General features: G+C 45.3%; 200 protein-coding genes (1 of these 200 cut by a window edge). 109 read left to right on the forward strand and 91 right to left on the reverse strand.

Going from position 1 to position 227,844, the window contains the following annotated elements; all coding sequences use genetic code 11:
• On the reverse strand, nt 1-99 hold the 5' end (the start) of the coding sequence (gene azu, locus WA381_RS00495) for an azurin (RefSeq protein ID WP_061095795.1). The gene continues 351 nt to the left of window position 1, outside the view; 99 of the gene's 450 nt are visible here — the first part of the coding sequence; the start codon lies at nt 97-99; its stop codon lies beyond the left edge, outside the window.
• Nucleotides 100-289: 190 nt separating this feature from the next.
• Here azu and WA381_RS00500 point away from each other — a divergent pair, with 190 nt between their 5' ends.
• The 5 genes from WA381_RS00500 (at nt 290) to minE (ending at nt 4,390) form a co-directional block, all read left to right on the forward strand.
• Entirely contained in the window at nt 290-628 is a 339-nt protein-coding gene (locus tag WA381_RS00500; protein ID WP_014980170.1) for a hypothetical protein, read from the forward strand.
• Nucleotides 629-781: 153 nt separating this feature from the next.
• Complete coding sequence (locus WA381_RS00505) at nt 782-2,155, forward strand: class II fumarate hydratase (RefSeq protein WP_075176833.1); 1,374 nt, start codon at nt 782-784, stop codon at nt 2,153-2,155.
• 352 nt (nt 2,156-2,507) lie between these two features.
• Nucleotides 2,508-3,290, forward strand: a complete 783-nt coding sequence (minC, locus tag WA381_RS00510) for a septum site-determining protein MinC (RefSeq protein WP_075176834.1) — start codon at nt 2,508-2,510, stop codon at nt 3,288-3,290.
• A 30-nt stretch (nt 3,291-3,320) separates the two neighbouring features.
• Nucleotides 3,321-4,130 (forward strand): septum site-determining protein MinD, encoded by an 810-nt coding sequence (gene minD / locus WA381_RS00515; RefSeq protein ID WP_014977272.1) that lies wholly within the window; start codon nt 3,321-3,323, stop codon nt 4,128-4,130.
• Entirely contained in the window at nt 4,130-4,390 is a 261-nt protein-coding gene (gene minE / locus WA381_RS00520) for a cell division topological specificity factor MinE (RefSeq protein ID WP_014950572.1), read from the forward strand. The genes minD and minE overlap by 1 nt, the downstream gene beginning before the upstream one ends.
• A gap of 48 nt (nt 4,391-4,438) precedes the next feature.
• Here the strand turns inward: minE and WA381_RS00525 are convergent, their stop codons facing one another.
• Nucleotides 4,439-5,272, reverse strand: a complete 834-nt coding sequence (locus WA381_RS00525; protein ID WP_014950571.1) for a polyphosphate kinase 2 family protein — start codon at nt 5,270-5,272, stop codon at nt 4,439-4,441.
• A gap of 248 nt (nt 5,273-5,520) precedes the next feature.
• Between WA381_RS00525 and erpA the strand changes: the two genes are divergently transcribed.
• Together erpA and WA381_RS00535 are read left to right on the forward strand one after the other, a co-directional pair.
• Nucleotides 5,521-5,865, forward strand: a complete 345-nt coding sequence (gene erpA, locus WA381_RS00530) for an iron-sulfur cluster insertion protein ErpA (RefSeq protein ID WP_014950570.1) — start codon at nt 5,521-5,523, stop codon at nt 5,863-5,865.
• 191 nt (nt 5,866-6,056) lie between these two features.
• Nucleotides 6,057-6,629 (forward strand): glutathione S-transferase family protein, encoded by a 573-nt coding sequence (locus WA381_RS00535; protein ID WP_156086866.1) that lies wholly within the window; start codon nt 6,057-6,059, stop codon nt 6,627-6,629.
• Between the two features lie 72 nt (nt 6,630-6,701).
• Here WA381_RS00535 and WA381_RS00540 read toward each other — a convergent pair whose 3' ends face one another.
• Nucleotides 6,702-7,694 carry a D-2-hydroxyacid dehydrogenase gene (locus WA381_RS00540; protein ID WP_156086865.1) on the reverse strand — a complete coding sequence of 331 codons (993 nt, stop codon included), beginning with the start codon at nt 7,692-7,694 and terminating at the stop codon, nt 6,702-6,704.
• A 155-nt stretch (nt 7,695-7,849) separates the two neighbouring features.
• Here WA381_RS00540 and WA381_RS00545 point away from each other — a divergent pair, with 155 nt between their 5' ends.
• Complete coding sequence (locus WA381_RS00545) at nt 7,850-9,661, forward strand: trans-sulfuration enzyme family protein (RefSeq protein WP_075176837.1); 1,812 nt, start codon at nt 7,850-7,852, stop codon at nt 9,659-9,661.
• Nucleotides 9,662-9,862: 201 nt separating this feature from the next.
• Nucleotides 9,863-10,309, forward strand: a complete 447-nt coding sequence (locus WA381_RS00550) for an SRPBCC family protein (protein ID WP_014950566.1) — start codon at nt 9,863-9,865, stop codon at nt 10,307-10,309.
• Nucleotides 10,310-10,409: 100 nt separating this feature from the next.
• Here WA381_RS00550 and WA381_RS00555 read toward each other — a convergent pair whose 3' ends face one another.
• Together WA381_RS00555 and WA381_RS00560 are read right to left on the reverse strand one after the other, a co-directional pair.
• A complete protein-coding gene (locus WA381_RS00555; RefSeq protein ID WP_156086864.1) occupies nt 10,410-11,531 on the reverse strand; it encodes an alkene reductase in 1,122 nt (373 codons plus the stop codon).
• A gap of 211 nt (nt 11,532-11,742) precedes the next feature.
• Entirely contained in the window at nt 11,743-13,062 is a 1,320-nt protein-coding gene (locus WA381_RS00560; protein WP_156086863.1) for a carbohydrate porin, read from the reverse strand.
• A 499-nt stretch (nt 13,063-13,561) separates the two neighbouring features.
• Between WA381_RS00560 and fucP the strand changes: the two genes are divergently transcribed.
• On the forward strand, nt 13,562-14,899 hold the full coding sequence (fucP, locus tag WA381_RS00565; RefSeq protein WP_014950563.1) for an L-fucose:H+ symporter permease: 1,338 nt from the start codon (nt 13,562-13,564) through the stop codon (nt 14,897-14,899).
• 247 nt (nt 14,900-15,146) lie between these two features.
• Nucleotides 15,147-16,400 carry an SLC13 family permease gene (locus tag WA381_RS00570; protein ID WP_039235284.1) on the forward strand — a complete coding sequence of 418 codons (1,254 nt, stop codon included), beginning with the start codon at nt 15,147-15,149 and terminating at the stop codon, nt 16,398-16,400.
• 63 nt (nt 16,401-16,463) lie between these two features.
• On the opposite strand, the gene WA381_RS00575 is transcribed toward WA381_RS00570, so the two are convergent.
• Together WA381_RS00575 and WA381_RS00580 are read right to left on the reverse strand one after the other, a co-directional pair.
• Complete coding sequence (locus WA381_RS00575; protein WP_156086862.1) at nt 16,464-17,666, reverse strand: anhydro-N-acetylmuramic acid kinase; 1,203 nt, start codon at nt 17,664-17,666, stop codon at nt 16,464-16,466.
• A 10-nt stretch (nt 17,667-17,676) separates the two neighbouring features.
• Nucleotides 17,677-19,002, reverse strand: coding sequence for an OapA family protein (locus WA381_RS00580; protein WP_014950560.1), 1,326 nt, complete (start codon nt 19,000-19,002; stop codon nt 17,677-17,679).
• A 316-nt stretch (nt 19,003-19,318) separates the two neighbouring features.
• Here WA381_RS00580 and tyrS point away from each other — a divergent pair, with 316 nt between their 5' ends.
• From tyrS to WA381_RS00600, 4 genes are all read left to right on the forward strand, one after another.
• Entirely contained in the window at nt 19,319-20,518 is a 1,200-nt protein-coding gene (tyrS, locus tag WA381_RS00585; protein WP_069944833.1) for a tyrosine--tRNA ligase, read from the forward strand.
• Nucleotides 20,519-20,888: 370 nt separating this feature from the next.
• Complete coding sequence (locus WA381_RS00590) at nt 20,889-21,596, forward strand: hypothetical protein (protein ID WP_156086861.1); 708 nt, start codon at nt 20,889-20,891, stop codon at nt 21,594-21,596.
• Nucleotides 21,597-21,666: 70 nt separating this feature from the next.
• On the forward strand, nt 21,667-22,194 hold the full coding sequence (locus tag WA381_RS00595; RefSeq protein ID WP_156086860.1) for an RNA polymerase sigma factor: 528 nt from the start codon (nt 21,667-21,669) through the stop codon (nt 22,192-22,194).
• Nucleotides 22,191-22,859 carry a hypothetical protein gene (locus WA381_RS00600; RefSeq protein WP_231506558.1) on the forward strand — a complete coding sequence of 223 codons (669 nt, stop codon included), beginning with the start codon at nt 22,191-22,193 and terminating at the stop codon, nt 22,857-22,859. Before WA381_RS00595 ends, WA381_RS00600 begins: the two co-directional genes overlap by 4 nt.
• A gap of 15 nt (nt 22,860-22,874) precedes the next feature.
• Here WA381_RS00600 and WA381_RS00605 read toward each other — a convergent pair whose 3' ends face one another.
• The 13 genes from WA381_RS00605 to gltB form a co-directional block, all read right to left on the reverse strand.
• Nucleotides 22,875-23,228 (reverse strand): DUF1428 domain-containing protein, encoded by a 354-nt coding sequence (locus WA381_RS00605; RefSeq protein WP_014950555.1) that lies wholly within the window; start codon nt 23,226-23,228, stop codon nt 22,875-22,877.
• A gap of 97 nt (nt 23,229-23,325) precedes the next feature.
• Nucleotides 23,326-24,684 (reverse strand): FAD-dependent oxidoreductase, encoded by a 1,359-nt coding sequence (locus tag WA381_RS00610; RefSeq protein WP_156086859.1) that lies wholly within the window; start codon nt 24,682-24,684, stop codon nt 23,326-23,328.
• Between the two features lie 30 nt (nt 24,685-24,714).
• Nucleotides 24,715-25,320 (reverse strand): GNAT family N-acetyltransferase, encoded by a 606-nt coding sequence (locus WA381_RS00615; protein WP_014950553.1) that lies wholly within the window; start codon nt 25,318-25,320, stop codon nt 24,715-24,717.
• The gene (locus WA381_RS00620; protein WP_061486467.1) at nt 25,317-25,718 is read right to left on the reverse strand and encodes a DUF2721 domain-containing protein; all 402 of its coding nucleotides are present in this window, start codon (nt 25,716-25,718) and stop codon (nt 25,317-25,319) included. The genes WA381_RS00615 and WA381_RS00620 overlap by 4 nt, the downstream gene beginning before the upstream one ends.
• A 136-nt stretch (nt 25,719-25,854) precedes the next feature.
• A complete protein-coding gene (locus WA381_RS00625) occupies nt 25,855-26,259 on the reverse strand; it encodes a rhodanese-like domain-containing protein (protein ID WP_014950551.1) in 405 nt (134 codons plus the stop codon).
• A gap of 133 nt (nt 26,260-26,392) precedes the next feature.
• Complete coding sequence (locus WA381_RS00630; RefSeq protein WP_197044420.1) at nt 26,393-27,316, reverse strand: cobalamin-binding protein; 924 nt, start codon at nt 27,314-27,316, stop codon at nt 26,393-26,395.
• Complete coding sequence (locus WA381_RS00635) at nt 27,313-28,260, reverse strand: cobalamin biosynthesis protein CobD/CbiB (RefSeq protein ID WP_156086858.1); 948 nt, start codon at nt 28,258-28,260, stop codon at nt 27,313-27,315. The genes WA381_RS00630 and WA381_RS00635 overlap by 4 nt, the downstream gene beginning before the upstream one ends.
• A gap of 1 nt (nt 28,261) precedes the next feature.
• Nucleotides 28,262-28,963 (reverse strand): 5'-methylthioadenosine/adenosylhomocysteine nucleosidase, encoded by a 702-nt coding sequence (locus tag WA381_RS00640; RefSeq protein ID WP_014950548.1) that lies wholly within the window; start codon nt 28,961-28,963, stop codon nt 28,262-28,264.
• 165 nt (nt 28,964-29,128) lie between these two features.
• Entirely contained in the window at nt 29,129-29,716 is a 588-nt protein-coding gene (locus WA381_RS00645; protein ID WP_014950547.1) for a DUF2726 domain-containing protein, read from the reverse strand.
• A gap of 209 nt (nt 29,717-29,925) precedes the next feature.
• Entirely contained in the window at nt 29,926-30,375 is a 450-nt protein-coding gene (locus WA381_RS00650) for a hypothetical protein (protein ID WP_156086857.1), read from the reverse strand.
• Between the two features lie 159 nt (nt 30,376-30,534).
• Nucleotides 30,535-32,052: a M20/M25/M40 family metallo-hydrolase gene (locus WA381_RS00655; protein WP_156086856.1), complete on the reverse strand. Its 1,518-nt coding sequence runs from the start codon at nt 32,050-32,052 to the stop codon at nt 30,535-30,537.
• Nucleotides 32,053-32,180: 128 nt separating this feature from the next.
• A complete protein-coding gene (locus tag WA381_RS00660; RefSeq protein ID WP_014950544.1) occupies nt 32,181-33,596 on the reverse strand; it encodes an FAD-dependent oxidoreductase in 1,416 nt (471 codons plus the stop codon).
• Between the two features lie 13 nt (nt 33,597-33,609).
• Nucleotides 33,610-38,076 (reverse strand): glutamate synthase large subunit, encoded by a 4,467-nt coding sequence (gene gltB / locus WA381_RS00665; RefSeq protein ID WP_014950543.1) that lies wholly within the window; start codon nt 38,074-38,076, stop codon nt 33,610-33,612.
• 662 nt (nt 38,077-38,738) lie between these two features.
• Here gltB and WA381_RS00670 point away from each other — a divergent pair.
• The 5 genes from WA381_RS00670 (at nt 38,739) to WA381_RS00690 (ending at nt 46,275) form a co-directional block, all read left to right on the forward strand.
• Nucleotides 38,739-39,674 carry an N-acetylmuramoyl-L-alanine amidase gene (locus tag WA381_RS00670; protein WP_156086855.1) on the forward strand — a complete coding sequence of 312 codons (936 nt, stop codon included), beginning with the start codon at nt 38,739-38,741 and terminating at the stop codon, nt 39,672-39,674.
• Between the two features lie 99 nt (nt 39,675-39,773).
• Nucleotides 39,774-42,128, forward strand: coding sequence for an aerobic respiration two-component sensor histidine kinase ArcB (arcB, locus tag WA381_RS00675; protein WP_014950541.1), 2,355 nt, complete (start codon nt 39,774-39,776; stop codon nt 42,126-42,128).
• A 207-nt stretch (nt 42,129-42,335) separates the two neighbouring features.
• Nucleotides 42,336-42,890 (forward strand): PH domain-containing protein, encoded by a 555-nt coding sequence (locus WA381_RS00680; protein WP_156086854.1) that lies wholly within the window; start codon nt 42,336-42,338, stop codon nt 42,888-42,890.
• Complete coding sequence (locus tag WA381_RS00685) at nt 42,890-44,596, forward strand: PH domain-containing protein (RefSeq protein ID WP_156086853.1); 1,707 nt, start codon at nt 42,890-42,892, stop codon at nt 44,594-44,596. Before WA381_RS00680 ends, WA381_RS00685 begins: the two co-directional genes overlap by 1 nt.
• A gap of 101 nt (nt 44,597-44,697) precedes the next feature.
• Nucleotides 44,698-46,275, forward strand: a complete 1,578-nt coding sequence (locus tag WA381_RS00690; protein ID WP_156086852.1) for a sodium:solute symporter family transporter — start codon at nt 44,698-44,700, stop codon at nt 46,273-46,275.
• 10 nt (nt 46,276-46,285) lie between these two features.
• Here the strand turns inward: WA381_RS00690 and WA381_RS00695 are convergent, their stop codons facing one another.
• From WA381_RS00695 to WA381_RS00720, 6 genes are all read right to left on the reverse strand, one after another.
• A complete protein-coding gene (locus WA381_RS00695; protein WP_014950537.1) occupies nt 46,286-47,542 on the reverse strand; it encodes a response regulator in 1,257 nt (418 codons plus the stop codon).
• A gap of 121 nt (nt 47,543-47,663) precedes the next feature.
• Complete coding sequence (prpF, locus tag WA381_RS00700) at nt 47,664-48,845, reverse strand: 2-methylaconitate cis-trans isomerase PrpF (RefSeq protein ID WP_101565673.1); 1,182 nt, start codon at nt 48,843-48,845, stop codon at nt 47,664-47,666.
• Between the two features lie 11 nt (nt 48,846-48,856).
• Nucleotides 48,857-51,448, reverse strand: a complete 2,592-nt coding sequence (acnD, locus tag WA381_RS00705) for a Fe/S-dependent 2-methylisocitrate dehydratase AcnD (protein ID WP_156086851.1) — start codon at nt 51,446-51,448, stop codon at nt 48,857-48,859.
• Nucleotides 51,449-51,466: 18 nt separating this feature from the next.
• Nucleotides 51,467-52,591 carry a bifunctional 2-methylcitrate synthase/citrate synthase gene (gene prpC / locus WA381_RS00710; RefSeq protein WP_156086850.1) on the reverse strand — a complete coding sequence of 375 codons (1,125 nt, stop codon included), beginning with the start codon at nt 52,589-52,591 and terminating at the stop codon, nt 51,467-51,469.
• 130 nt (nt 52,592-52,721) lie between these two features.
• Nucleotides 52,722-53,597 (reverse strand): methylisocitrate lyase, encoded by an 876-nt coding sequence (prpB, locus tag WA381_RS00715; protein WP_014950533.1) that lies wholly within the window; start codon nt 53,595-53,597, stop codon nt 52,722-52,724.
• A gap of 65 nt (nt 53,598-53,662) precedes the next feature.
• On the reverse strand, nt 53,663-54,325 hold the full coding sequence (locus WA381_RS00720; RefSeq protein WP_156086849.1) for a GntR family transcriptional regulator: 663 nt from the start codon (nt 54,323-54,325) through the stop codon (nt 53,663-53,665).
• A gap of 797 nt (nt 54,326-55,122) precedes the next feature.
• On the opposite strand from WA381_RS00720, the gene WA381_RS00725 reads away from it, so the two are divergent.
• The 3 genes from WA381_RS00725 (at nt 55,123) to WA381_RS00735 (ending at nt 58,170) form a co-directional block, all read left to right on the forward strand.
• Nucleotides 55,123-57,387, forward strand: a complete 2,265-nt coding sequence (locus tag WA381_RS00725) for a TonB-dependent receptor (protein ID WP_156086848.1) — start codon at nt 55,123-55,125, stop codon at nt 57,385-57,387.
• A 126-nt stretch (nt 57,388-57,513) separates the two neighbouring features.
• Nucleotides 57,514-57,786 (forward strand): hypothetical protein, encoded by a 273-nt coding sequence (locus WA381_RS00730; protein ID WP_156086847.1) that lies wholly within the window; start codon nt 57,514-57,516, stop codon nt 57,784-57,786.
• A 51-nt stretch (nt 57,787-57,837) separates the two neighbouring features.
• Nucleotides 57,838-58,170, forward strand: coding sequence for a hypothetical protein (locus WA381_RS00735; RefSeq protein ID WP_156086846.1), 333 nt, complete (start codon nt 57,838-57,840; stop codon nt 58,168-58,170).
• A 7-nt stretch (nt 58,171-58,177) separates the two neighbouring features.
• On the opposite strand, the gene WA381_RS00740 is transcribed toward WA381_RS00735, so the two are convergent.
• The 10 genes from WA381_RS00740 to WA381_RS00785 form a co-directional block, all read right to left on the reverse strand.
• Complete coding sequence (locus WA381_RS00740) at nt 58,178-58,798, reverse strand: response regulator transcription factor (protein WP_049589067.1); 621 nt, start codon at nt 58,796-58,798, stop codon at nt 58,178-58,180.
• Nucleotides 58,795-59,985 (reverse strand): sensor histidine kinase, encoded by a 1,191-nt coding sequence (locus tag WA381_RS00745; RefSeq protein ID WP_131137585.1) that lies wholly within the window; start codon nt 59,983-59,985, stop codon nt 58,795-58,797. The genes WA381_RS00740 and WA381_RS00745 overlap by 4 nt, the downstream gene beginning before the upstream one ends.
• Nucleotides 59,986-60,001: 16 nt before the next feature.
• Entirely contained in the window at nt 60,002-60,331 is a 330-nt protein-coding gene (locus WA381_RS00750) for a DMT family transporter (RefSeq protein WP_014950526.1), read from the reverse strand.
• Between the two features lie 28 nt (nt 60,332-60,359).
• On the reverse strand, nt 60,360-60,956 hold the full coding sequence (locus tag WA381_RS00755; RefSeq protein ID WP_075176855.1) for a DUF7010 family protein: 597 nt from the start codon (nt 60,954-60,956) through the stop codon (nt 60,360-60,362).
• A gap of 125 nt (nt 60,957-61,081) precedes the next feature.
• The gene (locus WA381_RS00760) at nt 61,082-62,464 is read right to left on the reverse strand and encodes an MFS transporter (RefSeq protein WP_336132262.1); all 1,383 of its coding nucleotides are present in this window, start codon (nt 62,462-62,464) and stop codon (nt 61,082-61,084) included.
• A 19-nt stretch (nt 62,465-62,483) separates the two neighbouring features.
• Nucleotides 62,484-63,059, reverse strand: coding sequence for a BON domain-containing protein (locus WA381_RS00765; RefSeq protein WP_014950523.1), 576 nt, complete (start codon nt 63,057-63,059; stop codon nt 62,484-62,486).
• Nucleotides 63,060-63,073: 14 nt separating this feature from the next.
• Nucleotides 63,074-63,670 (reverse strand): phosphoheptose isomerase, encoded by a 597-nt coding sequence (locus tag WA381_RS00770; protein ID WP_014950522.1) that lies wholly within the window; start codon nt 63,668-63,670, stop codon nt 63,074-63,076.
• A gap of 178 nt (nt 63,671-63,848) precedes the next feature.
• The gene (locus tag WA381_RS00775; protein ID WP_039226230.1) at nt 63,849-64,937 is read right to left on the reverse strand and encodes a glycosyltransferase family 4 protein; all 1,089 of its coding nucleotides are present in this window, start codon (nt 64,935-64,937) and stop codon (nt 63,849-63,851) included.
• 181 nt (nt 64,938-65,118) lie between these two features.
• On the reverse strand, nt 65,119-65,460 hold the full coding sequence (locus tag WA381_RS00780) for a YraN family protein (RefSeq protein ID WP_061486452.1): 342 nt from the start codon (nt 65,458-65,460) through the stop codon (nt 65,119-65,121).
• A 4-nt stretch (nt 65,461-65,464) separates the two neighbouring features.
• Nucleotides 65,465-67,465 (reverse strand): penicillin-binding protein activator, encoded by a 2,001-nt coding sequence (locus WA381_RS00785; protein WP_156086844.1) that lies wholly within the window; start codon nt 67,463-67,465, stop codon nt 65,465-65,467.
• A 141-nt stretch (nt 67,466-67,606) separates the two neighbouring features.
• Between WA381_RS00785 and rsmI the strand changes: the two genes are divergently transcribed.
• The 3 genes from rsmI (at nt 67,607) to WA381_RS00800 (ending at nt 69,656) form a co-directional block, all read left to right on the forward strand.
• Nucleotides 67,607-68,443, forward strand: a complete 837-nt coding sequence (rsmI, locus tag WA381_RS00790) for a 16S rRNA (cytidine(1402)-2'-O)-methyltransferase (RefSeq protein ID WP_014980129.1) — start codon at nt 67,607-67,609, stop codon at nt 68,441-68,443.
• 98 nt (nt 68,444-68,541) lie between these two features.
• Nucleotides 68,542-68,805 carry a hypothetical protein gene (locus tag WA381_RS00795; protein WP_061486450.1) on the forward strand — a complete coding sequence of 88 codons (264 nt, stop codon included), beginning with the start codon at nt 68,542-68,544 and terminating at the stop codon, nt 68,803-68,805.
• Nucleotides 68,806-68,888: 83 nt separating this feature from the next.
• Complete coding sequence (locus tag WA381_RS00800; RefSeq protein ID WP_061486449.1) at nt 68,889-69,656, forward strand: glycosyltransferase family 2 protein; 768 nt, start codon at nt 68,889-68,891, stop codon at nt 69,654-69,656.
• 91 nt (nt 69,657-69,747) lie between these two features.
• Here the strand turns inward: WA381_RS00800 and nspC are convergent, their stop codons facing one another.
• From nspC to WA381_RS00820, 4 genes are all read right to left on the reverse strand, one after another.
• Nucleotides 69,748-70,878: a carboxynorspermidine decarboxylase gene (gene nspC, locus WA381_RS00805; RefSeq protein ID WP_156086843.1), complete on the reverse strand. Its 1,131-nt coding sequence runs from the start codon at nt 70,876-70,878 to the stop codon at nt 69,748-69,750.
• Between the two features lie 182 nt (nt 70,879-71,060).
• Nucleotides 71,061-72,263: a saccharopine dehydrogenase family protein gene (locus WA381_RS00810; protein ID WP_156086842.1), complete on the reverse strand. Its 1,203-nt coding sequence runs from the start codon at nt 72,261-72,263 to the stop codon at nt 71,061-71,063.
• 299 nt (nt 72,264-72,562) lie between these two features.
• On the reverse strand, nt 72,563-72,973 hold the full coding sequence (locus WA381_RS00815) for a hypothetical protein (protein WP_039226244.1): 411 nt from the start codon (nt 72,971-72,973) through the stop codon (nt 72,563-72,565).
• 472 nt (nt 72,974-73,445) lie between these two features.
• Nucleotides 73,446-74,480, reverse strand: coding sequence for an AraC family transcriptional regulator (locus WA381_RS00820; protein WP_231506556.1), 1,035 nt, complete (start codon nt 74,478-74,480; stop codon nt 73,446-73,448).
• A 99-nt stretch (nt 74,481-74,579) separates the two neighbouring features.
• Between WA381_RS00820 and WA381_RS00825 the strand changes: the two genes are divergently transcribed.
• The 3 genes from WA381_RS00825 (at nt 74,580) to add (ending at nt 77,128) form a co-directional block, all read left to right on the forward strand.
• Nucleotides 74,580-75,008 carry an SRPBCC family protein gene (locus WA381_RS00825; protein ID WP_061486446.1) on the forward strand — a complete coding sequence of 143 codons (429 nt, stop codon included), beginning with the start codon at nt 74,580-74,582 and terminating at the stop codon, nt 75,006-75,008.
• Entirely contained in the window at nt 74,995-75,807 is an 813-nt protein-coding gene (locus tag WA381_RS00830) for a sterol desaturase family protein (RefSeq protein ID WP_061486445.1), read from the forward strand. The genes WA381_RS00825 and WA381_RS00830 overlap by 14 nt, the downstream gene beginning before the upstream one ends.
• A gap of 307 nt (nt 75,808-76,114) precedes the next feature.
• Nucleotides 76,115-77,128 carry an adenosine deaminase gene (gene add, locus WA381_RS00835; protein ID WP_061486444.1) on the forward strand — a complete coding sequence of 338 codons (1,014 nt, stop codon included), beginning with the start codon at nt 76,115-76,117 and terminating at the stop codon, nt 77,126-77,128.
• A 68-nt stretch (nt 77,129-77,196) separates the two neighbouring features.
• Here add and WA381_RS00840 read toward each other — a convergent pair whose 3' ends face one another.
• Nucleotides 77,197-77,442 (reverse strand): DUF4282 domain-containing protein, encoded by a 246-nt coding sequence (locus tag WA381_RS00840; RefSeq protein ID WP_014950508.1) that lies wholly within the window; start codon nt 77,440-77,442, stop codon nt 77,197-77,199.
• Nucleotides 77,443-77,613: 171 nt separating this feature from the next.
• Nucleotides 77,614-78,543: a 1-aminocyclopropane-1-carboxylate deaminase/D-cysteine desulfhydrase gene (locus WA381_RS00845; protein WP_061486443.1), complete on the reverse strand. Its 930-nt coding sequence runs from the start codon at nt 78,541-78,543 to the stop codon at nt 77,614-77,616.
• Nucleotides 78,544-78,650: 107 nt separating this feature from the next.
• Between WA381_RS00845 and WA381_RS00850 the strand changes: the two genes are divergently transcribed.
• The 3 genes from WA381_RS00850 (at nt 78,651) to WA381_RS00860 (ending at nt 80,780) form a co-directional block, all read left to right on the forward strand.
• A complete protein-coding gene (locus tag WA381_RS00850; RefSeq protein WP_061486442.1) occupies nt 78,651-79,307 on the forward strand; it encodes a chalcone isomerase family protein in 657 nt (218 codons plus the stop codon).
• Between the two features lie 60 nt (nt 79,308-79,367).
• Entirely contained in the window at nt 79,368-79,928 is a 561-nt protein-coding gene (locus WA381_RS00855; RefSeq protein WP_014950505.1) for a DUF3833 domain-containing protein, read from the forward strand.
• Between the two features lie 213 nt (nt 79,929-80,141).
• Nucleotides 80,142-80,780 carry an RpiB/LacA/LacB family sugar-phosphate isomerase gene (locus WA381_RS00860; protein ID WP_039226261.1) on the forward strand — a complete coding sequence of 213 codons (639 nt, stop codon included), beginning with the start codon at nt 80,142-80,144 and terminating at the stop codon, nt 80,778-80,780.
• Nucleotides 80,781-80,888: 108 nt separating this feature from the next.
• On the opposite strand, the gene WA381_RS00865 is transcribed toward WA381_RS00860, so the two are convergent.
• From WA381_RS00865 to aceK, 3 genes are all read right to left on the reverse strand, one after another.
• A complete protein-coding gene (locus WA381_RS00865) occupies nt 80,889-82,289 on the reverse strand; it encodes a HAMP domain-containing sensor histidine kinase (RefSeq protein ID WP_156086841.1) in 1,401 nt (466 codons plus the stop codon).
• Nucleotides 82,286-82,966 (reverse strand): response regulator transcription factor, encoded by a 681-nt coding sequence (locus WA381_RS00870; RefSeq protein ID WP_014950502.1) that lies wholly within the window; start codon nt 82,964-82,966, stop codon nt 82,286-82,288. The genes WA381_RS00865 and WA381_RS00870 overlap by 4 nt, the downstream gene beginning before the upstream one ends.
• A 311-nt stretch (nt 82,967-83,277) precedes the next feature.
• The gene (gene aceK, locus WA381_RS00875; protein ID WP_014950501.1) at nt 83,278-85,008 is read right to left on the reverse strand and encodes a bifunctional isocitrate dehydrogenase kinase/phosphatase; all 1,731 of its coding nucleotides are present in this window, start codon (nt 85,006-85,008) and stop codon (nt 83,278-83,280) included.
• A 179-nt stretch (nt 85,009-85,187) separates the two neighbouring features.
• On the opposite strand from aceK, the gene WA381_RS00880 reads away from it, so the two are divergent.
• The gene (locus WA381_RS00880) at nt 85,188-85,586 is read left to right on the forward strand and encodes a response regulator (protein WP_014950500.1); all 399 of its coding nucleotides are present in this window, start codon (nt 85,188-85,190) and stop codon (nt 85,584-85,586) included.
• A gap of 104 nt (nt 85,587-85,690) precedes the next feature.
• Here WA381_RS00880 and arsB read toward each other — a convergent pair whose 3' ends face one another.
• The 6 genes from arsB to WA381_RS00910 all read right to left on the reverse strand — a co-directional run bounded on the left by arsB (nt 85,691) and on the right by WA381_RS00910 (nt 90,263).
• Nucleotides 85,691-86,719: an ACR3 family arsenite efflux transporter gene (arsB, locus tag WA381_RS00885; RefSeq protein WP_014980115.1), complete on the reverse strand. Its 1,029-nt coding sequence runs from the start codon at nt 86,717-86,719 to the stop codon at nt 85,691-85,693.
• 22 nt (nt 86,720-86,741) lie between these two features.
• Complete coding sequence (gene arsH, locus WA381_RS00890; RefSeq protein ID WP_156086840.1) at nt 86,742-87,509, reverse strand: arsenical resistance protein ArsH; 768 nt, start codon at nt 87,507-87,509, stop codon at nt 86,742-86,744.
• A complete protein-coding gene (locus WA381_RS00895; RefSeq protein WP_014980113.1) occupies nt 87,509-87,976 on the reverse strand; it encodes an arsenate reductase ArsC in 468 nt (155 codons plus the stop codon). The genes arsH and WA381_RS00895 overlap by 1 nt, the downstream gene beginning before the upstream one ends.
• 172 nt (nt 87,977-88,148) lie before the next feature.
• On the reverse strand, nt 88,149-88,493 hold the full coding sequence (locus WA381_RS00900) for a metalloregulator ArsR/SmtB family transcription factor (protein WP_039232026.1): 345 nt from the start codon (nt 88,491-88,493) through the stop codon (nt 88,149-88,151).
• A gap of 142 nt (nt 88,494-88,635) precedes the next feature.
• Nucleotides 88,636-89,325, reverse strand: coding sequence for a hypothetical protein (locus WA381_RS00905; protein WP_156086839.1), 690 nt, complete (start codon nt 89,323-89,325; stop codon nt 88,636-88,638).
• A gap of 170 nt (nt 89,326-89,495) precedes the next feature.
• Complete coding sequence (locus tag WA381_RS00910) at nt 89,496-90,263, reverse strand: hypothetical protein (protein WP_156086838.1); 768 nt, start codon at nt 90,261-90,263, stop codon at nt 89,496-89,498.
• A 173-nt stretch (nt 90,264-90,436) separates the two neighbouring features.
• Between WA381_RS00910 and WA381_RS00915 the strand changes: the two genes are divergently transcribed.
• From WA381_RS00915 to WA381_RS00925, 3 genes are all read left to right on the forward strand, one after another.
• A complete protein-coding gene (locus tag WA381_RS00915) occupies nt 90,437-91,735 on the forward strand; it encodes a sensor histidine kinase (RefSeq protein ID WP_156086837.1) in 1,299 nt (432 codons plus the stop codon).
• Nucleotides 91,732-92,376 (forward strand): response regulator, encoded by a 645-nt coding sequence (locus WA381_RS00920; RefSeq protein WP_156078761.1) that lies wholly within the window; start codon nt 91,732-91,734, stop codon nt 92,374-92,376. The genes WA381_RS00915 and WA381_RS00920 overlap by 4 nt, the downstream gene beginning before the upstream one ends.
• A 96-nt stretch (nt 92,377-92,472) precedes the next feature.
• Nucleotides 92,473-93,105 carry a transcriptional regulator gene (locus WA381_RS00925; RefSeq protein ID WP_039226283.1) on the forward strand — a complete coding sequence of 211 codons (633 nt, stop codon included), beginning with the start codon at nt 92,473-92,475 and terminating at the stop codon, nt 93,103-93,105.
• Nucleotides 93,106-93,193: 88 nt separating this feature from the next.
• Here the strand turns inward: WA381_RS00925 and WA381_RS00930 are convergent, their stop codons facing one another.
• Nucleotides 93,194-94,351 (reverse strand): S-(hydroxymethyl)glutathione dehydrogenase/class III alcohol dehydrogenase, encoded by a 1,158-nt coding sequence (locus WA381_RS00930; protein ID WP_014950490.1) that lies wholly within the window; start codon nt 94,349-94,351, stop codon nt 93,194-93,196.
• 189 nt (nt 94,352-94,540) lie between these two features.
• Here WA381_RS00930 and WA381_RS00935 point away from each other — a divergent pair, with 189 nt between their 5' ends.
• The 5 genes from WA381_RS00935 (at nt 94,541) to ung (ending at nt 101,383) form a co-directional block, all read left to right on the forward strand.
• On the forward strand, nt 94,541-95,419 hold the full coding sequence (locus WA381_RS00935; RefSeq protein ID WP_039226287.1) for a LysR substrate-binding domain-containing protein: 879 nt from the start codon (nt 94,541-94,543) through the stop codon (nt 95,417-95,419).
• Nucleotides 95,420-95,712: 293 nt separating this feature from the next.
• Nucleotides 95,713-98,178 (forward strand): bifunctional aspartate kinase/homoserine dehydrogenase I, encoded by a 2,466-nt coding sequence (gene thrA / locus WA381_RS00940; RefSeq protein ID WP_156086836.1) that lies wholly within the window; start codon nt 95,713-95,715, stop codon nt 98,176-98,178.
• Nucleotides 98,179-98,348: 170 nt separating this feature from the next.
• Nucleotides 98,349-99,293 (forward strand): homoserine kinase, encoded by a 945-nt coding sequence (thrB, locus tag WA381_RS00945; protein ID WP_039226291.1) that lies wholly within the window; start codon nt 98,349-98,351, stop codon nt 99,291-99,293.
• A 135-nt stretch (nt 99,294-99,428) separates the two neighbouring features.
• Nucleotides 99,429-100,712, forward strand: coding sequence for a threonine synthase (gene thrC, locus WA381_RS00950; protein ID WP_156086835.1), 1,284 nt, complete (start codon nt 99,429-99,431; stop codon nt 100,710-100,712).
• Nucleotides 100,712-101,383, forward strand: a complete 672-nt coding sequence (gene ung / locus WA381_RS00955) for a uracil-DNA glycosylase (RefSeq protein WP_156086834.1) — start codon at nt 100,712-100,714, stop codon at nt 101,381-101,383. Before thrC ends, ung begins: the two co-directional genes overlap by 1 nt.
• Nucleotides 101,384-101,648: 265 nt before the next feature.
• Here the strand turns inward: ung and WA381_RS00960 are convergent, their stop codons facing one another.
• The 3 genes from WA381_RS00960 to tal all read right to left on the reverse strand — a co-directional run bounded on the left by WA381_RS00960 (nt 101,649) and on the right by tal (nt 104,811).
• Nucleotides 101,649-101,825, reverse strand: coding sequence for a DUF3545 family protein (locus WA381_RS00960; protein WP_012519516.1), 177 nt, complete (start codon nt 101,823-101,825; stop codon nt 101,649-101,651).
• Nucleotides 101,826-102,187: 362 nt separating this feature from the next.
• Nucleotides 102,188-103,837 (reverse strand): glucose-6-phosphate isomerase, encoded by a 1,650-nt coding sequence (pgi, locus tag WA381_RS00965; protein ID WP_156086833.1) that lies wholly within the window; start codon nt 103,835-103,837, stop codon nt 102,188-102,190.
• Between the two features lie 14 nt (nt 103,838-103,851).
• Nucleotides 103,852-104,811, reverse strand: a complete 960-nt coding sequence (gene tal / locus WA381_RS00970) for a transaldolase (protein WP_014999319.1) — start codon at nt 104,809-104,811, stop codon at nt 103,852-103,854.
• A gap of 375 nt (nt 104,812-105,186) precedes the next feature.
• Between tal and yaaA the strand changes: the two genes are divergently transcribed.
• Nucleotides 105,187-105,963, forward strand: coding sequence for a peroxide stress protein YaaA (gene yaaA, locus WA381_RS00975; RefSeq protein ID WP_039218774.1), 777 nt, complete (start codon nt 105,187-105,189; stop codon nt 105,961-105,963).
• A gap of 130 nt (nt 105,964-106,093) precedes the next feature.
• Here the strand turns inward: yaaA and WA381_RS00980 are convergent, their stop codons facing one another.
• The 8 genes from WA381_RS00980 to WA381_RS01015 are packed head-to-tail and all read right to left on the reverse strand — an operon-like array spanning nt 106,094 to nt 117,018.
• Entirely contained in the window at nt 106,094-107,680 is a 1,587-nt protein-coding gene (locus WA381_RS00980; RefSeq protein ID WP_156086832.1) for a class I adenylate-forming enzyme family protein, read from the reverse strand.
• Nucleotides 107,681-107,696: 16 nt separating this feature from the next.
• Complete coding sequence (locus tag WA381_RS00985) at nt 107,697-108,569, reverse strand: SDR family oxidoreductase (protein ID WP_156086831.1); 873 nt, start codon at nt 108,567-108,569, stop codon at nt 107,697-107,699.
• Nucleotides 108,570-110,390 carry an acyclic terpene utilization AtuA family protein gene (locus WA381_RS00990; protein WP_156086830.1) on the reverse strand — a complete coding sequence of 607 codons (1,821 nt, stop codon included), beginning with the start codon at nt 110,388-110,390 and terminating at the stop codon, nt 108,570-108,572. It lies immediately after the preceding gene.
• Complete coding sequence (locus WA381_RS00995; protein ID WP_069944905.1) at nt 110,383-112,395, reverse strand: acetyl/propionyl/methylcrotonyl-CoA carboxylase subunit alpha; 2,013 nt, start codon at nt 112,393-112,395, stop codon at nt 110,383-110,385. The genes WA381_RS00990 and WA381_RS00995 overlap by 8 nt, the downstream gene beginning before the upstream one ends.
• 7 nt (nt 112,396-112,402) lie before the next feature.
• Complete coding sequence (locus WA381_RS01000) at nt 112,403-113,212, reverse strand: enoyl-CoA hydratase/isomerase family protein (protein WP_069944798.1); 810 nt, start codon at nt 113,210-113,212, stop codon at nt 112,403-112,405.
• Between the two features lie 29 nt (nt 113,213-113,241).
• Nucleotides 113,242-114,855: an acyl-CoA carboxylase subunit beta gene (locus WA381_RS01005; RefSeq protein WP_069944797.1), complete on the reverse strand. Its 1,614-nt coding sequence runs from the start codon at nt 114,853-114,855 to the stop codon at nt 113,242-113,244.
• A gap of 3 nt (nt 114,856-114,858) precedes the next feature.
• Nucleotides 114,859-115,851, reverse strand: coding sequence for an NAD(P)H-dependent flavin oxidoreductase (locus WA381_RS01010; protein ID WP_069944796.1), 993 nt, complete (start codon nt 115,849-115,851; stop codon nt 114,859-114,861).
• A gap of 12 nt (nt 115,852-115,863) precedes the next feature.
• Complete coding sequence (locus WA381_RS01015; RefSeq protein ID WP_069944795.1) at nt 115,864-117,018, reverse strand: acyl-CoA dehydrogenase family protein; 1,155 nt, start codon at nt 117,016-117,018, stop codon at nt 115,864-115,866.
• Nucleotides 117,019-117,157: 139 nt separating this feature from the next.
• On the opposite strand from WA381_RS01015, the gene WA381_RS01020 reads away from it, so the two are divergent.
• Complete coding sequence (locus tag WA381_RS01020; RefSeq protein WP_069944794.1) at nt 117,158-118,138, forward strand: GlxA family transcriptional regulator; 981 nt, start codon at nt 117,158-117,160, stop codon at nt 118,136-118,138.
• 117 nt (nt 118,139-118,255) lie between these two features.
• Entirely contained in the window at nt 118,256-118,609 is a 354-nt protein-coding gene (locus WA381_RS01025; protein ID WP_069944793.1) for an RNA recognition motif domain-containing protein, read from the forward strand.
• Nucleotides 118,610-118,669: 60 nt separating this feature from the next.
• Here WA381_RS01025 and WA381_RS01030 read toward each other — a convergent pair whose 3' ends face one another.
• On the reverse strand, nt 118,670-119,929 hold the full coding sequence (locus tag WA381_RS01030) for an MFS transporter (RefSeq protein WP_039232054.1): 1,260 nt from the start codon (nt 119,927-119,929) through the stop codon (nt 118,670-118,672).
• A gap of 663 nt (nt 119,930-120,592) precedes the next feature.
• Between WA381_RS01030 and WA381_RS01035 the strand changes: the two genes are divergently transcribed.
• The 3 genes from WA381_RS01035 to WA381_RS01045 are packed head-to-tail and all read left to right on the forward strand — an operon-like array spanning nt 120,593 to nt 122,134.
• On the forward strand, nt 120,593-121,084 hold the full coding sequence (locus WA381_RS01035) for a helix-turn-helix domain-containing protein (protein WP_080589203.1): 492 nt from the start codon (nt 120,593-120,595) through the stop codon (nt 121,082-121,084).
• Nucleotides 121,081-121,803, forward strand: a complete 723-nt coding sequence (locus WA381_RS01040) for an AzlC family ABC transporter permease (RefSeq protein ID WP_061095739.1) — start codon at nt 121,081-121,083, stop codon at nt 121,801-121,803. Before WA381_RS01035 ends, WA381_RS01040 begins: the two co-directional genes overlap by 4 nt.
• A complete protein-coding gene (locus tag WA381_RS01045; protein ID WP_069944792.1) occupies nt 121,793-122,134 on the forward strand; it encodes an AzlD domain-containing protein in 342 nt (113 codons plus the stop codon). Before WA381_RS01040 ends, WA381_RS01045 begins: the two co-directional genes overlap by 11 nt.
• A 28-nt stretch (nt 122,135-122,162) precedes the next feature.
• Here the strand turns inward: WA381_RS01045 and msrA are convergent, their stop codons facing one another.
• Complete coding sequence (gene msrA / locus WA381_RS01050; RefSeq protein WP_069944791.1) at nt 122,163-122,774, reverse strand: peptide-methionine (S)-S-oxide reductase MsrA; 612 nt, start codon at nt 122,772-122,774, stop codon at nt 122,163-122,165.
• 430 nt (nt 122,775-123,204) lie between these two features.
• On the opposite strand from msrA, the gene WA381_RS01055 reads away from it, so the two are divergent.
• Together WA381_RS01055 and WA381_RS01060 are read left to right on the forward strand one after the other, a co-directional pair.
• A complete protein-coding gene (locus tag WA381_RS01055; RefSeq protein WP_069944790.1) occupies nt 123,205-123,639 on the forward strand; it encodes an OsmC family protein in 435 nt (144 codons plus the stop codon).
• Nucleotides 123,640-123,805: 166 nt separating this feature from the next.
• A protein-coding gene (locus tag WA381_RS01060; RefSeq protein WP_336138556.1) for an IS3 family transposase occupies nt 123,806-125,034 on the forward strand; the annotation gives its coding sequence in 2 pieces (ribosomal slippage) (nt 123,806-124,157 and nt 124,157-125,034; 1,230 coding nt in all).
• Between the two features lie 62 nt (nt 125,035-125,096).
• On the opposite strand, the gene sodC is transcribed toward WA381_RS01060, so the two are convergent.
• Complete coding sequence (gene sodC / locus WA381_RS01065) at nt 125,097-125,642, reverse strand: superoxide dismutase family protein (RefSeq protein WP_039226322.1); 546 nt, start codon at nt 125,640-125,642, stop codon at nt 125,097-125,099.
• Between the two features lie 419 nt (nt 125,643-126,061).
• On the opposite strand from sodC, the gene WA381_RS01070 reads away from it, so the two are divergent.
• The 3 genes from WA381_RS01070 (at nt 126,062) to WA381_RS01080 (ending at nt 129,319) form a co-directional block, all read left to right on the forward strand.
• Nucleotides 126,062-126,703, forward strand: coding sequence for a glutathione S-transferase family protein (locus tag WA381_RS01070; protein ID WP_069944780.1), 642 nt, complete (start codon nt 126,062-126,064; stop codon nt 126,701-126,703).
• Nucleotides 126,704-126,938: 235 nt separating this feature from the next.
• Nucleotides 126,939-128,783 (forward strand): DUF885 domain-containing protein, encoded by a 1,845-nt coding sequence (locus tag WA381_RS01075; RefSeq protein WP_156086828.1) that lies wholly within the window; start codon nt 126,939-126,941, stop codon nt 128,781-128,783.
• Nucleotides 128,784-128,983: 200 nt separating this feature from the next.
• Entirely contained in the window at nt 128,984-129,319 is a 336-nt protein-coding gene (locus WA381_RS01080; protein WP_071815754.1) for a VOC family protein, read from the forward strand.
• Here WA381_RS01080 and WA381_RS01085 read toward each other — a convergent pair.
• The 5 genes from WA381_RS01085 to WA381_RS01105 form a co-directional block, all read right to left on the reverse strand.
• Complete coding sequence (locus tag WA381_RS01085; RefSeq protein WP_156086827.1) at nt 129,316-131,406, reverse strand: NADPH-dependent 2,4-dienoyl-CoA reductase; 2,091 nt, start codon at nt 131,404-131,406, stop codon at nt 129,316-129,318. The genes WA381_RS01080 and WA381_RS01085 overlap by 4 nt on opposite strands.
• A gap of 330 nt (nt 131,407-131,736) precedes the next feature.
• Nucleotides 131,737-132,210 (reverse strand): DUF4426 domain-containing protein, encoded by a 474-nt coding sequence (locus WA381_RS01090; protein ID WP_049586036.1) that lies wholly within the window; start codon nt 132,208-132,210, stop codon nt 131,737-131,739.
• A gap of 96 nt (nt 132,211-132,306) precedes the next feature.
• Nucleotides 132,307-132,843, reverse strand: a complete 537-nt coding sequence (locus WA381_RS01095) for a YggT family protein (protein WP_156086826.1) — start codon at nt 132,841-132,843, stop codon at nt 132,307-132,309.
• 20 nt (nt 132,844-132,863) lie between these two features.
• Nucleotides 132,864-133,685 (reverse strand): pyrroline-5-carboxylate reductase, encoded by an 822-nt coding sequence (proC, locus tag WA381_RS01100; RefSeq protein WP_014950466.1) that lies wholly within the window; start codon nt 133,683-133,685, stop codon nt 132,864-132,866.
• A 70-nt stretch (nt 133,686-133,755) separates the two neighbouring features.
• The gene (locus WA381_RS01105) at nt 133,756-134,442 is read right to left on the reverse strand and encodes a YggS family pyridoxal phosphate-dependent enzyme (protein ID WP_156086825.1); all 687 of its coding nucleotides are present in this window, start codon (nt 134,440-134,442) and stop codon (nt 133,756-133,758) included.
• Between the two features lie 27 nt (nt 134,443-134,469).
• On the opposite strand from WA381_RS01105, the gene WA381_RS01110 reads away from it, so the two are divergent.
• The 3 genes from WA381_RS01110 (at nt 134,470) to WA381_RS01120 (ending at nt 137,092) form a co-directional block, all read left to right on the forward strand.
• Nucleotides 134,470-135,513 carry a type IV pilus twitching motility protein PilT gene (locus tag WA381_RS01110; protein ID WP_014950464.1) on the forward strand — a complete coding sequence of 348 codons (1,044 nt, stop codon included), beginning with the start codon at nt 134,470-134,472 and terminating at the stop codon, nt 135,511-135,513.
• 8 nt (nt 135,514-135,521) lie between these two features.
• Nucleotides 135,522-136,634 carry a PilT/PilU family type 4a pilus ATPase gene (locus WA381_RS01115; RefSeq protein WP_014977241.1) on the forward strand — a complete coding sequence of 371 codons (1,113 nt, stop codon included), beginning with the start codon at nt 135,522-135,524 and terminating at the stop codon, nt 136,632-136,634.
• Between the two features lie 140 nt (nt 136,635-136,774).
• Nucleotides 136,775-137,092 carry a putative signal transducing protein gene (locus WA381_RS01120; protein WP_049586039.1) on the forward strand — a complete coding sequence of 106 codons (318 nt, stop codon included), beginning with the start codon at nt 136,775-136,777 and terminating at the stop codon, nt 137,090-137,092.
• Between the two features lie 46 nt (nt 137,093-137,138).
• Here WA381_RS01120 and ruvX read toward each other — a convergent pair whose 3' ends face one another.
• The 4 genes from ruvX to WA381_RS01140 form a co-directional block, all read right to left on the reverse strand.
• Nucleotides 137,139-137,570 (reverse strand): Holliday junction resolvase RuvX, encoded by a 432-nt coding sequence (ruvX, locus tag WA381_RS01125; RefSeq protein WP_014980071.1) that lies wholly within the window; start codon nt 137,568-137,570, stop codon nt 137,139-137,141.
• Complete coding sequence (locus WA381_RS01130) at nt 137,563-138,129, reverse strand: YqgE/AlgH family protein (RefSeq protein WP_014950460.1); 567 nt, start codon at nt 138,127-138,129, stop codon at nt 137,563-137,565. The genes ruvX and WA381_RS01130 overlap by 8 nt, the downstream gene beginning before the upstream one ends.
• A 128-nt stretch (nt 138,130-138,257) precedes the next feature.
• Nucleotides 138,258-139,211 carry a glutathione synthase gene (gene gshB, locus WA381_RS01135; RefSeq protein ID WP_014950459.1) on the reverse strand — a complete coding sequence of 318 codons (954 nt, stop codon included), beginning with the start codon at nt 139,209-139,211 and terminating at the stop codon, nt 138,258-138,260.
• Nucleotides 139,212-139,349: 138 nt separating this feature from the next.
• Nucleotides 139,350-140,078, reverse strand: coding sequence for a 16S rRNA (uracil(1498)-N(3))-methyltransferase (locus WA381_RS01140; RefSeq protein WP_014980069.1), 729 nt, complete (start codon nt 140,076-140,078; stop codon nt 139,350-139,352).
• A 908-nt stretch (nt 140,079-140,986) separates the two neighbouring features.
• On the opposite strand from WA381_RS01140, the gene WA381_RS01145 reads away from it, so the two are divergent.
• Nucleotides 140,987-141,829, forward strand: a complete 843-nt coding sequence (locus WA381_RS01145) for a mechanosensitive ion channel family protein (protein WP_014950457.1) — start codon at nt 140,987-140,989, stop codon at nt 141,827-141,829.
• A gap of 144 nt (nt 141,830-141,973) precedes the next feature.
• On the opposite strand, the gene WA381_RS01150 is transcribed toward WA381_RS01145, so the two are convergent.
• On the reverse strand, nt 141,974-142,771 hold the full coding sequence (locus tag WA381_RS01150) for a M48 family metallopeptidase (protein ID WP_156086824.1): 798 nt from the start codon (nt 142,769-142,771) through the stop codon (nt 141,974-141,976).
• A 501-nt stretch (nt 142,772-143,272) separates the two neighbouring features.
• Here WA381_RS01150 and WA381_RS01155 point away from each other — a divergent pair.
• The 4 genes from WA381_RS01155 to prsR all read left to right on the forward strand — a co-directional run bounded on the left by WA381_RS01155 (nt 143,273) and on the right by prsR (nt 150,263).
• Nucleotides 143,273-145,075: a choice-of-anchor I family protein gene (locus tag WA381_RS01155; RefSeq protein ID WP_156086823.1), complete on the forward strand. Its 1,803-nt coding sequence runs from the start codon at nt 143,273-143,275 to the stop codon at nt 145,073-145,075.
• A 407-nt stretch (nt 145,076-145,482) separates the two neighbouring features.
• Nucleotides 145,483-146,607, forward strand: coding sequence for a beta-ketoacyl-ACP synthase III (locus WA381_RS01160; protein WP_156086822.1), 1,125 nt, complete (start codon nt 145,483-145,485; stop codon nt 146,605-146,607).
• Between the two features lie 146 nt (nt 146,608-146,753).
• The gene (prsK, locus tag WA381_RS01165) at nt 146,754-148,826 is read left to right on the forward strand and encodes an XrtA/PEP-CTERM system histidine kinase PrsK (protein ID WP_156086821.1); all 2,073 of its coding nucleotides are present in this window, start codon (nt 146,754-146,756) and stop codon (nt 148,824-148,826) included.
• Nucleotides 148,827-148,901: 75 nt separating this feature from the next.
• Nucleotides 148,902-150,263, forward strand: coding sequence for a PEP-CTERM-box response regulator transcription factor (gene prsR, locus WA381_RS01170; RefSeq protein ID WP_156086820.1), 1,362 nt, complete (start codon nt 148,902-148,904; stop codon nt 150,261-150,263).
• A 93-nt stretch (nt 150,264-150,356) separates the two neighbouring features.
• Here the strand turns inward: prsR and WA381_RS01175 are convergent, their stop codons facing one another.
• From WA381_RS01175 to WA381_RS01190, 4 genes are all read right to left on the reverse strand, one after another.
• Nucleotides 150,357-150,674 (reverse strand): hypothetical protein, encoded by a 318-nt coding sequence (locus WA381_RS01175; protein ID WP_039227925.1) that lies wholly within the window; start codon nt 150,672-150,674, stop codon nt 150,357-150,359.
• A gap of 18 nt (nt 150,675-150,692) precedes the next feature.
• Nucleotides 150,693-152,825, reverse strand: a complete 2,133-nt coding sequence (locus WA381_RS01180) for a GGDEF domain-containing protein (RefSeq protein WP_156086819.1) — start codon at nt 152,823-152,825, stop codon at nt 150,693-150,695.
• Nucleotides 152,826-152,953: 128 nt separating this feature from the next.
• Entirely contained in the window at nt 152,954-153,277 is a 324-nt protein-coding gene (locus WA381_RS01185; RefSeq protein WP_014950448.1) for a hypothetical protein, read from the reverse strand.
• A complete protein-coding gene (locus WA381_RS01190; RefSeq protein WP_156086818.1) occupies nt 153,237-153,932 on the reverse strand; it encodes an AAA family ATPase in 696 nt (231 codons plus the stop codon). The genes WA381_RS01185 and WA381_RS01190 overlap by 41 nt, the downstream gene beginning before the upstream one ends.
• 225 nt (nt 153,933-154,157) lie before the next feature.
• On the opposite strand from WA381_RS01190, the gene WA381_RS01195 reads away from it, so the two are divergent.
• From WA381_RS01195 to WA381_RS01220, 6 genes are all read left to right on the forward strand, one after another.
• On the forward strand, nt 154,158-154,898 hold the full coding sequence (locus WA381_RS01195; RefSeq protein WP_014950446.1) for a glutathione peroxidase: 741 nt from the start codon (nt 154,158-154,160) through the stop codon (nt 154,896-154,898).
• A gap of 84 nt (nt 154,899-154,982) precedes the next feature.
• Complete coding sequence (locus WA381_RS01200) at nt 154,983-156,068, forward strand: alpha/beta hydrolase (protein WP_197044447.1); 1,086 nt, start codon at nt 154,983-154,985, stop codon at nt 156,066-156,068.
• A 104-nt stretch (nt 156,069-156,172) separates the two neighbouring features.
• A complete protein-coding gene (locus WA381_RS01205; RefSeq protein WP_231506555.1) occupies nt 156,173-156,586 on the forward strand; it encodes a hypothetical protein in 414 nt (137 codons plus the stop codon).
• A 363-nt stretch (nt 156,587-156,949) separates the two neighbouring features.
• Nucleotides 156,950-158,350, forward strand: coding sequence for a TolC family protein (locus tag WA381_RS01210; protein ID WP_156086816.1), 1,401 nt, complete (start codon nt 156,950-156,952; stop codon nt 158,348-158,350).
• Between the two features lie 5 nt (nt 158,351-158,355).
• Nucleotides 158,356-160,101 carry an efflux RND transporter periplasmic adaptor subunit gene (locus WA381_RS01215; protein WP_014977230.1) on the forward strand — a complete coding sequence of 582 codons (1,746 nt, stop codon included), beginning with the start codon at nt 158,356-158,358 and terminating at the stop codon, nt 160,099-160,101.
• A complete protein-coding gene (locus WA381_RS01220; protein ID WP_156086815.1) occupies nt 160,094-163,369 on the forward strand; it encodes an efflux RND transporter permease subunit in 3,276 nt (1,091 codons plus the stop codon). The genes WA381_RS01215 and WA381_RS01220 overlap by 8 nt, the downstream gene beginning before the upstream one ends.
• 85 nt (nt 163,370-163,454) lie before the next feature.
• Here the strand turns inward: WA381_RS01220 and WA381_RS01225 are convergent, their stop codons facing one another.
• Nucleotides 163,455-164,705, reverse strand: a complete 1,251-nt coding sequence (locus WA381_RS01225) for a dipeptidase (RefSeq protein WP_197044417.1) — start codon at nt 164,703-164,705, stop codon at nt 163,455-163,457.
• Nucleotides 164,706-165,098: 393 nt separating this feature from the next.
• Here WA381_RS01225 and WA381_RS01230 point away from each other — a divergent pair, with 393 nt between their 5' ends.
• The 32 genes from WA381_RS01230 to WA381_RS01385 all read left to right on the forward strand — a co-directional run bounded on the left by WA381_RS01230 (nt 165,099) and on the right by WA381_RS01385 (nt 202,253).
• The gene (locus WA381_RS01230) at nt 165,099-165,857 is read left to right on the forward strand and encodes a SapC family protein (protein WP_061486409.1); all 759 of its coding nucleotides are present in this window, start codon (nt 165,099-165,101) and stop codon (nt 165,855-165,857) included.
• A 158-nt stretch (nt 165,858-166,015) separates the two neighbouring features.
• Nucleotides 166,016-166,840: a putative porin gene (locus WA381_RS01235; RefSeq protein WP_156086814.1), complete on the forward strand. Its 825-nt coding sequence runs from the start codon at nt 166,016-166,018 to the stop codon at nt 166,838-166,840.
• A gap of 491 nt (nt 166,841-167,331) precedes the next feature.
• The gene (mraZ, locus tag WA381_RS01240) at nt 167,332-167,790 is read left to right on the forward strand and encodes a division/cell wall cluster transcriptional repressor MraZ (RefSeq protein WP_012519465.1); all 459 of its coding nucleotides are present in this window, start codon (nt 167,332-167,334) and stop codon (nt 167,788-167,790) included.
• The gene (gene rsmH / locus WA381_RS01245) at nt 167,787-168,728 is read left to right on the forward strand and encodes a 16S rRNA (cytosine(1402)-N(4))-methyltransferase RsmH (RefSeq protein ID WP_014950437.1); all 942 of its coding nucleotides are present in this window, start codon (nt 167,787-167,789) and stop codon (nt 168,726-168,728) included. Before mraZ ends, rsmH begins: the two co-directional genes overlap by 4 nt.
• Nucleotides 168,725-169,060 carry a cell division protein FtsL gene (gene ftsL / locus WA381_RS01250; protein WP_014950436.1) on the forward strand — a complete coding sequence of 112 codons (336 nt, stop codon included), beginning with the start codon at nt 168,725-168,727 and terminating at the stop codon, nt 169,058-169,060. Before rsmH ends, ftsL begins: the two co-directional genes overlap by 4 nt.
• A complete protein-coding gene (locus WA381_RS01255; RefSeq protein ID WP_014977227.1) occupies nt 169,057-170,832 on the forward strand; it encodes a peptidoglycan glycosyltransferase FtsI in 1,776 nt (591 codons plus the stop codon). Before ftsL ends, WA381_RS01255 begins: the two co-directional genes overlap by 4 nt.
• The gene (locus tag WA381_RS01260; protein ID WP_156086813.1) at nt 170,822-172,387 is read left to right on the forward strand and encodes a UDP-N-acetylmuramoyl-L-alanyl-D-glutamate--2,6-diaminopimelate ligase; all 1,566 of its coding nucleotides are present in this window, start codon (nt 170,822-170,824) and stop codon (nt 172,385-172,387) included. Before WA381_RS01255 ends, WA381_RS01260 begins: the two co-directional genes overlap by 11 nt.
• Complete coding sequence (locus WA381_RS01265) at nt 172,384-173,793, forward strand: UDP-N-acetylmuramoyl-tripeptide--D-alanyl-D-alanine ligase (RefSeq protein WP_156086812.1); 1,410 nt, start codon at nt 172,384-172,386, stop codon at nt 173,791-173,793. The genes WA381_RS01260 and WA381_RS01265 overlap by 4 nt, the downstream gene beginning before the upstream one ends.
• Nucleotides 173,787-174,869, forward strand: a complete 1,083-nt coding sequence (gene mraY / locus WA381_RS01270; protein ID WP_156086811.1) for a phospho-N-acetylmuramoyl-pentapeptide-transferase — start codon at nt 173,787-173,789, stop codon at nt 174,867-174,869. Before WA381_RS01265 ends, mraY begins: the two co-directional genes overlap by 7 nt.
• Nucleotides 174,870-174,890: 21 nt before the next feature.
• Nucleotides 174,891-176,432, forward strand: a complete 1,542-nt coding sequence (gene murD / locus WA381_RS01275; protein WP_156086810.1) for a UDP-N-acetylmuramoyl-L-alanine--D-glutamate ligase — start codon at nt 174,891-174,893, stop codon at nt 176,430-176,432.
• On the forward strand, nt 176,432-177,853 hold the full coding sequence (gene ftsW / locus WA381_RS01280) for a cell division protein FtsW (protein WP_156086809.1): 1,422 nt from the start codon (nt 176,432-176,434) through the stop codon (nt 177,851-177,853). Before murD ends, ftsW begins: the two co-directional genes overlap by 1 nt.
• Nucleotides 177,846-178,964 (forward strand): undecaprenyldiphospho-muramoylpentapeptide beta-N-acetylglucosaminyltransferase, encoded by a 1,119-nt coding sequence (gene murG / locus WA381_RS01285; protein ID WP_156086808.1) that lies wholly within the window; start codon nt 177,846-177,848, stop codon nt 178,962-178,964. The genes ftsW and murG overlap by 8 nt, the downstream gene beginning before the upstream one ends.
• Nucleotides 178,964-180,409: a UDP-N-acetylmuramate--L-alanine ligase gene (gene murC, locus WA381_RS01290; protein WP_014950428.1), complete on the forward strand. Its 1,446-nt coding sequence runs from the start codon at nt 178,964-178,966 to the stop codon at nt 180,407-180,409. Before murG ends, murC begins: the two co-directional genes overlap by 1 nt.
• Before the next feature lies 1 nt (nt 180,410).
• On the forward strand, nt 180,411-181,394 hold the full coding sequence (locus WA381_RS01295; RefSeq protein ID WP_014950427.1) for a D-alanine--D-alanine ligase: 984 nt from the start codon (nt 180,411-180,413) through the stop codon (nt 181,392-181,394).
• A gap of 2 nt (nt 181,395-181,396) precedes the next feature.
• Nucleotides 181,397-182,167 carry a cell division protein FtsQ/DivIB gene (locus tag WA381_RS01300; RefSeq protein WP_156086807.1) on the forward strand — a complete coding sequence of 257 codons (771 nt, stop codon included), beginning with the start codon at nt 181,397-181,399 and terminating at the stop codon, nt 182,165-182,167.
• Nucleotides 182,168-182,174: 7 nt separating this feature from the next.
• Nucleotides 182,175-183,404 (forward strand): cell division protein FtsA, encoded by a 1,230-nt coding sequence (ftsA, locus tag WA381_RS01305; protein ID WP_014980043.1) that lies wholly within the window; start codon nt 182,175-182,177, stop codon nt 183,402-183,404.
• 108 nt (nt 183,405-183,512) lie between these two features.
• Nucleotides 183,513-184,679 carry a cell division protein FtsZ gene (ftsZ, locus tag WA381_RS01310; protein ID WP_014980042.1) on the forward strand — a complete coding sequence of 389 codons (1,167 nt, stop codon included), beginning with the start codon at nt 183,513-183,515 and terminating at the stop codon, nt 184,677-184,679.
• A gap of 214 nt (nt 184,680-184,893) precedes the next feature.
• Nucleotides 184,894-185,805 carry a UDP-3-O-acyl-N-acetylglucosamine deacetylase gene (gene lpxC / locus WA381_RS01315; RefSeq protein ID WP_014980041.1) on the forward strand — a complete coding sequence of 304 codons (912 nt, stop codon included), beginning with the start codon at nt 184,894-184,896 and terminating at the stop codon, nt 185,803-185,805.
• Between the two features lie 208 nt (nt 185,806-186,013).
• Nucleotides 186,014-186,892, forward strand: coding sequence for a M23 family metallopeptidase (locus WA381_RS01320; protein ID WP_014950422.1), 879 nt, complete (start codon nt 186,014-186,016; stop codon nt 186,890-186,892).
• A gap of 181 nt (nt 186,893-187,073) precedes the next feature.
• Nucleotides 187,074-189,782 carry a preprotein translocase subunit SecA gene (gene secA, locus WA381_RS01325; RefSeq protein WP_156086806.1) on the forward strand — a complete coding sequence of 903 codons (2,709 nt, stop codon included), beginning with the start codon at nt 187,074-187,076 and terminating at the stop codon, nt 189,780-189,782.
• Nucleotides 189,782-190,162, forward strand: coding sequence for an 8-oxo-dGTP diphosphatase MutT (gene mutT / locus WA381_RS01330; protein WP_101565594.1), 381 nt, complete (start codon nt 189,782-189,784; stop codon nt 190,160-190,162). The genes secA and mutT overlap by 1 nt, the downstream gene beginning before the upstream one ends.
• Nucleotides 190,163-190,536: 374 nt before the next feature.
• The gene (locus tag WA381_RS01335) at nt 190,537-192,444 is read left to right on the forward strand and encodes a methyl-accepting chemotaxis protein (RefSeq protein ID WP_039227964.1); all 1,908 of its coding nucleotides are present in this window, start codon (nt 190,537-190,539) and stop codon (nt 192,442-192,444) included.
• A 36-nt stretch (nt 192,445-192,480) separates the two neighbouring features.
• Complete coding sequence (locus WA381_RS01340; protein ID WP_039227966.1) at nt 192,481-194,028, forward strand: chemotaxis protein CheW; 1,548 nt, start codon at nt 192,481-192,483, stop codon at nt 194,026-194,028.
• A 19-nt stretch (nt 194,029-194,047) separates the two neighbouring features.
• On the forward strand, nt 194,048-195,085 hold the full coding sequence (gene cheB, locus WA381_RS01345; RefSeq protein WP_156086805.1) for a chemotaxis protein CheB: 1,038 nt from the start codon (nt 194,048-194,050) through the stop codon (nt 195,083-195,085).
• A 14-nt stretch (nt 195,086-195,099) separates the two neighbouring features.
• Nucleotides 195,100-195,741, forward strand: a complete 642-nt coding sequence (locus tag WA381_RS01350) for a HEAT repeat domain-containing protein (protein WP_014950416.1) — start codon at nt 195,100-195,102, stop codon at nt 195,739-195,741.
• Complete coding sequence (locus WA381_RS01355) at nt 195,734-196,588, forward strand: CheR family methyltransferase (RefSeq protein ID WP_039227968.1); 855 nt, start codon at nt 195,734-195,736, stop codon at nt 196,586-196,588. The genes WA381_RS01350 and WA381_RS01355 overlap by 8 nt, the downstream gene beginning before the upstream one ends.
• A gap of 1 nt (nt 196,589) precedes the next feature.
• Nucleotides 196,590-196,967 carry a response regulator gene (locus WA381_RS01360; protein ID WP_014950414.1) on the forward strand — a complete coding sequence of 126 codons (378 nt, stop codon included), beginning with the start codon at nt 196,590-196,592 and terminating at the stop codon, nt 196,965-196,967.
• Entirely contained in the window at nt 196,960-199,590 is a 2,631-nt protein-coding gene (locus WA381_RS01365; RefSeq protein ID WP_156086804.1) for a chemotaxis protein CheA, read from the forward strand. The genes WA381_RS01360 and WA381_RS01365 overlap by 8 nt, the downstream gene beginning before the upstream one ends.
• The gene (locus tag WA381_RS01370) at nt 199,581-199,838 is read left to right on the forward strand and encodes a hypothetical protein (RefSeq protein WP_156086803.1); all 258 of its coding nucleotides are present in this window, start codon (nt 199,581-199,583) and stop codon (nt 199,836-199,838) included. Before WA381_RS01365 ends, WA381_RS01370 begins: the two co-directional genes overlap by 10 nt.
• The gene (locus tag WA381_RS01375) at nt 199,835-200,569 is read left to right on the forward strand and encodes a ParA family protein (protein ID WP_156086802.1); all 735 of its coding nucleotides are present in this window, start codon (nt 199,835-199,837) and stop codon (nt 200,567-200,569) included. The genes WA381_RS01370 and WA381_RS01375 overlap by 4 nt, the downstream gene beginning before the upstream one ends.
• 16 nt (nt 200,570-200,585) lie before the next feature.
• On the forward strand, nt 200,586-200,954 hold the full coding sequence (locus WA381_RS01380; RefSeq protein ID WP_014950410.1) for a response regulator: 369 nt from the start codon (nt 200,586-200,588) through the stop codon (nt 200,952-200,954).
• A gap of 9 nt (nt 200,955-200,963) precedes the next feature.
• Nucleotides 200,964-202,253 (forward strand): methyl-accepting chemotaxis protein, encoded by a 1,290-nt coding sequence (locus WA381_RS01385; RefSeq protein WP_156086801.1) that lies wholly within the window; start codon nt 200,964-200,966, stop codon nt 202,251-202,253.
• Nucleotides 202,254-202,340: 87 nt separating this feature from the next.
• Here the strand turns inward: WA381_RS01385 and WA381_RS01390 are convergent, their stop codons facing one another.
• The 9 genes from WA381_RS01390 to WA381_RS01430 form a co-directional block, all read right to left on the reverse strand.
• A complete protein-coding gene (locus WA381_RS01390) occupies nt 202,341-203,213 on the reverse strand; it encodes an aspartoacylase (protein ID WP_156086800.1) in 873 nt (290 codons plus the stop codon).
• 226 nt (nt 203,214-203,439) lie between these two features.
• Nucleotides 203,440-203,667: a DNA gyrase inhibitor YacG gene (gene yacG, locus WA381_RS01395; protein WP_014950407.1), complete on the reverse strand. Its 228-nt coding sequence runs from the start codon at nt 203,665-203,667 to the stop codon at nt 203,440-203,442.
• 133 nt (nt 203,668-203,800) lie between these two features.
• Nucleotides 203,801-204,553 carry a cell division protein ZapD gene (gene zapD / locus WA381_RS01400; protein WP_039227984.1) on the reverse strand — a complete coding sequence of 251 codons (753 nt, stop codon included), beginning with the start codon at nt 204,551-204,553 and terminating at the stop codon, nt 203,801-203,803.
• 245 nt (nt 204,554-204,798) lie between these two features.
• Nucleotides 204,799-205,410, reverse strand: coding sequence for a dephospho-CoA kinase (gene coaE, locus WA381_RS01405; RefSeq protein ID WP_156086799.1), 612 nt, complete (start codon nt 205,408-205,410; stop codon nt 204,799-204,801).
• 18 nt (nt 205,411-205,428) lie between these two features.
• Nucleotides 205,429-206,322, reverse strand: a complete 894-nt coding sequence (locus WA381_RS01410; protein ID WP_014980024.1) for a prepilin peptidase — start codon at nt 206,320-206,322, stop codon at nt 205,429-205,431.
• Nucleotides 206,323-206,374: 52 nt separating this feature from the next.
• A complete protein-coding gene (locus WA381_RS01415; protein ID WP_156086798.1) occupies nt 206,375-207,583 on the reverse strand; it encodes a type II secretion system F family protein in 1,209 nt (402 codons plus the stop codon).
• Nucleotides 207,584-207,668: 85 nt separating this feature from the next.
• Nucleotides 207,669-208,091, reverse strand: a complete 423-nt coding sequence (locus tag WA381_RS01420) for a pilin (protein WP_275445343.1) — start codon at nt 208,089-208,091, stop codon at nt 207,669-207,671.
• A 569-nt stretch (nt 208,092-208,660) separates the two neighbouring features.
• Nucleotides 208,661-209,515 carry a carboxylating nicotinate-nucleotide diphosphorylase gene (gene nadC, locus WA381_RS01425; protein WP_156087360.1) on the reverse strand — a complete coding sequence of 285 codons (855 nt, stop codon included), beginning with the start codon at nt 209,513-209,515 and terminating at the stop codon, nt 208,661-208,663.
• A 32-nt stretch (nt 209,516-209,547) separates the two neighbouring features.
• Complete coding sequence (locus tag WA381_RS01430; RefSeq protein WP_156086797.1) at nt 209,548-210,066, reverse strand: retropepsin-like aspartic protease family protein; 519 nt, start codon at nt 210,064-210,066, stop codon at nt 209,548-209,550.
• 183 nt (nt 210,067-210,249) lie between these two features.
• On the opposite strand from WA381_RS01430, the gene ampD reads away from it, so the two are divergent.
• The 6 genes from ampD (at nt 210,250) to lpdA (ending at nt 219,357) form a co-directional block, all read left to right on the forward strand.
• Nucleotides 210,250-210,789, forward strand: a complete 540-nt coding sequence (gene ampD, locus WA381_RS01435; RefSeq protein WP_156086796.1) for a 1,6-anhydro-N-acetylmuramyl-L-alanine amidase AmpD — start codon at nt 210,250-210,252, stop codon at nt 210,787-210,789.
• A gap of 42 nt (nt 210,790-210,831) precedes the next feature.
• Entirely contained in the window at nt 210,832-211,734 is a 903-nt protein-coding gene (gene ampE, locus WA381_RS01440; RefSeq protein WP_039228009.1) for a beta-lactamase regulator AmpE, read from the forward strand.
• A gap of 365 nt (nt 211,735-212,099) precedes the next feature.
• The gene (gene pdhR, locus WA381_RS01445; RefSeq protein ID WP_014950397.1) at nt 212,100-212,846 is read left to right on the forward strand and encodes a pyruvate dehydrogenase complex transcriptional repressor PdhR; all 747 of its coding nucleotides are present in this window, start codon (nt 212,100-212,102) and stop codon (nt 212,844-212,846) included.
• A 211-nt stretch (nt 212,847-213,057) separates the two neighbouring features.
• Nucleotides 213,058-215,733, forward strand: coding sequence for a pyruvate dehydrogenase (acetyl-transferring), homodimeric type (gene aceE, locus WA381_RS01450; RefSeq protein WP_039228012.1), 2,676 nt, complete (start codon nt 213,058-213,060; stop codon nt 215,731-215,733).
• A 21-nt stretch (nt 215,734-215,754) separates the two neighbouring features.
• Complete coding sequence (gene aceF / locus WA381_RS01455; RefSeq protein ID WP_156086795.1) at nt 215,755-217,803, forward strand: pyruvate dehydrogenase complex dihydrolipoyllysine-residue acetyltransferase; 2,049 nt, start codon at nt 215,755-215,757, stop codon at nt 217,801-217,803.
• Nucleotides 217,804-217,935: 132 nt separating this feature from the next.
• On the forward strand, nt 217,936-219,357 hold the full coding sequence (lpdA, locus tag WA381_RS01460; protein WP_156086794.1) for a dihydrolipoyl dehydrogenase: 1,422 nt from the start codon (nt 217,936-217,938) through the stop codon (nt 219,355-219,357).
• 156 nt (nt 219,358-219,513) lie between these two features.
• On the opposite strand, the gene WA381_RS01465 is transcribed toward lpdA, so the two are convergent.
• Entirely contained in the window at nt 219,514-220,596 is a 1,083-nt protein-coding gene (locus tag WA381_RS01465) for a LysR family transcriptional regulator (RefSeq protein ID WP_156086793.1), read from the reverse strand.
• A 404-nt stretch (nt 220,597-221,000) separates the two neighbouring features.
• Between WA381_RS01465 and WA381_RS01470 the strand changes: the two genes are divergently transcribed.
• The 5 genes from WA381_RS01470 to WA381_RS01490 all read left to right on the forward strand — a co-directional run bounded on the left by WA381_RS01470 (nt 221,001) and on the right by WA381_RS01490 (nt 227,701).
• The gene (locus tag WA381_RS01470) at nt 221,001-222,278 is read left to right on the forward strand and encodes an efflux RND transporter periplasmic adaptor subunit (protein ID WP_014950392.1); all 1,278 of its coding nucleotides are present in this window, start codon (nt 221,001-221,003) and stop codon (nt 222,276-222,278) included.
• Nucleotides 222,278-225,400, forward strand: coding sequence for an efflux RND transporter permease subunit (locus tag WA381_RS01475; protein WP_014977213.1), 3,123 nt, complete (start codon nt 222,278-222,280; stop codon nt 225,398-225,400). Before WA381_RS01470 ends, WA381_RS01475 begins: the two co-directional genes overlap by 1 nt.
• A gap of 163 nt (nt 225,401-225,563) precedes the next feature.
• Entirely contained in the window at nt 225,564-226,274 is a 711-nt protein-coding gene (locus tag WA381_RS01480) for an SIMPL domain-containing protein (RefSeq protein WP_014977212.1), read from the forward strand.
• Nucleotides 226,275-226,545: 271 nt separating this feature from the next.
• Nucleotides 226,546-226,836, forward strand: coding sequence for a DUF1289 domain-containing protein (locus WA381_RS01485; protein ID WP_231506553.1), 291 nt, complete (start codon nt 226,546-226,548; stop codon nt 226,834-226,836).
• 40 nt (nt 226,837-226,876) lie between these two features.
• The gene (locus tag WA381_RS01490) at nt 226,877-227,701 is read left to right on the forward strand and encodes an HDOD domain-containing protein (protein WP_039232196.1); all 825 of its coding nucleotides are present in this window, start codon (nt 226,877-226,879) and stop codon (nt 227,699-227,701) included.
• Nucleotides 227,702-227,844 lie beyond the last annotated feature (143 nt).

The raw sequence follows: 227,844 nt of genomic DNA on the forward strand, positions 1-227,844 counted from the left end.
CATGGCGTCGTTTGATTCCACAGTCACTTCGCATTCGTTAGCAAATGCACCAGAGGCCATAAGAAAAAGGGCTGTGCCACAAAGTAACTTCTTGATCATAAATAATGTCCTTTGAATTTTGGTTAACTTCACCTATCGGTGGAATTGGAAGATCCAATTTTCTTTACGAAAAAGAATAGCACTGGATCATTGTAAATGCTAACGATTATCATTTATATTGAGTGGTATATAAAGAAAGCGCTTTTATGTACATCGAGCTTTTTTGTTTTTTCACGCACAAGGGATGCACATGTCTTCGATACGAAATGCAGTTCAACACGTTCGATTTGGATACAACGACAATGAGCTGAACTCAACGCTTTTAAGAAACTATCTAGATGGCGTAACTTTCGTTGCCAACTTATTGCCAAGTGATAGAGACAAATTTTCTATCTATAAAAATGCGGTTGAGGTGCTTTATGAAACCTTGTGCGATCCGCAGGTCAGTCAGCAATGGCGGCATAGTTGTTTAGAGCATTTATACAAGCCGTTGCTTAAAGCTGAGCGCTACGCGTGTAACGAGAGTGATCGAATTGCGCTTGCGAGAATAAAAATAGACATGAACACCAGAGAGCCTGTTGATCTTTGATGTACAGCAAAGGTCTGCAAGCGCTAGTGCACCATTTTTTATAATTCACTTACTAGGACCTAGTTTTCTAATGCTACTAGCCCTAATAGGATTCTGATAAAAGCGTGGCAACCACGCCGAAAAACTAGCTATATCAACACAAGGATACGAGTCATGACAGCAACACGCACAGAACGCGACAGTATGGGCGAGCTACAGGTCCCCGAAAATGCACTCTACGGCGCGCAAACTCAGCGTGCCATTCAAAACTTCCCTGTAAGCGGGCAGCGCATGCCCGAAGCCTTCGTACGCGCGTTGATTACAGTAAAAAAAGCCGCAGCACAAGCCAACATGAAACTCAAAGTGCTGGATAAAGATCGCGGCCAAGCGATAGTTAAAGCCTGTGATGAGCTGTTGGCACTTGATGATGTGATGCAGCATTTTCCCGTTGATATATTTCAGACTGGTTCAGGCACCAGCACAAACATGAACGCCAACGAGGTCATTGCTCGCTTAGCCTCTCGTTATTCCAGCGAAGAGGTTCATCCGAATGATCATGTAAATTACGGGCAAAGTTCAAATGATGTGATCCCTACCACCATTCATGTTAGCGCGGCTATTGCATTGTCAAACGAGCTTATACCAGCCGTTGAAAGTTTAGTTCGTACTATTGAAGTTAAAGCAAAGTCGGTAGCGCAATACTGCAAAACCGGACGCACTCATCTCATGGATGCGATGCCTGTAGGCATGGATCAAAGCTTACTGGCTTGGGCTTCTCAGCTTAAGCAGCAGATTAAAACCCTGCGCGCTGTGCAGCCAGCTATTCAAACCCTTGCCCAAGGAGGCACTGCCGTGGGAACAGGTGTAAACGCCCATGCGGATTTTGCTACGACATTTTCAGATGCGCTAGGGGAGCTGACCGACATTGCGTTTAAGCCCGCTGACAATTTCTTTGCATTGATTGGCTCTCAAGACACAGCAGTGACGCTTTCCGGTGCGACAAAAAGTTTAGCCGTCACCCTTATGAAAATTGCTAATGACTTGCGCTGGATGAATTCTGGGCCTTTGGCTGGTTTAGGTGAGATTGCGCTGCCTGCGCTACAGCCAGGTTCATCGATTATGCCCGGCAAGGTAAACCCGGTTATTCCGGAAGCAGTGGCGATGGCTTCAGCACAGGTAATAGGTAACGATACGGCGATTACCGTAGGTGGGCAGTCTGGGAATTTTGAGTTAAATGTAATGCTACCAATGATTGCCAGCAATTTGCTTTCAAGTCTGTCGCTAATGACCAACAGTGCGACGCTAATCGGCGAGCAGGCGATCGAGGGCTTTACTGTAAATCAAGATAACATTGAAGCTGCGCTTTACAGAAACCCCGTGCTCGTCACCGCGCTCAACCCTGTTATTGGCTATGCTAAAGCCGCAGAAATAGCAAAAACAGCCTACAAAGAAAACAAGCCTGTTATTGATGTGGCTGAAGCGATGACAGATATCCCCAGAGGCGAGTTAGAATCACTACTAGACCCGAAAAAACTTACCACACCTTAAGCGCTGTGAGAGAACGAAGATGATAAAAAGTGCGATCTACGATCGCACTTTTTTTGTGGTGAAAGAGATGTTTGTATACAAACAGGACGCACTAAAAACTCGCATGATCCACGCTTGATTAAAAACTGCTCAACGATTGGCACGTTCTTGGCTTGTTCTAGGGTTATTATCAGGGTAAAACGTGTTTTAACCGGTATACAGTTGCTGTATGCGAACGGGATTTTTGATACAGTGACACAATAAATAAATTGTATAGCTGCGTAAGACAGCAACAGACACTAGCGCTAATAGGTTTTGCTTATTGTCATGGCTAATTGCTATGAGGAAAGTGACGCCTTTTCGGGAAGAAAAAATGACAGAAACTTGCTTTCGCATGAAGGGCACTACGCTCACCAGTATTGTGTTAGAAGTAATAGATTTTGAGCCAGATAATTTTGAAGCTCAGTTATCTCAGAAGGTCGCGAGCGCGCCGCAGTTCTTTACCCGTTCCTCACTGATTTTACATTTGATAAAGCCTTTATCTGCTACAGAGTTCGAGCTGCTGGTGGCGCTATGTCGTCGACTGCAATTGCAGCCCATGGCCGTGAAAGGTGAGGTGGCAGAGCTGAAGCCTACCATCAATGATTTGGGGTTAGCCGATGTAAGCCAAAGCAAATTTACAGACAGCGCACTTCGTTCGAACAAAGCGAGCGGAAGTGAAAACAATAATGGTAGCGGCGAAAACCCGTCTCAAACCGCACAACAAGATCAAACCGTTTCAGCGCCGCCAAAAAGTGAACCGGCTCCTGCAGCCGCAACCACGCTCAAACCTGCCAAAGTAATTAACCGTCCGGTACGTTCTGGTCAGCAAGTCTATGCCGAAGGCGGGGACTTGGTGGTAACGGCTTCTGTAAGCGAGGGGGCTGAGCTGCTTGCCGATGGTAATATTCATGTTTACGGCACCCTGCGCGGCCGCGCGTTGGCAGGCGTTAAAGGCAATACGGGAGCCCGTGTATTTTGCCAGTCGTTAGACGCGGAACTTATTTCAATTGCGGGGCAATTCATTATGCACGAAACCGTGAAAGGTGAATGTTGGAAGAAACCTGCACAAGTATATTTAGAAGACGAAACATTACGTATAGAGCCGTTGGCTTAATGCTTTGTACGCACTAATAGGAAAGAATAGATGGCAAAGATTATCGTAGTAACCTCAGGAAAAGGTGGTGTAGGCAAAACTACATCGAGTGCAGCAATAAGTACGGGACTTGCGTTAGCAGGCCATAAAACGGTAGTGATCGACTTCGATGTGGGCTTGCGAAACCTTGACCTTATCATGGGATGTGAACGCCGCGTTGTTTACGATTTTGTAAACGTCATTAATAAAGAGGCCTCACTTAAACAGGCACTAATTAAAGACAAAAGAACGGAAAACCTTTTCATTCTTCCGGCATCACAAACTCGCGATAAAGACGCGCTTACCGTTGATGGTGTGCAGGCCGTATTAGATGAGCTTAAGAAAGACTTTGAGTTTATTATCTGTGATTCGCCAGCGGGGATTGAGCAAGGCGCACAGATGGCGTTGTATTTCGCTGATGAAGCCATTGTGGTTACTAACCCTGAAGTATCGTCTGTACGTGATTCAGATCGTATTTTGGGTATTCTTCAAAGTAAATCGATGCGCGCAGAAAAGGGCGAACCGGTTAAAGAACACCTTTTATTAACCCGATACAACCCAAGTCGTGTTGAAAGTGCTGAAATGCTAAGTGTTGCAGACGTTGAAGAAATTTTGGCGATTCCACTATTGGGTGTTATTCCAGAATCTGAATCGGTGCTGAAAGCATCTAACCAAGGTCAGCCGGTTATTCTTGACGAAGAAGCTAATGCAGGACAAGCTTATGCTGACGCTGTAAAACGTCTGCTAGGCGAAACTGTTCCACATCGTTTCCTAGAAGCAGAGAAGAAAGGGTTCTTTAAGCGTCTGCTAGGAGGGAAGTAATGGGAATTTTCGACCTGCTCAAAAAGAAGCAAAAGCCAAGCACCGCAGCGGTCGCCAAAGAGCGGTTACAAATCATTGTTGCGCACGAACGTAAAAAGCGGACAGAGCCTGATTACTTGCCAATGATGCAGCAGGAAATTATTCAGGTAATTCGCAAATACGTGACGATTGCTGACGATCAAGTATCAGTACAGCTAGACAATAACGATGATTGCAGCGTACTTGAATTGAACGTGACTTTGCCAGACAGCAATAACTAAGGCTTAATCGCTTAATTAGTTATGGCTGCCTGCCAGCGTTCTTTCACCTTAGCCGCTCATTAGATCTTCATCGACATCTAGTTGTTTGGAGGCTAGCGCGATTAAACGCTCATCAAGTGGAGGCGGAGAGATATCTACGCCTTCACTGAGTTTGTCGATAACGGCGTCAAGTACGTTAACCCTTGCTTGCCACTTAAACTCGCCGTTAATTACATGCCATGGCGCATAACGCGTGTGGGTGTGCTTGAACATGTCATTTGTAGCTTCTACGTAGGCGTTTCGCATCTTGCGGTTATGCAAGTCTTCTTCGGTTAACTTCCAGCGCTTGAAAGGATTGTGCAGCCGCTCTTCAAATCGCTCGCGCTGCTCGCTTGACGAAATATGCATAAAGAGTTTGATAATACGAACCCCGCTGTCACTGAGCGTTTTCTCAAATGCGTTTATTTCTTCATAACCGCGCTGCCATACCTCTTCATCAACCAACTTATCTACTCTTTCTACAAGCACTCTTCCGTAATGTGAGCGGTCAAATATTTTAAGTGTGCCAGGGGAGGGGATGTGTTGCCAAAAGCGATAGAGAAAGTGTTTGTCTTGGTCTTCTTTTGCGGGCTTTGCCACAGGAAATACACTCACGCCACGAGGGTCTAATTTCTCAGTAATACGCCTTATAGCGCCGCCTTTTCCTGACGCATCCCATCCTTCAAACACAATAAGTGCTCGTTTTTTCTGATGAAAGTAAGATTGCTGAACGTGAAAGAGTTTTTCTTGCTGTTTCACTAACGCGTCTTTGTATTCTTCTTTGCTCGTAAAGCGAGACTGTCCGAAATCGTCAAACAGCACTGGGGTAGAAGAAGGTAATTGGGAGTTGTCGGTTGTACTCATATGCCGCCCCTTTATTCGTGTATCGTCAATATTTTAGATACGTTGACCACACTGCTATTTTCTATCTGTTAGTGTTAACTAGTTTACTTAACTTTTCTATCTCAACGTGTCACTTAACAGAAATGCCGTTAATGTGCAGTAACTTGAATCGTTAAGTTTTGCCCCAATAATTGCTAACTATCCGCAAGTATTAGATAATTGTGACCAAGCACAAAGTGCGAAAGCACGAGGTTAATGTAGAGGTGGGTATGTCTGTAGAAACGGCGTTGCCAATTGAGTTTTCAGACGCTGCAGCAGCGAAAGTGAAAGCCCTTGTTTCAGAAGAAGAAAATCCTGATTTGAAATTACGTGTTTACGTAACAGGTGGTGGTTGTTCTGGCTTCCAATATGGTTTCACGTTCGATGAGAAGGTGAACGAAGGCGATATGACCATTGAAAAAGACAGCGTAACTATGGTTGTCGACCCGATGAGCTTACAATACTTGGTCGGTGGCATTGTCGATTATGTAGATGGTCTGGAAGGTTCACGGTTTTTAGTTCAAAACCCAAATGCCACGACGACTTGTGGCTGTGGTGCAAGCTTTAGCGTTTAAGGGCTTAAGCTATACACTACTACGCTTTTTAAGCGTTGAACGTTCAGCTTTGAGCGCTTGATGTTAATACGATAGGCATACATCGCATCATTTTGTATGCCTGTCGGTTGTCTTGTTCTTAACACTTCCTTTTATTTTCAAATTCCGGCTACACTGATTTCATAGAACGACTACGGTTTAGGACAGCGTTTATGAAATTATATGGCTCCACCACTTCTCCCTACGTGCGCCGCATTCGCATCGTACTTGCGTCTACAGAACATGAATTTCTTAATCTTCAAATTTTTTCAGGTGAAGATCGCGAGTTGCTCGCCTCTCGCAACCCTACGCTTAAAGTGCCTTGTCTTGAAGATGACGGCCAAATGATTTTCGACTCTCGCATTATTTATAACTACCTTGCCGATAAGCTTGATCACGAAGGGTTAAGTTGGGAAGAAGAGAATCAACTAACCCTGATTGATGCAGCTAACGACTCCTTTGTTCAGCTTATGCTGCTGAAACGTTCAGACTTTGATATTAGCGAAGACAAAATGTATTACCGTCTTCAAAAAGAGCGAATTGAAGCTGTGTTAGATGCGCTGTCAAACCAGCTTGATGCGGGTGGATTTAGTGGTTGGACTTATCCCGAAATCTGTTTGTACAGCATGATTGACTGGGTACTTTTCCGTGAGCTACACAGCATGAAGGATTATCCTCAGCTGTTATCGTTTCATGAAAAGCACCATGATCGCATTGAGATAACGGCAACTGACCCTAGAATTTAAGCGTCAGCGTAACCAGCTACAGACAGGCTGTATTTTAGCCTTGAATGGATGACGAGAAGGGCTATTTAAACACTAATAGCCCTTTGCAAAATCAAACTGATAATTAAGCGATTCACCGTTGATGTAACGCAGCGCATTCTCTAAAAACACGTCGGCTACGTCGCTTGGCTGTGATTCTGCTGCAGTGTGAGCGGTTACTGAAATACGAGGGTGCTGCCAAAACGAATGAGCGGGGTTGAGAGGCTCGTTACGAAAGACGTCCAATACTGCATGGGCCAATGCGCGGTTGTCTAAAGCTTGCAAGAGCGCATCGTCGTCAACCGCACTGCCTCGCCCTGCGTTAATAAATACACTGTGGGGTTTCAGCGCACTAAAAAATTCGTGAGAAAGCATGTTTTGCGTAGATGGCGTGTCGGGCATTAAATTCACCACGTGGTCACATGCTCTGGCAAACGCTTCGATAGTGTCGGGTGTATAAACAGCATAGGCACCTTCCACTGCATGCCCGCTTCGGGTTAAACCCACAACGCTCATACCCAATGCGTGAGCAACGGGGATTAATGCTTGCCCAATACTGCCCAGTCCAGCAATGCCAAGCGTTTGACCATTTAGCGGCATTCGCTTTGATGCTTCCCATATTGGCTGAGCGGCACGCTGGTTTTGCTCAAAAGCCTTTACGTTTCTGGCATGCCCAAGCAAGTAAGCAAAAACATACTCTCTCATGAGTTTACCGAAAATTCCCTTTAGTCCGGTAAGTATGTAGTTCTTCTTATCGGCATTTAGAAGGGGAGCATTGCCTGCCCAGGTAGACTGACACCAGGTGAGTGCTGAACATGTATCAATAATTCGAGACGCAAGGTCGGGGTCTGCAAGCAGTACCGTAACGGCTTCTGAATTTACATCTTCAGGGCATTGAGCAATTTGTTTAAGCGTTAAAAGCGGGTGGCCATCAGCGCCTATGAAGTCGTTATTATCTGCTATTCTTTGGCGAATCGCTTCGGCAATATCATTCGCCTCATCGCTCAAAATAGTCAGTTCAATCCTCTTTGAACTCCTTGCTGTCATTTGCTTAACACTCCTAAAGTAAACTTTTCTTTCCTCTGTCTGACTGCACAATCGTAATGCCAGTTGTTCTAAAAATGTGATTTAAGTTTTACATTTTTGTAAACAGTGTTGGTGTCATGTACATGCACCTGAAGTCAATTTGCAACGGAATCGCTATGCAGTCAGAAAACAAATTCCAAAACTCAACAGATGTTGATGTAACGCACGCTAAGGTGCTTTCACCTAAGCGTAACACGACCCAAGCCGAAACAACGCAGGCTTTAGTTGAGGAACAATTATCTCATTTCGGTATAAATGCTGAGAGCGACTACGGTAGGGCACTCGCCAACACCGCTCATCACTTATATGGTGCTCAAGCAAGCGTTATGCAGCTATGGGATATTACGAGTAATACGCTACAAGGACTTGATAAAGAAGACAGACTGGCTTATTTCAACGCTAAAAAGTTTCTGTCTTTTCAAATTGCGAAGATACTGGATACGTTGCAAAACCCATTTCGTGCCACGTACCAAAGTTTGTCGAGTGGCAATGGCTCGCAAGGGCACTATCCACTGTTCGACAATGTCACGGCACTTTTTTCTGCAACACCCGTGGTGGTAAGAACAGCGACTTATGTGTATGCCTGTACTGAATGGGTCGACGACGCGTTTCAAGGCAAAGAATTTACTCACCAAATTTATTCACGTCTGTTAAACCCAACGAATATTTCCCTTGCTAACGCCATTGTGGATATGGAAGCGGGTCCTTACGCTGCCGAATATCTAGCCTGGAACTTCAACTCGGGCATGGCTGCCATTGATGCGTGTTTATCAAATGTTCTTAGTCATGGCGATGTACTGATTGTTTCGAGGAACGTGTACGGCGGAGTGTACCAGCTACTTCATGATTATTTCGCCCGCAGCAACCGAATGGACATACAGATTGCGTGGTTTGACGGTTATGACGCACAGAGCTTTGCAGAGTTCATGCAGCAAACTAAAACTGAACATGCGTCGCGCTTGAACAATGGTGCGAAAATGCACGTGTATTTAGAGTCGCCTTGTAACCCACATGGTTACGTATTGGATGTGCCTGGGATCTGTGAATTAGCGCATGCACAAGATGCGTTGGTAATGTTGGACTCCACCCTTGCGACACCTGTACTGCACCAGCCACTTCAGCATAAAAACAAAGCTGCACGACCTGACTATGTGATCCACAGCTACACTAAAGATTTGTGTGGTAGCGGTGCTACCACAGCAGGCGTAGTTATTGGCGAAGGGCACCGCATGTTCCAGCCAAAAGGCAGTTCAGCAAATGGTGTTGATTGGTCACAGACCATGTTTTGGGATGTGTACTACATCAAAGGTGCGTTCTTAGATTCTGAAAAGGCCTTTGATGTATTAAACGGCATGAAGACCTTAGAGCAGCGCATGATGACCAAGGTCATCAATACGCAAGTGTTTACTGCATTTTTGAATGCCCACGATCAAATTCGCGTTAACTGTCACGCACTGCCTGAACACAGTAATGCCGGTTTGCGTGAAAAGCAGCATACACACGGCTGGCCGTGTACTTTATTCACGGTTGATATGGCGCCGGCAAACCTTCCTCGCGATGTATTTGTGCGGTTCTTCGATGCCCTAGAGCCTGCATTCAGCCACCAAGTGAGTATTGGCCAGAATAATACGATAATTTTATGCCCGGCGCTGACCTCTCACTCTGAGCTCAGCTCAGACGAGCAGAAGAAAGCAGGGATAGAACTGACCACTATGCGTATCGCCATGGGTACCGACAACGTTAAACAGCTCATTGCCCACTTTATGCTAGCCGCCAAACATTTTATCGAGCCTCATGTTCCAGGATTTTGTGAAAAGTTTATGGCAAATGCTGACATCGACAATCTGTATTTGTCGGTAAGTGAAAGAGTAAGTTCACAGCACTTTGGCAGCAAGGCCAGTATGGATTCACTGATGAAAGGTGCGTAGGTTCATTTTTTAGCTCAAGAAGTTGCTTTGAGCTGTCGATAAAAAATATTGAGGATGTTCTCCTTCTCCCGGGCCTTTCCTTACGCGGGCTCGGGATTTTTTTATTTATAGCAAAGGTAAATGACGCTAGAGCGCCTAACTTTTGTTATAAGGTAAGATAGACACAGATCTTTAACGTCAAAGAATATCTAAGGCAGCCTTATGCACGAGTTTAAAATTGATGTAACGCTAGATGCATCATTGCCCTTTGTTTTTGCAGCATTTCACGAGCCTGAATATCTTAGTGAGTGGTTTGCGCCGGGCGATTGTTCGGTCACACAAATCATGAGTGATTTCAAGGAAGGCGGTCGCTATCGCATAAAGATGATGGATCCCAGCGGTATTGAAATGTCATTGACTGGTGAGTACGTGACTATTTTAGCGAACGAGCAGCTGTCGTTCTCTTGGGCGTGGGAAGATGATATGGAAGAGTCGGTGATGACATCAGTGGACATTCACTTCGAAAAGACTGAAGAGGGGAATGTAAGGTTGGTGCTCATTCAGCAAGGCTTTCTCAATAAGCAAGAGTGCGATCAGCACAACTACGCGTGGATGTCGTGCCTAGAAAAACTTGCCGTATTAGCCGCTAAGAAAAAGTCGTTTAACTAAGGCCATATTTAAATAGTGAGAACGCGTTAGCATTACGCATCGTGTTATTTCAAATAACGCTTTTGAAAAGGGCAGAGCGCTAGGCTCTGCCCAAAGACAATCAGGTCAGCGAAGTCATCGCGTCCTTCCCACTCTTCTCGCGGTAGGTTTCAAAATCGTTGTAGCCTTCAACACCACCTCCGTACCACGACGATGGATCGTCAAAGGACTCGAGAGGGTAATTATGCTTAAATCGTGTCGGAAGATCTGGATTCGTGATCCAAGGTCTTCCAAACGCAATCATGTCACCATCGCCATCAGATAAACGTTTCTCGGCTTCTTCTTTGGTGTAGCCACAGTTTCCAATGATCATACCGTCGAATAGTGCTCTAAATTCAGCAAGGGTCATGGCTTCGCCTCGTTCATGGAAGCCAAAGGCCAAGCCATCCATTACGTGTAAATAACCTATCTCCAATTTGTTTAGCTGTTGGGCAACAAAGGTAAAGGTTTCACGAAAATCATCGGCCCCCATATCGTTAAATACACCGTTTGGCGATAATCTCACGCCAACGTGCTCTTTATCCCACACGCTCAACACTGCGTCCATCACCTCGGCCAAAAAGCGGTAGCGGTTATCGACACTACCACCATAATTATCGGCGCGCTGATTGCTGCGGCTATCCAAAAATTGATTGATGAGATAGCCATTTGCAGCATGAACTTCCACACCGTCGAATCCGGCTGCCTTGGCGTTAACGGCCGCTTTTTTGTAGTCTTGCACTGTGCGTTTTATATCGTCAAAGGTCATCGCCTTCGGCACTTCGTAGGGCTTCTTGCCTTTAGGCGTGTGAATTTCGTCCCCTTCAATTTTTATTGCTGATGCAGACAGGGGCAAATTTCCATTGTGGAAATCGCTGTGTGATGCGCGTCCAGTATGCCAGAGCTGCAAAACGATTTTTCCCCCTGCCTCGTGCACTCTATTGACCACCGAGCGCCAGCCCTCGACCATTTTGTCGGTATAAATTCCAGGGGTATCAACCCAGCCTATGCCTTCTTCTGAAATGGCCGTTGCTTCAGTAATAATGAGCCCTGCATCTGCGCGTTGTACATAGTGATCGCCCATAATTTTATTGGGTATGCGGTCGGCGCCAGCTCTACCTCTCGTCATAGGGGCTAATACCATGCGGTTTTGCAATGTATTCTCTGCCCAATCAAACGAGCTAAAAAGTACTGAGTCTGTCATTCTTATTCCTTATTCAACGTAGAATAGATTGATGTTGAAGCGCTAAGCGTATTGGTGCTCAAAACGCTATAAGATAGTAGTGAATACAGAGATAGCGAGAAGTTGGATTTGTGGAAAGTTGTCCTTGAAACTAATTAAACACAACGGCAGGGAATGGCATCGGTTTGAAAAAAAGCGCCCGAAGGCGCTGTAAAGTGTATTGCAGGGAGATTTAAAGTATCAAAGCCGCTAGGTTTACGTCGAACCTTAGGCCCAGAACAATCGCATCATCAAGTGCTATGACTCTGTCGCGCTGTGCGAATTGGTCGGGGTTGATAATGTAATGAACGTTCGGCTGAATTCTTACGTGGTCGTTGAGTTGATAACCATAACTTAGCTCTAACATAGTTTGGCTGCTTGCTGGTGTACCAACCCCGCCGTTTATGCTTCTTAATATACGCTGGTCTTCCAACGCTTCGTCACTGTACTGTTGGCGGGTAAATACGAAGCCAATGGTATCGTCAGGGCGTGAGGCCAGTGTGCCTCGTAATACGAAGCCCGCTTTTATATAGTAGTCTTCAATCAGGCCGCCCGATGTACCGGTTAGCACTGCACCGAATAGTGTTAACCCTTCTTTCGTTAGTGGGTTAGGACGAGTAACAGTTTGTTCAAAACGTGCGAATATACCCGAGCGACCGTTTCTAACAGCGTAATCATTGCCTGACTGCGCCGCATAGTTGCCCTCCTCATCAAAGACTGGGTCGGTGTAGTCTGCGCCATCGTACCAACCGCCAATTTCGTAGCGTCTTGGAAGTTCGTCATTGTCCCACGTAGTTTGATAGCCCAGAGTGAAGGGCACAACAACACCTGTAGCCTCATTAGTCGCCCAATCGAAGCCGTGATCGCCTAAGTCTTGATGACTGGTGTTATCTTCATAGACGCCGGTATGAAAGTATGTTTTTGGCGAAAGCCAGTATTTCGCATGGCCACCCCAACTTGAAACCGGCCACCAAGTAAAGTTACTGGTTCTAAATACAAAGGTTGGGTTCCCACAAGCAGCATTGGTTTGAAAGTACTGACAAAGTTCAGAGCCTAAAAAGCTGATATTCGCTACTGTGCGGCCACCTTCCAGTTCTAAATCGCCATCTAAAAACGAGGAAGAAATCGTAAACCGTGCAAGACGGGTATTTTGGCCGCCAAAGATTTCTTGTACGGACGTACTGTTACCAATGTAGTGCTCGGCTAAGTTTTTGCCGTGTCGGTTTGTCATGGCAATATGAATTTTGGTGTCTTTCCAGCCCGCTAGCGTATTTAAATCTAATTCCCCACCTACAAAGAGCTGACCAGCATAGGCACTGCCTCTGCGTTCACCACCGTCAATATTGGTGGCTGACTCACCCGTATAACTTGCTTGAAAGTCAAACGCGTCTTGAAACTTACTTTGTGATGCTGACGCAGTGGCGGCAACAATGGCGGTGCTTGCGAGGAGCGCTGTTTGCAAGCCTGTCTTACATCCAGAAAAGCGACGGGTAACTGTAGGTGTTTTCATCATTATTCTCTCAATTAAAAATGTTTATCAACCGCAGCTTGTTATAAGCGTGTGACTGATGACATCTACGCATTTGTTGCTAACTCCTTGTTGACGCAAGATAAATCAGAGTTAGCTAACGTTACAACGCGTTAACATATGCTTATTTTGAACGAAATCTAACTAACCTTTGTTATTAAATCAACCTTGTTTATTTATTTCTTTTGCTACATTTGTGTGTTTTTCGTTAATAGTGGGGAGATGCGATGGCAATATTTCAAGGTGAATAGAAAGCGCTCAGTGAGGCTTTCTATCTTGGTTATGTTATTGTCTATTAAGAAATTTTCAAAGGACGTTTCATCCGTTTAATAACAGTCACGCATTTTCTGTTAACGGTCGTCTACATATAAAGTCTAATTTTTAACGCAATTTGAAATAAGTAAATCAAATTGATTTATTGACAGGGGTAAAGAGCAATGCTTAAATTGGTTAACTAATTTTTTACAAGCGAAAGGCCGTTCTTATGAAAAACAACGCCCCTTTGGTTTCCAAAGACACATTGATTCCCTTTGTATTGTTAACGATTTGCTTTGCTGCATGGGGTGTGGCTGCGAACATGACAGACCCTTTGGTAAAGGTATTTAGTAAAATATTTACCATGTCGTCTTTGCAATCGGCATTGGTTCAATTTGCCTATTATGGCGCGTATTTTTGCTTAGCCATTCCTGCTGCTTTTATCAACAAGCGCTTTTCTTATAAAACAGGTGTATTGACCGGACTGGGCTGCGCGGCCGCGGGGGCATTTCTGTTTTATCCAGCCAGTCAAACCATGACTTACGGTTTTTTCCTTGCTGCACTTTTTGTATTGGCTGGTGGATTATCCATTCTGGAAACGTCGGCGAACCCTTACGTCATGGCGATGGGAAATCAAAAAAGTGCGACACGCCGTTTAAATCTAGCTCAAGCATTTAATCCCGTTGGTACTAATTTAGGTGTGTTTTTGGCTGCAACGCTTATATTACCAAACCTGAATCAGGCATCTGCACAAGAGCGTGCCGCCATGTCGGTAAGCGAGCTTAAAAACGTGATAGGGGCTGAGCTTGATGCGGTAATGCTTCCTTATGTAGGTATGGCATGTGTACTCGTTTTGGTTTGGGTTGCAATCTTCCTGATCAAAGCGCCAATTCAAGAATCGGTTGAGTCTAGTGTGGAAGACGTTAAGTTGGGCGCTTCGCTTAAGCGGTTAGTAGCCAACAAGCATTATCGTTTTGGCGTTTTGGCTCAGTTTTTTAATGTCGGAGCACAAACGTGCGTGTGGACCTTCACCATCCAATATGCAATGAAAGCGACAGGTGGCAACGAAGTGAGTGGTGGTGAAATTTTACAATACAGCATGATTGTATTTCTAATTTCTCGCTTCGTGATGACGTGGGTTATGCAGTACCTCTATCCAGCTAGACTGCTAATGATCATGTCACTGATTGCCATGGCGCTATGTATCTTCATGACACAGTCTCCTAATTTAGCAGGCGTAATCGCATTGGTATCTATCTCTGCCTGTTTGTCACTCATGTTTCCAACGATTTACGGCATTGCGCTTGAAGGTCTGGGGGAAGACACCAAGCTAGGCGCAGCAGGTCTTGTGATGGCGATTCTCGGCGGTGCCATTATGCCGCTCTTCCAAGCCGCCATTATTGATAGCGCAGGTGTTGTTGTATCATATATTGTTCCAGCTATTTGCTTCTTGCTTGTAGGTGGCTACGGCTACTTCGATATGCGCGCTAAAAAGAGCAGCGCTAAGCCTCAGTCCGATATAGACGCAGATGCCCTTAAAAAGATGGAAATGGGAATAGCTAAATAGTATTTCTTCAGAAACGTGTACGGGGCCAGTGATTCTATCACTGGCCTTTTTTGTATATTGAATACGTTATGTATTCCACTTTTTTGAGGAATGCACTCAATTAGTTAACAGCATTTTTTCACCGTATTTTCATCAGTTTAGTGCATGTTGAATATAACTGATTTTTCCCCTTGTATAGCGCAGAACACCTGCTAAAGCATGAACAGCAATCGTATAATTCACCCCTGACAATTTGGGAGTAAAACGTATGCTGGACTATGTGCTCATTGGCATAGCGGTAATGGCATTATTGGGTGTGGTATTTGAAGAAGTGCTTCACGTGAATAAGGCCAAAACCACATTATTTTTCGGAACATTCGCATGGATCCTTCTTTTCATAGATGCGAATAGGGGCCCTCACCTAGCAGAGCTCAATGAACACCTCATAGAAAACATAAGCGAAATATCCACCCTCTGGTTATTCCTTGTAGCGGCAATGACTTTCGTTGCTTACCTTAACCGCAAAGGCATGATTGAAAACATGTTAAACATTATCATGCCGCAAAAAATAACCCTCAAAAAACTCATATTCTTTACCGCTATTTTTAGTTTTTGCTTCTCCTCGCTAGCTGACAACATCACAGCGACCTTGGTGTCTATTGCCATGGTTTTATCCTTGGGTTTGCCCTTTAACCAAACCATGCGATTTGCCGTGCTAGTGGTATTTGCGGTGAACTCTGGGGGCGTGTCGCTAATAACCGGGGATGTCACCACTCTTATGATTTTCTTGGATGATAAGGTCACTATAACTCAGCTGCTCTTACTTATTATTCCTTCACTCACAGCAGTACTATTTCTAGCGTTACTGTTGAGTATAGGTATGAAGGGGGAGGTTAAAATAAAAAAAACACGCCATGAACTTAGGCCGGTTGATTACGTAATTGCGGGAATATTCCTGTCCACTATTGTACTGACGTTAATTGCCAATGTGCTTTTTGCTATTCCACCTATGCTTTCGTTTTTAGCGGGTATGGCGGTTATGTTTTTAGTGGCAACCTTTATGGGAGAAGAAAAATATGATGATCCTATCTTGGACTATATTCGCCTAATAGAATTCGACACGCTTCTGTTTTTCCTTGGGGTGTTGCTGCTTGTCGGAATGCTCGATCACATTGACGCATTGGGCGCACTTTTACATGTATATAGCGTAATGCCTTCAACAGGAGCCAACTTTGTGATGGGGGTGTTGTCTTCCATGATAGATAATGTGCCATTAACTGCTGCGTTGTTAAAAGCGGACATTGCCATGTCGACAGCTGAGTGGATGGCGTTCACGTATGCAGTAGGCGTTGGGGGCTCGTTACTTATTATTGGCTCATCAGCAGGTATTGTTACCATGAGTAAGGTTAAGGGCCTGACGTTCGCCAAATACGGCAAGTTCGTGTTGCTTCTTCTTGCAGCGTATAGCGTGGGTTACGCGCTGGTATTGGTAATGGCGAATTTGTTTGTTACGGCAAGTTAAGGTGGCGACGTTGCTTTTATAAACAGAACCAATAAAGCGTTTGAGGGCGATAGCCTGTCGCCCTTACGCTTTTTTATATAACGCTCCGAGTACCGTGGCTTTCGAAGCCCCTGTGACTGCAGGAACATTGCCTGGAATATCATTCATATACGCATGTGCAAACCACGCAAATGCTGCGCCTTCAACGTGCTGTGGATGGATGTCCAGAGCATGGCTGTCTGTTACTACATAATCGGTTAACGCATTGCTCAAGTTATGCATTAATGCTTTATTGAAAGCGCCACCGCCACACACTATAACTTCGCTTTTTGCGCCTTCTTTATTTGTTTTAGGAAAATGCTTCACAATTTCCTGAGCGATAGTGCTACCTGTTAGCGAAAGTAGGGTAGCCTGCACGTCTTTAGGGGCTAAATTATTGTTCTTTTCTTCGCTTTGCAGCTCTGCACTAGAAGGGAAGTAATCGGCAAGCGCATTACTTAACCAATTGATATTGAAATACTCTCTACCAGTACTTTTAGGCGCAGGCAAAGCGAAGTAATCATCCAATAAGAGCCTGTTTAACAGGCCTGAGTGACAATGCCCTGACGCAGCCCATGCTCCGTCTTTATCAAAGCTTTTATTTAAATGAAGACTTATCCACTGATCCATCAAGGTGTTACCGGGTCCGGTATCAAACCCTTTAGGTGGCGAAGCATCTTGTTTTGGCGCAAGCAGTGAAACGTTTGCTATACCGCCAATGTTAACGAGTACCCGGTGTTTTTCATCACTGGCAAATACTGCATTGTGAAAAGCGGGCACTAAGGGAGCACCCTGACCACCAAGGGCTATATCTTTGCGCCTAAAGTCGGCAATAACATCAATGCCGGTAAGAACAGCGATGGTATTAGGATCGCCTATCTGACAGGTGAAGCCGCGTATGGATGATTCTGCAAAGTGTGCTGACAATACATCGGAATTCGGATGATGACGTATGGTTTGGCCGTGCGAGCCAATAGCCGTAATATCCGAAGGATGTAGGTTGTTTTTCTCAAGCAGCGCTAAGGTGACCTTTGCAAAGGTTTCAGCAACCAGTCTATCAGCGATGGCCAAACTGTTAAGTTCATCAGGACCTTCACTACAAAGTGCATTGAGTGCAGTAAGTAATTCGGCAGAATAAGGAATTGAATGGGCGGCGAGGGTGGTGCAAGACGTTTGCGAGATGTCGCACAGGACGGCGTCGACGCCGTCCATGCTAGTACCTGACATCAGGCCAATATATTTTGCCATTTAGTCGTCGCTATTTCATTGCAAGCATAATGCGCTTGTTATTATCTAGCTGCTCTTGGCGTATTGCGGCAATTTCCATAAACCTTTCTTTCTCTTCCTTAGCAATAGGAAGCGCCTTCGGTAGTTCTACCGTTCGTGGGTTTCGGTGAACACCATCCACTAAAAACTCATAGTGAAGATGGGCGCCAGTAACCATACCTGAACTACCTAAATAGCCCACGGTTTGGCCTTGCTTAACCGTATCTCCCACTTTCACTGCACGCTTTTTAAAGTGAAGATATTTGGTTGTGTATTTCTCGCCATGCTGAATGAAAACATGGTGACCGTTATATTTATCGTATCCGGCTTTAATTACCTTACCGTCACCCGCAGCCATAATTGGCGTACCAACCGCAGCAACATAATCTGTACCGCGGTGCGCTTTCCAACGCTTTTGCACGGGGTGGAAGCGAGCTTTTGTGAAGTTAGAACTTACATATCTAAAATTCACTGGCGCACGCAGGAAGCTCTTACGCATACTGCGCCCTTCAGGCGTGTAGTATGTGCCATCTTCGTGAAGAATAGCGCTAAAATGCTCGCCTTGGTTGGTAAACTCCGCTGCAACGATGTCGCCGTAACCGACAAATTCACCGTCGATGTATTGCTCTTCGAATACTACGTTGAACGTATCGCCAGAACGGATCTCAATGGCGAAGTCGATATCCCAGCCGAAAATACCCGCCAAATTCATAATTTGGTTGCTGGTTAAGCCTGCATCACTGGCGGCGTTCCAAAAGCTTGAGTGAATTTCACCTTGGGCGAAGTTGTAGCGAATGTCTACATCTCGCTTTTCAAGCTCAGCGGTTAAGGCGCTGTTCTCATCCGACGATTCTGGACGTACAAACAGGGTTTCAGTCGAAGACAATTTGTACTTTAGCTCGCCGAAGCTGCCGTCTTTATTCGCTTTAAACGATAGTTCATCGCCGGGCAATAAAGTAACCAGCGTTTTTGTTAGCTCTCCTGCCTGCGTTACGTTATATACGTCACGCGAAGTGAAGCCAGCACGCTTAAATAGCTTTGCTAATGTATCGCCACTGCGCACCTTGTACGTCTGCCATGAAGATTCTTCTTCACCAGAAAATACATTGGTTGACGGCGCAATATGAAGCTCCACCGGATAGCGGACACCCGCATCCAGAATGTGTGCTTCTTGATGGCGACTGGCTTCTACTGGTTCACTTGGAAAAAGAATAAGCCCACCCAGAAATAAGCTAGCTACTGCTAACCCAGTTCTGTGCTGTTTCGGTAATTTTTTAAATAAATTTAGCGCTTTAGAAGCGTCTAATTTCTTTCTCATACTACTGCCCACCTGAGAAATGTTATGTGCACAACACTATTTCACATACGTTGCTTAAAAATGCAACTTTTCTCATTATATTGTTAGCGCAAATTGTTACACCCAATAGCTCTTATCATGAAGACTATTTCTTGAGATTACTGAATACAGTCCACGATAATTCAGCACTCTAATCCCACATTAAAAACTGTTGGGTTTAACAACATGACTGTTTGTAATCCGTTTTTTGACGCGCAAACCTTTTAATGGTTCCGTTGTACGCGTAAAATGCCCGCCAATATTGAATATACAGTTTTTTTAAGAGTGTGACGTACAAATGAAAGATTGGCAAACAGCGCTAGCTGAGATTAAACGGGGCGTTGATGAAATACTCCCCGAAGAGGATTTAATTGAAAAACTAAAATCCGGCAAAACCCTTACTATCAAAGCGGGTTTTGATCCAACTGCGCCTGATCTGCATCTTGGTCACACTGTGTTGATCAACAAGTTGCGTACATTCCAGCAACTAGGCCACAAAGTTGTTTTTCTTATTGGCGATTTTACTGGCCTAATTGGCGATCCTACAGGTAAAAATGTAACACGCAAGCCTTTAAGTAAAGAACAGGTATTAGAGAACGCGAAAACGTATCAAGAACAGGTGTTCAAGATCCTTGATGAAGATAAAACGGAAATACGTTTTAACTCAGAGTGGATGGACGACCTTGGTGCGGCGGGCATGATCAAACTCGCTGCAAGTCAGACCGTTGCACGTATGCTTGAGCGCGATGACTTTAAAAAGCGTTATAACAACGGTCAGCCAATTGCTATTCATGAGTTCCTGTACCCGTTGGTGCAAGGTTGGGATTCTGTTGCGCTAGAGTCAGACGTTGAATTAGGTGGTACAGACCAGCGCTTTAACTTGCTAATGGGTCGTGAGCTTCAAAAAGAGCAAGGCCAAAAGCAGCAATCTATTGTAATGGTTCCGCTTCTAGAAGGTCTAGACGGCGTTCAGAAGATGTCTAAGTCTTTGAACAACTACATTGGTATTACAGATGCGCCAAACGATATGTTTGGTAAAGTGATGTCTATCTCTGATGATTTGATGTGGCGTTACTATGACCTCCTAAGCTTCCGACCGCTAGAAGAGATTGCTGAGCTTAAAACTCGCGTTGCTAACGGTGAAAACCCACGTGATATTAAAATCATGCTGGCGAAAGAAATTATTGCACGCTTCCATGACGACGCAGCGGCAGAAGGCGCGCATCAGGACTTTATTCAACGTTTCCAGAAAAACGCTATTCCTGACGACATGCCCGAGCTTGAAATTGCATTAAGTGATGAAGGTATTGCCATTGGTAATTTGTTGAAAGAAGCTAACCTTGTAGGTTCGACTTCAGATGCTATGCGCATGATTAAGCAAGGCGCAGTTAAAATTAACGGCGATAAAGTGGAAGACACCCGCTTAGTAATCACCGAAAAAGGTGAAAATGTGTATCAGGTGGGTAAACGCAAGTTTGCGCGTATTACGCTAGCCTAATGTTTTTCTGATAGTTTTTGAAAGCCCGCTTAGTTAAGCGGGCTTTTTTTTGCCTGAAATATGAGTACTAGAGGAAAGTAGGGCGATTATTTTTTTAGAAGGCCCTAACTACTCATACAAAGTTGGCTTTAAGCCAAATTTAAAAGTGGGGATATTGGCTTTAACGTTTATAAGTGATTGTCGCTAAACGTTTTTTATTTTTCTTACTTTTTTTGAAAAATTTTGTCAGGTTTTTGCAATCGCTATCGTCTATAGGGGAAAAATCAATCAATAAACCCAACTGTACGATAAGCAGTTAACGCGTAGCAGGCTGGGATGAAACAACAGTGAAACTCAATACTAACGCTTACGCAATGCAAAGGATAAAAACATGACAACGGTAACTTCAACTCGTGCAACATACCATCAGGCTAACAAGAGCCTTCCTGCGAAGGAAGCGTTCATATGGCTGAAAGAGGGGTGGCAGCTTTTTATAAAAGCACCTTTCAAATTATTGGGGCTTTCTTTTGTTACTTTATTTGCCGCGGGGCTCATTCAAGCGCTAGCAGGGCCAATTGGCTTAGGCATATCGAAATGGGTAGGTCCGCTTCTGGCTACCGTAATGTGGTTGGCCATTGCCAACTTAGCAGAGAACAACAAGCTGAGATTGTCGGGCGGTACCCTGCGCTCATGGACAAATGTCGCTTTGTGGAGTTTGATCGGGCCAGTGATCGCATGGATCCAATTTCAAATTGGCGCTATGTTAATGGGCGCAGATGCAGTGGCGGCGTTAGCAAATGGTGTTGTAGTAGATGTACCCGCTTGGAAGGTCGGGCTAATGATGGGCTCGGCAACACCAATAAATTTACTGCTTTTATTTGTACCTATGTTGCTTATTTTAAAACATCGCTCAATCCCAGCATCTTTTACAAATAGTATTGCTACAGTAGTGGGCGCTTATAAGCCGATGTTGATAATAGGTGCCCTGATTTTCTTAACAGTTGCACTTGCGCCCTATACTTTCGCATTGTCGGGATTAGTGTTTGGCCCTATTGTTTCATGTATGTGCTTTGTTGCTTACCAGCGCTTATTTCGCTAATCAGCTAGGAAGCGTAATTCAACTGCTCACTTAAAGCGTGGAATTAAAAAATAATAAAAATGGAAATGCAGTGAAAGAAACCATTCAAATAGAAAAACTGCTTAGTGAATACGCGCCGCTCATGGCGCGTATTGCGACAACATTTGAGGCTAATAAATCACTTCAAGATGAGCTGATACAAGAAATGTCACTGGCGGTTTGGCGCGCTTTTGAAGGAGCTTCAAAAGACAGTGGTAGTGGCTTTCGCGGTGAGGCAAGTGTGAAAACGTTTGTTGCTAAAGTCGCACATAACAAGGCGGTTGATCACGTGATTAAAGAGCAGCGGCGTCAAGAGTTTACCCGTGACGGCGAGTTTGATTCTTCTCATACAACCAGCGCCAGCTCATCTCGGGATGCCACGTTACAAGAGAATGCGATTGATCTCATGACAGGCTTACGTCAGCTAGAAATAAAGTACAGACAGGTACTGGCATTGCTTTTAGAAGGTTTCAGTCAGCTGGAAATAGCTAATATGTTAGGTATCAAAGAGACTGCCGTCGCTAAGCGAGTAAGCCGCGCCCGCCAACAGCTAACGCAGATAATGGAGCAACAGCCTTGAGCGATAACAAAAAATCCTTGAGCGAAGATAAAAAAGCCCTGAGCGATAATAAAAGAGCCTTGAGCGAAGAAAAATTAAGTATGGCCGAGAACAGCACGCAAATGAACGAATTAGATAAGCAACTCGCTCAGTGGCAAAGTGCCTACAAGGATGCAACCCCTTCAGTAGATATAGATGCACTGATAAAAGAAACCAAGAGCGCAAGATTTAAACTTAAACTAAAAGGTGCCGTTGATTTGGTGCTCGGGCTAGCGGTTTCTGTGTGGTGTTTAACTTTGGTGTTGTTCGAGCCACTTAGCACGTATCAATTTTTGCTTTTCATGGTACTTACACCTATTCCCGCCGCTTTCGGGGCATGGGGATATTGGGTAAGGCAAAAGCAGTGGAAGGTCCAGGCGTTAGACGTTCAGTCAATGTTGGCGTTTAAACAAAACCAATTAAAACAACAATTACATTACTGGAAAATCAGCCTCTATGGATGCTTAGCTTTGTGGTGTGGATTGCTGGCACTCGCCGTCTTTAATGTACTGATGTTTAATGCCTTCACGCTGTGGGGGACACAGCTTTTGATAAACAGTGTGGTCGTTTTTATTGTATACCGCCGGTACAAAAAGTTAGCCTCCGACTTGCCGTCGGCGCTAAAGAAAATAGAAGATATGAAATAGCTGAAACTAATAGTCTTATAATTCCAGCATTGGTACGAAGCCCCCGTAAATAAGGCGTTTACCGTCGAAAGGCATGGGGTTTTCGTTTTCCTGCATTCTAGGATCTTCCATCACCTTTTTCCAAGCAGTATCACGCACTTCTTTTGAAGGCCAAAATGCAATGGAAAACACCACGGTTTCATTTTCTTTGGCTTTAACAGCCATCGGGAAAGACGTGACTTCCCCTTCAGGGACATCGTCACCCCAAGCTTCAAGTATTTTAGTCGCACCATACTCTTTAAAAATATCGCCGGCGAGTTTGGCGTGCTCAATGTATAACGCTTTATTTTCAGTGGGAACGGCTACAGCAAAGGCATCGATATATGACATGAGGTGACTCCGTCAAAGAATAGATACCTAAAATAGCCTAATTTATAGACAGCATGCAATGCTTAACATTAAGGTGAATCGTAATTTATAACCATTACTAGCGTTCTGCTATTTTCGCCCATTGGTACAAGCCATGCAGTGCTAGCCTTCTTGCTTTTGCAAAGGGGTAGGTTTTCAAAGGAGAACGATAAAGGGGAAGCGATAAATCGACGTCATTGCTACCCATCATACGTTGAGCAAGTCGTTGCCCTGCAAACGCGGCAAAAGAAACGCCCGAACCGCAATACCCCATGGCGTAACCGATATTACCGCTAGAGCGGTTTAAATTGTTGCCGCTTACCTTATTGTCGATGAAAATCCGCGGCATATTGTCTAACGATACACTTACCCAACCACTCCAAAAATAATCCATGGCGATACCGCTAAGTGAAGGGAAACTATTAAGCATCGCGCGATATAAGCGCTGTTTCTCTGACGCGTTATCTGCATCTTTACCTTTTACGGCACCACGACCGCCGAATAATAATCTGCCATCTGGCAGCACACGGTAGTAATACTTCATCATCCGCGTATCCATGAAGCTCATTGGTGCGGTTAGGCCAGACTTTGCACGCTGTTCGCTACTCAATGGCGCAGTGACAAAAATGCTCGATTGAACAGGAAATTGCTTATTGTCTACGCTGTCATGAAAGCGCTTAGGGGTATAAGCATTAGTAGCAATGAGTATGTGTTTGGCAAAAACTGCCCCGCTGGGTGTTACGACAACATATCCGGTCTTGTGCTTTTCAATGCGAATGGCTGGCGAGTCGTAAAAAAGCGTTGCTCCAAGCTCCTTTGCTACTCTTGCATATTCGCTTACTAATTTTAGTGGGTGTAAGCATGCACCCTTTAGCTCAACGCCACCATACGCCCCTTCAATACCAAAGCGCGCAATAAGGTCTTTTTCACTAAGTGGAGAGCTCGGCACATTGAAGTGTGACTCAAGATGCTTAGCACTGGCACAGAGTAGTTCGGCTTGCTTTGGGTTATGCGCCAGTTTTAAATAGGGTCCTTCTACCAAATCGACCTGCATATCAAAGTCTGCAATACGTTGTTTAAGCAGGTGTACCGCGCCATCAAACTCGCCCTGCATAGCTTTGGCGATGTCACGACCCCACTTGTCCTCTATGGCGCTTAAGCTCAATCGGCCGCTACCCGAGAGGATAAAGCCTCCATTGCGGCCCGCACAGCCAAATCCCGGTGAATTCGCATCAAGTAGCGTGACTTCTTGTTTCGCTTGAGCAAGTGTGATGGCAGCTGAAAGACCGGTATAACCACCACCAATGACGAGGTACTCAGTGTTTACCTTCTTGTTTAAAGGCGGCAGTGTTGGTGGTTTGTGTGTGGCATGCCAGTAGCTGTTTGCCGCGGGTAACATTGATGAAACGCCGCGTGAAATAAGAGGATCGTAGGTCATAGAATAAAAACGTTTTTACCTTTGGCGTACTTATGGAGCTTGAAATTGAAGTAGCATTTCCGCACCTTCACACTCGCAATAACCCTCGCATACAGGGCAATCGTAGCCTTCGTGAATAGATGCGTAGCGCCATTTATTGGGGTGTTTCTTGATAAGCTGCCCCCCATTTTTGGTGAAGTACTTAAATGCGCTGTTGCCCGGACTTGCCAACCAAATATGTGCTAAACCCGCTTCTGCGCCTTGAGTTTGCGCACATTCAATCGATTTACTTAATAGTCTGCTGCCAATTCCACAGCCCTGCATTGCGGGGTCTACCGTGTTGCATTTGAAATAACATACGGTATTTGGATCTACTGGCCAAAGGGAAGGGCTGCACCACTCATCTGCTTCCCATTGCGTATGCGCAAAGGTGAGCCTGAAACCAACAACTTTTTGTTTGTATAGAGCTACCCAGCTAGCATTAGTATTGCCAACAAAGCTCTTTGCATAGTAATCAGCAAGTAGCTCGTTGGTTAGGTAGTTATCTCCGTGCACGTGATTGCCAAGAGCAATCACCCCTGCAAAAAACTCAGGCGCTAGAGACTCGTAGCTGATATCACTTTGAATTATGTGGCTCAAATGATTTGTGGGCTTCATACTTTTTCTTTACGTGGGGCGTTTTTCATCCCGTCAAGGTGCACATCCAAGGCTTCAACTGATATCAATATTTCTCTTACCGACATCCATAGTGAATACAGAAGTGATACTAAACTTGCAGCAAACACCCAGTTTCCTACCTGTTGATAGGTGAGGTATATCGCTAGCATGGATACTACACAAAGAAAAAAACTACCCACACCTGCTATTTGCATTCGCTTAATAAGTTGAATACGTAATCGAAGGTTTTTTATTTGTGCTTGAGTATTATCATCTCTCTCTTCTTTTGAAAAGTTTCGGATAATAGTTGCAAGCGTTAAAAAGCGATTGGTATAGGCTAGAAGCAATAAAGAAATCGCCGGAAATAACATGGCCGGAGTAGCAATATCTATTTTCATGGGTGTTTCATACAATCGTCGAGTAAAAAGAGTGTATCACAGGGGCTCAGTTACACACAGTAATCAGCCAAGAGGTTGAACTTACAACATCTTTAGTGCCAAAGACTAATACGAAGGAGAAGGCGGAATATTGAGTCTACATTCGGTCAACTGTCATGCCAGCGGCACTCCAGCCTAACATATCGCCTTCTAAATGCATGACTTCAGAAAAATCGAGTTCTTCCAATACTTTCATTGCCAGTTTGGCTCTTCTGCCTGAACGACAATAAATGATAATAGGCTTGTTTTTGTGGCCTTCTAATTCGCTAAGGTAGTCATTGATATTTTCATGGGGCATATTTACTGCGCCAGGAATGTGACCATCGGCGAATTCTTGCGGAGAGCGAACATCAATAAGGAGCCAGTCGTTGTTTGCAACTCGCTCGATAAGGTATGGTGATGCGGCAACAGAGGCTTGCGCGGTCGCTTTCGCTGTGCACTGAAGCGACACAAACAATGCAACACTGATAACAACTAGAAAACCCGCAACAACAATCCGCATGAATAAAAACTCTTACCTTTTTATAGAAGATTAGAACCTGCTCTTATTCTGTTACACAAAGGCGCTTAAATTGAGCCAAGTCGGTGTGTATCAATTGAAAACAGCCCAGCAGGTCTAGACTTAAGTATAACGCTTATGCGCTTTCTTTAATACCTTTACAGAGTACTTTTAGTTCATTTATTAATCGCAATGAAAACCGACTGGTGACGTCTGGATCCACAACAATTAAGGGGGCTTTGAGGAAAGAGCGATGATCACGCCAGAATACCTCAAGTTCTGAATGCGTACTTTTAGATGCCGCAATGAGTGCATGAGGTTGGCGAGTGAGTACATCTTTTAATGCGACTTGAGGATAGTCTACAGGACTGTCTGCAAATAATGTTTGAGCACCACACACATTCAGCAGTTGGTTACCCCACGCGTTGGGACCGATGGTCATAAGTGGAGCAGTCCACGAATAATAAAATATTGGTATAAGCGAGGATTTGTCGTATTTACTTCGAAGTTCGGCTAGTTCGTTGAGAAAATCATTGGAGAGCTGGGTCGCCTGCTTTTGCGTATTTGTAAGTGCCCCAAGCCTTTTAATTTCGCTGGCTATATCAGTGATATTTTCGACCTTGCTGCTAAATACGTTTAGACCCATCGAGGAAAGCTTATGGATATCTTGCGGCTTATTGCCTCCATCCCATGCAAGAATTAAATCAGGTTCTAACGCCACAATGGTAGCGATATCGGCACCTTGAAAATCCGCCACCCGCTTAATATTTTTCGCGGCGTCAGGATAGTCGCTATAGTCGCTTACACCTACAAGGTTAGGGCCTAAGCCCAAACTAAATGCCCATTCGGTAAGGTGGGGCGCAAGGCTGACTATCTTTAGCTCGACGGAATTTGATAAGGCGCTTGATTCCGAGCTTGGTGCAACATCGGCAGAAGCAAATTGATCTGAATGAGCTAGGTGCTTTGTCTCGGCATCTGATTCTGAGTTAGCAAATGTGAGAAGAGGTAAATAGCTTAAAATTACAAAAAAAATGGTTTTCATCATAACTGCTGTTTTCATTGGGCTACGGCCATTGCCAGCATAGCTAACGATGCGAAGGCGCTAACCGCAATCATGGCATGAGTGACCGTATTTTTGGCTGTCAACATGTGAGAGTACTTTACCTCGTTAGCGCCTCCCACGCGGGTGTATCGAATCTTCTTGTTGGCATAAATTGCTGGTCCGCCGAGTTTAATATCAAGCACACCGCCCATAAGCGCAAGCAGTAGCGACGTTTTATCTTTCACTGGGGAGCGCTTTATGGCGCGAAACCCTTTAATAGGATGGCTGACCAGTAGTGTTGCTAGACCACCAATGACCGCGGGCGGCATATTAAGTAAGTAAACAAGGTTACGTACGGGTTTGGCAAAGAAAGTCATTGCAGGGGTTCGGTAATGCCACTGCCAAGATGTGAGCAAAAGCAATCGATAAATGAGTGCGCCTATGGGGCCTGCCACTACAAAGTAGAAAATAACGCCGCAATAAAGATAAAGAAACTTCAGCCAAAGCGATTCTATCGCGGCTTTGGCAATTCCTATATCGGAAAGTGAAGCGCATTGACGTGCGGTAATGGTTTGCGCCATTTCACGTGCGAGGGATTTTTTATTTCTTCCCACACTCGCCAGCACTTTTTTGTACTGTTGACGCTGGTAACCGTAATCGAGCAGTGCGACAAGAATAATCGCCTCAAAGAATACGGGGTATTGGGCCATGTACACCAAGATGGCAACACATACTACCAACGGCGCAAGAAGAACTAGGGCGGCTAATGAGCCTGAAATATAGTGCTGAGACCTACCGTATTCGCGAGAGGGCACCACTTTGCGCCCCATTTGCTGAACGAGGTAGCGCATGAGCGTTAATGGATGAGTACTTTGGGGCCAGCGCCATAATGCGTCAACGGCGATAGCCAGCCAAAGTACGAATAGCGACTGGTATTGCGGGTCGCTAATTACCTCTGTCATCTTATTTTGCGAGAGCCTTAATCATTGCCATAACTAATTGTGCTGAGTGTTTAGCGGCAGTGTCTAGATACTCTTTAAAGCTCACTGACGACGTTTTTCCTGCAATATCCGACAATGAACGAATGACAAGGAAAGGCGTGTCGAGCATATGGCAAGTTTGACCTATAGCTGCACCTTCCATCTCAACCGCTTTCATGTCTGGGAAGTTTTCACGCAGTTCTGCTACAGCTTCGTCGCTACCGATAAACGCATCGCCCGTACAGATTAAACCTGTTGTCGACTGAAGCGACGTAATGCCTGTGGCAGCACTACGAGCGGCTTCCATTAACCTTGTATCGCAACGGAAATCTTCAGGCATACCTGCGCATTGACCGAGCTTGTAGCCAAAATGGGTTAAATCGGCATCATGGTGAATAACGTGACTGGCGATCACTAAATCACCGATGTTTAGATTCTTGTCGAAACCTCCGGCAGAACCGGTATTGACTACAGCATCAGGGGCGTACTGTTCGATAAGTACAGTAGTAGCAATTGCTGCAGCCACTTTACCAATACCGCATTTTACTAGCACCACTTCTATGTCGTTAAGTGTACCTTCGTAAAACGTCAGGTGCTTCCACTGGGTTTCTTTTACATTCCAAAGTGACGCTTTAAGTAGCGCAACTTCTTCGTCCATTGCACCTAAAATACCAATTTTTTTCATAACTTTACCGACGGTGTTGAGGGAATTTAACGCGTGAATACGCTGCTGAAAGCGTTAATTGTATAAGGAAAATAGAGAAACTGACAGAAAAATGCCTCTGTTACCGCTATTTGAGAGTAAGAAAATAGCAAAGCAACAAAGGCCAGGGGAAGTGGGGCTTATGTCTTAAGCTGCAGCTGGTCTGCTTGAACGCACTGGGCGAGTCGGGCGCTTTGGTGGCTCTGGATTATGCGTTGGCAGCTGTGCCATTTTTTGCTGTAAACGGCGATATGGAATGAGTTTGTTTTCCAAACACTCGCGAATATCGTCAACGGTATAACCAGATTTCACTTTAATTCTTGCATGAGGAAGGCCTGCAGCATCAAGTGCTCCGGTTACAAACCAGTCTTTTTGTGATTTATAACCATCTTTGCCTTGGCTATGAACTAAGTCGATAGCAAGAACAGGACTCATGTCGTGTTTATCTACTAATACAAAGTCGAGCTGTCTGCTAGAAGCTCTGCTGATGGCTTGGCTTGCCGTCTTTTTATTTGCAGACTGGCGAACCGCCACTAAATCGTTAAGACGCACACGGCACACTATGCGAAACTCTCTTCCCATAGCCTGTTCGATAAGGTTTAAAAAAGAGTGCTCAACGGGGGTGAACAATTGCGGCTTTCGCCTAAATGGAAATGCGACACCGCCGTCTGACAACTTTATGGCACCCAGTGCAACGACAATAAGTAACATCATTAGAATAATTGCCAATTCCATCGTAACCCTCGCAAATTTCAATAGTTAAAGCCCACGGAATGCATAATAAAGAAGCCCGCTAAAGTGTTTATATCGAAAAAAGCTTGGGCTCCGTTTGCAGTTTGAGCGTCATAAAAATGACACTCACTGTTACCGTGGAGTAGTTATTGATGATTTTGCAAAGCAGATGCCAACATGAGTAGATTTCGTAGTTGTCTTGCTAAAAGGGCTTATTTCGTTGTGGATGTAACAAGAATATCCACTTGAGAGCCGGTATTATCTGGGCTGATTATTACTCTGACCCCTTTATCTTCTGAGGATAACAACGTGCGGCCGCTAACTGGTGTGTGAGTTTTTAAAGCAGGGTGCGCCGTTTGGTAAACATCCAGTAATTCACTCGGGGAGCGAGGAGAGTGGTAAACCATTACTGCTGTCTTGCTTTCGTCAAATGCTTGGCATTGTCTTGCATCATCAGAAATCTTAATTTGCTGAAAATCAGAAGGGCAAGACGTGATGCTTGGCTTACTAGGTGAAGAGTTGACGCTTTGTTTCTTGGTTTGGTTGTTGACTTGCGCATTTAATGAAGCGTCAACAGCAATGGTATCAGCTAAGCTGGCATTGCTCGCTGCTATCGCCAATGTTAGACACAATGTAAGTTTCTTAATGTTTAAATGCTGCATAGATAGATTCTTCACCCGATGTGCGATGTCTTTAATTGCTTAAACGATAGTAGAGTCGTAACTCTCGCGCTTCAACTAAACCTTGGTCTATTAACGTATATTAGTGAGGTTTTCCGTATAGGTTTTGGTTTAAAGCATCACTTCATCCCTGCAACTCTATTACTGGTCATAAGGCGTGGTCAATAATTGATACAGCGCATTTGTTCCACTGTAAAAGTTGCCTATACGTAAGTTTTCATTAGGAGCGTGTTGATTGTTATCAGCATTGACTAATGGAATAAGAATTACCGGCTTTTCTATACTGTTTACTAGCGGTGCGGTTGGAACAGTACCCCCCATCATTGGAATAACTACAACCTTCTCATCGCTTACAGATTCTAGTGCCTTTTGCGCCCATAGACCAACTGGCTCATCGAGGGACGTTTGTAGTGCTGCAGTGCCGGGGCTAACTTCTATAAGAATGAGTTTTTCATGCTTTAGACGGGTTTCTTTTGATGGCAATTCGTCCACAACGTGATATCCCTTATCTGTTACATAGTCTTTTAACAGCTTAACTTGTCTGGACGAGTGAGCCTCTTTTGTAGTTCTAATATCGATGGACGCTGTAGCGCTAGCCGGAATGATTGTCCTTACTGCTGTTGTGCTTGCAGCGCTCAATCCATTGATATTTAGAGACGGAAGACTAATGGATTCATAGTAGTTGCCACCTACAGACTCTGACTTTGCTACCCCAAGGCGTGCCAATAGTGCAGTTTCATCAATAGGAATGTCTCGAAGCACCTGTTTTGTTTCTTCTGACAGAGGAGCGTCTCCGTAATAATTAGGAATAGTCACCTTGCCATTTTCATTTTTCATCCCTGCTAAGAGTGTTGAGAGCATAAAAGCGGGGTTTTGAATGTAGTTGCCAAAGTGCCCACTATGGCTATCAGAGTTTGGTCCGAAAACAGTGAGCTTAACCAGTGTCGCACCGCGATGACCGAAAACCACGGTAGAAGCGTTGGATGGATGCATGGGACCGTCTAACATTACTACGGCATCTGCAGAAAGCTGCGCTTTGTTTTTTTCTATCACTTTTGCGAGGGTAGGAGAGCCACCTTCCTCGTTTGAATCAAGGAGCACTTTGATATTAACTGATGGCGTCACCTTATTCGTCGAAAGTGAGTTTATGGCTGCTAGTAACATCATAATTGGGGCTTTGTCGTCAGATGCCGAGCGCGCAAAAATACGCCAATTAGGGTCATAGTCTTTATCGAGTAAAGAGAGTGGTTTTTCAACCCAGCTGTCATTTTCTTCGATTTTTAGAACGGGCTGCCAAGGGCTGTCTTGTTCCCACAACTCAGCGTTAACCGGTTGACCATCCATATGTGCATAAAAAAGCAGGGTAGGGGCATTTTTCCCAGCTAGCATGTAATCAGCATACAGCATCGGCATGCCGTTGTTTTCCAGCAGCTGAGTATTAAAACCATACTCGCTGTATTTCGTTGCCGTCCAACGCGCAACCTTTTCTATATCAGTTGCTGATTGCGTTGCAACGTTGGGTAGCGTGAGATATTCCAAGTAGTCTGCGAACACTGCTTTAGCCGAGCGAGTGGTAAGTGCGTTACTTTCCTCTGCCTGGGCGCAATATGAAACGGAAACTAAAAATAACCCGTAAAGTAGCCCTGTCCGCAATCTCATGATGTCATCTCTTTATTCAATTATTCTATCTAATGTAAATCGTATCTCTTTAGTTTTAAATAAAAAAAGCTCGATAGCAGAACTATCGAGCTTTTCGTGAATGGACAATAGGCCTTAGTTAGCGAAGGTTAAACGCCAATATAGTCCATAATCCCTTCTGCGGCTTTACGGCCTTCGTCGATAGCAGTAACAACCAAGTCACTACCACGTACCATATCGCCACCGGCAAAGACTTGCGGGTGAGAGGTCTGGTAAGCAAATTTGCCAGCAGATGGCGCGCGTACGCGACCTTTTTCATCAAGCATAATGCCGAAGTCAGCAAACCATGGCGCAGGGCTGGGCTGGAAGCCGAAGGCGATAATTACCGCGTCTGCTTCTAGTACGTGCTCTGAACCTTCCACTTCAACAGGGCGGCGGCGACCATTGGCATCCGGTGGCCCCATTTCGGTTTTAACCAGCTTAACACCACATGCCTTACCGTTTTCATCTACTGCAATGTCTAGAGGCTGAAGATTGAATTTAAACTCAACCCCTTCTTCTTTCGCATTAACAACTTCGCGGCGAGAGCCTGGCATGCTTTCTTCGTCACGGCGGTATGCACAGGTAACTTGGGCAGCGCCTTGGCGGATTGACGTGCGAACACAGTCCATCGTGGTATCACCACCACCTAGTACTACTACGCGCTTGCCTTTCATATCAATGTAATCAGCAGGATCTTTTTCAAGGCCCATTACGCGATTGGTGTTGGCGATAAGGAAAGGTAAGGCTTCGTGAACGCCTTCAACTTCTTCGTTATCGAAACCACCTTGCATCGACTTGTACGTACCCATGCCTAAGAAAACAGCATCGTATTTATCAAGCAAATCCTGGAACTGTATGTCTTTACCAATTTCAGTGTTAAGTACGAACTCAACACCCATCTCGGTAAAGATTTGGCGGCGTAGCTTGATCACGTCTTTCTCTAATTTAAAAGACGGGATACCAAATGTAAGTAGGCCACCAATTTCTTCGTATTTGTCGTAAACAACAGGTTTAACGCCGTTACGAACCAGGATATCAGCACATGCAAGACCAGCTGGGCCTGCACCTACAATCGCCACTTTCTTGTCGGTCCATACCACGTCAGACATATCTGGGCGCCAGCCCATTTTGAATGCTGTATCGGTAATGTACTTCTCAATACTACCGATAGTCACAGCGCCAAAATCGTCATTCAGTGTACATGCACCTTCGCACAGTCTGTCCTGTGGACATACGCGGCCGCATACTTCCGGCAAACTGTTGGTTTTATGAGAGAGTTCCGCAGCTTCCAAAATACGGCCTTCGTTCGCCAAGCTTAACCATTGTGGAATATAGTTGTGTACAGGACACTTCCATTCACAGTATGGGTTACCGCAGTCCAAGCAGCGATCTGCTTGGCCTTCGGTTTGAGATTGGCTCAGCGGTTGATAAATTTCCGCGAACTCTTGTTTACGTACCATGATCGGCTTTTTCGGCGGATCGATACGTTCAACATCGACAAATTGATATACGTTCTTTGCCATAAACTAAATCCTCCTACTGAGCCTGAATGCGTAATTCAGCACTTGAACGACTGATGTGACCAAGCAAGTTTTTCACATCACTGGTTTTTGGCTTAATAAGCTTGAAGCGTTTCAGCGTTGCGGCGAAGTCAGTAAGCAACGACAACGAGTGCTCGCTTCCTGTTTCTTCGTAATGCTGATTAATTAAGCCACGTAAGTGCTCAGCAAGAATCGCTTTATCTTCAATTGGCATTACATCGACCAGTTCCGCATTTACACGGTTATCAAGGTCGTCGCCATCATCCATAAGATAAGCAAAACCACCAGTCATACCTGCACCGAAGTTAACACCAACCGGACCAAGTACAGCCACGATACCGCCTGTCATATATTCACAGCCGTTATCGCCAATGCCTTCAACTACCGCAATAGCACCAGAGTTACGTACGCCAAAGCGCTCGCCAGCACGGCCAGCAGCAAACAGCTTACCGCCTGTTGCACCGTAAAGGCAGGTGTTACCCATAATGGCGCTGTCGTGGGCGTCGTAAGAGATATTGCGTGGTGGGTGAATAACAAGCTTACCGCCGGTCATCCCTTTACCTACATAATCGTTGGCATCACCTTCAAGGTGCATATGCAGGCCGCCAGCGTTCCACACACCGAAGCTCTGACCCGCTGTACCGGTAAGTTCAACTTTGATAGGTGTATCTTCAAAGTCGTGGTTACCGTGGTGTTTAGCGATTTCACCTGATAGCAATGCGCCGACAGAGCGATCCGTATTGCGGATTGGGTATTTAAGGGTAATAGATTTACCGTCAACAACCGCTTGCTGGCCGTCTTTAAGCATCTGCGCGTTCAATTCACCTTTATCGATAGGTGCGTTGGTCGTTTGTGAGCAGAATAAGCGCGTATGGTCGCCTGCTTTAGGCTGCGCTAGCAACGGAGACAAATCTAAACGGTTTTGCTTAGCGGTAATGCCATCTAAAACTTTAAGTAGCTCTGTGCGACCAACAAGGTCGTCGAACTTAGCAATACCCATAGACGCCATGATTTCACGCACTTCTTGCGCAATAAACTTGAAGTAGTTCATTACCATATCAGGTAAGCCAATGAAGTGGTCGTCACGCAGTTTTTGATCCTGCGTTGCAACACCGGTCGCACAGTTGTTCAAGTGGCAAATACGTAGATATTTACAGCCTAAAGCCACCATTGGACCTGTACCAAAACCAAAGCTCTCAGCGCCTAAAATACCGGCTTTTACTACGTCTAAGCCTGTTTTCAAACCACCGTCGGTTTGAACGCGTACTTTGTGACGTAAGCCGTTTTCAATAAGCGCTTGCTGAGTTTCAGATAAACCAAGCTCGAATGGACTACCCGCATACTTAACTGATGTTAGCGGACTTGCACCTGTACCGCCGTCGTAACCTGAAACGGTGATAAGGTCGGCATAGGCTTTCGCTACACCCGTTGCAATGGTGCCAACACCCGGCTCAGATACTAGCTTAACGGATATAAGTGCCGTTGGATTAACCTGTTTCAAATCGAAAATTAGCTGTGCCAAATCTTCAATTGAGTAAATATCGTGGTGTGGAGGTGGTGAAATAAGGGTTACACCCGGCACAGAGAAACGTAGCTGTGCGATGTATTTATTTACCTTATCGCCGGGAAGCTGACCGCCTTCACCCGGTTTTGCACCCTGCGCCACTTTAATTTGAATAACGTTTGCGTTAACCAAATAGTGAGGCGTTACACCAAAGCGACCTGAAGCCACCTGCTTAATTTTAGAGTTCTTTTCAGTTCCAAAGCGAGAAGGGTGTTCGCCACCTTCCCCAGAGTTAGACTGACCGCCCAGGCGGTTCATGGCAATCGCTAGTGCTTCGTGCGCTTCAGGGCTTAGTGCACCAATTGACATTGCCGCAGTATCAAAGCGTGGGAATAAGTTTTCCGGTGCTTCTACTTCGCTAATATCAATAGGGTCGCAATCAGGGTTTATTGCTAGCAAGTCGCGAATGTGCGCAGGCGCACGCTCGTTAACAAGCTTCGCATATTGCTGGTAGTCGTCGTAGTTACCAGACACCACAGCCTTTTGAAGCGTACTGACTACGTCTGGGTTATAGGCGTGATATTCGCCACCGTGCACGTATTTAAGCAAGCCGCCGTGATCGACAGATTTACGCTTAAGCCAAGCAATACGGTTTAGGTTGATAAGATCTTGCTGGAAATCATCGAAGCCCGCACCTTGAATGCGTGAGGTCACACCTTTAAAGCATAACTTCATCACTTCGTTGTTAATACCCACTGCTTCAAACAGTTTAGAGCTACGGTAGCTAGCAACAGTGCTAATACCCATTTTCGACATTATCTTGTACAAGCCTTTGTTGATACCCTTACGGTAGTTCAACGTGGCCTGCATAGGAGAAATATCCAGCTCGCCTTTTTCACAAAGCTGCTCAATAGTTTCATATGCTAGGAATGGGTAAACCGCAGTGGCACCTAAGCCAATCAACACCGCGAAATGGTGTGGATCGCGGGCACTTGCTGTCTCAACAACAACGTTAGCATCGCAGCGCAATGACTTTTCAACTAAGCGACGTTGTACCGCACCAACTGCCATTGCAGCAGGGATAACCAAGCGATTTTGTTTAATGTTTCTGTCAGACAGAATAACGAATGCAGCACGCTTGTTTTTAACCAGCATTTCTACTTCGTTACAAACGCGCTCGATGGCTTTCTTCAAACCTTCTTGCGGCGCATACTGAAGCTCCACGACTTCTGAGTAGTAGTTGTCTGGGTTAAATTCGCGCAGTTGCTTAAGGTCGGTATACATTAGCACTGGCGAGTCAAACAATACGCGGTCAGCGTAACCTGAGGTTTCGCTAAATACGTTTTGCTCGCGGCCAATACAGGTTGCCAACGACATAACGTGGTTTTCACGTAGCGGGTCGATAGGCGGGTTAGTTACCTGTGCAAATTGCTGACGGAAATAGTCGTATACCGTACGTTGACGCGAGGACATAACCGCCATTGGCGTGTCATCACCCATTGAACCAACGGCTTCTTGACCGTCTTTCGCGAGTACTTTTACAACTTGTTGAATTTCTTCATAGCTGTAGGCGTGTAGCTTGTGGTACACCGCCATGGCATCGTCGTCAAACACGCGTTTACCAATTAATGACGCGTCAAGCTTTTCAATTGGCGTTAATCGACGAATATGCTTGTCTAGCCACTCTTTATAAGGATGGCGTGCTTTTAAGTCTTCATCAATTTCAGTAGAGCGCCAGATTTTGCCTGTGTATGTGTCTACAGCAAGCATTTCACCTGGGCCTACACGGCCTTTTTCAATTACGTCAGCTTGCTCGTAATCCCAGATACCTACTTCTGAGGCTAGGGTAATGAAACCGTTCTTAGTAATAACGTAACGAGCAGGACGTAGACCATTTCTATCAAGGTTACAGGCAACGTGGCGACCGTTAGTTAAAACGATACCCGCTGGGCCGTCCCATGGTTCCATGTGCATAGAGTTGAACTCGTAAAATGCACGAAGATCATCGTCCATGGTCTTGTTGTTTTGATAGGCGGGTGGAACAAGTAACCGCATAGCACGGAATAAATCCATACCGCCGGCTAAGAATAGCTCCAGCATGTTATCCAGCGAGGATGAGTCTGATCCTTCAGTATTAACGAAAGGGGCTGCATCTTTAAGATCTGGAATAAGTGGCGTTGCGAATTTAGCAGCACGTGCCATGGCCCAGTCGCGGTTTCCTTTAATGGTGTTAATCTCACCGTTGTGCGCAAGGAAGCGGAAAGGCTGAGCAAGCGGCCAGCGTGGTAGTGTATTTGTTGAAAAGCGTTGGTGGAAAACGCAAATTGCGCTTTGCATACGCTCATCGGCAAGATCGTGATAAAAGGCAGGTAAGTCTTTTGGCATTACCAAGCCTTTGTAGATCGTTACCAAGCCCGACAAACAAGCTACGTAAAAATCGGGATCTTTCTCAAGACGTTTTTCAGCGCGGCGGCGGATCATATACAAACGACGCTCAAGGTCGCGTTTTCTCCAACCTGCTGGCGCGTTCACAAATACCTGTTCAATTTGTGGAACACCCGTTAGCGCTAATTCACCCAGTACTGAGTGGTCGACAGGCACTTCGCGCCAACCCACTACTGAAAGTGTTTCTTTTTCTAGTTCTTCATTAAGTACTTCACGCGCGGCTTGCGCAAGTACCGGGTCCTGACTTAAGAAAATCATGCCCACGCCGTATTTTTTGCTGAGTTTCCAGCCATTTTCTTCGGCGATTGCATGGAAGAACGCATCCGGTTTCTGTAGTAATAAACCACAGCCGTCACCGGTTTTCCCGTCGGCGGCGATACCGCCACGATGCTGCATACGGTCAAGACCGTGTATTGCAGTAGTTACCAATTCATGACTGGCTTCCCCATGAGTGTGAGCGATTAAGCCAAACCCACAGTTGTCCCGGGAATCATTGGGATTATATAAACTCATCTCTTAACTCCTTCAACCTTTTGACTGGGCAAGGTATGCGTTGCGTGTAGATGCGCCTAGGTTTGCGTATCACAACATTATTAGACGTCTTTTATGCCTGCGAGCGGTATTGCTCGCGGCGTGCGCCTTTCTTGTCGTTATTTTATTATTAGAGGATTCCAGTCGTTTCCGCATTTTTATGCATTATTGCGATGCGGGCCGTACAAAATACCCACATTAAAAACTAAAATCAAACGCTAAAAGTATAAGCTTTATAGTGAATTAGTATAAATATAATTAAATATATATTAATCAGTTGCTTACGTGTCGTCATTTATGTTTGTAACAAAAATGTTATCAGTATTGCAAAGTGAATAACTCACCCCTTATAAATGATATTACTTCTCATTTGCGTTTTGTTGATGAATAAATATGCTTTGAAATTGATGTTTTATGTTGTCAATAGCGGTTTGCGGTGTATTTTTATTAATTTGTAAAGCTATGGTTCCACTAATATAAGTAGTTTGCTATATTGGTTGAAAATTAACCACAGGTAAGGCTCGTGGTGCGCTGAAGGATGTTGATAGAGAGCCCTGTGTGTGAATTGAGTGTACGCTTATGTGGAAGGCGAAGAATAAAAATTCACTGTGGTGGCGTGCTGTTAAGACAATAAGGATTATTGTATGAATACACTACATGCTTCACCACTGCCTTTATTTAGTATAGATGATCATATTCTAACTGGCGACAATATCACCTTCAGGCTTTCTCCTAACACATCTGGGCGTTTTCAATCTGGATCTCCCGATACTATTGTTATTCATTTTACCGCCGGTAGTAGCCTTTCATCTTCGGTGAATGTCTTGACCAATGCCGATAGCGGTGTGTCAGCTCACTTTGCCGTTGGACGCAATGGTGACATTGTTCAAATGCTTCCGACTAATAAAATAGCGTGGCACGCAGGAGAAAGTTATTACGAGGGGCGTAGTGGCTTGAATCAGTACTCTATCGGCATTGAATTAGACAATGCCGGCCAGCTTAAGGCTAGAGGAGACGGCACCTTTGAAAGTTGGTTTGGCGAAATTTTTGGCGAGAATGAAGTATTAGCTGCCCAGCACATTAACCAACAGTCTATGGGCTATTGGCACAAGTACACCGACGTACAAATTGTTAGGACGCTATCGCTGTGTAAAGCGTTGTGTAGCCACTACAACATCTCTACTATCGTCGGGCATGAAGAAATAGCGCCGTCACGAAAGGTCGATCCTGGCCCCGCTTTTCCCCTTCAAAGACTCAAAGCCGCTGTTTTGCAAAGTGATAGTGAAAGGTGGGCAACTGAGTCAAGTGATTCGAATTCACAGCGAGAGGCGCATGATCAAATTCAGCGGGATCTCGCTAGCCCTGTAAAGCGGGTGGCCAATGTAAGTGCCAATTCGCTGAATGTGAGAAAAGGGCCAGATGTTTCGTACCCAACTGTCGAGAACGGTTTGAATAAGGGCGAAGTGCTAAAAATACTGGAAAAGCGAGGGGAGTGGGCGAAAGTGTCTTACACGAAGGTGGGATGGGTGAATACCAAATACATTAATGAAATTACTGAAAAGTCGCCTTTCAAATCCTAATTCTGAGCAGGGCCACAGAGTTATGCTTTGACAAACCGCATTCCCGAAAAGAGGAAAGCCTGATAGGATAACCGCAAAATAAGCTTAAATTAGACGTACATGCATTCAGATTCACCAAACGATTCTTGGGCAATTCGCTTTGCCCAATTTGTTCAGCGTTTTGGCACTCTAAAGCTCAGCATATTGTTTGTTGTTCTTTCGCTTGTGTTTACGCTAGGGGGCTCATACGTAATTCGCGTGAGCATGGGAAGCCAGGTTCAGCCCGATGACTTCATCAGTGCTGTAGTACTGACCATGTTATCTGCGCCTTGGGTACTTTATTTCTTTAGTGAGTTAATCAAGCAATTAGAAAACTCACGTACCAACTTAAAGGAAGTGGTAAGCCAGTTGGAAAGTTTGCGTGAAGAAGATGTCTTTCTTAACCGCGAACTTCAAAGCAACATCAGACAGCTTAATCACGAGATAGAGCAGCGCAAGCAAGCACAAGAAGAGCGTGAGGCGCTGTTTAAAGACTTAGAAAAAGAAATTCAGGATAAATCAGAACAAGAAGCACAAGCACGCCGCTTATCAACCTTGTTACGTTCAATCATCGATGCCTCACCAGACTTAATATATTACCGAAATGAAGAAGGCAGGTTTGCTGGTTGTAACCGTATAGCGGAGCTTATGACGGGCAAAACCGAGCAAGAGCTGCTTGGCTTAACGCCAAAAGACGTATATGAGGAAGAGCTTGCCCGCCAAATTGTAGCGAGTGATCACGAAGTTCTAGAAACCAACGCCAGTATCACAGAAGAGCTGTGGCTTCGCTTTGCTGATGGACGTCGTCGTTACTTCGAAATGAAGCGTGTACCTTTCTTCGATAAAGACGGTAATCGCCTTGGCTTGTTGTCGTTCGGTCGAGACATGACTGAGCGTAAGCAAGCTGAAAATGCTGCTGCAAAAGCAAGTACCGACAAAACTCGCTTTATCGCAACCATAAGTCATGAGCTACGCACACCGCTAAACGGTATTGTGGGCTTAAGCCGTATGCTGCGTGATACGGAGTTGAGTGAAGAACAATTTAACTGGGTAAGTACGATATACGCCAGCGCTATAACATTAGGTAATATTTTTAACGATATTATCGACCTTGATAAGTTAGACAGAGATAAGCTTGAGCTGAGTCTAAAAACCATATCGTTGAAAGACTTTACCGAAGAACTTAGCAGCATTATTCGTTTACTTGCAGCCGACAAACAGCTAGAGCTTAAAACGACAATTAACGAGCCGCTTCCCCGTCTTGTTGAAATAGATGGTACGCGCCTTCGTCAGATATTATGGAACATCCTGTTTAACGCAGTGAAGTTCACACAAAAAGGTCACGTAAGTCTAACGGTTTCATCGACGAAACCTGATGGTGATAAGGCGTATGTAACATTTGTGATTGAAGACACGGGCGTAGGTATTCCTGAAAGCGAAATTGATAAGATTTTTGCCATGTACTATCAGGTTGATCACCCTGACCACCAATCGGCCACAGGTACCGGTATTGGATTGGCAATTTGTAAGCAAATGGTCGACTTGATGAAAGGTGAAATTCACGTTTCAAGTAAAGTGGGTAAAGGCACCCGTTTTGAAATTGTGTTGCCAGTTCAAATTTCTAATAGCCCGATGAAAGTCGCGCAGCTTCAAGTGACAGGGCTCAATATCTTGTTAGTAGAAGATATTGAATTGAACGTCATGGTCGCTAAAGCCTTGCTCGAGAAGCTTGGCCAGAAAGTCGATGTAGCAATGACCGGTCAAGAAGCCATAGACAAAGTCAGGGAAAACCAATACGACCTTATCTTGCTTGATATTCAATTGCCTGACATGACCGGATTCGATGTGGCAAGTACGATTATTGAAGAAGATCTGGTTATGCAAACGCCCATCGTGGCGCTAACGGCAAACGTCATTAAAAAGCGTGATGAATACTTAGAAAACGGTATGGATGACGTTATTGCTAAGCCGATTAAAAAATCTCGCGTTATCGAGGTGTTTAACGAGCTGTTCCATGCACCACCTGCACCGCTTGAAATTGATGGCGAAGTAGAGCGCCCTGAACCTAACAAAACATTAAGTAACATTTTAGATATGGACTTGTTACAGATGTTAGTTGATACCATAGGGGATGAAATGGTGCGCGCTAGCGTTAAAGTATTCCAAGAAAAAATGCCTGAATACATGGAAATACTGCAGCTAAGCTTAAGTGCGGACGAAAAGTCAGAAGTGTGCTCACAGGCTCACAAAATTAAAGGCGCCGCTGGCTCTGTTGGTTTGGCTCGTGTACAGCGTATTGCTAATCAAATTCAGCAAGGCGACCACCCTACATGGTGGGAGAACGTGCATGATTGGGTGGAAGAGTTACAAATGGCGGTTCAGCACGACATGAAGGCACTACACGATTGGCTGAATGAACAGCAGGTTGATGACTAGTTAGCATAACGCGCTCTTTAATAGGAAACGTAAAAAAGAGGGCTTGCCCTCTTTTTTGTTATAAAAACTGCGCTAGAGAAAGCGTTCAGAGCAGCGTTGCTAAGTAGCAAAGTAGCTAAGTAGTTAAGTAGTTAAGTAGCTAAGCCTCTCCTTAAAAAAAGGCGGCAGGCTGATCTTATTTATACAGTGGTAAAAGGAATTAATGCGATGACAATTAGCGCACAACAAGAAACCGTGTTTTCGAATAATCAGCTCAGTGTTGAGGAAATTCCCTCACTTCAAACGCTCGCATTACTTCCTATATCCAAAAAGTACCGGACACTAAATATCCTCTCCATTGGATTGATAGCCTTAGTGCTAATCGGTATTGCTTCTGCGTTACGATTCCAAAGCTTTTGGTCATTGCCAGAAGGACTGCTGCAAGCCTACCCGTATGTTGTTGCTGGTATCGTCGCTGTAGGCTCTCTATGGGCGCTGTACCACTTTTTTGCTGATGTACGCGTATTTTATGCGATTCGAGAGCAAGACATCAGTAAGCAGTCAGGGCTAATTTTTAGAAAACTTTCGTGCCAACCTATTTTGCGTGTTCAGCATGTAGAGGTTAATCGCGGTCCATTGGACAGGTGGGCGGGTCTTGCCTCACTTCAGGTGTTTTCGGCTGGTGGTGAAATGCACACGTTTGAGATACCTGGGTTAAGCATTGAAAGGGCAGAGCAGTTGCGTGAGTTCATTCTTGCTCATAAAGATATAGGTGCACGCTAATGACGGTATCAGAAACGCCCTCACACCAAGCGCCTACACTTAATCAGTCAAAAGAGCTGAAAGAAGATACTGCGCTCAAGTCCCATGGGCAAGATGCTAATATGGAAGAACCGAAACTTAAAGTAGAAACGGGTGATGAGTGGCAGCGCCTCTCTCTAATTTCTATTTTGTACTTTACTATTCGCAATTTTACCAACTCGGCTCAAGTGCTTATTTATACCATTCCCGCCTTAGCCATATCGTTCAATATTTGGGATAACCTGCTGTCGCCTGAAGTACTAATCGGTGCTGGAATCCTCTTTCTATCTACCAGTGTCAGCGGCGTAATAAGCTTTTTAATGTACAAGTTTCGCGTGCACAACCAGCACGTTGAGATTCATCATGGCGTGTTTCAACGCCGCTATACCAACTTGCCCTTGTGGCGTATTCAAAACGTTAAGATAGAACGCCCTTTTTATTACCGACCTTTTGGGTACGCGCTAGTGGTGCTTGATACCGCAGGAAGTGGGAAAGAAGAAGCTAAAATTGTAGCGGTTCCTGAAGATTATGCTGAAGCGCTAAAAAAGCAGGTGTTGTATGAAAAAGCTCTGCACGATGAAGGTGACCTAGATTGTTTGCCAAATGAAGATTTATCCGACGAGCAGAGTTCATCTTTTTCCACGCCACGAACGCGCGCTAAAGCGGTAGATTCTTCCCATTCAAATGAAGAAGTATTAAATCGACGGTCCGTGAAAGACATTATTATTCACGGTATCACCAACAATCGCGTGTGGATCATACTGGGTGCTGCGGCACCTTTTTATGACGATGTGTTCGGTCTGGTTTCAGAGTGGTTAGCCGATAAAGGCTTGCAGCTTAATCAGCTGGTTGGGGAACAAACGGTTGCGTGGTGGCAATTTGGATTGTATGCCTTTGTCATTCTCATGATGCTTATGGCGTTAGTGGCACTGCTGAGTGTTGGTGGCGCGCTTTTCACTTTTTACGGCTACACACTTTCACGAACAGGTGATCGTTATATCCGTCGCAGCGGCTTACTTAATAAACTGGAAGTCAGCATGCGAGCTTCACGCATCCAAATGATTACGGCGAAGCAAGACTGGCTGGATAAAATACTAAAGCGGGTGAATTTGTATTTTGAGCAGAACTCAACGGCTGGGCAGCAAATGCAAGAACTGATTTCGCCAAATAAGCTTATTGTGCCATCGGTAACCGAAGATGAAGCCTTCGCGCTTAGTCAAGAAGTGATGCCAGGATGTGACCTGCGAGGTCAAGATTATCAAACCATTAGTAAGCGATTTATTACTTTTTGGTTGCTTGCGGGTTGGACATTGCCATTGGCGATCTTTTTCACCATAGGCGCCGCGTCGTCCCACCTAGACATTATGCTTGGTGCACTCGTTGTCTATGGTGCGGTAGCGCTTTTGCTTACGCTTAGGTGGTGGCGATGGGGAATAGCCTATGACAATAAGTACGTTTACATAAGGCGAGGTAGAGTAGGTGTCGATTATCAGTGCTTTGAGCCCTATAAAGCGCAGCAAGTTATCGTTAAGCAAAGCGTGTTTATGAAGCGAAGAAAACAGGCCACCGTTAAGTTTGTACTGGCTTCGGGGGCGGTGACTGTGCCGTTTCTACCAGAAGACTACGTCAATAAACTAGCAGATAGTGTGCTATTCGAGGTGGAGTCAACCAGAAGATCTTGGATGTAACGTACACTGTTTCTTTGAGCGCTGCTTTTTTATACGTTTTTTATGCAAATAGACCGAGTTTATGTAATGGTAGGTATTTAGTTGCTTAACCTTGCGTCTATATGGATATTCTTGATTACAGTGTCATCGCGATTTACCTCATCACTTTACTCGTCATCGGCTTTAGCTTGCGTGGACAGCAGTCAAAGAAAGATTATTTTCTAGCTGGAAGAAGCTTAAGTTGGAAACCGCTGTTACTTTCAGTGATGGCGACGCAACTCTCGGCGGTCAGTTTCATTTCCGCTCCTGCATTTGTCGGCTTCCGTGAGGGGGGAGGGCTGATTTGGCTCTCTTATGAACTGGCAGTTCCGTTAGCCATGCTTTTACTCATTACCACCGTGTTGCCTACGTTATATCGAAGCGGTGTGGTGAGTATTTATGACTATCTTGAGCGACGTTTCTCTACCTCTACCCGTATTTGTATCAGTGTTGTATTTCAATTTAGCAGAGCCTTCGCTACCGGCATAATGGTTTACGCGCTATCCATTATATTGCAAGGAACCATGCAGGTTTCATCCACGCATGCAATATTACTCATTGGTGTGATTACCGTTTTGTACTCCTTACAAGGAGGCATGAAAGCAGTTGTATATGGTGACGCGGTACAAATGGTTGTCATCGTTTTGGGCACAGCTATCTGCATTGCTTTTGGTCTTAACGCATTAGGCGGTTGGGAGCACTTTCTACAGTTACTTCCAAGCGAGCGGGTCTCTACCCTTAATTTTTCATCTCTGGGTTTAAATGGTGACGGCTTCGGCTTTTTTCCTATGGTGCTAGGTGGCGTGATCCTCTACGCCTCATACTACGGTTGTGATCAATCAGAAGCACAGAGGGCATTGTCAGCGAAATCGGAAAGCGATCTTAAAAAGATGATGTTAGCCAATGGCATTTTCAGGTTCCCTATAACACTTCTATATTGTTTAGCAGGCTTGGTGGTTGGCACACTAGCGTTTAACGACGCCAACTTGCTATCGCAAATTCCTAAAGATAATCCGGACTGGCTTATGCCGGTCTTTATTCTTAATTATTTACCTCATGGGCTTATCGGCTTGCTTGTGGTAGCTATTCTTGCTGCAGCCATGTCATCACTGAGCTCAGCAATAAACTCTCTTGCCGCTGTTTCGCTTGAAGATTATTTCAAACTCACTCGGAAACGCGCAAAACCTGAAGGCTACCTGAGTCATGCTAAGTTTGCGGGCTTGCTTTGGGGAGGGATTATATTGCTGCTTTCGCTCAATGCTGGCGATATAGCGCCTACCGTAATAGAAGCGGTGAACAAAGTGGGCTCTGTTTTTTTTGGTCCTGTCTTGGCTGTGTTTCTACTTGGCATGCTAACGAAGAAGATAAATGCCACACAGGTCAATACCGGCCTGATGTGTGGCGTGCTGACTAATTTGTCGTTCGCATTTTTTGTCGAGGACGTGTTTTGGTTTTGGTGGAATGTAACGGGGTTCGCGAGCACAGTGATACCCGCTATTATCTTGTCTGTTTTGTCAGCTAATGATGAAAACGATACAGCGACGATCACCACCTCTGGTCAACGACGCTTACTGATTGATAAGCCGATTGCCACCCTATTGCTTGGCTATTTTTGCTTATTGGTCGTTGTTTGCTACTTAATGCCGCGTTGGCTGCAGTAGACTCAGTGATTTACGCTTCTACTGTTTTGGCGACTGAGTCTCTCAGAATGATCTGATCTTTGCCCGCGTGCTTAGCTTCGTATAAGCGCGCATCAGCCACTTCTAACTGCGACTCCAAGCACTTGTGTTCCTCGGTACATACGCCGATACTGCACGTGATATTGAACTTGTGATTGGTAAAAATAGTAGAGCGCACTGCATCCATAAACGCTGAAAGCGCAGATAGATACACTTTAGGTGGCCTTACCGATACCACCGTAAATTCTTCACCCCCATAGCGCACAATAAGATCGTCGGGGAAGTAATCTTTTAACAATGCTGCAAATTCCTGCAATAACATGTCACCCGTTTTATGGCCGTAGGTATCGTTTACACTTTTGAAGTTGTCAGCATCGATCATAGACACAATGACATCCTTTCTCGACGCTTTATTGGCAAATAACTCCTCTGCTTTTTCGTAGAGAAAACGGCGATTGTATACCTTGGTTAGCGGGTCTAAGTTTGCTGAATTTCTAATGGTTTGAATCATTTCTTGTGATTCAAGGTTTTGCATAATTCTGCAGTAGAATTCTTCGTGATAAAACGGTTTGGACAGGAAGTCATTGGCGCCGCTTTTAATGAATTTCGAGGTCAACACGCTGTCGCCGTTTGCCGATAAACCGATAAATACCAAGTCTTGCATGCGTTTTTCGTGGCGTATTGCTTTAACCAGTTCATAACCGTCCATATTGGGCATACGGTGATCAGCAATAACCATTTTAATATCGCGGTGATTATCAAGCTCTTCTAACGCTTCTAAGCCATCGTTCGCTTCATGTACCTGAAATTGGAATTTGCGAAGTAATGAACAAATGTGATTTCGGCTCGTTCTAGAATCTTCCACCACCAACACTTTGGTAGTGAGATTCTTTCTTAAACGGTCTACAAGTTTAGACACTTGAAGGTATGAATAGCGAGACTCTTTTGTGATGTAATCCAGTACGCCCTGATCGAGTAACTGAGCACGGGTAAATTCGTCGAAATTTCCAGTAAGTACGATGGTTGGAACGTTGTAGGAAAGTGCAAGTTCAACGCTTTCGCCGTTGGGCGCGTCGGGAAGGTTTAAGTCGACGATGGCTGCCAAGTATTCGGTGTCACTCTCGAGGGCACTTTTAGCTTCCGCAAGATCTTCGCACAGATCACACGTAAAGTGAGGATTATCCTCAATAAGTTTGTTTACAATCTTTCGGACAGTGAGACTGTCTTCTACTACAAGAACTTTATACATGTGATCTACTCTCGGCACTTAGGCTTCGATAATAACCAATTATAGACAAAAAAGCCCTCAAAGAGAGGGCGTTTTATACTTATGTCTAAATAATTTTATTCTTATATAACATTGCGTTGTACTAACTTTGTTCAGCGGGAACACGCACGGAGCCTTCCATCAAAATACGTGCGCTTCTGCTCATTACAGCTTGCTTAATTTGCCACTTGTCGTCTTCAAACGTAGCTCTTGCTCCTACTCTAAGCGTTCCAGATGGATGCCCAAAAGTAACCGAGTCTCTTTCGTCGCCGCCAGCTGCGATATTTACAAGAGTGCCGGGTATCGCCGCAGCCGCTGCGATCGCGACTGCTGCCGTGCCCATCATAGCATGATGAAGTTTCCCCATAGACAGTGCGCGAACCAATACATCAATGTCTGAACCCAAAATATCTTTGCCACTGGAAGCTTGGTAACCTCTTGGAGGTGCAACGAACGCGACTTTTGGTGTGTGCTGCCTGTTTGCAGCTTCACCCACATCATTGATGAGCCCCATCTGAACCGCGCCGTGTGCACGAATTGCTTCGAACTTGGACAGCGCCTCGGAGTCGCTGTTTATATCATCCTGCAGTTCAGTGCCTGTGTAGCCAATATCTTCTGCGTTGATGAAAATAGTCGGAATACCCGCGTTTATCATGGTCGCCTGAAGTGAGCCTACGCCTGGAACTTCAAGTGTGTCGACTAATCGTCCTGTCGGGAAGATTGCCCCTTCACCGTCAGCTGGGTCAACAAAGGCTACTTCTACTTCTGCGGCAGGGAAGGTGACACCGTCTAGTTCAAAGTCGCCCGTTTCTTGTACTTCCCCGTTAGTCATTGGCACCTTAGCGATAATGGCTTTGTTGATATTGGCTTGCCAAATGTTGACGGTGGCAATGCCGTTTTCTGGTAATTTACTTCTATCCACTAGCCCATTGGTTATCGCAAATGCGCCTACGGCTGCCGTTAGGTTTCCGCAGTTTCCACTCCAGTCTACGAATGGCTTGTCTATGGCTACTTGACCAAATAGATAGTCGACATCGTAACCTTCACGTTCACTTTTGCTTAAGATAACGGTTTTGCTGGTACTTGATGTAGCACCGCCCATACCGTCGGTTTGTTTACCGTACGGATCGGGGCTGCCAATTACGCGCAGAAGCAGGGCATCGCGCGCCGGACCTGGCTTTTGCGCGGCTTCTGGCAAATCGGTTAAATTGAAAAACACACCCTTACTGGTACCGCCACGCATGTAGGTAGCCGGTACTCGAAGTTGTGGCGCATACTTTGTCATGTTTTTTCCCCTCAGCTAGCTTCAGCTTCTAAGAAGTCCTTGGCGAAGCGCTGTAATACACCGCCTGCGCTGTAAATAGAGACTTCTTCTGCGGTATCTAGGCGACAGGTTACTGGTACTTCTAGCTGCTCACCGTTTTGGCGGTTTACTACTAGCGTAAGCGTTGCCCCTGGTGACGGTTCGCCGCTTACGTCGTACGTTTCTGTGCCATCTAGCTCAAGGGTTTTACGTGTTGTGCCTGGTTTAAACTCAAGGGGTAATACGCCCATACCAATTAGATTAGTGCGGTGAATACGTTCGAAACCTTCAGCTACAATCACTTCAACACCCGCAAGGCGCACGCCCTTGGCTGCCCAGTCTCGTGACGAGCCCTGACCGTAGTCAGCGCCAGCAACAATAATCAGCGGCTGTCTGCGGTTCATGTAGGTTTCAATAGCTTCCCACATGCGCATAACTTGTCCTTCTGGCTCAACGCGCGCCAGTGAACCTTGCTTCACTTCACCGTTTTCCAGCACCATCTCGTTGAACACTTTCGGGTTCGCAAGGGTAGCGCGCTGTGCGGTTAAGTGGTCACCACGGTGTGTGGCATACGAGTTAAAGTCTTCTTCCGGTAAGCCCATTTTGTGGAGGTATTCACCTGCCGCGCTGCTGGCTAAAATAGCGTTTGAAGGCGACAAGTGATCGGTGGTGATGTTATCTCCCAAAATAGCCAGTGGACGCATACCTTTCATGGTGCGCTCAGCATCCATTGCGCCTTCCCAATAGGGCGGGCGACGAATGTAGGTGCTCATTTCACGCCAGTCATAAAGCGGGTTAATGTCTTTGCCGTAGTCCACGCTTAAATCGAACATTGGCTCGTACACTTTTCTGAAGTGCTCTGGTTTAACCGATTTCGCTACAATAGCGTCAATCTCTTCATCGCTTGGCCAAATATCTTTAAGCGTTACTGGGTTGCCTTCTTTGTCGGTGCCCAATATGCCTTTTTCAATATCAAAGCGCACGGTACCGGCGATGGCGTAAGCTACAACCAGTGGTGGCGATGCTAAGAATGCTTGCTTTGCGTAAGGGTGAATACGGCCGTCGAAGTTACGGTTACCCGACAATACAGCTGTTGAGTAAAGATCGCGGTCGATGATCTCTTGCTGAATTTGGGGGTCTAGCGCGCCGCTCATACCGTTACAGGTAGTACACGCAAAGGCAACCACGCCAAAGCCTAAATCTTCCAGCTCGCTCATCAGGTTAGCTTCTTCAAGATACAGCTTAACGGCCTTAGAGCCTGGTGCTAGTGAGCTCTTAACCCACGGCTTACGGGTTAAACCGCGCGCGTTGGCATTTCGAGCAAGTAAACCTGCAGCAATTACATTGCGTGGGTTAGATGTATTGGTACAACTTGTGATAGCCGCGATAATAACCGCGCCATCAGGCATTTTGCCTTCCTCCTCGGTCCACTTCGCTGCTATACCGCGACTTTCTAAATCGCTGGTAGGTAAACGTGCGTGTGGGTTAGAAGGGCCAGCCATGTTACGGCCAACAGCAGAAAGGTCGAACGTAAGCACCCGCTCATACTCGGCAGTTTCTAAATCATCAGCCCATAAACCTGTGTGCTTAGCATATTGCTCAACTAGTGCAATTTGCTTTTCCTCACGTCCTGTTAGGCGCAAGTAATCAATAGTTTGCTGGTCAATGTAGAACATGGCTGCAGTGGCACCGTATTCCGGTGTCATGTTCGAAATGGTTGCGCGGTCGCCAAGCGTTAGATGCGATGCACCTTCACCGTAGAATTCAAGATACGCAGAGACTACACGCTCTTTACGCAAGAATTCAGTTAATGCTAGTACGATGTCGGTTGCGGTAATGCCAGGCTGTGGTTTACCCGTTAGCTCAACACCTACAATGTCAGGCAAACGCATGTAAGACGCCCGGCCTAGCATAACGCTTTCCGCTTCAAGGCCGCCAACGCCTACGGCAATTACACCAAGTGCATCAACATGCGGCGTGTGGCTGTCGGTACCTACTAGTGTGTCTGGGAAGGCTACACCATCGCGAGCTTGAATAACCGGCGACATACGCTCCAAGTTGATTTGGTGCATAATGCCGTTACCCGGGGGAATAACATCCACGTTCTTAAATGCCGTTTTTGTCCAGTTGATAAAGTGGAAACGGTCGTCGTTACGTCTGTCTTCAATTGCACGGTTTTTTTCAAACGCGTCTTTCTCAAAACCAGCATGCTCTACAGCTAATGAGTGATCCACAATCAACTGTGTTGGAACTACGGGGTTAACCTTCGCCGGATCGCCGCCCTTTGCGGCAATAGCATCGCGAAGCCCCGCTAAGTCTACCAGTGCCGTTTGACCTAAAATGTCATGACACACTACGCGAGCAGGAAACCACGGAAAGTCCAAGTCGCGCTTGCGATAAATCAGCTGTTTAAGTGAGTCGGTAAGCATTTCAGGGGCGCATTTACGCACCAAGTTCTCAGCCAGTACACGAGAGGTGTAAGGCAGCTTGGCGTAGGCGCCAGGCTCAATAGCATCTACCGCTTCACGGGTATCGAAAAAATCGATACCCGCGTTAGGAAGCGGTTTACGGTAATCAATATTCATAAAACCCCAACCTTAATCTTAAGCGCGTTCGCTAATAGCTGGCACTGGGCGTAGTTCTTCGCCGGTATATTCTGCTGACGGACGAATAATACGGTTGTCAGCGCGCTGTTCCATAACGTGTGCCGCCCAACCAGTTAGACGAGACATTACGAAGATTGGCGTAAATAGCGGTGTAGGAATACCCATGAAGTTATACGCAGAGGCGTGGAAGAAATCGGCGTTACAGAAAAGCTTCTTCTCGCGCCACATCACTTCTTCACAGCGAACAGACACAGGGTAAAGTACGTCGTCACCCACATCAGCAGCCAGTTTTTCAGACCATTTCTTGATAATTTCGTTACGCGGGTCAGAGTCTGAGTAAATAGCATGGCCAAAGCCCATGATCTTCTCTTTGCGCTCAAGCATGCCCATCATTTTTTCTTCTGCGTCATCAGCAGAGGTAAAGCCCTCGATCATTTCCATGGCGGCTTCGTTAGCACCACCGTGAAGCGGGCCGCGAAGTGAGCCGATAGCACCCGTTACACAAGAATGCATATCAGATAAGGTTGAAGCGCAAACACGTGCAGTGAAGGTAGACGCGTTAAATTCATGCTCAGCATAAAGAATTAACGATACATGCATGACCTGTTCGTGAAGTTCACGCGGCTTTTCGCCGTGAAGCATGTGAAGGAAGTGACCTCCAATTGAGTCGTCATCGGTTTCAACGTCTACGCGCACGCCGTCGTGCGAGAAGCGGTACCAGTAACAAATGATACTTGGGAAGCAAGCTAACATGCGATCCGTAACATCTTGTTGCTGGTCGAAGCTGGTTTCCATTTCAAGGTTACCTAGCATTGAGCAGCCCGTGCGAAGTACGTCCATTGGGTGGGCATTTTTAGGAATGCGCTCTAGTACTTCTTTAAGCGCGGTAGGAAGACCGCGCATACCGCGAAGTTTTGCTTTATAAGCGTCTAGCTCAGACTGATTAGGTAGCTTGCCCTTAAGAATAAGATACGCCACTTCTTCAAATTGACAGTTTTGCGCTAAGTCTTTTACGTCGTAACCACGATACGTTAAACCAGAACCTGATTTACCTACGGTTGATAATGCTGTTTTGCCTGCAACTTGGCCGCGTAAACCCGCGCCACTTAACTGTTTAGCCATCTTGTTGTCTCCGGTCTTGTATAATTTGTAAGGTACTTTTTTAAAAATATAGAAATAAAAATCACATTGAACTCAGCAGGCGAGTGGGGTGCCTCGCACCTCACTCGCTTCCTGCTGTTTCGTATTCGTGTTAGTTCTTACCTTCTGCGAATAGAGCATCTAGTTTTTGCTCGTACTCGTGGTAGCCAAGATAATCGTACAGTTCCATGCGTGTCTGCATGCTGTCGACAACGGCTTTTTGGTCGCCGTTTTCAAGTATAGATTTGTACACCATTTCTGCTGCTTTATTCATCGCACGGAATGCACTTAGTGGGTAAAGCACCATGTCGGCACCCCATTCACCAAGCTCTTCTTTATTCCATAGTTCGGTTTTGCCGAACTCAGTGATATTGGCAAGGATCGGAACGTCTAGCGCTTCAGCAAATGCACGGTAATGTTCTTCGGTTTGCACTGCTTCGGCGAATATGCCGTCAGCACCTGCTGCAACATAGGCTTTTGCACGTTCAATGGCTTTGTCTAAACCTTCTTGTGCGAACGCGTCGGTGCGCGCCATAATGAAAAAGTCTGGGTCAGTTCTGGCGTCAACTGCAGCTTTTATGCGGTCTACCATTTCTTCTGTGCTAACAATTTCTTTGTTAGGACGGTGACCACAGCGCTTTTGCGCAACCTGGTCTTCCATATGAACTGCCGCCGCGCCTGCTTTTTCCATGTCGCGAATAGTTTTGGCAATGTTAAATGCGCCGCCCCAACCGGTGTCGATGTCTACCATTAGCGGAAGATCGCACGCGCTGGTAATGCGCTGAACGTCTGCAATCACATCATTAAGTGACGTCATGCCTAAGTCCGGTAGGCCGTAAGACGCATTCGCTACGCCTCCACCTGAAAGATAAATCGCTTGGTGCCCAATAGCCTTTGCCATCATGGCAGTATAGGCGTTAATGGTGCCGACAATTTGTAGCGGTTTGTTGTTCTCTAATGCGGTTCTGAATTTCTTTCCTGCACTCATGATAATCACTCGCTTATTTGAAAGTAGGGTAGAGGTGAATTAGGTGTGAAGAAGACTTATTGGTGTTAGCCATGATTAAGCTTCTTCTCAATATTATTTTTTGAATAAAGAATATGGCGACGCATTAGCATTTCAGCCAGTTCCTCGTCGCGATTGGCAATAGCGTTAACGATGTGTCTGTGTTCATCAAAGGCGGTACTTACGCGAGGGCCAGCCATACCGAGCTGTACGCGATACATACGAACAAGATGGTAAAGCCCGTCTACAAGTACGCTGATGAGATGATCGTTTTTACTGCCGGTTACAATTCTGTAGTGAAAGTCTACATCGCCGGCTTCTTGATAATAGCTCTGACCGTCTTTTACTTTATCGAAGTGGCTATCAAGCAACGCCTGCATGTCGGAAATTTCTTCATCGCTCATGTAGCGTGCAGCCAAGCGGGCGGCCATACCCTCTAATGCTTCGCGCACTTGGTATAGCTGAATAAGACCTTCGGGGGACAGTGCAACCACACGGGCACCCACGTTAGCTTTACGTTCCACCAAGTGACAGGTAGCGAGACGATTGATGGCTTCACGAATAACGGCGCGACTGACTTCATACTTTGTCGACAATTCCATTTCACTCAGCTTACTGCCTGCTGGAATGATACCCTCAACAATATCCTTTCTTAATTGAAAGAAAGTGCGGTCGGCATTGGTGATGGCTTGTTCGCTTTTTACTAACACTGTATAGAATCTTAAAATGACTAATGTCGACAATATATGCCCATTTTGGCGTTTTTTCAACCTTAAAAGGTTTGGATTGTCGACAACGAGAGTAAGATATTAGTCTGATAGTCTTGTTTAGAGGCCTGTGTTGACAGTTGTGCAATGGTTTAATGCGATACGCAAACAGAGCCATGTGTCAGCTTACGTCTATTAGGCGAACCTTGCGCAACCATATTGATAGCTACTGCCCGGACGGAGGAGGGAAATTGGTAACGAAAGTTACATACAGAGGTTCTGAGCTAAAGAATGATTCAAGCCAATGGTGATTTGTTTAAAGTTTGTCCATTTGGTCTAGGTCTTCTTTACTTTATTCGCTTAGGTGTTGTGAAGAGATAGAGTAAATTATCTTTATGATATCTAATTGTTTTTATGGAATTTATATATACTTTTTGTTTGATGCTTAACCTAACCAATTAGTCTAATTTTGAAGTCTTATTTTAGTAAAAGTGTAATATTTTACTTTGCAAGATCGTAATCTAACGGTAACATATCGTTCCAGTCTTCAAGCCTAAATTCTTCGTACTGAATTTTAGAGGGCTGGAAAAGTAAGTTCTACTTTTAAAGCAGAGTTTCATTGAAAGTAAGTTTGTAATGTTTTATTGCGACTTACTTTTTTATTGCCTGTAATCCAGTATAAGCACAAGGTTATGTGCGCCTCTTAAATTAGTGAGTTTAGTCTTTCAAAGTTCCAAAGAAGAACTTGAAGCGGCCTAAAAATATTATTACACCTAACACTCACGCAAAGGGGTTATACCATGAAAACCAATACTGACGTGTCTAAGGCACTCGCCAGTAAGCTTTCACCTGTCGCACTAGCAGTAGCGATGACCGTTCCAGCAATTTCAAATATTGCCGTTGCCCAAGAAGCAGAAGCAACTGAAGAGCAACAATTTGAAGCCATTACCGTTACCGCAACAAAACGCCCTCAAGTTATCTATGAAGTTCCAATTGCTATTAGCGCCTTCGATGGCGACAAGTTAGCTGACCAAGGTATTACTGACCTGACTGACGTTGGTAAATTCGTTCCAAACCTAAATGTTACTGGTTTCTCTGCCGGCCACACATCGTCTGTAAACCCATTTATTCGTGGTATTGGTCTTCAAGATCACCTAATCACAACCGATCCGGGTGTGAGTGTTTATGTAGACGGTGTTTATCTGGGCCGTCAGGTTGGTCAAAACTGGAGCCTAAATAATATTGAGCGTATTGAGGTACTTCGTGGCCCTCAAGGTACGCTATATGGTCGTAACTCGATTGGTGGTGCAATTAACATCATCACAAAAGAGCCAGACCAAGGTGATGCAACCAAAATCAACACTGAATTTGGTACACGTGGTCGCGTTAAAGCTGATCTTTTTGTTAACCACGGTCTTTCAGAAACCGTAGCGTTTAACATGAACCTGTCATTTAACAAGCGCGATGGTCTTGGTGAGTTCATCAACGTACCTAACGCCGAGTACGATGTTGGTGAGACTGAAGATGTTTCTGGCCGCGTTTCTCTTAAGTGGGAGCCATCAAATGACTTCCGCATGGTATTAACTGCAGATGCTAACAATGGCGACGGCGGTCTGCGTCCTTACACTGTGCTAATTGATGAAGTGGGTTCAGATCGCTATTTCGGTGGTCAGAATGGTGTTGGTGTACCGTTACGTAACACAGATGTGACACCTGAAGGCGCTGATATCTACGACAATGCAACAGGTACTGAAGCAGTAACTGGCGTGTCGAACGAAGCGCGTGGTCTTTCACTCACTACTGAGTGGGACATTAACGAAGACTACACTGCAAAGGTTGTTGCAAGCCAGCGTACATCTAAGTACAAAGCAGGTCTTGATGATGACGGTACAATTTACTCGTTAGATCAGTTCCCTGAGCGTGGCGAAGCCGATCAAACATCAATCGAACTTCAGCTTAACGGCTATATCAACGAATACACTGACTTTGTTGCTGGTGTTTACTACTTCAACGAAGAAGGTAGCAACCGTCAAGGTGACGACTCTAGTTTTGACGGTGGGGCTAACCTGCTAGAACTCGATCAAGAAACCACTTCAAAAGCGGTTTACGTTAACGTTCGCCGTGACTTAACTGATGAGCTTAGCCTTTCTGGTGGCCTTCGTTACACGAAAGATGAAAAAGAAGCATCAGCGAACGTATTTTCAGCACTTGGTACTATCTATGATTCAAATGATTGGGACGAAGTGACGTGGGAACTCGCCACTAACTACACATTTGAAAATGGCATGACAGGCTATGCGACAATTCAGTCTGGCTACCAGTCGGGTCAATTCCCAGCACGTCCTTACTGCCTAATTGGTGAGTTCTTCGGTGCAGGTGGCTTTGATGATATCGAAGGCGCTCAAGCGGCGGTTCGCGCAAATAACTGTTTTACGGCGTCTGACAATATTACTGCTACTAACTATGAAGTAGGTATTAAAGGTCGTGTGAATGATTACTTCGACATTAGCGTTGCAGTATTTAACACTGAGTTTGAAGATCTTCCTTACCAAGTAAGTCGCGTGAGCGAAGGTGGTTTCGACACCGCAAACCTTGTGGTAGAGCAAACATCTCGTGGTGTTGAAGCTGATGCTACGTTTACCTATGGCAACTTCAGCATGATGACCAGCGTTGGTTATATGGATGTTGATGTTGAAGAGCAAGATGGATTCAATCCTGTAGCGCCACTTACTCCAGACCTAACCCTTGCAATTGGTCCGCAGTATACCTTTGAGCTTGATGGTGGTGATTCAATTCGCGTACGTGCAGATTACTCATATCGTGCAGAAATGTATGGTGAGCCTACTTCAGCACCTGAGCGTATGACTAAACTTGATAGCCGTGAGCTTGTTAACTTCGACATCGCTTATACGCCAGCGAATGATGCGTATACTGTTGCACTTTACGGTCGCAATATTTTTGATGAGCGTTACGACAATGCACGCTTGAATACAGGTGACTACATCCTGCAAATTCTAAGCAACGACGCAAGCGAGTTTGGTGTTAGGTTCTCAACTGAATTCTAATAGCTACAACGAGTTACAATTATAAAGCCAGTCTAAAGACTGGCTTTTTTTTGCTTATTTTTTCTTGTTTTATCTTCATTATTAGCATAGTTTTAAAACTGTTCTAAAAATGCCCAGCAACTATTTATGAAAGTGAAAGCACTTTACGGTATTGGTTTTCTTGTTGTTAATATGCTTTTGTCAGGGTGTACCTACACGGTGTATTTACCCGACGATGAAGATATAAACGCGAAGAAAAACGGCAAGGTTGCAGTTGCTAAACCTGAATTTGGTAACCAATGTCGTTATAGCGGAAACGGTGAGTATGGCGCGTGCCCAATGTCAAATAGTGAAATGGTTGGAACATCGTGTTCTTGTCCAACACCTTCAGGGCAGATTATGGGAACGGTGTCGAAATAGAAGACGTGCTTTTGTAGTAAGTAGGGCCTTTCAATCATACGGAGATGGAGCGTGGGATTGTTTACCAGTTTTAAAAAATTGCGGTTAGAAAAAAAGTTTAAGAAAAACGAATGGGTAATCATTCAACCTATTCCGTTCGCTCAATTTGAACAACTTATCGTAGACCATGTAGACGGAGGTTGGGAAATAGAAGATGACTATGAACGGCTCGCTGAAACGACCGCTAAGTGGCAGTGTGAATTACGCAAAGGTACGAGTATTTTAACCTGCGTATGGACTGCTAAACAGCAAGGTATCGTATACGGTCCCGAACGCGTGCTTACCGGTTTGTCTGAAAAGCTAAATATACCGACGTCTACAGCAATTGCTACGACGTGGTTTTAAGCCTTTATTATAGCCAACCTTTTTGTTTAGCTATGCGAGCAGCATCTACGCGGTTGGTCGCATCGAGCTTTGAAATAGCCTCTGAGAGGTAATTTCTTACCGTACCTTCAGATAAAAACAGTGATTGAGCAATGCCTTGGGTTTTAAGCCCTTCTGAAGCAAGTTTTAGTGCGGACATTTCTTTTTGCGACAGTGGATTGTTGTCGTCAAGAGCCATGATGGCGAGCTCAGTCGAAATTACCTTTTCTCCCGCAGAGACTTTGTGAATGGCATCTATCAGGTAGTCGCTGTCAGACTCTTTCAATATAAAACCCTTAACCCCTAAACTTAATGCACGCTTGATGTAGCCTGGTTTAGAAAAGGTAGTCATTAACACCACCTTGGTATTGAGACTTTGCTTTGCAATGTGGGCGGCTAGATCTAGCCCTGAAACCAGCGGCATTTCAATATCGCTCAAAATAATGTGTGGTGCAGGGTTATCATTTAAATAATCAATGGCTTCCTTTCCATTACTGCACTTTTCAACAATGGTTAAGTCGTCTTCTAATGACAGAAGCATGGCAATGGCATCGCGAACCAGCGACTGATCTTCAACAATCAAAATAGTAGTTGGCGCTTTTGAGTTCATAGGGAAGCCTTATGTGACAAAGCTTGCTCGGCAGTAAGCTGAACCCTGACAATAGGGTGGGGAAGGAAAGAAATGTCCACATCCGCATGAATAGACGCCGCGCGTTCTCTAATTCCCATTAATCCGTTTCCTTCTTTAATTGATGCGGTGTTCTCAACTACGCCATGATCTTTATAGGTCATTTTCACGGTTTGCTCATTAACTTCAAGACCAAGGGATACCGCGTTACCGTTTGAATAGCGTAAGGTATTGGTTGTCAGCTCTTTGATAATAAGCGCAAGCTGGCTTTCTTGTTTAGCGCTTAAACGTGCTTCAGCGCCGCCTTCAATATCGGTTGTAACATTAAAGCCGTTTTCTTCTAACAGTGATTTGTCTTTTGCTATTTCATCGCTAAGAGAAAGCTGCTTGATATCTGACACTGCTTGACGAATATCACTCAGTAGCGCTTGAGAAAGCTGTGCCAGCGCTTTCACCTCGCGATGCGCGTCTTCAATCTTATCTTTGCTTATGAGTTTATCGGCCAGTTGTGCCTTTAACGAAATAGAGCTGAGTGCGTGACCCGCAACATCATGTAAGTCTCTGCCTATTCGCTCACGTTCAGCGATCGCAGACAATACTCGTAGTGCTTCGGCTTGCTGGCTCTCTTTCAGACTATGGAGCGTTTCTTTGCGCTCCATAACACCAAACCCGAATAGCACTAAGCTGTTGAGCAACGAAGCACTTAAAAGAAAATGTGCGTTATTAAATACGGTAATGTGCAGTGACACGAGTACCAGCATCATCACGCCTATGCTCATTATGCCTGTCTTGAGCGAATTGTAATAACCTACGATAAAAGCAATAAAGCCGATAATGGTTGCGCCACCAGGGTTTTGAAAGCTGCAAGCTACAGAAAGTAGAAACATGAGTAGCAAATAAGTGGGCAGTGTTTTAACAGGCTGGTTTATGGCTTTAATGTAAAGAATGACAAAGCTAAGGTATCCCAGGGTTTGAAGCACCCATGTTTCGATGGGAAGAGGACGGGAAATAATAAGTGGAACAAAAAAGAACAGTGAAAAAAACAAGCTTCCGTGAGACCAGCGCTTTTTCCGTCCACTTGCCAAAAGGGGCATGTCAGGCGCGGCGCTCTCGTTTTTGACGGCAGGCACCGCGCTGTTACTATCTTGTATGCTTTTATTGCTGAGCATTGTGAGTACTTCGTCCCTACTGAAATACAACGGCAGACTTGCTAGTAATTAGCAGCGTACCAGAGATAATCAACATAATACCCAGCACGGCATAAATGTCGAAAGTTTGTTTCCAAAATACCACCGAAGCAGCGGTGATAAGTGCGATTCCCATGCCCGACCAAATGGCGTAGGCGACCCCAATTCCCATATTCTTTAAGACCATGGCAAACAGCATTCCAGATATCGCGTAGAAAAAGATAGCGCCGTACCCAAAAGCCCATTTCTCCCATCCGTTCGACATTTTAAGCAGCATGGTAGCGGTAACTTCGGTGATAACTGCAACTGCTAAAAGTAAATAAGTCATAGTGCATTCCTTTTTAATTAAAGTGAAATTAGTTAGATTTGATTGATTGAAAACGGCGTTCAAGGGTGATTAATGACACAATGTAGACAGCGACAATCACAGCCGATATTGCCTCTACCCGTGCATCGGGAAACAAGTACCAGGCGGCGACAATGCCGAAGGTTCTGGTTAGCGTGTGAAAGTAGCCTATCCAGTGTTCGATAGCCCATGATAAAGGCATCCACATCAGGCCTGCGAGAATGCCAATACTCAATGGAACGGTGGTGTGGTCGATGGCTGCAACGGGAAGCGCAATGGCAAATACCATTAGGCTCATGATCATGCCAACGAAGAAAAGACGGTCAAAACTGTTCTTTGCCGCCTTCTTGGCAAAAAATCGCTCACCGGTGAGGTAGGAAAGACCTGCACCGAGGTAGAAGATGGCACCTGTGCCGATATACAGCAACCAGGTTATGGTTAATTCAGATACAAAGGGAGCGCTGATACCAAGTAGAGCCCAAACAACAGTGCCTGCCAGCGGCATGGCAATGAATCGGTTCTTTTTAAAATCTTCCCGCTGCTGTTCCAATGGGATGGAAGCATTTTGAACGGGAGTTATTGATGAAGCGTGAGATACTTGTTCCATGAGCTTTACCTGATGTAGTAATGTCTATAGGTAAAGTATGCCGAGGTACCTCAGATTGCGTTAGTCACAAACGTCACCAATCGCGTATGACAATTGTCATCAGTTCACTTAATGAAGCCTATTAACTAAGTCTGTCGTGCTTTTTTCGCTTTTCGTTTGTTTAACACTGAATCACCATCTTCCTTAGACAGCATTAAGCTATCGTAAATGCTGACAAGTGCTACTGCAGCCATAAACATCATAGATAGCGTAAACGTTTGTAGGTTTGGCATATTGGCGCTTTGTCCAAGAATGAATGCTGCAGCAGCGATAGCAAGCGCAGAAAGGGTAATGCCAAGACCGCGGTTCATTTGCATTAAAATGGCGCCTAGCGTGTTTGCATCTCGCATTTTATTGGGGGGGACGTCGGCAAAAGCAATGGTGTTTATTAACGTTAAGTGCATTGAGCGAGTAATACCGTTAACAAATAAAATAACGGCAATAGTAAATGACGATGTGGAGTGATTTATCATCGCGAGCGCCACAAAACCAAGGGCGATGAGCACGCCGTTTACTACAAGCACGCGTTTGAAGCCGAAGGTATTCATGATCCACGTTGTCGCTGGCTTTATCGCTAAGTTTCCAGCAAACAGCCACAGCAACAGTGAGCCGGCTTCTACAGGTGAGTAACCTAATCCAAGCTGGAGCATGAGTGGCACAAGAAACGGTGCACTGCCAAGTGCGACACGCATAACAGAGCCGCCAAACACAGTAAGCCGGAAGGTTTTGTGTTGCATCGCATCGAAAGAAAATAGTGGGTTCTTGGCCGTTTTTACGTGTTTGACTGCCAATACCATGAGTACTAAGCCAATAGCGATGATGCCAAGTGGTCGAATAAGCTTGTCGCTGGTACTCGCTAAAAACTCGATCCCCGCCATAAACAGCGCAAAGCCGATACCGGTGAGCAAAAAGCCTTTAATATCGAACTTACCTACATTGCTTTTGATGTTTTTAAGGAGATACAGTGATGCGATGATAGCGATTATGCCCAGTGGAATATTCATATAAAAAATCCACTGCCAGCTGAAATGAGTGGCGATGTAACCGCCTAGCACAGGACCTAGTAGCGGTGCGCTTAACGCAGGCCAGGTTATAATGGCCACGGTTTTTACCAGCTTTTCCTTTGGCAAGTCCCGCAGAACCACTAATCTTCCCACGGGAACCATCATTGCCCCGCCTAAACCTTGAAGAATGCGAGACAAGGTAAATTCGAATAAGCTGGTACTCAGACCACAAAGCACCGAGGCAAAAGTGAATACGGCAATCGCTGCTACAAATATAGTGCGTGCGCCAAATTTATCGGCTGCGTAACCACTTAATGGAATAAAGAGTGTTACGGCTACCAAGTATGCCGATACACCAATAGATAAGTGGGCTGCCGGCACATTGAAGTCGGCAGCAATGACAGGTAACGCCGTGGTGATAACCGTGGCGTCTAAAATTTCCATAAAGAGTGCCCCTGCAACCAAAAGGGCAGTGGCGAACTCTCTATTGAACAATTTCAAAGGCTCTAACTACGCGCGCGACACCCGTAATATTACGAGCAATATCTACAGCGGCTGTGGCTTCTAAATTGGTTAACCGACCCATCAGGAATACTTCTGAATCTTGAACCACTACCTTAACTTGTAGAGCAGGCACTCGTTCGTCTGCCACAATTTTAGTACGCACTTTTGACGCTAACCACAGGTCGTTGGCTTGTGTGCCTGCACCTATCGCCTCGCCAATTCTAATTTGGTTGTGAATTTTTTTGATATAGCTTACTTCTTGGGCGCGGCGCACAGCTTCGTCAACTAAGCCTTGGTTTGGCGCTTGCCCGGTTAGCAACGCTACACCGTTATAAACATCCACTTGCAGGTTAGCCTGCTCTTTAAGCGCATCGCTTTTCGACCATTGATACGACACCGCAGCATCGGCATTTTGGTCATCAAGCTGCGTGCCCACAGTACGTCTGTCATTAGCCACTTTCGCAGCCATGGCGCCTGCAGCTCCAACGGCCACTACACACCCTTGTAATGTAAGAATTAGGGCTAATAAAGAACCCAGTAGTCCCAAATTTTTCACTTGTGTCCTCTTTACTACTCGTCGCCGTGATCGGCAGGGAATAAGCTGTCGTCAATGCATTCACATAAATTGTGAATTACCAGTAAATGAACTTCTTGAATACGCGAAGTGCGGTTTGACGGTACGCGAATTTCAACATCATGTTCACTTAAGAAGCCCGCCATTTCACCTCCGTCTTTGCCAGTAAGCGCGACAATGGTCATATCGCGAGATAATGCCGCTTCCATCGCTGCTATGACGTTACGAGAGTTACCGCTGGTTGAAATAGCCAACAGTATATCTCCGGGTTGGCCGAGCGCCCGTACTTGCTTCGCAAATATTTCTTCGAAGTTATAGTCATTCGCAATAGACGTCAGGGTTGAGGTGTCTGTGCTTAATGCGATTGCCGGTAAGCTGGGACGGTCGCGCTCGTAGCGATTGAGCATGTTGGAAGCAAAATGTTGCGCATCACCTGCAGACCCGCCATTACCACAGCTCAGTACTTTATTACCTCTAATTAAGGCTTCAACGATCATGTACGCCGCTTTCTCAATATGCTCTGGCAATATTTCCGATGCCGCTATTTTGGTTTGTATGCTCTCGGTAAAATTCGCTTTTATCTGTTCAATCATGTGTCATCTCTTTGTTTTCACCACACGGCAGACCATTTAGTGAAATTTTTTGCGCTGCATTACAGCGCCTTGATTTTTGTAATGGCCAGTATCTGAAAGTCAGAGGTTTAAACGGTGGCCTCAGCGCGAGAGAAAAACAGCCTAACGTTTATCGCTCGCGATAATCAACTCGCATTTACTATTGAAGCGTGCGAAAAAACTCAACCAGGTTTCTAGCTTCATCTTCAACCTTAAAATTTTTCACAACGTGTTCGCGTCCGGCTTTGCCCATTTCTGCGAGTTTGTCCATATCCGAAAGCAGCAAATCCATCTTTTCTGTGACAGCTTGCTGGTCTTTGGTAGGAACAATATACCCATCAACGCCTGGCCTGATGATGTCTTCCCATGCGCCCGCCTGAGTAGCTAATACCGCAGCCCCAGCACTCATGGCTTCAGGTACAGTTAATCCAAACCCTTCGTTATAGCTAAGTGCACTTACTAATGACAGTGCACTGAAGATTCTAGGAATTTGCTCAAACGGCAATTCACCGGTGAAAACAATTCGGTCAGTTAACCCGGCTCTAGAAACTTTTTCTTTAAGCTCGTTTACAAATTCTTGGTTACTCGAGGATATGGCACCTACAACTACTGCGTTCACGTCAGGGTATTTGGGCAATACTTTAATGCACGCTTCAACAAATAGATGAACGCCTTTTTGCTCTCTAACTCTGCCCAGAATACCAATGCCGTACTTGCCGCCGTAGCCTAATGCTTGCCATGCTTCTTGCTTGTTTTCTGCTGGCGTGTAGTTGTCTATTTGCACACCGTGTAGATTTATCTTGGCGGGGGGCTTATTTAGATATTTTGCAGAGCGATTACTCATTGCAATAACCGCATCCATTTTATTGCTTAACCACACCGTAGAAGCCGAACGCTTTCGCTGAGCGGCAGAGCTAAATACAAGCTTTATCTTGGCGCGAAACACGTATTTGAGGATCACACCCTGAATCATCTCGTCAACGCGACGTGCATGAAAAATTCGCCACTTACCATTACTAAGCGGGCGTCGACACATTTTTGCGACCTCCCAAAAAGTAATAGTCATTGATGGGTCTGGAACAAAATGCTTGCCCATTATCCGCAAATTAATCATATGCTTCTGTAGCGATGTTACTTGCAGCATCGTAGACGTTACGCCAGAAAAATTAGAGCTGGAGTTGCCGACTATTAGCTCTATTTCTTGGTTATCAACGCTGCTGGACGAAACCTTGTTGTTGGGATGACTCATTATTTGTGGGAACCTAAGAAACTTTCATCAAACCGATGAAGGGTTGCAAATCATAAGATAAAACAAACGGAATACTTCTGACATAAAGACATTTTCATCAATATCGGCCGCGCTCATCGTTGGCGCACGCTTCTAGTCCTCTTTGGGGAACATCAGTTTAAAAGCTGGATATTGTCAGTCTTTAGCCCACGTTCTTCAACCACTGAAGGTTGTCTCCGTCTATGGCAACAACGTCTATTCGCAGAGAAGTAGACGCTGGATTTAAGCCATTATCTAACAAATAGAAATCAAACGCAGCTTGAATTCGCTGGAGCTTTTTGGCAGTCACAAAATCTAGAGCACTGCCAAACTGATTTCGTCTTCGGTATTTAACTTCAACGCACACTATGGTGCTGCCGTCTTGCATTACAATGTCGAGCTCGCCACGCCGAGTGTGGTAATTTCGACATCGAAGAATAAGGCCTTGTTCCATCAGATATTTACAGGCCTTGTCTTCTGCTGCACTCCCTTGCAGTGTTGACATAATTTTACTCCGAAAGCATTTGAACTTTTTCGTTACGAATAATTGCCTGAGGCTGTTTGCGTATTACTTCACCTTGTTGATTAAGGGAAAGTGTACCCGTTAACCCTTCGTGTGAAAGATATTTCAGCGTGTTAAGCATGCCTAGCTGAGGCAACAACTGATAGGCATCAAAACCGAACGCAAATAAACGTTTTTGCATAGTATTTTGATTTTGCCAAGCCTGTTCAACCTCCTGCTGAAGAGGTTGCCAACTATGTGAAGGCATTAACCAAGGCATGTCGATAAAGTGCACATTCTGCAGGTCACGCCATTGGTTTTTCCCGCTGTCGTAATCCATTGAACGAGAGGTGGCATACACGGGGACTTGTTTGCCATCGTATGGGTTTAAGCTCGCTTCGATAATGGGGTTAAGCAGTTCTGTGTCTTGAGGTGAGGCAAATGCAACAATGGCATCAATATCACGCCTACTGCGAGGCATGTTGTACACTTCATCATTTGTCATGTACTCAATTTGATTGATACGCTCGTTGCTTTGCGCCACATCTAGCGCCTGTGTAATTCCCTCTCGAAGTGAATTACTGTCGTTAAACGATACCGACGTTATGTTGGCTCGCTGCTTGTTTTCCTGATTGTTGAGTATTCGCCAGTGCTTTTTAAAGGTGTCGTCCATTCGCTGGTACAGACTGCTTTGTGCGGCAATAACGATAGGCGCACGATATCCTTTATTAAAGATAAATTCAGCAAGCTGCTTTGCTTCATCTTCTGGTGCTAGCCCGTAATAATTCAGCGAGGTAGGCAAGCCTAATGAGTGGAGTTCATTTTGTGTGTCATCACCTGCGAGACCTGTACCAGAGGCAAGAGCATCATCGGCTATCGCCGGATTTGACGATCCTGTTGCCAACCCTTTAGCAGACGCATTGTCTGGCAATTCGTCAGGCCTGTTTAATGCAAGTACGTTCACACCAAGCGGCAAACTGGGAATTAAACGTTCAACAGTGTCTTTTAAAAGAGGGCCAATGATGAACTTGGTATCGCCAATTTCGCTGAGTAAATGCTGTGTATCTACTTCGTTGGTGTCGATAAAACGAAGACGAGGTAGAAGGTGTTCATCTTGGCGCTTTTCAACATCGGTGTAATAAGCCGCCATGATGCCATTTTTAACGACTTGTCCTGTGCGAGCTAACCTGCCAGAAAGTGGTAGTAAAACCGCAATATCGTTGGCGCCAGCATCGGTAAGCTGGGTTGCTTCAATTACATTTTCAGGCAAAGCGTTTTCTAGTACATGACCGCGATAAACCTGCTTAAATTGCTGCAGGCTTTTGGCTAATTTTTCCGGTGACGACGCGTTTTCTTCGGTTAGTTCGCGAAGAGTAATGAAAGGAGACAGATCGGGATAAGCACTGCCCACTGAATCAAGTGACGATGCAGGAATGGAGGTAATCCACTGCCAAACTTGTTGCACTTTTTCATCGTCAGTAAGATTGGTTTTTAATACGCTATTCGCTGCCGCAGCCAGGTTGCCTTGCTGCGTGAAGAGCTGGGTTTGAAGCTCCGCTTTTTGGAATGCGGTTTCGCCTGTACCGGTTACGCCATCCAACATAGCCAGTAATTCTTCTGCCGAGGCATCAGGCATTCCCGCATAGGCTTTGGTTACCAGAAGGGAGTAATAAGATTGATTTATCCCTGAAATTCCGTCTTCTTTTACCTCATATAGCACTTGCTGAGCCAAAACGGGCTGTTGATTTTGAAGGTACAGGTCAGCCGCTTGCAGCAACAGCGTATCGCGCTGTTCTTTGTTGCGAGTGCGCTCCCATACTTTTTTTGCTTCAAGGAGTTTGTGCTCAGGTGTGACGTTATCTTCAACCTGTGTTGTTTCAATTGGGGTAGGTTGTACTACCGCAGGCTTTGACTGGGTTTTAGGTGTACTTCCACAGCCCGTTAGCACCAATACAGAAGCGACGGCTGATAGCGTAAAGATTTTTCCAGCTTGTCCAATATGACGCACAGTTTCATTCCTTTTACATCGTTATAGGCCAAGTTTATCTTAACCAGTGTGAAAATCTACGCTTGCCAGCATAATCTGGACTAATGGCGTGATACACTTATCGCATATTCTTTAAAAATAACGTAAGACTTAACCACTGTTATGACAGACACCGCCACCTTATATATTGTTCCAACACCTATCGGTAATTTAGACGACATAAGTGCCAGAGCAATACGCGTATTAAGTGAAGTAAGCTGGATCGCTGCCGAGGACACCCGTCACAGCGCTCGACTCTTACAGCACTTTAGCATTGGAACGAAAACTCTTTCTCTGCACGAGCATAACGAAGATAAGCGCACAGCAATGCTTTGTGAGCGTTTAAAGGGCGGCGAGTCGGTAGCATTAATAAGTGATGCTGGAACGCCGTTAATCAGCGACCCGGGCTTTGTTTTGGTACGCAAGTGCCGTGAGCAAGGTATTCCGGTTAGCGCTCTGCCGGGCCCATGTGCTGCAATTACAGCATTAAGTGCTTCGGGACTGCCAACAGACAAGTTTATATTTGAAGGATTCCTACCGGTTAAAGTGCAGGCACGTGAAAGCGTGTTGTCAGCGCTAATAGATAGAACGTTCACCACTGTTTACTATGAAGCGCCACGTCGAATTTTAGACACCGTTACTGATATACAGCGCGTTCTAGGCGATCGCCAGATTGTGGTAGCGAAAGAGCTATCCAAAACCTTCGAAACCTACGTGAGTGGCAGCGCGCAAGATGTAATTGATTATCTCAATGCGGATGTTGCGCACCAGAAAGGCGAATTCGTCGTCATGATTGGCCCTGCGAAGGTAAGTGACCAGGCGATACCCAGTGAGGCAATGTCGTTGCTAAGTGTATTGTGTGAGCACATGCCGCTTAAAAAGGCCGCGGCGGTGGTCGCCACTCACTATGACTTGAAAAAGAATGCGCTTTATCAAGCTGGGCTAGACGCAAAAGCGTAAACACGTTGTTGATCTTAAGGGCCTTAGAATAAATACAAAGGAGTGTAATTCACGTCAACTGCCCAGTTCAAAAAGGACTGAGGTTTATGGAGGCTCATATGACAAAAACACTCAAAATCACCATGTCAGAAGGAAAATGGTTAGTTGATATATTTTCTCAAGCTAACGACTCAGGTGTTTACGACTTAATCCACCCTAATACCTTTGCGGAAGTTTCTCTAAATGAAGTCGAAATGTACGGCTTTCGTTATAGCCTGCATGGAAAAGCGGGAACGTCATTTAAAATTGAGTTAGATGACGAAGTACTGGCTGAAGGTGAGATAGACAAATCTGAGGCGGCGTCGGGAAGTGGAGTTGTATAGTCACTAGAACAGTGTTTAGCGATTATTCTGCACGCTTTTATTGTATACTCGCCTGTTTTAGAAGCTCTCTTTAGGATTGAAGTATGCGCCAACCCCTTTCTGTTATTGTTATTACCAAAAACGAAGAAGACCGCATAGCCCGTTGTTTGAAGTCTATCGAAAAAATAGCAGATGAGATTGTTGTTCTTGATAGTGGTAGCACAGATAAAACGGTAGAAATTGTTCACCAATTTACAGACAAAGTGTTTGTTACAGATTGGCAGGGCTTTGGTGTTCAAAAGCAACGAGCTCTGGATAAAGCAACGTGCGATTGGGTGTTATCTCTCGACGCAGATGAAGAAGTGGACGAGCAGCTAGCGTCCACTATCTCAAAACTACTCAAGTCCGAGCCCACTCATAACGCTTACAAATTGCGTTGGCGCAATATTTTCCTTGGAAAAGTTACCAGATTTGGAAGGACTGGCAGGGCACCTACAAGGCTTTTTAAAAGACAAGCGTCACATTTCACCAAAGATATTGTCCATGAAAAAGTGGTACATCAAGGTGAGGCAATTTGTTTGAAAGGTGGCTATCTAAAACATTACTCAGTGCGTGATTTTGAACACTTGCTACATAAAAATCGCGATTACACATGCCTAATGGCGACTAAAAAATTTAAGGCAGGTAAAAAGAGCCATGGGCTTGCGTTGGCATTGTTAAGGTCAATGCTAACCTTTATCCAAATCTATATTTTCCGCTTAGGGATCTTGGATGGAAGTAGAGGATTCCTGTTCGCTGTTTTGTTCGCACAATATCAGTTTAATAAGTACGCAGGCCTTTGGGCGCTAGAACAGACAAAATCGAACTCATAATTTACATTTACGAACCTAAACAAAAAGCCCGTGACGTCAATGTCACGGGCTTTTTTTATAGAGAATAGCTAACTGATTTTTCGTCTCAAGTTTAAGACAAGCGACCTTTAAAGTCTTCGTAGCTAAATTCGCGAACTAGTTCGAAATCGCCGTTAGAACGCAGAATGCCGATAGCAGGATGTTCTACACCGTTGAAGAAGGTGGTTTTTACCATGGTGTAATGCATCATATCCTCAAACTGTAATCGATCGCCGGTCTTAAGCGGCGCATCGAATGAGTAGGTATCAATGACATCGCCTGCAAGGCACGAATTGCCACCTAGCTTCACATTATATGCTTTTTCATTAGGCATACCCGCGCCCAAAATTGTAGGTCGATAAGGCATTTCCAGCACATCTGGCATATGTGCAGTCGCTGAAATGTCTAGAATAGCGATATCACCGTCATTTTCTACCATATCAACCACTTCGCAAATTAATGGCCCTGTCTGCCATGCTACCGCAGACCCTGGCTCAAGAATTACGTCTAGGTGTGGGTAACGGGCTTTAAAGTCTTTTAGTGTGTTGATGAGGTGCTCAACGTCATACCCTTCACGGGTCATCAGGTGTCCGCCACCTAGGTTTAACCACTTTAATTGACTAAGCCATTTGCCAAAACGCTTTTCAATGGCTTCAAGCGTGCGTGCAGTAGCAAAAGAATCACACTCACAAAGGTTGTGGCAGTGAAAACCTTCAATACCCGATAAGTCTACGCCTTCTAGCTCACTAGCGCGTATGCCTAAGCGCGAACCTGGTGCAGCTGGGTCGTACAGTGGTGTATCTGCTTCTTGATGCTCAGGGTTTATGCGAAGGCCTAACGACACGCCTGCTAGCACGTCTTTATGCGCGTTCCACTGGGTCAAACTATTAAAAGACAGGTGATTAACAAGACCCGCCAATTCCTTTGCGTCATTAACCTTGTACGCAGGAGAATATGCGTGAACTTCTTTACCCATCTCTTCAGCAAGTTTCGCTTCCCAAACCGAACTGGCCGTTGCTCCGTGTAAGTACTGTTTGATGATGTCGAAGCAAGACCACATAGAAAAGCCTTTAAGCGCCAAGATAATACGCGCGCCAGATTCGTCTTGAACCCGTTTCATCAGCTCAAGGTTTTTAATTAATTTTGCTTCTTCCAGCACGTAGCAAGGAGAGGGAATATCAGTACGTTGAGTTAAATCGGTCAATGGGATAAAGCTCCAAAAAATAAAACGGCTTTCAACATTTATCAAACGCCTAATGTATTACATTACAGGTCGTAGCTCAAAACTACTCTGTGTCCTACATTCCAGTAATCTGATCTAGATTTAAATTTAAATAGTGGCGTTAATAAAAAAGGGCGCTTGAATTAAGCGCCCCGATATTTCAATTATTTAGTGAAAGGGCTACCTTCACATTCGAGTACGTGCCATGGCAGACCGTGCTCGTTAAGCATATCCATGAATGGATCTGGATCGAATTGTTCCATGTTCCATACACCTGCTTCTTTCCATGTGCCGTTAAGCATAAGCGCTGCGCCAATCATTGCAGGAACACCTGTGGTGTAAGATACTGCTTGCGCGCCTACTTCTTCGTTACATTTCGCGTGGTCACAGTTGTTATAGATAAAGATAGTTTTTTCTTTGCCATCTTTAATACCTGTGATGTAAGTGCCAATGCACGTCATTCCGCTATAACCTTCGGCAAGTGAGCCTGGGTTAGGAAGTACTGCTTTCAAGAATTCTAGTGGTACAATCTTCTGGCCTTGGAATTCAACTGGCTCAATGCTAGTCATACCAATACCTTCTAGTACACGCAGGTGGTTAAGGTAAGCATCACCAAAGGTCATCCAGAAGCGTGCACGCTTAAGGGTAGGGAAGTGCTTAACAATAGACTCTAGCTCTTCGTGGAACATCAGGTAAGATGCGCGAACACCAATGTTTTGATAGTCAAGATCTTCACGTACGCTTAACGGATCGGTTTCTTTCCACTCGCCGTTTTCCCAATAGCGACCGCGTTGGGTAATCTCACGAATGTTGATTTCAGGGTTGAAGTTAGTCGCGAAAGCCTGGCCGTGATCGCCGCCATTACAGTCTACGATATCAAGATAGTGGATTTCGTCGAAGTAATGCTTAGCTGCATATGCTGTGTAAACGTTAGTTACACCTGGATCAAAGCCACTGCCAAGAAGGGCCATAATGCCCGCGTCTTTAAACTTGTCTTGGTAAGCCCACTGCCACGAGTATTCAAATTTCGCTTCGTCTTTAGGCTCGTAATTGGCGGTGTCTAGGTAATCAGTATTAGTTGCAAGACATGCATCCATGATTGGAAGGTCTTGATATGGCAACGCAAGGTTGATTACTAGGTCTGGCTTTACTTCGTTGATAAGTGCTTCCACTTCTTTTGCGTCGTCAGCATCAACAGCGAAAACACCCTTAACGCGATCTGCACCTACTTCTTGCTGTAGCGCTTCACACTTAGATACCGTGCGGCTTGCTAAGTAAATTTCGTCGAAATGTTGCGGTAAACGTGCACATTTTTTCACAGTTACCGACGCAACACCGCCAGCACCAATAATTAAAACGCGAGACATAATAACTAATCCCTAATTTTGCTAATGAATTTTGGGCTGAATGCTAGCAGACCAATGGGATTTGGCAAGCAAAGACAGCCCATGACAGTACAAAAAATTTTAATCGTAACAACGAATGTAAAAGGTATTGCACACCTACTAGCGGCCTACCTTTCAAAGGCCTCATTATTGACCGTTTATGGTCCACGCCGAGATACGTCGTTCAATAGAAGTTTGAGCTGATACGAAAGCACACACGTTTTAAAATTAATAACGTGTCTGCAACTCTGCTCGGTTTAAAATATAAAGTCGCTCGAATTTCAGCGGGTAACCGTATCAATTGGTGGCGATATGACTACCTTATCATCAACTTTGTAATAGGGGTAAAGAATCAAACGCTCTTCATGATTTGGTGTAGCAGTGGCTATGGCAATGGCGTCGAGGGTTTTACTGTCTTGGGTATTAACCGCCGCAGCATAAACCAATACGCTGTAGCTGTTTGTGTCGGTGGTGGTATCGATAATTCGCCACTGAAGCTGCTCGATAAGCTGTGACTCTCGCTTTTGACCTTGTGTTTCGTCGTTGAAAATACAACCTACTCGGCCGTTTTCATAGATGGCCGCAAAGGGGTAAAACACATCGCATACGGGTAACATAAGCTCACATAAGCTTAGTGACTTCGACACGAGTACGTTTAATGGCGTTGGCAATGTAACTGGACGGTCGATCATAGCGCATCTCCTGTGAGTTAGCGTTGCTGGACACTTGCTAATACCTACGCTTACTACGTCACATTAGTTTAATATTCACCATTGCGATAGCTAAACATTACCATTTCATACTAAAAGATTAAGAGACTAACCTAGGGCCTGTTGATCTTTGTTGTACATTTTTGCAGCGGTCTGTGTGCCATCTAGACAAGGCGAATGTTTGACGGTTTAGTGGTTCTAAATCGAGAACATTCAACGCAGTATAGATGGCACAAAGGCGCTGCCCGAAGGGGTCGTTATGGAAGCCTTTTACTCTTTGTCACAGTCCTTTAACTTAGCCCGCTAGGCTTGCAGGACTGTTTCGCGATTAAAAGGCTTCCATTTAGACCAAAATTCGTACACCAAAGGTCAACAGGCCCTAGGGCGATTGCTTTTTATCGGTTGTTTTTCAACGCGACTTAATAGTTCGGCGATGAGGAAGTGGACATTAGCTTTAAGGCGCTAAAAGTTGTTTTTGGTATTTCAGTGGTGTTGTTGAGTACCACTTTTTAAAGGCGTGGGTAAATGATGATTGTTCCTGAAACCCCAATAAATCTGCGGTATCAGCGATGGAGTGATGTTTCAGCAAATCATCTAAGCGGGCTTTGCGTTCGCTATTGAGAATTTGTTGAAAACTAGTGCCACTTTGCTTCAATTTTCGCTGTAAGGTGCGCGGACTGATAAAAAGTGCATTGGCTACGCGTTGCTGATCGCAGCCTTTTAAGGTTGGATTGGCTTTTAAAAGCGCAACGACTCTATGACTTATGTCTTCATGCTGATTGGCGTAGAACTGGCTATTGGCAAATTGAACACGGTCGCCGCCTTTGCTCGCCATTAGTTCTTCTTCGGATACTTTTACAAGCGCACTAAACATCGCTTTGTTCTCGCTGGTAAATGGAATATGTAAAAGGTGCTGAGGAAAAATAATGGCGTTGGTGTTGGCGTTATCAACCACTTCACAATTGAACCACATCGCTAGCATGGCTTTTTCCGAATCGCTCAAAGGAAACGTAAAGGTGACGGCATTCAGTTTACAGGCAGAACCTAATATCTTGTAGACGGTTGCTACCCAGGCTGTGGTGTTGCGCAATACCATCTGCTTGCAATCGGCGCTTTTGGGTACCCACTCAACGCGGGTATTGTCAGGTTCGAAAAACACGCTGGTGGTGCCGATGTCAGCAACTAAAGCGTCAAAGCGGGTAAGCGCATTTATGGCTTGAACCAAGTTTTCGCAGCTTTCAACAAGGTAACCCAGCACCCCGTAATCTTTCGCCTGAATATGTTTACCTAAATCAAAACCAAATAACGAATTGTTGGTTAATGCGACCCCTTGGTTTAACAGCTCAACGTATACATCCATATCAACACGTGAAGAGCCAGACAGTGAGTCATGCTTTTGGGTAGTTAACGAAACATTGTCGGCATTAACGCCTAAGCTAACTAAATAGCTCACCGTACTTTGGATATAGGCTGAGGAAACTGATGGCATATGCTTGTCGCAAAATAACAAAAACACTGTCGCATTAACGCAAGATAAAATAGAAATGTCAATTTATGCTAGGAGCCGTCAAAAAAGGAAATAACGTAGATGGTTGACGTTTACTACCAAAAAAATATTGCTGCAACGCCCAAAGAACTGTGCGATACGCTGCTTGATCACCAGAATTTAAGCGATTTTTTCAACGCATCGTTTAAGGTATTGAAAGCAGAAAATGATAATGAGATTAGCGGCGGAAAGGGCTGCGTAAGAGAAGTCACTATTCTTAGTGTACGTTTTAAAGAAGAGATTATTCACGCAGATACCAACGGCATTGAATATAGAGTGGTTGATGACTTTCCAGTCAAAGCTCACAGGGGCGTTATTGCGTTCACGCAGCAGGAAAATTCAACAAACGTTTCTTATCGCATTACCTGTCGGGCGCCCTGGTATATACCAAACTGGTTACTGACGCGCCTGTTGCAAAACGATATTGAGCAATGTCTAGATAAGTTAGGAGCACGCTTTGATCCCCGTTGAACTTATTTTGCTAGGGTTAAGCCCCGTATTTCTACTGTGTGTTTTTGTTGAATTTAAGAAAGCGCGACAGTTTTACAATGTAAAAGACAGTGTGAACAATGCCTTACTTGCACTATTGCATCAGGGCTCTGATGCATTGGTCTTGCTTCTACTAATGCCTTTTTTTATTTGGTTACACCAGTTTTCACTATTTAAAATAGAGCTTAGTGCACTATCACTTTTTGCAGGTTTTATCCTTCAAGACTTTTTGTACTACTGGTTTCATCGTGCTTCACACAACATACACTGGTTTTGGCTAGCGCATGTGGTACATCACAGCTCGACAAAAATGAATTTCACAACGGCCTTCAGACAAAGCGTTTTGTACCCTTTTGTTGGCATGTGGCTGTTCTGGGTACCAATGATTCTTATTGGTTTTTCGCCAAGTCTGGTTTTTGCCATTGTCGCTATCAATCTGGCTTATCAGTTTTTTGTACACACTCAGACAATTGGAAACCTAGGCTGGGTAGAGCGTATCTTCAACACGCCTACGCATCACCGTATTCATCACGCAACGAATAAACCATACATCGATAAGAATTACGGTGGCGTACTTATTATATGGGATAAATTATTCGGCACTTTCGCTAAAGAAGATAAAACGATAACGATAAAGTACGGCATTGTAGGAAAAATGCCTAAGGACAATCCACTTAGCGCCAACTTCAGTCAAATAGGTGTGCTTCGTGAACAGCTTCAGCAGGCAAAAGGGATTAAAGCAAAGTTAAAGCGGTTGTTTGGCTATCCTGTAGCAGATTGATACCTATGGTACTCGCGCGCCTGAACTATGTCTTTACAACGCATTCAATTTGCACAAATTCATTGGCATAAGCGCACCAAAGTAAAGCATATTGTTGACCGAGGTGAAGCAAAGTCGGAATGCCATATAAATAGACTTTCCCAACTCAAGATTCTCGATCCCTAGAGTTGCAATACAACCAACAGCGTTTGACTGAAGTTGGTTTCCTTAGGCGCATTTTTTGCAATTTAACTTCTTATCAGTTGGTAACAACATACTCGCCAAGTTTTTACAGTAGCTAAAAGGCGCTAAGTAGTAGGGAAGTTAAATGAAAAAGTTTATTGAAAATATGCCAAAAGCCGAACTTCACGTTCATATTGAAGGCACATTAGAGCCTGAACTAAGTTTTGCCTTAGCGCAGAAAAATAACGTTTCACTGAAGGCCAAAACACCTGAAGAAATGATAAAGGCGTATGATTTTTATGATTTACCCTCTTTCCTCGATATTTACTACGCGGGTATGAGCGTGCTCATAGAAGAGGATGACTTCTACCAACTTACCATGGCATACCTTAAGAGAGCTGCAGCACAGAACATCGTTTATGTTGAGCTTTTCTTTGACCCCCAAGCTCATACAATTCGAGGTGTGAGTTTCGATAGCGTTATTAACGGAATACATGCAGCGCAAAAAGATGCGCGCACTGAATTGGGTGTAGAAAGTCAGCTTATCTTGTGCTTCTTGCGAGATATGTCGGCTGAATCAGCAATGGAACATCTGAAGCTAGCTAAGCCCCACCTCAACAAGTTAGTCGGCGTCGGGCTCGATTCCGACGAGAAAAATAACCCGCCATCAAAGTTTGCAGAAGTATTCTCAAAAGCGCGTTCATGGGGACTTAAACTTACAATGCACTGTGATGTTAACCAAGACAATACGCAAGAGCACATACGTCAAGTAATTGAGGATATTAAGGTCGACAGGATTGATCATGGTGTAAATATTCTCGAATCTGATACTTTATGCGAGCTTGCAAAATCAAAAAATTTGGGATTAACGGTCTGTCCTGTTTCAAACAAATTTGTTGTTCAATCACTCACTTCTTGTGAATTGAAACAAATGTTGGAAAAAGGGTTGCTGCCGAGTATCAATTCAGACGATCCGTCTTATTTCAGAGCCTACTTGAATGAGAATTTAATTGCCCTACAAGAAGAAGGGCAATTCAGCAAAGAGGATTTAATCACGCTTGTTGAAAATAGCTTTAAAACCAGTTGGCTTTCTGAAAAGCGTAAAATGGATTATTTAGATACGTTGAAACGTTACACGGACACTGTTGCAGTAGCGTAATTTTGCTTTAAGTATTTCGTTTTAATTAAAGGTGCTGCGCAGAGCGGCACCTTTAACAAGGAGTAACGTTACTCTTTACTAGCAATTTTCTGAAGGTTGCTGTGAATTTTGAAAAGTACGATAAGCAGTTCGCACCAGATTCTTGCGCCAATACAGCCAGACACGATAATAAATAGGCCGTATACAAAACTCGCGTCGTACCCTACAAACATCGTCGTTACGCCACTTACCACAGATCCTAAAAGCAATAGCCAGTACACGAAAGTGATAATCTTAGGGGTTAACATTGAGTCGAAGAAGAAAATATCTTTCATAATCATTCCTTGATGAAGTTTGCAGGTAGCAAGCGCTAATGTTATGCCGCATCCTGCGACAAACTTCTTGTTGTTATCGTTGTTTAGTGTTTAAAAGAATTGTGAGCAAGCTCACAGGGATAGTTGTAACACCGAAAGGTAGTGAGCGCAACACTCTGTTATAAAAGGGTTTTATCTTGCGCCTTGCAAGCCGCCTGTGTGCAGTACAACAATGCGTGACCCGTCTTCAAACATACCTTTGGCCAGCATATCTTTAACTGCCCAAAAGGCTTTGCCGGAATAAACAGGCTCGATATCAAAATCGAAAGTATTATTAAAATCGTTGCAGAAGGTTTGAAGCTCATTTGGCGCTTTGGCGTAACCACCGAAGTGGTAGTTGTGTTCAATATGCCAATTTGATCGCCCAAGCGAGGCTGGAAGAAATTGTTCGACTAATCCTTCTAAGTAGTCTTCACCCTTCAGCACGCCAACACCGACAGCGTTGCAACCAGTGTGATGGAGAGTGTCTTTCGCATTATTTTCATTACGTTTATTTAATGCACTGACTATTCCCGCCAAAGTGGCTCCACTAGCGACAGGAGCGACAATAAAATCAAAGTCTATGTCGATTTCATCAACCATGTCCTTTATCCCTTGAAGCGCTTGTGCTTGGCTTCCGCCCTCAGGAATGATCATCGCGTCAGGTTGCTGCTGCTTAAGATGAAGTAGATATGCGCTATCGTTTCGCTTTTTGTAAGTGACTCGGTCTACATAGTCGATACGGGTGCGCCAACTTTTCAAATCCTCAATCATGGGTGTAGGTGCAGCGCTGTAATCACCGCGAATAATGGCGTTAAAAGGAATGCCCAATTTATAACAAACAAAGCCTAGTGCATGCAGGTGGTTAGAAAAACCGCCGCCGAAACTCACTATCGTTTTTGGCAACGGGCTGGTGAGCGCATGACTTAGCTTCCGCCATTTATTACCTGACATTACAGGGTGAATAGCATCATCACGTTTAACAAATAGCGATACCTTGCTGGCACCTTCCCAATTTGGCTTAAATGGGACTAGCGGTGAGGGCAGGGTTAATGACGATTTAAATGCATCAAGGGGAAGCACAACGAGAGCCTAGTGTCAGTTGATCAAATGTGTGAAGGCAAGAGTATAACCAGATAGAAATTCAATAAAAGACCTGTAATGTTTATTACGCTAATAAGAGCATAGTTATGGTTATCAAAATGTATGGCCTATTTCGCCAGTTGAGAGCTAAATCCTTACCAATGCGCCCAGAAAGTGCCAGTGGTGTGTGGGGATATTCTATGTATAGCGCTAGTATGGCTGCGAAGATGTTTTCCATCATGCTTTTTGTTTCGATATCAACAAGCGGGCTAATCATGTCAAAGAATGCGGTTGCGCAAGAGCCAGATGTTAAGCACATCAGTAATTATGTTCCCAATGCAAAGCTCGTTGGAAAAGGAATGTTCTCTTACTACTTCTGGGATGTGTATACCGGTGAGCTTTACGCGCCTGATGGCGCTTACCAAAACCAGCCCCCCTTTGCACTAAAGTTAACGTACCAGCGAGACTTGGAAGGCAAGAAAATTGCCCAGCGTTCTATCGATGAAATGAAAAAGCAAGGAGACCTATCGGCTGACGACTCAGACAAGTGGCTTTCCCTAATGAATAGTATCTTTCCTGACGTCAGCGAGGGTGACGTCATTACCGGTATCGCTACGAAAGATGGCACGAGTGTGTTTTACGTGAACGGTGAAAAGGCTGATGAAATTGAAGACAAAGTATTTACACAGCGTTTTTTTGATATCTGGCTAAGCGATAAAACGTCTGAGCCAAAATTTAGAAAGAAGTTATTGGGAAACGGATAAGGGCAACGCTTTATTAGCATTACGCCAAGTCTATCTCGTCAATTGATTAAGGTTGCGAAAGTGATAAAGAATACGGTGAAGTTTGTTTTAGGAATCGGAATTGCCGCTTTAACGGTGGCAGGGCTATCCGGATGCTCTGTTTCAGTGGATGGTGAAGACTACAGGTCTGTATCGCCTGTTTTCGATATTGAGCAATTTTTTGATGGGAACGTTAAAGCCTGGGGCATTGTTCAGAACCGCTCGGGCGAGGTGGTGCAAAGGTTCGTAGTAGACATCGATGGTTCAGTAGATGGCGATACGTTAACCCTTGATGAATCCTTTAATTACGGTGTGGGGGACGGTCCAACGTCCCGTACTTGGACCATCGTAAAGCAGAGTGATAATAGCTATGTGGGTCGCGCGAGTGACATTGATGGTCCAGCCAAGGGCACAAGCTTTGGCAACGCATTTAACTTTCATTACGAGATGGATTTGCCGGTGGATGACACTACCTATTCAGTGACGTTTGACGATTGGTTTTGGGCATTTGACGACAGTACTATGATGAACCGCTCGTATATTCGTAAGTTTGGCATTGTGATGGCAGAAGTCACCATATTTATGCAAAAACAAACAGACTAATACGCCATTAACCTCGTTTTTTGAAAAATGCTGGCCAGTAGATTTACTGGTCAGTGAGTTGTTACTCGTCGGCCCTCCATCTTCATATATTTCCGTTTTCGTTTCACATTTGAAACTAATCGACATTTACTTTGGCATTACCCGTGAGGTGGCATTTCGTTCCATGCTAATGTAAGCGTTTAATTCGTTATTTTTCTTTGCTTAGGAGCGTTCATGAAAGTTGCATTGATGATGGAAAACAGTCAGGCGGCTAAGAATCCGGTAATATTAAATGAGCTCACAAGCGTGGCGGACTCACTGGGACACGCTGTATTCAATGTGGGTATGAACAGCGAAACTGATCACCATCTTACCTATGTGCACTTAGGCATAATGGGAGCTATTCTACTCAACTCGAAAGCTGTCGATTTTGTGATTTCAGGCTGTGGTACGGGTCAAGGGGCTATGATGTCATTGAATGCTCATCCAGGCGTATTTTGCGGTTATTGTATCGACCCTTCAGATGCATTTTTGTTTAACCAAGTTAACAATGGAAATGCGTTAGCGTTACCTTTTGCAAAAGGCTTTGGATGGGGCGCTGAACTTAATGCGCGTTATATCTTTGAGAAAGCGTTAACAGGCGAGCGTGGCGCGGGCTATCCCGTTGAACGTAAAGAACCTCAAGTACGAAACGCTGGTATTCTCGCAGATTTGAAACGTGCGTTGGCTCCAGAGAGCTACGTCGATTCACTGAAAAAAATGGACGTTGAACTGGTTAAAACAGCCGTATCTGGAGAGCGTTTCCAGCAGTGTCTATTTGACCACGGTCAAGATGAAGAGATTAAAGCGTACGTGAAGTCGCTGTTAGCGTAAGCGACTGGCACAAATCACAACGTTGAAAATGTAGGATAAAAGCGCTGATGCTAAGAAAAAAGCGTCAGCGTTTTTTATTTTTTGTCGACAAAAACAATAGTCCAAAGCTTAACGCTTAAACGTAAATACCACACCTAACCCGTGCCCTTTAACTAGCGGGTCGTGAATAAACCAAATGTGGCCGTCGTGTAACTTCACAATGGCAGACACAAGCGATAAGCCCAACCCATTTCCCTTACTGGTTCTACTGCCGTCTGCCCGATAAAATCGGCGCTCCAGATTCACAATTTCATGTTCACCCACGCCAATTCCCGCATCGTTCACGGCAATCACGATATGACTTGCTGTGGTAGAGAGCTGTACGGTGACCACACTTTTTTCATTAGAGTACTTTATGGCGTTGTCTAACACGTTAGCTACAGCTTGAAATAGCAGGTTAGGATCGGCAAGCATTGTAACTGCAACGAGCTCGCTCGAAAGGGTAATGTCGCGCTCTTCTGCAAGGGGGTGATAAAGGTCAACCACGTCCTCTACGATGGCGCGTACGTCAGTGGAACAAAAGCCTTCTTTCTTATTGGTGGTTTCAAGCCCACTTATGCGTAACAAGCTGTTAAACATGTTTAACAGGATGTCGGCTTCTTGGGTTGTATCTTCCCTTAGTTGAGTGTCTTCGATTTTTTCTAGCGTGTTGCGAAGTCGAGATAACGGAGTGCGAAGGTCATGGGCGATGCTATCGGTCACTGACTTTATATTGTTGACTGAACTCTCGATAGTATCGAGCATTTGATTAAACACAAATGACAAACTGCTCAGGTCGTCCCAATTACTGTCAATTTCTAAACGCTCTTGCAAGTTTCCCGTTTTGATAATTTTATCCGCCGTTTGCGACATGCGGTTAATTCGATTAACCACGTAAACAGCAATAGCGAAGCTCAGCACACTCAAGGTACAAAGCAACACCACAATGATCCAGCTGAACGTTTTACCAAACCACTGTGCGCTGTATAAATCGTCAATGCCACGACCAACGTAAAGCACGTGATCGCCAAGGGTTACTTCTCTCATAAGTGCTTGGCGCAGCGTTTTTCTCGTTGTGCTATTGGGGCGGGTAATAACTATTTCTGCGGTAGCAAAACTGGCGCCTTTGTGGCGCTCAAGGACAAGGGGAATTGACGACAAATTGCCAGCCACAACTTGTTCATCTTTACTCAGTGCAACGAATGAACGTAGGTGGTCGGAGGCTGAGGTGATTGTTGAGCCATTTGGCGAATGTTGGCCATTGTCTTTGGCTATCGCTAACTTAACCGCGTCAATACCGAGGTTTTCATAAAGAGTAATCAGCGCGTTTGTTTTGGCATCAACGGCAGCATTCGATTCCGAAATAAACAAGTCGCTGCTCGTTAATCGCCAAAAATAAACAATTAAAACAATGGCAATACAAGCTAGAGTAGTGAGCAATACGCCTACGCGAAAACTTGAACTACGCGTAAAGTCGCGTATTGCTATCATGCAAGCCCATCCGCTATTCGATATCCTGTGCCTCGCACAGTCTCTATAAGCGGGACATTAAACGCCTTATCCACTTTTTGACGCAAGCGGCTAATGTGAACATCTATCACATTCGTTTGCGGGTCAAAATGATAGTTCCAAACCTGCTCAAGCAGCATGCTTCGCGTCACGACTTTACCCTTGTGACGGAGCAGGCATTCAAGCAATTGAAATTCTTTAGACTGCAGGTCGATCTCTTGATCGCCGCGCAATACTTTGCGGTTAACTAGGTCTAGAGTGAGGTCGCCTACTTTTATCAGTGTCTTGTCTTCACCTTCTTTGTTACGACCTGCAAGGCCCTCAACGCGAGCAAGTAACTCTTCAAAGGCAAAAGGCTTAGTTAAATAATCATTAGCGCCTGTGCGAAGGCCTTTGACCTTGTCTTCAACCTGACTTTTTGCACTCAGTAATAAAACGGGCGTTGTGTTGCCTTCTTCGCGAAGTTTTTCTAAAACAGAAAAACCGTCGAGTTCGGGCAGCATCACATCCAGAATTACGGCGTCTAATTCGTTACTTGACGCCTGTTGGTAGCCTGATGTTCCATCACCTACAGTAATACATTCATGCCCTTCACCCAATAGTCCATTTGCAATGTGCGAGGCAACCTTTGGATCATCTTCTACAAGTAGCACTTTCATTATTACGCTTCTTTTGTTTATCAACATTCACACACTTGTTTGGCGTTGCTGTCGCCATTATGTGGCAATTAATCGTCAGCAAGCAAAATCAAGCAGTCGCAAAGCAGTATCGCTTTCACATGCTTTTACGAGTGTTAAGTAACGAAACGATCACTTTTAAGCTTTTTCGCATGTAGCGACAATTTGTTCAGGTGTCTAGTGCCCTAGAGGGCGCATGCACAGTGCATTGGCTTGCTCTACACTCTTGAACTGCGCTCTCAAACTGTACTGAGACTCAGTCAACGTGCACCTTGATCAAACACTTAACTTAGTTAGCCTCTGTCAAAACGCATGCTGGCGTTATAAGGCGTGAAGTGTTGAACATCGCCTCGTGCACATTTTTCCTGAACTTCGTGCCAATATTCAGGGGTCATCAAATCACCGTGTAACGATTTAAGTATATCTTTGAACTTGCGTTTACCTACAATGAAGTGCTCAAACTGCTCGGGGAATACGTCGTTAGGCGCTACCGAGAGCGTATCAATAGCATAAGGATCGTCAGATTTCGGCAGGGATCTAAAATTGCGCTCATTCATTAAACAAATTTCATCATAGTCGTAGAAAATAACGCGGCCATGACGGGTAATACCGAAGTTTTTATGTAGCATGTCGCCAGGAAATATGTTGGCCATGGCAATTTGCTTAATGCACAGTCCAAGCTCATCTAGTGCACGGGTAATTTTCTCTTCATCTGTTTCTTCTTGTAGATACAGATTAAGCGGCGTCATTTTCCGTTCAATGTACATGTGTTTAATGATGAGTTCAGATTCAGTGAATTCTAGACTCGATGCACACGTCTCTTTGAGTTCATCAATTAACTCAGGCTCAATTCTGTCTAGCGGAAACCTAAAATTCACATATTCATGAGTGTCGGCCATTCGGCCCACACGATCTGACATTTTCACGAGTTTGTAGCATTCCTTAACGTGCTCACGCGTGATTTTTTTGCTCTCTGCAAACTCGTCTTTAATAATCTTAAACACCACGCCATAAGACGGAAGATGGAAAACCATCATGACCAGGCCTCGAATGCCAGGAGCCGCCTCAAATTTGTCGTCCGACTCGTCCATGTGCTGCAAGAAGTTGCGATAAAACACTGTTTTACCGTGCTTGTAGTGTCCCATTGCCATATACAGCTCGAAGTGCTTTTTATTGGGGAGAAGCTCTTGAAGAAAGGCGGCAACTTCCGCAGGATTTTGAGTGTCAGCCATAAAGTAGCTGCGAGCAAAACCGAAAATAACGCTTAAGTCTTTGCGATCTGTTAGCAGCGCATCCACAAACATATGGGGTTCGTTATAGCGTCTCATGGCGATAACAAACGGCAGCGTTTCGTCGGGCATGCAAATTCGTCCAATCAGGTAAGCGGCTTTTCCTCTAAAAAACGTAGGCTTAAGGATTTCCACAGCTTGAACGCTGGCTAGCTGTTCCTTATTCAACCGAGCGCGAAGCGCGCTTTCAAGGTTCTGTAGGTCTCGCTCGAAGTTTTCAAATGGAATGTTGTATCGATATATCTTAAAAATTGACTCGTACATTTCACGCACCGTGGTGGTGGTGTCGAAGCTGTTAATCACTTTGTCTCTGTCTTGCCCGGGTAAGAAACAGCGGCTGGGCAAGACAAACATCATATCGTTATCGATTTTTCTATGTTTAAACAAGCGGCCAATTACAGAGTTGTAAAAGGTTTCGGCTAGCTCAAACTGCGGGTGGCCTTCTAGCTGTAATGCAAATACTTTCTTAAGCTCTTGCCAGAAAGCGTCGTCTTTTTGATGTACTTGAGTTAGCTGATAAATTTCGGCGACAGCGTCTGACAGGCTTTGCTCGTAAATGGTTATTCGCTCTTTAGAGGCAAGCTGAGTTTCTTTCCAATTTCCCTTTTCGAACCTTTCTTGAGCGCCACGAGTGATGCGGGTGAACCATCGATAACTCTTATCGAAATGAGACAAAATTTGATAGGCAACTTTTCTTACCAAACTCTTATCTTGGCTAGTAGCTAACTCTTGCATGGTCGTGTGTTCCTTATTTTGTTACTCGCTATATCTACCACAAAATAGATAGCTTGAAGAGTGAAGTTTGGCGCAGATAGCGATTAAGTTACCAATTATCAGACACTTTTTTGTTTTATTATACTTTCGTTTAATGTATTCTGTTGGCGGATTAATAACCAATTATAAGTTTGTATTTGATGGGTTTTAATATTCTTATTTGTGATGACTCGGCGCTGGCGCGAAAAATGGCGAGAAGCAATTTGCCAGATGGCTTTGCTGAAACTATTTACGAAGTGTCAAATGGTATGGACGCGTTGGAAGTATTGGCTCATCACACAATAGATTTGGTTTTACTGGACCTGACCATGCCTGTTCTTGGTGGTATCAGTGTGTTGAGTGAAATAAAACGCCGTCAGCTAGAAACGTTTGTTATCGTCGTGTCTGGCGATATTCAGCCAATGATGCAAGAAAAAGTGATGTCTTTAGGTGCACTGGGCTTTATAGAAAAGCCGATAAAACGGGACGTACTAACGTCAGTTTTGCAGCGCTTTGGCTTTATTCTTCCCGATACTTACAAACCAGCGATTGCGGTTTAAGATTTTAACGACTTATAAAGAGCGTTGTAAAAAGCGTTGATAAAGGTTGATGAGAAAAATTGATGAAAAGGGGCGAACTGCGGTTCGCCCTTTTTCATATGCGCTTAGTCAAACCAGTGGCGCGTTTTGTTCGCAAACCATACTAGCGAAAGCATAACGGGCACTTCAACTAATACACCCACCACAGTGGCAAGTGCTGCGCCGCTGTGTAAACCAAATAGCGAAATAGCGACGGCTACCGCCAATTCAAAAAAGTTAGACGTACCAATCATACATGCCGGTGCTGCAACATTATGCGGCAGTTTCATACGTTTTGCCGCAAAGTAAGCAATGGCAAAAATACCGTAAGTTTGTATTAGTAGCGGTATCGCGATAAGCACGATGTCTTGCGGCTGCGATAAAATAGTTTCGGCCTGAAGACCAAACAAAATAACAATAGTGAGTAGCAGGCCGATAACTGAAAAGGGTTTGAACTTGCTAACCAATGCGTCAACAGCGCCATTTCCTTGTGCGTTATTGCCTTTATTTTCCAAGTGACGGCGCGTGATATAACCCGCGACCAATGGCAATACAACATACAGTGCAACAGAAAGCAGCAGGGTATCCCATGGTACGGTTATATCTGTTACGCCCAGCAGCATGGCGGTAAGCGGTGCAAAGGCAACGACCATAATCAAGTCATTAATTGATACCTGGACTAACGTGTAGTTAGCATCCCCTTTGGTAAGGTGACTCCACACAAATACCATCGCTGTACATGGAGCGACGCCCAGTAGGATCATGCCTGCAATGTACTCAGTGGCAGTTTGCGGATCTACCCAGTCGGCAAAAATGCCCTTAAAAAATAGCCAACCCAATAGTGCCATAGTGAAGGGCTTTATCAGCCAGTTAATCACCAAGGTCAGTACAAGGCCTTTCGGCTTTTTACCCACGTCTTTAATTGAGCCAAAGTCTATTTGTACCATCATTGGGTAAATCATTAGCCAAATAAGTACTGCCACTATCAGGTTTACGTGCGCATATTCAAGCGCCGCAATAGACGCAAAGACACCCGGCATGGCATAGCCTAGGCCCACCCCTGCAACAATGCAAAGGCCAACCCACACTGATAAATAACGTTCAAAGAAACCCATTCTGATTCACCTTTGTCTTACTTTACAACGATTTTTGATTAACACGCTTACTCACTTCTTCTGCGCTTTCAACGCGCTCAGAATAGCGGTCAACTAAAAAGTCTTTGTTGTCGCGGGTGAGCAAAGTAAATTTCACCAACTCTTCAACTACGTCCACAATGCGGTTGTAGTAAGGTGACGGCTTCATGCGACCATCGTCTTCAAATTCTAGAAAGGCTTTTGCCACAGAAGACTGATTAGGGATGGTTAGCATGCGCATCCAGCGACCTAAAATGCGCATTTGGTTTACCGCATTGAACGATTGTGAACCGCCGGAAACCTGCATAATCGCCAACGTTTTACCTTGGGTCGGTCGCACGCCGCCAAGGCTAAGCGGTACCCAGTCAATCATGCTTTTCATAATGCCAGTCATGCTGCCGTGGCGCTCTGGTGAACACCAAATTTGCCCTTCAGACCACATCATAAGCTCACGCAGTTCTTTCACTTTTGGATGTGAGTCATCTTCAGTATCTGGCTGCGGCAATCCACGAGGGTCAAAGATTTTGGCTTCAGCGCCAAAGTATTCGAGCAACCGCGCCGACTCTTCAATTACTAGGCGGCTGTACGAGCGTTCTCTGAGCGAGCCGTAAAGTAGCAATATACGCGGCTTGTGGTCTGAGAACCTTGATGCAAAGTTAGCCATAATTGGCTTGTGCATTTGCGCCATTACCGCGTTATCAGATGGGCTTTGTGCCGTTAAGCTTTCTTGGTTGCTTGATATATCTTGGCTCATTGATTTACTGTTACCCATTACTGGGCTCCTAATTTTGAGAGTGCCTCTTTAAGCGCTGCTTTATCTAAGTTTTTCTCAGCAAGTTCTGCTAATGCCGCTACACGCTTTTCAATAATATCGATGGTGTTGTTGAATGCCTCTGCTTTCTCTTGTTCGCTACCTTCTAACTTAGACGGGTCTTCTAAGCCCCAGTGCACCTTAAGAGATTTACCGAAATAAACAGGGCATGACTCGCCCGCCGCTGAATCACAAACCGTGACAACAAGATCAGCATCGTAATCTTCAAATTCATCCCACGACTGGCTTTGAAGGCCGTCTGTACTAAACCCGCGCTCTGCAAGGTACTTAAGAGAAAGAGGGTGTACTTCACCGACAGGCTGGCTGCCCGCACTGCGCGCTTCTACATTGCCGTTCGAGGCGTTAGTGATGGCCTCGCAAAGAATGCTGCGGCAACGGTTGTGCGTACAAATATATAAAATCTTCATATAAAACCTTGTTTAATGGTCGAGGCTACTGTGGGTAGCTGTAATAAATAGAATAAGACTTCGAAAAAAACAGATACTTGGCGACGTATTAAGCTGCAATTAACACCAAGACCTGTTGACCTTTGCTGTGCATTTTTGCAGCGGTCTTTGTGCCATCCAGAAAGTTTGGAATCTAGCAATTCTCGCAGGACAAATTCGCTAACGCCTCGCTAATATATTCATTGTTATGAATAGCGGTGTTTTTAATGACCTCCAGTGCCCAAGCGGGTAGGTCAGGATGGAGCTGGTAATACACCCATTTACCCTTACGAGTATCGAGAACTAAACCGCACTTTCGTAAGTCAGCGAGATGGCGTGAAATTTTGGGCTGGCTTAATTGAAGCGCATCAGTAAGGTCGCACACGCATAGCTCACCTTTTACACTGAGCATAAGTAGCGTCTTTAAGCGGGTGTCTTCCGACAAGCATTTGAAAAATGTTAAAGGCTGTAGCTGCGCAGAATCAGAACAAGTCGACATAAATCACATCACATATGAAATTTCGTATGTGATGTATCGTATATGAAATTCCGTATGTGTCAATGATAAATCTGAAATTTCATATGTGTTTGGTAGGGACGAGAGGGTCTTAGACCGCCATTATTCTCGGTAAGACAGAAATTTAGTGGTTTTCAGGAGCGGCAGCCTCGAACGACATCGCTACTTCTTTACCGTTTAGCTCATTGTAGTGGGCAATTACCTCGTTCATGAAGGCGAACCATGTTGGATTCGGATGCCAAATAGCCATAAGGTCTTTTTGGGCGGCTTGTTCATTTTCACCAAGTACGTTAATTCTGTATAGATACGTAAAAGCAGCGCCTCGCCAATTCAGTTTACAGTGCGTAAGTACCTTGTCTTCTTTGATATCGACGGTTTGCATAAACGCAGCGTAATTTAAAAAGTTGGCTAATGTGGGGCCTTCCCAATCCACGGGCACATTAAAGTAATCGAGTCCTAATTTTGAGGTAGTTAAGATTTCACTGGTTCTATCCCCTGGGATCAAATCTACAACGTGCGTCACCCCTTTTTCTTTCAGTAAAGAAAGGTGAGAGGCATCGGGTAAGCCCGAAGAGAACATATATGGCGCGTTTTCTTGGTAGTTGGTGAGCGTTGTAAGTGTCGGTTTGGTATTCATTTGCGCTTGGTCACTGGTTTGCGGTGTTGAATTGTCTTCATGATATGCGTTCGCATGTGCACTTAAACCTAGCCCTAAACCAATACAGGCCGCACTGACAGCGAGACTACGCTTATACGTTTGAAATGACAGTGTATCTTTCAATATTTTAAGTGCTGCTGATTGGTGCTTTTTCATAATTTAGCGCTCGATGTTCACACTGGTTAGTGGTGGCGTTATTGCCATTTCTTACGTTACACATTTGATGGCTTGTTGTCCAAGTGGCAATGCCACCGTTATGTAAACAGGCCCTAACCGTGGCATTGATAACAACTGCTGAATTGAATTTTTATATATCACTTTTAAGTTTAACTTTTCACTACCTTAGGTTTTAAAGAAGACGTATTACGACCAGATGATTTTGGTTTGTATTTACAGCTAAGCCAGATTGAAAAAGGAACGCCTATAAGGGCAGGTAGAACCCAACTGACAAGTTGTAGTGACGGCGAGCCTTCGAATAATGCGCGTCCTCCAAAGGCAAAAAATGCGGTATATGCACCAATGCCAGAGCCAATGATATGCCCAATGTGCTCAGTTACCCACGAACCTGCAACGATGTCTTTTTGATAAACATAGCGCGCAATACCAATGGCATTTAACAGTGCAATAGGGGCAAAGATACAAGTTAGCGTGATGCCGTACGTAATACCCTGATACAATGCAATAGAAGCTACAACAGTAAGCAAAGCGGGTAGCCACAGATACTCGATAGTACGCAGTTTCTCAAGATTTTGCTTCACTTTAAGCACCGCTACAGAATGCCTCACGTTGTTCCACACCAACAGGCTTAACATCAGCAAAAAGATATATTGACCTCTAAGGTATGCAGTGAAATAAGCAACAGACTCAAAGTGCTCGGGCATTGTTGGGTAGATGACTAGCGGAATAAACAACACCATTGTAGAGCTGATAACGCCACTAACAGACGTAAATAGCATCGCTTTTATATAGTAACCACCAAATTGCTTGTGGGCTTTTCCGCCCTTTCTCGTAAAACTAGGCACCCAAAATAGTAAAAGTGACAATGCACCCGTTAAAACGTGAAGCGCTACTATAAAGCCATGAATTGTTTGCATCTTGCTTTCCTTTGGCAATGAACAAAATTGTAGGCTTATAGTGATGACTTCGCGAGATTGACAACAGTGCCAGAAGTCACGAAATAAAAAGTGACTTCTGGCCTATGCATTGAACCGTGTTTTTTGTCAAAGTAGCGCTATAAGAACGAAAAGATATAGGTAGTCAGAAACGAATGAAAATCTCAATCCCTGCTCACTGGCGGGTGAGCATCGATATTGAGCGCGCGTCTGCATGCATTACGTGGTTGTTTGTAAGCGGCTCTGCACTTTACTTCTTGTATCTTCAATACTCATTCATGCATTGGCGAACCCTCTCCGCCATTGCTATTTTTTGTATGCTAGCTGCGACTTTTGTGATTGTCAGTAGGCATGACCACAGTATGCCTTCGTTAAGGCTGCCAACGTTATGGGCGATGTTTCTATTAGCGGTACTGTGCCAGTTTTTGCTTCCCTATGCCTACCTTGCCATCTTCATTGTTATTTGGTCCGCCATTCTTCCTTACTATGTTAATTGGAAAACGTGCGTCGTGCTTTCAATACCATTGGCTTTGCCCACCATCCTCATCCAAGGGTGGGTGTGGCAAGAGCAGCAAGCTGTCTTGACTGGCGTGCTGTTTTGGACATTCAATTTATTTGCCATGATCATGTCGAACACGGCCATTAAAGAATCGAAAGCGCGTGAAGAAGCCGATGCGCTCAATAGACAATTATTAAGTACTCAGCAACTAATGAAGCAGGCGCTTACTCAAGATGAACGCCTGCGTATAGCGCGAAACATTCATGATGTTTTAGGGCATCATTTGACGGCGCTTACTATCAACCTTCAAGTCGCGTCTAGAAAGGCGGATTTATTAGAGAGCACTGAATCGCAAGCCATAAAGCAACACGTTGAGCAGTCCCACAGTATCGCTAAGCTTTTACTCTCTGATGTTAGAGAAGCGATTTCTGACATTCGGGAAAATGCGGCTATTGATTTTTCATTAGCAGTAAACGCACTAATTAAAGATTTGCCTAGGCCGATGGTAAATCTGCACATTGACGACAATTTAATGTTAACCAACGTGCGAATTGCCGATTGCCTTTTGCGAAGTATGCAGGAGGCGCTAACTAACGTGATACGCCATACACAGGCGCATTATTTTTCCCTATCACTGACGCAACACAACGGCGCTTACAACCTACTAATGCACGACAGTATGGTGCCGCATGCTGCAGATGAGAAACTCAGTGATGAGCAGCCAAGTAGCATACAGTTCTTCGACAAAGCACCATGTAGCCATTCAGAAGGCGCTTTTGCAGAAGGGGTTCGAAAGGAAGAGCGGTCAAGCGAATCTGACACTTCAAGTCGTGTGGTGGCTGGCAATGGCCTAAAAGGAATGCAGGAACGGGTTCATGAGCTAAATGGAACTATCAGCTGGCAGCGAACCGAGCAGGGTTTTCGCATCGCAATTCACATACCGGAGGGCGAATGAAAACACGCCTTATATTAGTTGAAGATCAAATGCTGGTAAGGGAAGGCATCAAATCACTTTTAGGGCTTGATGATAGCGTTGAAGTTGTTGGCGAATACGAAAATGGTCAGCAGCTCATTGATAGTGAAAACGCTTTAAACTGTGATGTGATATTAATGGATATTCGCATGCCCAAATTATCGGGTATCGATACTTTGCTTGCACTGAGTGATAAAGGGATTAGTACGCCAGTGCTAATGCTTACTACGTTTGACGATCACGAGCTGGTAAACGGCGCTATGCGCGCTGGTGCAAAAGGGTACCTGCTTAAAGATGTATCGCTAGAAACCCTGGTTGACACTATTACACAAATAAAAAATGGTAAAACGCTGATTCAGCCCGCGGTAACCGAAAAAGTGTTGCAAGGCTTGAAAGGACTGAACGTAGAATTTGAGTCGTTTGAAAATCCAGAGCCACTTACTGAGAAAGAAGTCGAAATTCTCCGTTTGATCGCTGCGGGTTACAGTAATAAAGAAATTGCAGATGCGATGTTCAAATCAACAGGCACCATTAAGAACCAAGTTTCTTCAGTCATGGCTAAGCTTGGTGTACGAGATAGAACGAGGGCAGTGCTCAAGGCGTTAGAGCAGGGGGTTATTTAGTTATACTTTTATACAACATGCTAAAGAATAAGATACACAGGTTGGACCACTTGGTAAAATACAATCATAGGATCACATGTGATTTCGGAGAAGTACATGAGCAAGTGGTTAGTAGTTTTATCTTTAGTTTTCGGTGTGAGCACGACAGCTCACGCCAATTTGATTTTAAACGGTAGCTTTGAGAACAACGATATTAAGAGTAATAGCTGGAAAGCCTTCACTGCTGGAACAGTTGATGGGTGGAGCGGCACAAATATGGAGCTATGGGATAACTTCCAAGGGTTAAATGCATTTGATGGTAGCCAATATGCTGAGCTTAATGCCAATGGCAATAATGGCCGATACTTTATTTTTCAAAGCTTCTCTACTGAAGCAGATGCTACCTATGATGTGTCATTTGCTTATGCAGCACGAGGTAAAGGTGAAAGTTTTCAGCTAGACATATTCAGCGATACGGACAACATTTTGTTCAGTCAAGTGTTTGACGATCACGCCATTAAAACTTGGTCTGAATTCTACGGTGATTTTGTTGCGCAAACTGCGCTGACAACCATCCGTTTTTCTACCATCAATACAGGAACCTATGGCAATTTTGTTGATGATATCGTGGTAACTGAAGCGCCTAGATTAGCGAGTGTATCCAGTGTTTCAGTTAGTGAGCCAGCGAGCTTGGCTATTTTGCTACCTCTTTCAGCTTTTGCGTTTATAAGACGCAAGAGAGCCAAATAGATTTACACATATGGTAACTACAAAAAGGCCCGCATTTATGCGGGCCTTTGTTTTTTATTCTAAAATATCTGCGCTTTGGTTCTAATGCTTATTTATCCATATGCACAACAGAGCGAATACTTTCACCTTTATGCATTAAATCAAAGGCATTGTTAATGTCACCAAGACCCATGGTGTGAGTGATAAACTCTTGAAGACCAAAGTCACCATTTAAGTATTGCTCTACAATACCTGGCAGCTCTGAACGACCTTTAACACCGCCAAATGCAGAGCCGCGCCATACACGACCTGTCACTAATTGGAATGGGCGCGTTGAAATTTCTTGTCCTGCACCAGCTACACCAATGATCACAGATTCGCCCCAACCCTTGTGACAGCACTCAAGTGCAGAACGCATAACGTTGACGTTGCCGATACATTCAAACGAGTAGTCAACGCCGCCGTCAGTCATTTCAACAATCACTTCTTGAATAGGCTTATCGAAATTCTGAGGGTTTACCACGTCAGTTGCACCAAGCTGTTTTGCTAGGTCAAACTTACTTTCATTAATATCAATACCAATAATGCGGCCGGCGCCTGCCATGCGTGCACCAATAATGGCAGATAGACCGATACCACCTAACCCAAAGATAGCAACCGTGTCGCCTTCTTGTACTTTCGCAGTTTTAAGCACGGCGCCCATACCGGTTGTCACACCACAGCCAAGTAAGCATACTTCTTCTAACGGGGCCGTTTTGTTTACTTTCGCCAGCGATATTTCTGGTAAAACCGTGTACTCAGAAAACGTTGAACAGCCCATGTAATGATAAATTGGCTCACCATCTTTAGAGAAGCGGCTTGTGCCGTCTGGCATTAAGCCTTTACCTTGTGTTTCGCGCACTGCTTGGCAAAGGTTAGTTTTGCCTGACTTACAGAACTTACATTCGCCACATTCTGCGGTGTAAAGAGGAATAACGTGATCACCAACTTCTACGCTGGTTACACCTTCGCCCACCATTTCAACAATACCACCACCTTCGTGGCCTAGAATTGAAGGGAATACGCCTTCAGGATCATCACCGGACAGCGTAAATGCATCAGTGTGGCATACGCCAGTTGCAACGATGCGTACAAGTACCTCGCCTTTCTTAGGAAGCTCTACGTCAACTTCTTCCATCTTTAACGGCTCACCCGGGCCCCAAGCCACCGCAGCTTTTGACTTGATGTGAGTTTGACCTTCTTGCAACGAATCTTTAAACGATGTCATGTGATGACTCCTTAATCATAAATATACGATGATGTTTTATAGGCCAAAGTATAGGAGACGGATTACTAATGATAAATACGGTTTTAGTAAATCACTATTTCATATTTGTAATAATTGATTTGGCCAAATAGAATGTACTTAAATAAACCAGCGCTGCGTTGAACAACGCTAAACTAACGAGTGGCGATAATGAAATATCTAGAAGGCATAGCCGAGTTTTGTGCCGTAGCTGACGTTGGCAATTTTACCGGGGCTGCAAATAAGCTCGATACGTCAGTTGCGCAGATAAGCCGTAAAGTCGCATCACTTGAAAAGCAGCTAGGCGTTAAATTATTACAGCGCACTACGCGAAGTGTTTCACTTACTGAAGCGGGCACGCAGTATTTTCAGCAGGCAATGCCTGCATTAAAGGCGCTCGAAGATGCCCAGCTAGCTGTAAGCGCACTGCAAGCATCGCCGCAAGGGCTAATTAAACTTACCGCTCCCGTAGCGTTTGGCGAAGCCTTTATCGCGCCTTTGCTCAATACCTTTATGCAAAAGTACGCTGGCATTAGCGTTCAGTGCACGTTCTCCAATGAAAAACTCGATATTGTGGAGCAAGGCCTCGACCTTGCCATACGCATTGGCAAATTAGAAGACTCGACACTTGTTGCTAAAAAGCTGGCTACACGTCATTTGTTTGTATGCGGTAGCAAAGACTATTTTTCTCAACACTCGATGCCAAAATCTCTACAAGAGCTTAAGGAACATACTTTGTTGGTAGGCTCCCAACCCAACTGGAGGTTCGTTGTAAATAAAGAAGTGCAAACGTTGCCAGTGCAAGGACGTGTGCGATACAACAGTGGCAACGCACTCTGTAGCGCTGCTTTGGCAGGATTGGGGCTTACCCAGCTACCTGGGTTTTATGTGCGTGAAGCATTGGCACGCGGCGAATTGATAGAGGTATTACCAGAATATAAAGACAAGCAAGAAGCTATTTGGGCAGTATTTCCTTCCAATAGAAATGTTGCGCCAAAGATTCGTTTACTGGTTGATTTCCTTGCCCAAAATATCATGGATGATCGCTAGGAAAACAAACAAAGTAAGCCTTGTGTGCCTTAATAAGCAATATTCCGTGTAGAGTGTTGCACTTTTTGCAATACAGTGTAGTGAAAACTGCGGTTGACATATAGACGTCTATACGGCAAATTGCCTGTATGAAAAAGATTCTACTTACTCGCACCACCATTATGTTAATTACCACCTTAAAAAGGGCGGTCGCTGACTAGTGCAAGTAAGCAAAAGACAACGAAAGCCCGCCTAACACAGAGCGGGCTTTTTTTTACACACGTTTTAGCATGCGTAACCTTAAGGAGCAGCATATGAAAGTCTTAAAGTTTGGGGGTTCTTCTCTAGCCGATGCACCGCGATACATGCGCGTTATGGAAATTAGCACGGCAACCCACCAAACCGACGGTGCTGCGGTTGTACTCTCTGCCCCAAAGGGGGTAACGAACGCGCTTTCACTACTATGTGAACAAGCAGCCGCGGGTGAAGATTTCCAGCCGTTATTCAATAAGTTGAACGACACGGTTACCGGCATCGCCAACAACCTAAACGAAGAACTCGACGGGTTTGCACATGCAAGCGTGGTAGAATTCATTAATAGTCACCTTTCCGTATTAAAACAGCACCTTGAAGGTATTAAGCTGCTTGGTGTTGCACCTGATAATGTCGCTGCCGGTATTCTAAGTATTGGTGAGTACATCTCGGTGACGCTTTTTAGCGCTATGCTATCTGCCAAAGGTATCGCTAATCGCGTTATTGACCCGGTTAAGTATGTGCTGGCCGAAGGCGATTACCTAGACAGCATTGCCGATGTGTCGCTTAGTAAAGCGCGCTTTTCAGATGTGCCTACTGACGGCAGTGAATTTCTGGTCATGCCGGGGTTTGTTGCTGCTAACGAAGCGGGCGACAAAGTCACGCTTGGGCGTAACGGCTCAGACTATTCAGCGGCCATTTTAGCGGCGTGTATAGACGCAAATTGCTGTGAAATTTGGACAGACGTAGATGGTGTTTATAACGCTGACCCGAACCAAGTTGAAGGGGCAGTGCTGTTAGACAAGCTTACCTATCAAGAAGCGATGGAGCTGTCTTATTTCGGTGCCAAGGTACTTCATCCGAAAACTATCGGTCCTATTGCCCAACACCACATCCCTTGTTTGATCAGAAACACACTAAACCCAGCTGCGCCAGGTACGCTAATCAGCAATGAAAAAAGCGAGGTGTGGACGTCAGTTAAAGGTATTTCACAGCTTGATAACGTCACCATGTTTAACGTTGCAGGCCCTGGCCTTAAAGGCATGGTTGGTATGGCAAGTCGTGTGTTTGAGGTGATGTCGAACGCCAATATTTCAATAAGCCTTATTACCCAGTCTTCTTCAGAATACTCAATCAGTTTCTGTATCCAAAGCAAAGACGCCAGTCGAGCGTTAACGCTTCTTGAAGATGCATTCGCGCTAGAGCTTCAAAATCAATTGCTAGACCCCATTGAAGTGCGTCATGACCTAGCCATTGTTACTTTGGTTGGTGACGGTATGCGTCAAACCAAAGGCTTGGCAGCGCGTTTCTTTAACTCGCTTGCCCAAGCGCGGGTAAACAACGTAGCTATTGCTCAAGGCTCTTCAGAGCGCTCTATTTCAACGGTAATTGAAAGTAAGCGTGCTAAGAAAGCGGTAAAAGTCATTCACCAGAATTTTTTCTCTGACCGCCATACCATCGACGTATTCCTAGTAGGGTGTGGCAATGTGGGAACCGAACTGCTAGGTCAAATTGAAAAACAACAGCCTGCATTGTTAAAACGCAATGTTCAGCTGAGAGTTTATGGCATTGCAAATAGCCGGAAACTGCTGTTAAACAGTCAAGGTATTGATTTAAGCGGTGACTGGAAAGCGGCACTTGAATCGGCAAGCGAAGGATTAAGCGTAGAGCGCCTGCATCAGTTCGCTAACGACAATAGTCTGGTAAACCCGGTGATTGTTGACTGTACTAGTCACGAAGCGATTGCAGAGCAATATGTAGATATGATGGAAAGCGGTTTTCACGTGGTAACGCCAAATAAAAAGGCGAATACGAGCGCTATGTCTTACTACCGCAAGCTTCGCAAGACCGCGCAATCGACAAATCGTCAGTACCTTTACGAAACCACTGTCGGCGCAGGGCTACCGGTTATTGATAACTTGCAAAAGCTATTCAGCGCCGGCGACACCTTACACCGCTTTGAAGGAATTCTATCGGGCAGTTTGTCTTATGTATTTGGCAAACTTGAAGAGGGCATGAGCCTGTCGCAAGCGACACAAACAGCCAAAGACAACGGCTTCACAGAGCCTGATCCGCGCGATGACTTAAGCGGCATGGACGTAGCGCGCAAGCTGCTTATCATGGCTCGTGAAGCTGATTTAGCGTTAGAACTATCTGACATTGAAATTGAGTCTGTACTGCCAAAAGGTTTTGCCGAAGATTGTTCAATTGACGAGTTTATGCAGCAGCTGCCAGAGTTAGATGCGTCGTTTGGTGAAAAGGTTGAAGCGGCTAAAGCAGAAGGTAAAGTACTTCGTTATATCGGCAGCATTGAAGACGGAAAATGCAAAGTAAGCATTCAGGCTGTACCGGCAAGTAACCCTCTTTCGCAGGTAAAAGACGGTGAAAACGCGCTGGCGATTAACAGTGACTACTATAGCCCAATCCCTTATGTAATTAGAGGATATGGAGCAGGTGGTACGGTAACAGCAGCAGGGGTGTTTGCTGACATTCTGCGTACTATGCCGTGGAAGCAAATGGCGCACTAAGGGCTAAATAACGCTTAGCTTGCTTAGCGTAGATAGGCGGCTAAAGTAAGATATTCGAAGGTGTGACTTAGGCCAGTAATGTTGTGGCATCGATTTAAAGCGCTAATTTATTGAGCTAATTTGAAGCGCTAATATAAAGAGCACGCCACAAGCGAAGTAAGAGTAATAATATGAAAGCATTCACGGCCTTCGCGCCGGCATCAATAGGAAATGTGAGCTTAGGCTTTGACGTACTGGGCGCAGCGCTTGCGCCCATTGATGGCACTAAGCTAGGTGATGAAGTTGAAATAAAGGCGGCTGAGTCATTTTCATTAGAAACGGTGGGGCGCTTTGCTCACAAACTTCCGGGCGATGCAGACAGTAATATTGTAACCAAGTGCTATCACTATTTCTGTGAGCAAATGGAAAAGGCTGGAAAAACAACCTCTCCTGTTGCGCTTACGCTTCATAAAAACCTTCCAATAGGCAGCGGGTTGGGTTCAAGCGCAAGCTCTATTGTGGCTGCGTTTGCAGCGCTAAATGCTTACTTCGACACCCCGTTCGATGAAGATACTCTGCTTATAATGATGGGCGAATTAGAAGGCCAAATAAGCGGTAGTATTCACTATGATAATGTTGCTCCCTGTTACTTAGGTGGTATGACGTTAATGACAGGTAGCGATGCGCCGGTCACGCTTTCGTTGCCTTTAAACGACGAATGGTACTATGCCGTCTGTTATTCAGGTATTAGCGTATCAACGGCGGCGGCTCGCGATATCTTACCTAAACAGGTGGAAATGGCGACGGCACTAACCTTTGGTCGACAGCTAGGTGTGTTTGTACACGCCTTACATGTAGGTAACTTTGATTTGGCAGCATCGGTAATGAACGATGTCATAGCCGAACCTTACAGAAAATCGCTACTGCCTGGCTTTGATGACGCTCGTGCGTTTAGTGAGCAAGCGGGTGCGCTCGCTTTTGGTATTTCTGGCTCGGGACCTACGGTTTTTGCCGTGTGTCCAAGTAAAGCGCAGGCGGAAAAAGTCGCCGCCTATTTAACAGAGAACTACATTCAAAATGAAGATGGCTTTAGCCATGTGTGCCAAATACCAAGCCAAGGCACCATTGTTTCTTAAGGTACATAGCTTTTTAAGGTACATAGTTTCTTAAAGTACATGGTTTCTTAAAGGCAAATGATTTCCTAAAAGCACAATAATTTTTTAAAAGATTAAAAGGGCAGAGTACTTGCCCACATAAAAAGGTAACAGCAAGTGGAATTGGTAAATTTAAAAGATTCATCGGACACAGCAAATTTTGCTGAAGCCGTTAAGCGGGGCTTAGGTAAAAACCAAGGGCTTTATTTTCCAAAGCATATTCCTACCCTAGACAATATTGACGAATTGTTGGAAAAGCCATTTGTAGAGCGCAGTATTGAAGTACTTCGCGCCCTTATCGGCGATGAGCTGAATAATGGCGAGCTAGAAGAAATTGTTCAGACCGCATTTGCTTTTGGTGCACCAGTTGAGCAGGTCAACGATAACGTATACTGCTTAGAGCTTTTCCATGGTCCAACGCTGGCGTTTAAAGATTTTGGCGGCCGCTTTATGGCGCAAACCCTGTCGCGTATTAGCGAAGGGAAGCCAGTTACCATTCTAACAGCGACTTCAGGTGATACCGGCGCAGCGGTTGCACATGCATTTCACGGCATCGACAATATCAACGTGGTTATTTTGTTTCCAAAGGGCAAGATTAGCGCGCTGCAGGAAAAGCTATTCACTACGCTAGGCGGTAATATTCATACCGTTGCTGTTGAGTCAGACTTTGACGCATGCCAATCACTCGTAAAAACCGCGTTTGACGACCCTGACGTACGTGAAGGCCTTCACCTGAACTCAGCAAACTCAATCAACATAAGCCGTTTATTGGCACAGGTTTGCTATTACTTTGAAGCGGTAAGTCAGCTGCCAAAAGAGAAACGAGATCAACTCGTTATTTCAGTACCTAGTGGTAACTTTGGTAACCTTACGGCTGGCATGATTGCTAAATCGTTAGGTTTACCTATAAAGCGTTTTATCGCAGCAACTAACTTAAACGACACGGTACCTCGCTACCTTAAAACCGGCGAGTGGGAACCTAAGGCGACGGTTGCGACCATGTCTAACGCAATGGATGTAAGTCAGCCTAATAATTGGCCGCGAATAGAGGCGCTTATTGAGCGTGGCTATATCGACAAAGCGTGTCTTAAAGGTGAGATGGTTGACGAAGAATATACGCAGCTTGCTATGCGTCAATTAGCGCAACAAGGCTATACCAGCGAGCCACATGCCGCGATTGCCTATCGCGCAGTAAGTCACGACTTAGAAGACGGCGAAATTGGTTTGTTCTTAGGAACAGCGCACCCGGCTAAGTTCAGAGAAACCGTTGAAAACGTGCTAGGTAATCCAATCAGCTTACCGAAAGCGTTGGCCGATGTAGCAGGCGAAGACAGCTTAGCGGTAGACTTGCCAGCGTCTTACGAGGCACTTAAGCAGCATATGATGGATTTGCTTAAGTAATGACACCCTCGGCTACAACATGGCAAAGCGCGCTTAGTGACGAAAAGCAAAAAGACTATTTTGTTACGTTGCTTGAGCGCGTGAAGCACGCTCGTGAAGCGGGAAGCGTTATCTACCCGCCTCAGTCTGACGTATTCAATGCGCTTAAATACACGCCGCTAGACGAAGTAAAAGTCGTGATCTTAGGTCAAGATCCGTACCACGGTCCTAATCAAGCCCATGGACTTTGTTTTTCAGTAAAAGCTGGCGTTAAAACACCGCCATCGCTTAAAAATATGTACAAAGAGCTGTTGTCTGACATTGATGGTTTCACCGAGCCTAATCACGGCACGCTGACGTCGTGGGCGGAGCAGGGCGTATTGCTACTTAATACTGTATTGACCGTTGAGCAGGGCAAAGCACATAGCCACGCGAAATGGGGATGGGAAACCTTCACCGATAAGGTTATCGATGTGGTCAATGAGCACTGCCAAAACGTTGTGTTTCTTCTGTGGGGAAGCCATGCGCAAAAGAAAGGTAAGCACATTAACCGTGAAAAACACCACGTTTTACATGCGCCTCATCCGTCGCCACTCTCAGCACACAGAGGCTTTTTAGGTTGCAAACACTTCAGCCAAACAAACGAATACCTTATTGCTAAGGGCAAAGAACCCATTAATTGGCAGGTATAGTACTGGCAGAAATGGCAGCTAGCCACACAGTAAGTGTGGTTGTCTTATTCAGTGCCCTATCAATGGCTCACTATATAAATGCCTAAATAGCTATGAGACCATGTTATGCGGTGTCATGCAGTCTGGCCGCAATTAGGCACAAAGCATATTCCTTAGCTATTACGCTATTACATAGAGCCAGCGAAGAGACACCATGCTTGCAAGTGAAGCATTTACAGCACGCTAGAAAGTAAAAAGGCCGCCTGTTTAACAGGCGGCCTTCGTTTTATCTTTCCAGTGTCTCTAGCTCGTACTCGAAACCACAGTCGAGTTCGGCCAGTTCTTTTTCTAATTTGTAGCGATCTTGTAGCGCTTCGATTTCTCTCCACTTACGTTTTTTGCTTTTGGTTTTTGCTGGGCTTGCTTCGATGTCTAACATGGCAAATAGATCTGATTTATCCACTGGGATCTCCTTTTTATACCACTACAACTAATACAGAGTTCTTGTTTTTAATTCCCTCTGTACAATTTTGTATCACAGCCGCCACTAAAATAAAATAGTTTAATTTACCTTTTATTAACAAATTGTGACGATATGATGACAACGGTAAGGAAATGTCCAGTGTGTTTAAAGCGTGAACAATAACTGTATGTAATTGATCCTATTTGTTTTGTTAGTAATCAATTGCACAGTGTTACGGACATCAAAAATGTCTGTCGTATTGTCGATGAAAACCGCAACAAAAAACGGCTAGCTTCCGAAAAAGCTAGCCGTTCAGTTTGTTATTTGCACCAATTGGGTGATTTTAAATCACCTCGCATTCCTTATTTTGGTGCATTCGCTGCTCTGAATTTGGCAATCAATTGTTGTGTTGAAGCGTCGAAATTATCTTTGTCTGCCTCGCCTTGAATGCCTGCAAGTACTTGGTTTCCTAGTACTTTACCTAACTCTACGCCCCATTGGTCGAATGAGTTAAGGTTCCAGATAACACCCTGAACGAATACCTTATGTTCATACATTGCAACCAGCGCGCCAAGTGTTTTAGGCGTAAGGCTATCAAACAAGAAAGTATTGCTAGGCTTGTTGCCAGGCATGGTTTTATGAGCGGCCAAGCGTTTGCGTTCAGCGTCGTCTAGGCCTTTACCGTCAAGGTCTGCATAACACTCTTCAAAGGTTTTACCCTGCATTAGTGCCTGGGTTTGACCAAAACAGTTAGACGCAAGCATAGCGTGATGCGTGTCGTCCTGGTTAGGAACGTTAAGTGGCAACATGAAGTCTGCTGGGATAACGCCAGAACCTTGGTGAATAAGCTGATGGAAGCTATGCTGGCCGTTTGTACCTTCACTGCCCCAAATAATTGGGCCAGTAGGGTAATCTACGTGCTCACCTTCTTGCGTCACTTCTTTACCATTACTTTCCATATCTAACTGCTGTACGTAAGCTGGTAAGCCGCGAAGATAGTGGTAATAAGGCAGCAACACATGAGACTGTGCATCGAAAAAGTTTCTGTACCATACGCCTAACAGTGCAAGTAGAACAGGCATGTTTTCTTCTAGCGGTGCGGTTGTGAAATGGGTGTCCATGTCAAACGCACCTTCAAGTAAGCCTTTGAAGTTTTCAAACCCAAGGGCTAGCGAGATAGGCAGGCCAATGGCAGACCACAGTGAGTAACGACCGCCTACCCAATCCCACATAGGGAAAATATTGTCGGCGCTAATACCAAAATCGGTGGCTGCTTTAACGTTTGAAGACACGGCTACAAAGTGTTTAGCAATATCTTCTTGTGTACCGCCAGACTTTAAGAACCAGTCTTTAGCCGTAAGTGTATTTTGAAGCGTCTCTTGGGTAGAGAAAGACTTTGACGACATGACCACCAAAGTTTCTTCAAAATCTACGCTAGATAGCACATCGTGAATGTGGCAACCATCAACGTTGGCAACAAAGTGAACTTTCACGGCATCAACGGTATGCGGCTTAAGTGCCTCGGTCATAATCTTAGGACCAAGGAACGAACCACCAATACCAATTGCCACAATGTGCTTGATAGGCTTGCCGGTATAACCTTTGTGTTCACCGCTGTGAACCGATGCGGTAAACGCTTCAATTTTTGCAAGCGTAGCATGCACTTCAGGCATTACGTCTTCGCCATCTACCAGTACTTTACGGTCTGAGAAATTACGAAGTGCGGTGTGAAGCACAGCGCGACCTTCTGTTGAGTTAATCTGCTCACCAGAAAACATCGCGTCGCGAAGGGCTTCTAGTTTGCATGCTCGAGCAAGGTCGAAAAGTCCTTTAAGCGCGTCATCATTTACACGGTTTTTCGAGTAATCAAGAAAAATACCGCAGGCTTCAAGCTGCATCTTGTTCGCGCGATTTGCATCTTGTGCAAACCAGTCGCGCATGTGCGCATCTTTTACCGCTGAAGCAAGTTCAGACAGTTTTTTCCATTCAGGAAGAGAAGTTAAAACACTCATTGTTTCAATAGCCCTTACGCGCTTAGTTTTTCGCGAAGCATGGTTTCAAGTTTTTCCTGATCTGCGGCGAAGTTGCGGATGCCTTCAGACAGCTTTTCGGTTGCCATTGCATCTTCGTTCATTGCCCAGCGGAATTCGCTTTCTGTTAAGCGGTCACCTGGTGTTTTTGTAGCGCCATTGTCTTTCAGTTTAACTTCTAGTTCGCCAGGCTCGTTTGCCAGTTCTTCTAGCAGTGCTGGGCTAATGGTTAGACGATCACAACCTGCCAACGCTTGAATTTCACCAATGTTACGGAAGCTTGCGCCCATCACTACAGTATTGTAGCCGTGGTCTTTGTAGTAGTTGTAAATTTTAGTTACAGATACTACGCCTGGATCTTCATCTGGTGCGTAAGACTCAGTACCGGTCGCTTTTTTGTACCAGTCTAAAATGCGCCCTACAAATGGAGAGATAAGATAAACACCGGCCTCTGCACAAGCTTGTGCTTGGGCGAAGCTAAATAGAAGCGTTAAGTTACACTGAATGCCTTTCTTCTCTAGCTCTTCTGCTGCCTGAATACCTTCCCAAGTAGAGGCAATTTTAATAAGAATGCGTGACTTATCGATACCCGCGTCTTCATATAGCTGAACCAAACGTTCCGCTTTTTCGATAGTGGCGGCAGTGTCGAACGAAAGGCGTGCGTCTACTTCAGTTGAGATTCGGCCTGGAATCGTTGCAGAGATTTCTTTACCAATGGCTACCGCTAGTTTGTCTGCTGCATCGGTAAGCTGCTGGTCAGCGTCGTTTGACTGAAGTTTTGCCCATGCTACAGCATCATCAATTAGGCTTGCATATTGAGGAAGACCAGCCGCTTTTAAAAGTAGCGACGGGTTAGTTGTGGCATCGACTGGTTGATACTTTTTAATGGCATCGATGTCGCCCGTGTCGGCAACAACGGTAGTGATATCACGTAATGAAGCTAACTGATTGCTCATAATTCTCTCTGTTCTTTATCAAAATAAATGTGACAACTCGCTGGAAAAGCCAGTTGAATAAAACGGTTCGCTTGCGCGTGTGTAGGGCTTCGCGCTTACGTTCTTTTTTACCAGTTCTTAGTTCTTTAATAAGTACTGGTACATGCAGCGCTTTGGTAATTGAGGTACGTTCACGGAGGGTGTATCTCAATTATTGTTTGAATAATTATTTGTAACGCTATTTATATCAAACCCGTGTGACAATTCATACATTGAATAGCGACAAAATGGCTAATCGGATTTCTCTGTTAAGCCAATTTACGTCTTTCTTATGCCATTTTGCTTTTTGAAGCGTATCAGGTGGTACAATAAGGGCGTAAAAATTAAGGAGTCGAAATGTTAGTTGTAGTATCCCCAGCAAAAAATTTAGATTTTGAAAGCGAAATTCCTGTGAGCCAGTTCACTCAGCCTGCCATGCTTGAAGACACTGAACGTTTGATGGAAGTTTGCCGCACTTTATCTCCGGCTGACCTATCATCGCTGATGAAAATAAGCGACAAGTTAGCAACGTTGAACGCCAACCGTTTTGCTGAGTTCTCTACACCGTTTACTCCCGATAATGCACGCCAAGCAATGTATGCGTTCAATGGCGACGTGTACACAGGGTTAGATGCCTACTCGCTTGATAGCGAAACGGTCGAATATGCGCAACAACACCTTCGTATTTTGTCTGGCCTATATGGACTACTTCGTCCACTAGACTTAATGCAGGCCTATCGTTTAGAAATGGGCACAAAATTAGCAAACCCAGAAGGCAAAGACCTGTATGCGTTTTGGGACGATCGCATTACCTATATGCTTAATAAGGCATTAGAAGCGCAGGGTGATAACGTGTTGATTAACCTTGCTTCGAATGAGTACTTTAAAGCGGTGAAGAAGAAGTCGTTAGACGGCATGATCATTACGCCAACGTTTAAAGACTGCAAGAATGGTCAGTATAAAATTATCAGTTTCTTTGCGAAGAAAGCCCGTGGTTTAATGGCGCGTTATATTATTGAAAACCGTGTAGAAGACGTAGAAGGTCTGAAAAACTTCGACGTAGATGGCTATGTGTTTAGCGAAGAACAAAGCTCATCAACGGAACTTGTGTTTCTGCGTAACCAAGAAAGTTAAGAGAAAACCCAGAAATAGGGGGTGTAAGCAAGCTTGCCTATTGTCTCTTAAAGCAATGGCCTCTCTTTTTTTCTTGTGAGCGTGCTGAAGTGGGTAAACCATCATTATGGAATACCCACTTTTAGTTTACTCACTGCATAAAAAAGTTCTTGTATTGTTCTCTTAGCTCTACTTTGCGAATTTTCCCTGTACTTGTCATAGGTAGTGCGTCGCAAATAAATATATGTTTGGGTACTTCAAACTTGCCAAGCTTCTCCTTACAAAATGCATTGATGGCTGGCAACATCTCTTGTGTTAAGTCATTACCCACTATGCATGCGCAAACCGCTTCACCCCAGTGAGGATGAGGCACTCCTATAGCAGCTGCAGCTTCTATTTCTTTCATTAAGCAAAGCGTTTGCTCTACTTTTTGAGATGACACATTTTCTCCTCCAGACTTAATGGTATCTTTTACCCTATCGATAAACATTAGTTGGCCTTTACTATCGATAAATCCTAAGTCACCCGTGTGGTGCCAACCAAATTTATATGCGGCTTTGCTGGCGTCTTTATTTTTATAATATCCATTCATAACTTGCGGGCCTCGCCACACTATTTCACCTGTTTCGCCCTGTTCCACTTCTACACCTTCCTCATTTATTACGGCTTGCTCGTTAAAACACAGGGGAACACCCCAGTAGTTACCCTCTGCAAATTCAGTTTCACATCCGTCTTTGAACAAACTAGAAACAGGGCTAAATTCTGTTTGCCCACTGCCTAAGTGGACTTTGCAGCCAAAAGCATCGCGAATTTGCTGACGATTCTGCTCACTCATTGGCGCCATACCGTAAATGGCTAATTTAAAGTCGCTAAGATTTCGTTCGTGAAAGTTATCTGTTGCCATTAATGCATTCCACATCATAGGTAAAAGCACAGACGTTTCTATTTTCTCACTTTCTAAGCTGTTCGCTATTTGGATGGGATCGAATGTAGCGTGAAGCGTACAGCATCCACTTCTTAAAAACGTAGGGTAGAGTATTGAAAGGGCGGTACAGTGAAATAGCGGAAGAACGAGTAACATTTTGCACTGTGCGCTTAGTTCTAGTTCTATTGCCGCAGTAAGTGCTGCAATGGTTAGTGAAAGGTGAGATGTTTCAACCGCTTTGGGTTTTGAGGTGGTCCCAGACGTGTAAATCATGTGGGCTGTGTCTCTGTCGTTTATTATCCTGTCTTCAATTTCTGTGTCGCTATGCTCTTTGATAAAGGGCTCAAATGCGAACGTTGCCTTGCCCTTATCTTGGCCTAACTGAATGGTGAAATGTATGTCGTCATTATTATTAGTGCTTGCAAACACAAGATCTGAGAGTAGAGGGTCGAAAACGACTACTTTGGAACCGCTGTGTTCAATATTAAAGGTCACGTCGGCAACGCTTTGCATAAAGTTAATAGGCACTGCAATAACGCCCAGTTTGTAGCAGGCGAAGTAAGTAACAACAACATCTATCTGGTTTACCGCTAACATCGCCAGCTTATCGCCTTGTTTAATGCCTTCACGCATCAGCGCATTGGCTAATTTATTAACTTTTTTGTTGAGCTCGCTATAGGTTACGGTACGGCGTTCATTGTGATAAAAGTCGACTAGTGCAGGCAAACTGCCGCTATCTCGTGCGCGCCTGCGCATTAAATCTCCCATGGCTACGCGTTCTACCAAGTTTCTTTCTAACTGTTGTGTTCTCATGCTTGTGTCCTTGTCGTTAACGCAAAACCTTAGGTGTAATGCTTCTGTGGAAGCCATCCCACGTTTCGCTGGCAGGCTGGTGAAGGTTCTGCAAAGGGAAAAGTGCTGGAACCGACCCCATGCTGGCACCACCGTCTACAAATAGTGTTTGCCCAGTGATGAAGTTCGCACCCTTGCTTAGTAGAAAGCACACCGTAGAAGCGATTTCAGCTTCGCTGGCAATTCGTCCTAGCGGAACCGCGTGCTTTAGGTTTTGAATAGCGTGTTTCATATCTTCGGGGTAGGTGTCTAGCCCTGACGATGCTACCCACCCAGGCGCAATAGCATTGACCCTGACGCCAAATGACCCCCATTCCCACGCCGCGGTTTTAGTGAGGTTTTCAACGCCTGCTCGGGCGGCACCAGAATGTCCCATACCCGGCATACCATTTTTGTTGTCAGCGGTAATGTTGACAATATTGCCGCCATGATTTTTAAAGTGCTTACTGAATAGGGCTTTAGCCATTAGAAAGCCTCCAATTAAATTAGTTTGAATAACGCGTTCAAAACCGTTTTGGGATATGTGCGAGAGTGGGGCGCGAAACTGACCGCCCGCCATGTTTACCAACCCGTGCACGCGTTTATGCTTTTCAAGCAATTCGTTTACGGTGTGTGATACGTCATCTTCACTACGTATATCAAGCGTGTAATAACAGGCTGTGCCTCCATCGCTTTTGATTTCTGCAGTGGTGTTCACAAGCTTATCTTCACTTCGGCCAATCAAAATAACGGTTGCACCTAATGAGGCAAGTTCATGGGCAGTACACCGTCCTATACCACTGCCTCCTCCAGTTATAACAATCGTTTGCTTTAAAAAACTTCCTGCTGCTAACGTTGATTGATATGGCATTCACTCACCTTTGTGTTTGGTAAAAGGGATCAACGACACTGGCACGTTAATAGGCATGGTTAATAACGTTTGCGCTGCTGATTTGCCCTGGCTATCAGTGCGAAGAGATGCGGTGCCGCCGCCTCCTAATGCATCAGTGAGTAAAAAATTGAAGCTGTTAATGCCAGGTAGGGCATACCGAGAAACACTTCCTTTTACTGAATAAGCAAAAAATTGCTTCACCATATCAGCAGTTAGAGCCCGATTTAAAAAGGGAAAGAGCTTTGGATGTCGCGCGATCACCCCAATGTTTAAGTTGTTACCTTTGTCGCCGCTTCGGGCACACACCAACTCAACTAATGGAAGAGAGACTGAGTGCTCATTTTCAAGCTGTACTTCTTGAGTCGGTTCAGGACGACATGCTTCTTTCTGGGATTGAATGGGAGTAGCGTCAGTTTGGTAAGTAGTGTGCGCCACAATGACGTCATTTTTTTGAATACTAACCGAAACCTTATTTTTGTTGATTAAAAACGAGTGCACCCGAATAAGAGGTTGTGGCTTTGGGCGACCGGCGCCAAATCCCGCCATACCAGGCGCAGCCGATGTAGCCAAATACGCCATTTCACTGGCACAAAAATAAAGGGCTTTACTATCACTGTGATGAAGTGTGAATTTGGCTATTACCTCTCGTGTATGTTCTGCATTAGCATGGGGGCCAAAGGTTGCTTCGCTGCCTAATATTTCAATACAGGTGTCTTTAAAAGGCGGCATACCTTTTTCTTCGAGCGCGCGTTCGGTTCTAGCTACTAGCGCATGAATATTGGTAAGTGCTTTTTGTTTTGCGTTAAAGCCAGCAATAAAAAAAGCGCCGGTAAGTTTATAGCCGTCTATGTAGGTTGCACATACCTTATAGTCGTTACCAGGCGCTTTGCCTTTTGCACCATGCACGCGCACGGCGTTGCTATGCATTTGCTCTAAAGATACCAGGGTAAAGTCGCAACAAACATCGGGTAGAAGATAATTCGCAGGGTCGCCAATTTCGTACAGCAGTTGCTCGGCCACTGTGAAGGTTGTTACCAGCCCACCTGTGTTTGGCGGGATCACAATAGTAAACTCGCCGCTTGGTTCAACCTCGGCAATGGGGTAGCTCATGTCTGAAAAGTCGGGCACTTGCTCCCAATCGGTAAAATTTCCCCCGGTGCACTGAGCACCGCATTCGAGCAAATGTCCTGCAAGCGAACCTTGCGCGAGCGCGTTGTAATCGTCATAGCTCCATGAAAACTCATGCATTAAGGGCCCAAGCACGAGCGCGCTGTCTACCACTCTACCTGTAATCACAATATCGGCACCGGTGGCTAACGCATCGGCAATTGGCTGTGCACCTAAATACGCATTCATCGATGCAAGTGCATTGGGTAATTCATTGCCATTATCAAGGTCATGGGTGTTAGTTTCAGCCAAGGTTTCATTGCGCATATCGTTAAGCAAGTTATCACCGTACACGCCTACAATATTCAAATTTAGGTTGAGCTGTGCACACAGCGCATTAAGTGATTCTATACAGGCCGGCACGTTTACTCCCCCCGCATTTGCAATCACTTTTATGCCTTTTTGTGCACAGTCTTGCAGTACGTCTCTCATGGCCACGGTGATAAAGTCGACGGCATAGCCTAGCTTTTCATTCTTTGCTTTGGCTTGCGATAAAATGGCCATTGTTACTTCGGCTAGGTAATCAAAAACAAGGTAATCTATCTCACCTTTTTCAACTAGCTGCCTTGCAGAAAGCTGGCTGTCACCATAAAACGCAGAAGCACCGCCTATACGAACCTTATTTTTATTCATGGATGACCTCATCGGCTTGAAGTATGGTGGCTATGGTTTGTTTAGATTTAACCTGATCGCCAGCTGTAATTGGAGAGAGGTGAACCGTACCTTTTATGGCTGCTTTAAGGGGGTGTTCCATTTTCATCGCTTCCATAATGGCCACCGTATCGCCCGCATTTACGGTACCACCTTGCTCTACAAGAAGAGCAACGATGACACCGTCCATCACTGCATTCACTTGCGCTGTGCCCTGTGTTTTTTGGCTATCTACTTTGCTGTGCGTTACGCAGCTAAACATGAAGTGACCTGTGCCATCGTCAATAAATAGCGTGTTACCGTTCGCAGCGTATGAGGCCGTGCTTCGCAACTTATCTGCTTCTACTACCAGGCTTTGTGGCGTTAAGTCTAATAATGTTAGCGTTACTTCTGTTTTAGTACCTGTGTCGCAGATTCGATAGTGATTAGTGAAAGGCGTAACAGTCATTGATGCGGTGACATCGTTGCATGTAATAATGATGGGGTAAGCAAAGCCCATGGTGTGTTGCCAAGTGGGTGTGAGCTTATTTAATGCATTATCATAAACCAATGCACTGGCATGTTTGTTTTGTGTTAACGCAAACAGCAGTGCAGCTTTCGCTAATATCGAAAACGATGGCGAAAGGCTTCCTTTCATGTCGTCGTGTTGTGCGTGTTGCTCAATAAATGCCGTTGTTACATCGCTTCCCAAGAACGCTGAGCTTTGCACAAGATTTTGTAAAAAGTGTTTATTGGTATTTATTCCAATTATCTGTGTTTCGCGAAGCGCTCTCGCCATTTTTCTAACCGCGCTCGCTCTGCTTTCAGCTTTAACAATTATCTTGGCAAGCATTGGATCGTAATGACTGCTTACTTCCATGTTCTGATAAACGCCGTGGTCGGTTCTAGCGTTCGTGGCAGGTTTCCATACTTTTACCTTCCCAGTTTGTGGCATGAAATTTTTGCGCGGCTCTTCAGCGTACAGGCGTACTTCTATGGCGTGACCGCTTATTTGAATGTCTTCTTGTGTGAAGGGAAGCGATTCTTTACAGGCTACTCGCAGTTGCCATTCAACTAAATCTAGTCCCGTTACTAACTCTGTAACCGGGTGTTCTACCTGCAAGCGCGTGTTCATTTCTAAAAAGTAAAATTGCTTGTCGCTATCAACTAGAAATTCTACCGTGCCTGCACCACAGTAGTTACAAGCCTTTGCAGCAGCCACAGCGGCCTCTCCCATGCGTTTGCGTAATTGCTCATCCACAAACGGCGACGGGGCTTCTTCAATCACTTTTTGGTGCCGGCGTTGAATTGAGCAATCTCTTTCACCTAAATAAAGCGTGTTGCCGCAGCCGTCTGCAAAAATTTGAATTTCTATATGTCGAGGCGCAATTAACGCACGCTCTAAAATAAGTTCGTCATTTCCAAATGCGTTTAAGGCCTCAGATCGAGCCGTAGAAATATGAGCTGCCAAATCACTGGCTTCATGCACTAAACGCATACCCTTGCCGCCACCACCAGCGCTGGCTTTCACCATTAAAGGAAAGCCAATGTTTTTGGCATTTTCTATGAGTGCCGCCTCACTTTGGTCGCCGCCTTCATAGCCTTGAATACAGGGAACATTAGCCTGCAGCATGGCTATTTTTGATAAGCGCTTGCTACCCATCAAGGCTATGGCGTCTGCGTTTGGGCCAATAAAGGTTAAGCCAGCGTCTTCACATGCACGTGCGAAGTCAGCGTTTTCTGATAAAAAGCCATACCCAGGGTGAATAGCGTCTGCCTGTGTTTCAATTGCAGCGTTTATCACTTTTTCACTGTGAAGATACGACGATGTAGGATCGGCAGGACCAACGAAAACAGCTTCATCAGCTTGCAGTACGTGCAGCGCGTTGCGGTCAGCCTCGCTATAAATAGCAACGGTAAAAAAGCCCAGCTTATGTGCGGTTCGAATAATACGACAGGCAATTTCGCCGCGATTAGCAATGAGTATTTTTTGAATATTTCGCGTCATAATGTGTTCACTCACACCAAGAAGGTTTGCGTTTTTGAATGAAGGCTTGGGTTCCTTCCACCCCTTCTTCAGACGTCAGCGACTTAACAAATGCCGTAGCAGCGCCGTCAAGGATCTGTTCAAGTGGCGTGTTATTTAATGCTAATAACAAACGTTTAGTATTTGAGTTTGCTTGCGGTGCGCATTGTTTTATTCGGGCAATCTCTTTGTTTACCTGTTCGGAAATGGCGTTTGTTTGACAAACGCCATGCACTAAACCCAAGCGCAATGCCTGTTCGGCGTTTAGCTTTTCACCAGTAAGTGCCAATCTTTTTGTTTGATCGATCCCAATGCGGCTAGCCACAAATGGCGCTATTTGCGCGGGAATAACACCTAACCCTGTTTCAGGAAGTGCGAAAAAGGCGCTGTCACAGGCAATGGTTATATCTGCTACACAAGCTAAGCCAAAACCGCCGCCAAGTACCGCGCCTTCAACCACAGCAATGACTGGCTTGGCAGAGTGTTTTACTTGAGTAATCATGCGACCAAAACTACGATTGAAGTGCCAAATAGTGTCTTCTCGTTCAGATTCACTTAACGACGATAAATGCATGTCAGAAATATCGCCGCCAGCGCAAAAGTTGCCATGGCTTCCCTGTATTACGACGACCCGTAAATTATTCATATCTTCAACGCGTTCAAAACACTGCATAACCTCTTCAACCAATGTTAAATTCATGGCATTTTTCTTATGCGGGCGGTTAAATTGAATGTGCAATACGTTGTCAGTAAGCCGTGCGGTAATTTCTTTGAATACCATTGATTCTAAGTGGGGCATCCAGTTGTCCTCTTTAGTCAAATTGAGGCCTATAGCCTGCCTACGCCAAAGCTTGTAGGGTGAAGTTGCTTCGTTTTAGCGTGCTGGCAAATAGAAAGAACAAAAGCAACAATCGAGCGGGTATCTCTTGGATCTATAATGCCGTCATCCCACAAGCGAGCAGAATTAGCGAGGGCACGTGATTTAGCTTCCATTACAGAGACGGTATGTTGTTCTAGTGCGGTTAGCTTTTCCTCATCTACGCTGCCACTTCGCATCATTTTGGCGTGAGCAACGGTACGCAGCACACTACCAGCTTGGGCGGGGCCCATCACGGCGACGACTGAGCGGGGCCATGAAAACATAAAGTCAGGCTCAATGCCTCGTCCAGCCATGGCGTAGTTTCCTGCGCCGAATGAACCTGCCAGTACGATGCTAATCTTGGGAACAGTAGCATTGGTAACTGCTTGAATGAGTTTTGCGCCGTGCTTTATGATGCCTGCGCGTTCAGACTCTGTGCCCACCAAGAAGCCGGTGGTGTTGTGTAGAAACAACAAAGGAGTGCCAGCTTGTTCACACAACTGGATAAATTGTGCTGCTTTAGCTGCGCCTTTCGCAGTAATAGGCGCATTGTTGCCAATAACGCCACACGGTTGCCCTTCAATGGTGATGTATCCGCACACGGTGCCCATATCAAACTCGGGTTTAACGTCAACAAAATCCGATTTATCAGCGATACGGGCAATGACTTCACGCACATCAAATGGAGTCTTGGCGTCTTTAGGAACGATGCCAAGTAACTCATCTGAAGTATAAACAGGAGCAACATCGCTAGGTGTAGTAGCTTCGGAAAAATCTCTATTCCAGCTCAGCATTTGCGTGACTTCACGGGCAATGCGAATACCATCGGCATCGCTCTGAGCAATGAAATCTGCTACGCCAGAAACCTCACTGTGCATCTCTGCGCCACCTATTTCTTCGTCAGTGGCTATTTCTCCTGTTGCGGCTTTTAATAAAGGCGGACCTGCAAGGTACACCGTAGATTGATTGCGTATCATAATTACATAGTCTGACAGTCCAGGCTGATACGCACCGCCTGCTGTGGCACTGCCATGCACAACCGTTATTTGCGGAATACCTGCGGCCGACAAGCGAGCCTGCATAGCGAACCCCGCTGCAGAAAACCCAAACCAATCACCTAGCGAAGTAAGGTCGCCGCCACCACTTTGCGATAACGCTATTACCGGTAATTTTTGCTGAAGTGCAATGTGATACAAGCGCAGCCGCTTTTTGCTACCAAGTTCGGTTATGCTGCCACCTTTAGTGAGGTAGTCATCAACCATAACAATACTGCGAGTGTTAGCGACATAACCAATGCCGGCTATTACTCCGCCACCAGCGGCACTGCCGTCTTTGTCGCCTTCTTGCAGATACCCACATAATGTTGAAAGGGGAAGAAACGGCATGTTGGGGTCAAGCAATAAGGCGAGTCGATTGCGTGGTGACAGCAGCCCTTTTTCTTCGTAACGCGGTGCTTTTTCTTGCGCGTTTTGAATGACGTTTTGCTCGATAGTGCGAAATTCGGCAACGGCGTCTTCCATAGCGGCGTAATTGTTACTATAAGATGTACTTTTAACGTCAATATTAGACTGAAGAATGGCCATGACTTAGCTTCCTGCGTGCGCGGTCTGATGTTCCGCAGTGTGATTGAAAAATGGCGTTGTGGCCGCTTTATTGTATTCCCCTTCAAGTTGTTCAATCAGGCTATGTACTGGAATCACTGAGCGAATTCCACTTACGCCATGCCCTGCGCTCCACATGTCTTTCCAAGCGTTACTGCCGCCTAAGTCTAAGTCGACATTTTCTTTACCCTCAATCGACGCCAAGTCTACGCCAGCTCGAGTTATAGAGGGCTTTAAGAAGTGACACTTGACGCCAGTGAAGGTGTCAGTAAACACAAGATCGTCTACGTTGGCGTTAACCAACATGGTTTTGTAATCAGGGTCTACTTCGGCTTCGTTCGTTGCTATAAAGCGTGTGCCCATATAGCTGTAATTAGCGCCTAAAATCTCTGCGGCTCTAATTCCGTAACCATCATTAATAGCGCCAGCAAGTACCAGTGGGCCTTGCCAAAACTCTCTCACTTCACGCAGAAGCGCGAAAGGGCTTACCTCTCCTGCGTGACCGCCAGCACCAGCGGCAACTAAGATTAGGCCGTCTGCGCCTGCTTCAATGGCTTTTCTCGCGTGGGCCACAGTTATTACGTCGTGAAAAACAATGCCCCCCCACTGATGGACTGCATCAATAACAGGTTTAGGATTACCTTGGCTGGTGATAACAAACGGAACTTTATGCTTTTTGACTATCTCGAAGTCGGCATGAAGGCGCTTGTTCGAGGCGTGCACCACCAGATTCACAGCGTACGGCGCCACTTTAGCTGCTGGGTTAGCCTGTTTTTCTTCATCTAAGGCTGCGGTGATGGTGGTCAACCATTCATCTAACGCTGTTTGAGTGCGAGTATTAAAAGCGGGAAAACTACCTACCACGCCATTTTTACACGTGTTAATCACTAAATTTGGGCTAGAAACTAAAAACATGGGGGCGCAAATTACGGGTAACCGCATATTCTTATTCAGCATTTCTTGAACGATGTTCTTCATAAAAATACGTCGCTATCTACGTTTAGGGAAAATGTCCATGTACTTTGCAATAATGCCGAGCATCATTTCGTCGCTACCGCCAGCGATGGATAATATTCGGGTATCGCGATATGCACGCGCAACAGGGTTGTCCCACATAAAACCCATACCGCCCCAATACTGAAGGCAGCCATCGGTAACCTGTCGCCACAGTCGGCCGCTTTTTAGTTTTGCTATTGACGCCAAGTAAGTGGCATCTTTTCCTTCAATATGGTCCTGACACGCCTGCCACGTTAGAGCGCGCAGAGCCTCAATTTCACTTTGCAGTTCAGCTAATTTGAAATGGACGGTTTGGTTGTTGATAACAGGCTGACCAAATGTGTGCCGGTCTTTTGCCCACTCGATGGTGTCGCTTATAATGCGTTCCATTCCTTTCAGCGCACTAGCTGCTGCATACATGCGTTCTTCTTGAAATTGCATCATTTGCATAGTGAAGCCTTTGTTTTCATCTCCAATTAAAAAGCGCTTTGGAACGCGCACATCATCGAAGAAAATTTGGCCAGTGTCGCTGGCGCGCATCCCCAGTTTGTTTAACGGCTTCGAAATAGTTATGCCTGGGGTGTTAAGGGGTACAACAATTAATGATTTATTAGCATGCACTTGCCCGTCGCTTGTGTTTGCTAGCAGGCAAACCCAGTCTGCTTGGGTGGCATTCGTGATCCACATTTTTGTGCCGTTAATAATGAAGTCGTCACCATCTGTACGGGCTGAGGTTTTCAACCCTGCAACATCTGATCCCGCCCCTGGTTCACTCACTCCAATACATGCCACCATGTCGCCGGCAATAGCGGGCGCTAAAAATTCACGTTTTAGTTCATCACTGCCAAATCGCGCCAGGGCTGGGGTGGCCATATCGGTTTGAACGCCGATAGCCATAGGAATAGAACCGCCATACGCTCGGCCTATTTCTTCAGCAAATACCAGGTTGTAACTGTAATCTAAGCCAGCGCCGCCGTAAGCCTCAGGCTTTTGAATACCTAAAAGGCCCAAATTCCCCATCTTTTTAAACAAGCTGTGAAGGGGAGCAATGCCTTCGTGCTCCCATTCGTCAATGAAAGGATCCATCTCTTGATTTACAAAATCGTGAACGGTTTTTCTAAGCGAATTGTGCTCTTCAGTAAATTGCATTTTTCTATCTCTACGAAATTGTGACTGACTTCATAGTAATTTTGTGAGAATAATGTTAACAGTGTGAGTTGGGACAATAGATTGGCCAATCGGGCCAAAGTGGCGAGATCAAAATAGCGAGCTTGAACAGGGAAAGACCATGCTTGAACACGTAACCTTATATGCCAGCGAAAACACCATGGGGCTTAGCATGGGCTTAACCCATGACGTGCTGAAATTTGCTTCAGACCTTCAGCACAAACTGCTTGGAAACGGAATAACGGTGAAGTTAGTGACAATAGACGGTAATCCAACGACAACGTTTAGTGGCCTAGCGATTACTCCAGACTGTGCACTGGCTGATATTGAGGAGACTGATTTGGTAATACTGCACAGTGTGTGGGGTGACATGGAACTATTACTGGCACAACAAGCCGCTCTATACCCAAAGCTACGGCAGTGGCATGGCAAAGGTATTCCAATAATGGCGGCAGCCACAGGCGCTTTTTTTCTCGCACAGGCAGGGCTGCTCAACGAGAGAATGGGCACTACTCACTGGCATAAGCAATCACACTTTGCGCGAGCTTTTCCCAAAGTAAACCTTAGGTCTGATAGATTCATTACTGCCACGGGCGAGCTGTATTGTTCTGCAGGGCTAAATGCTGCACTAGAAATAATTGTTTTTCTAATATCGCGTTTGTCGTGCAAAGCGGTGGGGGAGGCTATAGAGCAAGCGTTTCTGGTAGACTTTCGCCGTGGAGTAACGTCGGAAGCAACGTCGCTCAACCACCAAACCTATCACCAAGACGACGACATTTTAAATATTCAGCAGTGGTTAGAGATACACTTTGCAGAAAAAGTGACCATAGGTGAAATGGCGGCGCGCATAAATATGACTGAACGCACCTTTAAACGCAGGTTTAAAGAAGCTACGGGGGAAACTCCTCTTGGTTACATTCAACAGCTTAGAATAGAACAGGGGAAAGAGTTTCTGAAACACAGCGATAAGAGTGCAGAAGAAATTGCATGGGCAGTGGGGTATCAAGACCCAGGGCATTTTAATCGACTTTTTAAACGAACTTTTGGAATGAATGTTTCATGCTGGCGAGATACTTATCAGCAAACAACAAATAGGCGTTAACGTAGTTTTAGGGCGCTTGTTCAACAATTGGCGTTGAGCCGTTAATACCCCTATTAAACATGCTGCTGCGTGCTACAATAGGTGCAGAACAAACCACCTTAAAGCAGAGCCAAAACCTTGAGTATATTAGTTCGAAACTTACCAAAGACATTTACAAAAGAAAATCTTGAAGACTTGTTTTTCGAGTTTGGCACCATAGCGTCGTGCGACTTGGTGATGGATGAGGCTTCTGGCTTATCTAAGGGCTTTGGTTTCGTAGAAATGAGCACGCAAGAAGAAACCGATAAAGCCATTGAAAAACTTAACGCCAAAACTATCGACGGTAAGAAAATTCGTGTTAAGTGGTCAAATCAAGAGAAGAAGCAGGCTGAAGCGATAGCTAGTGCGCCAGCGCCCAAAAGAGACATTCCCGAAGATGTGTGGGGAAGTGCTTCTCGCAATAGCTCTGAGCGTGAAAACGACGCCGAGTAATACCGAGGGAATACAACTAACAAGCGCTGACAACGAAGGTTGTCAGCGCTCAACCTTCATTTAACCAGATACGGTTGCTGTTTGTACTTGAGTATTGCGAGCAGTCATAACAATGGCCAGCCACACCAGTACACCACCACCGGCAAGCGCTAGGCCTACCCAACCCGTTGATGTATAGCCATAACCCGCTGACAGTGTCATTCCTGCCAACCAAGGGCCAAGTGCATTAGCGGTGTTAAAAGCCGCATGGTTCATGGCGCCGGCTAAAGTCTGAGCCTCGCCAGCGACATCCATAAGCCTTGTTTGCAGCGGCACCACCATGCCACCACCGATACCAATGAAAAACAGTGATGCTGCCATTAAGTATGGATTCCCCATCGACGCAGCGTAAGCTGCAGCTGATAGGCCCAGTAAAACCTGAAACGTAATCGCTGACGTCAGTAGCCTGCCTTCAGAATAGCGGCCTGCAATAATATTGCCCAAGGTTACGCCTATGCCATAGATAAGCAATGTGGCCGAGATTCCCCACTCAGGTGAAGAGGTTGTATTGAGGTAAGAGGCACTGAAGTAAGAATACACGGAGAACATGCCACCAAAGCCAATCGCGCCCATAAGTAGTACCAGCAGCACGTCTTTGTTTTTCAGAGCTTTAAGCTCGGTTAGTGGTTTGGCATCTGGATTAGGGCCGCGGTACGGTGCGGTTTTCCAAACCATTAATGCAGTAACTAACGCAAAGGCTGAAATAATAAAGAAGCCAGTTCGCCATCCGAACATTTGCCCAATACCGCTAATTGACGGCACACCAATAATATTGGCAATAGCCAAGCCTAAAATGACGTTACTGACCGCTTGCGCCCGTTTATTTTTACCGGCAATGTCTGCAGCAAAGAGCATGGCAATGCCGAAGTAAGCGCCATGAGGAAGGCCAGCAATAAAACGCGCTATATTCATTGTCCATTCTGACCACGCTAGTGCTGTTAGCAAGTTTCCGCCAGCATAAAATACCATCATTGAAATAAGCATGGTGCGTCTTGCAAGCCTGGAAAAAAAGATAGTGATAAGCGGCGCGCCCACTACAACACCAATGGCATAAGCACTAATTGCGTGACCAGCGACATTTTCAGTAATGCCAAAATCTTCTGCAAAGTAAGGTAATAAACCCATTGCCGCAAATTCACTGCAACCAATCACAAAGGTTCCGAAAGCCAGCCAAAAGGTTATAGTGGCCAGTGAGTATTCACCCAACGCTGAGTGCTGCTCTGAATAGGCCTGCTTTGAAGAGGCTTGGTCAGAAAGAATCTTGTCAGTTTGATTCGTCATAAACGTCCTTTTGTTCATTGAGTTCAATCACGTACTTAGTGGCTGTTTTAGCGAGGGTCTGTTGAGCTTTGCTGTGCATTTTTACAATGTCTGTGTGTCATCAAAGATAAAAGACGCTCAGCAGACTAGCGCTTTGATGAAACGCAAAAACCGGCTCAACGGAATGTTTGCCGGTTCTCTTCGAATAGTCGCCCTTATCATCGATAATATTTAGCAACCGTCGGTAATATTTAACAATGATCAACAGCCCACAGGTTCGTGCTTTTCGTATTCGTTTAATGCAAGAGATCGTAGCATCGCTCAGATAGCAAGTAACGGTAACTGATAAGGTTTCTTAATCAATTCAGCGATTTAAATGTAGTGCTTTTGTTAATAAATTACGTCGGACCTTTTGCGTTAGAAAGTCGAATGGGCGTTTAAGAAAATCGAAGATGACTGTTTTCTGTGCACAAATATTGGTTACCTTTTAGTTCATCCCTTTGTCATCTTTTAACATTTGTCACGTATTCCAGTCGTGGCGTGAGCACAACGCCGTATCCATACCCCCATTGAAAACAAACTTCTTGACTTTGAGGTGTTCTATATATAGAACGTTCTTTAAATGGAACAACATTGAGTTGGTAAGGTGTGAATCAATCAACGCTCAACATCCTCGGAAGGCATTTGCAGAAACTCAGGCAAGACAAAGGTGTCTCGCTGTCGCAATTGGCAGCAGGGGCAGGTATCGCTAAATCTAACCTTTCAAGATTAGAGCAGGGCAACGGCAACCCGACGCTAGACACCATTTGGCGGTTAGCTAAACAACTAGACGTTCCGTTCGGACAGCTAGTTCAGCCTCTTAGCGCAAGCGTTGGAGAAAAGGGCGTAGAAGTTCGTTTAATTGAGCAAGGACAAGGTATCCCGAACGTTGATGCTTATTGGATGTCGGTTGCACCCAATACTTTTCGAGAGGCAGAAGCTCACGCCACAGGAACAGAAGAAACGATAACCGTTGTTAGCGGCTCTCTGGAAGCTGGGAATAGTGGAAATACTCAATGGCTGCATCCGGGTCAAAGTTTAGCATTTAACGCTGATTTGCCCCACGTATACAAAACGGGGGACGAGTGGGCGACATGTCTTATCACAATCGTTTATCACAAAGAGGCAAAGGAATGAGCCAACTTTCATCAAAAAGTGGACTTAAGCAAGGGGTTATTGACGGGTTACCTTTGTTAGGTGGTTACATTCCTGTAGCCATTTCATTTGGCGTGATCGCAGTTCAAGCCGGTTTTTCTACGCTGGAAGCCACGCTAATTTCCATATTCATTTACGCAGGCGCGTCGCAGTTTCTTTTGGTAGCCATGGTGGCATCAGGTGCGCCACTTTGGCTAGCGGTTTGTATGACGTTATTAGTTAATGTACGTCATGTGGTTTATGCGCCCAACTTGGTGCCTTATTTACCGCAAAGTAAAGCTTGGCCCTATTTAATGCACGGCCTTACTGACCAGATTTTTGCGCTAGCCCATACTCGCTTGCCGCTAATGGACGATGCTAAAAAGGTAGATTGGTTTAAAGGTGTATCGATGGTGGCGTGGCTTAGTTGGATCGTAGGGACAGCGCTTGGCGGTATCGCAGGGGACTCCCTTACCCAACAATGGCCAATATTAGACAGCGTGATGCCCTTTGCTTTACCTGCACTTTTCCTTGTGCTACTCGCGCCTAAATTCTCAAGTAAACTGTGGAGCGCTACCTTGCTCGTTACAATGACGGCGGCTCTCTTTTTGGCTCTCAGCGCCTTTAAAAACGCTGCAATTCCGTTGGCAGCACTATGCGGTGCGATAACCTTTTATTTTCTTACCTCGCACGTTGAAAGGAAGCAATCTCATGCACGTTGATATCTGGATAGCCATTGTTGTTGCAGCCATCGGGACATATGCATTGCGCGTAGGCCCGTTGCTGTGGACTCAGCGTCACTTTAATAAGCACAAAGCGAATAACACCGAAGCGCGCTTACCTGCGTGGCTAAGCGTGTTAGGGCCGCTGATGATTGCCGCCATGCTTGGAGCGTCACTTATTCCAAAAGTACCGTCAGCGGCGAGTTGGATTGCAACGGCAATAGGCACTGTTGTCACTGTGGTTGTTTGGCGCAAATTCAAAAGCTTAGGGCTGCCAGTGTTTTGCGGCGTGCTTTCTTTTGGTGTGGCTTTTGGTATCGCTTTGGTTTAGCGTTGGGCGTAGATGTTAAGTTGCTGGGCTAAGACTTATTCTTACCCAAGGCTTTCTCGCCCCAAATTTCTTCCAAGCGCTGGTCACGCCCACAGTTCCATCGGTAGAACTTATAGCGAACGGGACTTTTTTTATAAAAATCTTGATGGCCAATTTCGTCGCCTTTTATCGGATAAAAGGTAGAAGCATCGAGTATGGGCGTTACCACCTTTTTATTGGGAAATTGGGCTACCACGTCAGCTTTTGTTTTTTCTGCTATAGCACGTTCTTTATCGTTTGCTACAAAGATGGCGCTTAAGTAACTGGGTCCCTTATCACAAAACTGACCTCGGTCATCGAAAGGGTCAATGTTTACCCAAAAATGATCGAGAATATCATTATAAGAAAGCATATCGCCGTCGTAGGTGATCTTTACCGCCTCAAAGTGTCCCTTGTGATTGCCATTATAAGTCGGATTTGGCGCGCTTCCGCCAGTGAACCCCGACACTACATCAGTAACCCCGTCTAGCTTTTCAAAATCAGACTCCATGCACCAAAAGCAGCCCCCAGCTAGTATGGCCTCGTCGGCACTTGTTGATGGCGTAAAAACCGAAGCGCTTAACGCTGTGCTAATTAAAACTGCAGAAAGTGTTAATTTCATCACTCACCTTTTATGTGTTGGTTTAACGTTGAAGCGACCTTCGCGTTTAATTCGTCAGGTCCCAGTTTGCGAAGATATACGGTTAACAAATAAAGAACGGTTTAAGCTGAAATTAATTTCATCGCGGTGCAGCGAGTTAATTCCATTTTTGTTTTACAAGCGCACATTTTTTCTAAGCGCACATTGCGAAGCTTGAGGCTTTGCGCGAAAGCATAGGTACTGAAAAAGACTAGGAGGAGGTAAGTAAAATTTTCATCTCACCCTGTAGTCTTCTTTCAAAAAGGGAACTGTCTCTGATTCCATCATTTACAAGATGATGCTGTAAAGCCGCTATGACAAGGGATAGAGCGATTTCTTATGATCGGCAGAGCACTTGCATCTTATCCAACTACATGAAAATCAGTTTAGTTAAAATGAAAGGAAAGATGATATGTCGATAGTCAAATCAGGTAGTGCAGTTTACAAACCGCTAGGTAAAAAGGGAAAGGGGAGCATTTCTACACAAACCGGTGCTTTATCGAACCAGCCTTATGGTTTTAACACGCGGTTTGAAGATGGAAAGGGAACCAACCCCGAGGAATTAATTGGTGCGGCGCATGCGAGTTGCTTCACCATGGCACTTTCTTTTGCGCTTTCAGATGCGGGATACAATGACGGCGAGTTAAATACCACTGCAAAAATCAGTTTAGAGAAAAACGATGACGGCTTTGAAATAACTCAATCGGCACTAAGCTTAGATGCTGAGGTTGAAGGGATTTCCGAAGATGAGTTTGAGAAAATTGCACAGGAAGCAAAAGAAAATTGCCCAGTATCTCAACTTCTTAATGCCAACATCACATTGGAATACCGATTGAATATTGAATAAGAGATAAAGGTTATTACTACCCTTATCGAAAGATAGGACTCGCTTTGTTAGACAACAGCAGGCAGTTGTTTTTATCAAGTGAAGTATAAAAAAGCGGCTTTAAAAGCCGCTTTTTTGTATAAGATTGTCCCGTCCTAAAATACGTTGACGTAAAGAGGACTTCTTTATGACAACTTCAAGTAATCAAAGACCTAAGCGCACACAGCGTGATTACACATTAGCTTTTAAATTGGGTGTGGTTGAGCGTGTAGAAAAAGGCGAATTCACTTATAAACAGGCACAAGCTCACTTCGGAATACAAGGAAGGTCGACGGTATTAGTTTGGCTCAGAAAGCATGGTAGACTCGACTGGTCGAAACCATTTCAGCATCCACTTATGCCAAGTTCAAAAGAAACACCAGCCGAAAAAATAAAACGCCTCGAGAGAGAATTAGCTGACGAAAAGCTCCGTAATAAAATCCTTAATGGAATGGTAGATATTATGGATAACGAGTATGGAGCGGGTCTCAGAAAAAAGTACTTATCCGGTACGTCTGGCAAGCCAAAACAAGAAAAGAAATAAATTTGGCGGCAGCATGCCGGGTTGTGGGAATATCCAGACAGTCGGTTTACCAGGCTGTTTCTCGCATGGAATGTAGAAGAGCAGAGCTATCGATAATTAAAGATTGGGTACTTTATTGGCGCAAGTATATGCCGCAAATAGGGACGCGCAAGCTCTATAAACTTATAAAACCAAAGCTGGTTGAGCATGGGATTAAACTAGGTCGAGATGGCTTTTTTACTTACTTAAGGAGCGAGGGACTACTCGTTAAGCCAAAGAAAAGCTTTACCAAAACTACATTCAGTAAACATTGGATGAAAAAGCATCCAAATTTACTTAAGGAAGAAGGTCTGCATAATGCAGAGCATGTGCTTGTTAGCGATATCACCTATCTCGAATCCGACCAAGGTGTACACTATCTATCGTTAGTAACAGACTCTAGCACGCGTAAAATTGTAGGGCACCACTTGAGCTTGGATATGAGGGCTGAAAATGTAGTCAAAGCACTGAAGATGGCCGTCAAAGATAAACGATATGCAGATAACAGTGTTCACCACTCAGACAGAGGGCTACAATACTGTTCAGCTATCTACCAGAATGAGTTGAATGCGAATGGGATCCAGCCGTCAATGACAGATGGTTACGACTGTTATCAAAATGCATTAGCAGAACGAATAAACGGTATACTTAAGCAAGAGTTCTTACTCTACCGATGTAAAACAATCGAAGAGTTGAAAATACTCGTTACCGAATCAATTAATATTTACAATGAAATGAGACCGCACTTAGCATTAGATATGGAAACGCCTAACGCAGTGCATAATAGAAAAGGCCAGCTTCGAGAGCTGGCCTAATAACTGTCAACCTATCTTAGGACGACACAGATGTTGATTGCATGACATGAGGTGGCGTTAGTTTATTTCCCAATTACGCCACATGCTACGCGGTCACCACCGCCACCTAACTTTTTAGGTGAATCAGAGTAATTGTCGCCACCTGCGTGAATCATTAAGGCGCGGCCTTCAATATCATCTAACTCAAGCTCTGGTGCAAAGATAGGCTGGGTTGCGTTTCCATTTTCATCAACATAAAGCACGGGTAGATCGCCCTCGTGACCCTTTTCAGACCAAGGAGCACGGTGTTTACCGGTATCTTCTGGATCGAAATGGCCGCCCGCTGCGCCGCCCAACACTTTTTTTCCATCTGTCATTGCTGGTGAACAATCACCATTTTGATGAACATGAAAACCATGAATGCCCGGGGTTAACCCTGACAGATTTGGCGTAAATACTACACCGTCATCATCATAACTGCTCACCACTACTGAGCCCATGCTCATCCCTGTTTCCAGGTTATTCATTATCACTTCTTTTCCATCACTATCATGATGACCTGCGAAACTGCTCGCACTTAACATTAATGTCAGTGAACCTGCTAAGGTAGATAATAAACGTTTCTTCATCGTGTTCTCCTTCACTCAATTATTAACGAATTTGTTAAAAGCATTGAAGTGAGATGAGCATAAAGTGAACCATTGTGGCGCATAACTCAGGGATACTACGAAAGACTAGGAATACTAGGGCGTTGAAGCGACAACCGAGTTGTGTGTTAGCGCATAGCTACTGGCATTTACGGAAATCATTATATTGGTTACGTGAAAAAGTTACCGACCATTACCTTATCTTTTTGGCTTTTCCTTATTATTTTCACTATTTTTGAAGGTAGCCTCTTTATATAGTCTTTGGATATGGAGCCTCTCCATAAGTAGGCGGTACTGTCATACAGAAGTTACAGTGTTAAAACTCAGTAACAATATGGCAGTAGCACTTTTTTCCTATTCGACTTACAGTTAGCTCACATTACATAAGCAAGGGCATAGGTATGTATACACTTTACGGATATCCGAAAACTCGCTCGGTTCGCGTGGCATGGGCACTGGAAGAGCTAGGTTTACCTTTTGAGTACAGCTTAGTTGACTTAAAACAGGGGCAACACCTGTCAGAAGGATTTAAAGCCATCAGTCCTGCCTCTAAAATCCCAGCGCTTTCGACGCCAGAAGGTACCTTGACGGAATCGGCGGCTATCGTCACTTTTTTAGCTGAACGTCACGGCATGCATGAATTCATTCCAGAGCCTGGTAGCTTCGAGCGAGCCAAATATGAAGAAATGATGTTGTTTCTCACCAATGAGTTAGAGCAACCGATTTGGAATTTGGCAAAGCACACCTTTGCACTACCCAAAGAGCAAAGACTTGAACAAATGCGTGATGTAGCGGTGTGGGAGTTTAAGCGCGTGTTGCCAGTATTTTCTTCTATGCTGGGCGATAAAGAATTTGTATGCGGCACCATGTTTACCATGGCCGACATAATAGCAGGTCATATTTTGGCGTGGGCAAAAGGTAGCAAGCTAGATATCACGCTAGACGGTAAAACAGACAATGTATCCGCGTACGCACAACGTGTGTTAGGTCGTGAAGCGTATGAGAGGGCGTGGCGAAAAGAGATGGATCATTTGCCTGAATAAACAGTGCATCCTGAAAAACCTTAAATGAATAGATACCGTGTGAAGATGTGGCTAATTAAGTAAACGTTGAATTGCATTGTACAGCCGGTATGCCTGATATCAGGCGTCAGGTACGCATTATTAGGTTTAAATGCGCTTGTCACGCGGTATATAGAATCAAGAAAACACATAACGACAGCGCTTTTTTTTGCGAAATATAAGCAAAAACAGCGAAGAAATAACAAGGGAACAAAAAATGAAAGCATTCAAAACACTACTTGTAAGTAGTGCAGTAACCATGGCACTGGGCCTTAGCTCAGCAGTGGCACATGAACACGGCAACGCAAATGTGCAGAGTTCATCAAAAAGTACTTCAGTGTCAAAAGAAGCGTCTGAGCACGAAAAACTTTTTGCGTTATTTGCAGCCGCTGACCAGCGTGATATTGAGCTAAACCCAATCATGGCCATTTTTCGCGGCGACATGCGTTACGCAGACAGAATGGGCGACTTCTTAACAGACTCTCACGCTTTAGCGGGAAAAACAGCGACATTGCTAAACTTGTCAGAGCTTAAACAAATTGACCGCAGTAAGTTAAGCGACACCGATAAACTCGCCTACGACGTATTTAAATACAACGAAGAGCGCTCGCTAAAAATGTCTACCGACGAGATTGAAGCGCTAACGGAAGTGCGTCCTGTTAATCACTTCAGTGGGTTCCACACCTTCTACCCGACCTTCGCGAGCGGAAAGGGCGCAGCGCCATTTAAAACAGTAGAAGATTACGAAAATAACTTATCTCGCCATAAGGATTACATTGCTATTTCTGACCGCGCTATCGAAAAGTTCCGCGAGGGCATGGAAAGCGGTGTTCTTGAAACTAAGCTGACTATCGATCGCGTGATCAAGCAGTTCGATACTCAGCTGGCTATACCAATTAAAGAGTCACAGTTTTGGGGGCCAATTACCATGTTCCCAGAAAGTTTCTCTGACGAAGAAAAAGCCCGTTTAACCGCTGACTACGAGAAAGCGACGCAAGAGATTTACGATGCAACCACGCGTATGCGCGACTTCCTTCGCGATGAGTATTTGCCTGTTGCCCGTGAAAGCATTGGCCTTAGCGATATGAAAGGTGGTGCAAAGCTTTATCAATTGATGGTGGAAGGTTCAACCACACTACCAATGACGCCTGATGAACTGCATAACCTTGGTTTAAAAGAAGTTAAGCGTATCAAAAATGACATGCTTGAAATTAAGGACGAAGTGAAGTTTGAAGGGACATTAAACGAATTCTTCGACTATGTACGTACCGATCCTAAGTTCAAGCCTGAAAGCCGTGAAGCGCTAACACAGAGCTATTACGATATTGGCCGTGAAGTTGATGAGAAAATTGATCAGTACTTTTCACTATTGCCGAAGTCTGAGTTAGAAATCAAACCCTACGACCCTGCTATCGAGCAATTCAGTGCGGGTGGCTCATATCAGCCGGGCACACCAGATGGCTCTCGTCCAGGTACTTTCTACTTTAATGCCTACGATTTGCCTAGCCGCTTAACCACTGGAAACGTCACCTTGTACCTACACGAAGGCGCTCCAGGTCACCATTTCCAAGTGAGTCTAGCGCAAGAAAATGAAGCGCTACCTTCATTCATGCGCTTTAGCTTCCTACCAGCCTTCGGTGAAGGTTGGGCGCTGTATTCTGAAACGCTAGGGTATGAAATGGGGTTCTTTAACGATCCATGGAATCGTTATGGCACGCTTCAAGATGAGCAGTTGCGCGCCATGCGTTTGGTGGTAGACACAGGTATTCACGCGAAAGGTTGGACCCGCGAACAAGCCATCGACTTTATGCTTGATAACTCAGGCATGACCCGCACAGAAGTTGTTGCCGAGGTAGAGCGTTATATTGCTATCCCGTCGCAAGCGCTATCTTACAAAGTGGGCGCGCTTAAAATTCAAGAATTGCGCGCGCGCGCAGAGAAGGCATTAGGTGATGATTTCGATATCCGTGAGTTCCACGCACAAGTGTTAAACACAGGCGGCATTCCACTTGCTATTCTTGAGCAGAAAATTGATCGCTGGATCGCTAGTCAAAAAAGTTAAGGAATAATACCTTTATTTAAACTTTTTACAGCGCAATCAGCGTTAGGTAAAGAACAGTAAAAAGCCGATATTTGACGTAAAGCCAGTAATATTCAGTTTTACTGGCTCTTTTCTTTTTGCGACTAATGGCAGTGATATTGTTGAAAAGCTTCACTAAAGTATTAAGTAAACAATTTTCAAAAATTATTAGGAAGAATAAAGTGGAGTTAGGGCTATTTTCGTTAAGTTTAACGGTTAAGGACATCAGCAAGTCGAAGGCGTTTTATGAGGCCTTGGGCTTTGAAGCCATGCCTTCATGCGGCTCGGTGGAAGATAAATGGTTAATGATGAAAAATGGCACCACCATGATTGGGTTATTCGAAGGGATGTTTGAAGATAACATTATGACCTTTAACCCAAGTGATGTTAGGGCACTTCAGGCAAATCTAGTTGAACAAGGCATCGCTTTAGACGTGCCTGTGAAAGGCGATAGCGGCCCCGGGCATCTAATTGTTAAAGACCCGGACGGCAACGCTATCATGTTCGATCAGTTTTAAATTCGCGCTGCCAGTTCAGCGCCTTGACGGATAGCGCGTTTAGCATCAAGTTCAGCCGCTACGTCAGCACCGCCGATAATGTGCACGGTAAATCCAGCCTCTTCTAGAGGTTTTTGGAGTGGCTTAAACGGCTCCTGGCCAGCACATACAATGACGTTATCGACCGGCAGTATTTTAGGCGTGTCGTTAATCAGCACGTGTAGACCTTCATCGTCCACTTTCTCGTAGCTCACGCCATTCATCATTTGAACATTGTGGTGTTTCAACGATTGCCTATGGATCCAGCCCGTAGTTTTGCCCAGCCCTTTACCTACTTTAGACGTTTTACGTTGTAGCAGATACACTTCCCGCTCAGAAGGCTCTATGGCTTTTTCCTTTAGTGCACCCGGTGTAGCATAGTCTTTATCTATACCCCAATGTGCCAGCCATTTTTCTTTATCTTTGGCTAAATGCTCGTGTTCAACCAAGAACTCTGCCACATCAAAACCAATGCCGCCGGCGCCAACAATAGCCACTTTCTTGCCTACTGGCTTGTGGTCGCGCAATACGTCTAAATAACTCATCACTTTAGGGTGGTCGTGCCCTTCAATTGTAAGCGTACGAGGATTAATACCGGTGGCTAGCACCACTTCATCAAACCCCTTGTTTGAGAGGTTCTCTACGTTTACTTGGGTGTTAAGGTGAACCGTAACGCCCAGGCGAGCTAGCTGATTGTCAAAATAGCGTAGGGTTTCGTAAAACTCTTCTTTACCCGGCACTTGCTTGGCGTAATTAAATTGACCGCCAATTTCACTGGCTTTATCAAATAGATGTACCTCGTGACCGCGCTCTGCGGCATACATGGAAAACGCCAAACCCGCAGGCCCTGCACCTACTACCGCTAGTTTTTTCTTATTGTGAGTAGGGGGAAAGGTAAGTTCGGTCTCGTAGCACGCTTGTGGGTTTACCAAGCAACTTGCACGCTTTTGTTCGAATGCATGGTCTAGGCAAGCCTGGTTACAGGCAATACACGTGTTGATTAGCTTAGACTCATTGCGCATAGCCTTCGCTACAAAGTGAGCGTCAGCCAAGAAAGGTCGCGCCATCGATACCATATCAGCATGGCCTTGTGCGAGTATCGATTCTGCAACTTCAGGCGTATTGATACGGTTAGTGGTAATAAGAGGGATAGACACCTCTTTTTTCATGCGTTCGGTTATCCAGGTAAACGCCGCGCGAGGCACCGATGTGGAAATAGTAGGTACCCGCGCTTCGTGCCATCCAATGCCGGTATTAATTAGCGTAGCGCCTGCTTTTTCGATTTCTTTGGCTAAATATACAACCTCGTCCCACTTAGCGCCGCCTTCGACTAAGTCCAGCATAGACAGGCGATAAATAATAATGAAGTTAGTGCCCACTTTCTCGCGTACACCTTTTACTATTTCTATTGCCAGACGAGCCCTATTTTCTAAGCTGCCACCCCATTCATCATTTCTATGATTGGTGCGTTCACAGAAAAACTGATTTATGAGGTAGCCTTCAGAACCCATAATTTCCACGCCGTCATAGCCTGCCTTTTGAGCTAGGCTAGCGCATTTTACGTAGTCTTTAATTGTGCTTCTTACGCCACGTGAGGACAATTCGCGAGGCTTAAAAGGGGTAATAGGCGACTTCATCGGTGAAGCCGAAACAGCAAGTGGGTGATAACCGTAACGGCCTGAATGCAATATTTGCATGCAAATTTTGCCGTCTTCCTTATGCACAGCGTCGGTAATAACACGGTGCTTTTTCGCGTGGCGAGAGCGGGTCATTCTGCCAGCAAAGGGCGCTACCCAACCTGAAATGTTCGGGCTAATACCACCTGTTACGATTAGCCCCGCACCACCTTTTGCTCGCTCAGCGTAAAACGCAGCAAGTTTGTCAAATCCGCCTTTCTCTTCTTCCAAACCTAAATGCATTGAACCCATTAGGGTACGATTGCGAAGTTGAGTAAAGCCCAAATCTAACGGAGCTAATAAGTTAGGGAAGTAAGGTGAGAGTTGTTCTGAATTGTGGGCAGACTGCGGTGTAGCTGTCTGAGATACGGTCTGAGACGAGGGCGTATTCATAATTGTTCTCTTTTTATTTGCTATGAAGGCAGTTAGTGCATGTCGCTCTTTGCTGCGGCGCAGTGCTCAACTGTCTTTCGTGATTTAAGTGCTATGGTTACACATAATCCGAACACACTAACTTGCCCGACCAGTTGCTTTGATTATTTACCACCACATTCAATTGGTAAAGTGCAGTTACCCTATTTTTAACATAATAAAAAAGCGAGATACCGGGCTAACGGATATCTCGCTTCGTTAATCATGGCTTTTTCTCAAAAGCATGAATGTTTTATGGGTGAGCGCTTACTAATGCCATGGGCACTATTAAAGTGCTAATCGCCCTATGAATTACTCGTCAACGTACATTTTTTGCTGAAACTTCAGCGTTTGTTTGCTGCTACCTTTTTGAACGTCAATCTCAAACCTAAAGGTTTCCTGATCGCGAAATGGCAGCACGGCAAGGTAATAGATAGCATCACCTTCTTCCACCTTTTTGAAAGTCAGCTTACGCGAGTTACCTAACAGATTCTTAGCTGTACCTGTGACATCTGCCCGTTGCGCTTCACCGGAAACTTTGTCTAACACCGAAATGTTAACCAACGCATTAAACTTACTTCTCACAATGCCGTAGCTAGCCGCCACTTCAGGTGTCAGAAATGGCGTACTCACCACCATATAGTGAACATCCCATTCACCAAGCGTTTGCTTCTGCTCGGCAAATGCGGAAACGCTTAAGCATGACATAGCCATCACAAGAAGTGCGACGTAAGCTTTTTTGATTTGATTCATTCTACCCATGATAGAAACTACCTCTGCCTTCATCTTATTTTCAATTCTTACCCATTACAGCTTGTTTTGCTCTATGAACCAAACTGCAAGACCAATACTTTCCCTAACAGTGTCTTGAACTGACATTAGCTACATAGGGAAAATGTCTCGGATCAGAAGCTGTAGAAACTGTAATGCGATGATGGCAATAAGCACTGATAAATCTAAACCGCCTAATGGTGGGATGACTTTACGTATAGGCGCTAAAAACGGCTCGGTTAGCTGATACAGTACATAGTCAACCGGAGACTGACCTTGTGACACCCAGCTTAAAATAGCGCGTAGCAGCAGCACCCAAAACATTAATGACAGGGTTTCTTTTATCACGCCAACCACTGACAAAATCGCAATGCCGATTGGGTTTAGACTACCGCCAAACATTAACCCTAGGGTTACTAGCTTAAGCGCGCATACCGCTATGGCTAAAACAAAGGTAGCGGTATCGAACCTGCCGATTGACGGAATAATACGGCGCAACGGCCCCACGATAGGGTGGGTTGCTTTTACTACAAATTGACTGAGTGGATTATAAAAATCTGCCTGAACCATTTGTAACCAAAGGCGCAGAATAACCACCATCAAATAAAGGCTAAATAAGGTATCAACCAAAAATACCGTTGCGTTCATGTTGTGTTTTTCCTAAAACGTTATAGCTGTTTTGCCATTTCTTCAGCACGTGCTACGGCGGCGCGCATCGACTTGCTGACAATATCTTTTAAACCTTCATTAATGAAAGTGTTGACGGCTTCTGCGGTAGTGCCGCCCTTAGACGTAACTTGGGCACGAAGCTCACTTAATTCAAGGTCTGGGTTGTTACAAACCATTTCGGCTGCGCCTAACATCGCTTGTTGAACCATTAAGCGGGATTGCGCTTTATCAAACCCCATGTTCATGGCTTCTTCCTGCATATTTTGTAAGAACAAGAAGAAATAAGCAGGACTGCTGCCCGCTGCAGCGATCACGCCGTTAATACCTTCTTCTTTATCTACCCAAACTGTTTCGCCAACGCTGTTCATTACATCGTCAACGTATTGCCTGTCTGACTCAGAAACCGTGTCGTCGGCATACATTCCAGACATGCCTTTACCTAACAAGCTCGGCGTGTTTGGCATAATGCGAACAACGGGGTATTCACCACCTAGCATTTCTTGCAATCTGGCTACCGGAAGTCCTGCTGCAATGCTCATAAACAACTTGCCCGATAGGTCGTTGTTTTTCTGAAGCTCGCCGCACATATCGCCCATTATTTGTGGTTTTACCGCAAGCACTATGGCATCAGCGAATTGGCAGGCTTCATCGTTAGACTGGGTAGTGTGAATACCAAACTCGGCCTTCAGGCCGTCTAACTTTGGTGTGGAAGGGTTTGCCGCAAGGATATTTTCTTTTGCGTACCCAGATTTGATAAGACCACTGATGATGCTGCGGCTCATGTTACCCGCGCCAATAAATGCTAATTTTTTCTGTTGCATGTAAATCCTATTTGTTGGTTGCGTTTAAGTCTGTGTAGCGAGGCGAAGCGCTATCATTCAGATTAGCGCGCTAGTTTCGCTTACCGAAAATAGCGGTACCGATTCGCACCATAGTCGACCCGTGTTGAATCGCTTCAGCCATATCACTACTCATTCCTACGGATAGGGTATCAAAATTGCTCAATGATGTATGGTAGTGGTCGAATAATTCTTTTAGCTTAGACAGTGTGGCGTGCTGCTGTTCTTCACTAGGATCAGCTTTAGGAATCGCCATTAAACCACGCAAAGTCAGGTGCTCTTGAGAGTTAACAAACTCCACTAGCGCATCTAATTCACTTAGGGCTACCCCAGACTTACTCTCTTCGTCATCAATATTAACCTGAATGCACACGTTTAACGGCGGTATTGAGTCAGGCCGCTGTTCGTTTAAGCGACGAGCAATTTTTTCTCTATCTACAGACTGAACCCAATCAAAGTGTTCGGCTACCACTTTGGTTTTATTCGATTGGATTGGACCAATCATGTGCCACTCTATATCGCTTAAGTGAGAAAGTTCCTGAACCTTTTCAACACCTTCCTGCACGTAATTTTCGCCGAACATACGTTGTCCGGCTTCATACGCTTCCATAATATCTGATACGGGTTTTGTTTTGCTAACCGCTAGCAATTTAACGGAATTTGGTGGACGATGTGCACTGGTAGCGGCTTGGTCTATTCCTTTTCGTGCGGAATCTAGTCTTTCTGCTATTGTTTGCATTATTCACCTTGTTTTGGAGAAGTGGTTGTGGATATTACCGAACTTTTGGCTTTCAGTGTTAAGAATAACGCCTCAGATTTACACTTATCAGCGGGCCTACCACCAATTATTCGTGTAGATGGCGAAATGCGTAAGCTGAACGTGCCAGCCCTCGATCACAAACAAGTACATGGTCTCGTTTATGAGATTATGAATGACATGCAGCGCAAAGAATACGAAGAAAACCTGGAAACCGATTTTTCTTTTGAAGTAAATGGCCTGTCGCGCTTTCGTGTTAATGCGTTTGTGCAAAACCGAGGCGCAGCGGCAGTATTACGTACTATTCCCAGTAAAGTATTAACCTTGGATGACCTTGGCGCGCCTGAAATTTTCAAGGAAATTATAAATCAGCCTACTGGGATTGTACTTGTGACAGGCGCCACCGGCTCGGGTAAAAGTACCACGCTTGCGGCCATGGTCGATCATATCAACACCCATAAGCGCGAGCACATTCTTACCATTGAAGACCCTATCGAATTCGTGCACGACAACAAGCTTAGCTTGGTAAACCAACGGGAAGTACACCGCGACACACACTCGTTTAATAACGCTCTGCGCTCGGCACTTCGTGAAGATCCTGACGTTATTCTAGTCGGTGAGCTACGTGACCTAGAGACCATACGTCTTGCCATTTCAGCTGCCGAAACCGGCCACTTAGTATTTGGCACACTACACACCAACTCTGCACCAAAAACCATTGACCGTATCATCGACGTTTTCCCAGCAGAAGAAAAAGCCATGGTGCGCTCTATGTTGTCTGAATCATTGCGCGCGGTAATTTCACAAACCCTGCTTAAGAAAGTAGGCGGAGGCCGGGTTGCTGCCCATGAAATTATGGTGGGAATCCCCGCTATTCGTAACCTTATTCGCGAAGATAAAGTGCCGCAAATGTACTCGGTTATTCAAACGGGTCAGGCTCATGGTATGCAAACCATGGATCAGTGTCTTCAGCGCTTAGTGGCGATGGGTGTTATTACTAAACAAGACGCCGCTGCAAAGTCAGTTGATAAACAGTCGATGAACAGTTTCTAGAGGCCATCATGTTAGATTCATTACTTCAAAAAATGGTCGATACCAACGCATCGGATTTGTTCGTAACGGCGGGATTCCCCGTAAGCGCCAAAATTAACGGCAAACTTACGCCAGTGACGGAAAGTGCAACATCGGAAGAGGCATCGCTGGCGCTGGTTCACGAAGCGATGACCGAAAAACAGCAGAATGAGTTTCACACCACCAAAGAGTGTAACTTCGCCATAGTACGAGAGGGCATTGGTCGTTTCCGCTGCTCCGCATTTTGGCAGCGTGACCAAGCGGGCATGGTGATTCGCCGCATCGTTACTCAAATTCCGAAAGCTGATGATTTGGGTCTGCCGCGAGTATTAAAAGAAATTATTATGGCTAAGCGCGGTCTGGTTCTATTTGTAGGTGGAACAGGCACGGGTAAGTCCACGTCACTGGCTGCGCTTATTGGACATAGAAATGAAAATTCGCACGGGCATATACTGACTATTGAAGACCCCATTGAGTTTGTTCATGAGCATAAAAACTGTGTTATTACCCAGCGCGAGGTGGGCATAGATACTCAGTCTTTCGACGACGCCCTTAAAAGTTCGCTACGTCAGGCGCCTGATGTCATTCTTATTGGTGAAATTCGTTCAATGGAAACCATGGAATATGCCATGTCGTTTGCTGATACCGGGCATTTGTGTGTGGCTACGCTGCACGCTAACAATGCGAACCAAGCTATTGAACGTATTATGCATTTAGCGCCGAAAGATCAGCACGATAAGTTGCGCTTTGACTTAAGCTTAAACATCCGCGCCATTGTTGCGCAGCAACTAGTACCAACGCCAGACGGCAAGGGTAGGGTTGCGGCAATAGAAATACTGCTTAATTCGCCGCTGGTGCGCGACCTAATACAGCGCAATGAAATAGGCGCGTTAAAAGAAGCAATGAAAAAAGGCAAAGAGCAGGGCATGCAGAGCTTTGATATGGCCCTGTATGATTTGTACAAAGCGGGTAAGATTGATATGGACCAAGCGCTGCACCACGCCGACTCGCCTAATGACCTGCGCTTAATGATCAAGCTTGATACCAGCGACGGTTCTAGCTTAGGTACACTGTCAAATGTATCTATTGATATGGATGACTAATTGCTTTCGCTTTCTGCTGAAATCCCTTTAGGGGGAGCTGCATTTGAAACGCTTACTGAAATAAAGCAGTAGAGAGACACGTTTTTCTCGCATGATGAGCAGCCCACGGGCTGCTTTTGTGTTTAACAAGAGGGTAGCCATTGAAAAAACTCTTCACTTCACAAGACGCTTTTGAACTTCAAGCGGTTCGCAGCGAGCTTGACGCTTTATCTATTCCTTATATGGTAAAAAATGAGTTTGCCAGTGGCGCAATCGGAGAGCTGCCTTGGCAAGATTCTCAGCAGGAAGTGTGGCTTGTTGACGATAGCTGGTATGCAAGAGCGTCGAAAGTTATTGAGCTCTTCATTCAAAAATCAAACGATAAGGCATTATCTAGTGAAGACTGGATTTGCGGTGAGTGCAGTGAACAAAACGGCGCTGCTTTTGATGTCTGCTGGCAGTGTGGGGCAGAAAAATAATAACAGCAAGAGCCAGCAGCATACAAAGGTCAACAGGCCTTAACAATTATTCGTACTGACTCTCGCTCCAGCTAGCGAATATTACACAGGCCGACACACTATCAACCTTATCTTTAGTCAGTTTCTTATAGCCACCTAACTCAAACAGCATGGCTTTAGCGTCTGTGGTAGTCAGTCGCTCATCACAGGTGTCAACGGCCACTTTAAAACGCCCATGTAGACGGTTTGCAAATTTGCGGGCGCGTTGAGTCATCTCCTGCTCAGTACCATCCATATTAAGCGGTAAACCCACCACCACGATATGCGGTTGCCATTCTTCGTAAAGCTTTTCTATTAACGTCCAGTCAGGAATACCGTCTCGTGCCTTCAGCGCTGCAAGAGGGGAAGCCGTACCGGTAATTTCCTGACCTACCGCCACGCCAATGCTTTTGGTACCAAAATCAAACGCAAGTACCGTACGATTTCCTATATCAGGCATGTCCCGCTCCCGGTGCTAGCTGCCATACATCCACACCGAGTTTATTTACTGTTGCTTGCCATTTCTTGTGCATAGGCGTGTTAAACAGAATTTCTTCGTCAGCTTCGATGGTGAGCCATGCGTTTTCCTGCATTTCCTTCTCAAGCTGACCGGCTGTCCAGCCCGCGTACCCCAAAGCAATCAAAACGTCTTCAGGGCCTTCATCATTGGCAATAGCAGTCAAAATGTCCTTGGAGGTGGTCACCATAACCCCTGGTGCAAGCTTTAAGCTAGATGCCCACTCTCTTTGCGACGAGTGCAGCACAAATCCTCGCTCTTGGCTTACAGGACCGCCAGCCAGCACGATTTGCTCTGCTTTGTCGTCAGACACAGTGAGTTCTTTGTCAGTCTGCTCAAGAAGCTGCTTCACGTTCATGGTAGAGGGCTGATTTACTACAATACCCATAGCACCTTCAGCGTTGTGTTCACAAATATAAATGAGTGAGCGAGAAAAGTACGGATCGTCCAAACTAGGCATCGCGACCAGAAAATGATTTTGTAGGCTTTTTAATTCCGTCATAGTTTGTCTTTTATCTACTATCTTTTGCTCTGTAAGGGCCTTTACACTATTGAAGCTAAAGGCGCTCTATCCACTCATATTTGCTTTCTACAATACAAACTGCACTGTGTTACCAATACAACCTTACTTTATTTACTGGCTAAGCGCTTTTCAATGGCGTCAAACAGCGCACCCATTATATTAACATCGTAAGCTGCTTCTATTTCTCTTACGCAAGTTGGGCTAGTAATGTTTATTTCAGTAATTTTGCTGCCAATAACATCAAGTCCTACAAATAAAATGTTATTTTCCTTGAGTGTTGGCGCGATGGCTTCGGCTAGGGCGCGGTCAGAATCTGAGATTGGCTGAGGGCGTCCTGTACCGCCAGCGGCTAGGTTACCTCTGGTTTCCCCTTTTGTAGGCAGTCGCGCTAAGCAGTACGGCATGACTTCGCCATCAACGATGAGTACGCGCTTGTCGCCGTCTTTAATCTCTGGAAGGTACTCTTGCACCATCATGTAGCGCGTGCCTAACTTGGTTAGGGTTTCAATAATAACGCCTAAGTTATTGCCATCAGGCTTCACTCTAAAGATAGACGCGCCACCCATACCGTCTAAGGGTTTGCAAATAATGTCTTGGTGCTTGGCGTGAAACTCACGGATAAGCGCTTGGTTGTTCGTGACTAAGGTATTGGGAATGTGTTCTGGGAAGTATGACGTAAACAACTTCTCGTTGTAGTCGCGAAGCGCTTGAGGGTTATTCACAACTAGCGCTCCCGCGTCCTGCGCAAGCGACAGCACCTGAGTCGCATACAAAAACTCGCTGTCAAAAGGAGGATCTTTGCGCATGAGTAACACATCAATGTCGCCTAAATGCAAGGTCGACTCGTCTTCAATGGTGTAGAAATCTGTAGCTTGATCCTTGACCGATACAGTTTTACCTAAACCCATAGGCTTACCATTGTCTAAATACAGGTCTTTTAATTCAAAATATACAACCTTTGCACCGCGGCGCTGAGCTTCAAGCATCATCGCAAAGCTTGTATCTTTATGTGGCTTAATGCTCGCGATGGGGTCCATAATTACGCCAACGGTATATTGCATAATGTTTTCACCTTGAATGTTGATAAAATGCCGGCTCAGATGGCCCAGCTGATTGTAAACATATATGGGGGCACACCTGAATTCTTCAAGTTACTGAGCTAGCACTATGCTGGTTCTAGAGCTGCCTAAAATACTGACTTAGAAGTCGCCGTGCTGAGCTTGAAGAATACTTAGGCTTGTAATCGCTGCTGTCTCGGTGCGCAAAATACGTGGGCCCAAACTTACCGACTGATAGCCGTTTTCGTTTGCCTGATGAATTTCTGTTTCAGATAACCCACCTTCAGGGCCAATAAGCAAACGAAAGCCTTGAGCATTATAAGGTTGTCTTGCCAAACTTTGTTCAGCGCCCGGTGCGAGAACTAATCTTGTGGTATTGGTTGAAGACGACAACCATTGATTAAGACTAACCGGGGCGTTGAGCGCGGGAATAATGTTGCGACCGCTTTGTTCACAGGCGCCAATAATGATCTTCTGCCATTGCTGAATTTTCTTTTCCCAGCGCGACTCGTCGAGTTTAACCGTACAGCGTTCAGTGATGACGGGCGTTATTTCTGATACGCCAAGTTCCACGCTTTTTTGTAGCACGGTATCCATTCTATCGCCTTTAGATACACCTTGACCTAAGTGTAAATGAAGCGGGGACTCTTTCGCTAGCGATAAACAAGCGTCGGCTTCAACCGTCACTTTTTTTCTTTGAACGCTAATAATTTGCGCACTGTATTCATTGCCGTCGCCATTAAAAAGCACAATAGGGCGATTGGGCTTAATACGCAGTACCGTCGCGATGTGATGACCGGCGTCTTCAGTTAACTCAAACTCTTGTTCTAACGGGATTGGATTGGGGTAATAAACTCTTGGTATACGCATAGCAAATCAGATGTGTAGTTTTAACGCGTATAATACGTGTGTGGATACAGGTTGCAATGCTGTCGACAACATCGCGTAAGTAAATATGCAAAAACTTACGCAAACGACAGCATGCTGCCTATTTAAGAATCACATGACTCACTCTCTAGGCCGCGGAAGGCGAAGAGTTTCTCGAAGTAGATTTCAACACGTTGGATGAAGACTTCGATTGGGCTGCTGGGCGGTAGTCCGCTCTTGCGTACTTAGTATGTTTTCCTTTATCGGTGCGCAGTGAATATAAAAATAAACACAAAACCACCGAAAACAGGGTTATGAGAAGCAACATGCGTTAATCCTTTACGTGACATAGTTTGCTAAAGCTCCTTCATGAAGTTGCTCAACACACACTGATGAGGCGTAGTGAACAGTCAACTTTCATGAGACTTTAGTCTAAAACTTTGAGGCTAAAAAATCATCAAAAAAAATGTCTTATAACTCGGTAACTTCCAAAAAATGGAAAAGAAACACAAAGCGCATTTAAGCTTCGTGATGAAGGATGCGCTTGTTGAGTGACAAGCGTGTGACAAGTGAAGAAAATACGTTCATTTTTTGTTTTTTCATTCTAGCGCCTATGTGCCACCTATAAGGCATAGAAACTTGTCGATTTAGAGCTACTAGACCGTCAAACACCCGCCTTGCCTAGATGGCCAACAAACCGCGGCAAAAATGTACAAAAAAGGACAGTGGATCCTAAAGTAAAACAAATGAATTTCCTCTACTTTTGTATAATGCTAACGCTTTTAAACACCTATGTAGCTTAGACTTTAGAGCAAATTTACTGTGTTTGAGGCCATATTACATTGGTCTTAAATAAAATAGCTGCTACCTTATTTGAGCAATTATCAACTAACCATGACAAGGATTATATTATGGAAGAAAAACTTTCGCTTTTTTCTGCAAGCGATGTTGAAAGGTACATAAACGATTACGCCATCCCGTGGGGGATTAACATTCTGATGGCAATCGCGATTTATGTAATAGGTAGGATCGTAGTTGGATTCATTTTATCTGTATTTAGACGCCTAATGGCCAAGTCTAAATACGACAACATGCTAGTGGACTTCCTGGAAGCTATCCTTAGCGCCATTTTAATGCTGTTTGTTATTGTCGCTTCGCTTGATCAGCTAGGCGTAGATACAACGTCATTAGTTGCTATATTAGGTGCTGCTGGTTTAGCTATTGGTTTGTCATTGCAAGACTCGCTTAAGAACTTCGCAGCTGGCGTAATGCTTCTAGTTTTCAAACCATTTAAAGCGGGTGATTTTGTCGAAGCTGCAGGTACTGCTGGTTCTATTGTTAAGATTGGTATTTTCACCACAACAATGAACACACCAGACAATAAAGAAATTATTGTTCCTAATGGCAACATCTACGGTGGCAACATCACTAACTATTCAGCAAGAGACACGCGTCGTGTAGACATGGTTGTTGGTATTGGTTACGACGCTGACCTTCTTAAAGCGAAAAGAATTCTTGAAGAAATGGTGGCGGCTGATGAGCGTATTCTTGCAGAGCCAGCGCCTAAAATTGCAGTATCTGAACTGGCCGACAGCAGCGTGAACTTTATTGTTCGTCCATGGGTGAATTCTGCCGATTTCTGGGGTGTTAAATTCGACTTCACTGAAAACGTTAAACTGCGTTTTGATGAAGAGGGTATTTCAATTCCATTCCCACAAATGGATGTACATCTTCACAAAGCAGACAGCGAATAATTTCGTTGGTTTCAAACAAAAAACGCTGCATTTCGCAGCGTTTTTTTTATCCTAAGATTAAGTGCGAAGTAACACGCCGCGATTACGAACATTTTAACTCTCGATGAGCGGGTAATGACCTATACGAAATGGTATTACTTACTTTTAGCGACAGTTCGGGCGGTAAGCAGTAGCTTGATAGTCTGCATAGGCGTTAGGCATGTTCGCTTGTAAATTATCAATTCTGGTTTGAGGTGCTGGGTGAGTCGACAAAAGTTCCATTGGGCGGTTGCCGCCGCTTGCTGCGTCCATGTTTTCCCACAAGTTTACAGATTGTCTTGGGTCAAACCCAGACTTCGCCATTAGCTGAAGACCAATGACATCGGCTTCAGATTCATGAGTTCGGCTAAAAGGAAGTTGGACACCGACTTGAACACCTAATCCGATCGCAGCCATGATGGGACCCGACTGAGGCACTTCATTCGCGGCTAAAACTTGGCCTACCGCCTGACTGCCCATATTTATCAATGTTGACTGCGACATTCTCTCATTACCATGCTCTGCAATAACATGACCTACTTCATGGCCAATGACAGCAGCAAGTTGATGCTGGTTTTCTGCAACATTGAGCAAGCCTGTATAGACACCAATTTTTCCACCGGGTAGCGCAAATGCGTTAACTTGTTCATCGTCGAATACAACGACTTCCCATTGACCATTAAATACCGTGGCTGGTACTTGAGCAGTGATGGCATTTGCAACGCATTCTACGTAAGAATTTTGAACCGCTTTATTCGAAATTTTTAATTCTTCTTTCATGCCCGTGAATGCCTGATCACCCATTTGCGCGAGCTGAGTTTCAGAATAGAGCAACACTTGATTTCTACCCGTAGGAGATGTTGCACAGGCTGTTAAAGTAAGCGCTGCGGCAATAACTGCCGAGGCTGTGAATTTCAATTTCATGGTTAATCCTTTTTAATAACTGAATGTTCTCGCTTCGCTCACTTTTGCGCGCTAAAGCACTATCCCATTCAGGTTATACGTCTATTTGGCAATATTAGTATCAGATAGTGCTTATAAATAAAACTATACCTTTGAAAAAGCGAAGCGTGTTCCACTGTTAAGCTAAACCGTTTTTCTTCACACGCCTAGGTGTCTTGAAATATATGCTTACAATTGCATGAACGAAGTGTGATTACTTTGAGCCTACTGCTCCGTGCTGTCCATATTTAAAGCGGCGTGTGTGCCATCTATTGTTATAGAAAAGTTACGCGCTTTTGCCTATTTAATATTTGTGTCATAAACTGATTCTAATTTATACATAGAAGTTACATAAAATTTCTGGTGTACTAAGGTTAGGGATCCCTGTTTTCTTCCTTCGCTTTGCGAGAACAAGGTGGAAAAATCCTCGGGTTTCTCGAGCCTCATAACGTACGACAAAAATACAAATAAAAAGGAAATCAAATGGCAGTGCGTAATAAGTTTAAATACGGGTTACTTGCATTTTTAGTATCAGCGGCGCTCACGGGATGTGGCCTTGATGGTGACGACGGTGCGCAGGGCGAAACAGGAGCTCAAGGACCTCAAGGGGAACAAGGTGACCCAGGGACAGACGGAAGTGATGGTACCGACGCGTCAATCGGCATTGCAATGGATATCGTTGGTCGTGCTTTCTTAGGCAATCAAACGGCCGCAGAAATTGTTCAATACCACGCTGAGACCAATACGATTTACGCGACAAACGGCGAAACGAATACAATAGCAGTTATTGATGCCTCTAGCGTAAGCACGGCCACTATGGCTGATCCGATAAACACCACTACGCTAACGCTTACCACTATCGCACTGCCTGCCGATATAAATGGTGTGACTTTAGGTAGCTTAACAAGTATTGCGGTTAGCGGTGACCTTATGGCTGTAGCTGTACCTGCAGACGTTAAAACTGATAACGGTTATGTGTTGTTCTACAACGGGCTAGACAGTTCTGCTCCAGCCTTTTTGGATTCTGTCGAGGTTGGCGCACTACCGGATATGGTCACTTTTACGCCAGATGGTGGCAAAGTGTTGGTAGCGAACGAGGGTGAGCCTTCTGATGACTACACCATTGACCCTGAAGGTTCTGTTAGCGTCATTAATATTCTTGCAAGTGGTGAGCCAGAAGAAACGGGGACGACCGTTGGCTTTACTGCTCTAAACGGTATTGAAGCAGATTTGATGGCGCAGGGAATGATGTTTCCTAACCCAGCAGGACGCACGATTAACGGCACAGCTATTACCTCAACGGTAGCGAAAGATCTGGAACCAGAATACATCACCGCTACTAACGATGTTGCATACGTTAGTCTTCAGGAAAACAATGGCCTTGCGATTATTGACTTGGAAGAGTTAACGGTAGATGTCGTCGGCCTAGGAACTAAGTCTTGGGCTGGACTTAATATTGATATCCAAGAAAATGATGCGGTGAGTTTTGGTCAGTACACAGGTATTTATGGTGTATACCAGCCTGATACCATTGCTAACTTTACATGGAAGGATGCGACTTTCATTCTTACCGCTAACGAAGGCGATGCCCGTGAGTACTTCTTTGACGCTGCTGATGAGGCGGCATGTACTGCTGCAGGTGGTGTTGATTTTGACGAAGATGATGGCTGTCTAGCTTATACAGACGAAGTTAAAGTAGAAGACCTTACCGCTGCCGCCAACTCTGAATTAGCTATGCTACAGGCGACAGGTGAAGCGGACGACTTACGTGTAACTTCAGCTATGGGTGATGCTGACGGAAACGGCGAGTACGATGCAGCGTACGCTTACGGTGCACGTTCATTCACAATCTGGGATCAAAACGGTTTAGTGGTTTATGACTCGGGTGATGATTTTGAACGTATTACAGCGTCGGTTCATGGGGCGCAGTTCAACAATGGTGACGATGAAAATGCAAGCGACTCGCGCTCAGAGAATAAAGGTCCAGAGCCAGAAGCGTTAACCGTGGGTCAAGTTGGCGATCGCACTTACGCGTTTATCGGCACAGAGCGCATGGGCGGTATTTTCGTATACGACGTTACTAACCCTTATGACGTTCAATTTGCAGAATATGTAATTAACCGTGACCTAACCGAAGGTTTGACAAGCGATGATGTCATTGGTGACCTAGCGCCAGAAAGCCTGGTTTTTGTTAGCGCTGAAGACAGCCCAAGTGGTGTGCCTCTTCTTGTAGTAGGCAACGAAGTTAGCGGCACAGTAACAGTGTGGCAAATCAACCAGCTGTAAGCTCCCGTATTGATTACATGAAACCCCGCTTTGAAGCGGGGTTTTTTATTGGTAGCTTGCCAGACCTTCCCGAAGGCCGAGTTCAAAGTGTCCTTAATCTTTGTTGTGTCACCTTGATGTAGAGCCACTATACCTTCGAAAACACGCCACGATTACGAACATTTTAAGTCTCGCTGAGTGGGTAATTATCTATGCGGGCTGGTATTAAACGGAGGAATAGAGCTTTCCTTGCGTTCACTATGGTTACACCGTTTAAGGATTAGGGTAAGCTATAACACATAAAACGCAGTCGTATTTTTAAAGGTAAATACGATTAGGCTCAATTGCACTGGTATAGATGCGTTTAGGACACAGAGTAACGCAATGCTCAATACCGCCATAGTGCTATCAAATAATAGAGAATGCCTATGTCTCAGCAAGTTGTGATTAGTGGTGTGGGTGTATGGCACCCTAAAGACAGTATAACTAACGAAGAGCTCGTAGATAGCTACAATGCTTACGTAGATGCGTTTAACGAAGAAAATAAAGCGCAAATCGAATCAGGTGATGTAGCAGCAATGCCTTATTCAAGTGCAGAGTTCATCGAAAAAGCATCAGGAATTAAAAGTCGCTACATCTATCAAAAAGAGGGTGCGCTAGACATCACTCGAATGAAGCCTAAGATTGCCCCTCGAGCAGATGACGAACTTTCTCACCAAGCTGAAATTGCCGTCGAAGCGGCCAAGTTAGCTCTGGCATCCGCCAATGTTACTGCCGATGAGATTGATGCTGTGATTGTGTCGTGTGCATACACCCAGCGTGCTTATCCTGCGATTGCAATTGAAGTACAAGAAGCCCTTAATATTGAAGGGTTTGGTTTCGATATGCTAGTTGCTTGTTCTGCAGCAACGTTCGGTATGCATCGCGCCTATGAAATGCTGAGCGCGAAAAATGCGACTCGCGTGTTGGTTATTAACCCTGAGTTGGTCTCACCGCAAATTAACTACGCTGATCGCGACAGTCACTTTATTTTTGGCGATGTGGCTACGGCGACGGTGCTTGAGCTTGCTGAAACCGCCAAAAGTGAGCACGTGTACGACGTGCTAAGCACCAAAGCATTGACGAAATTCTCAAACAATATTCGTTCTAATTTTGGTTACATGACACGTGCCGAAGACGTTGAACCGTATGGACCTGATAAGCTGTTCCATCAAGCGGGTCGCAAAGTTTTCAAGGAAGTGTGTCCATTGGCAGCAGCGCATATTGAAGCGCATTTAGCGAGTCACGACATTACGCCAGAAGGCGTCAAGCGTTGGTGGCTTCACCAAGCTAATATCAATATGAACACCTTGATTTGCAAACGCCTGTTAGGTCGCGATGCTGACCGTACCGAAGCGCCAATTGTGTTGGACGAGTATGCCAACACGGCTTCTGCGGGTTCTGTGATTGCGTTTGGTTTAAACCATGAAGACCTGGTTGCCGGTGACGTGGGAGTACTTTGCTCTTTCGGTGCAGGGTATTCAATTGGCTCACTAGTGATCCGTAAACGATAGTTTTTATTATAGCGCGGGCGATGCCTGCGCACCGTACCTAGCTGAAAACGTTATGTGCTGTATATCGAAGGTTTCAGGGACGTTGCATCAATGCGCCTCCCTGTATTTCATCTCCTAAACAATGATAATAAAGGTGAGATAAAAGGATGATTTCAGATGTAGGCTATGGGTTAAATAGTCTGGCGCACTTAGCCCTTTTATTGCTGTTGTTAACGGTACGCAAACCCGGCGTAGCCAAGCATTTATTGGTATTGGCGACCGCAGCTACCTTTTTATGGTCTACAACCTTAATCACTTCGCTATTTGGACCTATCTCGCTAAGCTGGTTACTCAGCGCTGACGTGCTTAAGCAGCTCGCATGGTTACTCTTTTTGGCTGGCTGTATACAGACCAGCTTTAGTAATATCTTCGACGTTCTAAAACGACCTGTAACGTTAATTATTATTGCCCCCGCACTAGCAGCATTGCTCGCCCCTTATCTATTGGTAGTAAATCCCGCGTGGAGCTTTCTTGTACTGATCGTGCTGTCATTAGAAGTGCTTGTTCTTCTGGAAGTTGTATATCGACAGGCGGGGCGTGAGCAGTGGGCGTTTAAACCAATCATTATTTATCTGGGAGCAACCAACCTGTTTGAGTTCGTTACTTATGCAAACGCTACCATGGTAAACCAGGTTGAAATTGGCTACATAGCGGCACGAGGCTATATTTACTTCTTGTTAATGCCCTTACTCGTCATATCGATTCGACGAATTCATCACTGGGGCATTGATATCTTTATCTCGCGGGACGTGGTATTGCACAGCTCTCTACTCTTAGTGGCGGGCGGTTATCTTTTTGTGATGGCTGTTGTCGGCTACGCCATAAATTATATGGGAGGCAACTGGGGAGCGACGGTTCAAATCATATTGGTTGTGATGTCATTCGCATTGCTCGCCACGGTATTCTTGTCCAACGGCTTTCGCACTAAGATAAAAGTATTTATCACTAAACATTTCTTTGCGAATCAGTTCGACTACCGCGTTGAATGGGTGAAATTAACGCAGTGGTTAACACGTGCAGGGGATACCTCATCAGATGTTTACCACGCTGGCCTAACAGGAATGCTTAACGCCATTCAATATGAGTCAGGTCTGCTGTTTAAAGTAACGCAGAATGGCTATGAATGCGTGGCTAAGGCATCACCTATTACAAACACTGCGTCAACAGATAACAATGAATCGTCAACTGATTCGAAAGAAAACAACGCTACCTGTACAACGTTGGAAACGCTTGCAAGTTACAGCGACAAAAATGGCTGGATCATTGATACGGACGCCTACCTCGTCAAACCATTCGATTACGAGGGGTTAAAGCTAGATAGAGATGTACTAAAAGCATGGGGCTACCAACTCTTCGTGCCTTTCTTAAAAGAGGGAAAACTGTGGGGATTTGCTGTTCTCGCGTCAGGAGACAATGAAAAAATCACTTTAAATTGGGAAGTGAAAGACTATCTAACCGCCGTATCTGAGCAAGTAGGCACGTACATGCAGCACCACGAGGCCGCTCAAGTGGTAGCAGAAAACGCCCAATTTGCGGCATTCAATCGAATGTCTGCGTTCGTTTTACATGACTTAAAAAATGTACTTGCTCAAGTCGACCTTATTCTTGCCAATGCTCAACAGCATAAACACAACCCTGAATTTATCGAAGACACCTTCGAAACCTTGGAGCATACTAAGGCAAGAATGGAAAAAATGCTCAAACAGCTGACTGATAAGAAGGCCGTTGAAGAAGGTGTAAACTCAGAATTTTTGATTTCGGAGCTGGCCAAGGATGTGGTCAACAACCGCTGTTCAGGTTTACGTCCGCTACCAACAGTTCATGTGCTAAAAGAAACGGCCGTGACGGTTGATAAGGATAAGGTGGCGAACGTGCTTTATCACCTAATCAGCAACGCTCAGCAGGCAACCGCAGATGACGGAGAAGTCGACGTGGTGATTACTGGAAATTCTGACAACAAAACGCAGTTAGTTTTGATAGAAGATACAGGCTCAGGTATGGATAAAGCGTTTATTGAAGAGCGACTATTCAAGCCATTTGATACCACGAAAGGCAATGCTGGTATGGGGATTGGTGCATATGATGCAAAAACATATATCGAGTCTATCGGTGGCAAACTAACTGTTCAAAGTGAACTTGGACGCGGTAGCTGTTTTACACTGTATTTTCCGATAGGATAGGGTGTATAACTAAAAAGTGGATATTATCAAATCCACTCCCTTTCGATGGATGAAGTAGAATAATAGGATGATGAAATGACAGATACCATTTTGGTAGTAGATGATGATTTAGGTATCCAAAAGCAACTTAAATGGAGTCTTACCGATTACAACGTTGTTTTTGCGGACGATCACACATCTGCCATAGCCCAGCTCCGTCGTTTTGAACCTAAGGTTGTTACCCTAGATTTAGGGCTTCCGCCAGATCCAGCGAATGCGTCGGAAGGTTTGCGTATTCTTCACGACATCATTTCGCTAGCGCCTAGAACCAAAGTTATTGTTGTTACAGGTAATAACGATAAACAACACGCATTAAAAGCAATCGATTTTGGGGCATACGATTTTTATCAGAAGCCTATCGATTCAGATACCATCAAATTATTGGTGCACCGTGCGCTTAACCTGTCTAAGTTAGAGCATGAGAATAGCATTCTTGCCCGCACCCGTTCTGGCATGTCCAGAATAGTGGGTAACAGCGAAGCTATTCAAAAAGTGGTACGTCGCGCTGAGAAAATTGCCAATACCGACATAAGCACCCTGTTACTTGGTGAAAGTGGCACAGGTAAAGAAGTTTTCGCGCGCAGTATTCACGAACACAGCCCTAGAAAAGACAAACCTTTCGTTGCTATTAACTGTGCGTCTATCCCAGAGAACTTACTAGAAAGTGAATTGTTCGGTTACGAAAAAGGGGCGTTTACTGGCGCGAACAAAACCACCGTCGGCAAGATAGAAACAGCACAAGGCGGAACACTATTTTTAGATGAAATTGGTGATATGCCCATTGGTCTGCAAGCTAAGATGCTTCGGTTTTTGCAGGAACGCGTGATCGAGCGCGTTGGTGGACGCAATGAAATTCCCGTTGATATACGCGTAATTTGTGCAACACACCGCGATTTACAGGCTATGGTGGCGCAAGAAACATTCAGGGAAGACTTATATTACCGTGTGGGGGAAATGCCGATCATGATCCCTCCATTACGTGAACGAGACCAAGACATTATTTTACTTGCACGTACGTTCTTGAATATTTATCGCGAAGAATTCAAAGCTAAAGCGAAGAGCTTTTCAGAAACTGCAGTTAACGCCATGCTCGCCCATAAATGGCCGGGCAACATTCGAGAAATGCAAAACAAGCTAAAGTCGGCGGTTATTATGGCTGAAGGTACGGTAATTCAACCTGACGATTTAGGCTTGATGCCTGTAGATGCCCATGATGAGCCTGAAACGTTGAATCTGCGTGAAGTGCGAGAAATTGCTGAAAGTCGAGCTATTCGCCGAGCCTATCAAAAAGCAGATAAAAATATGTCGAAAACGGCAGAATTACTTGGCGTCACTCGTCCCACGTTGTATTCGCTCATTGATAAGTATCATATGGAAGACATCAAAAATAGCGACTAGGGTAGACATGACTACCAAACAGGTGAGAAATGTACTTCTCACTTGTTGATATCTGGGCGAACTCGCAGTTCGCCTTTATCCTTGTTTACTCACCTAAAAGACAAACTGGCAGTGAGACTCTGCTAAGACGTCATGACCGCTGAAGGTCACCTCAACCGACACTTGGTTAGAGCCACGCTCAACAAAGATAACGCTCCCACAAATGTTACACACGTGGTGGGTTTCGTCATTAGCCTCGTGTAGTTCCGCTAGCGCTGACGGTGCACAGTCAATAACCAGCTGCTCTTTTTCAATTGTAACGCGCAGTTCACTGGTATCTGAATGGCTTAGCGTTTCGTCATCGGCGTCAAGCTCTCCGATATGATCAATTTCATATTGAATTGCTTGGCAGCTGCAGCTTCCTCTGTACATATCTCTATTCCTCTACTGCTATTTCTCGAGGGTCTCCGGCCATTTGATACTTGCCACGTTGTTGAACGATGTGGCAATTCTCGAACCAGGAAAATTAAACTTCGTATCTAGTGGAGTGGGGTATTCCCTTGGAGTTTTAAGCGTTTCGATTACGCCAACCCATCCATTTCTCCCTGATAATTTGGTGGCATACAGCGCGTAATCGATAACGGCGAATGTGCGTTTCCACGCGGTATCAAAGTCTTCCTCTTTATCTGGAGGAAGCAGCGAAAAGCCAATGCTACAAGTAATATTGATTGGTTTTTCTAAGCCGATATCAAAAGGAGTGTTTGCGACCATTTCTCGGCAGCGCTCGGCAACCTCAGGGAGCTCTTCACGAGTAGATTGGCGACAAACCACCAAAAACTCCTCGCCTCCCCATCGAATAATTAAATCCGTTTGTCTGAACACCTCTTTGAGGACATTGGCAAACGCTGATAGCACTTTATCGCCGGCAATATGCCCATAGTCGTCATTGACGCGCTTAAAGTGGTCGATATCAATAAGTAAGCAAAGTAAGTCTTGTTTCGTCTTTCCTGTACTGGGGCTTTGTTTTGCCGAGAACTGGCTGCGCCTTATTTCACCGGGAAGCTGCGATTCGAGGTAGTGCCTATTGTACAAACCCGTTAACGGATCGCGCAGGCTTACCTCTTCTAGCGTTTTATAGGCTCTTTCCAGTTCTTGATTTTTTTCTTGAAGATTTAGTGTTTGCTGGCGTACTTCTCTGCGCAAAATAATCGTTTGCTGACGTTGTTTGTAGCGGCTCCACACTAAAAACGTCAATAGTAACGCTGCTAATGATATGCTCCAAAAAAGCGTCGTCTGCAGGTTTTCTCGCTCAGCTTGCGCTAACGCCAGCTGCTTGGACTCTTCCAGTTTCTCCAACGTCCTAGATTGCCTCACAAGCTCAATCTCAGCCTGCAGACCTTCAACGGCAGACTTGTTTTCTGAATCAAGTAGTACCTCACGCAGCTGCTGCATAACAGATTGAATATCTAAGGCTTTTTTGAATTCGCCTAGTGATACAAAGGCGCTTAGCTGTAACGAAAGAAAACTAAGTTGTCCTCTAAGGTCTCTATTTTTTCTCGCGTCAATGGTACCCGTGCGGGCCTCTTCTAAGGCTAATTCGAAACTCTGCTCTTTCATATAGGCTTGCGCTAAAGCGAGTCTGCCTTCTTTGACCAATTTTGCCTGGCCCGATGAATCAGCAAATTGCATGGCTTCTTGCAATAACTCTCGCCCTTTAGCCGTATCGCCGTTTTCAACCAATGCTCTTCCCAATAGCATTTCTGCTTCGGCTATGGCCCCTACATCAGAGGTGGATAGCAGGAGTTCAAGACCTTCGTTAATTGCTTTTATCGCTTGGTCTACAGAGCCTGTTTTGAGAGACAGGGCACCAATACGAGTTTTGATCACACCAAGTAATCGGGTTTCCTGTGTTTCCTCGATACTATTGAAAGCGTCTTGGTAGTAGGTATGAGCCAACGTTGCTTGGTTGAGCAAACTGTATATCTCACCGATGCGCAGCAACGTAACACTCATTTCATTGGCCATGTTATTTTCACGAAAATAACGTAGCGCTTGCTTTAACGGCTCCAAAGCGGTTTCAATTTCGCCTTGTTCTTGTTGAATTATGCCTAGCTCAAGGTTCAATTGAGCCTTAAGTAATTCATTACGCTCAATTTGAGCAATAGACATAGCGCGATGCACATAAGTCAATGCAATAGCATAATTTGAAAGGTGTCTTTCTGAGGTAGCTAGTTGTAATAGCGTTGACGCCATTTTGTTTAATTCACCATTTGTGGTGTAGCGCTCTAAGGCGGCATTAAAAATGGCTTTTGACACCTCAAAACGCGATGCGTTTTGAAGTAAGAGTCCCAGGGCAGAAAATGTATCAGCAGGCATTTGCTGCTGTTGTAGCGCTTGCTCTAAAAGCAACAGTGCCTTGCTATCGGCGTCAGCATATTGCTTGGCATTTAAAAGATTCTCGACATCAGCAATCTCCGTATTGAAAAGCTCGAACGCTTCTACCGTTTTTACCTGTGCGCCATGCACAGCAATTAGCAGGGCACACACCAGCACGCGCACGGTGCTAAATCCTTCACGGCCCATTCGATTGTATCTCCTATACACTGTCAGAACATGCTGTCGGTGAGTATCTCAGTAGGCTAACGCCAAGGCAACATCATTATTGTGAAGGATAAAACGAATGAAATACGTATTTGGATTTATACTTTAGTCTAATTTATGCTGTTATTTTCAATCCACTCTCGAATCAGTGCAGACTTGGCTTTACCTGTCTTTTGGGCAATGTTTGCAAGTTTTTCAATACATTGCGGTGTTAACGTAAAGGTAGCATGTCGCATACCTTCTGATTTTGCAGGCTTTCTTATCGGCACAACGCGGTCTGTACGAACGTCTTTTAGATCGTTTTTTGCCGCCGATGGTTGCTTTTTATCCACTTTACCTTGGGCATAAAGCAGCGCATCGTCGATAAAATCTTCTACAGTTCGTAGATTGGGCTTAGCTAACGGCTTCGACTTTTTGAGGTTGAGTAAACTCATAAGCATCCTCCACTTTCCCAGCTAATAGCTCTTCAAACAAGGTTCTTATTTCTGTGGCCGCTTTACCTTCTGGTTCACTCTCAATAACTGACTGCCCCGACTCTTCTGAATCGTCATACATGTTTCTACTGAAGGTAACAGAGTTTAGGACGGGAATACCAAATGAGCGACACACTTCTTTGGCCTCTAGAATACGGTTTGCCAGGCTAGGTAGAGAAGGGCACTGTGTGATAACGAATGCGGCGTTCATTTTCGGGTTAACCATTTTACAGGTAGATAAGATATCTTCCATGTGAGGTACCGTTTTGAGATCGCGACGTTTGGGTCTAAGTGGAATCAGTATATGGTCAGCAACAGCCATTGACGAGCGAAGCGCTAGGTTATCTTGTCCACCACAGTCTATTACAACGTAATCGTAATACTGACGCAGGCTAAGTAATTCGTTACGTATTTTACCGTATAACTGAACACAGTTAATTTCAGCGAGACGTGGGATAGCTTTACGCTCTTGGATCCAGTCTGAGGTCGTTCGCTGCGGGTCACAGTCGACCATTAACACCTTGGCACCTTTTTCAGTGCGAAGATACACTGCAATGTTTTGTGCCAGGCAGCTCTTTCCGCTACCGCCTTTTTCTCCACCAACCAAAATAATCATGGTGATAACCCTCGAATATCGCTTATGTTAAAATACTGAGCGTTACGGTGGGTCGTGAATGGTGTCACGACCGTACCTAACCTCCACTCAAAGCATAGGCAGGCTATCAGCTAGGTTCAGCATCAAAATCGATATTAACGAATGTAAGACAATACCTATTGATTTGTGCAAAAACTCATTCTAGTCTTCTTACTTTATAATTGAGATTACCGATAAGAGGTTGTTATGTCAGAAAGTCGCTTCACTTCCAAAGAAGGCCAAAAAGTACCTAGCGTTTCATTTCCGTGCAGAGAAGGTGAGACGTGGGTAACGAAAACGACAGATGAATTATTTTCTGGCAAAAATGTTGTGGTCTTCTCACTTCCAGGTGCTTTTACACCAACCTGTTCTTCTACCCACCTGCCTCGCTATAACGCTTTAGCGAAAAAGTTTGCGAAACACGGCATTGATGAGATTGTTTGTGTATCGGTAAACGATACTTTTGTTATGAATGCATGGGCCGCAGATCAAGAAGCCGCTAACATAACCGTTATTCCCGACGGTAACGGAGAATTTACCGATGGCATGGGTATGCTAGTCGATAAAGCGGATTTGGGTTTCGGCAAAAGAAGTTGGCGTTACTCGATGCTAGTGAAAGATGGCGTGGTAGACAAAATGTTTATTGAGCCTGATGTAGCTGGCGACCCGTTTGAAGTGTCGGATGCAGATACCATGCTGGCTTACATTGCGCCAGAAGAGCAAACTAACGCGCCTGTTTCTATTATCACAAAACCGGGTTGTCCTTTCTGTGCTAAAGCGAAAAAACTGCTTGATGAAAAAGGCTACGAGTACGAAGAAATCGTGTTGGGTAAAGATGCATCACTAACCAGCTTAACGGCGATTAGCGGTCGTGAGACTGTGCCGCAGGTCTTTATCGGTGGTAAACATATCGGTGGTTCTGACGATCTAGAGGTTTACTTTAGCTAACGTAATATACGTATTAATCGTCACAAGAAACGGGAGCATGGTAAACTGCTCCCGTTTTTTATTAATTATCCGTAGCGGAGAATAATAGTGTCATCGAAGTTTTTTGTAAAAATGCTCATAGGTATTGTTGCGCTTTTAGGTGTAAATATGGCTATAGCCGCAAATTTATCTATACCCGATACGAGCGAAATGAAAAGCAGAAGTTTTTCAGACCTTCAAAATCAGTTCAAAGCATTTTACGAAAAAGAGTGGGGCCAAACCCAGCCGTGTAGAGAAACGGCACTCAATCGTTTTTCGGTATGCAGCAACGTATTGCGCAATGAAGGCAATTCGCCTTTCATGCTGACCAACAAATCAAGCAGCAAGGTGGCAGTGCTTATCCACGGCTTAAGCGACTCACCTTTCTTTATGCGTGAAATCGCCAACATCTTATTTGAACAGGGTTTTACTGTAGTCGTGCCGCTTTTGCCTGGGCATGGTAAACGAGATGCCGATGATGACATGTCTGACTGGGATTTAGCTGAGCGCTGGCAGGGGCATGTTGATGAAGTCATTAAATTGGCTGATAGCATGGGTGATACTTTGCTTATAGGTGGCTTCTCTACAGGTGGTGCGCTGGCGGTTGAACATTTTCTGGATAGTGCAGGAAGCGAAGTAAATAATATTGATGGTCTTATGCTATTTTCTGGCGCGCTGGCGCTGTCTGATAATGCTGAAAGTATGTCTCGAATTTGGGGCATTAAACTTTTAGCCAGAATTATTGATGGAACCTATCAAACTCATGGCCCCAACCCTTACAAGTATCCAAATGTGGCAGGTTTAGCAGGGTTGGAATTGATGGATTTAATAAACATCATTCGGGACAAAGTCGAGGAAGGACAGCAAATTGAAGTGCCACTATTTGCCGCTCACTCTCAAGCTGATGTAACCACGCCAATTCGCGGCATAGAGCAGTTAATGGACGCAAGTGAAGGTCCGAATACCTTTTTTGTTATTGATGAGTCTTATGCATTGTGCCACGCAGACTTAGTCGTTAGTCCTCGACTGCTTAAACAAATGAATTTCAATGCAAACATGGTTAATCAGCAAGAAGAGTGTGCGGTACCTAAAGCAAACCCCTTGTTCCCGACCATGAGCTTGATGTTGCAGGATTATTTGTCGCAATTCTAGAAGGTTGGAGCCAGTATGCGCTATAAGTGAGCTTTACTGGCTCTCGACAACAAGCTATTATTTAACCCATATTATCAATGACACAGAAACCCTTTGAGTAGCACTTGAGCAAGTTTCAGTTTGGTTTAGCGCCTAAATGGTATAAAGAATCTAACGTCAATTCGTTAGTTTTTATATTCTTCTTGATGATGTCCCTTGTGTCATCAGGTCGCGCCGTGTCTGTTGAACATACTTTCAACCACACTCATTCTGTATCTGCGATGGCAGAGAATTCTGTTTCGTCTCATGCTTCTCATTCAACTTATTTGTCAGATGCAGAGGGTAACACCTACGCAAAAAACGGTGTAATTAGAAAGCCTGCGGGACCATCCGAATTCTCGAATACACATTGCCAACATCAGGGAATGTCATCGCAAGATGCGGCATTAACTGCAAATAGCAATGCAAACACAATGAGTCAAGTCGGCGATGCAGCGTTTGATAGCGCAAATGAACAACATGCCTTGTTGCAAGGATGAGTGTAACTGTCCTGCCGATCACTGTTTAAATCTAAGCGCAACCGCGCTTTTACAGCCTACTTTCGAGACCGAAGTATTGGTAGCGAGAATGGCGGCCACTGCCCCTGTTTTAGGACAGTGCAAAACCCTTCATTTTGGGCAGTTTCGCCCACCTAAATCACTGCTCACAGCATAGATCTATCTTGCGGATTTGTTTCGCATAGGGATGTATTTTATCTAACGAAGTCCTTACTTCGATTTAAAGTGCCTCTAACCTTTTTATCTCTGTAACGCGTGGCACGCTTTTTTGCTAACTCCCTTTGTCAAAGGCAGCGAAAAGCAGACGAATTCAACACGCATTACGCTTGAAAAGTGATGTTACTCATGAGCATTTATTTGGTATCTAATAAAGAGGGCGTTAGCGCTGGTAGGCCCTGTAGCGCGAGCACAGTGTTTATCGTATTATTCGTGCTGACTTCTTTTCTCCTGTTTATAAAGCCTGCTAAGGCGCAACCGTTAAGCTTAGAACAAGCGCTGCAGTTAGCTATTCAATACGACCCTTTGCTTAAAGGGAATGCGCATCGAAAGGATCGCTTTAATGCAGAAGCTGAAGCGTCATCATATTGGGCAAATCCTCAGGTTTCAGCTTCTGTACAAAACTTGCCTACCGACGGCTTCGCATTTGACCAAGAGCCTATGACGCAATTTAAAGTTGGTTTGAAGCAGCAGTTACCGCGAGGCGATGAAAACCTCTACAGCCAGCAAAAGTATCAGGTTATGGCTGATCAAATGTCGGTAGAGAGCCAAGCTAGAAAGGCGTGGCTTAAACGTGAAGTTACCCTTACTTGGTTAGATTGGGTCTATGCAACACGTCGCATTGGATTATTGGACAAAGAGAAATCATTGCTTACTCAGCTACTCGATTTTACTGACTCCAGATACAGTCAAGGCGTTGGTGCAGCGGCGCAGCAAGACATACTGCAAGTGCGCTTGGCATTGTTGTCACTAGACGACAAATATGTGCAGGCCTACCAGCAAAAAAATGAAGCGAGATCGGCATTTTCAAAATGGTTTGGTGCGCCGCTAGATGAATCCGTAAGCGCGCCCCTGACCCAATCAACACAAGACGCCATTGAAGTCGATGCCATTTTAAACGACAGCAACCTCAGCCTTTCTTCGTTCTTAACGGTTATTGAGAACAGTGAGCCTTTTTCAATACTACAGCATCATCCTGAGGCTATGCTGCTTCAAATCCAGACCCAGATAGAAGCGCAAAATGTGAACATAGCGCGAGAGCAAACTAAGTCTCAGTGGGCATTTGAAGCAAGTTATGGATACAGACAAGACGCGCAAAATGGCGCAAGCCGAGCTGATTTTGTGTCATTGGGTGTTCAAGTAGACCTTCCGTTTTTCAATAAATCTCGTCAAGACGCTTCAATAGCCGCGGCGGCTTCCAAAATGAGTGCGTCTGAAACGGACTTCCGCTTGAAAGTGAACGAGCTTGCCGCGAATGCAGAGGTGCTTAAATCACGCTTGTCAGCGCTAAGTGAGCGCAAAGCGCTTTATGAAACGGCGTTAATTGGTGAAACACGGCAACTTTCTGAAGCTGAACTGACAGCTTATACCACAGACACCGGTGATATCGGCGATGTTGTCAATGCCAATCTCAAGCAAGTACAAGTGCAGGATGATTTACTCAAAATCGACATCGAGCGCGCCAGAACACTGGCGTCACTTGCTTATTTGTACCTGCCCACTCACGCCCATTTTTCGAATAAAGAGTAGTTAATATGACATCTTCAACTCACCCTGCGCCAGATACAAAGAGCACGCTAATAAAAGGTTTGCTAGTAGGTCTGCTATTTGGCGGCCTGATAGCGTTCGGCTTGGCCTCACTATTGTTGTCTGATTCATCAAAACACGGAAATGGTGTCAGTGCCCACAGCGATAAAAGTGCCCACAGCGACGAAACTGACAATAAAGCCCCTTTATATTGGGTAGCGCCTATGGATGACAGCTATCGCCGTGACAAACCGGGAAAGTCACCGATGGGAATGGACTTAGTGCCCGTATACGCCAATGACGACGCAACATCTGCGAAAAGTAATGAGCGTTCGCCTGGTACCGTAATGATTCCGCCAAATGTACAGCACAATATAGGGGTTAAAGTCGCGCCCGTTACCATTGGAACACTTCAACAGACTGTAACGGCGGTGGGTAACGTTGCTTACGATGAAGATAGCATTGTGCACATCCATCCTAGAGTATCAGGTTGGGTCGACAGGCTTTTCATTAAATCCCAAGGTGAGCAAGTTGAAAAAGAACAGGCACTTTATACCCTATACTCGCCAGAATTAGTTAGCGCACAAGAAGAATACGTTTTAGCCCTTAAGCGAGGAGACGCACGTTTAATTCAGGGCGCAGCCGAGCGCCTAAGAACTCTGGGGCTATCAAAGAGCGTTATTGAAGCATTGCAAAAAACTAGACGAGTAACACAAACCGTCACATTTAACGCGCCGCAAAGCGGTGTGGTAGAAGCGCTGAATATCAGGGAAGGATTTTACGTTCAGCCCGGGACAACCTTGATGAGCATCGCACAGCTAGATACGGTGTGGGTGATTGCTGAGGTACCTGAAAAATACGCGCAAATCATAGCGCCTCATAATAGCGCTGTGGTTACCCTCGACGAAATGGACCATGGGTCCGATGCTAAATGGGAAAGCCACGTAGAGTATATTTATCCGTCTTTGTCAGAAACAACGCGAACCCTGAAAGTGCGCATACCGCTAAACAATAACAACCATACTTTAAAGCCCAATATGTTTGCCCACGTTGGAATAAAGCCTACTCAACGCAAGGCGGCGTTACTGGTTCCTCGCAGTGCCGTTATTCGCACGGCTGAGGGCGCAAAAGTGGTACTCAGTGATGGCGATGGCAACTTTAAGTCGGTACGGGTAACGCTGGGGCAAAGCGATACTACACATTTTGAAGTCGTCGAAGGCTTGCTGCCAGAGGATGATGTGGTGGTATCAGCACAATTTTTGATTGATTCTGAGTCGTCGAAAAGCAGTGACTTCAAGCGAATGAAAGCGCCCGATCATCAGGCCACGACAACAGGTACTATTGAGGCAATTGAATTGCCAGCTGACACCGAAAAGAATGGCGCTTCGAATCACGCAAAGTTAGTAATCGCTCGCGGCCCGATTGAAAAATGGGGGAGGGGACCTGCGACAATGTCATTTGCGGTATCAAAGCATATTGACTTATCTCAGTTCAAAGAAGGTGACAACATCATGTTCACCTTTGTGACTGGCGAAGAATTCACGGTTATCGATATGCGTAAACATAGTGAACATGCGGTGGACAAGGGCATGGTGCATGACTCAGGTTACAGCAATCATAAACATGATGCAGGCAACCTGAAGGGCGATGGAGAGCAAAGCGATGCTCACGAGTCAATGGTTCATAAGTCAATGGTTCACAAGTCGGCAGAACAAAAATCGATAAATCATAAGGAGCATATGCACCATGATTGAATCGGTAATTCGCTGGTCGGTAAACAATAGAATACTGGTATTGCTGAGCGCTATTATGCTCAGTATTGCGGGTGTCTGGGCGGTGAAAAACACCCCCGTTGATGCTATCCCTGATTTATCTGATGTCCAAGTTATAGTGAAAGTAAACTATCCCGGTCAGTCGCCGCAAGTGGTGGAAGATCAGGTGACGTTTCCTCTCACCTCTGCGCTAATGTCAGTGCCTGGCGCACAGACGGTGCGAGGGTATTCATTCTTCGGCGATGCCTACGTGTATATTATCTTTGATGACGATACAGACATGTACTGGGCTCGAAGCCGCGTTCTGGAATACCTAAGCCAAGCGTCTTCGCAACTTCCAGAAGGCGTGACACCTCAGCTAGGTCCAGATGCGACAGGGGTAGGTTGGGTTTACATTTATGCGTTGGAAAACGATGCTAGTCAGCCAAATGCGCTAGATGCTGGTGAACTAAGGACGTTGCAAGACTGGTTCTTGAAGTTTGAGCTACAGTCAGTTGAAGGCGTATCTGAAGTTGCGTCTGTTGGAGGGATGGTTAAACAATACCAAGTTATTGTCGACCCTGAAAAATTACGTGCCTACAACATTCAGCCATCCATGATAGACATTGCCCTTAAACGGGGTAACCGTGCGTCAGGCGCTTCGGTTATTGAAATGGCCGAGGCAGAGTACATGGTTAGTGCGCAAAGCTATATTCAGGGCATTGACGACATACTGGCGTTGCCCACAGGCGTTATCAAGGACGGCGTTAGCATAACGATTAACGATGTAGCACAAGTAGTAGAAAGCCCCTTGATGCGCCGCGGTATTGCTGAACTAAACGGGAATGGCGAAACCGTGGGTGGCATTATTGTGATGCGCTATGGCGAAAACGCTAAAGCCACTATCGATGCGGTCAAAGCTAAGCTGGATTCATTAAAAGCGAGCTTGCCGAAAGGTGTGAATATCGTCCCCGTTTACGACCGCTCCACCCTTATTGATAAGTCCGTCGATACCCTCTCCAATAAGTTGGTGGAGGAATTACTGGTTGTCGGTTTGGTGTGCGCTATCTTCTTGTTTCACTTACGTTCATCTATGGTTGCGCTAATCAGTTTGCCTATTGGTATTCTCGCCGCGTTTATCGTAATGAAGCTGCAGGGACTTAATGCCAACATCATGTCTTTAGGTGGCATTGCTATCGCTATTGGTGCAATGGTGGATGGCGCTATTGTTGTGGTTGAAAATTTACACAAGCACATTCATCAGCATGCTGTTTCATCAAGTCAGGGAGCCTCAGCGAGTCAAAGGGATTCAGCGAGTCAAAGGGATTCAGCAAGTCAGGTGGGACCAGGGAGTGCCCAGTCGCAAACATCTTTACCAGCCTCTGCGCCAACATCTGCAAAGCTTTCGGCAGCCAAACGTTGGGAACTGGTGATTAAGTCGACCACCGAAGTTGGTCCAGCTTTATTCTTTGCGCTCCTAATTATAACCGTATCTTTTATTCCTGTTTTTGCATTGGAAGCGCAAGAAGGGCGTCTTTTTGCGCCTCTTGCCTTTACCAAAACCTATGCCATGGCAGCAGCTGCGGCGCTGGCAATTACTTTAGTTCCTGTGCTGGCGGGTTATTTTGTACGCGGAAAAATACGATCTGAAGCCCAGAACCCGGTAAATAGAGCTTTAGAGCGCGTATATCAACCATTGCTGACGCGGTTGCTTAACTACCCACTGCTCACTTTGACGGGGGCATTTTGCTTGTTGCTTTCCATGTACTGGCCGTTAAGCCAACTAGGTAGCGAATTCATGCCTGAACTGGACGAAGGCGATTTGATGTATATGCCTACAACCTACCCGGGTATTTCAGTGGGTAAAGCCAGAGAGCTTTTACAGCAGACGGACAAGCTTATTGCAACCTTACCCGAGGTTGAAACGGTATTCGGGAAAATTGGACGCGCAGATACGGCCACAGACCCTGCACCATTGACGATGATTGAAACCTTCATTCAGCTTAAACCGAAAGCCCAGTGGAGGGCGGGCATGACCACTGAAAAGCTCAAAGAAGAGCTTAACGCTCTGGTGCAATTTCCAGGGCTGACCAATGCGTGGGTAATGCCAATTAAAACCCGTATCGACATGTTGGCAACCGGGATAAAAACCCCTGTTGGGATCAAGATTGCGGGGCCTGACCTAGCAGGCATTGAAGCCATTGGAAAGGATATTGAGATACTGCTTAAAGACCTGCCCAATACAGCATCAGTATACGCTGAGCGTGTGGTGGGTGGCCGTTACGTTTATATCGATATCGACAGGCAGTTGGCGGCGCGCTACGGCATGACGATAGACGATGTTCACAGTATTGTAGGCTCGGCAGTGGGCGGCAAAGTGGTTACACAATCAGTGGAAGGGCGTGAGCGTTTTCCTATTGCCATGCGTTTTTCACAACATTACCGCGATACGCCTGAATCTTTAGCATCCATGCCTTTCGTCACACCAAGCGGTGTTCACATTACCCTTGGCGATGTGGCAACTGTGCGTATTGACGACGGGCCGGCGGGAATTAAAAGCGAAAATGCCCGATTAAATGGATGGGTATACATTGATATCTCGTCAGACTCGGCCACAGGTATTGACTTAGGGGGCTATGTAGATAGCGCGAAACGTCATTTGTCAGAGCACCTTGATTTACCCACCGGATACTCCATCACGTGGGCGGGGCAGTTTGCTTACCTTGAGCGCGCGAAAGCAAAACTGTCGGTGGTTATACCGCTAACGTTAGCCATTATCTGCCTTTTGCTTTATCTGGCATTCAAACGCCTTCGCGATGTGGCACTCATACTCGCTACCTTACCGTTGGCGCTGGTGGGCAGTGTATGGTTGCTTTACCTTCTTAATTTTAATCTTTCGGTGGCGGTAGGTGTTGGGTTTATTGCCTTAGCAGGTGTAGCGGTAGAAATAGGCGTTATCATGCTGGTCTATCTAAACCAATATGTATCAGAAGCACTTACTAAGCACGCAACAGAAAATGGCAATATTAAAAAAGATGAGCTTGTTAAAACGGCTATTGTCCATGCTGCATCGGCAAGGCTTCGCCCTGTTATGATGACATCGCTTTCTATTATTGTGGGCTTATTACCTGTGCTTTATGCCACTGGAACAGGTAGTGAGGTGATGCAGCGCATTGCGGCGCCTATGGTAGGCGGTATGGCGAGTGCACTGGTATTAACGCTGTTGGTATTGCCAAGCGCGTTTTATCTAATTGTGTCACGCAAAAAATAATAGAGTTGAAAGTGTAGTAGAGTAGATAAAGCACGGGGAAGCGATAACACGCTTCCCTACACTTCATTTTTAAAGCATTGCGCGACTAGTGCGATGCCGCCTGATCTTTCTCATAACCTTCCGCATGCTCTTCCGCATATTCTTCAACTTGTTGCCAAACGCGCAAAAGGTTTCCGCTCAATATCTTTTCAATGTCGGTACGGCTATAACCTCTATCCAGCAATCCTTGTACTAGGTTTGGAAAACTCGCCACATCTTTAAGCCCAATGGGGAGTGAGTCACCTACACCGTCATAGTCTGAACCAATACCTACGTGATCAACTCCAATCAGTTTTACCACGTGATCGATATGGTCAAGCACTTCGTCTAGGGTTGAATAAGGGTATGCCACTTCTTTGCGATAATTCTCTTCAAAGTTCTCTAGCTTAGGGCTGTCTTCGCCTTCTTTTTCAACCAAGGCTTTGCGCGCTGCAGTAAGGCCACTACGCCACTTGCCAGCTTCTTTAGATACAAAACTAGAACCAAAGTTAATCATAATAACACCGCCATTTTCGCCGAGTTTTTTGATCATCTCGTCGTCCATGTTGCGCTCAAAACCGGGGGTAAAGCGGCGCAGTGAAGAATGTGATGCTATAACTGGCACCTTTGTTAACTCAATAACCTGATAAAAGGCGTCGTCAGACACATGGGAAATATCCAGCATAATACCAATGTTGTTCATTTCGCCCACTAAGGTTTTGCCAAACGGGCTAAGGCCTTTCCATTTTCTGCGCAGGTCATACGAAGAGTCAGAAATGTGGTTAGCTTGACTATGAGCAAGGGTGATGTAGCGAATGCCCCGCTCGTAAAAAGCCGTTAGATTCGCCAAGTCACCTTGAATAGGAGAACCATTTTCCATACCCATTGGTAGTGAAATTAACCCTTTTTCAAACTGGGATTTTACGTCAGAAGGGCTTTTAGCAATGGCAAATTTATCAGGTGCGCGGGCAACAATGGCTTCTACTGAATCGATGAGCTCATGGGCAAGCTGCGTAGATTCTGGAGAGTTGTCTAAACTAGCAGGCACGTAGATACTCATAAAAGGGGCGTTCAAACCACCAGATACTGCACGAGGGTAGTCGAAGTCACCGTCCTGCGTGGCTTTAGTGACATCAACCCACTTTTCCTTTACGCGATAAGGAACATCAATGTGTCCATCAACAATAATAGTTTCTTGTGCGATCTTGATAGCTTTTTCAGATGCTGAATAAGTAGAGGTCTCAGCAAGTACAGAGTGTGAAGCAAAAAGCGCAGAGATAAGTAATGCGCAAGATGAGAGTGGGAAGCGCCCCTTCATAGAAAATCCTTATTTTGTTTTTTTATCGCTTAGGTCAACAACCGCTAACTTAATAGCAATACGAGACTAAAGGATAATGCGCACTGCGACAATAGGCTTTTACTTGCTATGCATTTACCCCAGATTGCTCTCGCTAAGCGCTAAATTAGTCGATATTGCTCATTTTTAGAGCGCTTGTGCTTGTTTACTTCAAGTTTACATTGCAATAAAAATTTAAAACTTGTTATGGTGAAGACTGCGTGACTTCATTGCGCGAATACGGGATACTCCCAAGCGCTCCGCCAATTATCGATGACTACTATGCATCAGCGCGGCCGACGTAATTTTTTAGTGGCACCCGCTCTTCTCACATAATCAAGCCGGGGCCACAGCTAACAAGTATGAGAAATAAATATGGCTATTAATTTTGTACCGCTAGATAAAGAAAAGCATAAAGACCTAAAGGTTGCGGTAAATACATCTTTCAGCTTTGCGAAAAATACACACCTTGCAGCAGCAACGATCCGTGAATTTGCACAACTAGCTGCGACAATGCCGCTAGTGTTCATTGAAGACACTACATCAAAGCGTCACCACGTTGTGACTATGCTTGGTATGGAACAAGGTCAAAACCTTTTTCTAACTGGCGACAGCTGGAAAGGCCCTCACGTTCCAATGAACATCCTTCGCTATCCATTCGACGTGCGTCCAGACGGCGACAAGCTTGGCGTTTACATTGATGAAAACTCTGACCTTATTTCTGACGAAGGCCAAGCGCTATTCACTGAAGCTGGTGAAGCAAGCGAGTTCCTAGATAACCGTCAGAAATTCCTAGCAGACCTTGCGAATAGCGAAATGCTAACTCAGCGTTTTGTTGCGAAAGTCGTTGAACTGGACCTTCTTGATCCAATTCAAATTCGCCTTACTTACCAAGATGGTAAACAGCGCAATGTTACCGGCATGATGAGCATCAACGAGAAGAAGCTTCTTGAGCTGCCAGAAGAGCAGGTGCTTGAGCTACACAAGCAAGGCTTCCTAGGTGCTATCTACGCAGTAATGATGTCTGTTGGTCAGCTAAACCGCCTTGTTGAGCTTTCTAACGACACAGAAAACCCAATTCGCAGCATGCAGCTTTCTGCGGTTAAAGCAGAAGAAGCAACGCCAAACGCGTAATCGCTCCCTCATTTTGAAGTTTAAAAGCCCGCAAAGTTGCGGGTTTTTTTGTACCTAAAATTCACGTTCAGACTTCGTCATGTTTCGTTCAGAAACCGTTAAGTTTTAATGTCTTATCTTACACCTCGTTCCCAACACATTTTTTAAGGACAAAAGACATGAACACTAACACTAATAAGCTAAAAACTACGCTAACTGCACTATCACTTATCACGGCTTCAGTATTTACAGTCTCAGCAGCACATGCAGCTACACAAAACGAAGTACAGGTAACTGCTGTCGATTTTGAAGGGGTAGATGACAACCTCTACGGTGCAAGATATGTGCGCTACCTTGAAGAAGTTAGCGGAAACAGCGGCGCTTACCTTATCAACCCTTATCTTCAGCGTGTATCGAGTTTATCTGGTGGTTACGCCAATTTAGATGGTATTGACGTATTTAATTTAGGCAGCACTTTTTATCTAGACGATACGTGGATGCTTGCCATAGAAGGCGCTCACAGTAAATTTGACGACGAATTCAGTGAAGAGGATTACACAAATATTGATTTAAAAGTCGGATTTAACTTATCCCGTCAATGGCAAATTGGTGCAGGTGTCATCTATCAGCGTGCCACTTACGACATTAATACTGGTACAGATAATTACAGCGAAAGTGAGAATGAGACTTCACCACTTGTATTTACACGTTATACCACGGTAGGGAATGCGGGAACAGGCTGGGACTTTACCGCTCAGTACGTAGCAGACGATATTGACGTTCTATCAGGCAGCGCCAGATATTTCTTCACTCCAGGTTTGAGCGTTCAGGGAAGCTACAGCTATACCAACGCACCTGATGGGTTCGATAATGTAAAAACCGCAGGTGTTGCGCTTGATTACTGGGTAAATGAGCAGTTTTCAGTGTCTGCTAGCTATGACACAGATATAGATAGTGACGTTGACAGTGACGTGGCCTCGCTAACCGCATCCTATCGTTTCTAAGTTAGGACACCTTGATCATCGCTATGCGTTAGCACGCGTTGATGTAAATGCAGTGAGTTAGCACTAGTCGGGTTAACTCACTCGTTTTTTAACGTGCTGATGTGGCGCAGCTGGTTGAATTACGACTCAGTATACGTGTAATACCGCTGAAAACAGCGTTAAACATAATCGTGAGATCTCGCCGCTTATTTACAGTCAAAAACAGCAGTTCATCGATTAATTACACCTTTATTTTTTCTCACCTGAATATTTTTTAATCTTTTTTACACGCCTAATCATACACTTCCTAAAAACACTGTATATCCAACCAGTTTAAACCCAATGTTTATGCGGCCTTCACGCCTTTTTTCTACTTGACAGTGGGGATCATTGATACCTAAACTGTATCTCAGTGGGTAAATGTGGCGAATTGTGGATCAAATCATCATCACTTTGCAGATTAGTACTCAAAAAACAAGAAAACCAAGAGCAAATAATAAAAGGCTAGGGGAATGTTCCGCGGCGCTAACGCAATCAATCTGGATACAAAAGGCAGACTGGCTATACCGACGAAGTATCGTCAGTCGCTGCTGGATGATTGTCAGGGACAACTGGTCTGCACAGTCGATACACAACAAAGTTGTTTGCTACTTTACCCACTTCCCGAATGGGAAGAGATTGAGCTTAAACTCTCTAAACTTTCAAGCATGATCCCAGCCGAGCGTCGCTTGCAGCGATTGCTACTAGGTTATGCTTCTGAAGGTGAGATGGATAAAAGCGGGCGCATTCTTGTTCCTACTCCACTGCGAAGTTTCGCAAAACTCTCAAAAGAAGTCATGTTAGTTGGTCAGTTAAACAAATTCGAAATTTGGGATGCCGATATTTGGGCACAACAAGTTGAAGCTGATATAGACACCGAACGCAAAGGCGAATTTGAACTTACCGAACGATTACAGGACTTTTCTCTATGACGCAGCCTAGCGAATTTAAACATATTTCAGTATTGCTTGATGAATGCATTGAAGCCCTAGCGATTAAACCGAACGGTATCTACATTGACGCCACTTTCGGCCGTGGGGGGCACTCAGCACATATTTTGGATGCATTGGGTGAACACGGGCGTCTCATCGCCTTTGACCGCGACCCGCAAGCAATCAAAGCGGCAGAACGTTTCGCCGATGATAAGCGTTTTAGCATTATCCACTCACCATTTGGTGATATGGCAGAAGAAATCGAAGCGCTGGGACTAACCGGTAAGATTGACGGTGTGCTTATGGATTTAGGGGTGTCTTCACCTCAGCTAGATGATGCCGAGCGTGGTTTTAGCTTCCTTCGTGACGGTCCGCTGGATATGCGTATGGACACCTCACGTGGACAAAGTGCTGCAGACTGGTTGGCTAACGCCGAAGAACAAGACATTACGCAGGTTATTAAAGAGTTTGGCGAAGAGAAGTTCGGCAAACGCATAGCCCATGCCATTGTAAACACGCGAAAAGAAACACCCATTACGCGCACAGCTCAGCTAGCCAAAATTATCGACGAAGCGGTTCCTGTAAAGGATAAGTTTAAACATCCGGCAACCCGTGCATTCCAAGGTATTCGCATTTATATCAATGCGGAACTTGAGCAACTTCGTGTTGGCCTTAAAGCCGCGACACAGGTGTTGGCGAAAGAAGGACGTCTTGCCGTTATTTCGTTTCACTCTCTTGAAGACCGTTTAGTAAAACGCTTCATTAAGGATCAAAGTAAAGGGAAATCAGTACCGCACAACTTACCGATTACTCAGGCTGAAATAGATGCAGATAAAGTGTTAAAAGCCTTGGGCAAAGCGATAAAACCTTCAGAACAGGAGATTGCGAACAACGTTCGCTCTCGCAGTTCGGTATTACGTGTGGCAGAAAAGTTATGACCAAAGCCGCGCCAGACAAGGCCAGCACTAATTTTAAATTACTGCTAATAATTGTTTCAGATTTGACCCGCAACAAGTTGCGGGTTTTGTTGTATTTAATGGTTATCACAAGTGCCATGGCAGTGACACTAAGCAGTCATCACAACAGACAGCAGGTCATTGCCCTTGAAGACCTTATGCAAGAGAAAGATGAGCTTGATGTCGAGTGGCGTAACCTAGTGCTTGAGCAACGCGCGTTGACCGAGCATAACCGCATAGAAAACCTGGTTGAAAAACAGTTAGAAATGTACCGTCCAACCGCAGACGATGAAGTAGTGGTGAAGTTAAAATGAGTACAACAGCACTTTCTCGCCAACGTAAAAAAACCGGTGCAAAACAAAATGTCACGCCAAGCTTAGTGCACTGGCGCTTTGTCGTTGTGCTTGTTGTTATTATGCTAGTTTTCAGCGTGCTCGCCGCCCGTGCAGCCTATATTCAAGTTATTGAGCCAGACGAGCTAATTCAACAGGGCGACAACCGCACACTAAGAACCCGTGATATGCCAACCTATCGCGGGCTCATTACCGATAGAAATGGTGTTGAGCTGGCGGTGAGTGTGCCTGTTCGGGCCATCTACGCAGACCCTAAGGTTATCCATGAAAACAACGGCTTCGAGGAAGAGCGCCGTTGGGAAGCGCTGGCAGATGTACTGCGCCAAGACGTCAATGAACTCAAAGAAAAAGTGGCAAACCCCAAACGCCGCTTTGTTTACTTGCAGCGTCAGGTGTCGCCTGCCATGGCAGAGTACGTTGATAAACTGGACATTCCAGGCATTTATCTTCGCCGTGAAAGCCGCCGCTACTATCCTACAGGTGAAGTTTCAGCGCAGTTAATCGGCGTAACCGATGTTGACGACACGGGCGTTGAAGGCTTGGAGCGCATGTATAACGAGTGGCTAACGGGCACGCCGGGTTCTCGTAAAATACGCCGCGATGCGAAAGGCCGTCAGGTAGAAATCTTGGAAACAAAGTCTGGTGAAAAAGCCGGCGACCTGCAGCTGACCATCGATCAGCGCATTCAAGCACTTGCTTACAAAGAAATTAAAGAAGCCATGATTTACTACCAATCAAGTTCGGCTTCCGCCATTGTCATCGATGTAAAAAGCGGTGATGTATTAGCCATGGTGAATGCACCGTCGTTCAACCCTAACGATAGAAGCGATATTTCTGCGCACAGAATGCGTAACAGGGTTATTACCGATGCGTTCGAACCAGGCTCGGCGCTAAAACCGCTGGCCGTTCTTACTGCATTAGAGTTCGGTGAAGTGGAGCCTGAAGACTCAGTAAACACTCATCCAGGATGGATGCGATTAGGCGGCAGCCTAGTAAAAGATTCGCGCAATTACGGCGAACTAACGCTAGAAGAAATTATTCAGCATTCCTCAAATATGGGAACGTCGAAGCTGGCGCTTTCTGTGCCTAAGCAGTTCCTGCTGGATACCTATTACAATATGGGCTTAATGAGCGATACAGGGCTTAATATGGCGGGTGAGAGTAGCGGTATCTTTCATGAGCGCAGCCGCTGGTCTGAATTTGAGCTAGCCACGCTGTCATTTGGATACGGCATTTCGGTTACCACTGCACAGTTGGGGCGTCTTTACGCAACGTTGGCGAACGGCGGTATTAAAACACCGCTTAATGTCATCAAGTCGCCAGAGCAACCTTCATGGCAGGCTCAATCTGAGCGGGTGATCAGCGAAGAAAACGCTAACGCTATTGTTCAAATGATGGAAAGCGTAACCCAGCGTGGCGGCACAGCAACAAAAGCGTCGGTACCAGGTTATCGCGTTGCTGGGAAAACAGGAACAAGCCGAAAAGCGGTGGCTGGCGGGTACGGCGAAGAGTACGTCAACATTTTCGCCGGTATCGCACCTGTGTCTGACCCCAGGCTAGTAACTATTGTATTGATCAACGAACCCGGCGGTGATTTGTATCACGCGGGGGATACCGCTGCACCTGTCTTTTCATCAATTATGGGTGGCGCATTGCACATGTTAAACGTTACGCCCGATGACAAGCAGGTTACATCTAGCCGCTTATTGAAAGGAGGTCAAAGTGGTAGTTAGTGCCTTTATTCAAAGTATAAAAGCTTTATTGGCGAAATTTGGTGTAGACGCCCCAGATATCCGCATTGAAGGTTTAACGCTAGACAGCCGAGAAGTGAATACACGCTTAGCGTTCTTGGCAATTAAGGGCCACGAACGCGATGGTCGAGATTTTATACCCCAGGCAATAAGTTTAGGGGCCCGTGTAATTCTGGCGCAAACTGAAGACAGTAGTGCCCATGGTCAGATGGAAATGCGTGACCACAGCGTCATTATCTCGCTGTATGAATTACCACAAATGCTCTCTGCATTAGCTGCTGCATTTTACGACTACCCTGCTCAGAAAATGACGACGGTAGCAGTGACAGGGACAAACGGAAAAACCTCTACAGTTCAATTGCTTACCCAGCTTAAGGATGCGTTAGGTACACGTAGTGCAAGCATCGGAACTCTAGGGAGTAGTGTGTTTGAAGGCGATGAAACCCAATGGTCGAACACGCCGGCAGCAAACACTACGCCCGATGCCATACGTATGCAGTATTTGTTGGCAGACTTTGTGCAAAGTGAAGTGCGCCATACGGCCTTCGAAGCAAGTTCTCACGCATTGGTTCAAGGTCGGCTTGGTACAGTAAAAACCGATATCGCTGTTTTCACTAACCTTACTCGAGATCATCTCGATTACCACGGCACCATGGAAGAGTACGGCAAAGCCAAGCGCTTGCTGCTTCAGCAGCCAGGTTTAAAGGCTGTGGTATTAAACGCTAATGATGATGAAAGTAAGAAGTGGGATGGTGCAGCAGATAAGTCGATTACACGCATCTGGACAGGTATAGACGAAAGTGGTCTGGATGGAAGCGGTGAAAGTGAATACTTGCGAGAGCATAACAATCCTCAAAGTCGCCATTGTTTCGCCACAAATGCTTCTTATCATGCAGGTGGATGTAGCTTTGAACTGGTGAGTTCGTGGGGAAGCGCTGCTATTTCGCTGCCACTATTCGGAAAGTTCAATATCAGTAATGTATTGAGTGCTATAGGTACGTTACTCGCTGAAGGTGAGCGTTTTGATGACGTGGTTAACGCGGTAAATGCGATCACGCCTGTACCCGGGCGAATGGAAGTTTTCTCTGTAACGGGTGCCGCTAACTTGGTGGTGGACTACGCGCATACACCAGACGCTCTGGAGAAAGTGCTGTTAAGCGCCAAATTCCATACAACGGGCAAAGTGTGGTGTGTGTTTGGCTGTGGCGGGGACAGAGACAAAGGCAAGCGACCGTTAATGGGGCAGGCTGCCGAGGTTGGTGCTGACGCTATTGTGATCACCACAGATAACAGTCGCAGTGAAAGCCCTGAATCTATCGCCGAGGATATCATTGCGGGTTTGAAAAACCGAGAGCTGGCAGTGTCTATTCCCGATCGCGAGCAAGCTATTCGTCATTGCCTTGAGCATGCGCATGAAAGCGACATCATCATCGTGGCCGGAAAAGGACATGAAGATTACCAAATTATCGGTGACAAAAAGACTAACTATAACGAACGTGCAGTTGTGGCGCGACTGCAACAGGAGTACAGCAAATGATAACAACAACGCTGTCATGGATAGCCGAAAAGGTTAATGGAAAATTATTTAAAGGCGCTGCTGACGTTGAAGTGTCTGCAGTAAGTACCGATACCCGCACCCTAGAAGATGGCGCAGTTTACTTGGCCTTGAAAGGTCCGAATTTTAACGGCCATGATTTTATTTCAACGGCAGAGAAAGCGGGAGCAAGTGCGGTTATTGCCAGTGAAGACGTAGCAACCTCGTTACCTGTCATCATGGTTGAAGATACCAAAGAAGCACTTGGTCTATTAGGTGCGGCAGTAAAAGCTTATGTGGCGCCCAAAACGATTGCGATTACCGGAAGCAGTGGCAAAACCACCGTAAAGGAAATGTGTGCCGCTATTTTGGAGCGAAGAGGCAATGTATTAGCCACAAACGGTAACTTCAATAATGATATCGGTGTGCCGCTAACCCTTCTACGCCTTGAACCTCAGCATGAATATGCAGTGATGGAGTTAGGCGCAAATCACATTGGTGAAATCGCCTATACCACGAACCTTGTTAAGCCGGACGTCGCGACTATCGTAAACGCCGCCGCTTCTCATCTAGAAGGCTTTGGAAGTTTGCTAGGTGTAGCGCGCGCCAAAAGTGAAATTTTTAAAGGTTTAGGCAGTGATGGTGTGGCGGTAGTTAACGTTGATAGTCAGTTTGCCGAATTTTGGCAAGGCAAACTTAAACAGACTAAAACGCTTACGTTTTCCCCGCAGCAGAAAAATAATGCCGACTTTAGAGCAGAAGATATCACCATTGGGCTAGATGGGTGCGCCGCATTCCACTTGGTTTGCCCGCAGGGTGATATGTCTATTCAACTGACTATTCCTGGCGTTCACAACGTGGGCAATGCCCTTGTTGCTGCAGCGCTAACACTACAAGTTGGCGCCACATTGGAAAATGTGCGAGACGGTCTACTTGCCATGAAGCAAGTTAGTGGCCGCTTGAATGTAAAGCAGCTTACCGAACAGGTTCGGCTGTTAGATGACACCTACAACGCCAACGTGGCGTCTGTAAATGCGGCAATTGATACGCTAAGTAGCTTTTCAGGTATCCGCGTTCTTGTTCTAGGCGACATGAAAGAGTTGGGTGAAAAAGCGCGTTTTTACCACGAGCAGGTGGGGGAATACGCTAAACAAAAAGGAATTAATTACCTGTATACCATGGGTGTTTTGAGTCAATCAGCTAGTGCTGTGTTTAATGAAAATGGTGGCCATTTCAGCGATGTTGAAAGTTTGTTGGCCGCAATGGAGAGTGATTTGTTAGTGCAGCAGCGCGATATTTCAATTTTAGTTAAAGGTTCACGCAGTTCCAGAATGGAACGTGTGGTAGAGGCGGTAGAGGCCTCTGCGCTGGGAAAGCACGATAGCCGTCGGGAGCGAATAGCATGTTAATTTGGCTAGCCGACTGGCTGACACAATTCGATTCAGGGTTTAACGTATTTTCATACCTTACCCTTCGTGCAATTTTAAGCACGCTGACCGCATTACTTATTGCCATTCTTATTGGCCCTAAGATGATTCGTTATTTGCAGCGTATGCAAATTGGTCAAACTGTACGAGACGATGGCCCGCAAAGCCATTTGTCAAAATCAGGCACACCCACTATGGGCGGGTTACTTATACTCGCAGCAATTGTAGTAAGCGGCCTGCTTTGGGCTGATCTGACTAACCGTTATGTGTTGGTAACCCTTACCGTGGTTGTGGCTTACGGTATTATTGGGTTTGTTGACGACTACAGAAAAGTGATCCGCAAAGATTCGAAGGGGCTTATCGCCCGTTGGAAATATTTCTGGCAATCTGTGGTTGCGTTAGGCGTCGCATTCTATCTATACAGCAGTGCAACAATAAGCGCTGAAACCTCACTACTGGTGCCTTTCTTCAAAGAAGTGTTCCCGCAGTTAGGTGCGTTCTTCGTCATTATTACCTACTTTGCCATTGTAGGCACAAGTAACGCGGTAAACCTTACCGATGGATTGGATGGACTTGCCATTGTGCCCACTATATTGGTGGCAGGCGCATTTGCCATTTTCGCCTATGTGACAGGTAATGCGAACTTTGCTGAATACCTGAATATTCCTCATATTCCGCTTACCAGCGAACTGGTGATTGTGTGTACCGCCATGGTCGGTGCAGGCTTAGGCTTTTTATGGTTTAACACGTATCCGGCACAAGTATTTATGGGTGACGTTGGCTCACTAGCGCTAGGCGGCACACTAGGTGTGTTAGCTGTATTAGTGCGCCAAGAGCTCGTGTTAATCATCATGGGTGGTGTTTTTGTTATGGAAACCCTGTCGGTCATCCTTCAGGTAGGTTCTTACAAATTGCGTGGCCAGCGTATTTTTCGTATGGCGCCTATTCACCATCATTATGAATTGAAGGGCTGGCCAGAGCCGCGCGTAATAGTGCGTTTTTGGATCATTTCAATCATTTTGGTGTTGGTGGGTCTTGCTACCCTCAAACTTAGATAAGCGGTAAAGAGATAAATCGTAATGTCGTATAACGTACGTGAGCATAGTTATGTAGTCGGTGGCCTAGGTGTTACAGGTCAGGCTTGCGTGCGCTTTTTTTTGCAAAAGCAGGCAACGGTTAAAGCATTTGATACCCGTGCTAATTTTACTCTAGTTACCGACCCTGATTCTGATCTTGATACCGACATGCAAGCGTTTATGGCAGAGAAGGTCACTTGCACTGCTCTAAGCGAAGATTACTTTGATGGTGTAGACACCTTGGTGTTAAGCCCGGGGCTTGCTCTGAATATTGAACAAGTGGCTTTGGCGCAAAAGTGTGGTGTTGAGGTGATCGGCGACGTGGAATTGTTTGCCCGATTAAATGCCTCCACGAGTGATGCTATGCCAGCTAAGCGCGTAGTAGGTATAACCGGCTCTAACGGTAAAACCACGGTTACTTTATTAGTGAACCATCTGCTCAAAAGCTGCGGCGTAGAAAGTATTGAAGCGGGTAACGTAGGTCGCCCTGTGCTTGAAGCGCTTCAAAGTGATGCAGATGTAGTGGTGATGGAGTTATCAAGTTTTCAACTTGAAACAACGTCTAGCTTGGTGCTCGAAGCTGCAACTGTCCTTAATATTTCCGATGATCACCTAGACCGTCACGGTACCCTTGAAGCCTATATCGATGCCAAGCATCGCATTTTTGATAACGCGAAATCTGCGGTTGTGTGGCGAGACGGTGAGTTTGTAGCGCCAGACGAGCAGATTATTGCTGACGCTAAGGGTAATGCTGCATCAAATGCAGTATCTGATGGCGAATCTAATGCTGTATCTAATGCCGAATTTAATGAAGACGCGCTAGCGTCAAAAAATATCGTTGAATATGGACTGGGAGAGTCGACCACAGGGTTTGCGATTGCGTCTTTTAACGGTGACGATAGTGCTCGTGACGATGAACAAAGTCTATATATAACGTTTAAAGGCGAAAAGCTTATTGCCCTTAGCGATATTCATTTGGCGGGCATGCACAACGTACTAAACATCATGGCTGCATTGGGTATCTGCCTTCAGCTAGGTGTTTCGCCAGCGCTCGCGGTTAAACATCTACACAGTTTTAAAGCTGCACCACATCGGTGTGTGGAAATAGCCCGCGTAAACGACATCCGCTATATCGACGATTCCAAAGCAACCAACATTGGCGCCACGGTAGCTGCCCTTGAAGGGTTAGCTCCGACTATACAAGGGAAGCTCATTCTTATTGCAGGTGGTGACGCTAAAGGCGCTGATATAGCCAGCCTCTCGCCTTATCTAACTAAATATGTATCGCACGTGTTTGCTTTGGGCAAAGATGCACACCTGTTTGAAAAGAGTTTTGCGCATACAACTCGTGTGGCAACGATGAAAGACGCCGTAAAAGCAGCAACAAGACTTGCTGCCCCTGGTGATGTTGTGCTGCTTTCGCCTGCGTGTGCAAGTTTAGATATGTTTAAGAACTATATGCATCGCGGTGACGTGTTTAAACAAGATGTACACGACCTACTTAATCTACACAGTAAGAACGACGACGCTGTGGAGGCCACATAATGATTGCTGCCTCTACCAAACTTAGCGCGTTATTTGCCGCGAAGCACGACGGACAACCTTCGGCAACGCACCCCTATGACGTGACGCTTATCTTAATTGCGCTCGCGCTAATGAGTATTGGCATTATTATCGTCACCTCGGCGTCGATGCCGGTGGCCGATAGGCTGCACGACAACCCCTTCTATTTTGCTATTCGCCACGGTATTTACATTGTTGGGGCGATCGTTGCCGCTATGGTAGTGCTGAATTTGCCCATGCAGTTTTGGCGCATGACCAATCCCTATCTTCTGCTCGCGGCCATCGCGCTATTGTTAGCAGTTCTGGTAGTGGGAAGAACTGTAAACGGGAGTACCCGTTGGTTGGCGATTGGGCCTATAACCATTCAAGCTGCCGAGCCTGCTAAGCTCTTTTTCTTTGCCTATTTGGCGGGTTATCTGGTTCGCCGCTACGAAGAAGTGACCGAAAATCTAAAAGGATTTATTAAACCCCTTGTCGTGTTCTTTGCGTTAGCGATGCTATTACTGCTACAGCCAGACTTAGGTACCGTCGTTGTGATGTTTGCAACCACGATTGGCTTGCTGTTTTTAGCGGGTGCACGACTTTGGCAGTTCTTCGCACTGGTGTTTGCAGGCATATTGGCGGTTGTAGCGCTTATCGTGTTTGAAGAATACCGAATGAAACGGGTTACCTCCTTTTTAGACCCTTGGGCTGATCCGTTTGGCGCTGGTTATCAGCTAACCCAGTCTTTGATGGCCTATGGCCGCGGTAACTGGTTTGGGCAAGGCCTAGGCAATAGTTTGCAAAAACTGGAATTCTTACCCGAAGCACACACTGACTTTGTTATGGCCATCTTAGCGGAAGAGTTAGGCTTTGTTGGTGTGCTTGCCGTACTCGGCCTAATTTTGTGGATGGTGTTGCGTGCGCTGAGCATTGGAAATAAGGCACTTGAAAAAGGGCGAGCGTTTGATGGTTACATGGCTTACAGCATAGGCATCTGGTTCAGTTTCCAAACGGCGGTAAATATTGGTGCAAGCGCAGGTATTCTGCCAACAAAAGGGTTAACACTGCCGTTAGTTAGCTACGGCGGCTCGTCACTTATCATCATGTCAGTAGCAGTAGCCATATTACTTCGTATCGATTTTGAATTACGGGTTGATGGCGTACAGGCGATTGGCCGGGGCGACAGCAAATCCGGTAAGAGCAAGGCCCGCCGTAAAAAGCCTATTCCTACAAGCGCGTCGCAAACTAAAGCGTCACAAGCTGAAGGTGAGGCAAGTGTAGAGAGTGGGGCCGATGAAGCGGATTTTTCTACAGCGACGGTTGAAGCTAAACCCACTAAAACATCAAGTGCGGAAGATGAAGGAAAAGCTGGCATTAAAGCTATACTCGCGCGGGTAGCGCAGGAGGCTGATAATGGCTAAGCGTTGCTTAATTATGGCTGGCGGTACAGGCGGGCATGTTTTCCCAGGCCTTGCAGTGGCAAACGCGCTTCGAAAGGAAGGTTGGGACATTCATTGGCTAGGCACCGCCGAGCGGATGGAAGCGCAAGTTGTGCCTAAGCACGACATACCTATTCACTTTATTCCGGTAAAAGGGCTTCGTGGCAAAGGTGTTACGGCACGTCTTCAAGGTGCTGTTGCGTTAGTTAAAAGCTTATTTTCTGCAAGGCGAATTATAAAGCGCCTTCAACCTGATATCGTTGTTGGGTTTGGCGGTTACGCTAGCGGCCCTGGTGGGGTTGCTGCAAAAAGCTTAGGTATTCCCGTTATTGTGCATGAACAAAATGCAGCGGCAGGCATGACCAATAAGCTTCTTAGTAAATTCGCAAGTCGCGTGCTTCTGGGCTTTGACGATGCCAAAGAACAATTTTCAGGTGGCGCTACTAAGGTGCATACTGTGGGCAATCCTGTTCGTGATGAAATTTGGCAGGTGAAGCCCAAATCTGTAGACATTGACGCAGACGCTCGTGAAAACACCACAGAGCATAAACAAGGCCTTAATTTACTTGTTGTAGGCGGCAGTTTAGGCGCACAAATTCTCAATGAAACCGTGCCGGAGACTTGCGGGGTGCTAGAAGGTTTATCAATCAAACACCAATGTGGAAAAGGCAACAGTGAAGGTGTCATTAAAGCCTACACGTCGGTGGGCGCAGATATGTCGAAAATCGATGTCAGTGACTTTATTGATGACATGGCCGCAGCTTATGAATGGGCAGACTTTGTTGTCTGTAGAGCCGGTGCGCTTACGGTAAGTGAAGTTGCAGCTGCCGGACGCGCGGCGATTTTCGTACCGCTACCTTTTGCGGTAGACGATCACCAAACAAAAAATGCGCAGTCGTTAGTTAAGCAAAATGCGGCACTGATGATTGCTCAATCTGTATTAAAAGAAAATTTAGGGCAGGCGGTGCGTCAGTGGTTACAACACCCTGAAGGCTGCTTAAAGATGGGTGCTGTTGCGAAAACACGTGCAAGCACTCATGCCACGGAAAATGTAGTAAGCCACGTTAAAAGCGTGGTAGGAGTAGGGGACTAATGGTTTTTAAAACCCCATTTGAAAGCCCGCAAATGCGCAGGGTTAAAAATATATTCTTTATTGGTATCGGCGGTGCCGGTATGGGTGGTATTGCCGAAGTATTATTAAACGAAGGTTATGCTATTGCTGGCTCTGACATACAAGAAGGGCCAATGACACAGCGGCTAAGCGAATTAGGTGCTGATGTGAAAATAGGCCACCGTGCGGAAAATGTTGAAGGCATGGACGTTATTGTGGTGTCTAGCGCCATCAACGAGCAAAACCCAGAGATTATCGTGGCTCGTGAAAAGCGCATTCCGATTATTCGCCGTGCAGAAATGCTGGCAGAATTGATGCGATTCCGCCACGGTATTGCGGTGGCGGGTACCCACGGCAAAACGACTACAACCAGTTTGATTTCAACGATTTTCGCAGAAGCGGAGTATGATCCTACGTTTGTTATCGGTGGTTTGCTTAACAGCGCTGGTACGAATGCGCGACTAGGCAAAAGCCGTTATCTAATCGCAGAGGCTGACGAGAGCGATGCGTCCTTCCTTCATTTGCAGCCGATGGTTTCCGTGGTGACCAATATTGAAGCCGACCATATGGATACTTATGGTGGCGATTTCTCAAAGGTGAAAGATACCTTTGTTGATTTCTTGTCGAACCTACCCTTTTACGGGCAGGCCATCGTGTGCGGTGACGATGCAAATATTCAAGAGATTCGCCCTCGTATAGGCCGAAGTATTCTGACCTACGGTTTTGAATCTCACAATGACTATCGCGCAGAAAATGTTTCATTGTCATTCGGTAAAGCGAATTTTACCGTTATTCGCCCAGAACGCGAACCGTTAGATATAACGTTGAACCTCACCGGTAACCACAATGTGCTTAATGCGCTTGCTGCTATCGCTGTAGCAACGGATGAAGGTGTAGATGACGACGCTATCATTCGCGCACTAGCCAGCTTTGGCGGCATAGGCCGTCGTTTCGAGCAGCTAGGTACGTTTACTACCAGTAAAGGCGAGGTGTGTTTAGTCGATGACTATGGTCACCACCCAACGGAAGTAAGGGCGACAATCGCTGCGGCTCGTGCAAACTGGCCTGATAAGCGCTTGGTTATGGTTTACCAGCCACATCGCTTTACGCGCACCCGCGACCTTTACGAAGATTTTGTTGAAGTACTGTCGAGCGTTGATGCTCTTTTACTTCTGGATGTATATGCCGCCAGTGAACAACCTATTGAAGGGGCTGACAGTAAAGCGCTATGCCGTTCCATTCGTCAGCGCGGTCAAATAGAGCCTGTGTACGTAGGTGACAAAGACGCCTTACCAGCTATTTTGGCGAATATCATGCAAGATGGCGACATCGTTATGACCCAAGGGGCGGGCAACATCGGACAAATTGCTAAGCTCTTAGCTCGTCACGCGCTAGAGCCGATCACACTTGCAAAGGAAGGGGAATAAGATGTTTACACCTTCAGTAAGTATTCACTCACAGAAAACCCACTCGCCGAACGAGTATGGCAAAGTAGCTGTGCTGCTCGGCGGTGACTCTGCCGAACGGGAAGTATCGCTTAATTCGGGCAATGCGGTGTTAAATGCATTGTTACGACAAGGCGTAGATGCGTTTGCGTTTGACCCAGCAGAGCGACCTCTGACCGACCTTATCGACCTTAACGTCGATAGAGCGCTCATTATGCTGCACGGTCGCGGTGGTGAAGATGGCTCTATGCAAGGAGCCCTTCAGTTCCTAAAAATCCCCTACACGGGAAGCCGAGTTTTAGGTTCTGCGCTGGCAATGGACAAAATTCATACTAAGCAAGTGTGGCAAAGTTTAGGCTTACCCACTGCAAAATATGAAATTGCTGATAAAAGGCACTTTGAAGCTGGTAAGTGCAGCGCTATAATGGATAAATTGGGGAATGAAGTCATGGTAAAACCGGCCAGAGAAGGGTCGAGTATTGGCATGGCGAGAGTGACAAGCGCTAAACAGCTCGAAACTGCCATTCAGGACGCCTTTAAATACGATAATCAAGTCCTGTTAGAGCAGTATATAGATGGCCCCGAATTCACTGTTTCTGTATTGCAGGGACAGGCGTTGCCGTCTATTCGCATGTCTACTCCACATACATTCTATGATTATGCTGCGAAATATCAGGATAATACAACAGAATACTATTGCCCAAGCGGCTTGTCTGAAGAGCAAGAAGCACAGCTAGCAAAACTAGCATCCCGTGCTTTTGATGCTATTTCTGGCAGCGGCTGGGGTAGAATTGACGTTATGCAGGACAACCAAAGGCAGTTTTATTTGCTAGAGGCGAACACAGTGCCTGGCATGACAGAAAAAAGTTTGGTGCCTAAGGCAGCCAAAGTTGCAGGATTAACTTTTGATGAACTGGTATTAAGTATTCTTTCTACCAGTTTTGATGACGTTGCAAACAAGGCGTAAACGTGGCTGATACCAACACTAATCAAGGTAAGCCCGCTTCTGCAAAGAGCGGCAAAAGTAAAACGGCAGTGTGGGGCGGCGTCGCTTTCTTACTGTTTGTTATTGCTGGATTAGTGTTTGGTGGGCTTAAAGCAAACCAGTATTTGCAGGATGAACAGCAAATGCCGGTACAGGTTATCGATTTTTCTGGTGATTATCAGCACATCGATATTACCAAGCTAGAGCGGTTAATACGCAAGGCGCAGCCTGGAAGTTTTTTCGCGCTAGATGTAAACGAAGTATTTGAACTTGTTGAAGCGCAGCCTTGGGTTTATCGCGCGTCTGTAAGAAAGAAGTGGCCAAATACGTTAAAAATTTATTTGGTTGAGCAGCAGCCGGTTGCGCAATGGAATGAAGATTTGTTGTTAAACCCTTATGGCGATACGTTTAACGACGAAGGCGTGAAGTTAGACTTACCGCGCCTTTACGGCCCGGGTGGCAGCGAAAAAACCGCCCTTGAAGGCTACAACTCCATGCACGCGTTGATTGCGACGACGGATATGACGTTAGACGAGCTGTCCTTAAGCGAGCGATTTGCATGGCAAGTGCAGTTGAAAAACGGCATTAAATTGAATTTAGGACGTCAGGAGTTTATCGATAGGCTACAACGCTTTATTGATGTTTATCCACTTCTGGCGCAACAAGAGAAGGCGGTGAAATACGTCGACCTTCGCTATGACACGGGCGTAGCAGTCGGATGGAAAGACGACAGCGCCACAGATGAAGAGAGTTAAGGAAACCATGTCAAAACCTGCTGAACGCAATTTGATTGTAGGACTAGATATCGGCACCAGCCAAGTAAAAGCTGTTGTGGGTGAATTACTAGAAGATGATCAAATCAGTATTGTTGGCGTGGGCACCCATGCATCGAAAGGCATGGATAAGGGCGGCGTTAACGATTTGAACCTGGTGGTGAAATCAGTCCAGCGTGCAGTAAACGAGATGGAGTTAATGGCAGATTGCCGTGTGTCTTCAGTTTTTATGTCTATCTCGGGACGACACGTTAAGTGCCAAAATGAAAATGGCATGGTACCGATTAACAATCAGGAAGTAACACAAGAAGACGTAGATAACGTTATTCATGCAGCGCGCAGTGTGCCAATTGCAGCGGAACGTCGTCTACTACACGTGTTACCACAAGAATTTACTATTGATGTGCAGGAAGGGATTAAGAACCCTATTGGCATGTCGGGAGTAAGAATGGAAGCGGATGCTCACATTATTACCTGTGCCGACGATATGGCGAAAAACATGGTGAAATGTGTTGAGCGTTGTGAACTTAATGCCGATCAGCTGATCTTTTCAGCGTTGGCATCAAGTTATGCGGTACTGACTGACGACGAGCGCGAGCTTGGCGTATGTGTGGTTGATATCGGTGGTGGTACTATGGATATGGTTATCTACACCGATGGCGCTATTCGTCACACGGCGGTAATACCGGTTGCGGGTAATCAAATTACCAGCGACATTGCTAAAATATTTAGAACACCTATTAGCAATGCAGAAGAAATTAAGGTGAATTACGCCTGTGCATTGAAGGATATGGTGAGTATGGAAGACAGCATTGAAGTGCCTAGCGTGGGCGGACGCCCAGCTAGAGTGATGTCTCGTCATACGTTAGCTGAGGTGATTGAACCTCGCTATCAAGAGCTTTTTGAGCTGGTACATGATGAAATTCGTGCCAGCGGTCTGGAAGAGCAAATCGCTGCAGGCCTTGTGCTTACAGGCGGTACCGCTAAGATGGAAGGTGCCGTGGAATTTGCCGAAGAACTTTTCCAGATGCCCGTGCGCGTGGGCAAACCCATCAACGTAAAAGGCTTGTCCGAATATGTTGATGACGCTGGATTTGCGACAGTCGTAGGACTGCTGCAATATGGCAAAGTACAATCTGACAATAAGAAGTCCAGTACGCAGAAGACCGGTGAAAGCTTATTTCATCGAGTGCAAAGCTGGTTTAAAGGTGAATTTTAATTTTATTTTGGGGGCGCTATAGCTACGGCATCAAGGCTAGCAGGAAGCAATTAGCCTAAGGGAATGACCTGGCGTAGTGTTTAAAAGACGTACAACCGGAGAGTAAGTATGTTCGAATTAATGGATAGTCACGGCGAAGAAGCCGTAATCAAAGTCATCGGTGTCGGTGGCGGCGGCGGCAATGCCGTTGAGCACATGGTGTCTCAAAGCATTGAAGGCGTAGAATTTATTGCAGTTAACACCGATGCACAGGTGCTTCGCAGCTCAAGTGCAGACGTTACACTTCAAATTGGCTCAAGTGTAACAAAAGGGTTAGGTGCGGGTGCTGATCCGAACATTGGTCGAGAAGCAGCACAAGAAGACAGAGAAACCATTCGTCAGGCGCTAGACGGTGCAGACATGGTTTTCATTACTGCCGGTATGGGCGGTGGTACAGGAACGGGCGCAGCGCCAGAAGTGGCAAAAATTGCTCGTGAAATGGGCATTCTTACGGTAGCGGTAGTTACCAAGCCATTCCCATTTGAAGGTAAAAAACGCACCTCGTTTGCGGAACAGGGCATTGTTGAGTTGTCTAACAACGTTGACTCGCTAATTACCATTCCTAATGAAAAGCTGTTAAAAGTAATGGGTCCAGGCACGCCGCTTCTTCAAGCGTTTAGCGCTGCAAATGACGTATTACGCGGTGCAGTTCAAGGTATTGCTGAACTGATTACCCGTCCTGGTCTAATCAACGTTGACTTCGCAGACGTACGTACCGTTATGTCTGAGATGGGTAAAGCGATGATGGGTAGTGGCGCTGCAAGCGGTCCAGACCGTGCTGAAGAAGCTGCTGAAGCCGCGATTGCCAGCCCGCTTCTTGAAGATATCGATTTGTCAGGCGCGCGCGGTATTCTTGTGAATATCACTGCGGGTCCAGATTTCGCCATCGACGAGTTTGAGACTGTTGGTAACGCCGTTAAAGCGTTTGCCTCAGAGAATGCCACAGTGGTTGTGGGTACAGTGATCGATATGGAAATGACAGACGAGCTTCGCGTAACGGTTGTTGCAACCGGTATTGGCGCAGAGCGCAAGCCTGACATTTCGCTAGTAAGCTCTGAAGGCTCCCGTCTAACACAGCCTGCAAAAGAATACGGTAACACGCAATCAAGTGAACCACGTTCTGCAGTAGGCGGTACAGAGGGCAATCAGGCGCTGAAGGCCGACGACAGTGCACAGCCAGAAAATGATTTGGAATATTTAGATATTCCTGCATTTCTTCGTAAGCAGGCAGACTAATTTAGCTGCCTGAAACGGAAGGGAATTATTTCGCGTTTGTGATGTCTCACCTAGTAAGGTGTATTTATACAACGTGGAAAATTTCGCGTGGATAGGTTGATTAAATACGTAATCTGACAGAGTTAAATCCGTCAGAACGGGTGTTTTTTGACATGTGAGTAATAACTCACTATAATTCGCGCCCGCTTTTTTTAATAGGTAAAAGCTTAAGCAGATGATTAGACAACGTACAATCAAGCAATCGGTACAAGAGACCGGAATTGGGCTTCATAAAGGGGAAAAGGTCACAATGACTCTCCGACCTGCGCCAGCAAACACGGGTATCGTGTTTAGGCGTGTTGACCTTGAACCACATGTTGACATACCTTCGCGTGCGAACGCGGTAGGTAATACCATGCTGTGTACGTGCCTGAATAACGAAGACGGTGTGACTATCCAAACGGTAGAACACTTAGCGTCTGCGCTTGCAGGTTTAGGTATCGACAATATTATTGTTGAAGTAGACAGTAACGAGCTGCCAATTATGGACGGAAGTGCTAGCCCGTTCGTATTCTTGCTTCAATCTGCCGGTATCGAAGAGCTAAACGCGCCTAAGCAATTTATTCGTATTAAAAAGCCAGTTCGTGTAGAAGATGGCGATAAGTGGGCCGAATTAGTGCCTTATGACGGTTTCCGCGTTGATTTCCAAATTGACTTTGATCATCCTGTGATCAGTCAAACTCGTCAGCATATGGTGATGGATTTTGATTCATGCTCATATGTAAGCGAAGTTAGCCGTGCACGAACTTTTGGTTTTATGCGCGACTTAGAGTACATGAATGCTAACAACCTAGCGTTGGGTGGCAGCATGGAAAACGCAGTGGCGTTGGACGAATTCCGCGTACTCAACCCTGAAGGGTTGCGCTATGACGATGAGTTCTTAAAGCATAAGATTTTGGATGCTATCGGTGACTTATACCTTGGCGGCCATAGTCTAATTGGTGAATTGCGTGCGTACAAAACAGGCCATGGTCTGAATAACAAGCTATTAAATGCAGTACTTGCGCAAAAAGAGTGTTGGGAGTTCGTGACCTACGACTCACAGGAAACAGCACCAATTCGTTATGCTCAGCCCGCATTAGCGTAAGAATTTTAGAAAGCCGCCTTACGGGCGGCTTTTTTTCGTATGGCATTTAGTGAAATAAATGATACAGTAGCCGAATAATTAATATAAATTTCACCCATGTGACATAAAAACTATAGGTCGAAGGTTGTCGCCTTTGGCTAAAAACACATTCATCGTTGTATGAAGTGGTATGAAAAGAGTGGCGTGAAACAGCAATTTTCTTCGTGGTATGAAACTAACAATTACACTCGCTGGTAAAAATAAACGCTATAGGCACAGTATTAGTGTCCGTACGCTTGTGAGCGCAACAGTGCTCTCGTCTATTTTTATGCTAGTGTCGAGCCGTTCAACAGAATCGGTATCAGAAGATATTGCACGAGTTCGTTTGGCGCAGACTGAAGTCAACGAGCGACAAAAAGACGTTGAAGCGTTAAAACAGCAAACAACGGTCAAATTACAAGCTTTGCTTTCTCACGTCGCAGAGTTATCTGCGCAGGCTACATTGCTAGACGAGAAAGGTAAGCAAATCGCAACAGAATTAGGTATGTCAGCGGCTGACCTGGACGCTTTCGTACCGGTATCGATACCGGATAACCTTCAAGACGATCCCATCCTTCACGAAATAGCCAAACTAGAGCAATCACTCGATTTGAAGTCTCAACAGTTGTCTATGCTTGAAAGTTTGGTCAGGGGTCACCATATCCACGAACAGAGCCAATTATCTGGTCGTCCGATAGAGTCAGGGTGGTTGTCTTCTTATTATGGTATGCGGGCCGACCCGTTTACCGGCGAACCAACTATGCACAAAGGGCTAGATTTCGCTGGTAAGGCAGGGGAAAACGTAGTGGCAACTGCTGCAGGTATTGTGACCTGGGCGGGTGATCGCTACGGCTATGGCCAACTTGTAGAAATTGATCACGGTGATGGTTTTGTTACCCGCTATGGGCATAACGACACCCTTACTGTCTCAATAGGCGACGTGGTAACCAAAGGGGAACCTATCGCTAAAATGGGCAATACGGGGCGCTCAACGGGCGTTCATGTTCACTACGAAGTAATAAGAAACGGAAAACAAGTCGATCCTCTGCCTTTTGTCTACAAAAAGTAGCATAGGTAGCAGCCAGGTAATTCTCGTAGACGGTGCCTTTATTTATTAAAAGTCACCTAAAACGAAGAAGCATAATTTTAGAACATCGCAAAACACAACGTGGTTACCGTTGTGTTTTATACGTTTAATTTAGCTGTGCACATTGTGCGGCGCCTCGACAAGTAGTGGAATAATAAAGCTAATGTTTTCAAGCATCCTTCGAAAAGTATTCGGTAGTAGAAACGACCGACTATTAAAAAAATTACGCAAAAACGTAGATGCCATCAATGCACTGGAAGCAGAATTTGAAAAGCTTTCCGATGAGGCGCTAAAGGCTAAGACAGACGAATTTAAAGCGCGTATTGAAAAGGGTGAAACCCTTGACGATATTCTTGTAGAAGCCTTCGCTACTGTGCGTGAAGCAAGTAAACGCGTATACGGCATGCGTCACTTCGACGTTCAGATGCTAGGTGGTCAAGTACTTCACCAAGGTAAAATTTCAGAAATGCGCACGGGTGAAGGTAAGACGCTAACTGCTACCTTGCCAACTTACCTTAATGCTTTGTCTGGCAAAGGGGTTCACGTTGTTACTGTGAATGATTACCTTGCTCGTCGTGATGCTGAGTGGAGTAACCAGTTATTTACTTACCTAGGTATGCGTGTGGGCTGTAACGTGCCTGGTATGTCGCCGCAGCAAAAGCGTGAAGCTTATCAAGCTGACGTAACCTATGGTACGAACAACGAATTTGGTTTTGACTACCTTCGTGACAATATGGCATTTAGCCCACAAGACCGCGTACAGCGCCCGCTTAACTATGCGGTAGTGGATGAGGTTGACTCAATTCTTATCGACGAAGCCCGTACACCACTTATTATTTCTGGTCAGGCCGAAGATAGCTCAGAGCTGTATCGCCGCATCAACACCATTATTCCTAAACTTGTTCAGCAAGAAAAAGAGGATGAAGAAGGCCAAGAGGGCGATGGTGACTACACGATTGACCTTAAGGCAAAACAAATTCATCTTACCGAGCGCGGTCAAATTCACGTTGAGGAAATTCTTCAACAAGAGGGCATGCTACCTGAAGGCGAGTCGCTGTTTGCTGCAGGTAATATTTCACTGCTTCATCATATTAACGCTGCGCTTCGTGCACACAAGTTGTTTGCTAAAGACGTAGACTACATCGTTAAAGAAGACCAAATCGTTATTGTTGACGAGCATACGGGTCGTACGATGGAAGGCCGTCGCTGGTCTGAAGGTCTGCACCAAGCTGTAGAAGCGAAAGAAGGGGTTCGTATTCAAAACGAAAACCAAACCCTTGCGTCAATTACCTTCCAGAATTACTTCCGCTTGTATAACAAGCTTGCGGGTATGACAGGTACAGCAGATACAGAAGCCTTCGAATTTAACCATATTTACGGCTTAGAAACGGTAGTTATTCCGACAAACCGTCCTATGCAGCGTAAAGATATGGCTGACCTCATCTACCTAACGGCAGAAGAAAAATACGAAGCCATTGTTGAAGACATTAAAGAGTGCGTTAAACGCGGTCAACCTACGCTTGTGGGTACTGTGTCTATCGAGAATTCAGAACTCATTTCTCGCATTCTTAAGAAGTCGAAAATTCCTCATAAAGTGCTTAACGCTAAGTTCCACGAACACGAAGCAGATATCGTCGCTCAGGCTGGTAAGCCAGGCGCGGTTACGATTGCGACTAACATGGCAGGTCGTGGTACCGATATCGTGTTAGGTGGTAACTGGCAGGCAGAAGTAGAAAAGATTGAAAATCCAACTGAAGCGCAAATCGAGAAGATCAAAGCCGAATGGAAAGAAAGCCATGACGCTGTGCTTGCCTCAGGTGGTTTACACATTATTGGTACAGAGCGTCACGAGTCTCGCCGTATTGATAACCAGCTTCGCGGTCGTTCAGGCCGTCAGGGTGACCCCGGTTCAAGCCGTTTCTACCTGTCATTAGACGATGCACTTATGCGTATCTTTGCCTCTGAAAAAATGGGCAACATGATGAAGCGTTTAGGTATGGAGCGCGGTGAAGCCATTGAGCATCCGTGGGTAACTCGCGCCATCGAGAATGCACAGCGCAAAGTAGAAGGTCGTAACTTCGACATTCGTAAGCAGTTGCTTGAATACGATGATGTGGCTAACGATCAGCGTAAAGTCATCTACGAGCAGCGCAATGAGCTTCTTGATGAAGGCGATATTAGCGAGACTATCGTGGCTATTCGTGAAGACGTTATTTCAAGTGTTGTCGATGAGTACATTCCGCCACAGTCTCTAGAAGAAATGTGGGATGTAAGCGGACTTGAAGAGCGCATGCGTGCCGATTTCGCCGTAGACTTGCCAATCAAGACTTGGCTTGAAAATGACGACAAACTTTACGAAGAGAAGCTTCGCGAGCGTATTCTTGGCGAAGTCGTTGATGCTTATAAGCAGAAAGAAGCGGTAGTGGGCGAGCAGGTACTGCGCCAGTTTGAAAAAGCGGTAATGCTTCAAAACCTAGACAGCCATTGGAAAGAGCATTTGGCGGCAATGGATCACCTGCGCCAGGGTATTCATTTACGCGGCTATGCGCAGAAAAATCCTAAGCAAGAATACAAGCGTGAGTCGTTTGCTTTGTTCTCACAAATGTTAGAAGCGCTTAAAGTTGAAGTGATCACTATTCTTGCGCGTGTAAAAGTACAAGCTGAAGAAGACGTGCAAAAAGTAGAAGAACAACGTCGTCAAGCTGACGATGTGCCAAAGAACTTCGAGCACGAAGAAGCGAACGCAACGCCAGAAGAGGCAAGTGACAAAGTACGTACGCAAGTTCGCGAAGGTGCGAAAGTGGGCCGTAATGACCCATGTCCTTGTGGCTCTGGTAAAAAGTATAAGCAGTGTCACGGCAAGCTCAAGTAATGAAAGTAGTACATGTTGCTGTGGGCGTTATCGCCCGCGGCGATGAAATATTCATTACTCTTCGCCCTGACAATGTTCATCAGGGCGGAAAATGGGAATTTCCCGGCGGCAAAGTAGAAGACGGTGAGACCGTTCTACAGGCGCTGAAGCGAGAGCTTGCTGAAGAAGTTGGGATTATTGTGAACCGCAGCGAGCCTGTGATTGTGATCACCCATGATTACGGCGACAAGCAAGTTAAACTAGATGTTCATCGCGTGTGTGATTTTACCGGCGAGCCGCACGGCAAAGAAGGCCAACAGTCGCGGTGGGTCAAGGTAACGTCACTAAACGCCTCTGACTTTCCTGAAGCAAACGTTCCCATAATTAACGCTTTACAATAGTTCTGCGTTATCCACCGTACAAAGTGAAGCGGCGTTCAGCCGCTTTTTTCTTATACCTAAGTATAAGTTGCTAATTCCTCAGTAATTTTTTTGAAAATTAATCTCAATCCTCAGAAGCGCATTAGACTATTGTACTTTGACAAAGTCGCTAGCATCATCTTTCTAGAACACGCGTATATAAGTTTTTGATTTTATATTGATATGTAAAAAAGTGTCATTTACGACATTTGCGCCATTTTGCCGTTGAATTATGTTTCTACGGAAACAACGTACCCCTCTCCATACAAACGTATTTCGTTTAATACATTAATGCGCCCGGTTCTCAACGATATTTGAATAGTGTTTTTACAGCCATTCACATATCGAGGTTACTTATGGCGCTCAAAAAATCTACCGAACAAACAGTCGCACCAGCAGTGCGAGTTGATGCAAAGATGCGTAAAGAAGCGGAAGAGGAGCGCCGCAAAGCAAGAACACTCGCGAGGCAGCAGCAAGCCGCAGAGCGCGTTGCTTCCGCCACGACTGAATTAGCAAGTGGTATAAATCAGGCCTCAAGCGCAACCGATCAGTTATCCACTGCAGTTAACGAAATTGCAGCAGGCGCTGAAGAATCGAGCAGTGCAAGCCAAGAAAGCTTAGCGGCTATCACTCAGATTTCAGGTGGCCTTGTTGCACAGCTTGAATTGGCAGGCTCGACAATGGACAAAACCAACGAGCTTCAAACCTATCTTGAACGCGTTGTCGGTGATTTAAGCACCATGATGACCAGCGTTAAAACCGCATCTGAGCATCAATCACGCTCAGTGGTCATGATGAGCGAGTTAGAGCAACAAGCATCAAACATCGGCGAAGCTGTCAAACAAGTGACCCGCATTGCCGATCAGACGAACTTGCTAGCGCTTAACGCTGCTATTGAAGCGGGACGGGCTGGTAAGCACGGAAAGGGATTTGCTGTAGTCGCCGATACAGTTCGCGCGCTCGCAGAAGTGTCAGACAAGAGCGCTGCAGATATAGCTAAGCAGATAGAGCGTATTCAACAGCAATCTAACAGTGTCTCTGATGCCGTTAAATCATCATCGCAAGCGGCGCTTGAGGAAGTGACCAAAGGCCAAGCGGTTACCGAGCAACTTATCACCATAAAATCAGACATGCAGAGCATTGCTGACGGTGCGGGTGAACTACAGGCACAAGTCAAATCGATGGATGCAGCGGCTAAAGAAATTCAAACTGGTTCAGAAGCAATCTCGTGCGCGGCCGACGAGCAGTCAACCGCTGCCCAGGAAGTGTCATCTAATGTCTCTGAGCAGAGTGTTGCTTTGTCTCAAGCTGAACAGGCTGCACAGTCACTAGAAATAATTACCGAAGAGCTTAAAAACAGCACAGACATTAACAAGAGCGCAGAAGAGGTGGCATCGTCAGCTGAAGAGCTGTCAGCAACCCTCGAAGAAATCAATCGCTCATCAAGTGAAATAATGACGGCGTTGACTCAAGTGAATAACGGTTCGCAGCAGGCAGCAAGCTCTGTCGACCAAGCCGTGGGAAATATCGACCTGTTAAGAGAAGGTGTTGATAAAGCCTCTGCGCAGTGTGATGTAGCGTTAGAGAAAGGCAATGCTATTACTGGATTACTTAAAGAAAACCGTGCGCTGATTGAGGGAATGGTTAGCGGCATAAATCTGGCCCTTGAAACTAGCAAAGAAAATGTGAGTGCTATCAGTGAGATGGAAGTCATGACGCGCCAAATAGACAAGGTTATCGACACTATTACCACCGTATCAGTGAAAACCAGCATGTTGGCAGTAAACGGCGCAGTAGAAGCGGCGCGAGCAGGTGAGTATGGCAAAGGTTTTGCGGTCGTGTCTGCAGATATTCAAAGCCTAGCAGATGAAGCTGCTGAAAATGTAGAGCAGATAAAAGACCTCATCAAAGCCATTCAAGACCAGACAATGAGCGTAAAAACAGACTTAACTAATGTTGCTGAAAGTGCATCTAGAGAGGTCATGAAAGCGAAGCAAACTACGCAAGATGTCGAGCAAATTGCGACTGATATCGACGAAGTTGTGCAATATAACCAGGCAATGAAAGAGCGGGGTGAAGAAATTGCCGCGGGTGTTACACAGGCCCAGCGGGGACTAGAGCAAATTGCGACGGCAAATGAGCAAGCGAGCAGTAACTGTCAGCAGGCACTTAACGCAGCAGACCAGCAAAGTAAAGGCATGGAAGTGTTGGCCAAGTCCATTGAAGAAATTGCTTCAGTGGCTGACGAAATGCAAAACGGCTAATCCATAGCGCTTGTGTCTAATAGAGGAGCTTGCCTCATGAGTAACGAAAATACGAATAACGAGACCGCAAACGAAACTGAGCCAATGTCAGGTGGTGAACAACAGTTCGTGTCCTTCATGGTCAACGAGGAGCGTTTCACTTTTCCTATGCTTGCGGTGGGCGAAATCATTCGCGTACCGACTATGGTGTCTGTCCCCCTTGGTCCCGCACAAATGATTGGCTTAGCAAACTTACGTGGGAACGTATTGCCCGTGTATGACTTAAGCACAATCTTACTTGGAGCGAAGTCACAAGAGAGTGACGTTACCCGCGTAGTTGTAGTGGAGTCTGAGCTTGGTAGCGTAGGATTTCTGGTAGACAGAGTACTGCGCGTCTACAGTGTTAGCAGCGATGCTGTTATCGATAAAACCTCAATGACGGATTCTATCGCCTACGACTATATGCAGGGCATCATTAAACAAAGCGACCAGCCTGTAGAGCAAATCCTTGATGTTTCTGCGCTTGCAAAAGCACAGGCAGTCATCAAGCAAGATGGCAATACTATGCAGCTGTCGGGAATGCAGCATATTGATAACGATGCGCCTGAAGATTCTCAAGAGGACGAAAATTTACAGCAGTTAGTGTGCTTCTCACTAGAGGAACAAGAGTTCGCATTTCACCTTCAAGATGTAGAAGAAATTGTGCGTGTTCCCGCAGAGATATCGCAACTTCCGGATAGTGCACCTTCTGTTTTGGGGCTGGTCAATCTGCGCGGCCGCATCATTCCCATTGTCGACTTGTCGAACTCCATTGGCATGATGCGCACTGAAATTAACGAAGCATCGCGCATTGTAGTAACGCAAAACAGTGAGTTTGGTAGCGTTGGCTTTGTGGTAGCCAAAGTCAGTAATGTGGTGTCTATTTCTGAAGCTGAACTGGAATCTGTTCCTTCGGTATGTAATGACGGCGCGGAATCGGGGCTGCTTGAAGCGGTCTACCGCAGCGATGGCGGCAAACGTCTGGTGTCTATTATCAACCTTTCTAACATCTACAGCCGTGCGCTGATGAGCGCTTTAACCAGTCTTGATGCCGATATTCAGCAGGAGTCTCAAATGAATGATGGCAACGATTTAGCAATTGATGAAGATGACTGCGAGCAATACGTCATCTTTTGGATTAATGGGCAAGAATACGGTGTAAGCATTGACGATACGCAAGAGATTACTCGAGTACCTGAAAAGCTTGAAAGTGTGCCGAGTACGCCAGATTACCTGAAAGGCATTGTTAACCTTCGCGGTACGGTGTTGCCGGTTATCGACTTGCGCAGCCGCTTAGGTATGCCGTGCAGCGAAACGTCAGAACGTCAGCGCATCGTTGTTCTTACTAAAGATAAACAGCGTACCGGGTTCATCGTTGATGGTGTTGCCGAAGTGAAGACCGTCGTTAGACAGACTATTGAAGAAGCGCCTTCTCTTTCTGAGATGCAATCTGAGTTCTTAAACCGCCTGATTAAGCTGAATGATGAAAAACGCATTATTCAAATTATCGAGCCCAAAGTCTTGCTCGATGACAATGCGGTATCTAAAGCTCAAGAGCAATGCTAGCTAATATTCGAGGTTATTTATGACAGTAAAAGTACTTATCGTCGACGATTCCGCGTTAATGCGAAAGCTGTTTACGCAACTCTTCGAGAAAGAGGGCTTTATTGTTCAAGTAGCACGTAACGGCGAAGAAGCGCTAACTAAAGCTGTAGAGTTCGAGCCAGACTGTATAACACTGGACATTAATATGCCGGTAATGGATGGCATGACGTGTCTGGCGATGCTCAAGAAACTTTATCCTTGTCCTATTATCATGGTGTCTTCGCTCACGCAAAAGGGGGCCACCATTACCCTAGAGGCACTCGCGCTTGGCGCAAGTGACTTTGTGTTAAAAACAGGGGGCACTGTTTCGCGGGATATTTCAGATTTAGAGGCGCCTTTAATAAACAAAATTCACGCCCTAGCCAAAACTGGCAAACCACAGCGTCCTACAATTAAACCGCCCCCAGTCGTGACACAAAAAGTTGTTCGCCACAAAACGAGCGTACCCTTTGAAGTCGTGCTGGTAGGCGTTTCCACTGGTGGTCCCAAAAAGCTTGAACACCTGGTAGCTAACTTAAGCCCCGCATTTCCGGTTCCTATCGTTATTTCACAGCACATGCCAGCCTCTTTCACCAGTGCGCTGGCTAAGCGCTTGGACGGAATCAGTCCGCTCAACGTGGTTGAGGTGAATGCGAAGATGCCCATAAAGGCTGGCAATGTTTATCTTGCAAAAGGGGATGCTGATCTTGCCTTCTCAAAAGTCGGCGGTGAAGTCTCAGCGCGCCCTGTGCCATCAAGCCCAAGTTTTCTGTGGCATCCAAGTGTGGATCGTATGGTAGACAGCGCACTTAACTGCTACAAGCCACTTTCTATGCTGTGCGTACAGCTGACCGGAATGGGGTGTGATGGTGTTGCCGCTATGAGCAAAGCGTTTAAAGAAGGTGCGACAACGATCGCAGAGAGTGAGGCGACCTCAGTTGTCTTCGGTATGCCGAAAGAGCTTATTGAAGCGGGTTGCGCCAGCTTCGTACTAGATAGTCCCAAAGTCGCATCTAAATTGAATGCGCTTTGTCGTTAAGAGGAGAAGTAATTATGGGTCTCAAGAAGAAAGTAGAACCTATTGCCGATGTTTCCGATGACTTTGAGGAAAAGCGCGAACACCCTCGAACGAAAGAGCAACTCATTAGCGACCTAAACTCGAGCGACAGTGATGTGCGCCGGTGGGCAGTAAGAGATTTGAGTGGCCAAAAAGATGCGCACGACGCCTTCATATATCGATTGCCACAAGAAGATGACCCAACAGTGATCGAGGCCTTATTTAGTGCGCTCGAGCATGATATGACTCAAAGTCATGCCTCGCAGGTTATTACCATGCTTAAAAGCGAACACGTGCAATTGCGAAATGGGGCTATTGAGCTTATGCAGCAAAACCCTGATATTTTTGCTGCGAATGTCAATTTACTCATGCACGACGAGGACCCTGACACCCGTATTTTCTGCGTAGACATTATAGGTGCGGTTGCTCACATAGATGCAGTGAACTGGCTGCACCAATTCGCTCTAAATGACGACAATGAAAACGTTGTGGGTACTGCACTGGACAAACTGGCTGAAATTGCTGATGTGTCTACTTTGGATATTTTGCAAACTGTTGAAAGCCGATTTCCGAATCATAACTACATTCAGTTTGTTATTTCACTAATTCGTAATCAAGTGAGAAACGCCGATGAATAGTGTAGCACTAGACAAAATAGGTGCTGCCGATTTCGAACGGTTTCGCTCTATGTTTTACCGAAAAACCGGGATCCACTTCGAAGACTCGAAGCGCTATTTTGTAGACAAACGTCTCCATGAACGCATGAAGGCTACAGGTCATACGAGCTTTAAAGGTTACTTCACTTACATGCGATTCCAAGCGTCAGGTGAAGAATTTCAAAACCTCGTGAATTCAATGACTGTCAATGAAACGTATTTCTTTCGCGAAGAATATCAATTTGAAGCGATGACAAGAGAAATAATGGATGAGTTAGACGGTTATCGTCCTGCCGGAGAAGATTTACGCATTTGGTCAGTACCCTCGAGTACGGGCGAAGAGCCTTACTCAATAGCGATATATCTTATCGAGTATTGGAAAGGGTTGGCGCACAGAGATGTAGAGCTCATCTCTTCTGATATTGACAGCAACGTGCTGGCATCAGCAAAAAAAGGGCTTTATTCCAAGCGCTCTGTTCAGAACATTCCGCTCCCACTGGTGAAGAAATATTTCAAAGAAATCAATGGGCAATTCCAGCTTAGTGATGACATACGTGAGTCCGTATCCTTTACGCTCGCGAATATTTTATCCGCAAATAATATGAAGCAGTTTAGGCATTTTGACCTCATTTTTTGCCGAAACTTGCTCATTTATTTTGATGATGAATCGCGTAAGAAGGCGGCGCAGGTACTCTTTGATGCGATGAAACCAGGTGGATACATTTTTTTAGGGCACAGCGAATCTATGAGCCGTATTTCGTCTATGTTTAAAGTACGCAAATTCGGTGATGTGATTGCTTACCAGAAGCCACTTACAGGAGGGGCATAACATGAAAACAGTAATGATTGTTGATGATGCCTCTACGGTAAGAATGTTCCACAAAATGCTGGTGACTTCGCCAGACAGAATTATCGAAGAGGCGGAGAATGGTGTAGAAGCGCTTGAGAAAGCTATAGGTACAAATGTGGACTTGTTTCTTGTTGATGTGAACATGCCAAAGATGGACGGTTATAGGCTATGTAAGGAAATACGGCTCAATGAGGCACTACGTGCGGTTCCCATTATCATGATAAGCACCGAGTCGGCTAATCAAGATGCCGAACGAGCCTATCAATGTGGGGCAAACTATTACATGACGAAGCCTGTGGATGCAGACACGTTGAAGTCAGTAGTAAGTGCAGTGATTGGGGGGGAAGCCAATGAGTGAATTACTTGATGTGTTTATTGGCGAGTCCCGCGAGAATTTAGAGTCGGCGAGCCAAGAGCTTTTAGAAATTCAATCGTCGGGCCCAGCTTCTGAGCGTGTAGACAAAATTTTTCGCGACCTGCACACCATTAAAGGTTCTTCTGATTTATTTGATATTAAACCTTTGACTCGCTTGGCTCACGCAGCAGAAGATTTGCTTGATAGTGTAAGGTCTAACGAGGTCACCTACAGCGATGATATAGGCGATTTGTTGCTTGAAGCCTTAGACCAAATTTCAATATGGTTCGACGAGCTCGAAGTAGGTTCTCAGAATGTAGAGCAATGGAAACCAATATCGGCACAGCTTAGTGCTCAATTAAGACACTTTATCGACCCGACAGCATCGAGTGAAGTCGATGAAAGCAGCGCCACGGTTAACAACGAAAGCCCAATAGCAGACTTGCAAACGCTAAGCGAAGAGCACATAGTACTGATCGCCAGTTTTGGTAGAAACGCTGACTTAGACCTACTTTGTAAAGCGACTGGCCCAGACTGCTATTTCATTCAGTACACGCCCGACGAAGGCTGCTTCTTTCGCGGAGAAGACCCAATAAATGTCACCGTAGCCTTACCTGGAATAAAGGCGTTTAATATTGAAATGCCCGAATTAGGCGAAGATGCAGATATCTATAACTGTTTCACTTCAATCAAAGCGCTTGGCGTTGCCGGCGAAGATGAAATTAAACAGCATATGGCGTATTACGAGGGGCAGTACTCTTGCGTTAGTTTTTCCACTCAAGCCTTAAAAGCTGCATGCACCGGTAAAATTCAAAAGTGCGTCGAGACTATCGACGACGAAACCTTAAACAGTGCCCTGAATGACACAGACATAGACCAAGTGCATGCTAGCGCTGGACTACTGCTTGCCTCACTGAACTTTAACAACAGCGAAGATGATAGCGCTAATAGGGCTGTGCTGAGCCTGCTATCTTCAATCGACGATTTGAGTTTTCTTAATAACGAAATCCGAGAGGATGGATGTTCAGGTAAAGACACTAATAAGAATGCGTCTCCTGAAGTCGGTAATAGTTCGGCAAACGAAGCATACGACTCGAAGAGCGATGCGTCTAAGCCAAAAACCTTAGCGTTGCATGAACGAGCAATGCTGACACAACAGCTCACATTACTAAATTCGGATAACTATAAATCTGAGTTCATGTTTCCTTCTATCGCAGGGCTGGTGGGTAATATTCTGGGCGCTGAGTTTGAAAATGAGGACGCGCTGGCGGTTGCCATTAGTAATGCGTTAGATGAGGAAACAATTCAAGCGCAAACAAATGACGAGCAAGCACATCAAACGTCGAATGACGCGACGGCTGAGGCAACACAGCCAGCTAATACACAGCAAGCTAACGGACTAGAAACGATAGAAGACACAGCTGCCCCTGTAAAAGCTGAACGCCAAGCGGTGAAAATGCTCAAGGTCGATCAGTCAAAAATAGATTACTTAATGGACATTGTTGGCGAGCTAACCGTTGCCAAAAATTCTCTGCCTTATCTTGCAAAGCAGGCAGAAGAAGAGGGAGGCAGTAGAAAGCTCAGTAAGCAAATCAAAGCCCATTTTTCCATTGTTAACCGATTAACAGAATCGCTCCAAAGTGCAGTGCTTCAGATTCGTATGGTGCCTGTTTCCCACGTATTTCAACGCTACCCTCGCTTAGTGCGGGATTTAGCCAGAAAGCTCGATAAAAAAATCGAGTTGTGTATGCAGGGGGAAGATACCGAGTTTGACAAAAATTTAATTGAGTCCTTATCTGAACCGCTTATTCACTTGCTAAGAAATAGCATAGATCACGGCATCGAGTCTCCTGCAGAGCGACTTGCAGCAGGAAAACCTGAAGTAGGTCGCATCGACCTCCTCGCAACGCCGCTTGATGATAGCGTAATCATAGAGATTCGCGATGATGGTAAAGGCATTGACCCTCAGAAAATAAAGCTTTTGGCATTTCAAAAAGGGGTTATCAGCGAAACGCAGCTTGAAAACTTGGATGATAATGAAGCGCTACAATTAATCTTTGCCGCTGGTTTTTCTACGTCTGAGCAAGTGTCAGATTTATCTGGGCGCGGCGTTGGAATGGATGCGGTAAAAACGATGGTTAGTCAGGCCGGCGGCACAATCGAAATGCAAAGCGAAGTGGGAGTAGGAAGTACTTTCAAACTATTGCTGCCCCAAACTATGTCAGTGAACCGAGTAATGATGTTCGAAGTGAATGATCAAATGTTTGGTGTTGGAATGGATGCCGTTGTTGAGACTGTCAAAGTGCCTACTGCCGATATCCAGCGTATTCGCAACGAACACGTACTGGTTATCCGCGAAAAGCTCATACCTCTTTGTGACTTGCGTGAAGCGTTAGGTTTCGAAGCAGCCGAAGAAAGGGAAGAGCATTCAATTCTTGTGGTATCAACGCCTCAGGGAGAGTTTGGATTAATCATTGATAAATTTCACGAAGGGATTGACGTTATTCAAAAACCGCTCGAAGGCGTGTTGGCCGGATACGCTCACTTCTCGGGAACGGCGCTGCTTGGCGACGGGCGTGTGTTATTGATTATCAACGTTCAAGAGGTATTAGCAAAATGCCTATAGCTTACAAAAAGAAAGTCGCGGTCATGACCGGGCACTGTGAAATAGAAGAAGCTGAAGCGCTCTTTGCTTGGTTGAATGAAGAGACTGCCCGACAAGTTAATTTAAAAGCCTTAGGTAGCGCACATACTGCTGTGTATCAGGTATTGCTAGCTAAGAAGCCAAAAGTGAGCGTGTGGCCTGAAGCCGATGCACTATATTGGCTGACTGAAATGATGCAAAACAAGCAGAGTAAAGTGTGGTTCGAATGAGAGTGATCACGGTAGCTAATCGCAAAGGCGGTACGGCGAAAACCACCACGGTGGTAAATCTTGCTTATGGCTTCGCACAAGCGAATAAACGGGTCATTGTGTTGGATCTTGATAATCAAGGCCATGTTATGCATGGCTTAAAAGCACTAGGATGCGTTCAACAAAGCGATATAACTGAACTGCCTCTCAACACCTTCTTTACCTCTATTGTGAAGTGCGCTGACAACATATATGCGACCGATGTTGATACTTGTAATGCGAATACAAATGAAGAAATCACGCTAGATGTATTGCGTAACTGGTGCGACTCGGAAGCGGTAACGAAATATTTCGATATTGTTCTTATTGATACACCGCCGACATTGAGCCCGCAGCTTATGGCTGCGCTATCGGCAGCGACCGACATTATTATTCCAGCAACGCCCCTTCCACTGGCAAGTGACGGTGTTCAGAAACTGCTCAATGCGTGCAGAAATGCAATGGCGGAGCGAAAGTTTAGAGCAACCAAACTCACTATTTTACCCGTCATGGTAGAACAAAATCTAAAATTGCACAGACAGGAGTTAAGTAACTGGTACGGGCGCTATGGACGAAGCAAAGTGCTTAATCCCATTAGAAAGAGCATCAAACTCGCCGAGGCATTTGCAGAGAATAAGCCTGTATTTGCCTATGCTCCTAATAGTCGTGGCGCACATGACTATACTGAATTATGTAAACAATTAATTGGCTAACACGAGAGGTAATGCAATGAGCGCAATACACTTAGTAGATGACTCGGCCACCATGTTAATGAGCATGGAAATGTTATTAAAACGAGCGGGCTATACGGTCACAAAATCAGAGAGTGCGGAAGCGGCTATGACAGCCCTTGAATCAATCAGTCCTAAACTAATTATCACAGACTTAAACATGCCTGGCATGAACGGCATAGAGCTTATTAAAACGTTGAAACAGCAGTCTAAGTTCAGGTTCACACCCATGTTGATGTTAACCACTGAATCACAACAGAGTCGTCGAGAAGAAGCGAAAGCGGCGGGCGCGACAGGTTGGCTTGTTAAGCCTGTTGAGCCAGAGCAGTTATTAGGTGTAGTAAAGCAGTTGGTGCCAACTGCATAAGGTTAGATTATGAAAGTACTTGAAAAAACAAAGCAGTATTATGAGTTGGTACTCGCTGAGAAGTTTAAAGTGCTTAAGGATAAGACGAATAAAGTTCAGGACTCACTTTTACTTTGGAGCGGTTTGGTTGGTGTGTCTATATTGAGCATGGCAATTTCGTTGAATGTATCGCCACAGCTATTAAATGGGCAAGCAGGTACCGTTGCCACAATACTGGGTTTCTTGAGTTTTATTAGATGGTATTCGCATAGGCAAACAAGCGTATTCAAAGCCAGTCTTAATAAACAGGAGAGTTATTTACAAGAAACGTCTGAGCAACTCAACGAAACACATGCTCAAGTCAGTGAATATGTAGCCATACTCAAAGGCCAGATGGACGGCATAAGCGCTATCACAGAAGATGCATCGATGGAATTGATGAAGGCGCTGTACGAAATTGAAAGTAGCATTCAAGACAGCATAGATAACGTTGAGTTAGGGCAGAAGAACGCGCTTAGCTGCAAAGAAAAAAGCGCCGATGAGTTTGAGCTGGCTGCAAAGCGCTTATCGAGTATTAAAGCCATGATCAGCACCCAGCGGGAACAGCAAATTGCAGATACAGAAGCGATTCAAGGGGTAATGCGTGAAGTTGAGAACCTCAAAGAACTTACGGAACTGGTTAAAAATATTGCTTCACAAACCAACTTGTTAGCGCTAAATGCGGCTATCGAAGCAGCTAGAGCCGGAGAATACGGAAGGGGCTTTGCGGTAGTGGCAGAGCAAGTACGTATATTGTCTTCCCAGTCTTCAGAAGCGGCTGAAAAAATAGAATCAGGTATAAAGTCCGCTCTTGATGCCGCGCATCATCAGGGAGAGAAAATGCTTACTTCAACGCGTGCTAACGATACGTGTGAACTATTAACGGGGTTTTCTGAATCGTTAGAAAACATTACGAGCCACTATCGGGTATTAGAAGAACTCAATCCCAAAATGCTGGCATGCTTTTCACAAAGCGCGACGGAAGTGGCGTCTAAAGTGAGTGGTGCAATAGCCAAGATTCAATTCCAAGATATTATTCGCCAGCGCACCGAACACGTGAAGTTAGAGCAAGATGCCATTGTTAGCCTGTTCGGACAATTCTCGTCTTACATCAATAATCGCGAACATTTTGACGAGTCTTTTAATTTAAGCACGAAAGAAATGTTTGAAAAATACGTTATGGAAGATCAGCGTAAAATCCACTTTGACATCAATGAATCTTCACCAGAAGAGAAAAATGAGTTTGAAGAGGCGCGAGAGCCAAAAATAGAACTCTTTTAGCTAAGGGCCCATCAGGGCCCAATAGCCTTTTTGACTGTGCTTTTGTTATTCTTTTGCTGGTAAGTCAAATAACAAGATAACTTACGCTTAAAGCGTTATTCGTTCAGCGGTGGCAAACGCCACATCCAGTTTGAAATAAGCGGCTTCATTAATAAAGTGCGGGTAGGTTTCAGTTTCGTTTTCCCATAGGATATCTTTGCCGTCAAACGTTCGAAATACCGGTGCCCCAGGCATGAGAGGTTTGAAATCGTTATCTTGCAGTGAATGATGGATCATGGCGGTACGTTTTCCATTAGCATCTAACGGAAAAGACACATTATCGCCTAAACGAAAAGCTTCACAGGCAGGCAAAGCGTCAATATTAATTTGCCCTTTATTATACGCGGCACAAAAATCCAATATTGCTTCAGCCATGGTTTGTGTTAGAAGGTAAACATCTTCTCTTAACACGCCCTGTGGCTGCCCACCCACTTCTATCATTACACCTTTCTTACCAGTGGTGCACAGGTAACCATGTTCAAGGTAGGGCTTTTCGTCTTCTACCAAAATGTTGGCTTCTGGCATTTGCTGCTTTACGTATCGCGCCAGCTGAATATGAAATTCATCCGCTTCCAAAATGATAAGCGTAGCACCCATTTCGCTGGTGGTGTTGTGAATATCAATCACAAAATCTGTGTTCGAATCACCCTTAGGCCCTAACTGTTGGTTAAGAGCCTTAGCAAGCTCAGCTTCTTTCGCAGAATTGTTATTCGATAAACGTTCAAAGGTAAACTGACGGTTTAAGTCTTCGTCTACGAAACGAACGTTTGCCGCAATGGCCGCTTCATTGGCGATGCTTAACGAAACATTTAGCTCATTAAATCGCGAAGGTAGCCCAAACTGTTGCCAGTTCCGAATAAGCTGAATACCACTGGTTTCATTTCCATGAGTACCACCAACAAGCGCGATAGAATTAAACATTCATGTTCCTTTTTGTATAGGTTGAGGATGAGGATGTGGAAGGCTGCGCAGCGAGCTATTGATTAATATTGTGACGAATTAATACGTTCGATTGCTGAGCATCTACCTACGACTTGGAGACCAAGTAAACCGATACTACACCACTGCGCTTTGTACGAGAATACGTCTTAGTGGAATTTACCTAAATACTGATGTTTGCCAAATTGTGTGGGAATGACATCGCGTATTAGTGCTTAAAGAAGTCATCTGATTGCTGTGCTAGCATCGCCTCTATCTCTTCAACATCGATATGCTTGGGCGTTGCGTCTTCTGCAGGCTTGCCGGCTATTTTTCTGTCTTCAGCGGCCCATTCACCTAAATCGATAAGTTGGCATTTTTTACTGCAAAAAGGGCGATATTCGCTTGTTGGTGCCCAAACAACCTGCTTGGCACAAATAGGACATTTCACTTCCATTATTTACTCCAGTGAAATACGTCTAAACGGCGAAGTTTGCGATTTGCTTATACTACCGCAGACGGGAAACAATAAATTAAAGACTCTGGCCTGCTGATCTTTGCGGTACATCACACGTCAGCAGGTCTTAAGTTTAACAGGCAGCTAAACGAAACTGAATACTGCTTTCCACTGCGCCAGATTGGCCCTCTTGAGGAGAAAATAGCATGAAGCGGAGTGCGTAACGGTATTTGTTGCCGCTAAGCGTAGGGTAATACCCTTCATCAACGCTACATTTAACGCGAATTAACTCGTTTTTATCTTCTGCAGCGCCTTGATAAAAACCGTTGTCAGCAACCACATTGACAAATTGACCTCGTTCGCGAATGAACGACAGGCTAACAGCAATAGCATCATCGAGTAAGGCTAACGTTTCAAGCCATTGCGCTATTTCAGCGAGGCGTTGTTCAAGGGGTTGTTGTAACCAAAAATGAAGATTGGGCAAATCGAAGCTACACGCGCCACCTGGAATGGCAAAGCGCTGCCTGATTGCGCTTAGCAGTTTATCTTCTTTCAAAGCACTACCAAAACGGCGGTCTGTTTTTAGCTTTTGTTTTAGGGTAAGCACGGTTTTTAGCGCTTGCTCTAAGGCGGTGCTGTCAATTTTCGGGTGCTTAGACCAATAAACCAAGTTCTTTTCATGGGCTTCGAGGTCTTTGGTAAGATCGGAGCGAAGATCCAGTCTTTCAATGAGATCAAGTAACTCGAAAAGCTGTTCAAAGAACACCAGCTGCAGATGAGTATGTTCTGATTTAGCCGTAATTTTAAGTTGTCCAAGCAGCTGCTCAACACGTAAATAGTTACGTACTTTTTCCTTTAGTGGAAATTCGAAAACAGCGTGACCCATGGAACCCCTTAAAACACATAGACTTAGAGAAATGTCGCTAAAAATTTAGCTGAACAATGAAAGGCAACAAGCCTAAAGCATCAAAGCGTTTAAGCCAAGTATACTTGTTCGCCAAATCTTTACTTTGACGTTAATTGGTCAAAAAAGTTTCAAAAAATCAATCCGTAAGGCTGCAACGCCCTGCTTTTTAGATGGTAAATTTAGTTATTAGGGATGTGTTTTTGCGTTAACTCCGTCTATCAACTTCACGCTTTAGATAGCAAAAGTAAGTGTTCATGCAAGGCCGAAACTTGCGAAGAGAGGGCGTTTAGGCTGGTGCTATTGTCTAGTACATGGTCTGCAGCGCTCAGCCGTTCTTTACGGCTAGCTTGTGACGCCATAATACTTTTTATCGTTGCTTCAGAGCTACCATCTCGCTTTAAGGCGCGTTCAAGCTGAAGCGCTTCAGGACAGTCAACCACTACTACGTGGTTACACATTTCAGTAAGCTTGTTTTCAACCAATAGTGGAACAGACAAGATGCAATAGGGGGAAGTCGATTCCATGATTAGCTGTTGCATGCGAGAACGAATAAGCGGGTGGAGAAGGCTGTTCAGCCAGGTTTTTTCATCTGGGTTAGCAAAAACCTTCTCTCGAAGTGCGGCGCGATCAAGGCTACCGTCTTCAAGCAAAATATGCTCGCCAAAATGCTCAGCTATTTGAAGTAACCCTTGTGAGCCCACGGCAACCACATCCCTTGCGACCTCATCGGCATCCACGATGTCTATGCCTAACGACGCAAAAATATCAGTGGCAGCAGATTTACCGCTACCTATCCCGCCAGTAAGGCCTACTACAAAGGGAGTCTGCTTATTCATAATGCCGGCACCTTCTAACTAAAGTACGTAATCAAGATAGGTGGTAATAATGGCATCTTTAAAAAGCAGTGTCAGCCAACCCGCCACTGCGAGATAGGGACCAAAAGGAATTGCCAGCGACTTACCTTTGTTTTGAATCACCATTATGAGTATGCCTGCAATTGCACCAACAAACGAAGAGAGCAAAATAATAATGGGCAAACCTTGCCAGCCCGTATAAGCGCCAAGTGCGGCGAGCAGCTTGAAATCGCCATAGCCCATACCTTCTTTGCCAGTGGCAAGTTTAAATAGCCAATAAACAGACCATAAACTTAAATAACCCGCCGCTGCGCCAATAATAGCGTCGGTGGTGCCTACAAAAATGTGTTGCGTGCTCAACAGTAACCCCAACCACAGTAGAGGCAGTGTCAACTGGTCAGGTAATAGCATCTTATCTAAGTCAATAAACAGCAGAGCAACGAGTATGTAGGTAAACAATACGGCCCATAGTGCTTGCGATGTGACACCAAATTGATAGGCCGCAAACGTACAGGCTAAAGCAGTAAACAATTCAACCAGCGGGTATCGAACTGATATTCCAACTTTGCATTTAGCGCATTTACCTTTAAGGAATAGGTAGCTAATAACAGGAATATTTTCCCATGCGCGAATCTTGTGGCCGCAGCTAGGGCATGTGCTGTCTGGTTTTACAAGGTTGAATACTTCCTCTGACGCTGTTGAGTTTTTATCGTTAGGTGTCGGCTCACCCTCGCTAAAATAGCTTTGGTACTCTTGCTGCCAGCTGCGTTCCATCATAATAGGCAAGCGGTAAATCACCACGTTCAAGAAACTGCCAACCATTAAACTTACAAAAAAGACTAGGGAATAGAATACAGCAGGGTAAAGCTGACTAAGCGTAATTATCGCGTCCATGGTATGTGATTCTTATGATTGTTGATTTTCGTTCTTTTAGTGCTGAGCCACGTTATACCACGTTACCCATCTGGAATATAGGGAGGTACATAGCCACAATCAAGCCGCCGATTACTACTCCGAGCACGGCCATGATCATAGGTTCAAGTAGGCTGGTTAGACCGTCTACCATATCATCGACTTCAGCTTCGTATATGGTGGCAATTTTACTAAGCATTTCATCAACCGCGCCCGACTCCTCACCAATGGCAATCATCTGCGTCACCATGTCAGGGAATACTTGTGTAGCGCGCATTGCAACATGCATTGGCATACCGCCCGCCACTTCTTTACGCATGTATAAAATGGCCTCGCGGTATACTGCGTTGCCCGAAGCACCTGCGGCAGATTCTAGTGCGCCAATAAGCGGCACACCTGCTGCAAAGGTCGTGGCTAGGGTTCGGGTAAAGCGCGCAATACTGGCTTTTTTTAGTATCTCGCCGATAACGGGAATTTTTAAAATGTTGCGGTCTACCGTGTCACGTAGCTTCTGGCTTCGCTTATAGGTGCGCATAAACATAAACCCAGCACCACCAATACCTATGGCGATAAAAATACCGTAGTCTTGGACGAACCGAGAAATAGCCAATACGAACTGGGTGAAGGCAGGGAGTTCTGCGCCAAAGCTGCTGAAAATCTCTTCAAACTGCGGCACAACAAATATAAGAAGGATAGTCGTAACAATAAAAGCAACAACCAAAACTGCGATAGGGTAAAACATCGCTTTTTTGATTTTTGATTTTAGTGCTTCGGCCTTTTCTTTATAGGTCGCAATGCGGTCATAAATGGTTTCAAGTGCGCCCGACTGCTCACCGGTATAAACCAAGTCGCAATATAAATCGTCAAAATAAAGAGGGTGTTTTCTGAGCGCCGATGAGAGCGGGTTACCTGATTTAACCTCATCGGTAATTTCGGCTAAGAGTTTCCGCATGGATTGCTTTGAGTGACCTTGTGCAATCATTTCTAACGATTGGATAAGTGTAACACCCGCGGCAAGCATGGTGGCGATTTGACGCGATATGACAGAAATGTCTGCTGGGGTTATTTTTTGGCCACCACCGAAAAGTGGTTTAGCTAGTTTTTTTACTTTGTTGGCAGAGATCCCTTGTCGACGAAGAAGGTTTTTTGCTTCGGATAAGGAAGTGGCAGAAATTTCTCCCTTACGTGATTGACCATGGCGGTCTTTTCCTTGCCAAATGAACACCGTTGCTGCTTTTGCCATGGTTTTTCTCTTTACTTTAGAAGTTATGTATCTCAAACACAAAAACGCCCAGACTTATCTGGGCGCTTTCCAAACAACTCAGCGATTAGCAAAGGTCTGCTGGAGTACAGCCTTTCGACCACTTAACGTTACCATCAGTAACGTCAGGAGTTAAAGTGTATGTAGCTGCATCAGTACCGTCTGTAAGGCCTGAGTCTCCAGAAGCAGTTGCTTTAATAACACCGTCAGTAACTGTTAGGCCAACAGTATCAGCATCAGCTGTAATAGGACCAGGAACGCCATTATCGCCTTCATCACAATCAGCAATGTTACCAGTAGAGGCATAACAGATCTCTACAGCAGTTTTTGCTGCTGCAGTTGCGTTAGTTACTTCTGTGAACTTCGCTTTTTGCGTGTAGTTTTGGTAAGCAGGAAGTGCGATTGCTGCAAGGATACCGATGATTGCAACAACAATCATTAGTTCGATTAGGGTGAAACCTTTTTGGTTTTTAGTATTCATGTTCATCATGGTTTTTCTCCGGGACGTGTATAACACGTAAAGTTTAAATCTAATTCAAATTGACGTTTATACCCGAGTCGTCCATTTAACGCCCCTGGTACTTGATACTCAGTATAGAATTTTATTTGTTACTGACAAGTATAGGCAAACATACCTATGTCTAGCTTTTTCAGTATGACACGGTTCGCCGCGCCTTGGCAGGCTTTATCACTTGAACTTTCGTATAAAAGTTAATGACTTAAGTGCGTATGCCTATCTATACACAAAAAGCATTATTGAGAAATGACTGAACAGAATGACGAGTAATCGTATTGTAATTTATACATCTACTCGGTGATTTAAAATCACTGTGTAACCTCAACCATTAAGGTCTCAGCAATTAAAGCCACAATATAGGGAAGTGATAATTGCGATAACGTAAATTTCACTGAAATACTGTATCTTTATAATAAAACACGTGCAACAAAGAAGCCGCGTTAAAAAGGTGGAAGTACAAGGGGATAAGCAACACATTGGCTTACCTAATGTTAAATCCACCTTTAAAGCTTTTAATTTGGCTCTTTATCTTTCTTGCTCTGCTATGACAAATTAATGCGCAGCGACAAATCAATGGCCTGAACGTGTTTGGTTAAAGCTCCAGATGAAATGTAATCTACGCCTAGCTTAGCGAGAGACGCCAGTCGTTCATCAGTAATGTTTCCTGATACTTCCAGTTTACATTGACCTTTGTTGAGCGCTACTGCCTGTTGGATCTGTTCGTTAGAAAAATTATCCAGCATGACAATGTCGGCACCTGCACCAAGGGCTTGTTCAAGCTCGGTTAAACTCTCTACCTCTACTTCAACGGGCTTGCCCGGCATCATTGTTTTCGCTCGGCTTACGGCTTTTTCGATGTTTCCGCAAGAAAATATGTGGTTTTCCTTAATTAAGAATGCATCGAACAAACCCACACGATGGTTTTGACCACCACCACAACGCACCGCGTATTTCTGTGCGTGCCGCAAACCTGGCAACGTTTTGCGGGTATCGAGAATTGTAGTGTTGGAGCCATCTAAATACTTAGCGTAAAAGGCAGTAACAGTGGCGGTTGCCGACAGGGTTTGTAGGAAGTTAAGCGCCGTACGTTCTGCCGTCAATATCGCGCGAGCAGAGCCTTCCAAACTAACCAGTACGGTGTTGGCATCAACCTTGTCACCATCTTTTACATGCCACGTTAGCGATACCGACTCGTCGATTAGTGCAAATGCTTGGTTTGCCCATGCGATTCCACAAACCACGCAAGGCTCTCGCGTAATAATAGTGGCTTTTGCATTAACGCTTTCATCTATCAGGTTCGCCGTAATGTCGTTTGCAGCATTTAATTCGCCGCCAAGATCTTCAATAAGCGCGTTCGATACTTGCTCTCGAATCGCTTGCATGTCTGGTGATGTCATCTTCATCGCTATGATCTATGCTATCTGTGTATTTAAAGGGTACGCAATATTAACCATTCTCCGCGCTGAGTAAACTCTAATTGGCGAAGAACACTCATTCCCAGCAATATATGGTCATCTTGCATACCGGGGTTTAAGTTTGCTTTTACATCGCGCACCACAATTTCACCAATGCGCAAAGTTTCAATGGTCGATTCGGCGACTCTTACAACGCCGTTAGCTGTGCTGGCCAACCCTTCTCGACCCGCTTTGAGTTGAAGCTTGTTGGCCAAATGAGCGGGAACGGCCACGTCAGTGGCACCCGTATCAACAAGAAATACGACTTCCTCACCATTAATATAACCTGTTGTCACATAGTGACCTTGGCGATTTTGCTTAAGTCGGACTTCGGTTTGTGAACCAATACGCTCTGATGTTGGTTCGCTATTTGGGTTAATTTGTTTTTCTAAAAGATCTGAGAAAACAAAAACCAGTAGACCAAAACCGCAAATCCAAGCAAGCGCAACCATCCATTTACCCGTCGACGCTGTCAGGTCTTGTTGTTCATTCATGCTTCTACCTTTCTTATAATAGTGGTGCACCGCTTTTCGTATTGCTAAATACTCGGCGTAATCTCTTAAGCAAAGGACTAACGTGCTGATAAGCTTATTAGAATGCAATGTATAGCCCTATACACTTATATCCATATACAATGTAGGCTATAACGCAGAAAATCAATTATCGAAGCAAATACTATGGTGCTTTACAACGAAGCAAAGTACACAGCAAGTCCGCATTATGATGCCCGTCCTGACAGCGCAGACGTTAGCCTGTTAGTGATACACAATATTTCACTACCTCCTTCACAGTTTGGTACGCCGGGCATTCGCCAATTGTTTACCGGAACCCTCAATCCTGATGAACATCCTTTCTATAGAGAAATTGCTGGGTTACGGGTCTCTGCTCATTGTGTAATTTATCGAACGGGTGAAATAGAGCAATTTGTGCCCTTTGAACAGCGGGCATGGCACGCGGGCCTGTCTTCATTTCAAGGCCGCAGCCGCTGTAACGACTATGCTATAGGTATTGAACTTGAAGGTACTGATACGTTGCATTACACCGATGCACAGTACAAAGCCCTTGGCGAACTCACTGATTTTATTACGAGATACTATCCTCGGATCACTTTAGGGCGTATCGTAGGCCATAATGATATAGCACCAGGGCGAAAAACTGACCCTGGTGCATCTTTCGATTGGGCAAGATATAGAATGCGCGTTGCTGGGTTTAAATAATTTAACTAATCCGCACTGCAGAAAAAAGGAAACTCAATACCTATGATGTTAATGAGCTTGCTATTAGTTCTCAGCCTCGAGCGGTTGATAACAAAAACACCTAATTGGCATATTGAAAAGTATGCCGCTCAATATCGTGCTTTTCTTCAAGATAAAGGGTTGATTAAGTTTCAAGAAGGAAATGAAGGTGAGGAGGGGAGTAAAAAGGCCTCATCCACAGCACTTTATTTCTATCTTTTACTTCCCGCAGTAGTGCTGGGAGCAATTGAATACTGGGTACTTGGTGCATTTCTTACGTTTATAGAGCAAAGCATAATTTTGTTCATCTGTATTGGCTGCCCTGCATTGCGAGCCGTCTACAAGAGTTTTTTGAATGCTGCTGATCGAGGTGACCTTCAGGCGTGCAGTATGTACACCGACCAACTTGGGCATTGTGCAAGTCAAACAGACAGTGACGGAAGTGCGGGTACAGAAGGCAAAACTTTTGGCCAACACCTTACCTGGCTTAACTATCAACACTATGCCGCTGTGATGCTGTGGTTTATTGCTTTTGGTGCACCTGGCGCGCTGTTTTATAGCTTGAGTCGAAGCACAACCGAGGCATTGTGTGATGCAAATCACCCTTTAAAAGCCGCTGCGGGAAGATTGATGTTTGCGCTCGATTATATTCCTGTTCGCGTTACCGCTTTTGGCATGTTGATGATGGGACATTTCTCACGAGCGTTGCCTGAGTGGATTAAGTATGCACTTCAGTTCGATGTACCTGCATACGATGTGCTTACACAAATTTCTTCGAAAGCTGAGATTCTAACGCCTGATGAACAGCAGTTGCAGGCTGAAAATGCAGCAATAGAACCGAAGGTGCTTGTAAAGTTAGCAAAACGTAATGTTATTTTTCTTCTTGTAATAACATCAGCGCTCACGCTTGTAGGCAGTCTTGCATAGTCATTATTTTTAACATTTACTAGCCTACTTGGCTTAGAAGGGCGTTTGGTCTATTTATTAATTGTATGTAGATCAGGCGCTTTGCCCCTATTACTGCATTCTCCCTTCCTCATCAGACCAGTTTGCGGTTACTGATTTTTCTTAACAAATTCAACAATAAAGCTTAACACCCAGCAAAAGGTAAATGCTTTGCTATGCTTGTGAGTATTTACCTCGAAATCGATCTGCCTTAAACTAGATAGGTAAAATGGTATTACCAATTGTGTTTGTGATTAAATATTCCACGATTATTTTTTACATTCACCGCTTTTATAACGTCGCTATTGTTATAGAGCAGGGTTTAAATAAAAGGATACGTAGCGCGCATGCGGCAGCAGCGAAAAAAACTCTCTGATGTGATTACCGAGCAACTCGAGTCAATGATACTCGACGGTACGTTATTGGCTGGTCAGAAATTACCGCCAGAGAGAGAGCTTGCGCTTGAATTTGATGTATCGCGACCTTCGCTTAGGGAAGCCATTGGTAATTTACAGGCACGTGGGTTGGTAGAACGTAAGCAAGGCGGCGGTACGTTTGTTAACCGCAACCTTAACTCAGCCATGACAGACCCCCTAATGGACTTAGTTAGCCAGCGTCCTGAAACTCAATTTGATTTGCTTGAATTTCGTCATGCGCTTGAAGGGATGGCGGCGTACTACGCGGCACTTCGTGGTCAACCTGAAGATTACAACGCATTGAAGCAAGCATTGAACGACGTACCTACGCCTAAAGCACACGAAAGCAAGCGTGCCCAAGCTGAGGCGCTAGGACAGTTTTATATCATTATGGCAAGAGCATCACACAATATGGTGTTGTTGCACGTAATGAGCACCATGCAAAGCATGCTGGTGGACAATATTGAACGAAACTTCGACATGCTGGCAGCGCACCCTGAAGCGGTGGAAGACATTGCTAAGCAGCGTCGTGAAATTGTAGAAGCCATTGCTTCTCGCGACCCTGAAGCTGCGCGTCAGGCATGTAATACGCATTTGGCGTTTATTGAAAAAACGCTATTAACCATTAATCAACGCGATACCCGCGTACAGCGCGCATTGCGACGATTAGAGATTTAGTTACTAGTCTGACCTTTTATAAGATAAGGGCTAGATAGCTATTCATTCGCAGAGGCCGGTCAGGTTTTTCCTGTGCCACTGCAAAAGCAGGTGAGCCAGATTGGGTCACTGTGAGTACAACGTAATTTAGTTTTCCTTCTTTTAGCGCCTTTAAGAGTAGAGGCAATGCTAAGGGAGGATTTTCTATATAAGCAAAAAATAGGATGGCACCATGTCTGATATGATGCACCAAGATGTAGATCCTCAAGAAACTAAAGAGTGGATTGATGCGCTTGAGTCGGTTTTAGAAGAGGAAGGCGTAGAACGCGCCCACTATTTACTCGAAAAACTTATTGATAAAGCTCGTCGCAGCGGAGCGCATCTACCGTATGACGCAACTACTGCCTACATCAATACTATCCCAGCAGCGCAAGAGCCAAAAATGCCTGGCGACTTGACCATCGAAGCGCGCATCCGTGCGGCGATTCGTTGGAACGCATTGATGATTGTATTGCGTGCATCTAAGAAAGACCTAGAGCTTGGTGGCCACATTGGTAGCTTTGCATCATCGGCTATGCTTTACGATGTTGGCTTTAACCACTTCTTCAAAGCGCCTAACGAGAACCAAGGCGGCGACTTTATTTTCGCTCAGGGCCATATTTCTCCAGGTATTTATGCGCGCTCATATATGGAAGGCAACTTAACTGAAGAACAGTTAAACAACTTCCGTCAAGAGTGTGCTGGCGATGGTCTGTCGTCTTACCCACACCCTCACTTGATGAAAGACTACTGGCAGTTCCCAACCGTATCTATGGGTCTTGGTCCACTTCAAGCTATCTACACAGCGCGCTTCCTTAAGTACCTAACTAACCGTGGTATCAAAGACTGTTCAGGTCAGCGCGTTTACTGCTACATGGGTGACGGTGAGTGTGATGAGCCAGAAAGCTTGGGTGCAATTGGTCTTGCTTCTCGTGAAGGCCTAGACAACCTAACGTTTGTTATCAACTGTAACCTTCAGCGTCTAGACGGACCTGTACGTGGTAACGGCAAAATTATCCAAGAACTTGAAGGTACGTTCCGCGGCGCTGGCTGGGAAGTAGTGAAAGTTATTTGGGGTAGCTACTGGGATGAGCTATTAGCTCGTGATAAATCTGGCAAGCTTATCCAGCTTATGGGCGAAACGGTAGACGGTGAATACCAAAACTGTAAAGCCAAAGGCGGCAAGTACACCCGTGAAAACTTCTTCAACAAGTATCCTGAAACAGCGGCACTTGTAGCGAACATGTCTGACGACGACATCTGGCGCTTGAACCGTGGTGGTCACGATCCAGTTAAAGTATTCGCGGCTTACCAAAAAGCCATTGATACGAAAGGACGTCCAACGGTAATCCTTGCTAAAACGGTTAAAGGTTTTGGTCTAGGTGCATCAGGCGAAGCACAAAACGTAGCGCACAACGTTAAGAAAATGGACGTTGATTCAATCAAAGCGTTCCGCGATCGTTTCAATATTCCTGTAGCAGACGAGAAAATTGCTGACCTGCCATACTTCAAGTTCGACGAAGACAGCGAAGAAATGAAGTACCTTCGTGAGCGTCGTGAAGCACTAGGCGGTTACTTGCCTTCTCGCCGTGAACAGGCTGAAGAGCAGCTTGAAATTCCTGAGCTAAGTGCATTCGACGCCATCTTAAAAGGTTCAGGTGACCGTCAAGTATCGTCAACCATGACGTTCGTACGTGTACTTAACGCGCTATTGAAAGATAAGAAAATTGGTAAGCGTATTGTGCCAATTATTCCTGATGAAGCCCGTACATTCGGTATGGAAGGCTTGTTCCGTCAGGTAGGTATTTACGCCAATGAAGGCCAGAAATACGTACCTCAAGATGCCGACCAAGTAGCTTACTATCGCGAAGATAAGAAAGGTCAGGTATTACAAGAAGGTATTAACGAGCTAGGTGCAATGGCATCGTGGGTTGCGTCGGGTACGTCTTACTCAACGTGTAACGCTACCACTATTCCGTTCTACATCTACTACTCGATGTTTGGTTTCCAACGTGTTGGTGACTTGGCGTGGGCAGCAGGCGATAGCCAAGCACGTGGTTTCCTTTTAGGCGCAACTGCGGGTAGAACCACACTTAACGGTGAAGGTCTACAGCACCAAGACGGCCACTCACATGTTCAAGCGAACCTAATTCCTAACTGTATTACTTACGACCCAACGTATGGTTACGAAGTAGCAGTTATCGTTCAAGACGGTCTACGTCGCATGTACGGTAATAACGAGAATATCTTCTATTACCTAACATTGATGAACGAGAACTATCAGCATCCTGCAATGCCAGAAGGTGATGATGTTGCTGAACAGATCATTAAAGGTATCTACAAGCTTGAGCGTGTTGAAAATGACAAGTCTAAGCTGAATGTTCAGTTGATGGGCTCAGGTACTATCTTGAACGAAGTGCGTAAAGCGGCACAAATTCTTTGTGACGACTACAACGTATCATCTGACGTTTACTCAGTGACCTCGTTCAACGAGCTAGCGCGTGAAGGCCAAGACGTAGCACGCTGGAACATGCTAAACCCAGAAGCTGAGCAAAAAGTACCTTACATTGGTCAGGTAATTACGAAAGACGCAGGTCCTGCGATTTCTGCCACTGACTATGTGAAGAACTACTCAGACCAAGTACGTGCGTTCATCGAAACTGAATACCGCTGCCTAGGTACAGACGGTTTCGGTCGAAGCGATAGCCGTGAAAACTTGCGTACTCACTTTGAAGTTAATGCGTCATACATTGTGGTGGCATCACTTTACGAATTGGCTCAGCGCGGTGACGTTGAGAAGAAAGTGGTAGCAGAAGCCATTAAGCGTTTTGAAATTAACGCTGAAAAACTTAACCCACTTTACGCGTAAGCCAGATAAGGTATTTTACATATGTCAGATATTCAAAAGATTATCGTACCCGACGTAGGCGGTGACGAAGTTGAAGTTATCGAGCTATGTGTTGCCGTAGGCGACAACATTGAGGCTGATGAAGGCGTTGTTACTGTTGAAAGTGACAAGGCGTCAATGGACATCCCAGCACCGTTTGAAGGTGAGATTGTTAGCCTGACTGTATCAGTAGGCGATAAAATCAAAGAAGGCGATGTGATTGGTGAAATGAAAGTTGCCAATGGTGACAGTGCCGATGAAGGCGCGTCTGAAGAAAACGCTTCAGATGAATCTTCTAAAGAAGATGCACCTAAGCAAGAAGCACCAAAAGACGAAAGCAAGTCAGAAGCAGCGCCAGCTGCGTCTGGCAGCAGCGAAGTGATTGAAGTTGCAGTTCCGGATATCGGTTCTGACGACGAAGTAGACGTAATCGACGTATTGGTTTCAGTGGGCGACACCATTGAAAAAGAAGATGGGCTAATTACCCTTGAAACCGATAAAGCAACCATGGACGTTCCTTCAACACACGCAGGTACGGTGAAAGAAGTATTCATCAGTACTGGCGATAAAGTGAAAGAAGGTACGGTAGTGATCAAGCTGGAAGTAGCGGGCTCAGGCTCGTCTTCAAGTGAATCGGCGTCTAGCGATGCGTCTTCTGAAGCATCTGCACCGGCTGCGCCAGAAAGTGCAAAGCAAGAATCAGCGCCAGCGGCGTCTGCAGGTAGCGAGACTATCGAAGTTGCTGTACCAGACATTGGTGAAGACGGTGAAGTAGACGTTATCGATGTACTTGTATCAGCTGGCGATACCGTTGAAAAAGAAGACGGCCTTATCACGCTAGAAACTGATAAAGCGACCATGGATGTGCCTTCAACACATGCAGGTACGATTAAAGAAGTCTTTATCAAAGCGGGTGACAAAGTTAAGCAAGGCACCTTGGTTGTTAAGCTTGAGACCAGCGGTGGTTCGTCTTCAAGTGCAGCTGAAAAGCCTGCTGAAGCGCCTAAGCAAGAAGAGACTAAACAAGACTCACAGCAAGAAGATACTCAACAAGCGTCACAGCAGGAAGCCTCGCAAGGTCGCTCTCCTGTGCCTCCAGCGCCAGAAGCCAAAAATACAGGTAAAGCACATGCTTCTCCTTCGGTTCGCCGTATTGCTCGTGAGTTTGGTGTAGACCTTACTCAAGTTAACGGCTCTGGTCCTAAAAACCGTATCTTGAAAGAAGACGTTCAAGCCTATGTGAAAGCTGAGCTTGCGAAACCTCGCACAGCAGCAGCTTCAGGCAGTGCTCCTGTGGGCGACAACGTACTTCAAATCGTTCCGGTTAAGCCTGTTGATCACAGCAAGTTTGGCGAGATTGAAGAACAAAAGCTTTCTCGAATTCAAAAGATCTCTGGACCGTTCTTACACCGTAACTGGGCGACTATCCCGCACGTTACGCAGTTCGACGAAGCAGATATCACTGAAGTTGAAGAATTCCGTAAAGAGCAGAACGCTTACCACGCGAAAATTAAGTCTGGTCTTAAGATCACACCACTAGTATTCGTTATGAAAGCGGTAGCGAAAGCGCTTGAGAAATACGAAGTATTCAACTCATCACTGTCTGACGACGGCGAGAGCTTAATCATTAAGAAGTTTATCAACATTGGTATTGCGGTTGAAACACCGGGAGGCCTTGTTGTACCTGTTATTCGTGACGTGAATAAGAAAGGTATTGAGCAGCTGTCTCAAGAGCTTATTGAAACATCTAAGAAAGCCCGTGAAGGCAAGCTTAAAGCGGCTGACATGCAGGGTGGAACGTTCACCATCTCTAGTCTAGGTGGTATTGGTGGCACGGCGTTTACGCCTATTGTAAATGCACCAGAAGTCGCCATATTAGGTGTGTCTAAGTCTGAGATGAAGCCTAAGTGGAATGGTAAAGAGTTTGAGCCGCGCTTAATGGTGCCGCTAAGCCTGTCATACGACCACCGAGTCATCGATGGTGCGGTAGGTGCAAGATTCTCTACTGAGGTTGCTGCAAACCTAACTGACTTACGCAGAATCATACTTTAAATAAAAGGTCGAAAAAGTTTACAATATCAGTAACATTTTCGACGATTTTATAAGCCCATTTGGTGGCATTTAGGTTATGCTATTACACAAAAGTAATAGCATGACCCTACAAGAACAGGATTGAGGTTCACAATGAGCGAAATTAAAACGCAATTGGTGGTACTGGGCGGCGGCCCTGGCGGTTATTCAGCAGCATTCCGTGCGGCTGACTTAGGTATTGAAACAGTTATCGTAGACTCTCGCGACACGCTTGGTGGTGTTTGTCTTAACGTTGGCTGTATCCCTTCAAAAGCCCTTCTTCACGTTGCTAAAGTGATGAAAGAAGCGAAGCACCTTGCTAGCCACGGTGTATCGTTTGGCGAGCCTACCATCGATTTAGATAAAATCCGCGAATACAAAGACGGCGTTGTTAAGCAACTAACAAATGGCCTTAGCGGTATGTCTAAAATGCGTAAAACCAAGCATGTACAAGGCTTCGGTAAATTTACAGGTGCAAACACCCTAGAAGTAAAAAATGGTGACGACGTTACTACTATTACTTTCGAGAAAGCGATTATCGCTGCGGGTTCTGAGCCAGTAAGCCTACCGTTCATCCCAGAAGATGATCGTGTAATTGACTCAACTGGCGCACTGGAAATGAAAGACATTCCAGAGAAAATGCTAGTACTAGGCGGTGGTATCATCGGTCTAGAAATGGGTACTGTGTACGAAGCACTTGGCTCGAACATTGATGTAGTTGAATTCTTAGATCAGCTAATTCCAGCAGCTGACAAAGACATCATGAAAGTGTTCATGAAAGACTACAAAGACAAGTTTAACATCATGCTTGAAACCAAAGTGACTGCGGTTGAAGCAAAAGACGATGGCTTGTACGTAACATTTGAAGGCAAGAAAGCGCCTGCAGAGCCAGTACGCTACGACAAAGTACTTGTTGCTGTTGGTCGTAAGCCAAACGGTAAGCTAGTTGGCGCAGATGCAGCTGGCGTAAACGTTGACGAGCGTGGCTTCATCAACGTTGATAAGCAAATGCGTACTAACGTTGACCACATCTTCGCAATCGGCGACCTTGTAGGTCAGCCAATGCTTGCGCACAAAGCGGTTCACGAAGGTCACGTTGCAGCAGAAGTTATTGCTGGACAGAAGCATTACTTCGACCCACGCGCTATTCCTTCAGTAGCGTACACTGAGCCAGAAGTTGCTTGGGTTGGTCTAACTGAAAAAGAAGCGAAAGAGCAGGGCGTAAGCTATGAAACAGCAACGTTCCCATGGGCTGCTTCAGGCCGTGCAATTGCATCTGATGCAACTAACGGTATGACCAAGATGATTTTCGAAAAAGAAACGGGCCGCGTAATCGGTGGTGCTATGGTAGGTACCAACGCGGGCGAAATGCTTGGCGAAATCGGCCTAGCTATTGAGATGGGTGCTGACGCTGAAGACGTAGCATTGACTATCCATGCTCACCCAACGCTTAACGAATCAATTGGTCTTGCGTCTGAAATCTTCGAAGGAAGTATTACTGACCTGCCAAACCCGAAAGCGAAGAAAAAGAAGTAAATTAGCTTCTTTGTTCGAACTACGAAAAAACCGCTCATTGAGCGGTTTTTTTATTAGGGCTTTGAATGTTTTAGAACCACTTTACCTGCGATAACACAACGCGATGACGAACATGCTAAGTCTCGCCGAGTGGGTAGTTATCTAAGCAGACTGGTATTAAGCCGTTTCTTTTCCAACCGCTACAGTGTCGCGTTCTTCGTCCATTTCATCATTGCTGGGCGTTTTCAAATGCGCTGGCGTGAATTCTTCACAGTCCATATTGCGCTGGTCCATAAAGCGTTTAACCGTTTCGGCGCAATAGGCTTTTCTACAGCATTGAGAGAGCAGCATTTCATGACGCTGTACACGCTCGCGAATAAATCTAACCACGAGACCTCTAAGCCACTGTAAACCCGCGTCTTGATCCTGACGTTTGTGCCACATTACAGACAGCGGAGAGCTGACAATTTCTATTGGCGTTTCAAATACCGCCAATTCCCCTGAGAAAATTTCTTTTTCCATTACCAAAGATGGTGCTACACAAATAAGGTTGCTCTCTTTTAATAACGGTGTAGCGTTATAAAACTGGTTTACTGACATTGCCACGCGGCGCTTAAGGCCTAAATTCGCCAGCACCTGATCTGTAGGGCCAGTCACATCGCCTGTAACAGAAACCAGAAGATGATCAGCCGCGACAAAGTCTTCTAAAGTCAATTGAGATTTTGCTAATGGATGATCGGGGCGCATTACCACAACCCAGCTTGGGTCGAGAACATGTTCGGCATGAATAACAGAGCCAGGCTTCTGATATTTAGAGAAAGTGAGCTCTGCTTCAGCGTCCTTGAGTATTTTGTCGGTTTCCATGTCGTAATTAGGAATGGCATGGATGTTAATACCTGGCGCTTCATTCTCAATCACTTTGCGTAGCGGCCCCCACACCATAGAAACGATGCTGTCAGTTGCAGCTATACGAAAGGTACGCTTAGCTGTTGCAGGGTTAAAGTCAGTTGGGTTAACGGCGACTTCGAGTTCGCCTAAAGGGCCCTGAATCTGACTCCATAAGTTTTTAGCAAATGAGGTAGGTTGAATACCACGGCCGTCTTTAACGAACAGTTCATCTTTCCAGGCTGTGCGCATACGAGAGAGTGCGTTAGATACCGCAGGTTGCGTCATCGACAGCCTGTCAGCTGCGCGGGTAATTGCACCTTCGGTCATGATGGCATCAAAAATCATCAATAAATTTAAATCATGTGGACGCATGGTTGTCTCCGGTGTCTATTGCGGACAATCTACTTTCATCTACCGAACGATGAAAAAAGCTGCCGTTTACTTCTTTTTTGGCTATGTAATTTAACTGACATAGTTTAGTTATTGGTTATAGCTAAAAGCATTTATTTTCCAAATGAATGCGACGAGCGACACTGGTACACTATATCGCTGTAACCGTTGATTTCCCTAAGCTCTCGCTTTTTATACGGTTATTCTCATTTTCTCTGCGAAACCATTCTTCTAAATCTTTAAAAGCAGTTGTCTCTGTCAGCCCGATCTTCAATATATAATATCATGTGATGTGTTGCATATAAAAAGATAATTATTTTTATTGTTGGTGGCGATGCATAATGCACAGCATCAAACTTTAGTTTAATTTTTAAGAGAATCTTGCAATGAAAACTTTTACCCGTTTATTGGCAATAGTAAGCCTAACTGCGCTTGTCGCTGCATGCGGTGGTGACGAGCAGGATCCAAGTCAATCAATGAGCGCTGGCGCTAATGCTGGTGTTCCTGTTGATGTGGCAACGGTAGTGTCTCAGCGTTTAACCGAGTGGGATAATTTTACAGGTCGTTTAGAGTCTCCGCAAATTGTTGCGCTTCGCCCTCGCGTGTCGGGTTATATTGACTTTGTTGCATTTGACGAAGGCGAATATGTCGAACAAGGACAAACCCTATTCTTAATTGATAACCGCACGTTTAAAGCAGAAGTTGATCGATTGACTGCACAGCTTGAAGAAGCCAAAAGTCGCGTTCAGTTGGCTGAGCAAAACTATAGCCGTGCTTTTAAACTTCGTAAAACCCAGGCGGTTTCTGAAGAAGTTCTTGATGCCCGTTTAGCTGAGAAAAACCAAGCGCTTGCTAGCTTAAACCAAACGCAAGCCGCACTTGAAGTAGCGCGCCTAAACCGTGGCTTTGCTCGTGTTGAAGCACCTATTTCTGGACGTATTTCTCGCGCAAACATCACTGAAGGTAACTTTGTTACAGCAGGACAAACAGAGTTGACTCGCATCGTATCGACCGACCGTTTATATGCGTATTTCGATATTGATGAGCAGACGTACCTAAACTATCTAACCGATAAATCAGCGGCTTCAACAGCAGTGAGCGAGCAGCCGGTAGCGATGCGCCTTGCTAACGAGTCTGATTATAACCACTGGGGTCAAATTGATTTCATCGACAACCAGGTTAACGGTAGCACCGGCACACTTCGCGTTCGTGCCGTATTTAATAACGAAGAAGGTCGTTTAATTCCGGGATTATTTGCACACTTAAAATTGGCAGGTGACACCGATGAACAGGGCATTCTTATTAAAGAAAAAGCTATCGGCACAGATCTTAATAATAAGTTTGTACTGGTTGTAAACGACGAAAGTAAAGTGGAATACCGTGCGGTTAAGCTAGGCGACAAAGTGGGAAGCATGCGCATCATCACAAGCGGCTTGAACGTAAATGACACCATTGTGGTTGATGGCTTACAGCGCGTTCGCCCTGGTGCCCAAGTTGCCGCTAACGAAGTGCCTATGGGTGATGAAGATGCTCTGGCAAACTTATCTAGCTGGCAGTCACGTGTTGATAATGCAACACAAGTAACCCAAAACATGGCGCAATATGAGGATGTTTTATCTGGTGGTTCATTTGCCACAGGTACAGCAACAGCAGGTCTTAAGTAATGAACATTTCGCAGTTTTTCATTAGCCGTCCGATTTTTGCGGGCGTGCTTTCCCTACTTATTTTTATAGGTGGTGCAATTGCTGTCTGGCAACTACCTATCACAGAATACCCAGAAGTAGTGCCGCCTACCGTGGTGGTAACTGCGAATTATCCCGGTGCAAACCCAGAAGTTATCGCCGAAACAGTTGCAACGCCGCTAGAACAAGAAATTAACGGTGTTGAAAACATGCTGTATATGTCATCACAGGCAACCAGTGATGGCCGTATGACGCTAACAATTACGTTTGCCATTGGTACGGATCCAGATGAAGCCACGACGTTGGTACAAAACCGTGTAAATCGCGCGACACCGCGTTTACCTCAAGAAGTGCAGCGCTTAGGTGTGGTAACTGAAAAATCGTCACCAGATCTAACCATGGTAGTGCACCTGACGTCGCCTGATAATCGTTATGACATGCTTTATCTTTCAAACTATGCTGATCAGTTTGTTAAAGACGAGCTAGCGCGAATCAATGGCGTTGGGCAAGTGCGCCTGTTCGGTGCTGGTGAATTCAGCATGCGAGTATGGTTAGACCCTAACAAACTGGCTGCGCTCCAGTTAAACCCTGGCGATGTGGCAGCAGCTATTGCCGACCAAAACCAGCAAGCGGCGGCAGGTAGCCTAGGTGCACAGCCTACGGGTACCAGCGAATTTCAGCTGCTTATCAATGTGCGCGGCCGTTTAAAAGATGAAGCCGAATTTGAAAATATTATTGTTAAGTCGGGTGAGAATGGTGAAATAACCCGTCTTAAAGACGTTGCGCGTATCGAACTAGGTTCAGAGTTTTATGCACTGCGTTCACTTATTAACAATAACCCTGCGGCAGCGGTGCCGGTTTTCCAAGCACCAGGCTCTAATGCAATCCAAATTTCAGATGACGTTCGCGCTCGTATGGCGGAACTGTCTAAGGCGTTCCCTGAAGGCCTTGAATACGAAATTGCCTACGACCCTACCGTATTTGTTCGCGGTTCAATTGAAGCGGTAATTAGTACACTTCTTGAAGCTGTATTGTTAGTTGTACTTGTTGTTGTGCTGTTCTTACAAACATGGCGTGCGTCTATTATCCCACTCGTAGCAGTGCCTATTTCACTTGTGGGAACGTTCGCCTTTATGCAGCTAATGGGCTTCTCGCTGAATGCACTGTCGCTGTTTGGTCTAGTGTTGGCAATCGGTATTGTTGTGGACGACGCCATCGTTGTTGTTGAAAACGTAGAGCGTAATATCTCTGAAGGCAAAGCGCCGTTTGAAGCCACCGTACAAGCAATGAAAGAAGTAACCGGTCCTATCATTGCCACAACACTGGTACTTGCTGCGGTATTCGTACCTACTGCTTTCATGAGCGGTCTTACTGGGCAGTTCTATAAGCAGTTTGCGCTAACAATTACTATCTCTACGGTAATTTCTGCAATTAACTCGTTAACGCTTAGCCCTGCATTATCTGCATTGCTGTTAAAACCTCACGGTAAAGCGAATGACTGGTTAACCCGTTTAATGGATAAAGTGTTTGGCCGCTTTGTATTTTCACCGTTTAACCGTTTCTTTGACCGTAACTCAAAGCGCTACACTGGTGCTGTGGGTGGGCTTATCCGCAAGAGCAGTATCATCATGGTGCTTTACGCGGGTCTGTTAGGGCTCACTTACTTCCAGTTTGCCAATACACCAACAGGCTATGTTCCGCCGCAAGATAAGCAGTATTTGGTCGCCTTTGCTCAACTGCCTAATGCAGCAAGCTTAGACAGAACTGAAGAAGTGATCCGTGAAATGTCTCGTATTGCTATGGAACACCCTGGTGTTGAAGATGCAATTGCATTCCCTGGCTTGAATATTAACGGGTTTACCAATAGTCCAAGCTCAGGCGTGTTGTTTGCAACGCTGACTGACTTTGATAAAAGAACGACGCCTGATCTATCTGGTGGCGCCATTGCTGCCCAGCTTAACCAGAACTTTGGGTCTATTAAAGGTGCCTTTGTGGCAATATTCCCGCCGCCACCAGTAATGGGGTTAGGCACGATTGGTGGTTTCCGTTTACAGGTTGAAGACAGAGGAAACCTAGGCTTTGAAGAACTTGAGCGCGTAACGCAAGAAGTGATTGGCAAAGCGTGGGCACACCCAGCGCTTACCGATGCATTTACCAGCTTCACTGTTGCTGTACCTCAGCTCGATGTAGATGTAGACCGTGAAAAAGCGGTGAGCCAAGGTGTAAACATCGATACCTTGTTTACCACCATGCAGGGCTACTTAGGTTCGTTATACGTGAACGACTTCAACTTGTTCGGTAGAACTTACCAAGTAAATGTACAAGCTGATGCCCAATACCGTCAGGACATTGAGAACATTACGCAGTTTAAAGTGCGTAATGCACAAGGTGAGATGATCCCGCTTGGCTCATTCTTGAACATTGAGCACAGTGCAGGCCCTGACCGTGTTATGCACTATAACGGATACGTCACCGCTGAAATAAACGGTGCAGCAGCGCCAGGCTATTCTTCTGACCAAGCGAAGGCAGCTATTGAAGAAATTCTGGCTGAAACGTTACCACTTGGCATGACTTACGAGTGGACTGAGATCACCTATCAGCAAATATTAGCGGGCAATGCATCGGCGTTTGTATTCCCATTAGTTGTGCTTTTAGTGTTCTTAGTACTGGCTGCGCAATACGAAAGCCTGCGTTTGCCACTGGCAATCATATTGATTGTTCCCATGACCTTGCTGAGCGCGCTTATTGGTGTGCAAGTTTATGGCGGCGACAACAATATTTTTACCCAAATAGGTTTGATTGTACTGGTTGGCCTTGCAACGAAGAACGCCATTCTTATTGTCGAGTTTGCAAAAGAGCTACAAGACAAGGGGATGGACGCGCTTTCAGCTATTAAAGAAGCAAGTCGCTTACGTCTTCGTCCAATACTAATGACATCCATTGCTTTCATCATGGGTGTACTGCCAATGGCGGTATCAACCGGTGCCGGCTCTGAAATGCGTCAGGCCATGGGGGTGGCAGTATTCTCAGGCATGATTGGTGTTACTGTATTTGGACTTATCTTAACTCCGGTATTTTATTACCTGATACAGCGTAAAGGTTAACTCTCCCGTCTACCCAAGCGTTGCCCTCTTAAGGGGCTCTTTAGGCCACTCATTTGAGTGGCCTTTTTTTTGCCACCATTGGTCAGCTTTTATGTCGTTTTGTGAAACCGAAAAGCTTATATTCGCTTGTATCCTGTTGAAAACAGAAAGAATGGAGATTCGAATGAAAATAGGTGCGGCGATAGTAATGGCGATGGGCATGGTGGTTGCTGTGTCTTTGCTTGGTGTTCAGGTGTCTTCTGCCATGAACGATATGCAAACGTGGGATAGAGTAGTAACCGTAAAAGGATTGTCAGAGCGAGAATACATTGCTGATCAGGTTATTTGGCCTATTCAATTTGTCGACGCGGGCAATGACTTACCTCAACTGTATGAACATATTGAAAAGAATAGCCTTCAGGTGGCTAGCTTTTTAGAAGAGAAGGGCATTTCAGCAGAAAGCATTACTATTGGAAAGCCTGAAATAAATGACAAATTGGCGCAACAATACGGAAGTAGTGAAAAAGCGCCATTTCGCTACAGTGCCATTCAAACCGTTACTGTCTTTTCCAATGATGTTGAAAAGGTGCGAGCGCTTATGCAGCAAATTGGGGAGTTAATTAAAACTGGTATTGTATTATCAGACCAAAGCTACCGCGCTCAGCCCGACTATGTATTTACCCGCTTAAACGAAGTAAAGCCGGAAATGATTGAAGAAGCTACGCTCAATGCGAGAGAGGTTGCGGAAAAATTTGCCAAAGATTCAAAAAGTACTTTGGGCAAAATTAAGCGCGCTAACCAAGGGCAGTTCAGTATTTCTAGTCGCGACAGTCATCATCCACATATAAAGAAAGTGCGCGTGGTTTCTACAATCGAATACACACTTATCGACTAGCGCATCAGGCTTTCGAACATGGTATAGCAGTCAACAGGCCGTATTTCGTGCTATGCTTTGTCATATCGAAAAGGCCTGCGAGTCGAATTGCTTAGTTTTAAAGCAGCGTGGCTTAGAAGATTGGAATGCCTTACTGCTAATGTCTAGTGGCTAGATGTTGGAGTATGCGTTTTAATTTATATTGATAAAGCTAAAGCGTGGCCACTGTTGCTTGCTTGAAAATGAAGCCCAAGTGGTATTCGTTTCACCTTTTGAAGGTTATGCCACTGACATGACGGAACAAAAATCACAATCCCAACAGCTGGAGTTTTTTGAAATTCCAAGCCCATGCATTGGTGTGTGTGAGTCAGGTCCAAGGGGGTTCTGTAAAGGGTGCTATCGAAGTCGCGACGAGCGCCTGTACTGGCTTAAGGTTGATGATGCAACTAAACGTAAAATAATCAGCGCCTGTGCTCGGCGCAAAAAAGCGGTGCTGACGCGCGCTCGCAAGCAACAGCAAAAAGAGCTGGGGGAATCAATTGGGCAGTGCACGCTGTTTGATGATCCGCCAAGTTCAGAGTAAGCGGCCTTGAGTTTGTAAAAAGTAGACTGAGAGTTTCTAGATGTCGTTAGATAAGTATGTTTCGTATGCCGCGAAATCATTTACGTTACCGGATATTTGCGTGCGCCTGCGTTCAACATTAGACGATCCCCGTTCCAGCGCCGAGGATATTGGCGAGCTTATAAGTGCTGATCCTTCTCTCACAGCGAAGGTACTAAGGCTGGCGAATAGCTCGCTGTTTCGGTTTCCTTCTCAAGTAGAATCTGTTGCCAAAGCAATCAGTGTGATTGGAGGCGAAGCCCTGTATAACTTGGTAATTGCAGAAACTGCCAGCACAGCATTTAAACGCTTTGATACTAAGTTAATAAATTTAGACAAACATTGGTATGCATCAGTGTATTGCGGCATGGTAGCCAAAAGTCTTGCGATGAGACTTAACGTGCGCGGAGCAGAACGCTTCTTTGTAATGGGTATATTGCAAAACTTAAGTGAGCTGGTCGTGGCCAAGAAAGAAACTAAACGTTATCAGTCATACCTGAATGCTGAGACGAACGTGTTGCCACACGTTAACCAGTTGGAGCATTTCGGTTTTACGTTTGCTCAATGCAGCGGTATCATACTAGAAAATTGGCACTTACCTATTGGGTTGTACTATCCGGTAACGTTCATGAATGATGAAGCTAAACATAAATCCGATGTAGATATCTGCGTCCTGTGTTTAGCAAATCGAATTACGGTAAGTCAGTTAAATAAAGAAAGTTACGCTGACATTGAACTTTTTACCCCTGAGATAGCCAATACAGTAAGTCTCAACATGGAAGTGATAAGCAATTCAATTGAATACGCCGAACAAGAAACGGCAAAAATTGTGTCGCTTATTCACTGAGCTTTCGGTGCAACAACTCCGTTACTTTACTGATAATTAGCAAAATGTAGTAAAGCTCATCCAGAGGATTAATGGTATGGACCCTCTCCTCCCATAAAGGCTTCAAATGAGCCAAGATAGGGTTGTTCAAATCACTATCAAGA

It is taken from the genome of Alteromonas sp. CH_MED4-4 (assembly GCF_037029575.1).
In the GTDB taxonomy this organism is placed as follows: domain Bacteria; phylum Pseudomonadota; class Gammaproteobacteria; order Enterobacterales; family Alteromonadaceae; genus Alteromonas; species Alteromonas macleodii.

Coding starts and splice junctions, on each gene's coding strand:
- minE (WP_014950572.1), top strand. CDS start 4,130: ATGGGAATTTTCGACCTGCTCAAAAAGAAGCAAAAGCCAAGCACCGCA.
- WA381_RS00555 (WP_156086864.1), bottom strand. CDS start 11,531: ATGACAGACTCAGTACTTTTTAGCTCGTTTGATTGGGCAGAGAATACA.
- WA381_RS00880 (WP_014950500.1), top strand. CDS start 85,188: ATGGGTTTTAATATTCTTATTTGTGATGACTCGGCGCTGGCGCGAAAA.
- WA381_RS01430 (WP_156086797.1), bottom strand. CDS start 210,066: ATGAATGAACAACAAGACCTGACAGCGTCGACGGGTAAATGGATGGTT.
- prpF (WP_101565673.1), bottom strand. CDS start 48,845: ATGACAAAGTATGCGCCACAACTTCGAGTACCGGCTACCTACATGCGT.
- WA381_RS00995 (WP_069944905.1), bottom strand. CDS start 112,395: ATGACGCGAAATATTCAAAAAATACTCATTGCTAATCGCGGCGAAATT.
- WA381_RS01055 (WP_069944790.1), top strand. CDS start 123,205: ATGTCGATAGTCAAATCAGGTAGTGCAGTTTACAAACCGCTAGGTAAA.
- ung (WP_156086834.1), top strand. CDS start 100,712: ATGACACCCTCGGCTACAACATGGCAAAGCGCGCTTAGTGACGAAAAG.
- WA381_RS01010 (WP_069944796.1), bottom strand. CDS start 115,851: ATGAAGAACATCGTTCAAGAAATGCTGAATAAGAATATGCGGTTACCC.
- WA381_RS01210 (WP_156086816.1), top strand. CDS start 156,950: ATGAGCATTTATTTGGTATCTAATAAAGAGGGCGTTAGCGCTGGTAGG.
- WA381_RS01255 (WP_014977227.1), top strand. CDS start 169,057: ATGAGTACAACAGCACTTTCTCGCCAACGTAAAAAAACCGGTGCAAAA.
- WA381_RS01095 (WP_156086826.1), bottom strand. CDS start 132,843: ATGAACGCAACGGTATTTTTGGTTGATACCTTATTTAGCCTTTATTTG.
- ftsZ (WP_014980042.1), top strand. CDS start 183,513: ATGTTCGAATTAATGGATAGTCACGGCGAAGAAGCCGTAATCAAAGTC.
- WA381_RS00775 (WP_039226230.1), bottom strand. CDS start 64,937: ATGAGTCATCCCAACAACAAGGTTTCGTCCAGCAGCGTTGATAACCAA.
- WA381_RS01370 (WP_156086803.1), top strand. CDS start 199,581: ATGCCTATAGCTTACAAAAAGAAAGTCGCGGTCATGACCGGGCACTGT.
- WA381_RS01360 (WP_014950414.1), top strand. CDS start 196,590: ATGAAAACAGTAATGATTGTTGATGATGCCTCTACGGTAAGAATGTTC.
- WA381_RS00695 (WP_014950537.1), bottom strand. CDS start 47,542: ATGTATAAAGTTCTTGTAGTAGAAGACAGTCTCACTGTCCGAAAGATT.
- WA381_RS00550 (WP_014950566.1), top strand. CDS start 9,863: ATGCACGAGTTTAAAATTGATGTAACGCTAGATGCATCATTGCCCTTT.
- WA381_RS01385 (WP_156086801.1), top strand. CDS start 200,964: ATGAAAGTACTTGAAAAAACAAAGCAGTATTATGAGTTGGTACTCGCT.
- WA381_RS01180 (WP_156086819.1), bottom strand. CDS start 152,825: ATGGGCCGTGAAGGATTTAGCACCGTGCGCGTGCTGGTGTGTGCCCTG.
- WA381_RS00575 (WP_156086862.1), bottom strand. CDS start 17,666: ATGGCAAAATATATTGGCCTGATGTCAGGTACTAGCATGGACGGCGTC.
- WA381_RS01045 (WP_069944792.1), top strand. CDS start 121,793: ATGCACGTTGATATCTGGATAGCCATTGTTGTTGCAGCCATCGGGACA.
- WA381_RS01075 (WP_156086828.1), top strand. CDS start 126,939: ATGAAAGCATTCAAAACACTACTTGTAAGTAGTGCAGTAACCATGGCA.
- WA381_RS01190 (WP_156086818.1), bottom strand. CDS start 153,932: ATGATTATTTTGGTTGGTGGAGAAAAAGGCGGTAGCGGAAAGAGCTGC.
- WA381_RS01115 (WP_014977241.1), top strand. CDS start 135,522: ATGTTAGATTCATTACTTCAAAAAATGGTCGATACCAACGCATCGGAT.
- WA381_RS01090 (WP_049586036.1), bottom strand. CDS start 132,210: ATGAAGGCAGAGGTAGTTTCTATCATGGGTAGAATGAATCAAATCAAA.
- WA381_RS00860 (WP_039226261.1), top strand. CDS start 80,142: ATGAAAGTTGCATTGATGATGGAAAACAGTCAGGCGGCTAAGAATCCG.
- proC (WP_014950466.1), bottom strand. CDS start 133,685: ATGCAACAGAAAAAATTAGCATTTATTGGCGCGGGTAACATGAGCCGC.
- WA381_RS00800 (WP_061486449.1), top strand. CDS start 68,889: ATGCGCCAACCCCTTTCTGTTATTGTTATTACCAAAAACGAAGAAGAC.
- ftsA (WP_014980043.1), top strand. CDS start 182,175: ATGTCAAAACCTGCTGAACGCAATTTGATTGTAGGACTAGATATCGGC.
- erpA (WP_014950570.1), top strand. CDS start 5,521: ATGTCTGTAGAAACGGCGTTGCCAATTGAGTTTTCAGACGCTGCAGCA.
- WA381_RS00680 (WP_156086854.1), top strand. CDS start 42,336: ATGACAATTAGCGCACAACAAGAAACCGTGTTTTCGAATAATCAGCTC.
- WA381_RS01145 (WP_014950457.1), top strand. CDS start 140,987: ATGGAAGAAAAACTTTCGCTTTTTTCTGCAAGCGATGTTGAAAGGTAC.
- sodC (WP_039226322.1), bottom strand. CDS start 125,642: ATGAAGAAACGTTTATTATCTACCTTAGCAGGTTCACTGACATTAATG.
- secA (WP_156086806.1), top strand. CDS start 187,074: ATGTTTTCAAGCATCCTTCGAAAAGTATTCGGTAGTAGAAACGACCGA.
- WA381_RS01185 (WP_014950448.1), bottom strand. CDS start 153,277: ATGAGTTTACTCAACCTCAAAAAGTCGAAGCCGTTAGCTAAGCCCAAT.
- WA381_RS00655 (WP_156086856.1), bottom strand. CDS start 32,052: ATGAGATTGCGGACAGGGCTACTTTACGGGTTATTTTTAGTTTCCGTT.
- WA381_RS00795 (WP_061486450.1), top strand. CDS start 68,542: ATGACAAAAACACTCAAAATCACCATGTCAGAAGGAAAATGGTTAGTT.
- WA381_RS00625 (WP_014950551.1), bottom strand. CDS start 26,259: ATGCGGATTGTTGTTGCGGGTTTTCTAGTTGTTATCAGTGTTGCATTG.
- add (WP_061486444.1), top strand. CDS start 76,115: ATGAAAAAGTTTATTGAAAATATGCCAAAAGCCGAACTTCACGTTCAT.
- WA381_RS00895 (WP_014980113.1), bottom strand. CDS start 87,976: ATGAAGATTTTATATATTTGTACGCACAACCGTTGCCGCAGCATTCTT.
- WA381_RS00690 (WP_156086852.1), top strand. CDS start 44,698: ATGGATATTCTTGATTACAGTGTCATCGCGATTTACCTCATCACTTTA.
- minC (WP_075176834.1), top strand. CDS start 2,508: ATGACAGAAACTTGCTTTCGCATGAAGGGCACTACGCTCACCAGTATT.
- WA381_RS00850 (WP_061486442.1), top strand. CDS start 78,651: ATGGTTATCAAAATGTATGGCCTATTTCGCCAGTTGAGAGCTAAATCC.
- WA381_RS01295 (WP_014950427.1), top strand. CDS start 180,411: ATGTTTACACCTTCAGTAAGTATTCACTCACAGAAAACCCACTCGCCG.
- WA381_RS01220 (WP_156086815.1), top strand. CDS start 160,094: ATGATTGAATCGGTAATTCGCTGGTCGGTAAACAATAGAATACTGGTA.
- WA381_RS01005 (WP_069944797.1), bottom strand. CDS start 114,855: ATGGCCATTCTTCAGTCTAATATTGACGTTAAAAGTACATCTTATAGT.
- WA381_RS01375 (WP_156086802.1), top strand. CDS start 199,835: ATGAGAGTGATCACGGTAGCTAATCGCAAAGGCGGTACGGCGAAAACC.
- aceF (WP_156086795.1), top strand. CDS start 215,755: ATGTCAGATATTCAAAAGATTATCGTACCCGACGTAGGCGGTGACGAA.
- WA381_RS00725 (WP_156086848.1), top strand. CDS start 55,123: ATGAAAACCAATACTGACGTGTCTAAGGCACTCGCCAGTAAGCTTTCA.
- acnD (WP_156086851.1), bottom strand. CDS start 51,448: ATGAATATTGATTACCGTAAACCGCTTCCTAACGCGGGTATCGATTTT.
- WA381_RS01265 (WP_156086812.1), top strand. CDS start 172,384: ATGATAACAACAACGCTGTCATGGATAGCCGAAAAGGTTAATGGAAAA.
- WA381_RS00535 (WP_156086866.1), top strand. CDS start 6,057: ATGAAATTATATGGCTCCACCACTTCTCCCTACGTGCGCCGCATTCGC.
- arsB (WP_014980115.1), bottom strand. CDS start 86,719: ATGGGTTTCTTTGAACGTTATTTATCAGTGTGGGTTGGCCTTTGCATT.
- WA381_RS01160 (WP_156086822.1), top strand. CDS start 145,483: ATGTCTCAGCAAGTTGTGATTAGTGGTGTGGGTGTATGGCACCCTAAA.
- yaaA (WP_039218774.1), top strand. CDS start 105,187: ATGTTAGTTGTAGTATCCCCAGCAAAAAATTTAGATTTTGAAAGCGAA.
- mutT (WP_101565594.1), top strand. CDS start 189,782: ATGAAAGTAGTACATGTTGCTGTGGGCGTTATCGCCCGCGGCGATGAA.
- WA381_RS01350 (WP_014950416.1), top strand. CDS start 195,100: ATGGGTCTCAAGAAGAAAGTAGAACCTATTGCCGATGTTTCCGATGAC.
- murC (WP_014950428.1), top strand. CDS start 178,964: ATGGTTTTTAAAACCCCATTTGAAAGCCCGCAAATGCGCAGGGTTAAA.
- WA381_RS01215 (WP_014977230.1), top strand. CDS start 158,356: ATGACATCTTCAACTCACCCTGCGCCAGATACAAAGAGCACGCTAATA.
- WA381_RS00730 (WP_156086847.1), top strand. CDS start 57,514: ATGAAAGTGAAAGCACTTTACGGTATTGGTTTTCTTGTTGTTAATATG.
- WA381_RS01365 (WP_156086804.1), top strand. CDS start 196,960: ATGAGTGAATTACTTGATGTGTTTATTGGCGAGTCCCGCGAGAATTTA.
- WA381_RS00780 (WP_061486452.1), bottom strand. CDS start 65,460: ATGTCAACACTGCAAGGGAGTGCAGCAGAAGACAAGGCCTGTAAATAT.
- prpC (WP_156086850.1), bottom strand. CDS start 52,591: ATGGCTAAACAGTTAAGTGGCGCGGGTTTACGCGGCCAAGTTGCAGGC.
- WA381_RS01000 (WP_069944798.1), bottom strand. CDS start 113,212: ATGCCCCACTTAGAATCAATGGTATTCAAAGAAATTACCGCACGGCTT.
- WA381_RS01015 (WP_069944795.1), bottom strand. CDS start 117,018: ATGCAATTTACTGAAGAGCACAATTCGCTTAGAAAAACCGTTCACGAT.
- WA381_RS00620 (WP_061486467.1), bottom strand. CDS start 25,718: ATGAAAATAGATATTGCTACTCCGGCCATGTTATTTCCGGCGATTTCT.
- WA381_RS01340 (WP_039227966.1), top strand. CDS start 192,481: ATGAGTAACGAAAATACGAATAACGAGACCGCAAACGAAACTGAGCCA.
- WA381_RS01085 (WP_156086827.1), bottom strand. CDS start 131,406: ATGAATACGCCCTCGTCTCAGACCGTATCTCAGACAGCTACACCGCAG.
- pgi (WP_156086833.1), bottom strand. CDS start 103,837: ATGAGTGTTTTAACTTCTCTTCCTGAATGGAAAAAACTGTCTGAACTT.
- ruvX (WP_014980071.1), bottom strand. CDS start 137,570: ATGCCTGATATAGGAAATCGTACGGTACTTGCGTTTGATTTTGGTACC.
- WA381_RS01020 (WP_069944794.1), top strand. CDS start 117,158: ATGCTTGAACACGTAACCTTATATGCCAGCGAAAACACCATGGGGCTT.
- WA381_RS00930 (WP_014950490.1), bottom strand. CDS start 94,351: ATGACATCGTTTAAAGATTCGTTGCAAGAAGGTCAAACTCACATCAAG.
- WA381_RS01225 (WP_197044417.1), bottom strand. CDS start 164,705: ATGAAGGGGCGCTTCCCACTCTCATCTTGCGCATTACTTATCTCTGCG.
- WA381_RS01105 (WP_156086825.1), bottom strand. CDS start 134,442: ATGCAAACAATAGCAGAAAGACTAGATTCCGCACGAAAAGGAATAGAC.
- WA381_RS01130 (WP_014950460.1), bottom strand. CDS start 138,129: ATGACGGAATTAAAAAGCCTACAAAATCATTTTCTGGTCGCGATGCCT.
- WA381_RS01355 (WP_039227968.1), top strand. CDS start 195,734: ATGAATAGTGTAGCACTAGACAAAATAGGTGCTGCCGATTTCGAACGG.
- ftsL (WP_014950436.1), top strand. CDS start 168,725: ATGACCAAAGCCGCGCCAGACAAGGCCAGCACTAATTTTAAATTACTG.
- ampE (WP_039228009.1), top strand. CDS start 210,832: ATGATGTTAATGAGCTTGCTATTAGTTCTCAGCCTCGAGCGGTTGATA.
- msrA (WP_069944791.1), bottom strand. CDS start 122,774: ATGAAATTAACACTTTCTGCAGTTTTAATTAGCACAGCGTTAAGCGCT.
- WA381_RS00915 (WP_156086837.1), top strand. CDS start 90,437: ATGAAAATCTCAATCCCTGCTCACTGGCGGGTGAGCATCGATATTGAG.
- WA381_RS01320 (WP_014950422.1), top strand. CDS start 186,014: ATGAAACTAACAATTACACTCGCTGGTAAAAATAAACGCTATAGGCAC.
- WA381_RS00670 (WP_156086855.1), top strand. CDS start 38,739: ATGAATACACTACATGCTTCACCACTGCCTTTATTTAGTATAGATGAT.
- tyrS (WP_069944833.1), top strand. CDS start 19,319: ATGAAAGATTGGCAAACAGCGCTAGCTGAGATTAAACGGGGCGTTGAT.
- aceK (WP_014950501.1), bottom strand. CDS start 85,008: ATGCAAGAGTTAGCTACTAGCCAAGATAAGAGTTTGGTAAGAAAAGTT.
- ftsW (WP_156086809.1), top strand. CDS start 176,432: ATGATTGCTGCCTCTACCAAACTTAGCGCGTTATTTGCCGCGAAGCAC.
- murG (WP_156086808.1), top strand. CDS start 177,846: ATGGCTAAGCGTTGCTTAATTATGGCTGGCGGTACAGGCGGGCATGTT.
- WA381_RS01335 (WP_039227964.1), top strand. CDS start 190,537: ATGGCGCTCAAAAAATCTACCGAACAAACAGTCGCACCAGCAGTGCGA.
- WA381_RS00650 (WP_156086857.1), bottom strand. CDS start 30,375: ATGCAGCATTTAAACATTAAGAAACTTACATTGTGTCTAACATTGGCG.
- WA381_RS00590 (WP_156086861.1), top strand. CDS start 20,889: ATGACAACGGTAACTTCAACTCGTGCAACATACCATCAGGCTAACAAG.
- murD (WP_156086810.1), top strand. CDS start 174,891: ATGTCGTATAACGTACGTGAGCATAGTTATGTAGTCGGTGGCCTAGGT.
- WA381_RS01175 (WP_039227925.1), bottom strand. CDS start 150,674: ATGTACAGAGGAAGCTGCAGCTGCCAAGCAATTCAATATGAAATTGAT.
- WA381_RS01485 (WP_231506553.1), top strand. CDS start 226,546: ATGACGGAACAAAAATCACAATCCCAACAGCTGGAGTTTTTTGAAATT.
- prsR (WP_156086820.1), top strand. CDS start 148,902: ATGACAGATACCATTTTGGTAGTAGATGATGATTTAGGTATCCAAAAG.
- rsmI (WP_014980129.1), top strand. CDS start 67,607: ATGACAGACACCGCCACCTTATATATTGTTCCAACACCTATCGGTAAT.
- WA381_RS01475 (WP_014977213.1), top strand. CDS start 222,278: ATGAACATTTCGCAGTTTTTCATTAGCCGTCCGATTTTTGCGGGCGTG.
- thrA (WP_156086836.1), top strand. CDS start 95,713: ATGAAAGTCTTAAAGTTTGGGGGTTCTTCTCTAGCCGATGCACCGCGA.
- WA381_RS01140 (WP_014980069.1), bottom strand. CDS start 140,078: ATGCGTATACCAAGAGTTTATTACCCCAATCCAATCCCGTTAGAACAA.
- WA381_RS00900 (WP_039232026.1), bottom strand. CDS start 88,493: ATGTCGACTTGTTCTGATTCTGCGCAGCTACAGCCTTTAACATTTTTC.
- WA381_RS00920 (WP_156078761.1), top strand. CDS start 91,732: ATGAAAACACGCCTTATATTAGTTGAAGATCAAATGCTGGTAAGGGAA.
- WA381_RS00755 (WP_075176855.1), bottom strand. CDS start 60,956: ATGGAACAAGTATCTCACGCTTCATCAATAACTCCCGTTCAAAATGCT.
- arsH (WP_156086840.1), bottom strand. CDS start 87,509: ATGGGTAACAGTAAATCAATGAGCCAAGATATATCAAGCAACCAAGAA.
- mraY (WP_156086811.1), top strand. CDS start 173,787: ATGTTAATTTGGCTAGCCGACTGGCTGACACAATTCGATTCAGGGTTT.
- WA381_RS00505 (WP_075176833.1), top strand. CDS start 782: ATGACAGCAACACGCACAGAACGCGACAGTATGGGCGAGCTACAGGTC.
- WA381_RS00985 (WP_156086831.1), bottom strand. CDS start 108,569: ATGCCATATCAATCAACGTTAGCAGCAGGAAGTTTTTTAAAGCAAACG.
- WA381_RS01030 (WP_039232054.1), bottom strand. CDS start 119,929: ATGACGAATCAAACTGACAAGATTCTTTCTGACCAAGCCTCTTCAAAG.
- WA381_RS00820 (WP_231506556.1), bottom strand. CDS start 74,480: ATGCCATCAGTTTCCTCAGCCTATATCCAAAGTACGGTGAGCTATTTA.
- WA381_RS00570 (WP_039235284.1), top strand. CDS start 15,147: ATGCTGGACTATGTGCTCATTGGCATAGCGGTAATGGCATTATTGGGT.
- WA381_RS00740 (WP_049589067.1), bottom strand. CDS start 58,798: ATGAACTCAAAAGCGCCAACTACTATTTTGATTGTTGAAGATCAGTCG.
- zapD (WP_039227984.1), bottom strand. CDS start 204,553: ATGGGTCACGCTGTTTTCGAATTTCCACTAAAGGAAAAAGTACGTAAC.
- WA381_RS00660 (WP_014950544.1), bottom strand. CDS start 33,596: ATGGCAAAGAACGTATATCAATTTGTCGATGTTGAACGTATCGATCCG.
- WA381_RS01150 (WP_156086824.1), bottom strand. CDS start 142,771: ATGAAATTGAAATTCACAGCCTCGGCAGTTATTGCCGCAGCGCTTACT.
- WA381_RS01230 (WP_061486409.1), top strand. CDS start 165,099: ATGGCTATTAATTTTGTACCGCTAGATAAAGAAAAGCATAAAGACCTA.
- WA381_RS00870 (WP_014950502.1), bottom strand. CDS start 82,966: ATGAAAGTGCTACTTGTAGAAGATGATCCAAAGGTTGCCTCGCACATT.
- yacG (WP_014950407.1), bottom strand. CDS start 203,667: ATGGAAGTGAAATGTCCTATTTGTGCCAAGCAGGTTGTTTGGGCACCA.
- WA381_RS00745 (WP_131137585.1), bottom strand. CDS start 59,985: ATGCTCAGCAATAAAAGCATACAAGATAGTAACAGCGCGGTGCCTGCC.
- rsmH (WP_014950437.1), top strand. CDS start 167,787: ATGACGCAGCCTAGCGAATTTAAACATATTTCAGTATTGCTTGATGAA.
- WA381_RS00905 (WP_156086839.1), bottom strand. CDS start 89,325: ATGAAAAAGCACCAATCAGCAGCACTTAAAATATTGAAAGATACACTG.
- WA381_RS00910 (WP_156086838.1), bottom strand. CDS start 90,263: ATGCAAACAATTCATGGCTTTATAGTAGCGCTTCACGTTTTAACGGGT.
- WA381_RS00610 (WP_156086859.1), bottom strand. CDS start 24,684: ATGACCTACGATCCTCTTATTTCACGCGGCGTTTCATCAATGTTACCC.
- WA381_RS01470 (WP_014950392.1), top strand. CDS start 221,001: ATGAAAACTTTTACCCGTTTATTGGCAATAGTAAGCCTAACTGCGCTT.
- WA381_RS00865 (WP_156086841.1), bottom strand. CDS start 82,289: ATGATAGCAATACGCGACTTTACGCGTAGTTCAAGTTTTCGCGTAGGC.
- tal (WP_014999319.1), bottom strand. CDS start 104,811: ATGAGCAATCAGTTAGCTTCATTACGTGATATCACTACCGTTGTTGCC.
- minD (WP_014977272.1), top strand. CDS start 3,321: ATGGCAAAGATTATCGTAGTAACCTCAGGAAAAGGTGGTGTAGGCAAA.
- WA381_RS00925 (WP_039226283.1), top strand. CDS start 92,473: ATGAGCAAGTGGTTAGTAGTTTTATCTTTAGTTTTCGGTGTGAGCACG.
- WA381_RS00635 (WP_156086858.1), bottom strand. CDS start 28,260: ATGACAGAGGTAATTAGCGACCCGCAATACCAGTCGCTATTCGTACTT.
- aceE (WP_039228012.1), top strand. CDS start 213,058: ATGTCTGATATGATGCACCAAGATGTAGATCCTCAAGAAACTAAAGAG.
- WA381_RS01410 (WP_014980024.1), bottom strand. CDS start 206,322: ATGGACGCGATAATTACGCTTAGTCAGCTTTACCCTGCTGTATTCTAT.
- WA381_RS00605 (WP_014950555.1), bottom strand. CDS start 23,228: ATGTCATATATCGATGCCTTTGCTGTAGCCGTTCCCACTGAAAATAAA.
- WA381_RS00560 (WP_156086863.1), bottom strand. CDS start 13,062: ATGATGAAAACACCTACAGTTACCCGTCGCTTTTCTGGATGTAAGACA.
- nadC (WP_156087360.1), bottom strand. CDS start 209,515: ATGACATCACCAGACATGCAAGCGATTCGAGAGCAAGTATCGAACGCG.
- WA381_RS01070 (WP_069944780.1), top strand. CDS start 126,062: ATGTATACACTTTACGGATATCCGAAAACTCGCTCGGTTCGCGTGGCA.
- lpdA (WP_156086794.1), top strand. CDS start 217,936: ATGAGCGAAATTAAAACGCAATTGGTGGTACTGGGCGGCGGCCCTGGC.
- WA381_RS01490 (WP_039232196.1), top strand. CDS start 226,877: ATGTCGTTAGATAAGTATGTTTCGTATGCCGCGAAATCATTTACGTTA.
- WA381_RS01415 (WP_156086798.1), bottom strand. CDS start 207,583: ATGGCAAAAGCAGCAACGGTGTTCATTTGGCAAGGAAAAGACCGCCAT.
- WA381_RS00980 (WP_156086832.1), bottom strand. CDS start 107,680: ATGAGAACACAACAGTTAGAAAGAAACTTGGTAGAACGCGTAGCCATG.
- WA381_RS00645 (WP_014950547.1), bottom strand. CDS start 29,716: ATGGAATTGGCAATTATTCTAATGATGTTACTTATTGTCGTTGCACTG.
- WA381_RS00815 (WP_039226244.1), bottom strand. CDS start 72,973: ATGATCGACCGTCCAGTTACATTGCCAACGCCATTAAACGTACTCGTG.
- WA381_RS00580 (WP_014950560.1), bottom strand. CDS start 19,002: ATGAGAAAGAAATTAGACGCTTCTAAAGCGCTAAATTTATTTAAAAAA.
- WA381_RS01420 (WP_275445343.1), bottom strand. CDS start 208,091: ATGATGAACATGAATACTAAAAACCAAAAAGGTTTCACCCTAATCGAA.
- mraZ (WP_012519465.1), top strand. CDS start 167,332: ATGTTCCGCGGCGCTAACGCAATCAATCTGGATACAAAAGGCAGACTG.
- gshB (WP_014950459.1), bottom strand. CDS start 139,211: ATGCAATATACCGTTGGCGTAATTATGGACCCCATCGCGAGCATTAAG.
- lpxC (WP_014980041.1), top strand. CDS start 184,894: ATGATTAGACAACGTACAATCAAGCAATCGGTACAAGAGACCGGAATT.
- WA381_RS01040 (WP_061095739.1), top strand. CDS start 121,081: ATGAGCCAACTTTCATCAAAAAGTGGACTTAAGCAAGGGGTTATTGAC.
- WA381_RS01480 (WP_014977212.1), top strand. CDS start 225,564: ATGAAAATAGGTGCGGCGATAGTAATGGCGATGGGCATGGTGGTTGCT.
- WA381_RS00640 (WP_014950548.1), bottom strand. CDS start 28,963: ATGAAAAAAATTGGTATTTTAGGTGCAATGGACGAAGAAGTTGCGCTA.
- WA381_RS00540 (WP_156086865.1), bottom strand. CDS start 7,694: ATGACAGCAAGGAGTTCAAAGAGGATTGAACTGACTATTTTGAGCGAT.
- pdhR (WP_014950397.1), top strand. CDS start 212,100: ATGCGGCAGCAGCGAAAAAAACTCTCTGATGTGATTACCGAGCAACTC.
- WA381_RS00935 (WP_039226287.1), top strand. CDS start 94,541: ATGAAATATCTAGAAGGCATAGCCGAGTTTTGTGCCGTAGCTGACGTT.
- coaE (WP_156086799.1), bottom strand. CDS start 205,410: ATGAATAAGCAGACTCCCTTTGTAGTAGGCCTTACTGGCGGGATAGGT.
- WA381_RS01390 (WP_156086800.1), bottom strand. CDS start 203,213: ATGTTTAATTCTATCGCGCTTGTTGGTGGTACTCATGGAAATGAAACC.
- WA381_RS01235 (WP_156086814.1), top strand. CDS start 166,016: ATGAACACTAACACTAATAAGCTAAAAACTACGCTAACTGCACTATCA.
- WA381_RS01195 (WP_014950446.1), top strand. CDS start 154,158: ATGTCAGAAAGTCGCTTCACTTCCAAAGAAGGCCAAAAAGTACCTAGC.
- WA381_RS00840 (WP_014950508.1), bottom strand. CDS start 77,442: ATGAAAGATATTTTCTTCTTCGACTCAATGTTAACCCCTAAGATTATC.
- gltB (WP_014950543.1), bottom strand. CDS start 38,076: ATGAGTTTATATAATCCCAATGATTCCCGGGACAACTGTGGGTTTGGC.
- WA381_RS00990 (WP_156086830.1), bottom strand. CDS start 110,390: ATGAATAAAAATAAGGTTCGTATAGGCGGTGCTTCTGCGTTTTATGGT.
- fucP (WP_014950563.1), top strand. CDS start 13,562: ATGAAAAACAACGCCCCTTTGGTTTCCAAAGACACATTGATTCCCTTT.
- WA381_RS00685 (WP_156086853.1), top strand. CDS start 42,890: ATGACGGTATCAGAAACGCCCTCACACCAAGCGCCTACACTTAATCAG.
- ampD (WP_156086796.1), top strand. CDS start 210,250: ATGGTGCTTTACAACGAAGCAAAGTACACAGCAAGTCCGCATTATGAT.
- WA381_RS00500 (WP_014980170.1), top strand. CDS start 290: ATGTCTTCGATACGAAATGCAGTTCAACACGTTCGATTTGGATACAAC.
- WA381_RS01465 (WP_156086793.1), bottom strand. CDS start 220,596: ATGCGTCCACATGATTTAAATTTATTGATGATTTTTGATGCCATCATG.
- WA381_RS00615 (WP_014950553.1), bottom strand. CDS start 25,320: ATGAAGCCCACAAATCATTTGAGCCACATAATTCAAAGTGATATCAGC.
- prpB (WP_014950533.1), bottom strand. CDS start 53,597: ATGAGTGCAGGAAAGAAATTCAGAACCGCATTAGAGAACAACAAACCG.
- WA381_RS00525 (WP_014950571.1), bottom strand. CDS start 5,272: ATGAGTACAACCGACAACTCCCAATTACCTTCTTCTACCCCAGTGCTG.
- WA381_RS00545 (WP_075176837.1), top strand. CDS start 7,850: ATGCAGTCAGAAAACAAATTCCAAAACTCAACAGATGTTGATGTAACG.
- WA381_RS01155 (WP_156086823.1), top strand. CDS start 143,273: ATGGCAGTGCGTAATAAGTTTAAATACGGGTTACTTGCATTTTTAGTA.
- arcB (WP_014950541.1), top strand. CDS start 39,774: ATGCATTCAGATTCACCAAACGATTCTTGGGCAATTCGCTTTGCCCAA.
- thrB (WP_039226291.1), top strand. CDS start 98,349: ATGAAAGCATTCACGGCCTTCGCGCCGGCATCAATAGGAAATGTGAGC.
- WA381_RS00750 (WP_014950526.1), bottom strand. CDS start 60,331: ATGACTTATTTACTTTTAGCAGTTGCAGTTATCACCGAAGTTACCGCT.
- WA381_RS01380 (WP_014950410.1), top strand. CDS start 200,586: ATGAGCGCAATACACTTAGTAGATGACTCGGCCACCATGTTAATGAGC.
- prsK (WP_156086821.1), top strand. CDS start 146,754: ATGATTTCAGATGTAGGCTATGGGTTAAATAGTCTGGCGCACTTAGCC.
- WA381_RS00630 (WP_197044420.1), bottom strand. CDS start 27,316: ATGAAAACAGCAGTTATGATGAAAACCATTTTTTTTGTAATTTTAAGC.
- cheB (WP_156086805.1), top strand. CDS start 194,048: ATGACAGTAAAAGTACTTATCGTCGACGATTCCGCGTTAATGCGAAAG.
- WA381_RS00770 (WP_014950522.1), bottom strand. CDS start 63,670: ATGATTGAACAGATAAAAGCGAATTTTACCGAGAGCATACAAACCAAA.
- WA381_RS00810 (WP_156086842.1), bottom strand. CDS start 72,263: ATGTCTCGCGTTTTAATTATTGGTGCTGGCGGTGTTGCGTCGGTAACT.
- WA381_RS00825 (WP_061486446.1), top strand. CDS start 74,580: ATGGTTGACGTTTACTACCAAAAAAATATTGCTGCAACGCCCAAAGAA.